Below are 226,905 nucleotides of genomic sequence, written 5' to 3' on the forward strand. Positions count from 1 at the left end.
TCCGCAAGGCCAGCATCCACCATCACTTCCCGAGCAAGGTCGACCTGGTTCGCACCCTGGTGCTGCGCTATCGCGAAGATGCCAAAGCCGGGTTTGCCGCGCTGGAACGGACAGCCTCCGACCCGCGCGATCAGCTCGCGAACTATGTCAGCTACTGGGAAAAGTGCATCACGGATGCGAGCGACCCCTTTTGCCTATGCGCCCTTCTGGCCAGCGAACTTCCGGCCCTGCCGCCCGCAGTGGCCGTGGAAGTGCGGCTGCATTTCGAGACCTTGTCGGCATGGCTGACATCGGCCTTCGAGCGCGGCGCCGCATTGGGCATTTTCCGACTTTCGACCGCGCCACGCGCCGAAGCGGAGAGTTTCATGGCCACAGTGCATGGCGGAATGCTGTCCGCCCGCGCTCATGGCGATCCGAAGCTGTTCGGGATCATCACCACTGCCCTGCTCAACCGCCTCTCCAACTAACTGGTCTGGCCTTGAGCCAGGCTTTTGACCCACAACCTACCAATTAGTAGATAGGAAAACCTGATGTCGTCCATTAATGCAAACTTCGCCATCGAGAACGGCTGGCTCAAGTCATACTACCTCTGCCGCGCGGCGTTCTCGGCGGTCTGGGTGGTCGCCGCCCTCACGCTTGGCCAGCAATATTCCGTTCTCGGCGCCATTCTGCTGGTGATCTATCCCCTCTGGGATGCGGCGGCCAATTATGCCGATGCCTTCAGGAATGGGGGATTGGCCGGCAACCGCATACAGGCGATCAACGTCTTCGTCAGCTCCGCTACTACCCTGGCCGTGATCGCGGCTCTGCAAATGGGGCTGAGTGCCGTCCTCGCGGTCTTCGGGGTCTGGGCCATCCTGGCGGGCCTGCTGCAGCTGGCGACGGCAATCCGCCGCTGGAAAGCGGGCGCGCAATGGGCGATGGTGCTGAGCGGCGGCCAATCGGCGCTGGCCGGCGCCTTCTTCGTCTTCCAGGCCCAGCAGGCCGTGCCGGCCGTGCTCCCCGTGATCGCCGGCTATGCGGGTTTCGGCGCCGTCTACTTCCTCGTTTCGGCGCTCTGGCTGATCGTACGCCAAAGCAAACGTGGGGCCGGCGAAGCGCGAAGCGCCTAACGGTAAACCACCCGCCGCCTCCGCGTGAACGGCAGCGTCACGAAGCGCCACAGGCCCGACAGCACCAGATAGCCGAGGATGAAACCGCCCCCGGCATAGAGAATGCCTTCCATGGTGACGGGCACGGCCGGCTTGTAGCTTTCGAGCGTACGCCGGCCGATATCGGTATCGAGATAGGCCGGCAGCGACTGCAGGCGCCCGACGGCATCGGCATGCTCGATGCGGGTCAGCGTGGCGCTGAGCTGGTCATAGCGCTGAAAGGTGGCGGTCATGGAGGTGCCGCGACCGGCGAGAAAGGTATCGTTGGAGGCTTCGTAGCGCGCCAGCGCCGCGCTCCGGTCCAAGCCACCCGCGGCGGCCGCGCGGTCGAAATCCTCGGTGATGACGCGCAGCTCGTCCACCGCCCCGCCCAAGCGCTGGGTATATTGCTGGGCATATTCGGGAAACTGGCTCAACACGAGCGCCAGTCCCAGCCCGCCGATACCGGCAATCATCCGCCGCATACACGTCCTCCGCCTCGCAGGGTATCAATGTGGGTGAGGGCGCGGCGTTCCGCAACACAGTTCAGCGCGAGCAGTGCACCAGCCATTGTTGATGAGTTCTGCACCGGTGCGCGATAAGCTGGCTGCACCAACAAGCGGAGATCGCCGTGCGCTATTTCGACTTCAGTTCCTGGCAGGGCATCCTGGCCACGGTGCTCGGCCTGGCCATGTTCACCCTGATCGGGGTGGGCATCCGCATCGTCATGATGATGACCATCCAGCAGCGGCAGCAGCGCATGAACCGGCAGATCAACGAGCGCCTGCGCACGCTGATATCGGCCTACAAGACGCTGGGCGGCTCCTTCACCGGCCGCCTCATCGTCAATCCGATGCATCTGCATGACCTGCATGCCGCGGCCCTGCCCGAGCCGGTCGACCTTGAAACCGCCGGCGAACCGACGGAACCCGGCCGCGAAAGCGGATCGGATCGTGCCCGCCGCATCCGTGACGCGGTGGAAGCCGCGCTGTCGGACATTGTGCTGCTCGGCACGCAGGAGCAGGTCCGGCTGGCCGCACAAGCCGCCAGCGACCTGGCAGCAGGCAAGCCCATCCACACCGCCGAACTGGTGGTGCTGCTGCGCGATTTCATCCGCAAGGCACTCGACCTCGACCCCATCCCGGCCGATGTCACCATTCCCTCGCAAGGCCCGACCCGCCCGCAAAGCAGCGGTGGCAGCCGCGGCAAGGGCGAAGGGGGCGGAGCAGGTGGTGGAGGCGGCGGCGGTGGAGGTGCAGGCGGTGGCGGTGGCATGGGGATGGGCATGGGTGGCGGCATGCGCCGGGACGAGGAGGGGAACTGAGGGGTAACCACCACCGGCCGTCACCCTCGGGCTTGACCCGAGGGCTCTGCACTTGCTGGACCATTGGTTAGTATAGAACCCTCGGGTCAAGCCCGAAGGTGACGATCGAGTTAGAGGAAATAGTGGCGATAGCGCTAGCCCGCCGTCCCCTCGACGTCCTCGTCAAAGCCGTTATTCACCAGCTCCACGATGGCCTCGAGCGCTTCCCGCGCCTGCTTGCCGCTGGCCTGCACGAGGATGGTGCTGCCCGGGCCGGCGCCCAGCATCATCAGGCCCATGATGGAGTTCCCGTTGACCGAGCTGCCATCCTTGATGACGTTGATTGTGGCGTCGAAACATTCGGCGGTGCGCACGAAGCGCGCCGAGGCGCGGGCATGCAGGCCCTTGGTGTTGACGATGGTCAGTTGCTGCGCGACGGCCCGGTCGCCTCCTGCGGCCGCATCCATCAGCCGGCGCCCAGAATGGAATTGGCGACGGTGATGTATTTGCGGCCCGCTTCCTGGGCCAGGTTCACCGCATCCTTGATGTCCATGTCGGCGCGCACCCGGCCGAGCTTGACCAGCATAGGCAGGTTCACCCCGGCAATCACCTCGACATCGCGATTCTGCATCACCGAAATGGCCAGGTTCGACGGCGTGCCGCCAAACATGTCGGTGAGGATGATGACCCCGGCGCCATCGTCCACCTTGTCTATGGCGGCAAGGATATCGTTGCGCCGGCTTTCCATATTGTCATCGGGACCGATGGCGATGGTTTCGCAGCGGTCCTGCGGCCCCACCACGTGTTCGAGAGCCGACTTGAATTCATTGGCAAGCGCGCCGTGCGTCACCAGAACCAGACCAATCATGCAACGTCCCCAGCCTGCCAGTTCACGCCGGCAGAGCGGCGCTTACGACATTCCAGTAATCCCTGACCCCCGTCCGCCTGGCGAGCGGGCAAGCCAGGCGAACCCGAACCCGGCCCAAAAGGACGAGCAAGGGGCAGTCTCGGCTTGGACGGGCGGCGATTCAAGTTGTTTTTTGTCACGGGGCGACCGCGTCGGCATCGAGGGCGGCCATGGCCTCGAGGACCAGCAGGACCTGGTGGCTGACGCCGACCACATCGGCCGCGGGTATCGGCGCGCGGGCCAGCGTGTATCCGGCGATTTCGGTGACCATGGCATCCTCTTCCAGCATGCGGACCAGTTCGGGAACCAGGTCGATGACCAGATTGAGGGTGACCAGGCTCCTGTGCGGACGCCTGACGATGCCGCGGCCGCGCAATTCGATCAAGCCGGCCAGGCTTTCGGGCGCCTTCATGCTCAGGTCGCGCCCGGTCTGCACCAGGTCGACCCGGTCGTCGGAAACAAGGAATGCGGGCAGGCCGCGGCCCTCCCAGCGGTCCAGCAGCGACAGCGCCAGCACCGATTTGCCGGCGCCGGACGGACCGCGTAGCAAAAGGCCGGTCGATCCCAGCAACAGACCCGTGCCATGCACGTTTTTAGGCTTGCTCATGCGGGCAATCTAGAGCATTTCCTCGTTTCGTTGAAACGGGGAAATTGCTCTAGGTTATTGTTTTGCCGCGTTTTCGAACCGCAAAACCGTATCCACTTTTGCTGAAAACGCTCTATTTGCGTGCACGCGGCAAGACAATCGTGAACACGGCGCCGGAGCGATCCTCGCGATTGCCGGCGCGAATGGTGCCCTTGTGAGCGTCCACGATCTGCTTGGAGATGGACAGACCCAGCCCCGAATGGTCGCCGAAACTCTCGGTATCGGGGCGATCGGTATAGAAGCGCTGGAAGATCTTGCCGACATCGCCGGTAATGCCGCGCCCCTCGTCGCTGACGGTCACGGTGATGTTTTCGGGGTCGGTGGTGAGCGCCACGCGCACCACGCCCCCTTCGGGCGAGAAGCTCACCGCATTGTCGATGAGATTGGCGAAGACCTGTGCCAGCCGGCTTTCGTGGCCGTTGACGATGGCCGCCCCCCGGCCGGTGCGCTTGTCCATTTCCACCGTGACGCCGCGCCCCTGCGCCACGTCCTCCTGGATCGACACCATGGCTTCGGCCAGTTTTTCCACATCGACCCGTTCCGAGCTTTCGCGGGCCAGTTCGGCATCGAGCCGGCTGGCGCTGGAAATGTCGGTTATCAGCCGGTCGAGGCGCTTCACATCATGCTGGATGATGGCGTTGAGCCGCTCGCGGTCCTCGGCGCGCTTGGCCAAGGGCAGGGTTTCGACGGCTGATCGCAGGCTGGTCAGCGGGTTCTTGAGCTCGTGGGCCACGTCGGCGGCGAAGCGTTCGATGGCCTCGATGCGGTTGTAGAGCGCGTCGGTCATGCGCCGCAACGCCCCGCTCAGATGGCCGATCTCGTCGGGCCGGTCGGAGAAATCGGGGATTTCGGCGCGGGCATTACCGGCGGTCTGCACCCGCTCGGCCGCCGCCGACAGGCGTCGCATCGGCCCGGCAATGGTGCCGGCCAGCGCCAGCGACAGCGCGATTTGCACCGCCGCGGCGATCAGCGCGATACGCAGGATGCTCCAGCGCTCCTGCGCCACCACGGAATCGATATCGCCCGGCGCGGTCGAGAGCAGGATGGCGCCGACCGTGGCGCGCAGGCGCTGCACCGGCACGGCCACCGAGACGACGAGCTGGTTCTGCCCGTCGACGCGCACGAAATCGGCCGGAGCGCCTGCCAGGGCCGAGGCCACTTCGGGATAGCGGCTGCCCTCGTCGACGCCGTATTCTTGGTATTTGGGGAAATTGTCACCCGGCACCCAGTTGAGAATGGCATTCCACCAGTCCCATAGGAAGAAATTGTCGCTCTGCTTGGTTTCGATGATCTGCCGCATCACCTCGCCGCGCGCATAGATATTGTCGCTGTCGAGGATCATCAGCCCGCCCTGGTCGTAGATGCGGGCGCGGGTGCGGGTCGGCGTGATGAGGTTGCGCAGCAGCGGCGCCACCCGTTCCGGATTGATGGGGAATTCCAGCATCGGGTCGAAATAGGACAGCGAGGAGACCGTGCCGTCGCCCTGCAGTTGCAGCAGGCGCTCGGGGTTGATCGAAATCACGTCGCTATCGACCGTGGCCGAAGCGGCAATGGCCGCAGCGATGATTTCGCCCTGCACGCGCAGCGACTGCACCCGCGCGTCGATCAGGCCGGCGCGCCACTGGTTGAGGTACAAAATGCCCACCACCAGCACCAGCAGCCCGGCCAGGTTGAGCACCATGATGCGGCGGGTGAGGCTGGAAAAGATGGTAAAGTCGAGAAAGCGGCTGATCGCCCCGGCCACTTTGGCAAAAGGCGTGATCACCAGCCGCCAGCGGCTGCGCGAGGATTTCGCGATAGTCTCGTCCGGTCCCGGCGACGCGGCGCGTCCGTCCGGCTCCGGCGCCCGCCATTCCTGCGCTGCGTCGGGTTTTGCCTCGGGCCTGGGCTCGGTCTCCGGGTCGAGAATGGCCACTGTCGTGCCTACTGCTCCTTGAAGCGATAGCCGACGCCATACAGCGTCTCGATCATCTCGAAATCGTCGTCGGTCGCCTTGAACTTCTTGCGCAGCCGCTTGATGTGGCTGTCGATGGTGCGGTCGTCGACATAGACCTGGTCGTCATAGGCCGCATCCATCAGCGCATTGCGCGACTTGACCACGCCGGGGCGCAAGGCAAGCGCCTGCAGGATCAGGAATTCGGTCACGGTCAGCGTGACGCGCTGCCCCTTCCAGGTGCAGGTATGGCGTTCCTCGTCCATGACCAGCGAACCGCGCTCGATCAGCGCCTTGCCGGTGCCCGGCTCGCCCGCGGCGCCAGCCGGGGCGGACGGATCGCGCGGCGCGGCGCGGCGCAGGATGGCCTTGACCCGCTCGACCAGCAGGCGCTGGCTGAACGGCTTGGTGATGAAATCGTCGGCGCCCATCTTGAGTCCGAACAATTCGTCGATTTCCTCGTCCTTGGAGGTGAGGAAGATCACCGGCACGTCGGATTTCTGGCGCAGGCGGCGCAGCAGTTCCATGCCGTCCATGCGGGGCATCTTGATGTCGAGAATGGCCAGGTCCGGCTTGTCGGTGGTGAGGCCTTCGAGGCCCGAGGCCCCGTCGGTATAGGTGGCGACCTGATATCCCTCGGCCTCCAGCGTCAGGGACACTGAGGTCAGGATATTGCGGTCGTCATCCACCAGGGCGATCTTTGGCATGGTCTGCCTTTCTTGTTCGGACGCTTGCAGGCATGGCGCGTCGGCCGTGAAACCCTGCTTGCAGGCGACAATTACGCGTTAAATAAGGCGTGGCCAAGGGGAGTACAACTGCAGGTGCGACCTTCCGGCGCGATGCAACTTCAGTCTTAAGACCGATTTCGGGATGGTTGTACGACGAGTTCACCCCGTATTTTCAGCTCCATTACAGGTGGCGCCCATGCCACCGACGACGGAGCATATGCCAGATGACCTTGTTCGACCACGAAGCCCTCAGGAGCCAGATTGCCGGCCGGGCCGGTTCGGTGTCGCTCAACGATATCGCCCCCGTGCTGGTTGCACGTTCGCTGCAGGGCGAGGAATCCGAACTGACGGTCGATGGCGCCGTCTCGGTACGAACCGGCGCCTTTACCGGCCGTTCGCCCAAGGACAAGTTCATCGTTCGCGACAGCCTGACCGAAAACACCGTCTGGTGGGACAATTCGGGCGCCATGCGCCCTGATCAGTTCGACGCGCTGCTCGAAGACACGGTCGTCGCAATGGGCGGGCACAGCGTATTCCGGCAGGACCTGCTGGCCGGGGCCGATCCGCGCCACCAATATGCCGTGACCGTGCTGACCCCCAGCGCCTGGCATGCCCTGTTCATCCGCAACCTGCTCATCCGCCCCGGCGAGATGGTCGAGGCCGGCGCCAACCCGACATCAGTCACCATCGTGCATGCCCCTCATTTCCGGGCCGACCCGGCCCGTCACGGCAGCCGCACCGAAACGGTGATCGCGCTCGACATGAGCCGCAATGTCGTGATCATTGCCGGCACGTCCTATGCTGGCGAGATCAAGAAATCGGTGTTCTCGCTGTTCAACTTCCACGCCCCGCGCCAGGGCGTGTTGCCCATGCACTGCTCGGCCAATCTGGGCAAGGATGGTGAAGCCGCCCTGTTCTTCGGCCTCTCGGGCACCGGCAAGACCACGCTTTCCAACGATCCTGATCGCCCGCTGATCGGCGATGACGAGCATGGCTGGAGCGAAGACGGCGTGTTCAACCTCGAAGGCGGCTGCTACGCCAAGACGGTCAAGCTCAGCCCCAGCGCGGAGCCCGAAATCTATGCGGCTACCAAGCGTTTCGGCACGGTGCTGGAAAATGTGGTGCTTGAAGAGGACCGGACGCCCGATTTCGACGACATCTCGCTCACCGAAAATACCCGCGCCGCCTATCCGATCCATGTGCTGCCGGCCATTGCCAGGGGCAGCGTGGGCGGCACGCCCAGGACCGTGGTGTTCCTCACCGCCGACGCCTTCGGCGTACTCCCGCCGATTGCCCGGCTGACGCCGGAACAGGCCGTCTATCATTTCCTGTCGGGCTACACGGCCAAGGTGGCCGGTACCGAGCGCGGCGTCACCGAGCCGCAGGCCACGTTCTCGGCCTGCTTCGGTGCGCCCTTCATGCCGCTTCATCCCACTGTCTATGGCGACATGCTGGCCGAAAAGCTGCGCAAGACGGGCGCGGCGACCTGGCTGCTCAATACAGGCTGGACCGGTGGCGGGCATGGCGTGGGCAAGCGCATCGACATCGCCTCCACCCGGCGCCTGTTGACGTCGGCGCTCGATGGGAGCCTGGACAATGCCGAAATGCGCGAGGACGAACTGTTCGGCTTTGCCGTGCCGCTCAGCGTGCCCGGCGTCGAGACGCGCCTCCTCACCCCGCGCCTTACCTGGGCCGACACCGAGGCCTATGACCGCCAGGCCCTGCACCTGGCCGGTCTCTTCCGCGCCAATTTCGAAAAGTTCGGCGACGACGCCAATGCCGAACCCGGCCCGCGCCTGGCGCAGGCCGCCGAGTAATCGTCTCCTCCCGAGACGCCAAGGGCGCCCCACCGGGCGCCCTTTTTTGTTTTGCGGATACGCCCTGCTTGTGCCTAAGAGAGTGGAGCCACCCCTCGCCCCTTGTGGGAGAGGGGGAAATCCGCGTTCAGCGGATTTCCGGGTGAGGGGGCTGCGCTACCCCATGCTTTAATGCAGACGGATCGCTCGGCATCCCCCTCATCCGCCCTTCGGGCACCTTCTCCCACGAGGGGAGAAGGGGGATCGGCGGATACGGCAACAGCCACCCCGTCAAGCGAGGCGCATCAGCATACGAGTTTCGGGAAACCCGCCTCAGTTGGGCGAGTAGAAGATATGCGAGCCGATCTGGGCGACGGCGTTATAGGTGTGCGACCAGGAGGGGCTCACATTGGTCGTGTGGTAGTAAAGCGCCGAGCCCGGCACTGCACCCACCGTTTCGCCCAAAGCGAACTCGGCATAGACGTCCTGCGCCAAAGCGGCCGAGCGGGCCCAGGCGCGGCGTTCGCCCGGCGCATCGGTGCGGCCGTCGCAGGCGAAGGTGAACTGGCAGCGGTGATAGCCCTTGTCGGCATTCTGGTAGATGACGCCGCACAGGGTAGAGGGGAACTTGCCGGAACGGGCCCGGTTGACGATGACATTGGCCACCGCGAGCTGGCCGGCGGCACTTTCGCCGCGCGCCTCGTGATAGATGGCCTGGGCCAGGCAATCACGCTCGGCATTGGCATGTTCGAGGCGCTGCGCCAGCGGCTGGTAGCCGCTTTCGACATAGGCGGCGAGCGAGGCCGGGTTCAGTTCCGGCTCGGGCCGGGTTGTCGGGCTGGTGAAGCTGGCAATGGCCGAGACCGCGCTGTTGCCCCCCAGCGAACCGCGGGCGATGTAGCCCATCAGCACATCGGAGGTCAGTTCGTCACCGGCCTCGTTGCCGAACACATTGACGGATCGCAGGGCCTTCTGGCGTTCCACGTAATTGGCGAGCAGGGCGGGCGTCAGCGGCTGCTGGCCCGGCGCCAGCGGCACCATGGTCGGCCCGATGGCGGGCTGGGCGCGCACAGCGACCAGATCGGCCGGCACCGGCAACGGGGTCACATCGGCGACACGGGTGGTTTCGGCATGGGCGGGAACGAGCGTCACGAACAGAACGAGCGCAACCGCGCCCAAAGCAAGCACATGCGAAACCGCACGCACAGCAATCTTCTGCCAGCTCTGCCCCAATGCCCCGTCCTTACCCCTGAGCCCGTCCGGCCATATCCGGCGGGCCTTCGTTCGGGCCCGTCATTGCGGACCCCTCGTCACTTCCCGGCCGGCACCCTAACCAAGGTTACAAGGCGATGGAAGTCGAAATTTACGGCTGGTTAACTATGCCGGTTAGCTTCTTAAGTTAGGGTTAACCTAGGGGGCGGCGATTGAAAACCCTGTAAATTGAAGGACTTGCCCCTTGGTGAAAGGGCACTTTCGGCAATGGCTAAAAGTTTACGGAACGGTGCCGCAAACCTGCGCTTTGCTGTGGATGTGTGGCCCGGAAGCCCGGCCGGGAGGCAAGCGGGCTAGCGCTTGTCGAACGCTGCCAGCCGCACGTGGTCGAGGCTTTCCATCACGGCGATGCCCAGTTCGCGAATGGCCGCATCGGGATAGACCAGGTCAGGCACCATGACCGTCTGCATGCCGGCGGCATGGGCGGCGCGCACGCCGGCATTGCTGTCCTCGAGCGCCAGGCAGTGCAGCGGGTCGATGCCCAGCCGCCGCGCCGCCGTCAGGTAGGGCTCGGGATGGGGCTTGGGATTGACCACATCGTCGCGGGTCACCACGGTTTCGAACAGGTCGAGCAGCCCCGCCGCCCCCAGGTGGTGGGTGGCATGGGGATTGCGCGAGGAGGTCGCGACAGCCGTCGGAATGCCGCGCTCGCGCAGGTCGGTGATGAATTCGCGGGCGCCGGGCTTGACCGGTACGCCGGAATGGCTGCGCTCGCGCATGATCACCCGGCAGCGCTCGTCGAACAGGGCATAGGGAAAGGTCACGCCATAGGCTTCGATCAGCAACTGGCTGGTGCGCTCGTGGCTGCCGCCGACCATGGACATATGCACGGCATCGGTCATCTCGAAGCCCAGCTCGGTGCAGACCTCGAAAACGATGGTCTTGAAGACGCTTTCTGTGTCGAGCAGAGTGCCGTCCATATCGAAGATGACGGCCTGGAACGGCGCGAGGCGCAGGATGTCGCTGTGGGATTTCATCTCGCCCGATATAGGGCGATTTGCGCTTGTGCGCTAGGCGGACTGGCGAAAGGCTGGGTTGCGCACCAGCACAGCAGATGACCTATGATGGCGCCATGACCAGCTTCCAGCCTGCCCGCAGCCACGAAATGCTGGGCGATGCCTTCTTCGATCGCGTCGCGCCGGCCATTTTCCCGCAGACCATATTGCGCCACCGCGACCAGCGCTGGGCCGCGCGGATGGGGCTGGCCGATCTCACCGACGACCAGTGGCTCGCCCATTTCGGCCGGTTCAAACCCCTGCCCGGCTCGCTGCCGCAGCCGCTGGCCCTGCGCTATCACGGCCACCAGTTCCGCAGCTACAATGCCGATCTGGGCGACGGTCGCGGCTTCCTCTTCGCGCAGGGCTACGACCTTGCCGACGGGCGGCTGATGGATTTCGGCACCAAGGGATCAGGCACGACGCCCTGGTCGCGCGGTGGCGACGGCCGGCTGACGCTCAAGGGCGGGGTGCGCGAGGTGCTCGCCACCGAAATGCTCGAGGCGCTGGGCGTCTATACGTCCAAGAGCTTTTCGCTGATCGAAACCGGCGAAGATCTCTATCGCGGCGACGAGCCCTCGCCCACCAGATCATCGGTACTGGTCCGGCTCAGCCACAGCCATATCCGCATCGGCACCTTCCAGCGCCTGGCCTGGCTCGAAGACAGCGAAGGGCTCACGCAACTGCTCGATTATGCCATCGCCAACTACTATCCCGAGCTGTCCGACGCGCCGGACAAGCCGGCCGCTTTTCTCGAAGCTGTCGTGGCCAATGTCGCCCGGCTCGGCGCGCAATGGACGGCCGCCGGCTTCGTGCATGGCGTGCTCAATACCGACAATATCAACATTACCGGCGAGAGCTTCGACTACGGCCCCTGGCGGTTCCTGCTGGCCTACGATCCCGATTTCACCGCCGCCTATTTCGACGAAACCGGCCTTTACAGCTTCGGCCGCCAGCCCGATACGCTGACCTGGAACCTCACGCGCCTGGCCGAATGCCTGCTGCCGCTGTCCAGTATCGAAAAGCTGGAGCCGGCACTCAACACGGTCTGGCCCGCCTTCCGAACCGAACTGCCCCGCCAATTGCTGCGACGCCTCGGCCTCAAGCCCCACGACACCGAAAGCGACGGCGCTTTCGTCGCCGAACTGTTCGGCTTCCTTGCCTCCAGCAAGGCGCCCTATGAACAATTCTTCTTCGACTGGCGCGGCGGCAGCCTCAGCGCCGCGCGGGCAGCACGCAGTCCGTCGGCCGGGATCTATGCCAGCGAAGCCTTCCGCCCCGTCGCCAACGGCCTGGAGCAATACGGCCCGGCCGACGACGTCAATCTCGATCACCCCTATTTCGCGCGGGAAAAACCGCGCACCATGCTGATCGAGGACGTGGAGGCCATCTGGGCGCCGATTGCCGAAAGCGACGACTGGGGTCTGTTCGAAAGTACGCTGGCGAAAATCGCCGAGATGCGCGATGCCTATGGCATCATTCCCTGAGGAGGCCCAAATGCCCATCTACGCCCTCGACGGCATCGCCCCGCAGATCGATCCCGATATCGGCTGGATCGCGCCCACTGCCGTGCTGGTCGGCGATATCGCGGTCGGCGCCGAAGCCGGCATCTGGTTCGGCGTCGTGGCCCGCGGCGATATCGAGCGCATCACCATCGGCGCCCGCTCCAATGTGCAGGAAAATACGGTGCTCCACACCGACAAGGGCTATCCCCTGACCATCGGGGAAAATTGCACCATCGGGCATTCGGCCATCGTCCATGGCTGCACTATCGGCGACAATACGCTGATCGGCATGGGCGCCACCGTGCTCAACGGCGCGAAAATCGGCAAGAACTGCCTGATCGGCGCCAATGCCCTCATCACCGAAAACAAGGTCATCCCCGACAATTCCATGGTCGTCGGCGCCCCCGGCAAGGTCATCCGCGAAATCGATGACGAGGGCGTACGCAACCTCGCCGCTTCCGCCGACCGCTATGTGAAGAATGCGAAGCGTTTTGCGGCGGGCATGGTGAATGTGACGGCAAGGCCGAACGATTTCGAGCCGGCCTAACCGATCTCGTACGGCACGATGCTCCGCCGATCCGCCGGCACGCTGATGGCGGCTGCCAGCGGCGGCACCGAGCGTTGCGGGCAGGTGCGCCTCTCGCAGATGCGGCAGGAAATCCCGATCGGGTCGAACGCGGCCCTGACGGGATCGACATCCTCGCCATAGACGGTGCGCACCGCATGGCTCACCTCGCAACCGAGGGCATAGGCATAGCGCCGCGTCGTGCCATGATAGCCGCCCGAGCGCTTTTCGCTCGACCAGGCCAGACACAGATAGCGGTTGCCGTCAGGCGTCTCGGCCAATTGCCGGATGATCTCGCCCCGCCCCTCGAAGGCACGATGCACATTCCAGAGCGGGCACGCCCCGCCGAAGCGGGCGAATTGCAGGGCCGTGGCCGAATGGCGCTTGGTAATGGTCCCTGCCGCATCGACCCGCGCGAAGAAAAATGGCACGCCGCGCTCGCGCGGCCGCTGCATGGTGGAGAGGCGATGCGCCACCTGTTCCAGGCTGGCGCCGAACAGGTGCCCCAGCTCCTCGATGTCATAGCGATGCGCCTCGGCCGCCTTGAGAAAGGCGCCATAGGGCATCTGCAGGGCGCCGGCGAAATAGTTGGTCAGCCCCATGCGCGCAATGTCCCGCGCCTCTGATGTCTTGAAGCTGGCCCCATCGAGCAACTGGCCCAGCAAAGTCGCCTGTTCCAGCCCCGCCAAAGTAACCGCGATCTGGAAGAACTGGGTGGACGGATCAAGCCGGCTGTTGACCAGCAGGTCCCGGTTGGCCCGATCGAACTGGGTGATGGTGTCGCCGGCCAGCGGCGGGGTCAGCGTCACCCTGATATTGTGCATCTCGGCGCAATAAGCGATCAGGCGGTGCAGCCGGTCCGGCCCGAATTCGCCCAGCTCGGCCGCCAGCGCCTCGGCAGCGCGATCAAGCGGGTCGATATAGTTGTCGGCATAGTGGAAGAAGTCGCGCACTTCCTCATAGGCGGTCTGCATACCCGATTGCGGATCGCGCGTCAGCGCCGCATCCACTCCGGCCAGCCGCTCATTGGTCTTGCGATAGCTCTCATAGAGCTGCAGCATAGCCCGCGCCATGTCAGGCGCATTGGTGGCGACGGTCTTCAGTTCCTGCAGGTTCGGCACAGCCTCCCCGAAGACCGGATCGGCCAGTGCTTCGCGCAGGTCGGCTACCAGGCGGTCGGAGGCGTCGGTCATCAATTCGCTGAGGTCGAGATTGAACCCGTCGGCCAAAGCCAGCATCACCGAAGCGGTCAGCGGCCGCTGGTTGGATTCGAGCTGGTTGACATAGGAAGCCGAAATATCGAGCCGCGAGGCCAGCTCACTTTGCGTCAGCTTGTGCTGGCTGCGCAGAGCCCGCAACCGCGCCCCGGCAAAGACCTTGCGTGCCGCCATCTTCACAAATCCACAAAATTACAAATCTGATCTTGTGTGACTGTAACACGCTTGCGCTTTCCCGTCTTGGGCTCGCTGCGGCAAAGGGCTAGTCTGCCCGCGAGACGGAGGCCCGCCCATGCAGAAGATCATCGCCGAACTGGAAGACAAGCGCGCCCAGGCGCGGCTCGGCGGCGGGCAAAGGCGCATCGATACCCAGCATGGCAAGGGCAAGCTCACCGCCCGCGAGCGGCTCGACGTGCTGCTAGATCCCGGCAGCTTCGAAGAATACGACATGTTCGTCACCCACCGGGCGGTGGATTTCAACATGGCCGACACCATCATTCCCGGCGATGGCGTCGTCACCGGCTGGGGCACGATCGAGGGTCGCCTCGTCTATGTGTTCAGCCAGGATTTCACCGTCTTCGGCGGCTCCCTCTCCGAAACCCATGCCAGGAAGATCTGCAAGATCATGGACCTGGCCATGCAGAATGGCGCGCCGGTCATCGGCCTCAACGATTCAGGCGGCGCCCGTATCCAGGAAGGCGTGGCGTCATTGGGCGGCTATGCCGACGTGTTCTGGCGCAATGTGCAGGCTTCCGGCGCAGTGCCGCAAATCTCGGTCATCATGGGGCCCTGCGCTGGCGGCGCCGTCTATTCCCCCGCCATGACCGACTTCATCTACATGGTGAAGGACACGAGCTACATGTTCGTGACCGGCCCGGATGTGGTCAAGACCGTCACCAACGAGTCCGTGACGCAGGAAGAACTCGGCGGCGCCTCGACCCATACCAAGATTTCCTCGGTCGCCGATGCCGCATTCGAGAACGACATCGAGACCCTGCTCGAAGTCCGCCGCCTCTTCTCCTACCTCCCCCTCGCCGCCGGACAGAAGCCGCCGCGCCTCACCACCCACGACCCGGTGGACCGGCGCGATGACAGCCTCGACACCATCATCCCCGACAGTGCCAACAAGCCCTATGACATGCGCGAGGTGATCGAGAAGGTGACCGACGAGGGCGACTTCCTCGAAATCCAGCAGGACCATGCCGGCAATATCCTCTGCGGGTTCATCCGGCTCGACGGCCATACTGTCGGCGTCGTCGCCAACCAGCCGCTGGTGCTGGCCGGGTGCCTTGATATCAACGCCTCCAAGAAAGCCGCGCGCTTCATCCGCTTCTGCGACAGCTTTGAGATCCCCATCCTGACCTTTGTCGACGTGCCCGGCTTCCTGCCCGGCGTGGCGCAGGAATATGGCGGCATCATCAAGCACGGCGCCAAGCTGCTCTTCGCCTATGCCGAGGCCACCGTGCCGCTGGTGACCGTCATCACCCGCAAGGCCTATGGCGGCGCCTATGACGTGATGGCGTCCAAGCACATCAAGGCCGACGTGAACTATGCCTGGCCATCGGCCGAAATCGCCGTCATGGGTGCCAAGGGCGCGACTGAAATCCTCTATCGCTCGGAACTGGGCGACAAGGAAAAGATCGCCCAGCGCACCGCCGATTACGAAGCCCGCTTCGCCAACCCCTTCGTCGCCGCCGAACGCGGCTTCATCGACGACGTCATCATGCCCCACGGCACAAGACGGCGGGTGATAAGGGCGTTCTCGACGCTGCGCCACAAGCAGTCGAGCATGCCGAAAAAGAAGCACGACAATATTCCGCTGTGAGGATGGGACATGCAGATAGGCACTGATGGCGGAGTTATCATTGAGGCGTGGGACGAGATTGACCACGATATTTTGGTCAGGGCATTTCGTGCCGAGGATGAGCTATCCAAACTGCTATTGCTAACTTTCGAGGTTGAAGCTCAGCTAGACCAGTTCATCAAGAAAATCCTGGGGGAGGATATCTCTCGGTTGAAATTCTACGAAAAATGCATCGTCCTGAAGGCCATAAGATTTGGCAATGACGTATTCAAGATCGTCGATGGGTTACGTCAGCTAAGAAACAAGTTCGCTCACGACAAGACTGCCTCTTTTGCGAAATACAGTAAGCTTGTTGACCAGGTTATAAACGCCAAACCACCTATTTTTGATGACGTTTCTCGGTTCACCTTCGCCGTCGGAAAGTCTGAAAAAATTCCATATACACAGCTAACGACGGACCAAAAACTAGTCATTTTTGGCATTGCCACCGCGCAGTTCTTATCAGCAGCTCCCGAATTGTATGACTTCCCGCCCCCACGAGCGAAAATACAAATGAAGGGCGCGATGCTGTGATGATCACCAAACTCCTCATTGCCAACAGGGGCGAGATTGCCTGCCGGGTCATCAAGACCGCGAAGAAAATGGGCATTGCCACCGTCGCCGTCTATTCCGATGCCGACCGGGAGGCCCTGCATGTCCGCATGGCCGACGAGGCCGTGCATATCGGCCCGTCGCCGGCCAAGGACTCCTACCTCCAGATCGACAGGATCATCGCCGCCTGCAAGCAGACCGGCGCCGAGGCCGTGCATCCGGGCTATGGGTTCCTTTCGGAAAATCCGAAATTTGCCGAGGCGCTGGACGCGGCCGGCATCATCTTCGTCGGCCCGCCGGTCAAAGCCATCGAGGCCATGGGCGACAAGATCACCTCCAAGAAGATCGCGGCCGAGGCAGGCGTTTCGACCGTGCCAGGCCATATGGGGCTGATCGACGACGCCGAGCACGCCGTCACCATCGCCCGGTCCATCGGCTATCCGGTCATGATCAAGGCTTCGGCTGGCGGCGGCGGCAAGGGCATGCGCATTGCCCATAGTGATGCCGAGGCCCGCGAGGGTTTCGAGCGCTCCAAGTCCGAGGCCGCGTCATCCTTCGGTGACGATCGCATCTTCATCGAGAAATTCGTCACCGAGCCGCGCCATATCGAAATCCAGCTCATTGCCGATGCGCATGGCAATGCGCTCTATCTCAACGAGCGCGAATGCTCCATTCAGCGCCGCAACCAGAAGGTGATCGAGGAGGCGCCCTCGCCCTTCCTCGACGAGGCCACCCGGAAGGCCATGGGCGAACAGTCCGTCGCCCTGGCCAGGGCGGTGGGCTACCAGAGCGCCGGCACGGTAGAATTCATCGTCGACAAGGATCGCAATTTCTACTTCCTCGAAATGAATACCCGCCTTCAGGTCGAGCATCCGGTGACCGAGCTGATCACGGGCCTCGACCTGGTGGAACTCATGCTCCGCGTCGCCAATGGCGAAAAGCTGCCGCTTGTCCAGGCCGAGGTAAAGCGCAATGGCTGGGCCATCGAGAGCCGGCTCTATGCCGAAGACCCCTATCGCAACTTCCTGCCGTCCACCGGCCGGCTCACGCGATACAGGCCGCCAGCCGAAACCGATACGGTGCGCAACGATACCGGCGTCTTCGAAGGCGGCGAGATTTCCACCTTCTACGATCCGATGATCGCCAAGCTCTGTACCTGGGCACCGACCCGTATCGAAGCCGTGGATGCCATGGCCGTGGCGCTGGACTCCTTCGAGGTCGAGGGCGTGGGCAATAACCTGCCCTTCCTCTCCACCGTCATGGAACAGGAGCGCTTCCGCGAAGGGCGGCTCACCACCGGCTATATTGCCGAGGAATTCCCCGAGGGCTTTCATGGCGCAGAGCTCAGCGAACAGCATCAGTTTGACGTCACGGCCGCAGCCGCCATCATGATGGCGCGCCGTGAGCAGCGCCGCAGCGGCGCCGCGACGGAATCGCGCTGGCATGTACAGGCGGGCGAGACGACCAACAGCGTCACCCTGCACCAGCATGGCCTCGAAACCGTGGTCGATGTCGGCTGGCGCAGCGAGGCCGCCCACCTTCAATGGCAGCCGGGCGACAAGACGGCCCGGCTCGACTGGTCCGATGGCCGCACGGCCGTGCTCAAGGTCAATCCGACCACATCTGGCTTCCGCATCCGCTATCGCGGCGCCGACCTGAAGGTGCTGGTGCTCCGCCCGCATATCGCGGCGCTGCTGCCGCATATGCCGGTGAAAGTCCCGCCCGACATGAGCCGGTTTCTGCTCTGCCCCATGCCCGGCCAGGTGGTGCGCGTGGATGTGGCCGAAGGCGATATTGTCGAGGACGGCCAGACCCTGGCCATTGTCGAGGCCATGAAGATGGAAAACGTGCTCAAGGCCGAAAAGCGCGCCCGGGTCGGCAAGGTCCATGTCGTGCCCGGCGCCGTGCTGGCGGTGGACCAGGTCATGATCGAATTCGAGGCGGTGTGATGGGTTCAGTATTTGCGGCGAGATACCCCCACCCTCACTCCCCTCCCCACAAGGGGGAGGGAAGCCTGCCCGGCAGGTGTTGAACTTCCCGAGCATCGGCATGCGTCTCCCTCCCCCTTGTGGGGAGGGATCAAGGAGTGGGGGTTGCGATGTCTGAAAAAGCCAACTTTTCTGCTTGGGCCGCCCTCGCGCAAAAGGAACTGCGCGATACCCCGCTCTCCTCGCTCGACCGCGACTATGGCGGCATTCCCGTCAAGCCGGTCTATCTCGGCCCGGACGGGCAGGTCCCCGGCGTCGAGCCATTCACCCGCGGCGTCCGCGCCACCATGTATGCCAACCGGCCCTGGACCATCCGCCAATATGCCGGCTTCTCCACGGCACGGGAGAGCAATGCCTTCTATCGGCAGGCGCTGGAAAAGGGGCAGAAGGGCCTGTCGGTTGCCTTCGACCTCGCCACCCATCGCGGCTATGACAGCGACCATCCCCGGGTCACCGGCGATGTGGGCAAGGCGGGCGTCGCCATCGACTCCGTCGAGGACATGAAAATCCTGTTCGACGGCATTCCGCTCGACCGGATGAGCGTCTCCATGACCATGAATGGCGCCGTCATTCCGGTGCTGGCCATGTTCATCGTGGCGGCGGAAGAGCAGGGCGTGAAACAGGCTCAGCTCGACGGGACCATCCAGAACGACATCCTCAAGGAGTTCATGGTCCGCAACACCTATATCTATCCGCCCGAGCCCTCGATGCGGATTGTCGGCGATATCATCGCCCATACGGCGCGGCATATGCCCAAGTTCAACTCGATTTCCATCTCGGGCTACCACATGCACGAGGCCGGGGCGACGGCGGTACAGGAGCTGGCCTATACCTTGGCCGACGGCATGGAATATGTCCGCGCCGCCCAGGCCCGCGGCCTCGATATCGATGCCTTTGCCGGGCGGCTGAGCTTCTTTTTCGGCATCGGCATGAACTTCTTCCTCGAAGTCGCCAAGCTGCGCGCCGCGCGCCAGCTCTGGAGCGAGATCATGACCGGGCTGGGGGCCAAAGACGCCCGCTCCAAGATGCTGCGCACCCATTGCCAGACTTCGGGCGTGTCCCTCACCGAGCAGGACCCGCACAACAATATCGTGCGCACCACGATCGAGGCCCTCGCCGCCACTTTGGGCGGCACGCAGAGCCTCCACACCAACAGCTTCGATGAAGCCATCGCGCTGCCCACCGAATTCTCTAGCCGCATTGCCCGCAATACCCAGCTCATCCTGCAGCATGAATCGCGCATCACCGACGTGGTCGATCCGCTGGGCGGCTCCTACTATGTCGAGACGCTGACCAGCCAACTGGTCGAAGAGGCGAAAAGGCTCATCGGCGAAGCCGAAATGCAGGGTGGCATGACCCGTGCCGTGCAATCGGGCGGCCCCAAGCTCGAAATCGAAAAGGCGGCCGCCCAGCGCCAGGCCCGCGTCGATCGCGGCGAGGATATCATTGTCGGCGTCAACCGCTACCGGCTCGATGTGGAAGATGCCATCGACGTGCGCGAGATCGACAATGCCAAGGTGCGCGCCGAGCAGGTCGCCCTGCTCCAGCGCGTCCGTTCCAGCCGCGACGAGGCCAAATGCCAGTCCATGCTGTCGGCACTGCGCGAATATGCAGCCAAGGACGAAGGCAACCTGCTCGAAGCCGCCATCGAGGCCGCGCGTGCTCGCGCCACTTTGGGCGAGATCAGCCAGGCCATGGAAGACGTCTTCGGCCGCCACTCGGCCGTGACCCGCGTCATCTCCGGCGTCTACGCCGGCGGCTATGGCGACGATCCGGAATTTTCAGCCATCAGCACCCGCATCGAGAGCTTCAAGGCGGCCCGTGGGCGCGCGCCCTCCATCTTCATCGCCAAGATGGGACAGGACGGGCATGACCGCGGCGCCAAGGTCATCGCCTCGGCCTTTGCCGATCTCGGCTTTGCCGTCCATATGGGCGACCTGTTCGAAACCGCACCCGAAGTGGCCGCCCATGTCGATGAACTCAAGGTCGATGCGGTGGGCGTCTCCTCGCTCGCCGCCGGGCACAAGACGCTGGTGCCGGAACTGATCGGGGCACTGAGGGATCGGGACCTGGGCGACGTCACCGTCATCGTCGGCGGGGTCATTCCCGAGCAGGATTACGACTTCCTGTTCGATTGCGGCGTGGCCGGCATTTTCGGCCCGGGCACCAATGTGCTGAGCGCCGCCTTTTCCGTGCTGAGCCAGATCGAGGGAAGGTTGAGCAATCGATGATCGGCCGTCTCAATCATATCGCCATCGCCGTCCCCGATCTCGCCGCAGCCGCCGCTCGGTATCGCGACCTGCTCGGCGCCCATGTCGGCCAGCCCCAGGCATTGCCCGAGCATGGCGTTACCGTGGTCTTCATCGATACCGGCAATACCAAGGTGGAATTGTTGGAGCCCCTGGGCGACGCCTCGCCCATTGCCGCCTTTCTCGCAAAGAACCCCTCCGGCGGCATGCACCATATCTGCTTCGAAGTGCCCGACATTCTCGCCGCCGCCGAAACGCTAAAATCCGGCGGCGCCCGCGTGCTGGGCGATGGCAGTCCAAAGACCGGCGCTCATGGCAAACCGGTGCTGTTCCTGCACCCAAAGGACTTCGATGGCACGCTGATCGAGCTGGAGGAAGTATAGCGGCATCCGCACCATATCCTCCGAAGACCTCATGGTGAGCTTGTCGAACCACGAGGTCGGGCGCGTGGAGGCCCGGATGCCACGACCTCGTCCTTCGACAGGCTCAGGATGAGGTCTGTTGAGGGTTCGGCGGTTTCACTACCTTTCCCTGCCTTTCGTTTCGACCTAAAACGAAAGCACCATGCTCGATACCACTGCCCGCCATCAGGCCATTCTCGACCTTGCCCGCCTGCACAATCGCGTCACGGTGGACCAATTGGCCGCCGAATTCGCCGTTTCGGTGCAGACCATCCGCAAGGATCTCAATGCGCTGTGCGACCAGCGCCTGCTGACCCGCGTACATGGTGGGGCCACGCTGCCGTCGGGCGTCGAAAATCTCGAATATGAAGCGCGCCGCCGCATCGCCGCCGAGGCCAAGGACGCCATCGGCCGGGCCGCCGCCGCACTCATCCCCAACGATGCGTCGCTGTTCATCAATATCGGTACCACCACCGAGGCGGTGAGCCAGGCCCTGCTCGATCATTCGGGCCTGCTGGTCATCACCAACAATATCAACGTCGCCAACCGCATGCGGGTCTATCCGCGCTTCGAAGTGGTCATTGCCGGCGGCGTGGTGCGCCCCTCCGATGGCGGTATTGTCGGCGAGGCGGCGGCCGGGTTCTTTTCCCAGTTCAAGGTGGATTACGCCATCATCGGCGCCTCGGCGCTGGACGAGGAAGGCGCGCTGCTCGATTACGACTATCGCGAGGTCAGGGTGGCGCAGGCCATCATCGCCAATGCGCGCCATGTGATCCTGGTGGCCGACCAGGGCAAATTCGCCCGCTCGGCCCCGGTGCGCATTGCCCGCATCGACCAGATCGCCACTTTCGTCACCGACCGCTGTCCCTCCGAGCGCTTCCGCGCACAATGCACGGCGGCCGGGGTGGATCTTGTCGAAGCATTATGAGGCAAAACCGTTAGCCCTGCGCTAACCACGCGATCAGTTCATCTCACTGATAAGCCAAACATAAACGCCCTTGGTCCAAGCTGGGGACTAGGCTGGCCAGAAGGCCGGCAGCGGATGGCAATCTTGAATTCGAACGCGTCACATATGCCCGAACACCGTCTGAGCTGGTTGCGGCCAATCCTGCTGCCGGCGCTGGTGGCGGTTATCGTGCTAGTGGCCGGCGGCGTCTTCCTCGATCGGCAGAGCAGCGTGCTCAACGAGGAGCGCATGCGGGCGGCCGTGCTGGCCGAGGTCTCGCTGATCCGGGCCAAGCTCGAGGGCAATATCAACGGCAATATCCAGCTCGTGCGCGGGCTGGTCTCGGTCATCTCCACCGAGCCGGATATGGACCAGACGCGTTATTCGGCACTGGTGTCGAACCTGTTCGAGGAACAGAGCCAGTTGCGCTCCATCGCTGCGGCGCCAGATTTCGTCATTTCCATGACTTACCCGCTCAAGGGCAATGAGGCGGCCATCGGGCTCGATTATCGCACCAATGCTTTGCAGGGCGCGGCCGCCCTGCGCGCCCGCGATGCCGGCAAGCTGGTGCTGGCCGGGCCGGTCAATCTGGTGCAGGGCGGCCGCGGCTTCATCGGCCGCTTCCCGGTCTATATGGATACGCCGGCCGGCCGCGCCTTCTGGGGCCTGGTCTCGGCCGTGGTCGATGTCGACCGGCTCTATGCCGATAGCGGGCTGTTCGACCCGGCCCGGTCGATCGATATCTCGATCACCGGCAAGGATGCGACCGGCAGCGAGGGCACGCGCTTCTTCGGCCCCGATCTGGGGCAACAGAACCCGGTTCTGGCCGAGGTTACCCTGCCGACCGGTTCGTGGGAAATCGCCGCCGTGCCCAAGGGTGGCTGGGCGGCGGCGCAGGACACTGGCGGGCTGCGCGCGCTGATGTTCATCGCCGGGGCGCTGATCCTGCTGCCCATCGTCATTACCGGGCGTCTGGTGGGCGAGCGGCAGGAGCATTTCCGCGAGGCCAAGGCACGCGAGGCCGAACTGGCCCGGCTGTCGCGCCGGTTGGGGCTGGCGCTGGATGTGTCCAAGGTCGGCGTATGGGAAATGGATGTAGCCACCGGCCGGGAAACCTGGGACGCCAAGACCAACGAACTCTATGGCCTGCCTGCCGACGGCGGTCCGCGCAGCCACGACAACTGGAAGGCGGCGGTGCATCCCGAAGATCAGGAGCGCGCCGAAGCCGACTTCCGCCGGATGATCGCCACCGGGCGCTATGAATCGGATTATCGCGTGCTGCTGGATAGTGGCACCCTGCGCCATGTCCGCTCCGTCGGCGCCCTCTATCGCGAGCCGGGCACGCCCGACAAAGTTATCGGGGTCAACTGGGACGTGACGGCCGACGTGACGCTCAACGAGGAGCTGCGGCGCGCCACACAACTGACCGAGGCGCGCAATCACGAGCTTGAGCTGGCCCGTGTGCGCATCGAGCACAATGCGCTGCATGACAGCCTGACCGGGCTGCCCAACCGTCGCTATCTCGACGACATGCTCAAGCGCCACGCCGCCGCGGGCTATCAGGACAGTGCCAGCATGGCGCTGCTACATATCGATCTCGACCGCTTCAAGCAGATCAACGACACGCTGGGTCATGCGGCGGGCGACGCCATGCTGGTCCATGCCAGCGCCGTGCTGCGCGACAATTGCAGCAATGCCGATTTCGTCGCCCGCATCGGTGGCGACGAATTCGTGGTGCTGACCACAGCCAGCCAGGGCGATATCCATCTCGCCACGCTGGCCGAGCGTATCGTCAAGCAGATGCGCCAGCCGGTGACCTATGAAGGGCATGAATGCCGCTTCGGCGTCAGCATCGGCATTGCCGCCGACCGCGGTACGCCCATCGACGTGAAGCGCCTGCTCATCAATGCCGATATCGCGCTCTACCGGGCCAAGGCACGCGGCCGCAATCGCTTCGAATTCTTCTCCGAAGCCCTGCAGGCCGAGGTGGTCAAAACCAAGAAAGTGGCCGACGAAATCCTCAGCGGGCTGGAGCGCAACGAATTCGTCGCCTGGTTCCAGCCGCAGTTCGACGCCCATACGCTCGACGTGGTAGGCGTCGAGGCGCTGGCGCGCTGGCAGCATCCGAGCGAGGGCATCAAGGCGCCCGACGCCTTCATGCCCACCGCTGAAGAGCTCAACGTGGTCGCCACCATCGACCGGCTGATCCTCGAACAGTCGCTCACCGCCCTGGCCGGCTGGGACAAAATGGACCTTGCCGTGCCGCGCGTCTCGGTCAACGTCTCGCTGCGCCGGCTCAATGACGAAGACCTGATCAACGGGTTGCGCCAGCTCAATATCGAGCCGGGACGGCTGTCGTTCGAACTGGTGGAATCGATCTATCTCGACGAAGGCGACGCCGTGGTCGGGTGGAATATCGACCGCATCAAGGAACTGGGCATCGATGTCGAAATCGACGATTTCGGCACCGGCTATGCCTCCATCGTGTCGCTGCAGAAGCTGCGTCCCAGCCGGCTCAAGATCGACCGGCAACTGGTCAATCCTATCCTGGTCGATCCCGGCCAGCGGCAATTGCTCGCTTCCATCGTCGATATCGGCAAGTCGATGGGTATCGAGGTCGTGGCCGAGGGCGTCGAGACCATGGAACACGCGGCCATCCTGCGCGACCTGGGCTGCGATATCCTGCAGGGCTATGCCTTCTCCCGCCCGCTCAGCCCCGCCGATCTTGAAGCCTTCCTGCGCGCCGGGACCTGGCGTAAGGCGTCGTAGTCCGGCCACTCTCCTGGCCAAAACTGCACCATTCCCGTGATGCGGGACTCTCCGCACGAAAGATGGATTCCCGCCTTCGCGCGAGCGCGATGCTGGGCTACAAGACCATCTTGTATGGTACCGGAGATGAGCATGAACGAGCAGAAGCGTTTTGGCGTTGGCGTGGTCGGAGCCGGCATGGGGGCCAAGCCGCATGCCCTGGCGCTGCAATCGCTGGCCGGTAGCATCGATGTGCGCGGCGTCTATCGGCGCAATCGGGCCGAGCTTGAAACCTTCTGCCAGACCTATGGCTTCCCGCCGGCCGAGAGCTACGAGGCGCTGCTGGCCGATGACAGGATCGACGCCATCCTCATCCTCACCACGCCCAATGCTCGCGAGGATCTCGTCGCCGCCGCGGCGCGAGCCGGCAAGCATGTGCTGATGGAAAAGCCGGTGGAGCGCACGCTGGCCGCGGCCGAGCGCATCGTCGCCACCTGCGACGCAGCCGGCGTCAAGCTTGGCATCATCTTCCAGTTCCGCTTCCGCCACGCCTCGCGCCGGCTGGCCGAGATCGTGGCCGAAGAGCGCTATGGCCGGCTCGAAGCGGCACATCTGGTGGTGCCGTGGTGGCGTCCGCAGGCGGGCTATTACGACCAGCCCGGACGGGGCACGGTGGCGCAGGATGGGGGCGGCGTGCTCATCACCCAGGCCATCCATTCGCTCGACCTGATGCTCAGCCTGTGCGGACCGGTCGATGCCGTCACCGCCATGGCCAGGACCACGCGCCTGCACAAGATGGAAACCGAGGATTTCGTCTCGGCGGGGCTCGAATTTTCCAATGGCGCGGTCGGCGCCGTCATGGCCACTACGGCCAGCTTCCCCGGTGGGCCGGAAAGCCTGACGCTCAACTTCGCCCGCGCCACTGCGACGCTCACCGCTGGAACTCTCACCATCCGCACCATGGCTGGCGAGACCATTACCGAGGGCGAGCCCAGCGAAGGTGGCGGAGGCGCCGATCCCATGGCCTTCCCCTTCGACTGGCACGCCGCCCAGATCGCCGATTTCGTCGATGCCGTCCGCCACGATCGCCAGCCGCTCAGCAACGGCCATACGGCCCTGCATGTGCATCGACTGATCGAGGCGGTGATGGCATCGTCGCGGGAGGGGAAACGGGTGGCGGTTGGTTAGGGGATACCCCCACCTAACCTCCCCCTGATAGGGGGAGGAATCCGGCCGGCGGGTGTGGCTGGATCGTGCCACAAGCTCAATCTGTTCCTCCCCCTATCAGGGGAGGTTAGGTGGGGGTATCCGGCAAGGGCTCCTACCCCGCCAGCGCCGCCTTCCTGGCCAGCCGTTCCTTGATGCTCTCGACGCTTGATTTGGGCGTCGCGGCAAACAGCGTCCGCGTATATTCGTGCTGCGGATTGCTGAACACTTCGTCGCGCGTGCCGTGCTCCACCACGTCGCCGAAATACATCACCATCACCTCGTCGGCGATATAGCGCACGACGGAAAGGTCGTGGCTGATGAACACATAGGTCAGCCCGAACTCGTCCTGCAGATCCTTGAGCAGGTTGAGGATCTGCGCCTGCACGGAAAGGTCCAGCGCGGAGACCGGCTCGTCCAGCACGAGGAAGCTCGGATTGAGCATCAGCGCCCGGGCGATGGCGATGCGCTGGCGCTGGCCGCCCGAGAACATATGCGGATAGCGGTTGAAATGCTCGGGGCCGAGGCCGACCTTGAGCAGCATCTGCATGGCTTTCTGCCGCCGTTCGTCGTTGGGCATGTCGGTATTGAGCAAGAGCGGCTCGGCCAGCACTTCGCCGATCTTCTGGCGCGGATTGAGCGAGCCGTAGGGATTCTGGAAGACGATCTGCACCTTCTGGCGCATCTTCTTCGTCACGCCGTGGCTGGCATCGACCTTGTCTCCGTCGATCAGGATGTCGCCCGAGGTCTGCTGGTCGATCAGCGTGATCATGCGCGCCAGGGTGGACTTGCCGCAGCCGCTTTCCCCGACCACGGCCAGTGTCTTGCCCTTTTCGAGCTTGAAGTTCACGCCCTTGACGGCATGCACCACACGGGCCGGGCGGAACAGGCCGCCCGAGGTCACGTAATCGCGCTTGAGATCGCGCACTTCGAGGACGGGAGTGGTCATTGGCCGGCCTCCGGCGCGAAATTGAAGTCGGCCACGGTCGGCAGGCGATCGCCCACCGCATTTTCCGGCAGGGCCGAGAGCAGCGCACGGGTATAGTTGGAAGCGGGGTTTTCGAAGAGGGTCAGCACATCGGCCTCCTCCATCTTGTGCCCCTTATATTGCACGATGACCCGGTCGGCCGTTTCGGCCACCACGCCCATGTCATGGGTGATCATGATCAGCCCCATGCCGGTATCGGCCTGGAGCTTCACCAGCAGGTCGAGGATCTGCTTCTGGATGGTCACGTCGAGCGCGGTGGTCGGTTCGTCGGCGATCAGCAGCTTGGGGTTGCAGGCAATGGCCATGGCGATCATCACGCGCTGGCACTGGCCGCCGCTCATCTGGTGCGGGAAGGCGCCGAGCCGGTCGGCCGCATCCTTGATGCCGACCAGTTGCAGCAGTTCGATGGCGCGATTGCGCGCCGCCCTGCCCTTGAGGTCCATGTGGCGGGAGAGCACTTCCTCGATCTGGAAGCCGACGGTGAAGCACGGATTGAGGCTCGCCACCGGCTCCTGGAAGATCATGGCGATATCCTTGCCGATGATGCGCCGCTTGTCGCGCGCACTCATGGTCAGCAGGTCCTTGCCCTCGAATTCCATCCTGTCGGCGGTGACCGTGGCCGTGCCGGGCAGCAGGCCCATCACCGCCAGCATGGCCACCGACTTGCCGGAGCCGGATTCCCCGACAATGGCCAGAACTTCGCTGGCATCGACCTTGATGTCGATGCCGTCGACCGCCTTGAACAGGCCCACCGACGTATCGAAGGCCACGCTGAGGTTCTCGATTTCAAGCAGAGCCATGGGTCAGCTCCTCTTGAGCTTGGGGTCGAGCGCGTCGCGCAGCCCGTCGCCGACGAGATTGATCGCCAGCACCGTGATGAGGATGGCCAGGCCCGGGAAGGTCACCACCCACCAGGCGCGCAGGATGAACTGGCGCGCCTCGGCCAGCATGGTGCCCCATTCGGGGGTTGGCGGCTGCGCGCCCAGGCCAAGGAAACCGAGCGCCGCCGCGTCGAGAATGGCGGTGGAGAAGCTCAGCGTGGCCTGCACGATCAGCGGGGCGAGGCAGTTGGGCAGGATGGTCTTGAACATCAGCCGGAAATGGCCGGCGCCGGCCACGCGCGCCGAGGTCACATAGTCCTTGCCCAATTCGCCCAGCACGGCCGAGCGGGTCAGGCGCACGAAATGCGGCTGCAGCACGAGCGCGATGGCGATCATCATGTTGAACAGGCCCGGCCCCAGGATAGCCACCATCACCAGCGCCAGCAGCAGCGAGGGGAAAGCCAGGATCAGGTCCATGATGCGCATCAGCACGATATCGACCCAGCCGCGGGCATAGCCGGCGATGAGGCCCACGACGATACCGGCGCTGAGTGCCAGCACCACGACGACCGCGCCGATGAGCAGGGAATAGCGGGCGCCGTGGATGAGACGGGAGAGAATGTCGCGGCCCACCGCATCGGTGCCGAGCAGGAAGTCGGCACGGCCGCCTTCAAGCCAGACCGGCGGCACCAGCAGCGCATCGCGATATTGCTGGATCGGGGAATGCGGCGCGATCCAGTTGGCGAACAGCGCCGTCAGCACCAGCAGGATGAAGACGACGAGGCCGATGACGGCGCCGCGATTGACCGAGAAATAATACCAGAATTCACGCAACTGGATCAGCGGGCTGATCTTGGGCGCGGCATTCGGATCGGCGACGGTAACGGGGGTGGACATGTCGCCTCCTAATTGTGCCGGATACGGGGGTTGATGAGCCCGTAGAGCACATCGACGATGAGATTGACCGCCATGACGATCAGCGCGATCAGCAGCAGGCCCGCCTGCACCACCGGATAATCCCGACGCCCGATGGCGTCGACCATCCACTTGCCGATGCCCGGCCAGGAGAAGATGGTTTCGGTAAGGATGGCGCCCGCCATCATCACCCCGACCTGGAGGCCGATCGTGGTCACGACGGGGATCAGCGCATTGCGCAGGGCGTGCTGGCCGATCACCTGGCGCGGAGCGAGGCCCTTGGCGCGGGCGGTGCGCACATAGTCGTCGCCCAGCACTTCGAGCATGGCGGAGCGAGTCTGGCGGGCAATCACCGCCAGCGGAATCGTACCCAGCGTGATGGTGGGCAGGATCAAGTGACGCAACGCCGAGACGAAGGCGCCATCCTGCCCCGACAGCAGGGCGTCTATGGTCATGAAGCCGGTGACCGCCGGGAAGAAATACAGCAGGTCGATGCGGCCCGAAACCGGGGTCCAGCCGAGATAGCCGGAAAAGAAGATGATGAGCAGCAGGCCTAGCCAGAAGATCGGCATGGAATAGCCGACCAGGGCGGTGCCCATCAGCGTCTGGTCATACCAGGAGCCGCGCTTGACCGCGGCGATGACGCCGGCCGGAATGCCCAGGACCACCGCGAAGATAATGGCGCAGGCGGACAGTTCGACAGTCGCCGGAAACAGGGTCAGGAAGTCCCGGATCACCGGACGCTTGGTCGAGACAGAGATACCGAAATTGCCCTGGAAGATACCCATGAGGTAGTCCCAGTACTGGACCCAGATCGGCCGGTCGTAGCCGAACTGCTCCATCAGCATGGCGTGGCGTTCGGGCGTGACGCCGCGCTCACCGGCCATCAGCAGGACGGGATCGCCGGGCAGGACGCGGACGAAAGCAAAAGCGAGGATCGTGATGCCGATAAAGGTCGGCACGATCAGGATGAGGCGATTGAGAAGGAAACGGATCATGTGTTCTTGCCGGGAAGCCGGGGGCGCCGCTGGGCGCCCCCGGTCTTAGTCCCGATTACTCGGTGATGTCGACGCCATCAAAGGCATGCGTGCCCTTGGGGTCCATGACGTAGCCGGTGACCTTGGTGGACATCGGCATGAAGACCAGCGAGTGCGCGATGGTCGCCCACGGCGCCTGGTCCTTGAACACCACCTGCGCCTGTTCGTAGAGCGCGGTGCGCTCGGCCTGGTCGGTGGTGATCTTGGCGTCCTGGGTCAGCTTCTCGAACTCCTCGTTGCACCACTGGGCGCGGTTGTTACCGCCCACGGCGTCGCAACCAAGCAGCACGGACAGGAAGTTGTCCGGATCGCCATTGTCGCCGGTCCAGCCCAGCAGCACGGCACCGTCACGATCGACGGCAGACGACTGCTCGAGATATTCGGCCCATTCCATCGAGACGATCTCGACCGTCACGCCCACTTCGGCGAAGTCGGCCTGGATCAGCTCGGCCATGCGGCGGGCATCCGGGTTGTACGGGCGCGACACCGGCATTGCCCAGACCTTCATCGAGAGGTTCTCGATGCCGGCGGCAGCCAGGGCGGCCTTGGCGCCTTCGGGATCGTAGGGGTCATCGACGATGGCGTCGTTGTAGGACCACATGGTCGGCGGGATCGGGTTCTTGGCGACGGTCGCCTGGCCGGCGAACACGGCCTCGATGATGGCTTCCTTGTCGATCGCCATGTTGAGGGCCTTGCGGACGGCCGGGTTGTCGAAGGGCGGCTGCTGCGTATTGTAGCCCAGGAAGCCGATATTCAGGCCTTCCTGCTCCAGCAGTTGCAGGTTCGAGTCGCCGCGGATGACATCGAGGTCAGCCGGGTTCGGGTAGGGCATGACATGGCATTCGCCGGCCTGCAGCTTCTGCAGACGGACGGCCGGATCGGTGGTGATGGCGAAGACCAGGTCGTCGATCGGCTGCACGCCACCCCAGTAATCGTCGAAGCTGGCATAGCGGATGGCCGCATCCTGCTGGTAGTTGACGAACTGGAACGGGCCGGTGCCGATCGGCTGCTGGTTCAGCATTTCCATGGTGCCGGAAGCGGCGAGCTGGTCGGCATATTCCTTGGACATGATCGAAGCGAAGTCCATGGCCAGGTTGGCGATGAACGGGGCTTCGGGACGGGTCAGCACGAACTTGACCGTGTAGTCATCGACCTTTTCGATGGAGGACAGGAGCGTGCCCATCGACATGGAGTCGAAATAGTTCCAGGCGATGCCCGGCGAATAGGAATACCACGGATTGTCCGACTTCCACTGGCGTTCGAACGAGAAGAGCACGTCGTCGGCGTTGAAATCGCGGGTCGGGGTGAAATAGTCGGTGGTGTGGAACTTGACGCCCTGACGCAGGTGGAAGGTGTATTCCAGCCCGTCTTCGGACACGTCATAGCTCTCGGCCAGGCCCGGCTCGGTGGCCGAGGAGCCCTTGGTGAACTGCACCAGGCGGTTGTAGATCGGACGCGAGGAGGCGTCGAACGTGGTGCCGGCAGTGAACGGTGCGGGGTCGAAGCCTTCAGGCGAGCCTTCCGAGCAGTAGACCAGCGTCTTGGCCTGGGCCGCGCCGACGGTCAGCGCGAGAACCGCGGATGCCGCCAGCAGCGTTTTCATCAATTTCATGATTGTTGTCTCCCGAAACTATTATGCGCACCCGGCTTTACCACCGGGGCTTGGGCGCCAACAAAGCCTAGAATCCATGGGAGCGCAAGCAGGCAGTTTGACCATTTGGTCAATCTGATGGCAGAGAAAACGTCCTTCCACAGGATTGGACGGTTTTGGAATGATCCGTTCGGCGGTCAAGCAGCGGCTTGACCCGGCCATGACAGTGGTGATCCATGCTCCCATGAGCCAATCCATCGCCACCGTCTCACTGCTCGTCGCCGATTATGACGATGCCATCACATTCTATTGTGACACGCTGGGCTTCGGCCTGGTCGAGGATACCGACATGGGCGGCGGAAAACGCTGGGTCGTCGTCGCTCCACCCGGCCGCGCCGGGGCGCAATTGCTGCTGGCCAAGGCCGATGGCGAAGCCCAGCGTGTCGCCGTCGGCAACCAGGGCGGCGGGCGGGTGATGTTTTTCCTGCAAACCAGCAATTTCCTCAAGGACCATGCCGCCATGCTCGCGCGCGGCGTAACCTTCCTCGAAGAACCGCGCCACGAGGCCTATGGCTCGGTCGCCGTCTTCACCGACCTCTATGGAAACAAATGGGACCTCATCCAGCCCACGGCCTGATGCCGGCATTGCTCCTGCTGGCCATGCCTGCCGCGGCGCAGGAAGCCGGCTGGCACTATTCGCCCCTGCCCGGCGAGGGCGACCGGGCGGCGCTGGGCTGTGCGCTCAATTCGACGCCCGACACCTATGCCTGCATCGCCGTGCGCTGCGAGGACGATTTCACCATTGGCGTCCATATCCATACCAGCCGCCAGCAACGCGATGCGGGCGACTGGGCCATCACGGTGGACAAGGAAACCCGCTCCTTCACCGCCGAAGCCGCCACGCCCTACGGCGCGCGGCTGGTCGGCGATTTTTCCTGGGTGCTGCATAATCTGAGCCATGGCGCCGTGGCCTATCTGGCGCCCGAAGACGGCTCGGACATGCCGGCCAATCACATCCCGCTCGATGGCTCGCTCTATGCCATCAATGCCGCCCTCGCCTTCTGCGCCCCACGCATTCCGGTCGAACCGATCCCGGATGCAGGCGTTTAGTTCCCGAACCAATATGGAGAAGCCTCATGGACCGCCGCCCGCTGGGACGCAGTGAAATTGTCATCGAACCGCTGGTACTGGGCGGCAATGTCTTCGGCTGGACGGTGGACGAAAAGACCGGCTTCGCCATTCTCGACGCCTTCGTCGACGAGGGCTTTTCGGCCATCGACACGGCCGAGGGCTATCCCAACTGGGTGCCGGGCAATCCGCCCGGCATGAGCGAGACCATTATCGGCAAGTGGCTGAAAGCCCGCGGCAACCGCGACGCCGTCCACATCTTCACCAAGGTCAATTCCGGCAAGAAGCCGGGCGGCCTCAAGCCCGACGCCATCGCCGCCAGCTTCGATGCCTCGCTCAAGCGTCTCCAGACCGACTATGTCGATGTCTATTTCAGCCATTGGCCCGATGCCGAGGCCAGCCACGAAGAAACGCTGGGCGCCTATGACCCGATGGTTCGATCCGGCAAGGTGCGGACCATCGGCGCCTCCAACTATACGGCCGAGATGGTCAAGGCGGCCCACGAGGTCTCGGTCATCAAGTCGCTGCCGCGCTATGAAGTGCTGCAGCCCCGCTTCAACCTCTATGACCGCGCCGAATTCAACGCCCTGCGCGATACCCTGATCGAGCAGGAGATGGGCGCGGTGGTCTATTACAGCCTCGCCTCGGGATTCCTCACCGGCAAGTACCGCTCCAAGGCCGACTTCACCAAATCGCCGCGCGGCGGCGGCATGGAGCGCTATATGGACAAGAAGGGTGAAGCGATCCTTGATGCCCTGGACAAGGTCGCCAAGGCCAATGACGCGACACCGGCCGAAGTGTCGCTGGCCTGGCTCGTCGCCCAGCCCGGCGTCACGGCCCCGATCGCCTCGGCAACCTCGGTGGAGCAGGTGAAGAGCCTCGCCAAGGGCGTGCGGCTGAAGCTGAGCGAGGACGATTTGCAGATGCTGACGGAGGCGGGGCAATAGGGGCCACACTCGCCGACCCACCCTCCCCTTGTGGGGAGGGAAGCGAGATAGGACTTAGCGTCAGCTAAGTCCGTTGAATCGAGCAGGGTGGGGGTATGCCTCCGCAAACTCGGCGTGTGAGGCCACCCCCACCCTTGACCCCTCCCCTCAAGGGGGAGGGAGACGACTGCCTGCTCCGGGGTAATCCCCTACCACTCAAACTCCGGCCCGTTCACCCGTGCACCCATCAGGAACACATCGCTCATCAGCCGCAACGGCGCAGCGTCGACATCGCTTTCATGCCGCTCCAGGAGCCCGGCGAAATGGTCATACATGGCGGCATATTCACCGTCGCCATGCTGGAGCACCAGTTCGTCATTGATGGTGAGCGAGCGCCCGCCACCTTCGAGCTTGATGATATCGCCCGCGCCGGTCTCGACGCGGATGGTCCAGATCTCCCCGCTCTCCTCCAGCCAGTTGAACCCGGCCGAGAGCTTGGGTTGGTGCAACTGCCCCGACTTGAAGGCGATCTCGACATCGACAGGCGTCTGCCGATTGGCCGGGAAAGTGAGCTTCGCGCTTTCCACGAAAACCGGGAAGGGCATGATCTTGGTGAAGATGGAGAGCGCATTGATGCCCGGATCGCAGACGCCGAAGCCGCCGGGTTCCCACACCCAGTTCTGGCCGGGATGCCATTTGCGCACGCTTTCGCGCCAGTCGATGCGCACCGAACGCACGCCGTCCTCGGCAAGAATGGCTTTGGCCCGGTCCACAGCCGGATTCCACTGGCTGTGCCAGGTCTGGTACAGCACGCGATCGAGCCGCCGCGCATGGGCGATCAGGTCGTCCAGCTCGGAAATGGTCGTGGTGGGCGGCTTTTCCATCATCACGTCCTTGCCGGCGTCGAGCGCCTCGCGGACATATTGATGGCGGATGCCGGGCGGGGTGCAGATCGACACCAGCGACAGTTCCGGCATGGCGGCATAGAGCTCGGCCGGCGTCCTGAACACCGGCAGGCCATTATGGCTCAGCCCACGTGTCGAAACGGTCGCCGCCAGTTCGAAATCATCCGATGCGTCGATGACCGGCAGATGCTGGTCCTGCGCGATCTTGCCCACGCCGATAACGGCAATCCTGCGTCTGGCCATCGGCCGGCTCCTTCCCGAAAAGTCGGCGTATAGAACAGAGACAGCCCCTCCCTGCCAAGGGGCAATTGTATGATTATTTTGGCGGCTGCCAGAGTTCGATCTGGTTGCCTTCCGGATCATGCAGGCGACAGAACCGGCCGGTCTCCGGCGTGTCCCACTCATCCGGCCGGGTTTCGGTGGCAATACCAGCCGCGTTAAGCTGGTTCATCATCCCGTCGAGGTCATCGACGCGGAAATTGATCATCCATTGCTTGTCGGCGGGAAAATAGTCGGTCGTCTGCTTGAAGGGCGCGAAGACCGTCAGGCCCTGCTCCTGCTGCCACAGCTCGGCAATGCCGAAATGCTGCTCATACCAGGCCGCCAGCGCCTTGGTGTCGCGCGAGCGGAAAAAGAAGCCGCCAATGCCCAATGCCTTCGCCATTCTTCAGCCTCCTATCGGATCAGAATTGCCCTGAAATCATTGACATTGGTGCCGGTCGGCCCGGTCACCAGCAAGTCGCCGATGGCGTTGAAGGCGCCCCAGGCGTCGTTGCCGGCCAAAGCCGCCAGCGGATCGATGCCCGCCTTACGCAAGCGGGTGGCCGTGGTGCCATCGGCAAAGGCGCCGGCATTGTCCTCGGAGCCATCGATACCATCGGTATCGGCGGCCAGAGCCGAAATGTCCTCCACCCCGTCAATGGCGATGGCCAAAGCCAGCAGGAATTCGGCATTGCGCCCGCCCCGCCCGCCCTTGCCGCGCAGGGTAACGGTGGTTTCCCCGCCCGACAGCAGCACGACGGGCTTGCTGAACGGCCGGTTGCGCTGGGCGATTTCGCGCGCCATGGCCGCATGCACCTGCGCCACGTCGCGCGATTCCCCCTCGATGGAGTCGGAAAGGATCGCCGCCTCGATCCCCCGCTCCCGCGCCAGGTCCGCCGCCGCGTCCAGCGACAGCGCCGCCGAGGCGATGGTGCTGACGCTGTTGCGCGCAAAGACCGTATCATCCGGTTTCGGCGCCGGATTGTCCTCGCCGGCCAGCAGCGCCCGGGCCGGAGCCGGGAGGTCCAGTTGGTAGAGTTCGGCATATTGGCGCGCCAGTTCGCGCGACCCCGCCAGGGGAATGGTCGGGCCTGAAGCCACCAGCGCCGGATCGTCCCCCGGCACGTCGGAGACGACAAGGGTCGCCACGCGCGCTGGCGCGCAATGGGCGGCCAACCGCCCGCCCTTGATGGTGGAAAACTGATTGCGGATGAGGTTCATCACGCCGATCGGCGCGCCCGAGGCCAGCAGCGCCCGGTTGATGGCCTGTTCATCATCCAGCGTCAGGCCCGGCGCCGGAGCCGGCAGCAGGGCCGAGCCGCCGCCCGAAATCAGCGCCACGACCAGATCGTCGGAACCGAGGCCGGAGACCGTTTCGAGCAGCCGCCGCGCCGCGAGGAACCCCGCTTCATCTGGCACGGGGTGGGCCGCCTCGACGATTTCGATCTTTTGGCAGGCCTCGGCGTAACCATAGCGCGTCACCACCAGCCCGCTCAGCGGCCCGTCCCACGCTTCTTCGAAGGCCCGCGCCATCTGGGCCGAAGCCTTGCCGGCGCCAATGACAATGGTGCGTCCCTTGGGCCTTTCCGGCAGGTGCCGGCTCACGGCCAGCGCCGGTTGCGCCTGTGCCACGGCCTGGCGAAACATCTCTTCGAGCAGGGCGTGGTCCATCGTCTCTCTCGGCTTGCGATTCGGTGCGGGCAAGGGTAGCCAGCAATGGGTAGCGTGGACAATTGTCAAACGACCGACACAGAGTCCCACTAGCGGCAGGGCAAGGAGTTCCGATGACAGAACGATTCGCGATCTATTTTGCCCCTGCCGCCACCAGCAATCTGTGGGAGCGGGCCGCCACCTGGCTGGGCCGCGATGCCGCCGATGGCGATCTGTTCAGCGGTCCGGTGGCGGGCATAGACCGCGACCGGCTGCTCAACCTCACGCAATCGGCCAATCGCTACGGCTTCCACGCCACGATCAAGGCGCCGATGGCGCTGGTTGATGGCGCAACCGAAGCCGACCTGCGCGCCGCGCTTGCCGCATTCGCGCCCAAACACCAGCCAATCGATCTCGGCCCCCTGCAACTGGCTTCGCTGCAGGGTTTCCTCGCCCTCATGCTGGAGGGCCAGAACGAGGCGCTGCAGGATTTCGCCGCCCATGTGGTGGAGGATTTCGACCCCTTCCGCGCCCCGATGAGCATCAAGGATCGTGCCGCCCGCGCCGGCAAGGGCCTCAGCGAGCGGCAGATCGAACTGCTCGACGCCTATGGCTATCCCTATGTGTTCGAGGAATTCCGCTTCCACATGACTCTGACCGACCGGCTGGCCGAAGCGGACGCGCATGATATCGCGGCGGCGGCGAATACCTGGTTCGGCCCGATCCTGGACGAGCCCGTGCTGCTCGACCGGCTGGCGCTGTTCCACGAACAGGAGGCCGGCAAGCCCTTCCGCCGCGTCGGCGATTTCAAGCTCGGGGATGCCTCGTGACCGCCGAGACCCGCTTCCGCAATGCCCGCATCGTGCTGGCCGACAGTATTGTCGAGGGCAGCATCGCCATCAGCGACGGCGTCATCGCTGCCGTGGATGCCGGCCCGGCGCAATCGGGCGAGGATATGGATGGCGATTACCTGATCCCCGGCCTGGTCGAACTCCATACCGACCATCTCGAAAGCCATTACCGCCCTCGGCCCGGCGTGTTCTGGGATGCCATGGCCTCGCTCCATGCCCATGACGTGCAGATCATCGGTTCGGGCATCACCACGGTGTTCGACGCGGTGCGCATCGGCTCGGACCCCGACCTGCCCGATATGGGCGAGCATGTCGAAAAGCTCACCGGCGCCATCGAGACCGGCCGAAAGGATGGCTGGCTGCGATCAGAGCATTTCGTGCATCTGCGCTGCGAACTCCCCGCGCATGACGTCATCGCCCAGTTCGAAGCCCATGCCGGCCATGAACATACCCGCCTCGCCTCGGTGATGGATCACACGCCGGGCCAGCGCCAGTTCCGCTCGCTCGACGACTACAAGCGCTTCTACAAGGACAAGATCGGCCGCAGCCAGGTCGAGCTCGACGCGTATCTCGCCGCCAGACAGGCCGAGCATGACCGCCATTCGGCGCCCAATCGCGCCCATATTGTGCGGCGTGCCCGCGAGTTGGGTCTGCCGCTGGCCAGCCATGACGACACGACACTGCTGCATGTCGAGGAGGGTGTGGCCGACGGCGTGGCGATTTCGGAATTCCCCACCACGCTGGAAGCCGCTTCCGCCGCCCATGATGCGGGGCTGGCCATCCTGATGGGCGCGCCCAATGTGGTGCGCGGCAAATCCCATTCCGGCAATATCTCGGCCACCGACCTGGTGCGGGCCGGACTGCTCGATATCCTCTCCTCCGACTATGTGCCCTTCGCTTTGCTACAGGCCGCCTTCGTGCTGCCGCAGCGCGTCGATGGGCTGGCACTGCCCGAGGCCCTGGCCACGGTCACGCGCAATCCGGCTCGATCAGCCGGGCTCGATGATCGCGGCGAGATCGCCGTCGGCAAGCGGGCCGATTTGGTGCGCGTGCGGGTGGTGGGTGGCCTGCCGGTCATCCGCAGCGTCTGGCGGCAGGGCGAAAGGGTGAACTGACCCGATGGCGCGACCGCTCGGCTCCCTTGTCCTGGTCGTCGGGCCCTCCGGGGTGGGCAAGGACACGTTGATAGCGGGCGCCCGCCATGCTTTGGGCAATGACCAGCGCTTCGTCTTCGTGCGCCGCATCGTCACTCGCGCCACCGATGCCGAAGTCGAGGACCATGACAGCATGGACCCCGAAACCTTCCGGCAGCTTGACGAGGCCGGGCGCTTCGCCCTGTCCTGGGATGCGCATAACCTGCGCTATGCGCTGCCGCTCAGCCTCGATACCGACCTGGCCTTGGGCAAGACGGTCGTCGCCAATGTCTCGCGCCACATCGTGGCCGAGGCGCTGGACAAATATCCGAGCTGCGCGGTGGTGCTGATCACCGCCGAGATTTCCTGCCGAGCCGAGCGGCTCATCAGGCGCGGGCGGGAAAGCGGCGACCAGATCACCGCAAGGCTGGCCCGCGAAAGCGCGCCGGTGCCATCAGGCGTCACCCCTGTCATCATCGACAATTCGGGCTCGCTGGCTATCGGCGTCACCGCCTTCGTCATGGCGCTGCGCAGCATTGCCGCGCAGGAATGAACTCTTGCGCGTCTGGCGCGTTGCTCCGGCACGTTGAGCGTCAGGAGTTCCCCATGAATCGCAATGGTCTTTATGCCGTGATCGCCATCCTGCTGATCGCGATCGTCGGCTTTGGCATCTACACCTACCAGCAGCAGACCCGCCCCGGCATCGAAGTGCGGGTGGACGAGCAGGGGATTTCCATCGATGGCAATGGATGATGAGGGCGGCGCGCGGCGCCAGGCCATCGCCACGGCCATAACGGCCGAACTGGAACGGCAGGCGCATGATGGCGCTGTCCGCATCGATGTCGATGCCCTGGCCGAGGCGATCGACATGGCGCTCGACCCGCCGGCGCCGGCCGGCGAAGGCCGGCACCCGGACGAGTTGAACGCCACCAATGATGATTGAGAGCCCCGCTTAGGGGGTATCCGAAATCAGGCCGCGTCGGCGCCGCCCTTGCGGACGGCCTGCGATACGGCGAAATGCGCCTTTTCGACGGTTTCGAACTGCTGGCCGTCGATGGCGAAAGCCGGCAGCTTGACCGCGAGGAAACGGTAGCCGCCTTCGGCATGCGGCACCACGACGCCGAGCGGTTCGCCGGCGACTTCTATGACAATTGGCTTATGGGCCTGAGCCCGGTCGAGACTGCGTTCCTGCATTTGTGGATGCTCCACTTGCACATTGCACGGGGCCAGAATTCACAGCGCGAAAACGAATCGCACATGCTGGCCGGCAACGCTGGGGGGTCTATCGGAAAACTGAGACGAAGGCGTGACAGCAGGTCACATTCGTTTGCAGCGACAGGTCCCTTGCCACCGTTTGGCGGCGTGCAGGCCGGTGCGTACGAGCGGACAACCGGCATGGATGGTGAAGGTAACAGATGGAGACATCTTCATTCCTTTCCTGCGGGTTGAACGACACGCGAAGCATCGGCAAGTGCCGATGCGTGACGGCAAGATAGGAGCGTTTGGCGCCGATTGCTAGACGCGCGGCGACCAGACAATGCAGTTTTTTGGAAAAAGACTGCTCGACTTTGGACGCATGTCAAAATGACGTACGTTCATCAGGACATAGCCCTGCTGGCAGCGCTTGAACTGGGATAAACAATCTGTTGTTGTCCGCCTTCAGCAAAGCGCCACTGCGGAAAATCGCAGCCTCGGGGGTATACGACGTGTCCGAAGACGACCTGCCAACTGCGGCCAAGGGCAAGCGCGGCGTCAAGCCATCCGGCAAGCCGACGCTCAAGACCATTGCGCAGATGACGGGCTTTGCCGTCACCACGATTTCCCGCGCGCTCAACAATGCGCCCGAACTGGCGCAGGAAACGCGCGACCGGGTGCAGAAGATCGCCGCCGAGATCGGCTACCTGCCCGACCGTGCGGCTTTGCGCCTCAAAACCGGCCGCACCAATGTCATCGCTTTGGTGCTGGAGCCGGACGAACAGATCTACGGCTTCGGCTCCTCCATTGTCACCGGCCTCACCGAGGCAGTGCGCGACACGGCCTATCACGTCGTCATCACGCCCCTGTTCCGCAATGTGCAGCCGATCGAGCCGATCCGCCATATCGTGCGCAATCGCATGGCCGATGGCGTAATCTTCTCCAAGGCCGAGAGCTTCGACGAGCGCATCCGCTTCCTCATCGACAGCGAATTCCCCTTTGTCAGCCACGGCCGCACCAACTGGCCCGAGCAGCACCCTTCCGTCGACTTCAACAATGAATCCTATGCCTATGGCGCGGTGAAGCGCCTGGTGCAGAAGGGCTGCCGGAAGGTCTCGATCGTGCTGCCCGACAGCGCACTGACCTATACCGACCACCTCAAGACCGGCATGGCCCGCGCCGCCGCCGAAGCCGGCATCGAGCACGAATTCGCCGCCGACGTGAACCTGGGCAGCCCCACCGACGCCATCCGCAATTATGTGATGAAGCGCACCAAGCGCCCCGACGGGCCTGACGGCTGGGTCTGCGCCTCCGAGGTCTCGGCCCTGGCGGTCATCGGCGGCCTCAACGAGGCCGGCCGCGTCGTCGGCCAGACCGCCCATGTCGTGGCCAAGCAATCCTCGCAGATGTTCGCCCAGTTCCAGCCGGGCGCCGAAACGGTCTTCGAGGATTTTGTCGATGCCGGCCGCCGCCTGGGCTCCGTCCTGCTCCGCCGCATCGCCGGCGAAGGCCCCGATGGGCTGCAGCAGTTGACCGAGCCGAAATTCGAGTGGAAGGACTGAGGGGGAAGTACCCCCTCCTAGCCTCCCCCTGAAAAAGGGGGAGGAATCCGCCGGTGGATGTGGCCGGATCATGCCTCAAGCTCGATCTGTTCCTCCCCCTGACAGGGGGAGGCTAGGAGGGGGTATCCGCCAGGACTCGTCGCCCATCAGGGCGATTCCGCTAACCTTCCAGCTCTTCCCGCAGCAGTTCCAGTTCCAGCCACTGCTCTTCCGCCGCTGCCCGCTTGGCCTCGGCCTCCATCAGCGCCTTGGATTTCGCCGCAAAACCTGCCGGGTCGCGCGTATAGAAATTCGCGTCGGCCAGCGCCGCATTGATCGCCTTGATCTCGTCCTCAAGCGCATTGATCGTCTTGGGCAGGGTTTCGAGCGCGTGCTTTTCCTTGAAGCTCATCTTGCGCTTCGGCGCGGCCGAGACCGCCGCGCTAGTCTGCACCAGGCTGGTCTTGCCCGGCCGATGCGTCTTGGGCGCCGGCTCGCGAGCGGTGACACCCTCGCCGCGCTGGATCACCATGTCGGAATAGCCGCCGGCATATTCCGTCCACACACCATCGCCCTCGGCGATGATCACAGAGGTCGCCACCCGGTCGAGGAAATCGCGATCGTGGCTCACCACGATGACGGTGCCGGCATAGTCGGAAACCATCTCCTCCAGCAGGTCGAGCGTTTCCAGATCGAGATCGTTGGTCGGCTCGTCCAGCACCAGGAAATTGGACGGCAGCGACAGCGCCCGCGCCAGAGCCACACGTGCCCGCTCACCACCACTGAGCTTGCCGATGGGCGTATTGGCCTGCTCGGGGCCAAACAGGAAGTCTTTCATATAGCCCACGACATGCTTGGGCTGACCGTTGATCTGCAGCGTATCCGAACCACCGCCGGTCAGCGCTTCCTTGAGGCGCGTGTCGGGATGGAGCTTGGCGCGGCCCTGGTCGAGCATGGCCAGTTCCAGCGCCGAGCCGAGACGGATGGAGCCGCTATCGGGCTCCAGCAGGCCGGTCAGCATCTTGATGAGCGTGGTCTTGCCGGCACCATTGGGACCGACAATGCCGATGCGGTCGCCGCGCAGGACGCGGGTCGAGAAATCGTCGACGATGACCCGCTCGCCATAGCGCTTGGAAATATGTTCGGCTTCCACCACCAGCGCACCGGAGGTGCGGCCCTCGGAAACCTGCATGTTGACCGAGCCGGTCACCCGGCGCTGCTCGCGCCGGTCCTGCCGCAAGCCGGCCAGCCGTTCGAGCCGTCCCACATTGCGCTTGCGCCGCGCGGTGACGCCATAGCGCAGCCAGTGTTCCTCGCGCACGATCTGCCGGTCGAGCTTGTGGCGGTCGCGCTCTTCTTCTTCCAGCACCTGGTCGCGCCAGGCCTCGAAGGCCGAAAAGCCCTTGTCGAGCCGCCGCGTCACGCCGCGGTCGAGCCACACCGTGGCCTTGGTAAGATCGGAGAGGAAGCGACGGTCGTGGCTGATCAGCACCATGGCCGAACGCAGGCTGTCGAGTTCGGCCTGCAGCCATTCGATGGCCGGCAGGTCGAGATGGTTGGTCGGCTCGTCCAGCAGCAGGATATCGGGCTTGGGCGCCAGCACCCGCGCCAGGGCAGCGCGGCGGCCTTCGCCACCAGACAGGTTTTTCGGGTCTTCCGCCCCGGTCAGGCCCAGTGAGGTCAGCAGATATTGTGCACGATAGTCATCGTCGCCCGGCCCCAGCCCGGCCTCGACATAGGCCAGGGTCGTCGCATAGGCGCTCAGGTCCGGCTCCTGCGGCAGGTAGCGCAGGGTGGCACTGGGCTCGACAAAGCGCACGCCGCCGTCATGGGTCACATCGCCCGAAGCGATCTTGAGCAGGGTCGACTTGCCCGAGCCATTGCGCCCCACCAGCGCAATGCGCTGGCCCGGCGACACGATGAGTTCGGCGCTTTCGAGCAGCGTCGTGCCACCGAAGGTCAAATGGATATTCTGGAGCGATAAAAGGGGTGCAGCGGCCATGGCGCGGATAGAGCACAAGGCCCGCATAAAGGAAAGGCCGGTCAGGACGTTGAGGATCCTGACCGGCCCGGGGAGACGGTAGCAGCAAGCCCCGTCGTCTCGGCAGCGTCACGGTTGGCGTAGTCCCCTCGGACCAACCACCGCCGCGCGATAGAGGGAGAAAAGCATATGTTATTATGAGTGTCAAACTCATAATTTAGGAAAAGAGACCCCTCCCCCGCAAAACAAAACACCCCCGGGGCAAGCCCGAGGGTGACAATCCGGTTGGAAAGCGACCAGTGCTAGTGCGCTGGCTCCATCACCGCATCCAGCGTGCTCAACCCCAGCCGGTCGCGGATCGAGCGCTTCTTGCTGGCGAGGTCGGCAATCGTGTAGCTGGCCAGGACCTCGAAGAAGGCCCCCAGCGCTTCGCGCAAGGCGCCGTTGAGGTCGCATTCCCCGATCAGCGGGCAATCGGCGCCATCCTCGAAACATTCCGCCAAGGCGAAATTCTCTTCGGTCAGGCGGATCGTGTCGAGCAGGGTGATGTCCTCGGCCTTCTTGCCCAGCTTGATGCCGCCATGGCGGCCGCGCACCGTGGCCAAGAGGCCATTTTCCACCAGCGGCTTGATCAGCTTGAACAGGAAGAGCTCGGAAATATTATAGGCCTTGGCAATGTCGGCCACACGGCTCAGCCCCGGTTCGTTGACGGCGCAATAGACCAGGGTGCGGATCGCATAGTTGGATTGACGCGTCAGTCTCACTTCGGACCTCTCTCGGGGTGATCGGGCGTCGCGGAGCGAACCGGCCAGCCATGATTCGACTTGTTTGCCTTCATAGAATGGCTCGTAGCTTATAACCATTCTAAAATATGTCAACTTAACTTGATCACTATGTTCATGTTTGTCGCATGCCGCCCGCCTCTGGACAGGGGGTTAACTTCCTCCTATGAACTTAAGAAGGGGGACGGCACATTGAACAAGACAATTACGCGAGCCATGCTCAGCGAAGCGGCGGCACGACTGACCGGTCTCAACAAGGCCGATACGGCGGCCGTGGGAGAGGCCATGTTTGCGCTGGTGGGACAGGCGCTGATGGCGGGGGAGACCGTCAAGCTGACCGGGTTCGGTTCGCTCCAGGTGCGCTCTCGCGCCGAGCGGCTGGGCCGCAATCCGCGCACCGGCACCGAACATCGCATTTCGCCGCGGCAGACCGTGGTGTTCACGCCCAGCGCGCAATTGCGCGAGGCGATGAACCCCGTCGCGCCGGTGTCAGCCGGCAAGATCCGCCAGCGTGCGTGAGAAATAGCGGCGGTAGAGCGTCAGCTCGGCCGCGCCGATCGCGGGTGCAAGCGCGCCCAGATGCCCGGGCAGCACCTGCGGGGGCGTGTAAGGCGTGATCGGCAGCAGCCGCAATTCGGCTTCGAGCCGCTGCACCAGCTCGCTCACAATGGCCGGCGGCAGGATGGAATCGAGCATCACCAGCCTGGTTTCGATAACCGTGGTGGTGTTGAAAATGACCCTGGCCAGGGCCTTGGCGCTATCGGCCAGCCATTGCTCGAGCAGCGGCCCGAAATCCGGCCAGGGCCAATTGGCCGGATCGCTGCTGTCGACGGTGAAGCCGGCCGCCACGAGCCGGTTTTCCAGCGCCGTCACCGAGGCGATGAAATGGGCCACCTGCGGCCGGCCATCCGGGCCGGTGACCAGCATGGAACCCAGATTGGCCGAATTGTCGCTCGGCCCCTCCCACAGCGTCCCGTCGCCGACAATGCCGGCGGCGATGTAGCGCCCGATCAGGAAATAGATGAAATCGGCCGGCCGCGGCTTGGGGAAGGCGATCAGTTCACCCCAGCAGGCGGCATTGCCGTCGTTGAACAGGCTCACGGTGATCCCGGTGCGGTCTGTCAATTCAGCGGCGATATCGAGTTGTTCCCACAATGGTCGCTGGCTTTCGGGGGCGTCGACCAGCGCCAGGTTGCCGGCAATATTGGTGGGCAAAGCCACCCCGATCGCGGTCAACCGTGCCTGCAACCCATCCGGCAGGCTGGTCAGTACCTCGTCCATCATCGCCACGATCGTATCGATAATGGTGGTTGCGTCGGGAAAGACATGGTCGCGGTGGCGATGCGCCAGCACCTGCGCCTGCAGGTTGAGCAGCAGCACATCGACATGGCGCCAGCCGATCTCGACACCGATGGAAAAAGCCCCTTCGGGATGCAGGGAAATCGGCGTGGCCGGCTGGCCGCGCCGCCCGCGCAAAACTTCGCCGCGGGCGATCAGCCCCATGCTGTCGAGGTCGGTCAGAATGGCCGAGACGGTCTGCGGCGCCAGACCCGACAGGCGCGCGATATCGGCATTGGACACGCCGGGATTGAAGCCGATCACCGTCAGCACGGCACGTTCATTGGCCCGGCGCAGCCCGTGGTGCTGCAATCCACGTCCACCCGCGTCGAAGGCGTCGCGCACCGGCTCGGAGGTCATGTCGGCACATCCCAAAACATCAGCCATCGCTCGGCCGCCCGTGCAGCAGTGCGGGTCGGCCGGTGGCGTCTATAAAAATGAAGGTGGTGCGGGCGCCGCAAACGCCCGCAAGCCGTGATTCGAAAAGTAAGTTTGGCAATCATGCCAAACCGGGTCCGCCGCGCCAAGTCCCGCCAGTCTGGCATGGCCTCAAGCGCCAGGTGCTGTCTATTGGGAAATCTACCGGGAAGGCGGCATATCCGGGGCAAAAGCCCCGCAGGCGCTCATACTAACGTCTATGCCGCGCGATCTTGCGGGCCGGTCAGCGCAGGGCGCGGCCAGCCTCGTCGAACAGATGCACCCCCTCGGCCGGCAGGCCGATATGAATGGTCTGATGCAATTGCAGGTCTGGCGCGCCATCGAGCTTGACCGTAACGAGGTCGCCGCTCGGCAGTTCGACATAGGCCAGGGCATATTCGCCGAACTGCTCGATGACAGACAGCGTGCCGCTGAAATGGGCTGCTTCGGGGCTGGCCAGTTGCAGATGCTCGGGACGCACGCCGAGGGTTCGCGCATTTTCACGTTGCGCGTGGCTCAACGTTAACAGTCTGTTACCCGGAAGCAGCAATCCGTCACCGCTCGGCGTCACCGTGAGAAAGTTCATGCGCTGGCTGGCAATGAAGCCGGCAACGAAGGTGTTGACGGGGTTTCGATAGAGTTCGAGTGGGCTGCCCACCTGCTCGATGATCCCGGCATTAAGCACCACGATCCGGTCCGCCAGGGTCATGGCCTCGACCTGGTCATGGGTCACGTAAATCATTGTGGCGTCTAGCGTATCGTGCAGCTTGGCGATCTCGATTCGCGTCTGTGCCCGCAGCGAGGCATCGAGGTTGGAGAGCGGCTCGTCGAACAGGAAAACCTTGGGATTACGCACGATGGCCCGGCCGATGGCGACGCGCTGCCGCTGCCCGCCCGAGAGCGCCTTGGGCATGCGTTCGAGATAATCCTCGATTTGCAAAATCCGCGCCGCCTCCCGCACCCGCTGCTCCACTTCCGCCTTGGGCGTCTTGGCGAGCTTGAGGCCGAAGGCCATGTTTTCGTAAACGCTCATATGCGGATAGAGCGCGTAGGACTGGAACACCATGGCAATGCCCCGCTGCGGCGAGGGAATGTCATTCACCACCTTGCCGCCGATGGAAATATCGCCGCCGCTAATGGGCTCCAGCCCGGCAATCATCCGCAGCAGAGTGGACTTGCCGCAGCCCGAGGGGCCGACGAACACCACGAATTCGCCGGACTTGATGTCGAGGTCAACGCCATGGACGACCTCGACCGAACCATAGGATTTGCGGACGCCGCGCAGCGACACATCGGACATGGAAGCCTCCTCAGGTTTCGATCAACAGCGTGGCGATCTCGAAGGGCCGCAGCGACAGGGTCACGCCATTATCCTTGATTTCCAATGGCTTGCTGTCGCCCTCCTCCATCAGGTTGACCATTCGCACGGCCTTGACCGGAATGCCGAAGGTGATGGTGGCCTCGGCACGGATATTGGCATGCTCGAAGATGCGCAGCACCACGGCGTCGGATTTTTCAGCCTTCTTGACCGTTTCCAGCGTCACATTGGATTGGTCGACACTGGCAAAGCTGAAGCGCGGCAATTCGGTCGCCGGAGCGCTGGCATGCTTGCGCGAACCGATCACCGCCACCGGATTGTTGAAGCGCTCGGCAGCACGATGCACATCGGCCAGGTCCGCCACCCCGTCATGCACGAAAAGCGCATAGCGCAGGCGGTGTTCGCCGAGGTCCGCATCGGGGCTGGGGAAGGTCGAGCCCCGCACCAGCGTCAGGCGCACCGATTGCTCAAGGCAATCATAGGCATATTTGCAATCGTTGAGCAGGGCGACGCCGAAATCGGATTCGCTCAGATCCACCCAGCGATGCATCGATGCCTCGAAGCGCGCCTTGTCCCAGGAGGTATTGCGATGGGTCGGGCGCCGGACGTGACCGAACTGGATTTCCGAGCGGATTTCCGACGTATTGAGGTCGAACGGGAACTGGGCCTTGAGCACTGTCTGGCGTTCCCGCCAGTCGATGAAGGTGTCGAATTCGACCTGCCGCGCCCCTGACGCCAGCGAGATGACCTGCACGATCTTCGACGCCTGATAGCGCCGCTCGACGCGGAGGGCGGCGCGATGCGGGCCGGTTTCCACCACGGAAATCAATGAATTGCCGTCGGCCAGCGGCCAGAACTGCTCCTCGAAATAGCGGTCGATGTCCCAGGCGTCCCACTCCATCGGCTTGTCTTCATAGGCGATGAGGCGATTGGCCTTTTCGCCCGCAGCCAGGGTTTCGCGGTTGCGCGTCTTGTCGAAGACCGAGGTGATTTCCCCTGCCTTGTCGAAAGTGACCTTGAGCAGTTCGTTTTCGAGATGCGTTGCCGAGACCGACAGGCTGGACGAGCTGTTGCTGGCCCCGCCGGAAATAACTTGTCCCCCTGTCCAGCCGAGCGGGCTAATATCGGAAACAGGCGCGGCGAAGGAGGAAGAGCCATCGGCCGCAAAAATCTTCTGCAGGGGATAAGTCCCATCCGGAACCGATAGTGACGCGCCGTCGAGTTCGGCTTCAGTGCCTATAGTGACCAGACCGGAGCGGGTCTGGCCGGTGAAATTGAACAGACGGAGTTGGTCACTGCCCGGCTTGGCGAAAGCCTGCGCGGCAGCGTGCCACGGGCCGTTCTGCGAGCCCAGGGTCGAGAAGATCTGGCCGTATTCATTATCGCTGTCGACATAGACCTCGGGAATGGACGTGCCCGGCAGGATGTCGTGGAACTGGTTGATCAACACCAGCTCCCAGAATTCGGCCAGCGTATCGGAGGGATAGGCCGCACCAGCTTCTATCAGCGCCATGGCGCCGAGGAATTCCAGCTCGCGCAGCAGGCGCTCGGCCTTGCGGTTATTGGCCTTGTTCTTGGCCACCGAGGTCAGCGTGCCACGGTGATATTGCAGGTAAAGCTCGCCGTTCCAGGTGGGGAACCTGTTGCCAGGCGCATCCATTGCCTTGCCGAGGCGGTCGAGGAAGGGAACGATGCCTTCGAGCTTGACGCGCGGCGCGCCGGGAATGCCGCGTTCCATGCGGATGCCACGCTCGATCATGCCGCGCGTCGGACCGCCGCCGCCGTCGCCATAGCCATAGGACATGACGACTTCGTTGTGCACCGCTTTGGGCTCGTAGCGTTTCCAGGCGCCCATGGTCTCGGAGACCGACAGGTCACCATTATAGGTGGTGAAAATCTGCTCGCTCTCGAGGCGCTGGGCGGTGATGAGTTGGGCCTTGGTGACGGTGCCGTCGATGCCGCGCCAGTGGAAGCTGTCATAGGGGAAACGATCGGTGTCGTTCCAGCTCAGCTTGGACGTGACGAAATATTTGAGGCCGGATTTGTCCATTACCTGTGGCAGGTTGGCCGAATAGCCGAAGGTGTCGGGCAGCCAGACGGTCTTGGGATCGACGCCGAAATGCTCGAGATGGAAGCGGCGGCCACGCATGATCTGGCGCACCAGCGACTCGCCCGAGATGATGTTAACATCGGGCTCCACCCACATGGCACCCTCGATCTCGAACTGGCCGGATTTGACCCGCTCCACCAGCCGCGCCCACAGCTCGGGATAATCCTTCTTGAGGAAATCGAAGAGCACCGACTGGTTATACATGAAGACGAATTCGGGATATTCCTCCATCAAATTCAATACCGTAGCGAAAGACCGCCCGGTCTTGTCGCGCGTATGCATGACGCGCCACAGCCAGCCCACATCGAGATGGGTCGAACCAACGGCGGTGATCTGCGGCTGGGTCTCGGTATCGACCAGAGCATAGATTTCGGCGGCGATCTTTTCGGCCGCGCCGAGCGAAGCCTCGAATTCGGGCGTGTAGCCAGCGCGGCGGTCGAGCGCGCGCAGAGCCCGGTCGATGATGTTGAGAATGGCCTGGCGGCGTGGGTCATTCTGGTAGAGCCGGATCGCGACATCCAGGGGCGTCTGCAGGTCCCAATAGAGCTTTTCGGCCCGTTCGCTGCGCGTATAAAAATCCACCGTGAAACCGACCAGCGGGCGGTCGAAGAAGGTGAAGGCATTGACCAGTAAAGTGTGCTTGCTGCCCGGCTTGGCATTGCGCTCGATGACCAGCTCGGTGTGGTTGCCGTCGAGCGCCTGGGCGATCTTGCCGTCGAGATAGGCGAGGCATTGCGGATCGGTGGAGCCCGGCCGGTCCTGCCACTGGCTGGTGAATTTGAGCACGAAGGTCTTGCCGCGCGCGGCTTCGGGCACCACGACCTCGGCCGCGAACCAGGTGTGGCCCTGATGCTTGGCCCAGACGGAATGGGGGCCGAATTGCTCCCACTTGCGCCAGTCGGACTTGAGGGCTTCCTCCGACGTTACGTCGGCGCGCTGCACATGCCACTGCCAGGCGACATCGCCGACCGGAGTGAGGATCTTGTTTTCCAGATCCTTGCAGAGCCGGATGAGCTTCCCTTCCATCTTGAGGTCATCGTCCAGCAGGCCCAGCTTGGACGAAAGGGGATTGGAATAGGTCATCCTTTGACTCCGACACCGGCGAAACCTGTGTTCATGTTGCGCCGTAACAAGAAATACACGCCGACCGCCGGCGCAGCGTAGATAATGGAAAAGGCCGTCAGGAAGCCGTAATTGATGGCCCCCTGCTGGCCGAAAGCCGCGTAGAGCCCCACCGACATGGGGAAGGCATCCTGCACACGGGCAAAGATCAGCGGCAGCAGGAATTCGTTCCAGGCGCCGGTGAAGCTGTAGAACCAGACCACGGCAATGCCGGCCCGCGACATGGGCAGCACGATCTTGGTGACGATCTGGAGCAGGCTGGCGCCCTCGACATAGGCCGCCTCTTCAAGCTCGATCGGCACCGTGTCGAAGAAGTTCTTCAGCAGCAGCAGCGTAAAGGGCAGGTTGAGCACGGTCAGCGCGATGATGACGCCGAGCTGGTTGAGCAGGCCCGAGCGCTGCGCCGCGAAATAGAGCGGCACCAATACGCCCGCCGAAGGCAGCATGCGCAATAGCACCAGCGTCCACAGAAACGCATTGCGGCCGGGAATGCGCAGCCGCGATAGCGGATAGGCCGCCGAAATGCCGACGATGACACTGAGCGTCGCCGTGCCGGCGGCGATCAGCATGGAATTGATGAACTGCCGCCCGGCATTGCCGCTGACCGCCAGCGCGAAATTGTCGAGCCCCACGGCGCGCGGAATTTCGAGTTGTCCGGTGGAGAGCGGGTTGAAGGCATTGAGGATGAGCCAGGAAAACGGGCTGATCCAGATGACGGCCATGAAGGCCAGGGCAATGGCGGCGGTGCGCGACGGGCCGGTCGAATCCATTATTTCGGCTCCCGCAGCATGCGCAGATAGACCAGCGACAATAGACCGACAATGATCAGCATGGCGACGGAGATCGCACTACCGAAGCCGAGATTGCCGCGCGAAAAACTCTGATTGTAGAGGAACACCGCCAGCACCTGCGTCTGCCCGCCGGGTCCGCCGCCGGTCATGGCGAAGATCAGCGGGAAATAGGTGAAGGTCCAGATGGTGATGAACAGCATATTGGTGGCGATATGCGGCCTTATGATCGGCAATTGCACCAGCCAGATACGCTGGAACGGCGTTGCCCCATCGACCTTGGCGGCTTCGACCACCTCGCGTGAAACGGAATCCAGGGCGGCGGAGAACAGCAGGTAGGACCAGGCCGTGCCCTTCCAGATATTGGCGATGGTGACGATGGGCAGGGCATATTCGTTGATGAAATTGATCGGCGGAAAGCCCAGCGGCACGATGATGAGCTGGTTGATCAGGCCCGTCTGGCTGGTGGTAGCCGACCACAGGAAGGCCGCCACGATATCGGGCAGCAGCCAGCCCAGCATGATGCAGACTTCGACCACGCTGCGGATGGTCGATTGCGTGCCGCGCAGCAAAGCCGCGAGCAGGAAGCCCAGCACCGACTGGCCGACAATGGCCGAGAAGAAGACGAAGATGACTGTGGTCCAGAGGGATTCGAGGAACCCTCGGCGCGTGAACAGACGCTCGAAATTCTGCAGGCCCACCCAGCTCCATTCCACCGACTTGCGCCCAACCAGGGCCAGATCGGTAAAGCTGAAGGCAAAGGCCCAGGCGGTGAAATAGAGCAGCGCACCGATCAGGATGGCGGCGGGCAGCAGGCCCAGGCCAAGGACGAACAGATTGCTGGTGAGCCAGGGATTGGCCTGATTTTTCATGGGCTGCTCTCGCTCACGCGGGCCATTCGAACACGATACATCCCGTCACGGCGGCACCCGGAGGACATTTGGGCACCGCCGCGTCGGGAGGCGCCATTCGAGCATAGCTCTCATGGCCTTCTCGCCTCAGATCGCTCCACCGGAGCGATCTGCCCTGCGGGACGGCTCGAAGTTATTCATAGGTTATGACGTTCTCTTCGCCGAATTCATCGACCAAGGCATCGTGGTAGCTCTGGGCGACTTCATCGACGCTGGCACCATCGAGCAGATCGGACGTGGCCTGCTGGACCAGGGCCGAAACCGTCTGGTAGCCGGGAATGGTGTCGCGGCCAGTCGTTTCTGCCGCGAGCTTGGTGGCTTCGGCCAGGAACGGATCAGCGGTATATTCGGCGCTTTCGGAAATATCGGTCCGCACGCCCATGCGATGATTGGCCAGGGTCCACTCCTTGAAGTTATCCTCATCGAAGATAGTGGTGATCAGCTTGAAGGCCATCTCCTTGTCGGCGGCATTGGCATTGATGCCCAGGGTCCAGCCGCCGGAAATGTTGGTGGCGGCCATGGTGCCCGGCTCGCCGGAGCCGGGGAAAGGCGTCCAGGCCACCTGCGCATCGCGGTCTTCACGGCTGGGCGGGTTGTTGCAGTCCCACAGGCACGCATCTTCCCACGAACCGGAGGCCAGAATGCCCAGCTTGTCGTCGGCGAGGGCCTGGCGCACGGCGGCGCCAATATCGGTGGCGTAGTTGAGGTCGGCCGGGTTCAGTTCCTGCTCCACATAGACCTGGTGATAGAGATCGAAGACGCGACGGAGCGCCGGGCTGTCGCCGATCCACTGATTGGTATCGCGCTTGAGCAGACGGTTACGGTCGCCCTCGGGCACGTCGGCGCCGAGTAGGGCCATGTAGAAGCCCTGCATAGTGGTGGCTTCGCCCTGCTTGATGCCGGCAGGAAGCTGGAACGGATACTGGACGCCGGCTTCCTTGAGCTTGGTCGCAGCGTCGAGAATGTCGGCCCAGTTCTTGGGCTGCCACGGCGTGGCAATGCCGGCCTTCTCGAAATTGGACAGGTCATACCAGAGCATGCGCACGTCGGTATCGGTGGGCAGGGCATAGACCTCGCCCTGATAGGACGCCACTTCCAGCAGGCCGGGCAGGTAATACTGATATTGATCCCAGGGCGCAGCCAGCGTGCCGAGCGGCTCGAGATAACCCGCGGCAGCCAGCTCGCTGACCATGAAGCTGTCGACCAGGTTGACGTCGGCAGCGGTGCCGGCAGCCAGGTCGAGCGCGATGCGCTGGTCATAGCCCTGGCCGGGCAGCTTGATGGCGTTGACGGTTTCACCGGTTTCGGCCTCGAAATCGGCGATGCCCCCTTCGATCAGGGCACCAAAGGCTTCGATATACATGATCGACACTTCGGCCTTCGCGGGGATCGCGGCGGCGGCCATCAGCGACACTGCGGCCACCGTGGTCAGAAAACCTTTCTTGAGCATCAACTCCTCCTCTGCTGCTCGCGCTGCCCCTGGTCGGGCAGCCTTGCGCCGGAACCCTCATCCAGTCGCGGTCTGAGGTAACCACATGTTATGCAACGTTGCAATTGTGAATCGGATTGCGACAGTGTACCTGCCACTTATCCAATTTTTATGTGTATTATCAGATGGTTGTAATTTCGGAAATCGTTTCAGATCGATTAATGCGACTTGTGTATCGTTGCAAAATTTGGCCTGTTTGGTTTCTATGCCCAGCGGTGTAGAAACGGATGGGGGAAAGCGAAACGATGAGCAGCAAGACCACATCGAGCGGCAATGGGCGCGGCAGCGCAAACCCGCGCGTTACCCTGCGCACCATCGCGGAGGTGACGGGGCTGAGCCTCTCCACCGTGTCGCTGTCGCTACGCGGCGGCACCACGCTGAAGCAGGAAACACGCGACAAGGTGGCCGAGGCCGCCAAGAAGTTGGGCTATATTCCCGATCGGGCTGGCGTGCGCCTGCGCACCGGCAAGACCAATGTGATCGCGCTGGTGCTCGACGGCGCCGAGGACTCGATCGATTTCGCGCGCCAGATGATCCAGGGCATCGGCAATGCCATCAAGGGCACGCGCTATCACCTGACGGTCATTCCCGAATTCGAGCGCAATCTCAGCGCCGACACGATCCGCTACATCCTCGACAACCGCACGGCGGACGGCGTCGTCATCACCCATACCGGGCCGCGCGACAAGCGTGTGCAGATGATGATCGATGCGGATTTCCCCTTCGTCAGCCACGGCCGCACCGAATTCTACACGCCGCACCCCTATCACGACTTCCATTCCGAAGTGTTCGCCGCCATGGCGGTGGAGCGGTTGGCGAGCAAGGACTGCAAGCGGGTGATGCTTGTCATCGGCGACGACAGCACCACCAATTACCACAATATCGTCACCGCCTTTCACAAGGCCACGGCGCGGGCGGGGATCGAGGCGCGGATACTCGAGGGTACACAGGGCGCTTCGCCGGCCGAAATGCGCAAGATCGGGCTCGAACTGGCGGCCGAAGCCAACCGACCGGACGGCATTATCTGCGACAGCGAGATGCGGACCATCGCCCTGGTGGGCGGATTGCAGGAAGGCGGGCGCGTGCTCGGCCGCGACCTGCACCTGATCTACAAGCAGACATCAGGCATATTGCCCACGCTCTTCCCTGACCTGGACAGCATCCGTGAGGATGTCTTCGCCGCCGGCGGGGAGCTCACCCGCCTGCTGCTGCGCCGCATTGAAGGCGATGACGCGGAAAGCCTGCAGACCATGGCCGAGCCGCAGCCGCATTGGCGCAGCTAGGCCAGGCCGCTACGGCCGGCCCAGCACCTCGTTCACCGCCTCGACAAAGGCAGCAACGATGATATCGGCCTCCTGCCGGCTGAGGCAGAGCGGCGGCGCGAAGCCGATAATATCGCCCTGCGGCATGGCCCGGGCGATGACGCCCCGGCCGAGCAGGGCCGCGGCCAGGCGCGGACCGAGCTTTTCGCTCGCGTCGAAGAAGGTGCGGCTGTCCTTGTCCCTGACGAATTCGACGGCGCAGAGCAGGCCCTCGCCGCGCACATCGCCGACATTGGGATGGGCCGCGAGGGCATCGCGCATGGCGGCGTTAAGATAGGTACCGACAGTGCCGGCATTCTCGACCAGGCCGAGGGAATCCACCAGCAGGAGGTTGGCGACACCGGCGGCCGCGCTGATTGGGTGCGATGAATAGGTCCAGCCATGCCCGATGGCGCCATTCTCGTCGGTGCCGCGCACCAGCACGTCCCACATGCGCTGGGAAAAGATCGAGCCCGAAAGCGGCGCATAGGCCGAGGTCAGGCCCTTGGCGATGGTGATGATATCGGCTTCCAGCCCGTATTTGTCCGAGCCGAACATGGCGCCCAGGCGCCCGAACGCCGTCACCACTTCATCCACGATGAGCAGGATATCGTGCTTTTTCAGCACCGCCTGAATGGCTGGCCAATAGCCCTGCGGTGGCGGCACCAGGCCACCGGTGCCCAGCACCGGCTCGCCGATAAAGGCAGCGATGGTGTCGGCGCCTTCACGGTCGATCAGCGCTTCGAGTTCGGCCACGCAATGGCCAACAAAATCGGCTTCGCTCATATCGAGCCGGGGGCGACGGTAGTAGTAGGGCGCCTCGGTGTGCAGGATCGGGCTTAGCGGCAGGTCGAACTTGTTGTGGAACGATGCCAGCCCGGTCAGCGACCCGGTCATCAGGCCCGAGCCGTGATAGCCGCGCCAGCGCGAGATAATCTTCTTCTTTTCCGGCCGGCCCAAGATGTTGTTGTAGTACCAGACCATCTTGATGTTGGTCTCGTTGGCGTCCGAGCCGCCCAGGCCGAAATAGACCTTGGACATGTTTTTGGGCGCCCGCTCCAGGATCATCTTGGCGAGCGTGATCGAGGCCTCGGTGCCATGGCCGACATAGGCATGGTAATAGGCCAACTGCCTGGCCTGCTCGGCAATGGCATCGGAGATTTCGGTGCGGCCATAGCCGACATTAACGCAATAGAGACCGGCAAAGGCATCGAGCAGCCGGGTGCCGTCACGATCCTCTATATAGACGCCCGAGCCACCGGTGATGATGCGGCTGGGGCTTTCGCCGCGCGCATGCTGGCCCAGATGGGTCGAGGGGTGAAAGAAGTTGTCGCGGTCCCAGCGGTCGAGTTGGTCGTTGGTCAGCATTTTTCTGTGGTCCTTCCGTGGGATAGTGAGTTGGTCAATGCCAGTCGCGGCAGACATATTTGACCTCGGTAAAGGCCTCCATGCCGAGCCGCGCGCCTTCACGGCCGAGACCGGATTGCTTCATGCCGCCAAAGGGAATGGGCGGGCCGGTGACCTTGGTGCGATTGACGGCCACCATGCCGAATTGCAGCGCCCGGCTGGCCCGGTAGATGCGGCGCGGGTCGTTGGTGTGGAGATAGGCGATGAGACCGTATTCGGTATCGTTGGCCTGGGCGATGACGGCTGCCTCGTCGTCGAATGGGGCAATGGCCGCCACCGGGCCGAAGGTTTCCTCATGCATGATAAGGGCATCGGCGGGCACGTCGGCGAGGACGGTCGGTGCGAAGAAGAGCGGCCCGGCCGCATGCGTCTTCCCGCCCACCAAGCAGCGGGCACCCTTGACCAGCGCATCCTCGACATGCTGGCGCTGCTTGTCGATAGCGCGCTGGTTCATCAGCGGCCCGATATCGAGGTCCTCGATGCCCGGACCGACGCGCAAGGCGGCAGTGGCGGCGGCGAAGCGGTGGCAGAATTCGTCGTAAAGCGGTCGCTCGATGAAGAAGCGGTTGGCACCCAGGCAATCCTGGCCCGACGTGGCGAATTTGGCCTTGATGGCTTCTTCGACCGCCTGGTCGAGATCGGCATCGGCAAAGACGATGAAGGGCGCCAGCCCGCCCAGTTCCATCACCAGCCGTTTCATCGTTCCGGCCGACTGGCGATAGAGCAGGCGGCCGATTTCGGTCGAACCGGTGAAGGAAAGCACGCGCACGCGATGATCATTGGTCCAGGGCTCGACCACTTCGGCGGCGCGGCCGGTGACCACGTTGAAGACGCCCGGCGGCATCCCTGCCCGGTCGGCGAGCACGGCCAGAGCCGTGGCGGAAAACGGCGTTTCGCCCGAGGGATGGGCCACGCAGGTGCAGCCGGCGGCCAGGGCCGCGGCCGCCTTGCGGGTCAGCATGGCGGAAGGGAAATTCCAAGGCGTGATGAGCGCCGCCACGCCTGCTGGCTCACGCCAGACTTCCACTTCGGCATCGGGCAGGTGGGAGGTGACGCTTTCGATATTGGGCCGCTTGGCCTCTTCGGCGTAGAATTCGACGAAGGAGGCGGCATAGTCGATTTCACCCCGCGCTTCGGAGAGCGGCTTGCCCTGCTCGCGCGTCATGATCAGCGCCAGATCCTCACGCGCGGCGCGGATGGCGTCGTACCAGCGGCGGAGTATGGCCGAGCGTTCCTGTGGCAGCAGCCCGGACCAGGCGGGAAACGCCTTTGCCGCCGCGTCGACCGCCGCCTTGGACGCCGTGCCATCCAACGCGGGCACCGCGCCGATGACCTGACCGGTCGCCGGGTCGGTGACCTCAATGACATCGGCTGCATCCGTGCCGATGCGCCGGCCGTCGATAAAGGCGGCAGCGCAGAACAGGTCATGGTCATCAAGACCCGCGATCGGGTCGACACGGCTTTCGGTTCTCGGCGCTGACGCTGGCATTGTCGCCTCCACATTGGCAGCGACAATATCGGGCTAGCGGGAGAGGCGTTCGCCAAACTCGGTCGCAAATTCGGAGGGATGCCCTGTTTGCGCGCAGGCCGGCGGGCAAATCATCTGGCGCTGCGGACGGCGCCGCTAGTCCTGGCTGGCGGCGAGTAGGCCGACGGGCAGCGGCTCGTCCTTCACCGGCAGGGTGACGACATAGGAATAGTAGCGCTTGATGCCGATTTCCTGCGCCAGCAGGTTGTTGATCAGTTGCTGGTAGGCGTCGAGATGGCGGACGACGAGCTTGCAGATATAGTCCATGCCGCCACCCACCGCCCAGCATTCGACGACTTCGGGAATGGCGGCGATGGCCTTTTCGAAGCGGGCGAAGTCGTCGCTGCGATGGTTCTCGATTTCGATCTGCACGAAGACCATGGTCACCGGCCCGAAGGCCTTGAGCGAGATTTGCGCCTGATAGCTCTCGATAATGCCAGCATCTTCCAGGCGCCGCAGCCGTTCCCAGCAGGGCGTGGCGGAGAGATTGACGCGCTCGGCCAAAGCCGCTTTGGGGATGCGGCCTTCGCGTTGCAGGATGCTCAGGATCTTGATGTCCCGGTCATCGAGCCGTAGCCGTTCGGGGTGTGATGGGGTCACGCCAGATCGATGCTCCCGGTGAAATCTGGAAGCATAATAAAGGCGTTACGGCATACGCGTCCAGCGCGATGCACACACGGAGCCGCAGCTTGCCCATGCAATGCTTGCAGGCAGCCGGTCAGGGCATCACGATTCAGCCGTTGAGAACGGCCTTGAGAAAGTCGCGCGTTCGTTGCTCCTTGGGCGCGGTGAAGAGTTCGTCGGGCGTGCCCTGTTCCTTCATCTGCCCCTTGTCGAAGAAGCAGACCCGGTCGGAAACCTCGCGGGCAAAGCGCATTTCGTGAGTCACCAGCAGCATGGTGAGATCGTGTTCGGAGGCGAGGCGGGCGATGACATTGAGCACTTCGCCCACCAGTTCGGGATCGAGTGCCGATGTCGGCTCGTCGAATAGCATCACCTTGGGCCGCATGGCGAGCGCGCGCGCGATGCCGACGCGCTGTTGCTGGCCGCCTGACAATTGGTGTGGATATTTATGCGCCTGATCGGCCAGGCCGACCATTTCGAGCAATTCATCGGCGCGCTGGTTGGCATCCTGCCGGCTGAGGCCGAGCACCTTGACCGGCGCTTCGGCGATATTGCGGCGCACCGTCATATGCGGGAACAGGTTGAACTGCTGGAACACCATGCCGAGCTGCCGGCGCATCTTGCGCAGATGCTCCTCGCCGGCCGGCACGAGCGTGCCGTTGCGCTGCTCGTGCCACAAGGGTTCGTTGCCGACATAGACCACGCCATCATTGATGGTTTCGAGCGTCATCAGCACGCGCAGCACAGTCGACTTGCCCGAGCCCGAAGGGCCGATAATGGTGACCTTCTCCCCGCGCTTGACCTCGAAATCGAGTCCGTCGAGTACCTTGAGCGAGCCGTAACTCTTGCCGACCTTGTCGAATTTGATGATGGGATCGGTCATTTGAGGGGCAATCCTTGCTTGGGAAGGCGCGTGTCGAGCAGGCGCACGCCGGCCGAGGCGACCAGTGTCATGATGAGGTAGAGCCCGCCGACCATGGAAAGCGGCACCATATAGTCGAAGGTACGGTCGCCGATGATCTTGGCGACGTTGAGCATTTCAAGCACGGTCACGACAGAGAGCACCGGCACGTCCTTCATGATCGAGACCAGGTAATTGCCCATAGCCGGGATGATGCGCGGAATGGCCTGCGGCAGCAGCACATGGGTGAAGGTATGGGCCGACGGGAAATTGAGCGCCCGTGCCGCTTCGCGCTGGTCGCGGCCGATGGCCTGCAGTCCGGCCCGGTAAACCTCGGATGTATAGGCGCTGTATTGCAGGCCCAGCGCCAGCGCGCCGGTCATGAAGGCGGGTAGCACCAGCCCGTATTCGGGCAGCACGTAATAGAGGAAGAAGAGCTGGATCAGCAGGGGCGTGTCGCGGATGAATTCGCAGAGCACATTGGCCGGCCAGGAGATAAGGCGCGAGGGCGCGCCCTTGAGTACCGCCAGGATCAGTCCCAGCACCAGCGCGACGACGAAACCGAGCACCGTGGCTTGGACGGTGACCCACAGACCGATCAGCAGGATCGGCAGGATGGACCAGGCAAAGGCCAGTTCGCTCGACGTATCCCATTCAAAACCGAACAGCATGGCTAGTTACTCGCGTGGCGCCAGCGGCCGACAAACCGCTCGAGCAGCTTCATGATGGCGGTGAGCACCAGTGCCATGCCGAAATACATGAACAGGACCAGGGTGAAGATAGTGGTGCTGTCCTGGGTGAAATTGCGCAATTGCTCGGCGCGGAAGGCCAGGTCGCCCAGGCTGATCAGCGAGACCAGCGCCGTATCCTTGAGATTCTGCACTGCCAGATTGCCGAAGGGCGGCATCATCTCGGGAATGGCCTGCGGCAGAGCCACGCCGAACAGCGCCTGGCGGGGAGTGAAATTGAGCGCCCGCGCCGCCTCATACTGGCTCTTCTGCACCGCCTGGATGGCGCCGCGCACCACTTCGGCGCCGTAGGCCCCGATATTGAGGCTCAGCGCCAGCACGCCCGCGACCACCGGCGGTAGACGCAGGTCCAGCCCAACGGCCTGTCCGGCAACGGGCAGGGCAAAATAGAGCCAGAACAGTTGCACCAGTAGCGACGTGCCCCGGAATATCTCGATATAGCCGACCGAAACCGCCTTGATCAGCCAGTTCGGCGACAGTTTGCCGATGCCGAAGGCAAAGGACAGGATCGCGCCAAAGATAGTCGAGTAGACGGTCAGCTGGACCGTCACCCAGGCTCCCTGCAGCAATGGCGTCAGGTACTCAGTCCAAGCCATCCGGTATCCCCCGCTTGGCCATGATGCCGAAAAGGCCGGTACAGGGAAAGACCGGCGACGTCACCGACGCCGATCTCCCCTGCCCCTCGCTTATTCGGCGGCGCAGAGTTCTGCGGTGGTCCGATGGGACGAACCATCGACATCGGCCTGGCTAAAGCCGTATCCGGTGAGGATCGAAGCCCAGTCTTCGGTCTGCTTGAACTCGGCCAGCACTTCGTTGACCGCGTCGCGCAGGTCGGTGCTGCCCTGGGCAAAGACGAAGCCGCCCCAGCTGCGCACTTCGTTGCCGTCGATCACCGGGTCGACGAATTCGCCGGCCACTTCGACGCCGCTACCCTGCGATGCCAGGCCTGTAGCGGTCAGGCTGGTGGCGGCATAGGCGTCGGCCCGGCCGGTAGACACGGTCGAGATGGCATCGGCATTGGAGGCGATGGTCACCAGGTTCGCCTCGGGCACGCCCAGCGCCTGCATCATTTCGAGCTGGTCGGCACCGGCCATGATGGCCACCTTGAGATCAGGATTTTCAGCAAAGTCGGCATAGGCATGGATGCCCTTGGGGTTGCCGGCGGGCACCAGCAGCCCCTCACCATAGGAACTGTTGGGTTCCGAATAGATCACCTGAGCGCAGCGCTCGGGCAGGATGGCCATTTCGGCCGCCACCATGTCGAAGCGGTCCGCCTGCAGGCCCGGAATGAGCGAGGAGAAGTTGGTGGTCACCCACTCGATATTCTCGATGCCGAGCTGTTCGACGATATGCTTGGCCACATCGGGACCGGCGCCCAGGGCTTCCCCGTTGGGATCGACATAGCCATAGGGAATTTCGTTGGCGACCGCGATGCGGATCGTGCCGGATGCCTTGATCTCGTCAAGGGTCGCAGCGCTGACCGCAGTCGTCGCCATCGCCGCAGCGGTCAAGGCAGCGAGGGCGATCGAGGCACGTTTGGTAATGGTCGTGATCATGTTTGTCTCCCGGTTTCCTGCTAATTTGGCGGTTCGTAGGCAGCGCCATGTTCTGTTTTTCGCCGGTCGCCTTGCCGATGCAACCGGATAGCGTCGATCCGACCGGCACCCGGTCGGGAAGTGAGCGGCCTTGCCGGCCAATGGGCTGAATCGTCAGTATTTTTTAGTCTGCCGTCACGATGAACTGAGCCGGCTCCAGCGTTGCGGAGCGGCGCGTTTGAGTCGAGGGACGATACGTCTATTTTGCCGCCCGGCCGGTAGCAGGATCGGCTGCCGGGCGCAGGCAGATTGGAAGGATCGACTATCCGGGGCACGGGCATAGTGCGCGACGAAACAGGGGCCTTGTCGGCGTGGTCTTGCCACAGGCGCATACGGGCCTATGAATTGCGTCTGCGACGGCATCGGGAGGAGCCCGGCATGACTATCGACTTCGCCGAGATCCTGCTGGCGCGGCAGCGGATATCAGCAAGCGTATTACGAACGCCGCAACGTGAAGCCAAGTCGCTGAGCGCGCGGCTGGGCGTGCCGGTGCAGCTCAAATGCGAGCACCACCAGACGACGGGCAGTTTCAAGCTGCGCGGCGCCACCAATGCCGTGCTGTCGCTCGACCGGGCGCAGCGCGATGCCGGCGTCGTCGCCGCCTCCACCGGCAATCATGGGCGCGCGCTCGCCCATGCCGCGGCCGCTGCCGGCGCCAAGGCGGTGATCTGCATGTCGCGGCTGGTGCCTGATAACAAGGTGCAGGCCATCGAGGCACTCGGCGCTGAAATCCGCATCGTCGGCAACAGTCAGGACGATGCACAGGTCGAGGTCGACCGGCTGGCATTGGAAGCCGGCATGACGCCGGTGCCGCCCTTCGACCACGCCGCAGTCATCGCCGGTCAGGGCACGCTCGGGCTGGAAATGCTGGAAGACGCGCCGCAGACGACCACGGTGCTGGTGCCATTGTCCGGTGGCGGATTGCTGGCCGGAGTGGCACTGGCGCTGCGGACGCTCAATCCGGCCATCCGGATCATCGGCGTCACCATGGAAAATGGCGCCGCGATGCAGGCGAGCCTGGTCGCCGGTCAGCCCGTCGCGGTCGAGGAAGTGCCGACCCTGGCGGACTCGCTGGGCGGCGGGATCGGGCTCGCGAACCGATATACCTTCCCCATGGTCCGCGACCTGGTCGACGAGGTGGTGCTGGTCAGCGAGGCCGAGATCGCCGAGGCCATGCGCGCGGCCTATTTCGAGGAGAGCGAAGCGCTCGAAGGCGCCGCCGCCGTGGGTATCGCGGCGCTCGATGCCGACAAGGTGACGCTCACCGGACCAGCCGTGGTCCTGCTCAGCGGCAAGAATATCGACATGACGCTGCATCGGCGCATCATGGCTGGCGAAAATCCGGACCTCGCGGCGGAGCATGGCCATGGCTGACATCACCATCCTCACCGAAACCATGCTTCGGCAGTTGGTGCCGCTCGATCTCGAAGCCATTGCCTGCGTCGAGGACGCCTTTCATGCGTTGGCCACAAAACCGGTCGTCATGCCGCCCATCCTGCGGCTCGACATTGCCGAGGCGCGCGGCGAGGTGGACGTCAAGACCGCCTATGTGCCGGGCATCGACAGCTTCGCCATCAAGATCAGCCCCGGCTTCTTCGACAATCCAAAGCTGGGCCTGCCCTCGGTCAATGGGCTGATGGTGCTGCTCAGCGCCCACACCGGGCTGGTCGAGGCCCTGCTGCTCGACAATGGCTATCTCACCGATATCCGCACATCAGCGGCCGGCGCCGTGGCTGCCAGGCACCTGGCGCGGGCCGATGCGTCCACCGCCGCCATCATCGGAGCCGGGGCGCAGGCGCGATTGCAACTGGCGGCGCTCTGCCTGGTCCGGCCGATCCGGCGGGCCATGCTGTGGTCACGTGATCGCGCCAAGGCCGAGAAGCTGGCTGCCGACATCGTTGCCCAGCATGGCATCGCCGTCTCGGTCAGCGATACGGCCGAAGCCGCGGTGGCCGAAGCCGATGTCATCGTCACCACCACGCCTTCGTCGACCCCGCTCATCCGCGCCGAATGGCTGCGCCCCGGCCAGCACCTGACCGCCATGGGGTCCGATGCGGAGCATAAGAACGAGATCGACCCGGCGGCCGTTGCGCGCGCCGATCTCTACGTGCCCGACAGCCTGGCGCAAACGCGCCTGCTGGGCGAGTTGCACCACGCCATCGGCGCCGGCCTCGTCACGCCTAATCGCGACTTTGCCGCGCTCGGCTCCATCATCGCCGGCCAGGCCGACGGCCGCACATCGCCGACGCAGATAACCTTTGCCGACCTGACCGGCACCGGTGTGCAGGATACGGCCATTGCCACCTTGGCCCGCCAGCGCGCCCAGGCGGCCGGCGCCGGCCAGATTTTTTCCAGTTGAACGGTTTCCCGGGAGGGGACGCATCGTGTCTGAAATCACCCTAGCTTTTTCGATCGAGGAATATGCCGCGCGCCTCGCCAAGGTCCGGAGCGCCATGGACCGGGCCGGCATCGAGGTGCTCGTGGTCACCGACCCGTCCAATATGGGCTGGCTCACCGGCTATGATGGCTGGTCATTCTATGTCCACCAGGCGGTGATCGTACCGCCGGAAGGCGAGCCGCTGTGGTTCGGGCGCCCGCAGGACGTCAATGGCGCGCGGCTGACCAGCTACCTCGACCCGGCATCGATGTTCTCCTACCCCGACAATTACGTGCAGAATCCGGAAGTCCATCCCTATCAGGTGCTGGCTAAGGTGCTGGCCGACAAGGGCCTTGCCGGAAAGCGGCTGGGCGTCGAGATGGACAATTACTACTTCTCGGCCAAGTGCCTCGAAACGTTGCGCGCCGAATTGCCCAATGCGATCATTGCCGACGCGACCGCGCTGGTGAACTGGCAGCGAGCGGTCAAGTCCGAGCAGGAGCTGGTCTATATGCGACGGGCAGCGCGGCTGGTCGAAGTCATGCATCAACGCATTCGCGACGTGTCCGAGCATGGCTTGCGCAAATGCGACTTGGTGGCCGAAATCTACGATGCCGGCTTGCGCGGCACCGATGGCTTCGGTGGCGATTATGCCGCCATCGTTCCCCTCACCCCGTCGGGCAAGGATGCCTCGGCGGCGCACCTCACATGGGACGACAGGCCCATGCGGCGCGGCGAAGGCACGTTCTTCGAAATCGCCGGCTGCTACCGCCGTTACCACGCGCCGCTGTCGCGCACGCTCTATCTGGGCGAGCCGCCCGCCGGCATGCTGAGGGCGCAGCAGGCCGTGCTGGAAGGGCTCGATGCCGGGCTCGACGCCGCCCGCCCCGGCAATACCTGCGGCCAGGTGGCCGACGCCTTTTTCGGTGTACTGCGCAAATACGGCATCGAGAAGGATTCGCGCACCGGCTATCCGGTGGGCATTTCCTATCCGCCCGATTGGGGCGAGCGCACCATGAGCTTGCGGCCGGGCGACAAATCGATCCTGGCCGAAAACATGACATTCCACTTCATGCCGGCCATCTGGACCGACGACTGGGGCTTCGAAACCTCCGAGACCATCCGCATCCGTGCCGGTGCTCCGGCCGAATGCCTGGCCGATGTGTCGCGCGAACTGGTCGTCAAACCCTAGGCGTCAAATGGCCCATGCATTGCTTAACGAGGCGACCGCCATCCTAGGGGACCTTATCGCCTTTCCCAGCGTGTCGCAGGATTCCAACGCCGACCTGATCGACTATCTGCAGCGCCGGCTCGAGCTGGTGGGCGCTCGCGTCGAAGTGACACGCGATGTGGATGGCGGCAAGGCCAATATCTTTGCCACGATCGGGCCGGCGGACATGGATGGCGGCGTCGTGCTGTCGGGCCATAGCGATGTGGTACCGGTCGAGGGTCAGGACTGGAGCAGCGATCCTTTCGCCGCCTCGCTTCGCGACGGACGCGTCTATGGCCGTGGCGCCTGCGACATGAAGGGTTTCATCGCCTGTGCCATGGCCTCTGCGCCGCTCTTTGCCGAGGCGGAACTGACGCGGCCGCTGCATCTGGCCTTCACCTATGACGAGGAAGTGGGGTGCCTGGGCGCCCAGGTGATGCTCGACCGACTGGCGCAGACCGGCCCCAGGCCGGCCGTCTGCATCGTGGGCGAACCCACCGGCATGGCCATCATCGAAGGGCACAAGGGGTGCTGCGAATATACGACCACCTTTTCCGGCACCGCGGGCCACGCGTCCCAGCCCGATCTCGGCGTCAACGCCATCGAATATGCCACCCGCTATATCGCCCGCCTGCTCGAGATCGGCGGCGCGCTACGGGCCCGGGCGCCGGCCCAGTCGCGGTTCGACCCGCCCTGGTCCACCATCCAGGTCGGCCGTATTGCCGGGGGCGCCGCGCGCAACATCATCGCCGAAAGCTGCGCGGTCGAATGGGAATTGCGCCCGATCAACAGCGCCGATTTCGCCTTCGCCAAGTCCCAGATCGAGGATTATGTCGAAAGCCACCTGCTGCCGCGCATGCGGGCCGTCTATCCGGAGGCCGATATCCTGACCTCGGTCATCGGCGAAGTGGTGGGGCTCGAGCCGATGAGCGCGTCGGAGGCCGAAGCCCTCGTCCGCACGCTGACCGGCAATCGCGATCCGGCCACCTGCGTCTCCTTCGGCACCGAAGCGGGCCTGTTCCAGCAATTGGGCATTTCGACCGTCATCTGCGGCCCAGGCTCCATCGCCCAGGCGCACAAGGCCGACGAATATGTGGAACTCGTCCAGCTCGATGCCTGTCTCGATATGATCGGCAACCTGCTGCCCCAGCTCGCCCGAGGCTAGAAACCGTTGGCTGTCGTCAGCGTGCCGGTGGCGAAGGCGAGGGTGGCCGCCGCCACGAAGGCATCGCTGCGGGCCTGCGCCTGGGCATATTGGGCTTTCAGCAGGCCCGTCTGGGTGACGCTGATATCGGCCAGCGTGCCCAGGCCGTTCTTGTAATAGTCGAGCGCCGCCTCGTAATTGGTGCGGGCGGCATTGACCAATTCGGTGGCCGCAGCATTGGCCGACAGGCTGGTGCGCAGCACGTCATAGGCCACGACGATTTCCTGCGCCGCGGTGCTTTGCAGCCGGGCAAAATCCTGTTGGGAGGCAGAAGCGGCGGCGACGGCCGCCTCCATGCGGGCATCGCGCATGCCGCCATCGAAGATCGGCACGGTCACGCCCAGCAGCACTGCCGCATTGGGCTGGTTCACATCGAGCGTGGCGGTGGAATCGAACCGCGTGTCATGGATCGAATAGCTGCCGATCGTGCGATTGACCGTGCCGGTCAGCGCGATCCTGGGCAGGAATTCGGCACGCGCCGCCGCAATGCCCTGCTCGCTCGCCTTCATCTGGGCGAAAGCCGCCTGCACGTCGGGGCGCCGCTGCAACGAGGCGACGATCATCTGGTCGAGATTATCAGGAACCTGCCGCGGCAGGGGCTTGCCGGAAATATCCTGCACCTTGATGGTGATGGTGGGCGAAATGCCCATGGCGCCGAGCAGCATGGCATAGGTGCTGCGCTCGCGGCCGGTCGCCCCGGTCAGGTCGAACTCGGCCTGCGCCACCTGCTGCTTGGCCTGGGCCACTTCCATCGTGGTGGCAACACCCTGGTCGAGCCGGGCCTGCGCCGCTTCCAGCACCACGCGCGCATTGTCAAGGGCGGCCCTGTCGATCCGCGACTGCGCCCGGGCGGCGCTATATTGGAAATAGGCGTTGCTGACATCGTAGATCAGCTTCTGATGCGTGCCGTTGAAGCCGACATTGGCCGCAAAGGACACTTGCTGCGCCGTGGCCAAAGCCGCGTCCCGCGCGCCGAAATCGAACAGCAGCCACTTGACCGCCAGCGATGGCACGGCCTGCATGCCCGATGTGGTGATCGTGCCATCTGGCACGCTGACCAACGCAGTATTGATGCCAGGCGCCGTGTTCGAGGTGACGGCATAGCCGGCCAGCACATCGGCGCTGATGATCGGCAGGTAGGCGCCCTCGGCAATGCCGGTCGCCGCGGCCGCCTCGCGGGCGCGCTGCCAGGCTGCCTGCGTCGCCGGATTGGAGAGCTGGGCGATATTGATGAGTTCAGGCAGGCTATAGGTGTGATTGGGGTCGAGCTGCGGCGTGGCGATGGTGATCGGCATGCTCGGATCGGGCGTCACGCCATAATCGGCATTGCCGGGATCAACAGCGGCTTCCCCGGCCGTGCCGCGATAGGGCGTAGTGGCGCTGGCCGAGGCCAGCTTGAGCGACGAGCCGGTGCATCCGGCCAGCGCCAGCACCAGCATGACGCCGCCAATCGCGCGGAGGATCGCTCTGCCGGCCATCAGAGCGCCGCCAGCGCGCGGGCAAAGCCCTGCGCCAGATCGCGATGCGCCTCGACGGTCTGCTCGAAATCGCGCCGCCATGCCGCCCGAGGCGAAGTGCTGGCGAGCTGGTGCTCAAGCCGCGCGAGCGTGCTGGTGGATTGGGATAGCGCTTGCTGAAGCATGGTCCTGGCCTCGGGGTCCGGTTGCAGGATAGACGAGGCGGCGACGTCCAGAAACCGTGATGCGGACGCTTCATGGGCAAGCGTTGCTGCTTTCACACACCGCGGCGCGCCGAACATGTAGCGCGGTCGCGCCCGCAGGCGCCGTAAATTCCCGGCCTTTTCCGTCGCGTCTTCCATCGCCGTCATGATCGCCGCTGCATAGGGTAGCAGCGGCGCACTGGCGCGCAGCCGCCTGGCTTCGAAAGCGGACAGCCGTGACAGGCGGCGCGCCTGTTTCAGTTCCGGCGTGACTGCGGCAAGGCTATTGCCTGCCTGGCGCAAGGCGGCGCCCAACCCCTGAACGGCGCTGGCGAGGTGCTGAGCGGTCAGCGCGCCGACGCTGGTGGGCCACAGCCAGAGGAAGATGATGGTCACTACCACATTGCCGATCAGGATGCCGAGAATGCGGTTGGTCGCCACGCTGATATCGAAAGCGGGGCCATAGCCCTGCAAAACGCAGAGGAAAAAGGCCAGCGCCATCTGCCAGCCCGCATACTGGACGAGGTTCGAACCGTTCGCGACCCAGGCGGCGATAAAGCTGCCGGCGGCGACCAGCAGCAGCAACTGACCGATATCGGTCATACCAGGCATGAGGAAGACGATGCTGCCCATCCCCATCGCCGCGCCGATCAGGCAGCCCACAATGCGCAGGGCCGCCTTGTGCAGCGTTTCCCCCGCCGTGCCGAGCGCCACGTAGAAGCATGTGATCATGGCGGTATGGATCTCGAACCAGCCAAAGGCGGTATAGATTGTATAGGTGATGAACACCGCCAGCATGGTCTTGAGCGCGAACTGCATATAGGCGGGATTGGAGAAAGTGTCGGCTGGCCCCTGCTCGACCGCAACGGGCCCCGGCACGACGAGGCGTCCGCTCCACACCGCCGCAATCCGTCCCACCCGCTCGGCCAGCGGCGCCGATTGCGCCAGCAGGCCCACGGGCCGCCAGCCCGCATCCAGCGCCCTGTGAAACTCGATGGCCTCGGCCAATTGGTCCAGCCGCTTTGCCAGCAGGCCATCCGCCGGCGTACCACTCGTTTCGGCCAACAGGTCCTGGACCATGGGCATCAGGGCGGTGACACGACTGGCCTCGTTTTTGGAGTGATAGCCGAAAAGCGCGCCCAGCCGGGCCGGCGCTGCCAGCTCCCCAGCCGGCTCGCTGAGCAAAGCGCGGGCTTGCTCATCGCCCGCGCCCCGCAGGATGGCCGCCGCGGCGCGCAATCGCTGGGCCAGCCGATGGCGCACCAACCGGGCCGGATTGGGCCCGATCAGGGCATTGGCCAGAATGAGCACGGCCATGGGAAAGAACACCACCACCCACATCCAGCTCAGCCCCCGCGACAGCAATTCGGGCACCGGCACGAAATCGTTGAGCGTCATCACGAAGGCGAAGACGAAGCCGATGGTCGCCGCGATCGGGCCTGCCTTGGTCGCCACGGAGAAATACATGCCGCCAAAGGTGAAGGCGGCCATGAAGCCCAGACGCAGCATGGGTTCGTCGGAGACCAGTTGCAGGAAGAGCAATCCGAGCAGGATGCCGACCGACACGCCCACGATCAGGGCCAGCGCGATGGCAATGCCGCTGGCGGCATTGTCGCGGCTGGCAAAGAAGATCAGGTAGCAGGACACCGCCGCTTCGGGCACGTGCTGGCTCATCGCCAGCGCCACCACCAGGACGCAGCACAAAGCCATGCGCAACGAGGCGCCGAGCCGGCCCTCATAGGGGCGCAGTTCATCGACAAGAATGCCGAACAGGCCCGGTCTATTGCGGTTCGCTGCCATCGTCCGCTTCCGGCGCCGCGCCCTTCAGCACCACTACGGCGGAGGCGCCGACGCGCATGAGATCGGCCGGCGGCTCATGCAGGTGCACATAGACCGGAAAGCGCTTGGCCACTTTCACCCAGTTGAGCGAATTGGAAACGATGGGCAGACCGAGAATGGTGGCCGAATCCGCCGATCGCACGCCCCAGCCGATAGCCGAAACCGTGCCATGCACGGGCTGGCGCGTATTGGCCATAACAAAGACCTCCGCTGCGTCGCCGATAGCGATATCGGGCAGTTCGGTTTCGCGGAAGAAAGCCACCACTTCCCAGCCGGAGGTGTCGATCATCGAGAACACCGTCTGCCCGGTAACGACATATTCGCCCGGCGGCATGATGAGCCCGGTGACGAGACCGTCGAAGGGCGCCCGCACGGTGGTGTTGTCCAGATCGCGCTGCATCAGCGCCACCGTAGCGGCCGCTGTATCCACCTGCGCCTGGCGCGTGTCGAGCGTGCCGATCACCTGCGTGGCGCCTTCGGATTGCTGCAGGGCCTGGTCGAGGCTGACCAGCGCATCATTATAGGCCGTGCGCGCCTGGTCGACCTGCTGTGCCGTCACGAAGCCCCGCTCCAGCAGCGGCTCGAGCCGCTCAAGTGTTTGCCGCGCGAGATCGGCATTGAACTGGGCGCGTTCGATCTGCTTCTGGGCGACATCGGCATTGGACTGGGCCGTGGCGATGTTGCGGCCGCCCTGTGCCAGTTCAGATCTCGGCGGCACGCTGTTCCGCCTGCGCCTGTTCGAGCCGCAACTGATAGGGTTCCGGATCGATCTGGAACAGCACGTCGCCCTGCTTGACGGCCTGGTTGTTCGTAACCGCGATGGAGATTACCCGTCCCGGTACGGTTGGCGAAATTTGCACCACCGGGGCCTCGATCTCGGCGACATCGGAGCGCGGATTGGCGACGCCCGAACTCCAGACCAGGTAGATCAGCACGGCGGTGACGGCGAAGACGGCATAGCCGATGATTTTGCCCAGGACCGCCCGCATCACGCTACTCCCGACCAGACCATCCACAGCCCGATCCCCCCGCTGACCGCCAGGCAGAGATAGACCAGCGGCGGGGCCGGCAGGTGTTCGTCGATCCGCAGCGCGATCAGCGCCGCGCGCAGGATGACGGCAAGGAAGATCCCACCGACGGCGCAGATGATCCAGGCCGGAAAGAATGACCCGAATATGGGAATGGCCGGCGCGCCGCTGGTGGCGGAGCAACCCGCCAGGAACAGGGAAAACAGCGCCATTGCTGGCAGGGAAATACGTGAGGTCATGAGCCAGCCAACGGAGCAATACCCTGTGCGAAGCCGGGCAAGGCCGCCAAGGTAACCAGTGGCTGCTCGTATGGCAACCGAGCAGCCCCGGGTGCCGCCGGCAGGCGCCACCGACCCGAGAAAACGATGTTCGAACAACGCTTCGCGACATTACCGTTTTGTAATATCGTTCTTGACTGACCGCTGCTAGGTTCTGCCCGAATTCGTCGTCCGCTTCCTTGAACTGCTTCAGAGGTTTGGCTTGATCCGGCAAATCCTGGCCTCGCTCGCCATCCTTGCCATCGCTGGCATGGCTTGGCTTTTTCTCGTGCCCGGCGCTCCCGAAACGCTCGCGAAAGTGGGCATTGCGCTGCCTTTCGGCCCACCCGCGTCGACCGAGGCCGCACGGGGGCCGGGCGGCCCCGGTGGCGCGCGCTTTGGCGGTTCGGACCGCGCCACCAATGTGGTGACCTCGGAAGTGGTGGAAGCCACCATCAACGATACACTCAACGCCATCGGGGAAGGCACTCCGGTCCGCTCCGTCACCGTCACGGCAGCCAGCGCCGGCGCACTGGCCGATATCCTGGTGCGCCCCGGACAGATGGTGCAGGCCGGCGACGTCATTGCCCGCTTCGACTCGGCGGCCGAGCAGATCGAGTATGACCGGGCCATGCTGGCGGCCGAGGATGTCGCGGCCACCCTGCAGCGCACGACCGGCCTCGCCAATTCCAATGTGGTGGCCGGCACCGCCCTGGCCGCGGCCGAACTCGCCAATGCCAATGCCCAACTGGCCCTGCGCAATGCCGGACTGGCGCTGGAGCGCCGCACCATTACCAGCCCGATTGCCGGATCGGTCGGCCTGATCCAGGTCACGCCCGGCAATTATGTCGGCGCCCAGACCGCCATCACCACGGTGGACGATACGTCCGCCATCCTGATCGACTTCTGGGTGCCCGAGCGTTATGCGGCCCAGATCCGGCCTGGCATGGCGGTGACCGTCAGCGCCGTGGCCCTGCCCGGGCGCAGCTTTACCGGCGATATTTCGGTTATCGACAACCGCATCGATCCGGCCAGCCGCACGCTGCAGGTGCAGGCTGAAATCCCCAATACCGACAATGCCCTGCGGGCCGGCATGAGCTTTTCGGTCGCGCTCGCCTTTCCCGGGGAGAACTATCCAGCGGTCAATCCGCTGGCGATCCTGTGGTCCGCGGAAGGCTCCTATGTCTGGAAATACCAGGACGGCGCGGCCACGCGCGTGATGGCCGAAATCATCCAGCGTAACAGCGATGGCGTGTTGGTCCGTGCCGATCTGGAACCGGGCGATGCTGTCATCACCGAGGGCATCCTGCAATTGAGCGAGGGCACGCCGGTCACTGTGCTCGAAGGCCCAGGCGCCGAAGCGGCGCAGGAAACCACCCAGACCGCAACCGGAAGCTGACGGGAAGCTGCACCATGTCCATTGCCGACAAGAATGAACGTGGTGGCGCCCTGGCCAGCCTCTTCGTGCGGCGGCCCGTCATGGCCGTGGTCATCAATGCCCTGATCATGGTGGCAGGGCTCGCCGCCCTGCTGGCCATCGAAGTTCGCGAATTGCCGAGCGTGGAGCGGCCGGTCCTGTCGATTTCCACCAGCTTCCCCGGCGCTGCGGCCGAAACCGTGGACCGCGAAATCACCGCGACCGTGGAAGGCGCCGTCGCCCGCGTGCAGGGCGTCGCGGCCATTTCATCGAGTTCCTCGGTCGGCAGCAGCCGCGTCACGCTGGAATTCACCGAAAGCACCAATCTCGACATTGCCACGTCCGACGTGCGCGACGCCCTGAGCCGGGTGACCCGCGGCCTGCCCGATGGGGCCGAAGACCCGGTCATCTTCAAGTCGGACAGCGATGCCCAGGCGGTAATGCAACTGGCTGTCACCTCCGACTCCATGAGCGTGGCCGAGCTCAGCGAAGTGGTGGAAAACATCATTGCCGAACGGCTCGGCGCCATCGACGGCGTCGCCGAGGTGCAGGTCTATGGCACGCGGCAATCGAGCTTCGAGATCGATGTCGATCCGGTCAAGCTCGCCAGCCGCGGCCTGACCGTTGCCGATGTGCGCAATGCCGTTGCCACCATCGCCTTCGATGCGCCGGCCGGCTCCATCAATGGCCCCAACCAGAACATTTCCGTCCGCGCCATATCCGAGGTGACCAGCCCGGCGGATTTCGAGCGCCTGCCGGTCGGCGAGCGGACCCTGCTGGGCGATGTCGCCACCGTGGTGTTCGACGCGGCCGCCAGCACCTCGTCTATCCGCGCCGATGGCAGGCCGGGTATCGGGCTCGGCATCGTTCGCCAGGCGCAATCCAATACGATCGCCATTTCCGAGGCCGTTCACGCCGCGGTCGATACGCTCAATCAGACCTTGCCGGCCGGGGTTGACCTGAAGATTTCCAGCGATGACGCCATCTTCATCCAGGGTGCGCTGCATGAAGTGGAGATCGCGCTGATCGTGGCCCTGGTGGCGGTCATCGTCATCATCTACCTCTTCCTGCTCGATTGGCGCGCCGTCATCGTGCCGGCCGTGTCCATGCCCATTGCGCTGCTCGGAGCGGTTGCTGGCATGTATGCCTTCGGCTTTTCGCTCAACATCATCACGCTGCTGGCCCTAGTGCTCGCCACGGGGCTGGTGGTCGATGACGCCATCGTGGTTCTCGAAAACATCGTGCGCCGCAAGCATCTGGGCGCCGGCCCCCGCGCCGCCGCTGTGCTCGGCACGCAGGAAGTTTTCTTCGCCGTCGTCGCCACCACGCTGACGCTGGTCGCCGTCTTCGTGCCGCTGTCCTTCCTCGAAGGACAGACCGGCCAGTTGTTCCGCGAATTCGGCTTTACCCTGGCCATCGCCGTGCTGCTGTCCTCCATCGTCGCCCTGTCGCTCGGGCCGATGGTGGCCTCGCGCTTCCTCAAGGACGATGGCAGCAAGGGCGGCCATGGCGGCCCGATCGGCGCTGTGGGCCGCGCCTTTGGCGGGCTTTATCGTGTCACCTTGCGCGTGGCGCTGCACAACCCGGTCGTCGTGCTGCTGATCGCCGCGCTCTTTGCCGGTTCGGCCTTTTTCGTCTTCGACAATATCCGCCAGGAAATCACACCGCCGGAAGATCGGTCGACGGTCAGCATCAGCGTCTCCGCGCCCAATACAGTCAGCCTCGATTTCGTGCGTACGCGGCTCGGCCAGGTCGAGGCCATGCTGCAACCCTATCTGGACAGCGGTGAGGCGACCTCGCTCTTCGTGCTGTCCGGCTGGGGCAATGGCGGCTTCATGACCCTGACGCTGGCTCCCTGGGAGGAGCGGACGCGCAGCCAGCAGGATATCGCCACAGAAGTCACCAATCTCATGGCCCAGGTGCCGGGCGTCCGCGCTTTTGTGCGCCAGGGCAACAGCCTGGGCATTCGCGGCGGCGGCTCGGGCCTGCAATTCGCCGTGGCCGGCTCCGATTATGCCGTCCTCGCCGAAACCGCCGAAGCCATCGGCGATGCGCTGGAAGAGGATGGCCGCTTCGGGCGCGTCAGCGTCAATTTCGACACGACCCAGCCGCAGTTGACCCTCACCGTGGACCGCGCCCGCGCCGATGCTTTGGGAATCGACATCAATGGCCTAGCGACCACGATGCAGGCAATGATCGACGGCGCCGAGGTCGGCAATATCTTCATCAACGACACCTCCTATTCGGTGCGCATGGTCTCGACCACCCATCCGGTCAACGATCCGCGCGACCTCGAAACCCTGTTCGTGCGCACCGGCGACGGGCGCTATGTGCCCATGTCCACCATTGCCACGATCACGGAATCGGCCGTGCCGCCGTCGCTGCGGCGTGAAGCGCAACGCCGCTCGGTCAGCGTTTCGGCCAGCCTCGAAAACGGCCTGGCGCTGGGCGACGCCTATGCCGAACTGCTCGAGATCGCCACGCCGCTCCTGCCCGAAGGCACCTCCATCCTGCCGCTGGCGGAAGCCAAGACGCTGGGCGACGCCAATAATGCGCTGCTGATGACGTTCGGCTTTGCCCTTGTCATCATCCTGCTGGTGCTCGCGGCGCAGTTCGAGAGCTTCTGGAGCGCCATCATCGTCATGACCACGGTGCCCTTCGGCATTGCGGCAGGGCTCTACGCCATCCTGGTCACTGGGGGGAGCCTCAATATCTTCAGCCAGATCGGGCTGGTCCTGGTCGTTGGCATCATGGCCAAGAACGGCATTCTCATCGTCGAATTCGCCAACCAGCTCCGCGACCGCGGCCGCTCGGTGCGCGAAGCCATCGAGGAAGCCTCCAATATCCGGCTGCGGCCGGTGATGATGACCATGATCGCCACCATTGTCGGCGGCCTGCCGCTGGTGCTGGCGTCCGGCGCCGGCGCCGAGGCCCGCTCGGCCCTCGGCTGGGTCATGGTCGGCGGTCTTTCCTTCGCCGCCATTTCCACGCTCTATCTCACCCCCGTCGCCTATCTTCTGCTCGCCCGCTTCTCCAAACCCAAAGTGGAGGAAGAGGTCCGGCTGGAGCGGGAACTGGACGACGCGCTGGGCGGACGGTCACCAGCGGAATAGCCCGTTGGATACTGGCGTTCCAACATAACCATACTTTGCCAATCGACCCGGCAGGCGCCGGTGACCGAGTGACTGGCGGCGGGTGCATACGCCGAGGTCAGGATTATACTACGGCCTTGAGAGCCGTGATGAGACGCAGGGGCTGGTCGACCATGACATGATGGCCGGCATCGGCGATTTCATGCGGCCGAACGAGCGGTTGCGCGTCGAGGATGGCGGCGAGTTCCTCACTGGAGACCACCGCTGACCGGGCGCCGCGGATAAAACTTATAGGGGTCGTGACAGTCGGCAGGAGAGCCCCTATATCGGCCATGCTGCGATTGGCGCTCAGATAGGGGTCGAACCGCCAGGTCCAGCCCTGCGCTACCTTCTTGAGCGATTGGCGGGCAATATAGTCGGCAATGAAAAGGTTGTCCGTTGATTGCTCCGGCAGGAAACGGAACCGCCGAAGTGCGGTGTCCAGGTCAGGATAGATGCGATGTGGGCGGGCTTTTTGCGCGGTCATCTCACTGACCCGGCGTTTGAGCGACAGCAGGCCGGAATCGATGATGACTGCGCTGGAAAACCGGTTGCTGGTCGTCGCCACCGTCGTGACGGCGATGGCGCCACCGTAGGAATGCCCGACCAGCACAGGGGCCGCTCCGGACAGGTGGAGACCTGCTGCCTCTGCGACCGCCAGTACTTCTTCAACATAGCCGGTCGCCGTGTAGTGTGTGCGCCAGCCTGATCGCCCCATGCCGGAAAGGGACAGGCTGGCCACGCGGAACCGTTCGGCGAAGAATGGAGCGATGAAAGCCCACCAATGCGCATTGGCGCCATGACCGGGCACCAGCAGCAGTCCCGGGGCTCCACGCCGTCCCCAGGTGAGCATTTCAATGGCGGTGCCGTTGACATCGACAAAGCTGGTTTCAGGTTCAGCGGCGAGAGCCTGCTCAAACCATTCGGGCCGTGAATACTGAACGTCTCCCGCCAGCAAGGTCATACGTCCGGTCCTGCTATTCGAGAGCTTTGTGGGCCGTGGCAATCGCATTGCGCAACGGCGCAATCAGCGGCTGCGCCGCGATGCCCCACAGCGAAACAATATGGTTCAACTCGCCCACCTCGGAAACGAAATGTCCAAGAATCTTGCCGAGATATTCCTCTTGGATGGGCAGGCCGTCACGTTCGTAGTGACTTAGGAATTCGGCGAGCTTGCCCACCTTGATCCTGTAGTCGCGCTCTTCAACGATCATGATCGTCACCACCTGCCCCCTTGCGTCGCAAACCAATGAACCTATTCCGTCAAATCAGGCTGGTTGCAAGCGTGTTGAGGCAAGCGGGCGGTAGAGCGATACCGGACCAGTGCGACAGGCAGCCGGATTAGTTCCGCGTCAGGCCGGCATTCAGGCATGCGTGGGTGTGACCAGGCGCAAGCTCGACAAGCTCGGGGCGCCTGGTGCTGCAATGGTCGGTCGCCGCAAGGCAGCGAGGATGGAAATGGCATCCAGGCGGCGGGGCGAGTGGCGACGGGATTTCGCCCTTGATCGGCATGAAAGTGCGCCGTTTCAACGAGATCTGCGGCATGCCGGCAAGCAGCATCTGCGTATAGGGATGGGTCGGGTTGGAGAACAGCTCCTCGGTACCGGCAAGCTCGACCACACGCCCCAGATACATCACCGCCACCCTATCGCAGAGGTGTCGGATCAGACCCAGGTCATGGCTGATGAAGATCATCGAAAGCCCGCTGTCCTGCTTGATGTCCATCAGCAGGTTGATGATCTGTGCCTGTACCGAGACATCGAGCGCTGCAACGGCCTCGTCACAGACCAGCAGGTCCGGTTTGACAGCGAGCGCCCGCGCAATGCCCACGCGCTGACGCTGCCCACCCGAGAATTCGTGCGGGTAGCGGTCGATCGCATCAGCGGGCAGGCCGACCCGGTTCAGGGTTTCAACAACATAACGCCTGATCTGCGCGCGCGGCACCACGCCATGCAGCGCCGCCGCCTCGCCGATGATCTCGCCAACCTTGAGGCGCGGATTGAGCGAGGACATGGGGTCCTGGAACACCATCTGCACCTTGAGCGCATCGCGCTTGCGGGCCAGGAAACTGTCGTAGCCCTCGCCACGATACCGCCGTTCGCCGCCCGATACGGGCAGGATGCCGGCAATCATCCGTGCCAGTGTGGACTTGCCGCATCCCGACTCGCCGACAATGCCCAGCGTTTCTCCCTCCGATACGCTGAGCGTGACACGATCGACCGCCCGCACGAGCGGCGGCTGCCGGCCGGCCAGGCGATCGCCAAGCCGCTGTAACGCGCCTTGCGCCGGCTCGAAGATGCGCGAAACATCACGGGCTTCGAAGACAGGTTGGGTCATCGATCATCCTCGATCGGGTGGTGGCACCATACGCGGTGTGTCGCCGAGAACACGCGCTCCGGCACGGCTTCGGCACAGGCCTCCGTCGCGAATTCGCAGCGGTCTTTAAAGGGGCAACCGGCGCCCAGCGTCAGCAGGGAGGGCATGCTGCCGCGGATCTGCCGAAGCTTTTCTCCCGGCACGTTGAGCGAGGGGACCGATTCAAGCAGCTTGCGAGTATAGGGATGGCGCGACGAACCGATGATATCGGCCGTCGTGCCGGTTTCCATCATGGCGCCGGCATACATGACCAGGATGCGATCGGCGAGTTCGGACAGCGTCGCCAGGTCATGGGTGATCCAGATCATGCCGAGGCCGCGCTCATCGATCTGGCGCCGCATCTGGTGGATGATCTGGGCCTGGATGGTCACGTCGAGCGCCGTGGTGGGCTCATCGGCGATGATGAGATCGGGGTTCAACAGCAGGGCGATGGCGATCACCACACGCTGGCGCATACCGCCAGACAATTCGTGCGGATAGGCCGAAAGCCGGTCTTCCGGCGAGGGAATGCCCACGGATCGCAAGGCGTCGATGCAACGGGACTGCATCTCGGCATGCGAGGCCGGCTCATGCTCGCTGATCGCCTCGAACATCTGGTCGCGGATGCGCATCAGCGGGTTGAGCGTCATCAGCGGGTTCTGGAAGACCATGGCGATGCGGCGTCCGCGATAGTGGCGCATGGCGTCGAAGCTGAGCGTGGTCAACTCCTCGCCATCGAGCTTTATCGACCCTGAAACGATCCGCCCCGGCTCGTCGACCTGGCCCATGATCGACATGCCGGTAACCGACTTGCCGGAGCCGGATTCACCAACGATTCCCAGCACTTCGCCACGGCGCAGCGAGAACGACACGTCACGCACCGATTTGAACGTGCCGGTCCGCGTGAAGAACCAGGTATTGAGCCCACTGACTTCAAAGAAAGCTTCACTCATCGGTCGAACCGCGGATTGTTGAGGTCGCGCAGCCGATCGCCCAGCAGGTTCATCGCCACGATCATCACCAGCAGCACCAGGCCGGGGCCGAAGCTGATCCAGTATTTCTGCGAGAAGATGAATTCATAGCCATTGGCGATGAGCATGCCGAGCGACGGCTGGGTGAGCGGCAGGCCCACGCCCAAGAAGCTCAGCGAGGATTCGAGGGAAATCGCTGCGGCGATATTGAGGGTGAACAGCACGATGATCTGCGGCATGCAATTGGGCAGCACATGGCGCAGCATGATGCGCCATGCCGGCAGCCGCAGGCAGCGGGCCGCCTCGACATATTCCTTGTTGAGCTCGCTCAGCGCCAGCGAACGCGACGTGCGGGCATAGTAGCACCACTGCACCAGCACCACCGCCATGATGACCTTGTCGACCCCGCTGCCGAGAATGGCGAGAATCGAGAGGCCAACCAGGATGGCGGGGAAGCTGAGCATGAAATCGACGGTGCGCATGATCACCGCATCGGTCACGCCGCCCCGCCAGGCTGCCAGCAGGCCCAGGCCGGTACCGATGACCATGGCCGAGCCGGCCGCCAGTACGCCGACGAAGATGCTGATACGAATGCCGTAGAGGATGGCCGACAGCATGTCCCGCCCAAAAGCGTCCGTGCCGGCCACGAAGACGAAATCGGTGGGCTGCTCGGCGGTCTTGGCGATGACGCTGAAACTGAAGGCGGCAGGGAGCGGTTCGTCCGAGACGATGCGGACGCCATTGCCTTCCGGATCATTGACCGTCCACCACGGCTGGACGGGATGCTTGCTGGCACCTTCCACACTCATGCCCTTCGGCAATGAGCGGACCTGCAGGCTGGCCAGCTCGGTTTCGGCACTCGCCAGCCGGACCGCGATGCAGCGCTCGCCGCAGGATGCCGTAGCGAGGTCACCGACATCTCCGTCCGGCGTCGCCACACCGTCGGTGACGGCGAAATTGGCGCGGAATTCCTCGCCGGGCAGCACCTGGGGCGATCCCATGGGCTTGAGCGCATCGATCAGTTCGAGCCGCGACAGGTCGTAGGGGTCGGTCGGCGACAGCAGCGGCGCGAACAAAGCGCAGAACAGAAAGAAAAGGGTGACCGCAAGGCTGGCAAGCCCGACCCGGCTTTCCGCGAAGCGCCCGGCGAATTCGGCAAGGCTGGCCCGGCTCATGTGCTGCGCCGTCCCATGGCGGCCCGCACGCGTGGATCGATCGTCATATGCAGGACGTCGACGATGAAGTTGATGGCGATGAAAAGGAGCGCGGTATAGGTCAGTTGCGCGACGATCATGGGGCGGTCCAGGACCTTGATTGAATTGATGAGGAGCTTGCCCAGCCCCGGCCAGGAAAAGACCGTTTCGGTGATGACGCCATAGGCCAGCAGGTTGCCCAGCTCGATGCCGATGACCGTGATGAGCGGCACCATGGCATTGCGCAGGATGTGGACGAACACCACGCGCCAGGTGCGCACGCCCTTGGCATGGGCGAACTTGACGTAGTCGAGCCGGGTGATTTCCAGCGTGGCGGTCCGCGTCACGCGGATCAGCAGGCTCAGCTTGAGCAGGGCCAGGCTGAAGGCGGGGAGCACCACATGCCACCAGCCATCCAGCGTCCAGAGGCTGCTGGTAATGCCGAAATGGGTCGCCACTTCGCCCCGGTCGCCGACCGGCAGGATGGGCATCATGATGCCAAAGGCCACGATGAGCAGCATGCCTTGCCAGAAGGTGGGAATGCTGACGCCAATGAGCGAGAAGCTCATGAAGGCACGGCCGAGCCGTGATTGCGGCCGGAGCCCGGCATAGAGCCCGGCGGGAATAGCGAAACCGATGGCGATGACGAAGGCCACCAGCGCCAGCTCGATACTGGCGGGCAGGCGCTGCAGCAGGATGCGCGTCACCGGCTCCTTGTAGACGAAGGAGGTGCCCCAATCGCCCTGCACGGCATTGCCGAGAAAGACCAGGTACTGCTCCCAGATCGGCCGGTCGAGACCCAGCGCCTTCATGGCGGCAAGCCGGTCGGCCTCGGTGGCTTCGGACGAGATCAGCACATCGACCGGATTGCCGATGAGCCAGAGGCCGATGAACAGCACCAGCGAGAGCACCAGCACCACGATGAGGCTTTGCAGCAGCCGCCGGAGGATGAAGGAGATCATGGAGCGATCGACCGGAGATAGGCGCCGATGAAGCGCTGACCGACGGTGGGAAGCGGACCCGCCCCGATATTTTCGACCAGCGCACCGTAATGCAGCGCATATTCCTTGCAGATGCCGCTGGCGCCGTCCGTGGCGAGCTTGTCGCGGATATCGGCGCTCAGCGCGGCGCCACCGGGGAGCTTGTTGATTTCATCGAGAAAGTTTCCCTTCCCCGTCGCCGCGGCAACGGCAGCTTCATGCACCAGGTCATGGCCCTTGTGCTTGCCCAGGGATGCGCCCAACTGCATCATGGCGTATTCGCCGAAAATGGCGCCATGCGACAGTTCGAGATTTTCGCGCATGCGTAGCGTGTCGAGATCGAGATCGCGCACCAGCGCTTCGGTGCGGACCAGAACGTCCGAGATCGCAGCGATGACATCCACCAGCCCGTCCTCGAACAACTGGTTGGTGCTGCCATCGGATTCATAGGGCCGGTGGGCCGAGGCCATCAGCATCCCCGCCAGGCTGTAGAGCCGGTTGCTGTTGGCGATGATGCCATAGCAATGCACGGGATTGATCTTCTGCGGCATGGTGGACGAACCGATGGAGCCTTCAAGCAGCTTCTCGCTCAGTTCGCCATATTCCTCCGACGAGGTCTGGTACACTTCCTCGGCAATGCGGTGGCAGACCGAGGCCAGCAGACTCAGCGCGTTCACATATTCGCAGATATGCGTGCGGATGGCGCGGGAGGGGATGGCCATTTCGCCCATGCCCAGGCGGGCTGCGACGCGCGACTGGAATTCCGGTCCAATGGCACCAAGCGCCGAATAGCATCCCACGGCGCCGCCCGCCATCACGGTAAAGCAGCGCTGCTGCGCTTCGGTCAGGCGGTCGGCGGCTTGCAGCAATTCCTCGATCCACACGGCGGCCTTGAAGCCGAAGGTGATCGGTACGGCATGGCGATAGTGGGTGCGCCCAGCCATCGTGGTGGCGGCGTGGGTGCGGGCATGGCGGCCCAGATGGGACAGGATATCGCGCAGCAGGCCATCCAGAGTGCCCTGCGCGTCCCTGGTCAGCAGCAGGAGGCCAGTCTGGATCACGTTCTGCGTGGTGATGCCCCAATGGACATAGCCACCGTGAACCGGACCGCAGAGCCGCACCAGTTCGTTGATGAGCGGCATCAGCGGATGGCGCGTCGTGCGATAATCGGCATCGAGTCGCGCCAGATCGAGTTTGTCGTAGCGGCAATTGTCGGCAATGGCATCGGCCGAGGCGACCGGGATGATACCCAGTTCGCCCTGGGACAGGGCAACGGCCTTTTCGATATCGAGAAACGCCTGATACATCGCCTGCGGAGCGAAGGCCTCGCGCAGCCCACGAAAATCGGACTGCGACGCTAGGGCGTCGTTGAATTCAGTACCCATGTGCCGGAACTCTCTTGGGAGAGGACAAGGCGGAGGAGACCGCCTTGTCCGACGCACTCACTGCGGGGGGTGAGCGGTATAGAAGATGTTGGTGAGGTTGGCGTTCGGCTCGAAATAGACACCGTTGCCCACGGCCCAGACGCCGAACTCGTGATAGAGCGGCACATAACCGTTATCTTCGTAGACCTGGGCGGATGCCTGACCGATCAGCGCCTCGCGTTCCGCATCGTCCAGCGTCCGCTGCGCCTGATGGAGCAGGTCGTCGGTCACCGGATTGGAATAACGGCCGCGATTGGCTCCGCCTTCACCTTTTTCGGTGTCGCGGGTGGCGGCCAGGTTGAGCATCAGGCTCAGCCCTTCGCCCGTATCCGCGGCGGCACCACCCAGATAGAGGCTATATTCGTAGGCGCTGGCCTTTTCGAAATAGACGCTCTTGGGGAAGGTCTCGAGCGTCACATCGAGCCCGATCTGGGTGAGCATGGCCGCGACCGCCTGGGCCACCTGGGCGCCGTTGACATAGCGGTCCGAGGGCGCGGTGAGCGTCAGCCCGAAACCATCCGGGTAGCCGGCTTGCGCCAGCAGTTCCCGAGCCCGGTCGGGGTTGTAGAGATAGGGCTTGATGGCCGGGTTGTGCCCGAAGACGCCGCCGACGATCAGTTGGCTGGCTGGCTGGGCCATGCCGCCCATGACCAGTTCGGCAATCTCGTCACGGTTGATGGCGAGGTTCAACGCCTGGCGGACCAGCGGGTCGAGATAGGGATTCTTGCCATCGGTGCCGGTAACCTTGGGCGTGGTTTCCTGGCCCTGATCGGCCAACAGGAAGATCAGCAGGGTCGAGGGGGCCGAGGCGAGGTAGAAGCGGTCATCGGCCGTGATGCTGTCGAGGCCGTTGATCGGCACCGCATTGATAACATCGACCGATCCACCCAGCAGCGCGGCGATACGGGCGCTGTTGTCGGGCAGGGCCTTGATGGTCACCGTGTCATAACCCGCCGCCGCGCCATAATAGTCGGCATTCTTTTCCAGCACGATCTCCACGTCCGGCGTGAAGGTCTTGACGGTGTAGTGGCCGATGCCGGCCGAGATGCTGCCATCGTTGAAGCCGTTGGTATCGAGCCAGTTGTCGTTACCGCAGGTTTCCTCGTCATAGGCCAGGGTGACCCCAGTGGGGTTTTCCACGATGCCGATATTGCTCAGGCTGCGCATCAGGTTGGGATCGGGCGCCTTGGTGGTGATCGTCACCTTCCCGTCGCCTGCATCGGTTACGCTGGCAATGGTCGAGATGAAGCTCGAATAGAGGCCCGGGCTTTCGGGCACGTTGCGGACGCGGCAGAGGGAGTAGATCACGTCGTCGGCGGCCAGCGCATCGCCGCTGCCGAACCTGGCATTGGGTTCCAGCGTCAGCGACCAGGTCGTATCGTCCACAATCTCCCAGGCGCTGGCCAGGCGCGGCTCAAGCGCGCCATCGACGCCGTTCGCATAAGCCAGCGCGTCCGAAATATTCTCGCGCAGGTCGAAATTGAAGCCGGCGCGATGGAAATGCGGATCGGCCGAAGTGGCGATGGCCGCGAGACCAACCTTGAGTTCGGCGGCCGATGTCTGGACCGCGAGCAAAGATGTTGCCGCCAACAGGCTCCCGCCGATGGCTACGGATAATAGGCTTTTCACGTCATCCTCCCTTGATGCCCCTATGGGCCGTATTTGCCGGGACGCTAGGGCTTCGGCTCAGAGCAAAAAAGGCATTCTTTCTGCCAACGATTGAGTTTTTCTCAATCATTGACTACCGTTCCGTCAAGGTGGTTTGGGGAGGGACGGAAAGTGATTGAACGGTCGGGCCGCACTCTGCCGCCAATGACAGCACTGCCCGTTTTTGAAGCTGTGGGGCGCCGCCTCAGCGTGGCCAAGGCCGCCGAAGAACTGCATCTGACGCCCGGTGCGGTCAGCCGACAGGTGAACAACCTCGAGACATTCCTTGGGATCAAACTGTTCGAGCGTGCCCACCGGCGCATGGTTTTCACCCCTGCCGGCGAGGCCTATTGGGCCAAGGTCCATGCCGCTTTGGGTGAAGTTCGGGAAGCGACCCGGACTGTGTCGGCGGATGCCCATCGCGGACCACTGATTATCGCGGCGCCCCGCATGTTCCTGCAGAAATACGTTATGCCCGCACTCGGGGGGCTCTATGGGCGACACCCCGACATGGCCGTCAATTTCGTCGCCAGCGCCGACGGGGTCGTAGGCCCGGACGGAGCGATCGTCATCAGTCCGAAGCCCAGGCCCGGCTTCATTATCGATATCCTGGCAGATGCGGACCTTTCGCCGGTCTGCAGTCCCGCCTATTTGAAGGAAGCGCCGCCACTAAGGACGCCGGACGATCTGGAACATCATACCCTGCTGCGGTCGGCCGAATATGTGCGGAACTGGGAGCGCTGGCTTGGCGAGCGCGCGCAACGCGTGTTTTCCGACGCACGCTGCATCGACTTCGAAAGCCCGGGCCTTGAGCTCACCGGTGCAGCCGAGGGATTGGGTATCGCCATCGTCCGGCTATCGCTGGTGCAGGAAGAAATCACCTCAGGACGCCTGGTCGCGTTGTTCAAGGAGGAGACGGTGCATGAGCACTACACCTTCATTTTCGCCGAACCGAAGCTTCGTTCCGCCCGCTTCCGAAATTTCAGAGCCTGGCTGCGCGATACCGTGAAAGGCCATTGACTGCCCTGTCCATCAGGTTGACCGGCACAAACTCGTGGAGCCAGCGCACCAGAACCCAAACACCGCATGTCCTGATCTTTCAACGCACTCCCACACTGATATCCAGCCTGGCCGAAGGCTGGCGCAGGCGGAGCATGATCAGCGTCAGGTGACTGCCCCAATTGGCCATCAGTGGCGGGTCGGTGAGTTCGATATGTTCAGTTTCCGCGACCAGCAGGTCCGAGTCATAGCTGATCATGCCTTGCCCTGACGGGTGGCCCGTTCCCAGTTGGCGCGGCAGCAGGTGTATCTCGCCGGCTTGCGCCAGGTCCACCTTTGCGGCCGTCAGCAGATGCAGGCTCGCGTCGAGCGGGCTTTCGGCTTCGAAGCTATCGCTGATGGTCACGCCCCGGTGGCGCTTAAGGGTCATGCGGCGCGTCCAGTGTGACAGGCCGAGTTCGGCAGGATAGGCACGCTCTATCCGCGCGGTGAGGCTGGCCGTGTCTTCGTCTATCGTGTGCAGCACATGGCCGGCTTCATAACTGCGACCGGCCGGCTGCTCCAGCCCGTCGATCAGGGGCACATTGTGATAGCGCGAGCGCATGGTCCAGATGTCGTAGCGCTGGGCGCTGAAGGTTTGCGACGTATAGGTGCCCACGCCGGCATCGACGATCAGCGGCAACCCATCGCGATAGATGGCGAAACTGCCCACATCGTTGTGGTTATGGCTGTTGTCATTGTGCCCGCCCTTGGCGGCAAGCATCCAACCCTGGCTGCTATCGGCCATATCGCGCGTCACGAGCAGCTCAAGGCTGGGGAACCAGCGGTCGCGGGGCAGGTCGATGGGCGCAGACGGCCCGTCCAGTTGCGGCAATACGGCAAAGCTCACCACGGCCTCGAACAGGCTTTGCCCGCTCACCAACATGTCGGCCAGCCGTTCCGGAGCCGTGCCGGTCGAGAGATCCTGTGATTGCGCCTGCCATTTTGCATAGCGATCGAGCTTTTCATCGCCCAGCAGATTGGCCCAGCGCTGCACCAGACAGGTCGGAACCGCGACACGCGGCGCTGAATCGGCGAAATTGACGAAATAATCATCGGCAATGCGGGTATCGACGATGAAGCGCGCCATGTTGCGCAGGCGCTCGTCGCCTTGCAGCGCGTCCCGGTCGAAGATGGGGCTGAGGATTTCGAGACATTGCAGGAGGCCCGACATGGCGTGCTTCCAATAGGCCGGCCCTTCCGGGCAGCCGCCATCCTCGCCATAAACGGCAACGAACCGGTCGAGCACGGCCACGACCTTTGCCACTGTCCTGGCGAATTCGGCTTCATCGGTTTCGATCAGCGCCGTGGTCAGCAGCCAGTTCGAGACGATCCATGGATTCCAGTTATTGATCCGGATCGTCTTGAATATCGGGTGCGGCGTGAGGCTCATCCACCAGAAGTCCTCGCGCTCGCCGCACGGGACCAGGATGCGTTCGCGCAATTGCCGGCGCATCCGCTGGCCGATGGCGGGATTGACGCCGTCGAGTTCCTCTCTGAGCAGCACGCTCGCCATGGCTACCAGGCCCGAGGCGATGCCGACGCCCAGGTCCACCACGGGTTCGTCGGGATCGGGCAGGCCATAGCCCGCCTCCTGCAGGAAGAGGTGGCAGGGCATGCACCAGGTCGCCTCCTCGCTGGTGGACCAGAGCGCATCGACGATAGCCTCGGTATAGCGATCCTTGCGCTCTGCCATTTCACCGAGAACGAGGTCCCGCAGGATGTCGCGGCGGGTACGGGTCTTGGTCTCGAAAGTCTGTCGTGTTCCGGTGCGGGCAAAGTCGAGATAGCCGGTGGCGGTCAGCACGGGCCAGTCCTGGGTCAAAGCTTGGTCGGCCCTCGCCTTCAGACCTGTTCCGGACAGCCCGGCAACCGCCTGTTCCAGCCGCTTCATGAGCGGGCCCTGTACCCGGGCGAGCAGGTCATCCGTACTCCCGACCATGCTGGCAATCGTCCGTCCCACCGCGATTCCTCCTAAAATGTTAGTTGGCGACGCGAGTTGACATAGCATACCGGAAGCGCTACCGAAAGCGCTACCGGCAGCGCTTCCAATTTGAAGAGAGGACGTCCGGGAGGGGAGAGAATGAGTTCTGAATTTCAGCAGAACCTGACCATTTTCGACATCGCCGAAGCGGCGGGTGTCTCCGTGACCACGGTGTCGCGGATTCTCAACAACAAGCCGGATGTATCGGCGAAGACCATTGCCAAGGTGCGCGATGTCATGGAGCGGCTGGGCTACCAGCCCCATGCCAGCGCCCGGCGCCTCGCCTCGGGCCGCAGCAATGTCATCGCCGTGCTGCCGCACGCTACCGCGGGCGAACTGGGTAGTGTGACCTACGAATATATTACCGGCATCGTCGATGCGGCCGAAGCGGGGGACTTTTCCGTCAACCTGCTGCCGCGCAGCACGACCGAGGACAAGCTGCGGTCGCTTTTCGGCTCCGGGCAGTTTGACGGCATTGCCCTCCTGCAGGTGCAGACTAATGACTGGCGTGTCGAGGCCTTGCGCCAGAGCGGGAAACCCTTCGTGCTGGTCGGCCGGACGGAAGACACGGCCGGGGTCAGCTATGTCGACGTCGATCTCGTCCGCGGCGCCCATGAAATGGTCGAAGCCGTAGCCGCCAGGGGGCACCGCCGCATCGTGCTGATCGGCAACGCCCTGCACCAGAAGGTCCGCCGCTTCAGTGCCCGCCTCATTCATGATGGCTATCAGTCCGGCATGGCCGGGCTGGGGCTGGAACCGCTGGTCATCGATACCGAATTCAGCATCGACGGCGTGGTCCAGGCCATCAAGGACGGGCTCACCGCCGCGCCGGCGCCGAGCTGTTTCTTCATCGGCGGCCATGTGGCCATGCCGCAGATTCTCAATCGGCTCCGCGAAGACGGGGTCGATGTGCCGGGCAAGGTATCGCTGGTGTCGATCCTGCCCGATCCGGTGGCCGAAATCACCACGCCCCGCACCACAACGATCGACCTGCCGGGGCGGGAGCTAGGCCAGCATGCCGGCCGCACGCTGATCGATCATGTTACCGGTCGGGCCGGCACGCGGCAGATCCTGTTGCCACCCCAGATCATCTGGCGCGACAGCGTCAGGACCACAGCAGAAGGAAATGTTTGATGGCTGCTGTCGCCAAGAGTCGCCGCGCTTCTGCCAGTCGCAAGCGGACAATCGTCCTGCTGCTGATGTGCCTGCCGGCGCTGCTCTGGCTGCTGGTGTTCAAATATGCGACCCTGGCCGGCAGTTGGATCGCCTTCACCAATTTCCGCCCGCGACTGGGCATCTTCGGCAGCGAATTCGTCGGGTTGCGGAATTTCGAATTCCTCTTCGCCTCCGCCGCCGCGCTCAATGCCTCGCGCAACACGATCCTGCTCAACGGGCTCTTCATCGTCGGCAGTACACTCTTCACGCTGTTCATTTCGGCGCTGATGTTCGACGTCTTCCGCAGCCGGCTGGCCAAATATTACCAGACCACCTTCCTGTTCCCGTTCTTCATCTCCTGGGTCATCGTCAGCTATTTCGTCTTCGGCTTCCTCAGCAGCAACGGCATCATCAACGGCCTGCTGTCCCAGCCGATCGAATTCTATCAGAACCCGGCCTGGTGGCCGCTGATCCTGCTGATTGTCGTGCTGTGGAAGACCACCGGCTGGGGCACGCTGATCTACCTGGCCGGGATGCTGGCCATCAATCCGCAGCTCTACGAGGCGTCACGCGTGGATGGCGCCAGCAAGGTGCAGCAGTTCTTCACCATCACCCTGCCGCTGATCATGCCGCTGGTGATCATCCAGTTCCTGCTGTCGCTGGCCAATATTTTCAACGCCGATTTCGGCCTGTTCTACCAGGTGCCGCTCAACCAGGCGCTGCTCTACGAGAGCACCGACGTGCTCGACACCTTCATCTATCGCGCCCTGGTCCAGGTCGGCAACGTGTCGATGAGTGCGGCCGCCGATCTCTACAAATCCGTCATCGGTTTCGTGCTGGTCATCCTGGCGAATTGGGTGGTCCGCCGTATCGATCCTGACAAGGCGCTGTTCTGATGACTGCCATTGCTCGCAAACGCACCTTCCGGTGGGACCGGTTCATCGCCAACGCGCTGCCCCATGTCGCGCTCATCGTCTTCGCCGGCGCGACGCTGATGCCGCTGCTGCTGATCGTCTCGGCGTCGTTTTCGGACGATACGCTGCTGACGCGGCGGGGTTTCTCGCTGCTGCCGCAGGGCTTCACCACATTCGCCTATCAATATGTGGCCGATACGGGCACGCAGATCTACCGCGCCTATTTCGTCACCATCGGCATAACAGTGGTGGGCACGACCGTCGGCCTCTTCGTCATGTCGCTGCTGGCCTATGCCCTGTCGCGGCCCAATTTCCGCTTCCGTCGCATCCTGTCCTTCGCGGTGTTCTTCACGCTGCTGTTCAATGGCGGCTTCGTGCCGTTCTACATCCTGATGACCCAGTATCTGGGGCTGGTCGACAACTACCTGGCCCTGATCCTGCCCAACCTGGTCAACGTGTTCTTCGTCTTGATCCTGCGCACCTATTTTGCGGCGCTTCCAGGCGAGGTGTTCGAGGCCGCGCGCATGGACGGCGCGGGAGAGTTCCGCATCTTCCTGCAGATCGCCATGCCGATGGCGGCGCCGGCTCTGGCCACGGTGGGCCTGATGACCGCGCTCACCTATTGGAACGAGTGGGTCAACGTCCTCTATTTCATCCGCGACCCCGAAAAGGTCACGCTGCAATATCTGCTGTTCCAGATTCAGCAGAACATCCAGCTGCTCCAGGAAAGTGATGTCTATGCCAGCATGGGCGTGGCCATCCCGGCGCAAAGCGTCCGCATGGCCATCGCGGTGATCGCCACCGGCCCGGCAGCCCTGCTGTTCCTCGTCTTCCAGAAATATCTCGTTCGCGGCGCAACCCTGGGGGCCTTCAAGTGAGCTCCCCGCCGGGAATGCCCGCCAACCACAAGAAGCCCGTCAATTAGGAGGAAATGACAATGAGGATAACGTCGATCACGGCGGCCGTCAGTGCGTTCATGCTCGTGGGCACTGCCCTTGCGAGTGCGCAGGACGTGCCCACCCTGCGCATGATGCTGCCCTTTGGTGCCACCGGCACCTGGACCACCGACGGCGTCGCCAAGGTCATGGCGGAGGTGAACCCGATCCTGGAGGAAAAGATTGGCGCGCATCTCGACATCGTGCCGATTCCGTCGGCGGACTACAACCAGCGCATGACGCTGGTGATGTCGTCCCGCGAACCGTTCGATATTTCCATGACGGCGCCCTGGACCAACAACGTCTATCGCAATGTGGCACAGGGCAATTACATGGCCCTCGACGAATATCTGGACGATGTGCCGGAGCTGCAGCAGGCCGTCTCCCCCGAACTCCTGGCCGTCGGCACGATGAATGGCGCGCTTTACGGCATTCCCGTGCAGCAGCTGTTTCCCAAGAGCTTCGGTTTCAACACCAGGACCGATCTGGTGGAAAAATATGACATCGACCTCGATGCCATCGACTGGTTCGATGACCTGACGCCGGTTTTCGAAAGGGTCGTGGCCGGAGAGGGTGACGGTTTCTATGCGTTCGGCGGTCGTCTTGCCGCCCTGCCGGAGCTTTTTGGCTATGATCCGGCGCTCGGACCCAACGCGGCGGCTGTCGTCAAGATGGATGACCCGGAGCGCAAGGTCGTCAACCTCTACGGCACCGAGGAATTCCGCGAGTTGATGCGGCTGCGCCGCGAATGGCATCTGGCCGGCCTGACCGAACCCAATCCGCAGAACCGCGAGCAGGCCCGTGCGGCCCTGCAGGCCGGCACCACCGGCTTCAGCCTCGACAGCGCCCAGGATCGTCCGGTGGATCGCGTTTTCCTTGGCCTCGATTTCACGCCCAAGCGTTTCGCGCCCCTGGTGCTGACCACCGCGGCGATGAATGCGTCGATGATGGCCATCTCCGCCGACAGCCAGCACCCGGTCGAAGCGCTCAAGCTGATCACCCTGCTGCATACCGACGCCGAAGTGTTCAACATCCTGTCGCTGGGTATCGAGGGCGTGAACTGGCAGCACAATGCCGATACCGGCCTTGTCGAGCTGCTGGACACCGCTTCCTACTGGCCGAATATCAACTGGGTGTGGGGCAACAGCTACCTGGCCTATCCGCAGCGCGCCACCGATGCGGCCGACAATGAAGAGGCCGAAAAGGTCAATGAAGAGGCCGTTGCCTCGGTCATCCTGGGCTTCTCCTTCGATACGACGCCGGTCGAGAACGAAGTGGCAGCAATGTCCTCCATCCTCGCCAATTTCGAGCCGCTGGAAGGCGGCCGCGTCGAGGACGTGGATGGCTATATCGACCAGCAGATCGCCGCGCTCGAAGCCGCCGGCCTGGCCCGGGTGCAGGAAGAAATGACCCGCCAGATCGCCGAGTGGGCAGCGCAGCAACAGTAAGGTCCTCCCGGACCGGTCCGTCGGCGTCTTCCCGCGCCGGCGGACACCCTTTCCCGCCGAGAGCTTTTTTCAATGACCAAAACAATTGCCCATCCCGGCGTGAAAGCCACCGAAGCCTGCGCCAATCCGCCGGCCTGGGCCGTCGCCGAGCGCGACCTTCTGGCGCGGCTCGGCACAGCGGTGGAGCCGTTCCTGGCCAAGTATCTCAAAGCAGACGGTACGCTGATCTATCGCGACGACTGGGTGCAGGGCCGGGACGGGCTCGATGATCTCTACGAGTCCTTCTACAATTTCCCCCTCGCCTACCTGCTCGGCGCCCCGGCGCACCTGCTTGAAAAAGGCCATCGCCAGTGGGAGGCGATGACGGTGCAGGGCACCGCTTTCGGGCTGGTGCATAACGAATACGAGGTGGGCTACGACCAGTTCCACCAGAGCGAAGGCAATCTGCTGTTCTATTTCCTCTGCGCGGCGGACCCCGACAATCCCAAACTCCAGGAGCGCGCGCGCCGCTTTGCTGGCCTCTACATGAATGCCGAGCCCGAAGCGCCGAACTACGACGAAGAGCACAATATCATCCGCGCCGTGCATAACGGCTCCAGGGGCCCGCGCTGGGGCTATATCGACGGCGATTCCATGTGGTCCAAGGGCATGGCGCCCTATGGCCTTCCCTTCGACGACGTGCCCGGCGTCACCTCCTATGACGATGTCGCGGCCTGGTACAACGACCCGCGCCGCAACGAGAACAGCAAGCGCCTCATCGCCACGATGAACGAGCGCATGGGACGCGGCGACAGCGTCGCCAACCTGCCGGTGACAAGCCTTGTTACCAATGCCTTCCTGATGACGCGTGACCCGGCTTTCCGACAGTGGGTCGTGCGCTATGTCGACGGCTGGTGGCAGCGTGCCGAAGCCAATGACGGCTTACTGCCCGACAATGTCGGGCTGGGCGGCGCAGTCGGTGAATATTTCGACGGGCGCTGGTATGGCGCGGCCTATGGCTGGAGCTGGCCGCATGGCTATGACAGCGTGATCGACGCGGCCACGGTCGCCGCCATCAACACGACCATGCTGACCGGCGATACCGGCTGGCTCGACCTGCCGGGGCGCCATTTCGACATGCTCTATGCCAAGGGCAAGCGCATCGAGGATTTCCGCACCATCGAATCCTCGATTTTCAATGCCTGGGTCCGCAATGCGGCGGCAGTGACCGGGCGCTACGACACCTATGTCATGCCCAAGCGCTACAAGGATAGCGGCTGGTTCGATTTCCAGACCATCGGTCTTGCCAACCTGGTGCAGACCTGGGCCGTCACGCAGTCGCCGGCCGATCGCGCGCGCATGGTGCAACTGGAGCAGGACGAGCCCTATGACTGGACGCAGAGCTATCCGTTCCATTCCAAGGGCGATGACAGCCATGACCGGCCGTGGCTGAAATTCCTCGAAGGCAACAATCCCGACTATCCCGAGATCGCCCTGCGCCACGCTGCCGAACAGGTCGAGCATCGCCTGGAGATGGTGCGCACCGACGCCGCCGATCTCAGCACCGTGCATATCCATCACTGGCAGAACCACAATCCGGTGACGACCGAGGCGCTGATCCAGCTGACGCTGGGGGCGCCGCAGGCGCTCTACAATGGCGGCTTCATCCAGAGCTGCTTCCGTCATTTCGATCCCGATCAGGGGCGCCCCGGCCTGCCGGCCGACGTCGCCGCGCTGGTCTACGCCGTTGGCGAGGCCAGTGCCGGGCTGCAACTGGTGAATCTCTCGAAGACGGAAGCTCGCCGGGTGCTGGTACAGGGCGGGTTCCATGGCGAGCATCGCATCACCTCGGTTTGCGTCGATGGGGCAGGCGAAGCCACGGCCATTGGCGGCCGCTACATGGTGGTGGACCTGCCGCCGGCCAGCACGATCCGGCTCGATGTCGGCCTGGCCCGCCTCGCCGCCGAGCCCGGCTATGACCTGCCCGACTATGCGGCCTTTGCGTCGCGCACCAACGCCTGAGGAGGATCGATGTCCGATATCAGAATCGACAATGTCACCAAGCGCTACGGCAATGTGGAGGTCATACCCGGCCTGTCGCTCGCGCTGGCTGGCGGATCGTTCACGGTCCTGCTCGGCCCGTCGGGCTGCGGGAAATCCACGCTGCTGCGCATGATTGCCGGGCTCGAGGAAGTGACATCGGGCGCCGTCTATATCGACGGTGTCGATGTCACGGACAATGAGCCCTCCGAGCGCGGCATTGCCATGGTGTTCCAGTCCTATGCGCTCTATCCGCATATGACGGTCTACGACAACATGGCCTATGGGCTCAAAATCGCCCGCATGCCCAAGGGGCAGATCGAGGAGCGGGTGCGCGGTGCGGCCGCCATCCTGCAACTGACCGACTATCTCAAGCGCAAGCCGGCCGAGCTTTCGGGCGGGCAGCGGCAACGCGTCGCCATCGGCCGCGCCATCGTGCGCGATCCCAAAGTGTTCCTGTTCGACGAGCCGCTGAGCAACCTCGACGCCGCCCTGCGCAACCAGATGCGCATCGAGCTGGCGCAGTTGCATACCCGGCTCGGCGCGACCATGGTCTATGTCACCCACGATCAGGTCGAGGCGATGACCATGGCCGATACGATCGTGGTGCTCAACAAGGGCAATATCGAACAGACCGGCGAGCCGCTCGACCTCTACAACAAGCCGGCCAGCATCTTCGTCGCCGAATTCATCGGCTCGCCCAAGATGAACATTTTCGGCGGGGATGTCGCCGCGAAGGCGGGGGCGACGCATCTGGGCGTGCGGCCGGAAAATCTGGTGATTGGGGAAGGGCCGGATGCCTGGCCGCTGACCGTGACCTATGTCGAAAAACTGGGCGCCGATACGATCGTGCATGCCGATGGCGGAACCCTCGGGCCGGTCATCCTGCGCGCCGAAGGCACCTATCTCGCCGCGCATGGGCAGACCATCCATGTCACGCCACAGCCCGAACATGTGCACCTGTTCGATGCAGCGGGCAAACGCATCAATTGAGGAGTGAACGCGGATGCGTTTCCGGCAGGTCGGCAAAACCGATCTTGAAATCTGCGAACTGGCCTTCGGCGGCGCCAGCATCGAGACGGTCAGCGAGGCCGGAGCCCAGGCCGTGCTCGAAGCCGCCTGGACCGGCGGTATCCGGCATTTCGATACCGCGCCGCATTATGGACCGGGCATTTCCGAGGTCCGCATGGGCCGGTTCCTCTCCGGCAAGCCGCGGCATGAATTCACCCTCTCCACCAAGGTGGGGCGGCTGTTGGTGCCCGATGCCACCGGCGCGCTGCAGCGCCGGCTCGATTACACCCATGACGGCATCATGCGCTCGGTGGAGGAAAGCCGGCAGCGCATGGGCCTCGACCGCTTCGATATCCTGCTGGTGCATGATATCGGCCCGGAAACCTATGGCGCCAACAATGAGCGCAGCCATTTCATCGACCTGATGAAGTCCGGCTGGAAGGCGATGGAGCAATTGCGCAGCGAAGGCGCCTGCGCCGCCATCGGCATCGGCGTCAACGGCGTCGACATCTGCCTGCGCGTGATGGAACAGGTCGCGCTCGATATCATCCTGCTGGCCGGGCGCTATACCCTGCTCGACCCGCAAGCCGAGCCGGAGCTGCTGCCGCTTTGCGCCGAGCGGTCGACCTCCATCCTGCTGGGTGGCGTGTTCAATACCGGCATCCTGGCCACCGGGGCCGTTCCCGGCGCGCTGTTCCAATATCGCCCGGCCGATGAGGCCATGCTGGAAAAAACCCGGCAACTACAGGCGGTCTGCGTCGAATATGGCGTGCCCCTGCCGGCTGCCGCCTTGCAGTTTGCCAAGGATCATCCGACCATTCCGTCGCTGCTGGTGGCCACGGCCAGCCCCGATCAACTGGCGGCGAATTTCGCCAATTACGAATACCCGATCCCTTTCGAATTCTGGGCCCGCCTCGCCGAATGCGGGCTGGCCCGCCACTATTCATTGGACAAATAATGACTGTTTTCGAAGTTGCACGGCCCGCTCCCGCCGGGGAGCATGGCATGGACCGTCACGATCCTTACGCAGCGGCGCTGGCGCGGTGCATTGCCCTGCTGCAGCGTGTGTCCGATATCGATGGAGACCGGGCCCCGCGGCTGGGCAATGCCGATCTGAGCTGGACCTATTGCCCCGAGCACGACTGGGTCGCCTCGTTCCGCATCGGAACGCTCTGGCTGGCCTATCAGGAAACCGGGCGCGATTACTTCCTGGGCCGCGCCCGGGCGCGCGATGCCTATTACGACAAGCTGCTGGTCACGACGGACTGGCATGACCACGATCTGGGGTTCCTGTTCTCGCTCAGTTGTGTCGCGGACTACCGATTGACCGGCCGGGAGGCGGCACGGCAACGGGCGCTTGGCGGCGCCCGCCTGCTGGCCAGCCGCTTTGTCGATAATGGTGGCTACCTGCTGGCCTGGGACGAAAAGATCGCCTTCGACAGCACCGAAAAGGGCGAGGCCTGGGCGCGTTTCGTGCAGGGACGCATGATCGCCGACACGATGCAGAACCTGGCTTTGCTCTATTGGGCCGCCGAGCAGGAGGGCGATCCGCGCTTTGCCGAAATCGCCACTCGCCATGCCCAGACGGCGGCGCAATATCTGGTGCGCCCCGATGGCAGCAGCTTCCACACCTTTGCCTTCGACCCAGGGACCGGCGCCCCGGTCGGAGGCGCGACGCATCAGGGCTATGCCGATGCATCATGCTGGAGCCGCGGCCAGGCTTGGCTGATCCATGGCTTCGCCCAGACCTATGCCCTGTCGGGCGAAACCTTCAGTCTCGAAGCGGCGCGCAAGGTCTGCGCCAGCTTCGAGCAGCTCATGGGCGATGACCGCGTTCCGGTCTGGGACTTCGATGCGCCACGCGAGGCCGACATGCCGGTTGACAGTTCGGCGGGGGCCATCGCGGCGGCCGGCTATCTGCTGCTGGCAAGCCTCGTGGAAGGCGACGAGCGGCGGCGCTGGCAGACCATGGGCCTGCGGCTGCTCGATGGATTGCTGCAGCGCTGCGACCTGACAAGCAATCCACAAGCGCATGGCTTTCTCGATGAAGGGGCCGCCAACGTACCCAAGGGCCGCATACGCAGCATGCTGCCCTATGGCGACTATTACCTGATGGAGGCGCTGATGCGCGCCGCCGGTCACCACCGCTTCTTCTGGTAGGCCCATGAGTGCCACCCCCATGCATCCGCGCCATGCCGCGCCGGTTACCACCCGCGATGAAATGGCGGCCTATCTGCGCGCGCTCCATGCCCCGCTCGAAGCCTATTATTCGCCGGGTCGCGCCAGGGTTCGCCTGGCGCCATTCGCCGGGGATTTCGATGTGGAATCGGCCGAACTCGAAGGCTTTGCGCGGCCGCTCTGGGGCCTGGCGCCCCTGCTGAAGGGTGGCTATGAACTGCCATTCTGGCCGGAAGTGCTCAAGGGCCTAGGCAATGGCGTGGACCCCGAACATCCCGAATATTGGGGCGATGTGGTGGATTTCGACCAGCGCATCGTTGAATCGGCGGCCATTTCCTTCACCCTGCTGCTGGTGCCGGAAAAGAGCTGGGCGCTGCTGGACGACAGAGCCAGAACAAACCTGGGGCGCTGGCTGCGGCAGGTGACCGAGGTCAAGTCGCCACCCAACAACTGGGGCTATTTCTCGGTTCTGGCTCATCTGGCGCTGAACGCGCTGGGCTACGACACCGACCGGCAGAAACGCGACGCGCTGTTGGATTTCCTTGAATCCTGCGCCATGGGGCCGGACGGCTGGTCGTCCGACGGCCACCGCCCGCAGGTCGATCACTATATCGGCTTCGCCATGCATTTCTATGGCCTGCTCTATGCCCAGTTCTCGGGCGACGACGTGCGCGGCAAGCGCTTGCGGGACAGGGCCAGGGCCTTCGGCCGGCAGTTCCGCGAATGGTTCGCCGATGACGGCGCGGCTCTGCCCTATGGCCGCAGCCTGCCCTATCGTTTTGCGCATGGTTCGTTCTGGAGCGCTGCCGCCTTCGCCGATGCTTCGGCATTCGATCCCGGCGCGCTGAAACGCCTGGCGCTGGGCAATATCCGCTGGTGGCAGGGCACCGAGGCGCTGGACCGCGATGGCGTGCTGTCCATGGGCTATGCCTATCCCAACCCTGTGGTCGCCGAGTTCTACACTTCGGCGCAAAGCCCCTATTGGGCCTTCAAGGCCTTCCTGCCCCTGGCCCTGCCCGCCGACCATCCCTTCTGGCAGGCAACAGAGGAGGCGCCGCCGAGCGAGCTGGATGCGCGCATCCAGCCGGTTCCCGGCATGGTCATGCAGCGCCACCAGGGTGTGGTCACGGCTTTGACCGGTGGCCAGGAGGCGGCGGACCGCTTCCTGCACACCGCCGAAAAATACAGCAAATTCGCCTATTCCACCCGCTATGGCTTCGGTGTCGAGCGCGACAGCCGCTGCTTTGCCTACGGGGCCTTCGATTCCATGCTGGCGCTGAGTACCGATGGCATCCACTTCGCCATGCGCAAGCACAGCGATCTGCATGGCATCGTCGATGGCATGCAATATTCCCGCTGGAGCCCCCTGCCCGGCGTGGTGGTGGAAAGCGCCAGCATTCCGGCCGGCGTGGGGCATTTTCGCGCGCATCTCATCGAAAGCGATGTGGCGCTGGATCTGGCGGAGGGCGGATTTTCGCTACCGATGCCAAGCCGCTCGTCGGTCAGTCTTGCCGCAACAGATTCCATGATCATGCTGACAACCGGCGAAGACGCTTCGGCATTGCATGTGCTAGCCGCCCCTGCGTCGGTGACGTTGCAGCACCAGATCGGCGCGCCAGGATCGCATCTCTATTTCCCGCGCGCCGTCGTGCCGCAGGCGCGGCTGTCCGTGGCGCCGGGGCGCCACCTGCTGGCCAGCTGGTTTGCCGCCTCGCCCGACAAGGTAGCCGTGGTAGCGGGTCCCCCGGCCCTGCCCGCGCTGGAGCCGCTCTTCGAGCACCTGCGCGCCCATGCCAGGCCCCCGAAGGCTGGCATGCGACATCGCAGAATGCGGTGAGCTTCCTCGTCGCGCGCGACCGCGCCACCAATGGGCTGGGCCGCGCGTGATCATCGATAGCCACCAGCATTTCTGGCGCCTCGAAACCGGTTTCTACGACTGGATACCGCCCGCCGACGCCGCGCTGCGCCGCAATTTCGAAGCCAGTGAACTGGTGCCGCAATTGCGGAATGCCGGCATAGACGGCACGATTTTGGTGCAGGCGGCCAATACCGAGGATGAACTGGTCGAACTCAGTAACCACGCGGCAGGGGCCGGATTCGTCCGCGGCATCGTGGCGCCGCTCGAAATCGGTCGCGCCGGAACCGCCGACCGTATCGCCCGGATGGTCGCTACGCCATTGCTGGTCGGCTTCCGTCCGCCGTTCCGGGACCTGTTCGACGCAGATGGCGCCATCACCATTGCCGCTGATGCCGCACTCAGCGCGATCGAACGACACGATCTGGCATTTGACTGCCTGGCCCTGGGGCCGGCGCTGGGAATGATTCCCGCCCTGGCCAAGCGATATAATGGACTAAGGCTGATCATCGATCATGGCGGCAATCCCGACCTGACCGAAGGCCGCGTGTCTGCCGCGTGGCGACGCGACATGCGGGCCATCGCCGCTTGCCCCAATACCGCCTGCAAGCTCTCGGGCCTGCTCACCCGCCTCCCGGCAGGTGCCGACCGCACCATCGTAGCCGAGCATGTCGCCATCCTGCTCGACCTGTTCGGCCCCTCGCGCCTGCTCTGGGGCAGCGACTGGCCGGTCCTGACCAAGGCAGCCAGCTATGACAACTGGCTGCAGCTGTGCCGCGCGCTGCTCGACAACCTCGATGCCGCGGAAACCGCGGCGGTGTTCGGCGGCAATGCCATGAGGGTCTACGGACTGGAGGATGCGCATGAGCGCACAGCCTGAATTGCAGGTCTTCATCTGCCGGTTGCATCGCGACAAGATCGCACTCTACGAGGCCATCCACGATGGCATGACGTCGCCCCATGCGGCCAATACCCGTCGTGGCTACGACATTCTGGACATCTACCGGCTTGATGACCTGCTCGTCATGCTGACCCGGCGCCATGCGGGGCCGCCGACCGAGCCCACGGCAGAGAGCAAGGAACAAGCCGCGCGCTGGCATACCGCGCTGGCCGAATGCTTCGCCGAGCCCTGGCGGCCGGCACCGCGCATATTTTCCCTCGCCCTTGCCGGCGGCACCTCCACACCAGACGGAGCTCATAGATCATGAAATTTGCCAGCTTCATCGTCGATGATGTCGCCCATTACGGCCCTGTCAGCGGCGAGATGGTTCACGTGGTTCCCGAGAGACTGCGGGCACAATTTCCTGATCTCAAAAGTGCTATTGCCGGGCAGGCCCTGGAGCAGATGGAGGCTGCGGCCCTGCGTGAGGGCACGCCCTATCCGCTCGCCTCGCTGCAATACGCTCCCGTCATACCCAATCCGGGCAAGATCATCTGCGTCGGGCTCAATTATCGCGCCCATGGCGATGAAAGCGGCCGACCGAATTATCCGGCCCTTTTCGTGCGCTTCGCCGATACCCAGATCGGGCATGGCGAAAATCTGGCCATGTCAACGGAATCGGGGATGTTCGATTTCGAGGGCGAGCTGGCCGCTGTCATCGGCACTCCCGGCCATGGCATCACGGCGGAGGCGGCGCTGGACCATGTTGCGGGTTATGCCTGCTACAATGACGCCACCATGCGAGACTGGCAGCACCATTCCACCCAATATACCGCGGGTAAGAACTTTCCCGGCACTGGCGCTTTCGGGCCGTTCCTCGTCACGGCAGACGAGGTCGGCGACCCCAGCCAGTTGGCCATAGCGACGCGCGTCGACGGCGCGATGATGCAGAGTGCCAGCACGGTGGATATGCTGTTCTCGGTTCGCGACATCATCGCCTATGTCTCACGCTTCACGCCGCTGGCGGCAGGCGATGTGCTGGTCACCGGCACGCCGGCCGGCGCCGGCGCCGGACGCAAGCCGCCGGTTTTCCTCACGGCCGGCATGGTGGTCGAGGTGGAAATCGAGCGGGTCGGATTGCTGCGCAACAGGGTTGCCGCGGCCCGATAACCGCCGGTCAGGCGACGAAGCGCAGGAAGCGCGCCCAATCATAAGGACGAATGTCGTGCGGCCCCGGCCGCAGGTGCCAGCCGATGGCGCCGGATTGGCATTCGGCATCCTCGTGCCAGGCTTCCTGCAGCGGCGGCAGGGTCTGCTGCCACATCGGCGCGGCGCCGGCCAAAGCGAGATATTCCCCCTTGGGGTCGCACCAGTGATCCTCCGAGGCGCTGGCGACATAGAGGCGTCGGGGCGCAACCGAAGCCAGCAGATGGTGCTGATCCAGCGGGACTGCGCCTGCCGGCGCCGGATTGGGGCAAGTCCAGTGCGGGAACCGCGCCAGCATTTCCGCCGGGGTCTCACCCAGATTGCGGCTGCTGAGGCTGGCGCCGAGGCAGCCCGAATTGTTGACCAGAACGACGCCGATACGCGCGTCATGGGCCGCCGCGAGCAGGACGGCCTTGCCGAGCCGCGAATGGCCGGCAGCGATCACTCGGCTCGCGTCGATCTCGGGAAGCCGCTCGGCCACATCGATCAGCCGGCTGATCGACCAGGCCCACAGGGCGATGGCGCCCGGTTGCGGCTGAGCCGGATCCGGCCGGGTAAGTGGCCAGACACCCACGCCCTGCCATTCAGTCTCGGAATCGGGCACCCATGAGCCATAGCAACTGGTCAGGACGGCATAGTCGGCATCGTTGATCTGCTTGATGGGCCAGCGATAGCCGGTAATGCCGCGATGGCTCTCGGACAGGCGGCCGCCCGACGAGCGGGAAATCCTTGCATCGGGGTCGATGGGATAGCCATCCCCGAAAAACATGCCGGTCGGGCCGAGAAAATCGAGGCCCAGCGCGATAGGAAACGGCTTGCCATCATGCCCGGCGGGCAACCAGAGCGCGGCGTCCACCCTGAACTGCCGTTCAGCAACCTTGAGGGTGATGGCAATACGCTCGGCGGTCTCGCCGGCAATCGGAAAGCGCTCGATGGTGATGCTGTCGGGGGCAGACGGCATGACGCCGTAGATTTCCCGTGCGAAGCGATCGAGCCAAGCGGCCCGCACCCCGGCCGCATCCCCGGGCACGCGTCCGGCTTCAAACAGAGCAGGGACCGCTTCCGACACCAGGCTGTCGTCGAAATTGAGCTCGGTCAGTGCAGTGACGGCGCCGGTCATGAACCCCTCCATGGACGAATGTGGTCAGGCCCGCAGGACTTCCCGCGGGCCCGCAGAGATCAGTTCGAGGTGGCCAGCCAGGCGTCGATCTGGCGCTGCAATTCCTCGATCACCCGCGGCAGGCCGGCAACCTCCATTTCCGCAAGCTGCTGGTCAAGGAAGCTGTCCACGTCCTCGACGCGCCCGTTATCCAGGGCTTCGAGGTTGGGAATGATCGAGCCCAGAGCGGCCATTTCGTTCTCGACCGGCGTGATATCGAAGGCAAAGCCGAGCATTACGGAGGGCGTCGCCTCGGCATTCATGCGGAGGGATTCCTCGTTATCGGCAATATCGGATGCCTTCTGCGGATAGATCAGGAAGCTGTTGCCCCAGACCCATTTGATATTGGGCCAATAGGACGCCTTGTCGAGCAGCTCGACCAGGGTCTTGTCGGCATTCCACTGCCAGTTGACGCCCTCGACGCCGAGCGCCAGGCCGTTGACCACTTCGGCATCGGTGTTGAGCAGATGGATCAGCCGGAGAGCCTCGACCGGATGCTCGCTGTCGGCCGATACCGACCACATGGAGGCGTTCATTGCCGCCGTGGTCAAGGCAATGGGGGCGATGCGCTTGGGCTGGAAGGGCAGGCCCTGGAAGATACGGTGCGTCGGGCGATCCTGGGCGCTGTCCATATTGAAGCCGACCGTGCCCGCCGTGACGGCGGAGAGGAACTGGTCGCGGTTCATCGGGTTGGGATCGGTCAGGCCCATTTCGTGCCACTGGCGACGCAGTTTGACCTGCGCGCGATATTCGGGCGTGGCGTAGAAGTTGACGATCTTCCGGTCCGGATCGTCCATTTTCACGGCAAGCAGTGTGTAGGTGCCCGAGGTCGCGACCGGATCGTAGCCGAACAGTTCGGCGGCCGCCGCCACCTTGCCACCGAAGGCATAGAAGCCTTCGCCCTCGCCGGCCACGACTTCCTCGAAGATGGGCGTCAACTGCTCGTATGAGGTGATCGAGGCCAGGTCGATATCGTATTTTTCGACCAGATCGGCGCGGGTGTTGAAGCCGAAGGTTTTCGGGAACATCTGCTGGACCGGAATGCCGTAAAGCTTGCCGTTGACGGTTCCGACCTTGAGCAGTTCGGGCGGGATGTCCGCCTGCAACTGCGGCACGTCATCGAGATACTCGTCCAGCGCCAGCAGGTTTTCCTGGCTGACATTGCGGTAGAAATTGTTGATCCACGACGACGTCATGGCGATGTCGAACGGCTCGCGCGACGACATGACCAGGCTCATGCGCTGGTTGTAGTCGCCCCATGGAATTGGAATGAGATCGATATGGGCCCCGATCTTTTCCTCGAGAACCGGGTTCAGTGCAGCCTCGACCGCATCCACGCCCTCATTGGTCCAGGTGGCATCGGGATTGAACAGGGTCATGATCCGCAGGGTGGGGAACATCCTGTGCCAGTGCCGCCGTGCTGGCCAGCATCGCGGCCGCCATGGCCAACATCCATTTGGTCTTCTTCATCATGCTCGGTTTTCCTCCTGATTTTACCAGAGCCGTATTGGTGGTCGGCAGGCGCAGGCAGCGCGCCGCCGGATCTAGAAAAAGGTCTTGATGGCGTCGATGACCGTCCAGTCGTCATCGACCGCCAGCAGCACCTTCCATTTGTCGAACGTGGTGCAGGGGTGGGAGATGCCGAAGCCGATAATGTCTCCCACGGCCAGATCTGTATGGGTCTGCAGGCTCAGATGTCCGTGCTGGTCATTGATGCCGGTGAGCCGCATGTCCGCGCCGAGAGGCAGTGGACCATCGTCCCGCCCGGGGCGGAAATGCAGCAAGGGCACCGGCATGCCACCATCGGTGCCCACGTCGCGACGACCGAGCGATATGATCGCCTTTTCGGGTTCGGGCCGGGACAGGACCTGGGCGAAGACCAGCAGAGCGGGTTCGAAGCCATCGGCCGGCAGAGCCTGATCACGCTGGCGTACGGCGGCGAAGGCCGTCTCGTAGGTGCCGGAATCGTGAGTCAGGTAACAACCGCTGCGCGCCACGAGCCGGGTCCGTCCGGCCAATGCCGAGGTCTGCAACCGTTGTGCCAGCCGGTCGTAGTAAGCCGAACCGCCCGCCGACAGCAGAATTTCACCGGGATCGGCAAAGGCTTTGAGGGCGTCGCATTGCACGGCAATGCTGCAGATGCGGTCGAGGAATTCATCGACCAGCGCAACGTCGGAAAGCAGGCCCTCAAAGCCGGCCACGCCGCGTAGCGGCAAGCCGGCTTTGCGGATCGCTGCTACGGTCGCCAGCGCGGCCTCGACGCTGCGGCAGCCGGTGCGACCACCGGCATAGCCGATTTCCAGCAGGCATTGCGGCAGGTTTCCGGACGAGCGGCAGCGCGCCAGCCTTTCCGCGCCTGCCACCGAATCGACCAGGATGAACAGTTCCAGGTCGGGCGTCCGGGCGAGTACGCCCGCCACATAGTCGATTTCGGCAGTACCGATCACCTGGTTGGCAATGATCAGGCGCCGGAAGCCGAAATGCAGGCAGACGGCGAGATGGGCGACACTGGAAATGGTAATGCCCCAGGCGCCGTCGGCGATCTGCCGTGCGAAGAGTTGCGGCGCCATGCTGGTCTTGCCATGCGGTGCCAGCGATATCCCGTTGGCGCCCAGATAGGATTGCATGGTCCGGCTGTTGCGCTCGATTGCCGACAGGCGTAATGCGGCGACGGGAAATGACACGTCATTGCGGAACAGGTTCCAACCCTTCCCACCCACCTCGCCGAACGGGATCGGGCAGTTTTGCGGCAGCAGGCCCTTGGTGCCGGGCGCCAGATCGAGCGCGGCCAGTTCGGCTATTGCTTCGGCATAGATGCCTGCCGACAGGGCGGGATTGAACGGAAGCTGGTTCATGACGCCACCGCCAGCGGCGGGAACGCCGCCCAAAGGGGCTGGTCCGCATCCTGCAGTATTGCAGGGTCACAGACGGCGCCGTCGCGGATGAGCGGCCTGGCGCGCTTGATATGTTTGGCGATGGAGGTTTCCGGACCAATACCATGAACGGCCCGCAGGCGGCCTGCCGGACACAGCGCAAACGAGAGCGCACTCTCCGGATCGATCACGCGGTGAACGAGTGTCGCCCCGTCCGGCGGCAAGCCGAGGCCCTGGATTCCGAGATCATACTGGTCCGACCAGAACCAGGGGACGATATCCGTCGGCAGCGCACGGCCCGCCATATTGCGCCCGGCGATCTCGCCCAATTGCCGCGCCGCCTCCCAGCTTTCGAGCCGCACGAGGCGGCCATCGAGCGGGAAGGCACAGCAATCGCCACTGGCCCAGATGCCCGCTTGCGATGTCCGCAATTGCGCATCCACGACCACGCCATTGGCGATCGCAAGGCCTGCAGCTTCCGCCAGTTCCGTTCGCGGAATGCTGCCGATGGCGACCGGCACCAAATCCGCGGTGATTTCGGCGCCCGAACTGAGCAGAAGCCGCTCGCCGGTCGGTCCGCTCTCCACGCTAGCAATTGTCGTTCCAAACCGGAATGCCACGCCCATGGCGCGATGCCTGGCCAGGGCGATTTCCGCTATGGCAGGCGGCAGGACGCGGGCAAGGGGCCGGTCCTGGCTCTCGATGACGGTGACCTGGGCGCCGGCCATGCGGGCTGCCGCAGCAAGTTCGAGCCCGATCAGGCCGGCACCGACAATGACGATGCGGCTCTGACCGTTGAGGTAAGGCCGCAGCCGCGCCGCATCGCCGGCCCGGCGCAGGGTCAACCAGCGGTCGGAATTGCGGCCGGGCAGGTCAAGGTCGCGCGCCTCCGCACCGGTCGCGAGCAGCAGGCCGGAATAGGCGATCCGTTCGGAAGTGCCCAGCGTCACCAAGCGGTTGGCGGCATCGAGGTGCGTTGCTCTTGTATCGAGGCGGATGTCGATGGCTGGATCGTCGAGCAGTTCCGGCGGGATTACGCTTGATGGTCTGGCATGGCTGGAGCCGAGAAACTGCTTGGAGAGCGTCGGGCGCTCATAGGCGTGGATGTCTTCCTCGCACACCCATACAACCGGGCCGCGATAGCCTTCGGACCGCAGTCCGGCAATGGCACAGGTCGCGCTTTCCCCGCCGCCAATAATGACAATGGGATCAGCCCGCATTGGCCAGTCCGACATAAACCACCCCGTCTTCCACCTTGGTGGGCATGGTACGCAGGTTGATGCAGGCCGGAGCGCCCCTGGCCTCGCCGGTACGATAGTTGAACCGGCCGTTGTGCTTGGGGCATTCGATGATGTCGTCCATCACCAGCCCGTCCTCGAGCTTGACCTGTTCATGCGTGCACAACCCCTCGGTGGCATAGAAACGGTCATCGGGGCTGCGATAGATGGCGACACGATTGCCGGCGATGGTGACGCCCAGGACGTCCTCGAGATCGACGTCGTCGCTATTGCAGGCCTGGTGCCAGGTCAGCTCATTGCTCATGATGCTTGCGCTACGTTGACGGTGACGGGGCCGCCATGCAGGTCCGAGCGGTATGGCTTGGCCGTGGGTGGCAATTCCCGGATCAGGAAATAGTCGGGATCCTTGCTCTGCCGCCACAGCACCGGCAGGATGTCGCGATAGGCGTGGAACGTGCTCTTGTCGGGCGGGGGCGTATCCGCCTTCATGATCTCATGCAGTTCTGGGAGCTTGTGATAGGGCACCATCGGGAACATGTGGTGCTCGATGTGATAGTTCATGTTCCAGTAGGCGAACCGCAGCACCGGATTCATGTAGACGGTGCGCGAGTTCAGCCGGTGATCCAGCACATCTTCGGCCAGTCCGGCATGCTGCAGCACGCCCAGATAATAAGCGAGCCAGTGGCCGTAGATCTTGGGCACCGGCCCGAAAAGCAGCACGGGCATCCACGATTGCAGCACCACGGCCAGCGCAATAATGCCGGCATAGATCAGCAGCCATATCCGCGCATCGCGATAAACCTTCGACCATTCCATTTCGGGGATGAAGGTCTTCTCCTCCGCGGTCAGGCGGCCCGTGGCATGTGAGGCGATATTGTAGACCGCCTTGCACACATTCCAGACCGGCACGATGCTGAGAATCAGTTTGGCGAAGTCGATCGGCCGGCGTCCGAAAATCTCCCGATCCCGGCCCACGATGATGGTGTCGGTATGGTGCCTGGTATGGCTCCAGCGCCAGATAGTGGGCTCGCGCAGGATCATGAAGCTGGCCATGTGGTAGACTACGTCATTCATCCAGCGGGTCTTGAAGGCCGTGCCATGCCCGCATTCGTGCCAGCGGGAATCCGCCGCCGAGGCGTAGAATACGCCATAGGCCAGGAAGAAGGGGATCGACCAGGCGGACGGCCAGAAATACCACGCGCCCGCGCCGAACCCGGCAAGCAGGGCAAACCAGATCAGCGTATCCCTGACGGCCGGTCCATCCGAACGCTTCATCAGCGCCTTTATGGTCGAGCGGGGTATGTCGGTCTGGTACCATTCGGCCGCTGCCAGGCCCGAGGCCACGGCCAGTTCCGCATTCCGCCCGATCAAGGAATAATCGCGGGCAGTAGGCTTCATCGTCTCGCTCCCAATCTGCAGCAAGCAGGCCGCGTCAGCGGCCATCGCATTGGGGAGCAGCATAGCCCGCGGCTCCGGGGCGAAACGAATTACATCTCCTAGCTTTGATATTAGTTGAGCTAATAGACAGACGGCTTGTTCGGCGGAGCCACGCCCTGCATCTGCTCGATCAGCCACGCAACGAAAATGTCGATATCATCGCGGTTTTCTGCGGGGCGTTTCAAAACGAAATAGCGCGGACCGGGCATGGGCTCATGGCCGGGCAGGGCGATCATGCGACCATTGCGGATATAAGCATTCACCAGCAAATGGCGCCCCATGGCCAGTCCATTGCCGCCCGATGCCGCCTGATAGGCTAGGTATGCCATGTTGAAATAAGTGTTCCGCGTGCGCCGTCCCCATGGCCGGCCATTGGCTTCGATCCACATGATCCATTCTGCGACCTTGGAGGGTGAGTCGGTCCAGGGATCGGCATCGTGGATCAGGGTGATCCGCTCCTCGGGATTGGCCTGGTAGCGCTCGATATATTCACGCGTGGCCACGGGATACAGCCATTCCTGAAACTCGGCGATCACCTGGACTCTTGACGGCGGTGTCGGAGCGTAGCGGATGGCCACATCGATGCCCCCCATGCTCATCTGCGTCGTGTCGAGCATGGTCATATCCGCCAGCAAGGTGACCGTGATATTGGGGTTAGCCTCGGTAAAGTCGGACAAGCGGGGCGCCAGCCATTCCAGTGCCAGCGATGGAACGCAGTTCACCGTCACCCGGCCATAGGCCGCAACATTGCTGGCATTGGTCAGCGCCGTGGCGATGAGGTCAAAGCCTTTGCTGAGGTCGGCATAGAGCATCGCGCCGGCCTCGGTGAGGTGAATGCCCTTGTTGGTCCTGTTGAAGAGCTTGATCGCCAACCGCTCTTCGAGGCGATGGATGCGCTGCGTCACGGCGCTCTGTGTGAGCGCCAATTCGCTGGCTGCCTGCTTCATCGACCGCTGCTCGGCGGCTACCCGGAAGAACCAGAGATCGGATGCCAGGCTGGCATCCAGTTTCCTAGCCACGCTTGTACCTCATGTGGCCGGCTCACCGCGAACCGTCTGGCCGAAAGCCTGCACCATGAGATGCGCCGATTGCAAGCTGCGACCCATCTGCCGGCGATGTCGGCCGGTCTCAATGCAGGCGCACCTTATCTTCCATGACGATCAGTCTGCGAACATCGAAACCAGGCCAACGGCAATGGCGGCATAGAGACATCGCCGCCGCCAATGTGGTGATGCGCTCGAAAATCCAGGTCTGGCAGATTCCGTCCACGGTCTACCGCATGATGGCGGTGAGCTATGCCGAGCTGCAGGACCTGGCCAATTACGGCTAGCCCGCATCACGCAGCTACGGTCGGCGTCGGATGCCGGCCGTTCAGCTCGAATCGCGATCCTCGCGCTCGTATTCCGCATGGGTCGCCGCTTCGGTCAGTGCCTTTTCGGCCCTGGAGCGCTGCCGGTTGCGATAGAGGCCATAGGCCATGGCCGCCCCGAGTATGACCACACCCAGGGTCAGCACGATCAGCCAGAAGGACGGTCCTGATTCCATTGCGACTCTCCTTGCCTGGGCTTGGGCGCCTCGGGCTTGACGGGCTGGTCATGCTCGCTGCCGTCGGGCCTGCGGCCCAGATCGTCGATATTGTCATCCTTCTGCCTGCCCGGGCCCGTCTCGGTCGGTGCGGGTTTGGATTTACCGGTATCCATCAGGTCACCACCTTCTGGCCCGGAGGCGGATTGGCCTCCAGGCGATCGAGCGCCAGCCCGACCCGATCCGCCACATCGAGGTCAAAATCCTGATCGGGGCTGGTCAGCTCATACTGGCGAAGCTGTTCGGGCTGGATACCAGCTTCCGCGGCGAACCGCTCGAGCTCCATCCCCAGCGCCAACCGGCGATTGTGATCGCCCTTCGGTGAACGCCGCCCGGGATCAATCGGAAGGGACATTGGTCCATCCTTCCTGCAAGTGCAGATGGTGATCAACCGCCCCGCATGGACTTGGTTCCCTCTCCCGACACGGTCGTCCGGTCTTTAAGCAGCAGGCCGCCTGGCTGCTGATCGGAACCACCAGTATGCGATTTCATCTTGTTCAGTTCGTTCAGTATTGACTGAACTATCGGTATCGCATAGCAAAACGCATGCCCCACTCCCTCTCGGCCGCCGAAAATTTTATCGAGCAGATGGGCCTGATCACTCAGGACGATGGCGGTCCGCGCATTGCGGGACGCATCATGGGCCTGTTGATCGTGGAGGGGCAGCCATTCTCGCTGGCGGAAATGGCCGAGCGGCTCAAGATCAGCAAGGCCAGCGCCAGCACCAATGCCCGCTTGCTGGCCAATGCCGGCATGATCCGTCAGACTGGCCGTGCCGGCGACCGGCAGGATTATTATGAGCTTGGCGAGGACCCCTATCAGCGGATGATGGAAACCGTCAGTGCCCGCCTGCGCAAGGTGGCGGATTTGGTGTTCGAAGCGGAAACCCGTTTTGCCGACGATGACGGCGGCGCCCGCAGCCGGGTCCACCAACTTGCCGAATTTTATGCCCAATCGGCCGACTTTCTCGCCGATTGGTCCAAGCAATCTGTTTCGAAGGGTGATGCGTCGCGAAACGCTGCCCCGCCCAGCACCGGAGATCGCGATGACAACTGAACATTCCAAGCCCGAATGGGCGCAGTCGAAGCGGGAAAAGGACAATGTGGCGCGCGTGGCCGCCGGCCTCAAGCCACGGCGTCGCCGCTGGCCCTGGGTCGTGCTGGCCCTGATCATCGTCGCCGCCATAGCTGGCTGGTTCCTGGCCAGCCAGCAGCCCGCGATTGCCCCGGTCGAGGCGCCCGTGGCCGCTCCGGTCATGCAGATCAATCCATCGGAAATCTCGACCATCGAGCCCCAGACCCTGGAACGCACGGTCAAGGTGACGGGCTCGCTGGCGCCGCAACGGCAGACGCAACTGGCCTCGCAGGTCTCGGGCCGCGTGGTCGCGGTCATGGCGCGACCGGGCGATGCGGTCCGCACCGGCGACGTTCTGCTCCAGCTCGATACCGAAAGCCTGCGCATCCAGCTCGACCAGCAGACCAGCACCGCTGAAGCCACACGGGCCCAGTTGGTTCTGGCAGAGAGCCAGTTGAACCGCACCACCGACCTCATCCAGCGCGGGCTTGCCGCGTCTTCGGGCATCGAGCAGGTGCAATCCAGCGCCGATGCCTTGCGGGCCAATCTGGCGGCGCTTGAGGGTCAGGTCGAGGCGGCGCGACTTGCGCTGCAGAATGCCACGCTGAAGGCGCCTATGGATGGCATCATCTCCGAGCGCAGTGTCAGCGCCGGCCAGACCGTGCAGCAGGGCGCCACATTATTCACCATCGTCGACCTGGCCACGCTCGAGCTCAATGCCTCGGCGCCGGTGGGGTCGAGCGTCCAGCTCGCCAAGGGCCAGGCGGCGACGGTCTCCGTCGAGGGGCTGCCCGGCCGGAGCTTTCCCGGCATAGTCGATCGCATCAACCCGGTCGCGCTGGCCGGAACACGGACCATCCCGGTCTATATCGTGCTCGAAAATGCCGAGGACCTGCTGCGCGGCGGCATGTTCGCCACCGGCCAGATCGTGGTGGCCCAGCAAACCGATGCCCTGGCGGTGCCGGAGACGGCGCTGCGCGAGGATGCGGAGGGTTTCTTCGTGCTCAAACTAGCTGATGGCAAGGTGGTGCGGCAGGCCATCGAGCAGGGCGAACGCTGGAACGGCAATCGGCTGGTCGAAATCACCTCGGGGCTGACGGCAGGCGATGTGGTGGTGACGGCGCCGCTGACGCAATTGCAGCCGGACGACCTGGTCGAGATGGTGGAGGGCTAGATGTTTCTCACCCGCATCAGCGTCAATCATCCCGTCTTCGCCACCATGATCATGGTGGCCATGCTGGTCTTCGGCATCTATTCCTACCAGCGGCTGCCGATCGAGCAATTGCCCGATATCGACCTGCCGGTGGTGGCCGTCGTGGTAAGCTATCCCGGCGCCTCGCCAGAGGCAGTGGAAAATGACATCGTTCGACCCATTGAGGAATCGGTCAATACGATCAGCGGGCTCGACACGATCCAGTCGACCTCGCAGGCCGGCCAGGCCATGGTCATCATTCTCTTCGACATGAACGTCAATTCCCAGGCCGCGGCGCAGGACGTGCGCGACCGGCTGGCGACGGTGGAAGCCTCCTTCCCGGAAAATGCCGGCGACGCGCAGGTCCTGCGCTTCGATCCGTCCGAACTGCCGGTCCTGTCGCTGGCGGTGAGTTCAGATACCCTGTCGCCGCGCGACCTTACGGCCCTGACCGACGATGTCATCGTCAGCCGGCTGTCCAATATTGCCGGCGTCGGTCGGGCCACCGTGGTGGGCGGCGTGCCGCGCCAGCTCAACGTGCTGGTCGATCCCGACCGGCTCAATGCCTTCAATGTCGGCGTCGGCCAGGTGATCCAGGCGCTGGGGCAGGAGAACCAGAACCTGCCTGCGGGTTCGATTACCGATGGTGCGCAGGTGCAATCCATCCAGGTCGAAGGCCGCATCGAGAATGCCGACGATTTCCTCGATATCGTGGTGGCGCGCCAGGGTGGACAAGCCGTCTATCTGCGCGATGTCGCCACCATCGAGGACGGCCAGGCCGATGTGACCAGCCTGGCCCTGCTCAATGGCGAGCGGGCGCTGGCCATCGACGTGGTCAAGACCCAGGGCGCCAATACCGTTGGCGTGGCCGCCGAGATCCGCAAGGTCATTGCCGGCCTGCAGGCGGATGTGCTGCCCGATACGGTGCATCTGGAAATCGTCACCGACAATGCGGTGCCGGTCGAGGAATCGTTTCATGCCGTGCAGAACATGCTGATCGAAGGCGCGGCCCTGGCCGTGCTGATCGTCTTCGTGTTTCTCAACTCCTGGCGCTCGACGGTCATTACCGGCCTGACGCTGCCGATCTCGATAATCGGCACGATGATCGTGCTCTACTTCCTCGGCTTCACGCTCAACATGATGACGCTGATGGCGCTTTCGCTGGCGGTCGGCATCCTGATCGACGATGCCATCGTGGTGCGCGAGAACATCATGCGGCACCTGCATATGGGCAAGAGCCACCGCCAGGCGGCGCTTGACGGCACCAACGAGATCGGCCTGGCGGTGCTGGCGACGACGCTCTCCATCGTGGCGGTATTCCTGCCCGTGGCCTTCATGGAAGGCATTCTCGGCCGGTTCTTCCTGCAGTTCGGCGTCACCGTTTCGGTGGCGGTGCTGATCTCGCTGTTCGTGGCCTTCACGCTCGATCCGATGATGAGCAGCGTCTGGTATGATCCGGCGGCCCATGCCAATGCCAAGCGCGGCCCCATCGGGCGCGCCATCGCCCAGTTCGACCGCTTCTTCCAGTGGATCAACGATGGCTATCGCGGCGTGCTGCGCTGGTGCCTCAAATTCCGCAAGACCACGTTGTCGGTGGCCCTGCTGTCCTTCGTGGGCACGTTCTTCCTCTTCCCGCTGGTCGGGGTGGAATTCGTTCCGGCGACCGATACCGGCCAGTTCCAGGTTTCGGTGGAAACGCCCACGGGTTCATCCATCGACTACACGGCCAGCAAGGTGCGGCAGGTCGATGCCACGCTCCGGCGTTTCCCCGAGGTCGAGGGCACCTATGCCACGCTGAATGCGGGCACGACCTCGGGCGACAATCGCGCCACCATCGTCGTCACCATGATCGACCAGGGCCTGCGCGAGCGCACGCCGCAGGATATGACGGTGCCGGTGCGCGAAGCCCTGGCACAGATTCCGGGCGCCGAATTCATGGTCGGCGCGGCCTCCGGGCTGGGCGGGGTCGCCGCCCCGGTCTCGATCACCATCTATGGCGACAATTTCACCGTTCTCGACCAGTTGGCCGACCGCCTGATCGCGCAATTGCGCACGGTCAAAGGCCTCGAAGACATCGAATCCAGCCTCGACGCGGCCCAGCCCGTCCTTGGGATCCGGATCGACCGGGATCTCGCCAGCGACCTCGGCGTCAGCCTGAGCCAGATCGGCGCGACCCTCGGGCCGATGCTGGGCGGCCAGGATGTCACCGACTGGACCGCGCCCAATGGCGACAATTACACCGTGGCGGTTCGCCTGCCCGAATGGGCGCGCGACGACATCGAGACCCTGGGCTCGCTGCCCATCACCCAGAGCGGTGCCACGGGTTCGAGCGGCATGATCCGGCTCGACCAGGTGGCGCAGATCGTGCAGTCGCAGGGTCCGGGCGAAATCCTGCGCCAGGACCTGTCGCGCCAGGTCAGCGTCACGGCGAACCTGTCAGGCGTCGGGCTAGGCGATGTCACCGCGCAAATCCAGGCAGCGATTGACAGCATCGAGATGCCGGCCGGCTATCGCATCGCCACCGGCGGCGATGTCGAGCAACTGGCCGAGACGGCCAATGCCGCCGGGTCCGCCCTGTTGCTGGCCGTCATCTTCATCTATCTCGTGCTGGCCAGCCAGTTCGGCAGCTTCCTGCAGCCGATCGCCATCATGGTATCGCTGCCGCTCGCCCTGATCGGCGTGATGCTGGGTCTGCTGGTCGGGGGATCGACACTCAACATGTTCTCCGCCATCGGTTTCATCATGCTGATGGGTCTCGTGGTGAAGAACGCGATCCTGCTGGTCGACAATGCCAACCAGCATGTGAAGGAAGGCTGGAACCTGTTCGACGCCCTGGTCGAAGCCGGCGCCACCCGCTTCCGTCCCATCATCATGACCACCTTGGCCATGATCTTCGGCATGCTGCCGCTGGCGCTCAGCCTGCACGAGGGTAGCGGACAGAATGCGCCCATGGCGCATGCGGTGATCGGCGGCCTGATCAGCTCGACGGCGCTGACGCTGGTCGTGGTGCCGGTGATGCTGACCTATATCGACGCGTTCGGGCGGTTTGTCCGGCGGTTCCTGCCGCGTGCCCCCCATGACGACCTGCCGGCAGAAGCCAGCGAGAGTGCCGGCGCCTGATCGAGCGCCGGCACGAACCCGGTCAAGTGGAGCGCGCGGGCGGTGCTCGTCACCGTCCGCGGATTCCCGCCCAGGACGCTATGTGTCTTCGTTGAACCAGCCGACAACTTCGGAACTATGCTCGACATAGGGCAGGCGCTCGAAGCAGTGGCCGACCAACTGGCGCCAGGTGAGAAAATCGCCGGAGGCACCAAAGCCTACGACATGGTCCTCGACACTGCCCCAGCCGACCACCAACTGGTAGCGCCGGGGCAGTTCCACCACCTTGCGCAGCTGGAAGGACCGGAGACCGGCGGCACGCTTGAAGAGCGGCGTGGCGCGGCGAACGCCTTCCTCGAACTCCTGCTCGAAGCCTGGCTTGATATCGATCTGGGCGATCTCGAGAATCATGGAATGACCCGTCCTCGCTCAAGCCCGGCGGAAATCGCTGCCGAGTGCGATCGACTGCACCCCATCGGATGCGGATGGCTGGGCCCCGAAGGCGGACGGAACCGCTAGCTCGGCCGAGACGATCCGGTTCTCCAGTGCGCCGAGTCCCTCCACTTCCACCACGATGGTGGAGCCGGGCTCGATCGGCCGGGAATTGGCGGGCGTGCCGGTCAGGATCATGTCGCCCGGTTCGAAGGTGATGGTGCGCGCCAGATCGGCCAGCAGGTAGTGGGGGTCCCACAGCAGGTCGTTGGTATTGGCGTCCTGCACCACGCGGCCATCGATGAGCGTGCGCAGCCTTTTGTTGCGGAAGTCCCAGTCGGTAACCAGGGCCGGGCCGACCGGCCCCAGCGTGTCGCTGCCCTTGACCCGCACCATACTGTTCTCGTCGGTATCGCGGAAATCATGCAGGCCGAAATCGTTGGCGATGGTGTAGCCGGCAATATAGTCTGGCGCCTGCTCGGGCGTGATATTGCGGGTGGTGCGGCCAACGACGAGCACGAATTCGCCTTCGTAGTTGAGGAAGCGGCAATTGGCCGGCCGGACGACCGTGCCCTTATGGCCGTTGAGGCAGGACACCGACTTCCAGAAATAGGTCGGCGCCGGCGGCGGCTGGCGCTTCAACTCGTCGAGGCGGCTGCGATAATTGAGATGGACGCAGATCACCTTGGTCGGGACGGCGGGCGGCAGGTGCAGGACGTCATCGACCGCGTGCCTGCTGCCGTCGATCCAGGTAAAGGCGCCGTTTTCGACGGTCACGGTGCGGGCCACGCCATCGATCTGTACGCGTCGGAATTCAGTCATATCATTGCTCCGGATGGATGGGTCAGCGCGCGCCGGGCGGGGGCGCCGCCGGATAGCCGCGGCCGGCATAGTCGAAGCCACCCAGTTCAAGCGCCGTCAGATCGGCGGCCTGGGGGGACGCGTAATAGGCGCGGATTTCCTTGATGCGACCGCTGGCGGCATCGAAGCCGTACCATTCGTCACCGCGCAGCTTCTTGCCCTGCTTGGTCTTGAAGTGGGTCCATTCCATCACCGCGCGATAGCTGACCGGCTCGATCAGCAGGGTATCGACGCTCCAATAAGAGCCCAGGTCGCGCACCGCCCCGATCCAGCGATCGGCAATGGTGCGGGCGCCGCGAAATGGGCCCTGATACATGCCCGGCGGGAAATAATGCACGGCATCCTCGGTGAGGCAGGCCATGATCTTGTCCGCATCGGCCTCGTTGCAGCCGTCGAAATAGGTGCGGATGGTCCGCTCCATGGCTTCGGCGCGCTGGCCGATCAGGGGGTCGGAATAGGGATTCAATTGCGGTCTCCGCCGGTAGGTTCAGTCTTCAACGAAAATTTCCTTGCGACGCCGGACCATCATGGGCAGCACCGAGACGACCAGCAGTGCAACGGCAACCAGCAGCAGGCCCAGGCTGATGGGGCGGTCGAAGAAGATGGCCGGGTTGCCGCGCGACATCATCATCGCCCGACGCAGGTTTTCCTCGAGCAGCGGGCCGAGCACGAAGCCGAGCAGCAGCGGTGCCGGCTCGCAGCGCAGCCGGTAGAGCATGTAGCCCAGCACGCCGAACAGCGAGATCTGGTAGAGGTCGAAGGCGCTGCCATTGATGGCGTAGGTGCCGATGGCCGAGAAGATGATGATGGCCGGGAACAGCGCCTCATAGGGCACCTTGAGCAGGCGGATCCACAACCCGACCAGCGGCAGGTTGAGCACCAGCAGCATCAGATTGCCGATCCACATCGAGGCGATCAGCCCCCAGAACAGTTCGGGACGCGTGGTGATGACCGACGGCCCGGGCGCAATGCCCTGGATCAGCATGGCGCCAAGCATCAGCGCCATGACCGGATTGCTGGGAATGCCCAAAGTGAGCATGGGAATGAACGAAGTCTGCGCCCCGGCATTGTTGGCGGATTCCGGGCCGGCAACGGCCTCGATCGCACCATGCCCGAACCGCTCCGGATTGCGCGACAGCCGCTTTTCGAGGGCATAGGAGGCAAAGGACGACAGCAAGGCGCCGCCGCCCGGCAGGATGCCGAGAACCGAGCCGATGGCGGTGCCGCGCAGGATCGGCGCGGTTGACTGTTTGAGATCGTGCTTCGTCGGCATCAGCTTGCCGATCTTGTTGATTTCGCCGGAGCGTTCGTCTCCGCCGCCCAGGTTACGCAGGATTTCGGCGACGCCGAAAATACCCACCGCCACCGCGATGACATTGATGCCGGTGGACAATTCGATCAGCCCGAAATTCAGCCGCGGCAGGCCCGAATAGACATCGGTACCGATGACGCTGAGCAGCAGGCCGAGCACGACCATGGCAAGCGCCCGCAGCACCGAACCATGCGCCAGCGCGATGGAGCAGACCAGGCCCACGGTGATCAGCGAGAAATATTCCGCCGGTCCGAATTCGATGGCGACCAGGGTCAGTACCGGCGCGAAGGCGGCCACCAGGAGCGTGGCTATGGTGCCGGCGGCAAAGGACCCGATGGCCGCGATGGCCAGAGCCGGACCCGCCCGCCCCTGCCGCGCCATCTGGTAGCCATCGATGGCGGTCACGGCCGAGGATGCCTCGCCCGGCAGGTTGATCAGGATGGCGGTGGTCGAGCCGCCATATTGCGCGCCGTAATAGATGCCGGCCAGCATGATCAGCGATGCCGTGGGCGGCAGCGTGAAGGTGATGGGCAGCAGCATGGCGATGGTGGCCGTGGGGCCGACGCCGGGCAGGATGCCGATCAGCGTGCCGAGCAGCGCGCCGACGAAACAGAAGATCAGGTGTTCGGGAGTGGTGGCGGTCGCGAAGCCGAGCGCCAGATTACCAAGCATGTCCATGGCTCAGCCCACCATAAAGGTTGGCAGGAGCGGCAGCGTCAGTTTCAAGCCGAAACTGAACACGCCGACACAGATGATGGTCAGGCCGACGATCACGCCGAGCGCCATGCGCAGGGTCATGCGGGGGCTGGCGAAACACACAATGCCCACGCAAAGGGCCGTGGCCAGCGCCAGGCCCAGGCTGCGCACCGTCATGGCGAAGACGATGGGAGCAATAGTCAGCGTTACGATGGCCCGCCACGGCAGCGGCCCGAGTGGCGGTTCCTCGCTCGCCGCAGCCTCGGCGGCGATGGGGCTGAGGGACCGGAAACCCATGACCAGCCCGAGCAGCGCCAGCAGGCCGCCGAGCATGACGGGAAAAAAAGCCGCTTCCCATCTTGGACGGCGTGCCGACCTTGAGGGTCACCAGGGCGTAAAGGACAAAACCGGCGCCTAGCAGGACGCAGAACGCACCTGCCAGAAAATCTTCGCGTTTGATAATCACGAGCGAACCCCCTCCCGGGTCGGCTGGTCAGCGCTTGAAGCTGGGATCGAATGCCTCGGCCATGCGCATCAGCGCGGCCCATTCGGCGACATTGCCGCGCGTATCGTGCACGTCCCACTGCTTGGCCGCCAGTTCGCAGATGTCGGGCGGCGGCAGGCGCAAAGGCGCGCCGCTGGCCTGCGCCGCCAGTTGCACCTCGCAACTGTCGATGAGGTATTTCATGCTCATCATGGCTTCACCGATATTGGGCGCGCAGGTGAGCAGGCCATGATTGCGCAGGATCATCGCTTTTTTCGTACCGATGTCGGCAGCGATCTGGGCGCGCTCGGCATCCTTGTCGGAAATGCCGTAATAGTCGTGATAGGCCACGCGCTTATAGAAGCGCATGGAACCCTGGGTCAGCGGCAGAATCTCGGTGTCGAGCGCCGAGATGGCCATGCCGGCCTTGGTATGCACGTGGATCGAGCAGTTGATCTCGGGCCGCGCACCGAGCACGGCGGTATGGATATTGAAGCCGGCGACATTCACCGACCGCGTCCCGTCCTGCACCTTGCCGTCCAGGTCGAGCTTGACCAGCGACGAGGCGGTCACCTCGCTGAACAATTCGTCATTGGGCTTGAGCAGAAAACAGTTGTCCTCGCCCGGAACGCGGAGCGTAATGTGGTTGTAGACCAGGTTGGTCCAGCCGAACATGTCGGCGAGCCGATGGGCGGCGGCCAGATCGATACGCGCCGACCATTCCGCATCCGCCATTCCTGCCGGTTTGGCATGCTGCATCTGAGATGTCTGGACCATCTGTCTCCCCCGTTTTGGTGCCGTCAGGCTACGGCGGCAGAGTGGACTGTGTCAACAGGATTGAATTGCGTTCAATATACTGAACGTCGTTTCATGGCCACGAACGCCAAGCATTGGCTAATAATATTGTTTAATATCAATTAGATAAAGAAATCCACTCTGTCCCCTTAGGGACGACTTATCCCTTTGTAGCAGGCGAAATCGCATCGAACTTCGATTCGTTTGCTTGCCAATATGAATTGCGTTCAATACAGTGACCGACGTTCATCGGTCTGTGGCAAGTGCTGCCGACCGGATCGTGTGGGGAGGTTACGCGATGTTTGTTGAGCAGCGCGTCTATACGCTGAAGCCGGGAGCAACACCGGCATTCCTCGACTATTACGAGCAGAATGGCCGCGCCGTGCAGATCGGCCATCTCGGCAATCCGGTCGGGTACTATTCCACCGAGATCGGACCGCTCAATCAGATGGTGATGAGCTGGTATTACGCCTCGCTCGACGAGCGGACCCGCAAAAGGCAGCAACTGGCAGGCGATCCGGAATGGATGGCGTATCTGAAGCACGCCCGCGAATGGGTCACGACCCAGCAAACTACCATTCTCAAGCCGGCACCTTTCTTCACGGAGCATCTGCAAGCTTACATTCAAAGGGGAGGAACTCATGAATAAATTCAGGCTGCTCACGGGCAGCGTAGCGGCGCTGGGCACCGCGCTCGTGCTTCTGGGCACGGGCGGGGCGACAGCGCAGGACTATCCCAACAAGCCCATCCGCCTCATCGTGCCATTCAATGCGGGCGGGGGCATCGACACCACCGCGCGCTTCATGGCCGACAAGCTGGGCGAGGAACTGGGAACCGATATCATCGTCGAGAATATCGGCGGCGGCGGCGGTTCGCTTGGCGCTGCCGAAGTGCATCGTTCGGCCGGCGATGGCTATACCCTGCTCTACCATTCGTCGTCGGGTCCGGCCCAGGCGGCGGTGCGCGACGACCTGCCCTATGACTGGTTCGCCGATTTCATCCCGGTCTCCCAGGTCACCGCTTTCGCTTCTGCCATTGTCGTGGGACCGAACTTCCCTGCCGATACGATGGAGGAGTTCATCGCCGAGGTGAAGGCGCATCCGGGCGAATACAGCTATGCCTCCTCGGGCAATACCACGGCCGTGCACCTGCTGAGCGAGCTGTTCAAGACCAAGGCCGGGCTCGATCTCATCCACATCCCCTACCAGAGCACGGGCGCGGCAACGGCCGACCTTATTTCGGGGCGGGTGAGCATGGTGATCGATGGCCTGCCGGCACGCTCCAACGACATCAAGGCCGGCACGCTCAAGGCCTTCGCGGTGACCACCGCCGAACGCTCCGTCCTGCTGCCCGACCTGCCCACGCTGCAGGAGACAGGCATCGACCTGGTCGACGTCTACTGGACCGGGGTCTTCGCGCCCAAGGGCACGCCTGCTGAAGTTGTCGACAAGCTGGCCGCCGCAATCGCAAAGCTGATGCACGAGCCCGAGATGGTCGATAAGTTGCTGGGGGTCGGAACCGACGCGGTTGGATCGACGCCGGAAGAGTTCGCTGCCCTGTCACAGGCGACCTACGACCTGTATCGCGGCGTCGTCGAGGACAATCCGGCATTGCTCGAAGAATAGCCGCACCAATCCGGCCCATTCGCCCAACCGGGCGGGTGGGCCTTAGCCACACCAGACAAGCGCGAGTAGCCGTGAAAAGCAAAACGACCACCCTGAGCGCCCCGACCGCCACCGAGACCCCGGAAACCAAGGGCCTCGTGCCTGCCATAGAGCGGGCGGCCCGCCTGCTGGCTTTGCTGGAGGGCACGCCACACCGGGCCTTCTCGCTTGCCGAGATCGCCAGGCGGCTCGACATACCCAAATCCACCGCGCTCAATATCTGCTCGGAGCTGGTCCTGGCCCAGTTCGTGCGGCGGAGCCTGTCGGGCTATCAGCTCGGCCGCCGCCTGGTGCAACTGGGTTCGGCCTATGTCGCCAGCGTCGATCTGGTGCGCGAATTCTACGAGGTCTGCAACGGCGTCGATGCCGATCTGGGTGCGATCATCCAGCTATCGGTGCTCGACGATCAGCTCAACGCGGTCTACTTGGCCCGGCAGGACCACAACAGCCGGTTGCAACTGGGGCTGCGCTCGGAGATCGGCCGTCATGTGCCGGCCAATTGCACCGCGTCGGGCAAGGCCCTCCTTGCCGCATTGCCCGAGGACAATCTGGAAAACCGGCTGGTGGGGCTGCGCAAGCTCTCCGTCCTCACCCCCAATTCGGTCAGCACCGTCGCCAAGCTGCGGCGCGAGCTCAAGACCATCCGCGAGCAGGGTTACGCGCTCGACGACGAGGAAGTGCTGCCCGGCATAGCCTGCGTAGCGCGGGCCCTGACCACCGACCACCGCGAGGATCGCCTGCTGTCGATCAGCATCACGGCAGCAAAGGTCAACGGTACACTGGACCGGCAGATGGAGCTGCGACCGGTGCTCGATCGCTTCGTCGAGGCGATGCAGAGCCGCCTCTAGACCTTTCGACAATTTCGGCCGGCCCGCATGGGCGGCGACAAACAGGTATGCCAAATGACCCAGACTTCCTTCCAATGGCCCGATAACCACAAGATCGCCGTGATGGTGACCGTGCTGCTGGAAAGCTGGTCGGACCGCCAGGCGCCGCCCTATTCACCAATGACGACGCCACTCAAACCCGGCACCTATGACCGCGCCGGTGTCACCTGGGCTTCCTATGGCGTGCGGGCCGGGGTGTGGCGCCTCATGCGCATCCTGAAGCAGCACGGCATCAAGGGTACGATCTGCGCCAATGCGCGATCCATCGAGCTGATCCCCGACGCCATGCGCATGGCCGTCGCCGACGGCCACGAGATCGCGGCACATTCCTATACCCAGGATGCGCTCATGGCCTATATGAGCCGCGAAGAGGAACTGGCGATGATCCGGCGCTGCTCGGACGTGTTCGTCACCCATCTGGGCGAAAAGCCCAAGGGCTGGATCAGTCCGGTGCTGGCCTCGACCGACCACACGGCCGAACTGCTGGCGGGCGAGGGCTTCCTCTGGCACGGCGACTATAACGACGAGGACCTGCCGCGGGTGGTGCAGACGCCGCAGGGTTCCCTGATCGGCCTGCCCCACACCGATTTCGCCGATAATCGCGTGTTGCGGCAGAGCCCGCGCGCCTATTTCGACGCCTACAAGGACACGTTCGACTATCTCTACGCCAATGAACCGGGATCGCTGATCAACCTGACGCTGCATAGCCAGTTCGGCGGCCGGCCGCTGGTCTCCTCGGTGTTCAGCGAAATCCTGGCCTATCTCAAGGGCCATGACGGCGTGTGGTTTCCGCGGCACGACGAGCTTGCCACCTGGTTCAAGGGAACCGGCATAGAGGCCGTGCCCTACGCCCAGCGGTTCTTCGCCTGAACCGGCCGGCTGTGCTAGCAATGTTGCCGTGGCGCCGCGAATTTCGGCGCGGATGAGGTGCGGCCGTGGTGAGCTTGCCGACGATCCGGCAATTGCAGATGTTCGTGGCTCTGGCGCGGTTCCAGAATTTCCGGCGGGCCGCGCAGTCGCTCGGTGTCACCCAGTCGGCGCTGAGCCAGTCGATCAAGCAGATCGAGTTTCTCATCAACGTGCCGCTGCTGCAGCGTAACCGGCGGCATGTTGCCCTGACCAGCGCCGGGCAGACCTTCCTGCCCCATGCCGTGCGCGTCCTCGACAACCTGGCCGTCGGTGTCGACCTCATCCGCAATGCCGGCGAGCCGGATACCGGCTCGGTGACCGTCGCCTGCATGTCCTCCACCCTGCTCCGGCTCATGCCGGCCGTGGTCGACAACTTCCGCCGGCAGCATCCGGGTCTCAAGATCCAGGTGCTGGAGGTCGATGCGGTGGGCATCGGCGATCGCGTACGACAGGGCGAGGCCGATTTCGCGGTCTCGGTCATGTTCAAGCAGGATCTGGCGCTCGATTTCAGTCCTTTGATCGAGGACGAGCTGCATTTCGTCTGCCCGCTCGATCATGAATTTGCGACACGCCAGCAGATGAGCTGGCGCGAGCTGACTGGCCTGGGCATGCAGCAGATGGTGCAATGGAGCGGCATCTCCTACCTCGTCGCCGATGTCGGCGGGCTCGAAGACCTGCGCGGACGGGCCACCTATTCGGTGACGCGCATTTCCACCGTGCTCGATATCGTGGCGGAGAGCGGGTTGGTATCGGTGCTGCCGACGCTGGCCTTGTCGTCGCTTTCGGTGGGGCGGAAGTTCCACCATTGCCCGATGGTGGAGCCGACCATCCACCGCTCCATCGGGCTGATCACGCCACGCGAACGCTCGCTGTCGCCCGCGGCAACGGCATTGCGCGAAGTGTTGCTGCAGACCTTGCAGCAACTGGGCGAGGACGAACTGCCGGGCGCACGGCTGACTGCCGCGACCACCCGCCAGCCCCGGGCGGTACAGCCCTAGATGCGCATGATGAAGGGGTTCGGCACTTCCGAGGCCGTATTGATCCAGATGCTTTTGGTTTGCAGATATTCGTCGATCGCCTCGATGCCGTTCTCGGCGCCGATGCCGCTCATCTTGTGGCCGTTGACCGGCGAGGAATAGCTGACCGAGCGATAGGTATTGACCCAGATGACCCCTGCCTGCAGGCGGTCGGAGACATTGATCGCCCGGGCGATGCTCTGCGTCCAGACGCCGGCGGCCAGGCCGTAGAGCACGTCATTGGCGATGGCCACCGCCTCGTCCTCGTCCTTGAATTTGATGACCGAGAGAACCGGCCCGAACACCTCTTCCTGGGCGATGCGCATGTCGTTGGTGACGCCGGTGAAGATGGTTGGCTCGACGAACCAGCCGCCACGATCAGCCGCCTTGCCGCCCAGCACGCAGGTGGCGCCTTCGGCCTTGGCGATGGCGATATAGTCGAGAATCTTGTCGTATTGCGCCTTGGTGGTGACCGGACCGACCTGGGTGTCGCTGCGGCTGGGGTCACCCATCTGCGCGGTACGGGCCAAAGCCAGCAGCTTTTCCATGAACTGGTCGTAGATGGTTTCCTGCACCAGCAGGCGCGAGCCGGCGATACAGGTCTGCCCGCTGGCGGCGAAGATGCCGGAAATGGCGCCATTGACCGCATTGTTGAGATTGGCGTCGTCGAAGACGATGTTGGGCGACTTGCCGCCCAGCTCGAGCGAGACCTTCTTGAGGTTGCGCGCCGCCGATTGATAGACTGCCTTGCCGCCGATTTCCCCGCCGGTAAAGGCGATCTTGGCCACGCGTGGATGGGTGGTGAGGCGATCGCCGATCTCCGCCCCCAGCCCGGTAACTACATTGAAGACGCCAGGCGGAAAGCCCGCTTCCTCGACCAGCTTGGCGAATTCGAGCAGCGAAGCCGAAGTATACTCCGACGGCTTCATGACAAGCGTGCAGCCGGCGGCCAAAGCCGGAGCGATCTTGTTGGTCGCCAGCAGCAGCGGCGAGTTCCAGGGCGTGATGCCTACGACCACGCCCAGCGGCTCGCGGCGCGTGTAATTGAGCACGCCAGGCTTGTCGATCGGGATGACGGCGCCCTGGATCTTGTCGGCCAGGCCACCGAAATAATAGTACCACTGCGGGATATAGCTGGCCTGCGCGAACATCTCGGCCATCAGCTTGCCATTGTCGCGCACCTCGATTTCGGCGAGACGCCTTGCATTGGCGGCGAGCAGATCGCCCAGCTTGCGCAGCAGCGCCCCGCGCTGGGTGGCCGTCAGCTTTGACCACGGCCCTTCGCTGAATGCCTTGTGCGCCGCCTCGACGGCCCGGTCGGCATCCTCCGCATTGCCGCGGGCAATGCGCGCCCAGGCCTTGCCGGTATAGGGATCGATGCTGTCCAGATAGGTCCCGGAAGCCGGCGGCACCCATTCGCCGCCGATATACATGTCATAGGTCTGCATGCTGCTCTTCCCCTGGATGCGGCCGTCGCTAGATGCTCTTGGCCAGCTTTTCCTTGATGTCGATGTTGAAGACCCGGGCAGCATTGCCGCCAAGGATCGCCCGCTTCTCCTCCTCCGAGAGAAACGGCAGGTCGTAGATCACGCTGGGCACGTCGAAATCCCAATGCGGATAGTCGGACGAATACATGAGCTGGGTGGGCGCATTGATCATGCGGAAAGTCTGTTCCAGCTCGCGGATATCGTTGGGCCGCTCCATGGGCTGGGACGTGTAGAACATCTCGCGCATGTAATCGCTGGGGGGCTTGGTCAGCGAGGGAACCTCGGACTTGCGCATGTAATATTCGTGGTCGAGCCGCTGCATAAGGAACGGAATCCAGGCCAGGCCACTCTCGATCCAGATCACCTTGAGCTTGGGGAACCGCACCGGCAGCGCGTTGATCACCCAGTTGGTCAGGTGAACCATGTTGGAAATGGCAAAACCCAGCGCATGAACGGACAAGAACTTGTTCATCATCGCCATGGTCTGGTCGTTCCAGTTGTAGGAAGCGTGGAATCCCAGCGGCAGGCCTGCCTCCTCGAGGAAGGCATAGGTCTTCATATAGGCGTCGTTATGCACGGCGCGGTTGCGCGTTGCCGTCACCATATAGCCCAGCACGCCCGGCTTGCCGGCGAATTCCTTGGCCATTTCATAGGTGGCCTGCGGATCGTTGAAGGGCAGGTAGAGCATCGAGCGCAGGCGCGGATCGTTCGGCAGGATCTTCTCGGTCAGCCAGCGGTTATAGGCCCGCGACAGCGCCACCTCGATCTCGATCTGCGGATGCAGGCCCAGATTGAGCATGGGCGTCGGAAAGAGAATGGCGATGTCGACCGCCAGGGCATCCATCCACCGCTTGGTCAGCGTGATGTCGCGATGCGCCTCGGGGCCGGTCTTTTCCAGTTGGCGCAGCGGATAGCGCGCCACGCGGCCGCCCATATCCTGGTAGCCGATATTGCCCGGCAGCATGCCGAAGGCACCATGGCGGCTGGCACTGGCGGTCTTGGCCAGTTGTTGCAGCACCGGATCCTCGAGATATTCGAGGATTTCGCTGAACGACTCTGTCTCGTAGTGATGCGAGTCCACGTCGATGATCGGAAAGCGATCGAAACCGCGCGCCTTGGCCTGGTCAGCCGCATGCTTGAGGTGGAGCGAGGTGTCGAAACCCTCGATCGGCATGCTGCGGTCGCCGCTGAGGGGAATGTTGAAATTGGTCTTGGTCATGGGTGGTTTATCCGTGTTGCCGACGCGATGATCACGTGGGGCTGCCCATCGACTGCCACATGCCCAGTTCGAACAGTTGCAGGTCGGCGCTCTTGAGAACCTCGGTACTGAGGATCATCGCCTCGGTGGCGGTGATCTCGATATCGGGGTGGAACGGGCTGAAATATTCGCCCTGCTGCAGGCGCTGCACGTAGCAGCGCGTGGCCTGGGTCAGCAGGAGAGCGAGGGCCTCCGCGGAAATTCCGGCATCGTCGGCACCAAGCGCCGCGGTCACACGGTCGACGGCGGCAGCGAGCTTGCTGTCGGCTTTGACCGGCCGGGACACGGTTTCAATTGATATCGACATGGACGTTGCCCTCGCGAATGATGATCGGGAATGACTTGAGCCGTCGCGCCGGATCGGCGACCACCCGGCCGGTCTTGAGATCGTATTCGTAGCCATGCCAGGGGCAGACGAAGTTGATCTCGGTCTCGGAGAATTTCTGCTGCTTGAAACTGCGGTCGGGACGCAGCACGTCCTCGACCTGATGCATAAGCAGGCCTTCACAGGCCGGCCCGCCCTGATGCAGGCAGATATTGGAATAGGCGTAGTATTTGTCTTCCCAGCAGAAGACCCCGACCTCTACTCCCTCATGGGAGACGATGCGCCGGTCACCACTGGCCATTTCCCCCGTCTTGGCAACGAATACTTCCGTCATTGATGCACTGTTCCACTTGATTGAACAGGATGCCTTCAGGCGCTCCTTGGGTCCGTTGTGGCGCTATCGGGCGACAGCCTCAACCTGCATAATCCGAACAATGTGATAAGCTTGGCTAATCAATAATCGTTCAGCATAATGAACGATGCGCAACATACTGGACTTCTGGTTGATTATCGGTCAGCGTTGGACATTCCCCAATCCCGGAGCAGGCGCATGGGCGTAGTCATGCTGAGCGAAAGCGGCACGTCGGCATTTTTCGAGCGGATCGAGGCGGCTTTGCAGCGTGCCGGCATTGTGCCGCGCCATATCCGGCACACAACAGGGGACACCATCCCCGCATCCGCCCTGGCCGATGCCGACGTGCTGCTGGCCTATGGCCACTTCCGCTGCACCGAAACGGTCATGCGCGCAGCGCCCCGGTTGCGCGCCGTGGTCTCGCCCTGGGTGGGTACAGACGGTTTCGATGTGGACGCCGCGACGCGGCTCGGCATCGCCGTGGTCAACGGCCAACCCGACGAGCATACCCAAGGCATGGCCGAGGCGACGGTGATGATGATCCTGGCGGCGAGCTATGGCCTGCCGCAGGCGCGCCACACCATGGAGAGTGGCGGCGCCCGCCCTGCCGAACCAGTCGCCGAACTGCTGGCGGGCAAGACGCTGGGCATTATCGGACTGGGCCAGATCGGCCGGCGCGTCGCGGCGCTGCTGGCGCATTGGGATATATCGCTCAAGGCCCATGATCCCTTCGCCAGGGAGGTTCCCGACGGAATCGAACTGCTGCCGCTCGATGAATTGCTGCAGGCCAGCGATATCGTGACGCTGCATATGGTCCTGACCGAGCAGACACGGCACCTGATCGATGCCGCGCGGCTGCGGCTGATGAAGCCCGACGCGATCCTCATCAACACCGCGCGCGGCGGACTGATCGACGAGATAGCCCTGTTCGATGCCATGTCGTCAGGTCACCTGCGGGGCGCGGCCCTCGATGTTTTCGAGATCGAACCCCTGCCGATGGACAGCGCCCTGCGGAAATTGCCGAATATCCTGCTGACCCCGCACATGATCGGCCAGACCAAGCAGAGCCGCGCCGCCCTGGTCGACCTTGCCGTCGCCAATGTAAGCGCCCTGATGTCCGGCACCCTGCCCAAAAACCTGCGCAACAGGACGGTGTCGGAGACCTGGCATACCCGCTGGGCCAGCAGCTAGAGGCCCTGGGGGACGCTGGGTGTTTGCCGCTTCGTGCTGAAAAATATGGCGGAGAGAAAGTCAGTGACGGGGTGGCTGTTTCTGGGCCTTTGAGGCGGTAGTTTCGAGTCCACGTGCGCCAGCACGTGCGAATGGAGCTAGCCGAGACCGGCTATCAGTTGAACCAGCCTGCCAAGCGTGCTGCCAGCGGCGCTAATGCCAACCTTCTGACTCACGTCTACCACGACCTGCATCAATCGCTTCAGCCGGGACGAGTCGGTCGTTAGCGCCGCAACCTCGCGTTCGGCATTGATTATCGCGTCCTCGACCTGCTGCTTGTCGGTCTCGGCCACGTTGGCGCTGGCAGCTTCCTGTCGTAGAGCCGAAAGGACTTGCAGCAAAGCTTTGGGGTCTGAGCTGCTGCCGGTTCGGTGGACACGAAGTTAGGCTAGCTTAGCTTGCTCTTCGTATTCCACGGGGCTCAGATAGCCCAGCGTCGAGTGTCTGCGCCTCGGGTTGTAGAAGCGCTCAATATAGTCGAACACATCGGCCTTGGCATCATCCCTGGTGCGATAGACCTTGCGGGCGGTGCGTTCGGTCTTGAGCGATGAGAAGAAGCTCTCCATCGCCGCGTTGTCCCAGACATTGCCGGACCGGCTCATCGAGCAGGTGATGCCATGATCGGCCATCAGCCGCTGGAACTGCTCGCTGGTATATTGGCTGCCCTGGTCGGAGTGGTGCAGCAGGCTGTCGGGTTTGCCGCGACGCCAGATGGCCATGATCAGCGCATCGGTCACCAGTTGAGCGGCCATCGATGAGCTCATCGACCAGCCCACCACCCGGCGGGAGTAGAGGTCGACCACCGCCGCCACATAGAGCCAGCCCTGGGCCGTCCAGATATAGGTGAAGTCAGCGATCCACTTCTGGTTCGGCGCCGACGCCACGAACGACCGGTCCAGGATGTTGGGCGAGGCCGCATGGCGCTGCCCGCCATCCTTGGGCAGGCCCCGTCGGCGCGGACGAGCCCGCAGACCTTCCTGGCGCATCAGCCGCTCAATGCGATGCAGACCGGCGTCGAGCCCTTCGGCCAGCACGTCGTGCCATACCCGTCGAGCGCCATAGGTGCGATCACTTCCGGCAAAGCTGGACCGGATCCCGGCGACGAGCACCTCGTCATACTGAGCCCGTCTACTCGGCGAGCGGTTGAGCCAGGCATGGAAGCCCGAGCGAGACACACCGAGCGCCTCACAGATCCACGAGACCGGCCAGATCCCTCGGTGCTTCGCCACGAAAGAGAACCTCATATCGAGTCCCTGGCGAAGTAGGCCGCGGCTTTTTTTAGGATATCGCGCTCCGCCTTGAGCTTGGCGACCTCGCGGCGCAGCTTCTCGATCTCGAGCTGCTCGGGCTTCATCTGCCCATGACCGGGGAAGGCCTGCTGCGGATCGGCCGACTGCTCGCGCACCCATTTGCGCAACACGTTCACATGCAGGTCCAGATCACGGGCCGCCTGCGCGACCGCAACGCCCCGTTCCCTGACCAGCTTAACAGCCTCGAGCTTGAACTCCCGGCTGAACTTGCGTCTCTCCATCAAAACTCTCCAGTTCCAAAAACACCTTAACTCGGTGTCCTCAAAACCGGCAGCAGCTCAAAATTCGCCCAATAGTCCATAGGGGCGCCCACAATGTTATTGGTTACACAAAGGTTAACGCTTTTCTAGCAACTAAAGCTCCGGTCCAATGCCTCTCCACTGTTATAAATTTTTTTGAGTTTAGCCTCGTCAAGCATAGCAATGACGCATATCGAGGGAACGTGCAGCCTCCCCGACCTTAGGCCCGCTATTGAATGCGAACGGCTTTGACCCAAGCACTTACTACATCTGCCAGAGGACACATGACCACAGCGGACCTAAACATTGCCATCATCGGCAACCAGCAACGCACCGCGCTGCAATGGTTCATGGATAACGCAGGCCAAGTCCGGTCATGGCGCGACATCGAGCTGGAAGCTGATGAGGGCAATCGGCTCGCCACGCTCGCGAAGGGCATCTACAAGCCGGCCTATACCAAGTATGCGCTGAGCATTCGGCAAACGCTAACTAGCTCTTATGCCGACAAAGACGTGGTTACTCGACCGGACGGATCATGGCTTTATCCGTACTTCCAGGAGAACCCTGACCCAAACGCGCGCGATCAAGAAGCGACCAATCGCGGTTTGATGAACTGTCTGCGCGACGGTGTTCCGATTGGCGTGATGATCCAAACGAAACCCAAGCCTGGCGTTGAGTACTTTGTTATGGGGCTTGGGCTCGTGGTTGACTGGAAGGACGGGTATTTCATCATTGAGCGGTACAGCGCCGCACCACGCCATCCACTGGAGCGAAGTGCTGCGCGTGACCGGATATTCGCGGAGCTTGAAGCCCCACCAACGCCACTGCCTAATGTTGGTGCCCGCGAATGGGAAATTCGCCAGGTGCTGAAACGACGCGGACAAACGCGCTTCAGGATGTCGCTTATTCGGGCGTACGATGGCTGCTGCGCGATCACGGGCTGCAACGCCATCGACGCCCTAGAAGCTGCGCACATCGCGCCCTATAATGAGTCCATCAACAATAAGACCGATAACGGATTGCTGCTCCGGGCGGACCTGCATACACTTTTCGACCTCGGGCTTCTGGCTGTGAACCCCGAGGATTTTACGGTCATGCTTAGTCCGAAACTGGAAGGCTCGGTATACAACGAGCTTCTTGGTGTGAAGGTACGGCTTCCACAAACCGGTGCTGATCGACCAAGTGCGCAGGCATTGAATGATCACGCGCGCTGGGCGGGACTAATCTAGGCAAGGCCCGCTATAGGGGCGAAGCAGTCATGTCGGAAGCAATATGCGAACGACCGCAATCGGGGTCGTTGGGGCCTATCAGGAATGCGTCCCCTTTCAGCCGTTCAGGCCCCTGGATTTCTCCGAAAGCCACCGTCAGCTTAGGCCCGCCTGAACGTCAATATATCGGGGTTAAAGGGAACTGCAGCTTTTTCGGCGTCTCACCGCTCGCTAGCGGACGATCACGTTGTCCCTGACGCTCAACTGCAAGAAGCCATCCCAGTTCCGAAAGCTCCAAGACCTTTCTTCCTGGGCCGCTGCGAAGGTGTCGAATACCGAGGTGCTGAACCGAGGAATTTCACGAATTGCTGCTAGGCGCGTCGGTCTGCAAAAACATGGGCCACGCTATTACATGGCTACGGCATATGTGGTCTGAATTTCATTTTATAAAGCCTCTTGGTTCCTCAAGCTCCTGCTTTGGTTTTGGCGGCCGGGGACAGGTCATGATCTATCTTTCGGGGCGTGACAGTCATCGGGGCGCTCACATCAATTGGATAGAAAAGATTGGTAATCCAAACCAGGCCGTCGGCAGCATAAAGTTCGACCAGCCCACGATCCACGAAGAGCGTCAAGTCCAGGCTCCCGCTTTCCGGCCAAGCTAAGTCCACCAGATAGTCGTGCGCAAAGTGGTCGAGACTTTCGCACGGCGCGCGGCGGGTTCTGACAGTGCCTTGATCCATATGCGTACGCGAGAGGATGAAATGCGGATCGTTCTCTCCAAAGAGAGCAATCGCCATTTCTTCGCCGACTGCCAGATCGACCGAGAGATCGCTCAAATATGTGCCGGGGAAGGTCGATGCGGCGATCGCATTTCGCGCGGCAGCGGGAACTTGCGCTGCAACGCGCAGACCCTTCGATGTTTCGACCAAACGTAAAGCGCGCGGCAGCGACATTACCCCCGAAAGGCTTTCGTCGGGGCCTGCTTCGCATAAAGCCAGTTGCTGGCCCAAGCAAGAGCCATAGGGGTATTTGTTCCGCCCCGTTCGAAAAAGGTTTGGGCTGCATAATAATCGCGGCCATAGTCGAGCCAGAGTTCTGTTTCGGGTGTATTGGCATTGACGAAGTGTCTGCCGTCGAACTGACCGATGAAATATTGTGTGCCTGATCCCGGCGCATATCCTCCAGGATTCAGGCCGACGATCAGCACCCAAGCCGTTTCGCCATCCGGTGCGGTGAGCGGCACCATATCGGGACACTCCCAAGGCCCCGAACTATGCCTGCCCTGTCCCTCTCCAAATTTCGACAGATGCGTCCAGTTCCTGAGATCGGTCGAGCCATAAAAGCCGATAGATTGACCTTCGGTCACTAGCATTATCCAGCTGTGGCTGGCCCCGTGCCAGATCACCTTTGGATCGCGAAAGGCTCTCAAGCCAGGATTGGGAACCACAGGATTGGCAGCATCGAGCGAAAAACGGGACAGGTTCTCCTCGACATGAACGAGGCACTGCACCTGATAATCCTCGCCTGCCTTGGTCCGACTATGGGCGGTGTAGAAGAGCTTGACCTCTGCGCTTTCGGTCTCGATCGCACTGCCCGAAAAGCAGGTTCCGAGTTCGGTGGGAAAAAGGGCAATGGGCTGTTCGGACCAATGGAGAAGATCGGTACTGATGGCATGACCCCAATGCATGGGGCCATGGGTGGTGCTGTCAGGGTCGTACTGAAAGAACAGGTGCCAAAGATCGCCGACCCGGATCAAGCCGTTGGGATCGTTCATCCAGCCGGCTTTAGGTGAAAAATGTAGGTTGGGACGATATTTCTCGGTCATGACGCGGCTTGTCTCTGGAACGGAACGACAGGAGTCTTAGAGCCCCGGGTGGGCCGCCTTCCTACCTCATCGAACCGCAAGTGAGCTTTGCTGTATTTCTTCCGCAAAGTGACATCGGGCCCAATGCTTGGACGCAATTTCCCGCAACTGCGGAACTTCGCCCGAACAGCGATGTAGGCGGGCGCCTGCCGTCGCGAACGGACAGCGTGTATGGAAATGGCAGCCGGACGGCGGATTGATCGGTGAGGGGATAGTCCCTCGGGGCGGTTGCCTGCCGCGGCGCAATTTGGGATTGGGAACAGGTAAGGCCGATAGTAGTGCCAACGCATAGGGGTGGCGCGGGGCGGCATAGAAGCTTTGGGCGGACGCCAGTTCCACTATGCGCCCCAGATACATGACTGCGATACGGTCGGCGATGTACTGCACCGCCGCCAAGTCGTGCGAAATGAAGATGTAGGAGAGGCCCCGCCCACGTTGCAGGTCCTTGAGCAGATTAAGAACCTGCCCGCGGATGGACACGTCCAGGGCGGATACCGGTTCGTCAAGAACGATCAGGTCGGGCTCGAGCGCCAGGGCCCGCGCGATGCCTATACGCTGCTTCTGCCCGCCCGAGAATGAATGCGGAAAGCGGTCGAGGGCATCCTCCCGAAGGCCCACTTCGGCCATGAGCCCGCGAATACGCGCCTCTATTTCAGCGGCGGGCACATGGCGGTGAATGGCGAAAGGCTCGCGCAGGATATCCCTTATGGTCATGCGCGGATTGAGCGACGCGCTGGGATCCTGGAATACCATTTGCAGCTTGCGCCGCATCTGCTTGAGGGCCTCGCCCTTGATCGTTGAAAAGTCGGACGCGGCTCCATCGATGGCGAGGACGACGCGGCCGGACGTCGGCTCATAGAGGCGCAGCAACGTTCGCCCCAATGTGGATTTGCCGCAACCACTTTCGCCCACGACACCCAGGCTCTCACCGCGCTCCAGCGTGAACGACACGTCATCGACGGCCCGCAGGGTCTGTCCCTCATCGAGCAATTTCTTGCCAATAACGAAGCTCTTGGACAGGTGCTGCACATCGAGCAATGGCTGGGCGTTCGTCATGATTGTGTTCCCCCCTCATTTTCATGCAGCCAGCACCGCACGTCCTGGCCGTGCGGCAGTTTGATGAGCGGCGGAGGCGTATCGCATTTGGCCATACGGGAGGCGCATCGGTCCGCGAAGCGACATCCCACGCGGTGCTCGCGCGGATCGGGGACGGAACCGGCTATCGGCACCAGCCGCTCGGTGGCCCCGATCCGCGGCAGCGAATTAAGCAGCCCGCGCGTATAGGGATGGGTCGGCCGTTCGAACAGATCGTCGACACTGGCGTATTCCACCACCTGGCCGAGATAGATCACGGCCACTTCATGAGCCATTTCGGCGACAACACCGAGGTCGTGAGTGATGAAAACCACCGACATGCCCAGTTCGTCCTGCAGGCCGCGCATGAGATCGAGGATCTGCGCCTGCACCGTCACGTCGAGCGCTGTCGTCGGCTCGTCGGCCAGGAGGAGCGACGGATTAGATGCCAGCGCCATGGCGATCATCACGCGCTGGCGCATGCCGCCCGACATCTGGTGCGGATAGGCCTTGAGGCGCGATTCCGGCTCGGGAATCCCCACCATTTCCAGCAATTCGATTGCTCGTGCCAAAGCCTGCGCGCCCCTCACAGGCGTATGCAGGCGCAGCGCCTCCAAGATCTGGTCGCCGACGGTGAAGACCGGGGTAAGCGAGGTCATGGGTTCCTGGAAAATCATGGCGATTTCCGCGCCGCGGATGCTGCGCATCCGCTTGCCTCGCCGCGGCAGGCTCGCAATGTCCAGCACTTCGCCGGTCCGGCTTTTGAAGGCAATGCTGCCAGACATGACCGTGTTTTGTTCGGGCAACAGGCCAAGCACGGATCGCGCCGTGATGCTCTTGCCGCAACCGCTCTCGCCGACGACAGCAAGTGTCCTTCCCCTGCGCACTTTGAGGTCCACGCCATCGACGGCGCGCACGAAGCCGGACGTTGTCTGAAATCCGACCTTCAGATTTTCGATATGCAGCAGGATGTCATCCTGCTCCCGCCCGTCTGCGGCCGCCACCATTTCCATAGTGCCCATCGTCAAAGCTCGCTTTGCGGGTCGGCGGCATCACGCATGCCATCGCCCAGGAAGTTGAAGGCCAGGATCGATACGATCACTGGAATGGCCGGGAACAGCAGCCATGGCGTATGGGCGATGCTGCGGATGTTCTGCGCTTCGTTGAGCATCACGCCCCAGCTGATCATGGGCGGCTTGACGCCAAGGCCCAAAAACCCCAGCGCCGTCTCGGCGATGATCATCGAGGGGATGGCCAGCGTCGCCACGACAATGATGTGGCTGAAACAGCCTGGCAGCAGGTGACGAAAGATCAGGCGGGCATGACTGGCCCCCATGACGCGGCCGGCAAGGACATATTCTTCCTCACGCAAGGCCAGCACCTTGCCACGCACTTCCCTGGCAAGCGTTCCCCAGGCGACCAGCGCGAGAATGGCGGTAATGCCGATATAGACCGCGGTCGGCGACCAGTCCGGCGGCACTGCCGCCGCCAGGGTCATCCAGAGCGGTAGAGTTGGAAAGGCCATCAGCACTTCGGTTGCGCGCATTACGACATTGTCAGTCACCCCGCCGAAATAACCGGCCACTGTGCCGAGCACGGCGCCCAGAATCAGGGAGATCGAGACGCCGATAAGCCCCATCGACAGGGACAGCCGCCCACCATGGATCATCCGTGAGAGTACGTCGCGCCCGATACGGTCCGTGCCCAGCAAGTTGACATGTCCCTTGCCATCCGCAGACCCGAACAGGTGAATGTCGGCCGGGATAAAACCGAAAAGCTTGTAGGCATCGCCACGGACGAAAAAGCCGATAGGATAGTGCACGCTGCGATCCTCGGCAAAGGTGCGCTGCATGGTCTTGGGATCGATCTTGCGCGCGACCCCGTAGACGAATGGCTGGATGCTGAGCTGCCCCTCGTCGTCAACGAACCGCACCACTTGCGGCGGCCCACCGAAATATTGGGCGTTTTTCGATTCCGGATCGTAGGGCGCAAAGAATTCCGGCAGGATGAGGCAGATCAGGTAGAGCACGAGCACCACGACGGCACCCGCCACACCCACCCGGCTGCGCATGAAGCGCCGGCGTGTCTGCGACCAGTAGGTGCCATCTGCATTGCGCCGGGCAGGCGCCTTGACCTGGGGGACATCCCCCTCCGATTGAGCAACACTCATGAGAGCTTAATCCTTGGGTCGGCAAGCGCCAGACCGATGTCGGCCAGGAGGTTTCCCAGCATGAGAAAGAGGCTCATGAACATCAGAATGGCCCCCGCGAGATACATGTCCTGAACCTGCAGCGCGCGCAGGAACAGCGGGCCGATTGTCGGCAGGTTCAACACCACGGACGTGATCACCTCTCCTGCGATGATCGCTGGAAACATCGTGCCTGCCACGCTGATCAGCGGATTGATGGCAACGCGGAGGGCGTGCTTGTAGACGACCTTGCCTTCCGGCAGGCCCTTGGCCCGGGCCGTGGTGACATATTGCTGGCGCAGCACATCGAGCAGGTTGCCGCGCATCAGCCGCATTAGTCCGGCGGTCCCCGCCGTGCCGATCACCACCACCGGTACCCATAGGTGCTTGAGCAGGTCGACGAATTTAGCCGGCGACCAGGCAGCATCAAGATATTCCGGCGAAAACAGCCCACCCACCGACCAGCCGAAGACGACGACCGACAGGTACATCAACAACAGCGCGAGGAGGAAATTGGGCAGCGCCAAGCCCAGGAAGGCGACGAACGAAAGCAGGTTGTCGCCCAGCCGATACTGGTGTGTGGCGGCGAAAATCCCGGCAGGAATTGCCACCAGCCAGGCAAAGAGCATGGTGCTCAGCGACAGCAGAACCGAAAAGCCCATCCGCTCCCAGATCAGCGTCCCCACCTCGCGCTCATACTCGAACGAGCGGCCGAAATCGCCGGTCACAAAGTGCGAAATCCAGATCCAGTATTGCTGCCAGATCGGTAAATCCAGGCCAAACCGCTCGCGATACTGGCCAAGGATGAATTGCGCGCCGCTGTCGCCACGAGCCTCCAGTTCGGCAATCTTGATGGTGAGATAATCTCCCGGTGGCAGGTTGATGAGCACGAAGCTCACCACCGAGATCAGAAAGAGGAGCGGCGCCATCTGAACGACACGCCTGAAGATGAAGGACAGCATGGCTCCGCTCCCTTTGCGTCAGACCAGCGGATCGAACACGGCAAGTTCGGAAAATACCGCTTCGCCGTCTTCCACCCAGAGCCCCAGATTGTCGCCGCGATAGTCGTGGAAGCGCGCGATCAGCGAGCTTCCCGGGCCGGCAAAGGCGTCGATGACCGAACCGCTACAGGTCACCACCAAATCCACAGGCCCGGACGCCGGCGGCAACCATGGCTGCGAGGCGACGTTGCGCGGCTCACCCAGATGGTCGATCGAAGCAATGCTCATGATGCGCCGCTCCACGTCGAACCGCAGCGCATAGCCGGTCGCCCCGACGGCGTCGCTGCGCAGGATCAGGCCGAAAGCCCGCGTTCCCACCTGCGGCGTGATGGTCAGGCGCGTCTGGGCGTCGGCCGGCACATCGCGGGCGAAGGCGAGGGCAAAACCATAGGGGCTGCGGATTGTCACCTTGCCGTCGCCGATCTCGGCCTCACCGGTCGGAGCAACCAGTTTGGGCGCAGCGATCTGCCTGGTCGAGCGATGCTCCTCGGGCAGCACCGTATAGAGCGTGCCATCGGGATTTTGCTTCAGCTCGCGGCAGGCAAGGCTGCCGCCCCATTCATACCGGCCATCGTCAGTGGTCGGCGCCTTGGTCGCCAACCAGGCGAACAGCAAGCGCCGCTTCTCGTCGCCGCTGGTCTTGGCCGCATAGAACCAGGTATCGTCTAGCGTCGGCACGGGCGGCGCCATCCACGGCCCGTTGGGCGTCCGGGAATAGCGATAATTGGTGCGCTTGTCCGAATAGAACATGTACCACCAGTCGCCAAACTGGAACACGTCGGGGCATTCGTGCTGATGCCGCGTGCGCGAGGTCCAAAAGGGCCCGCGATGCTCCCAGGTCTCGAGGTCCCTGGAGGCCAGAAGGGCCAGGCATCCCTTGCGCGTGCGCACTTCATTGGGGAAATCGGCGGTAATCAGCATCCAGAACTCGCCTGCCTCCTCATTGCGGAAAACAAAGGGGTCGCGGAAGTTTTCCAGCCCATAGATGCTCGGATCGGGAACTGCGATCGGATTGGCCGGGTCCTTGGTCCAGGTTACCAGATCGTCGCTGAAGGCCTGGCAGATGACCTCGCGCTTCTTGCCCTCGCGGGTGAAGTGACGGCCGGTATAGTAGAGGTAGAAGCGGCCGGCATGCTCGAAGATCGCTCCGGTGGCGCATGAGCCTGAGTCCGGGGCTTCCTCCTCGCTGGGCGCGATGGCATCGGGCAGCCGGGTCCAGTTGACTAGATCCTTGGAGACGAGATGCCCCCAAGGCGTGCGCCGCGCCCCCGGCGGCATATGGTTGTAAAAGGCCTCACCGTAGCTGAGGAAGAAGATGTGATGCTCCCCATTCCAGTAGAATGGGATCACATCGCCGATGCGACGGCCTTCAGGCTGATAGTACCGACCGACGACGGGAAGGTCGGTCGGGTTGACGTTGTGAACGACTGACAAAAGTATTTACTCCGCGTAGAAATATTGCGTCGGGTCGGTCGTGCCGATACCGCCGACTGCGGAAGGAACGATCACCGCATAGTTCGGGATGTTCTTCAGCCTGGCATTGGCGATGGATGGCATGGGCACGTCGCCGGTAATGCCAATGAAGAACGGGCCTTCATCGATATGGGTGCGGATGGCCTTTTCGATGATGGCTTCGCGCTCTTCCTGCGAAGGAATGGCCAGGCCCTCGACATAGAGATCGTGCAGCACAGTGGCAGGACCACTGGGTTCTTCCCCCGAGGCGCCGCCGGTCCGATACCATTCCGAATAGGTGGGGAAGGCACGCGATGCGGCGCCGGTGATGAAGACCCAGTCGGGGAAGGTCCACAGGTCCATCTCGCCGACACGCGCGGTCATCAGCATGGCTTTGCCATTGCGCGCCATTTCATCGAATTCGGCCTGTGTCGGCTGGTTGATCAGCAGGTCGATGCCCACTGCGCGCCAATCCTCCTGCAACAGAGCCGAGGTTTCCTGATTGACCTGCAGCACGCCCCAGTCGCTGATATCGATGCGCAATTGAATGGGATTGCCGTCTGCGTCGAGCCGGATGCCCTGGTCATTGCGCTCGGTCAGCCCGATTTCGTCGAGCAGCTGGATGGCCTTGTCCGGATCGTATTGCGCATAGGCGTTTTCCCACTCATCGAGAAGCGCCTGGCCCTCTTCGGAAGTGAAGTGCCAGGACTCCTTTGAAATCGTGCCCTGCTGCGGCACGCCCAGGCCGAACCACACCGCTTCGTTGATGACGTCGCGGTTGACGGCATAAGACAGCGCCTGGCGGAACGTCTTGTTCTGCAGCAGCGTGCGGATGGTATCGCCGCCGGTGTATGTCTGGTTGACGATTACGGCCGGCCAGCCGCCCGCGCCGGAACGCCAGCCATCGAGCCAGCGATAGCCGCCCCGCTCCTGGTTCTCGATAAGCAGTGGCAGATTGCGCGGCGATGGCATGGTGCGCGCCTGCAAGTCGATTTCACCACTGATCACCTTGAGCAGTTGCACCTCGGGATCGGCGATTTCCCAGCTGACGATCGTATCGATATAGGGGAGCTGATTCCCCGCCGTGTCGGTTTTCCAGTAGTAGGGATTGCGCGACATCACCACGCGGACGCCCGGCTCATAGGCGGTCACATACCAACCGAAAACGGTGGGGAAATCAGGCGTGGTCCACCAATTGATATGGTCGGTCAGCGCATCGTACCCGATAATTTCGGCATTATATTTGGGGTGAAACTGGCTCAGATAGTGCTTGGGAGTCATCAACTCCTCGAAGCCCCAATAGCCCGATGCCAGCAGATAGGGGAAATTCCAGTTCGGTTCATCGAACTTGATGGTGAAATTATAGTCGTCGTTGACGACGAGTTCCGCGGTAAATTCGGTGCCGGAAAATCCCCAATAGGGCAGCGGCGTCTCACCGAATTCCGGATTGCCGGCAATATCGTTCCAGTAAAAGTCGATATCCTCGGTGGTGAAGGGAACGCCGTCCGACCACTTCAGGCCCCGCCGCATCTGGAACGTCACCTCGGTGCCGTCCTCGTTGAAACTCCAGCCCTTGAACAGGCCCGGGATATATTTTGAGAAATCACGGCTCCAGCGCACGGGCGGATCGTTCACGATCACCTTGAGTTCGTCCATGGTCTGGTTGGCGTGCATCACGCGCAAGGTGCCGCCATAGACGCCGACCTCTTCGACCGGATCGAGCACCATGATGTCATCCGGTTCGGGGAGGCGCTCGCCAAGCGCCGGCAGCGCCCCTTGGCTGACCTGCGCTTCAAGCTCCGGCGCCTCCCCTGCCATCGCTGGCGTTGCAAATGCCAAAACACCCACCACTGCGAACGCAGCCAGGCTTGATATCCATGTCATTCTCGTCTCCTCCTCCTTTTTGGGAACACTCCAACTGCTGGATCGAGCGAGGCCGCCGATTGGCGCCACACAAGGGGGCCGGAAATAACCTCCTGGCCCTCCTGCCCTCCCTTGCCCCCGATCATCCGCAGCAACTTTTGCCCCGCTGCGATGCCAATCTCCCGATAGGCGAGATAGACAGTGGTGAGCGGTGGATTCACCTGTTCGGAAATGATGGTGTAGTCGTCGTAACCCGCTACCGAGATGTCGCCGGGGATTTCCAGTCCACGCTCGCGCAACAGGCCGTAGAGGCGCAAAGCCATCTTGTCGTTACCCGTGCAGATAACCGTTGGCGGCTGCTCCAGACCAAGCAACCGGTCGAGAGCGATCGAAAGGTTTGCATAGTCCTCCTCCGCATGGCTGTTCACGCCGGTAATAATCAGAGCAGGATCGAATGTGACGCCATGTTCTTCATGGGCGCGTCTGTAGCCTTCAATCCGTAAGCTGCGCGACAGATTGGTTTCGGGATTGGTCAGGTATCCAATGCGCCGGTGATTCTAGCCAGCAGCGCCGATACCAGTTCATACATGCCTCCGATATTGTCCGGGATGACCGATGGGGTCCCTTTTTGATCGGAGCAATTGGCAAGGACCAGCGGACTGCTTGCGCCAACTCCTACTGAGAAATCCACGACACGGTGGTAATCGGCAACGTAGAGCAACCCTTCCACGCGGTGCTCGAGCAGCATCTGAACCAAGCTCGGAATGCGACTTTCATCACCCTCAGTGTCTGCCATCAGGAGCGTCTTGCCTTCCGCTCCAAGGACTTCCTGGGCCCCCTTGACCACAAAGATGGAAGGAAGACCTGCAGGGGCTTCGGTGCTTGAACTAACAGAGGAACTGATAAGACCGATGAGACCAGACTGACGCGAACGCATACTCCGAGCTGCTTTGGAGGGTATGTATTCCAACTCCAGCATGGTTTCGTTGACTAGTTGGCGAGTTTTGTCACTGACAAGAGGGTCCTCATTGAGAACCCTGCTCACGGTTTTGGGCGAGACACCCGCAGCCTTAGCGACATCATAAATGGTGGCCATTTTTTTCCCCTGTCCTGCTTGAGCGGACGAATCCCGCAGGGATTTGTCTACCACGTCGGACCGACCGCTACTCACAATGACATCGGTGTCATGACACCGATGTCATAAACACACAGATGTCGTTCTCTGTCAATCACACATCGTGAATGCACTGGGGGCGTTCCGTCAGATGGAGTCATCTATTTGTAGTCCGGGCAGCCGCAACTGCGACAGGAAGCATCCGCAGGTTAGGCTGGCATAGCGGTGACGCCGGCTATCCCAGCACCTCCACCGCAAACGTTTGGCGGCCTGCCAAGAGCAAGCCGTCCGCTATTGAGGTTTGCCCGTCAATTGCTGCCAGGCCGCTACCGGTCCCGTATGCAATACGCTGCAGAACGGACTGGACTTCCTGCAGCAACCACGCATTGCTGTTGTCATAATGCCCGGCACCCACTCCGGGCTTGCCTCAGTGCAATAGACTGGATTGGCCGGTCTTTGCCTCTGAGGACCAAAAATGCACAAAGCACGAGCTGGTATCGAATTAGCCGAGCCGCAGGCAACCAAACTCCAAACAATCATCACACTTCTCAGCCGCCCGAACGGCGCGCTTCTGAACGAACTCGTTTCAGCAACATCTTGGCAGAAGCACTCCGTTCGTGGTGCGATCAGCGGCGCGCTGAAAAAGAAGCACAAGCTACAAATTTCATCGACCCTGATCAAAGGGCGCGGGCGCGTTTATCGCATCGAACCCGGACAACCCGCACCAATCGCTTCAAGCGATAACGACGGGCTTGGGGGACAGTCATGAAGCGTCGGACCCCCGCTGAAATCGAGCGCGACGTCGAAAGCCTTCGCGAGCTAGATATCCAAATGCTCCGCATGCGCTGGAAGGAGATCCTGAAGTCCGAGCCACCACCAAAGATGCAGTCGGCCTTTCTGCGACTGGCTATAGCATACCGTCTGCAGGAACTCGCTTATGGCGGCCTCAAACCGCATACCCTCCGTCAGCTCCGAAAATACGCCACATCTGACACGACCCGGTCATCGGATGCTGGTTTGATACCAAAAGTTACGGTCTTTGATGCACAGAGGTCTTTGTCACCCGGCACCCGTCTGATGCGAGAGTGGAACGGATCGACTGAACTGGTGGATGTTGTTGAGCATGGGTTCGTATGGCGAGGTACTGTCTATAAGACACTATCAGCCGCTGCGGTTGCCATTACGGGGACCAAATGGTCTGGGCCCAGGTTTTTCGGCCTCCTCCCGCCGAAGGCCGCCAATGCCAAGAAACCAGTTGGTGCCGATACTCCCTCGATTCAGAACGAGGGCGTTGCAGCATGAGTGAGCAAACCCGATTTCGCTGCGCGATCTACACCCGTAAGTCGTCTGAAGAAGGTCTCGATCAGGACTTCAATTCGCTTGAGGCCCAGCGAGAAGCCTGCGAGGCCTATATTCGCTCTCAGGCTCATGAAGGCTGGAAGCTCATCCCCGACCGCTTCGACGATGGTGGATTCTCGGGCGGTAATATGGAGCGCCCTGCCCTCGCTCAGCTTATGGAACAGCTGCGTGACGACAAGATCGACATCATCGTCATCTACAAGATCGACCGGTTGACCCGATCCCTCACCGACTTCGCCCGGCTGGCCGAAACCTTCGACAAGCACAACGTCTCATTCGTATCGGTCACCCAGCAGTTCAACACCACGACCTCCCTGGGTCGCTTGATGCTGAATGTGCTGCTGTCCTTCGCGCAGTTCGAACGCGAAATTACTGGCGAACGCATCCGCGACAAGATCGCGGCCAGTAAGAAGAAGGGCATGTGGATGGGCGGCGTTATCCCCATGGGATACAACGTGCGCGATCGGCAGCTCGTCATCAATGAGGTGGAGGCCGCCACCATCAGGAAGGTGTTCGCACTTTATCTCGAGGTGGGCAGCGTTCCCGCATTGCTGGACCGTCTCGGGGCAGACAATATCCTGACCGCACCGCGTCTCTCAGCCAGTGCCAGAAAACGGGGCAATCGCAACTTCACCCGCGGTCATCTCTACAAACTTCTGTCCAATCCGATCTACATCGGTCGCGTACCGCATAAGAAAGTCTCGTATCCCGGCCGGCATGAGTCGATCGTCGATACGAAAACCTGGGCTGCCACGCAGGCCCAGCTCCAGAGCAACACCCAGGGAACTCGTGATCGGCGGCGGCGCGCCCTGGCAGAAACCCACCTGTTGGCTGGACTGTTACGCTCGGAGAATGGCACGCGTTTTATTCCCACCCATGCCAACAAGGGTTCGCGGCGATACCGGTACTATGTCGAAGATGTTGGTGCCGGCAAAACCCCGCGGCGATTGGCGGCCAACCAGATTGAGACCGCGACATTGGCCGCTCTGCGAGCATATCTGGCTGACCAGCAGCAGCTCGTGAGCGATCTCGGTGATGTAGCCGCTGATCAGGTTGCCAGCGCCCTGCAGCAGGCTCAGCAAAATTTTGAACAGTTGGGTCAGCGACCTGACCAAGCCCAGCACACCACCCTTCGATCAGTCGTTACCTCTGTGCGGTATCGCGACACTCAGCTCGAACTGGAGATTTCTCAAGCTGGCTTGCGTCAGTTGCTTCAGATCCGGAGGTCCGTTTCACAAGAATGGCCATCGAACGCCGCCCCGGACGGTGATTTCGTCACCTATCGTACGCCAATCGTTATGAAGCGTCGTGGCCCTCAGATGAAGATGGTCGTCGCCGGTCAGGACAATGCCGTGCCCGATGACAGGCTGATCACTGCAATCGTCAGAGCGCGCCGATGGGCCGAACGGCTGACTGATGGAAGTACAACCTCACTGACCGAACTTGCCGCCGAGGAGAAATTCACTCCGGCATACATTAGCCGGACCTTGCCATTAGCCTATCTCGCTCCGCAGATTGTTGAGGGCATTCTGCGCGGCAAATTCTCCTCCGAAATTCTCAATCGACGCGGCGTGCAGCCGATAATCGATATCAGCTGGCAGCGTCAACTCGATATGCTGCGGCCCAGTTGACTACACCCTCGGCTTGCCCTGCGCGTCACGAGCGATGGCCTCCGCCTGGATGCAGAAGCGCCGCAGCTCGGCCTCAGGCATAGTGGAAACAGCCTGCTGTAAGCGATCGAGCAAATCGGAGCGCGTCGAGCTGACCTCGCCCTCAGCTGAAAAACCAAGCAGCCAGTTTGGAGTTGTCGCGAGTGCCTCTGCAATCCTGATCAACGTAGCCAGATCAGGCTCTCGCCTGCCATTGGCATAGTGCGCGTAACGCCGTTCATCCAAACCAGCTCGCCTACCCGCCTCCGCATTTGAGATGCCGAGTTGCTCCGCGCGTTCCCGAAGTCGTCTAGCGAAGATGTCCATAGGAACGATTTGTTCCCGATAGACACCAATGCATCCACGAACGTTACGGAGTGCTTTAGGAACATATTGTAGCCTACCGAAACGTAACGATCGGAGGCGATACTGTGCAGCAACGAACATTTGGCAAGCGAAACGCCATAAGGCCAACGAGCGGTTCTATCAATCCGCCTAGCTCAGCCCTACCCCAAACCGGGTTGTCATCCGTGCAAACCTGGCTGCTTGCCGGCGCGGCTTTTCTCGGCGCGACCGGCGTTGGCGCGTTCATGTTGATGGGTAGCGCCCCACCTACGCCCACACCAACTGTCAGCATTCCCGAAGACATGATTTGGGTAACCTCGCAACGATTGGCGCGCCACAGCTGCCCTTCCGTCGCCTGTGGTATTGTCGGCGAATTCTACTATCGCGAAGGCGTGCAGCCCCTGGAAACCCGGGACGGCTGGGTGCGGGTGTCGAAGTACTACTATGCGTCCTGCACGAATGGCCAAAGCGACTATGTCGATAGCGGGAACGCTCAATGCTCTCAAATCAACGGTATCGTCGATGGTCAATTCGCAGAATGGGTAGAGGCCTCAGGCCTTTCGGCGGAACGACCAGCGGACCCCGCCGAGGGCGCGACGGGTCTCGCAAAATCAATTGGGGGCTCTGACGATTTCAACCTCTACCGCCCCCTAATGCTTCAGGCCGCGCAGAAGCTGATCGATCTCAACGTCTGCACCGAAGCACAGCTAGCGGAGTGGGGCGGCTTCTTTGCCTCAGTGAACCTTAAGCCGCGCAAGGCGTATTTCGCTATCTGCGGCCAGGAAAGGTACTATGTCGATCTGACCACCATGGAGGTTTTTCAGTAGGTCTGTTTCAACGTAGGTCCCGGGTGCGCTACTGCGCGTGCGCGTTTCGATATGTCCTGTTCGGGGCCGGCGGCGGACGGGCGGCTTCTGGCTCTGTGACGCGGATAGCGGACGTTCGAACCAAGGGGAATCAGGTCTCGGATTGGCCCATGCGGGGCAGGCTGTCATGCCTTACCCCATCCTGAGCTTTAGGGCGGCGTCTCGAACGTCGAGTTCCTGTCCGGCAAGATCCGCTGGAGCGCTATCGAACAACCAGGCGACGGCTTTGGCCGGCACTTCCGGCTTGAGCAGGGTTTCGCGGGGAAGCTGGCTCACCGGGTTGAGCCCGGAGTCGCGAATTTTGCTCTGCATGCCGGTGTCGACCACGCCCGGCCGGAACCCGAACGCCAGGATGTTCTGCGCCCCATATTCATGGTGGATCGACTGCGTCAGCATGGCCAGGGCCGCTTTGGAGGTGCAATAGGCGCTCCAGCCCTCCATGGCATGACTGGCAGCGCCGCTACTGACGTTGACGACCACGCCGCCGGCAGACAGATACGGCAGCACGGCACGTACCCCGTGATAGGCACCAATCACGTTGATCTCGATCAACCGGCCCCAGGCCTTCGCATCGGTATCGGAGAGACGGGCAATGGGGTCGATGATGCCGGCATTGTTGACGAGCCCCGCTACCTTACCGTGCCAGCCAGCCATGGCTTCGACGGCGCGCGTTACCCCTGCGGCATCGGTGACATCGACCATCAGTGGCAACGCTGCCGCGCCCGCTTGCTGCAACCGGGCCGACACCGCCTCGGCATCTTCCGATTTACGGCAGCCGACACCGACTGCGAATCCGGCCTGCCCGACGGCAAATGCGATGGCCTCTCCAAGCCCCCGGCTTGCACCCAGGATCAGAACAGCGCCTTTGGCATTTTTCATAATCAAAACCTTAAATCATACCGGCAAGAACGCCGCCGGTGGCAAACATGGTCGATCCGGTCAGATAACTGGACCGGTCACTCAATAGATAAAGGCAGCTATCGGCCACTTCTTCGCTGGTGCCCGCGCGTCCCATGGGAATGACCGCCGCCCGCTCCGCCTCGATCATATCGACAGCCACGCCGCGTCGTTCTGCGAGATCCGCATTCAACGCCGCAGTCAGCGGCGTGTCGATGAGACCCGGGGCTACGACATTGACGCGGATGCCCAGCGGCTGCAGCAGCAGGGAAAGGGACGCCGCTAGGTTTCGCAATCCCGCTTTGCTTGCCGCATAAAGGGGGTGGCAGGGGAACCGCGCATACCCGCAATTGATCCAATGATGACGATGGACGCCCCCGGCTTCAGCCTCGGCAGCAGCAGACGCGTCAGGAAAAGGGGGGCCGTGAGATTGACGGCCAGCAAACTTGCAGCCTCGTCTTCGGTGATGCTTGCCCAGCCATCAGGATCGAGCATGCCGGCGGCAAATATCAGTCCATCGATATCATCGGAGATCCCGTTGGCGATGACCTCGCGGCCGGCCGACGTGCCGACATCGGCGATCAGCCAGGGCTGCCCCGACCAGTCGTCCGCCGGTGCCCGCCGATCCGTACCGATGACGCTGCTTCCGGCGGCTACGAGCTTTTGCGCTAGCGTGCCGCCTATCCCGCCTGCCGCGCCCGAAATCAGCACGCGTCGGGCAATTTTCATTTCGATGGATGCCATCAGGCTTCATCCTCGGCCGAAACGGTTATCGCCAATTCGGCGCCGGCCTTTTCGATATGTGCTCGCGCCGCTTCCCGCGCGCCCTGAGCATCTTCGCTTTCAATCGCAGCGATAATGGCGTTGTGTTCGCTTATGGTGTGTTCGGCACGACCAGGGATCAACTGGTAGCCAAGGCGATAGCGGGCCGAGCCGGTCCAGACATCTTCCAAAACTCGTGACAATTGCTCGCTGGCCGCCGCCTGCAGGATGCGGCGGTGAAAAGTCCAGTTGGCCGAACCCATGGCACTGAAATCCTGGTTGACGAACGCCTCGGAGAAATCGGCATTGATCGCATGCAGGTCCGCCGCCAGGTCAACCTCGTGAGCGCGGCAGGCCCTAAAGGCGGCCAAGCCTTCAAGTTCACACCGAATTTCAAACAGTTCCTTGGCGGCTTTGAGTGAGGGGCGGACCACACGCATGCCTTTGTGCGGTTCGCTGGCGAGCAGGTTTTCGCGCTCAAGACGCAGCAGGGCCTCGCGGACCGGCATATGCGACAGGCCAAGTTCATTTGACAGGTCTTGCAGCGTCATGCGCTGGCCGGGAGCATAGCTGCCATTGATGATCTGCTCGCGCAGATATTCATAGACCAGGTCGGCCTTCTTGCGGTGCAGGATTGGAGCGCCGGCCTGCTTGAGCAAATTGTCGTTCATAGGGCCTCAATTCCGCCGACTGGCGTCTTCCACACTATTGTCCCGCGTCATTGCAACGCCCGGTCGGCGTTCCGGCAGCCCGCTCAACCGTTCCAGCCAATCGGCCATTCCGGATTCCAGGGTGAACCGGGGAGTCCAGCCGAAATCGGCCTCGGCGCGTTCGAGTACGCAAGCGCCGCGTAGATGGCGTTGGGGATCGATCCCCGGAGCCTGGACGATATTCGCCCCCGGCACCAGGTCGCGGACCGCGTGGGCCAGATCGCGACGCAGACGCAACTCTCCACCGGTAACGTTATAGACCGAATGTGCCAATGCGGGCGCCAGCGCGGCGGCCACGAGCGCTTCGGCCAGATCGACCACATAGGTGAAATCGCAGGGATGATCGCCCCCAGCGGTCTCGATGACGGCCTCGCCGGCAACCACGCGAGGCAGGAAATATTCTCCGATCTGGTTGCCACGTCCGAACACGAATCCCGTACGAAACGAGGCGGCGTCGCTGCCATAGGTACGCCGATGCGCGGCGCACCAGGTTTCGCTCATCAGCTTGGTGCCATCATAGATGGTGAGGGGATCGGTCGGATCCGTTTCGCTGAGTGGCGCAAGGTCGGGCCTGTTGCCGTAAAGCGTGGCCGTGCTGACATTGATCAGCCGCGCCCCGCTCTCGCGGGCAGCCTCGAGCAGGTTCGCTGTCCCGACGACATTGACGTCCAGGGTGATGGACGGATCGACGCGCGAGCGTATCGGCCCGACCACGGCGGCACAGTGGATGATCGCCAGAGCGCCCTCGGCATAGCGGCGGCAGGCTTGCCTGTCGCGGATGTCAAAGCCGACCTGCTCGGCCCCCTTGATCCATATGCGGTCTTCCGGCCAGGCCATGTCGGCCATGCGTATCGAATGGCCCCGCGCCATGGCGGCTTCGGCCACATGCTGGGCAACCATGCCGGTGCCGCCGGTGACAAGTATGGTTCCCATCAGACGCCGAGCTCGACAGATGTTATCGGGGCATCCCCGGTGGGCTGCACGATATTGAGAAATACCAGCGGCATATCGCTGTGATTGGTCAGTCCATGCGGCACGGTGGGGGGCGTAACGACGATATCGCCCTCGCCCACATTAAACGACGCATCGCCGACCCGAACGGTGCCTGAGCCGGAAACGATGACCCAATTCTCGGCCTTGCCGGTATGCACATGCAGCGAAACCGACTGGCCCGGCGCAACCCGGTAACGCGAGATCACGGTTGGCGGAGTGGCGGCATTGACCCAGCGGATGGGAAGGCGCTCGGCTCCGCCATGCATCATGTTGGAATGAGTGGGCGATGTCATAGCGTGGAGGGTCCATAAATGAGGTTGGGAAGCCAAAGCGCGATGTCTGGCACAAAGATCAGCAGCAGCAGTATCAGCAGGAACCCACCCACATAGGGCAAGGCATCCCTTGCCACCGCTCCAAGTGGCGCCTTGGCGACGCGGCTCACCACGAACAGGGCAAGTCCGACGGGTGGCGTGAGCATGCCGATCATCATGTTGATGATCATGATGATGCCGAAATGAACGGGATCGATCCCGAGCGCCACTACCGCCGGAACGGCGACGGGGGTCACCAGGATCAGGATCGCCGCGGCATCGAGCACCATGCCCATGACCAGAAGGATCAAATTTATGATCAGCAGGAGCGCAATGGGCGACAATTCCATGTCGAGCACCGCGATGGTGATCTCCTGGGGTATGCGTTCACGCGCGAGAATCCACGCAAATACATTGGCGCTGGCAACGATCAGCAAGATGGCGCCAGTGGAGAGCGCCGTTTCGCGGAAGGCGTCTGCGATGCCCGCGCGCGATGTGCTGCGGTAGTAGAAGCCGGCCAGCACTAAGGCGTAGAGCGCGCCGACGGCCGCTACCTCGGTGGCCGTGAAAATACCGGTGCGCATACCGCCGAGCATAGCGAACGGCACGACGAGAACGGGAAGGGCGCGCCAGCCCGCCAACATGCGGGTGGAGAAGGAGGATTTAGGAAATACCGGGACATCGAGCACCCGGCCGCGCCAGCGGACGATGACCATCAGCACGCCGACCATGATCAGTCCTGGGATGACCCCGGCCATAAACATCCGGCCCACCGACACATCGGCTACGAAAGCATAGAGCACCGCAACCGTACTAGGAGGCAGCACCGGGCCGATAGTAGCCGAGGCGGCAGTGATAGAAGCCGCAAAGCTCGCCGAATAGCCCTTGGACTTCATCGCACGAATTTCCATGGTCCCCATACCCGCCGCATCGGCGAGTGCGGAGCCCGACATGCCCGAGAAGATCAGCGAATTGATGATGTTGACCTGTGCCAGGCCAACCCGCCAATGCCCCACCATGGTGACCGCGAAGTCATAGATGCGCGTGGTGACTCCACTGGCATTCATCATGTTACCCATCAGCAGGAACAACGGGATGGCGATGAGCGTGAAGCTGTCGAGGCCGAATGCGAGACGCTGCCCCACCATGCTTATGGGGACGCCTGCGATAATGATGCCAGCCAGCCCTACAATGATCAGGGAGGCCGCGACGGGGATGCCGGTGAACAACAGCCCCAGAAGGCCCACGATATAAAGTGCGCTCATGTCAGTGTCTTGATTTCCTGGGAGACTTCATTGCCCGCCAGTACACCGGCGCAGCGAATGAGGCTGTGAATGGCTGTCAGGACACCGCCCACGACCAGGGGCCAGGCCAAAAGCGAGGTCGGCCACCCGGTGGCGATAAGCGGCATGTTCGAGACAGCATCTGCCAGAGCCTTGCCCTGCAGAGCGATGAAGATGAACAGCGCCGCCAGGACCAGATCCTTGATGATGGCAAGGGCGCGTTGCAGGCCCTCGGGCATCAATAGCACGAACGTGTCCACGGCCATGTCGGCTCCACGGCGGGTGACCGCCGCGGAGCCAACGAAGGCAATCCAGATCATGAGCAGACGCGCCACTTCCTCGGGCCATATGAACGGCGCGTGGAACAGGTAGCGTGAGAAGATCTGCAGGTTCACCACCAGGGCAAGAACGACTACCAGAGTAATGCCGGTGGCATCCTCCAGCATTCCAAGCAGATCATCCAGCCGGCCAAATCTCTCGAGGATCGCCTTCATTTGTCCGTCAGCCGTGGTTGCGAATGAGGTCGTAGAGAGCAGCGTCACCGCCCCAGGTTTCGGCCAATGCCGGAATTGCCTCGGCCGCTGCTGCTTCCCACGCCCCTGGATCGCTCGGCGTGACAAATTGCACCCCGGCTGCGGTCAGCGCTTCCATGACTTGGGCCTCGTCGTCGGTGAAGGCTGAGGTGACAAACTCGGACGCCTCAAGAATGCCGGCCTCCAGCGCAGCCTGATCTTCGGGCGAGAGTTGGGACCACGACGCGTCGCTCATCAGGATTGGACCCGGCGCGGCGAAGGACCAGGCAATCAGGTTCACATAGGTGATGACTTCATTGAGCTTCTGCGCCAGCACCGTGTCGAGTGGCGCATCGGCGCCATCGACGATACCGCTTTCAAGGGCCTGGTACATTTCCGAGAAGGCGATGGGGGTCGGAACGGCGCCGAAAGCCTCGAACACCTGCGGATAGGGTGGCAGATCGGCAACACGAATCTTCTGTCCGGCCATCTTGTCGATGGTGTCATAGGGGGTGTTGCGCGAGACGACGTGGCGTGTGCCCCGATGAAACCAGCCGACGATCCGTACTCCCGAGGCTTCAAGGATACGCTGGCCCCAGTCCCTGCCGATATCGCCATAAACCACGCTCTGCCAATGGGCATTGTCGCGGAACAGGTAGGGTGCGTCGAGAATGGCCAACTCCTTGAGATGAACGCTGGCGCCGCCCGGCGAAGCCAGCACCATGTCGATGCCGCCGGTCCGGATGGCGACGTTCATGTCGCGCTCACTGCCCAGCTGTGCCGCCGGAAAGACCTGCAGTTCAACCCGCTGCTCCGTTGCTTCGCCGATGCTCCTTGCAGCCAGCTCGAGGCCGGTATGGAATTGATGGGTCGGGCCCAGCACGTGGCCGATGCGCAGAACGGTTGATTGCGCGAAGGCCCGTGTGATCGACGCCACACTGGCCGCTCCCAACGCGGACGCCCCCAAGGCCAAGGTCTGCCGTCGATTCAGAACTCTCGTCATTCGTCTTCCTCCAATGATGCTTGTTTGTTCGGCTTTTCTTGATTATTGATATTTGATCAAATCATGAGTTGGGGGCGATGGCAAGCCCTCTCATCAAGGAGCAGGACATGGTCAAACGAGTGGTTGTGACGGACAGCAACTTTGCAACATTGGAAGTCGAGCGGGCCGCCGCCGAACGCTGTGGCGCAAGCTTTGCGTCATACCAATGCAGTACGGAAGATGCGGTCGCAAAGGCACTTGCGGGTGCGGACGTGGGGGTAGTGCAATTCGCCCCGGTGAGTGCCGCAGCCATTGCCGGTATGGCGCCGGGGGCGCGTCTAATCCGCTATGGCGTGGGCTACGATAATATCGACATAGCCGCCGCGCGTCAGTCGGGGCGTGACCTGGCCTATGTGCCCGATTATTGCACAGACGAGGTAGCGGACCACACCGCAACTATGTCGCTTGCCCTGCTGCGGCGCCTGCCCGCCCTGGATGCCAGCGTGCGCCGCAGCGTGTGGAGTGTCCTCGAAGCGGCGCCGTCCATCCGCGCTTCGGGCGATGTCTTGGTCGGCTTTCTCGGGCTTGGACGCATCGGACGCGCCACGCTGTCCCGACTTGCGCCATTCGGGCTTCGTTTTGCCGTGCACGACCCGATGTTGTCTCAGGAGGATGTGGAGCAGCTCGGAGCCACCATGATGGACCGTAATACATTGATCGCCTCGGTCGACCTGCTGATCCTGCACCTCCCGCTAACGATCGACAGCCACCATGTCATCGACGCAGGGAGCCTAGCCGCCATGCGCCAGGGAAGCGCCATCGTCAACACCGCCCGCGGCGGACTGATCGACGAGGATGCCTTGGCCGTAGCACTTATCTCTGGCCGGATCGCCGGTGCGGCCCTCGATGTTTTCGAGACTGAGCCGCTTGGCGCGACCTCGCCGCTGCGCCAGGCACCCAATATCATCCTCACGCCTCACGCCGCCTGGTATTCCGACACGGCGGTCACGCGCCTGCAATCTCTGGTAGCCGACGAAATCGCCCGAGCCTTGAGCGGCGCACCGCCGCGCCGCCCCGTCCCCAACCATCAGTGAGCCAGAAATGCAGATCAATTCAGCCGCCACGGGCGCCTTCGTGCTCAAAGTCAAGCCAGGCATGGCAGACGAATATCGCCGGCGTCACGACGCGCTATGGCCCGAAATGCGCCAGGCGCTGCTCGATCAAGGCATTGTCTACTACGAGATTTACTTCCATGAAGACTCAGGGCTTTTGTTCGCCCACACCATCCGCTCGGCGGCCTATGACTTCACCTTGCCCGAAGCCCCGGCAATCACAAAATGGCGCGCGCATATGCGTGACATCATGGAGCATGAAGGCGAAGTGCCCTATCGTCGTGTGCTCAACCGGATTTTCCTGCTTGACGCACAGGCGGCGCCCGAGCGCCTGCTAGGACCCTAGCAGGCGCTCGAGATTGCCCCCAAGCACAGCGACAATTTCATCGTCATTGAACGGTCCATGGCGCCGCAGCAAAGAGAGCGCCTGGCCATATGTCATGTGCCGTCGCGATACCGGCCAATCTGATCCCCAGATCAGGCGCGACGGCCCGAAAGCGGCGCCAACAGCTTCCGGTATCCAGCGCAGTTCGGAATAGGGGAACTCTTGTTCGGCAGCTGCAACATTGCCCATGCCCGAATATTTCATCCAGATGTTGGGGCACGCCGCTGCAGCCAGCACCGGTTCGGCTGTTGTCAAATCCGTGGCGCTCCGTGGCCCCAGAAAGCCGAAGTGATGCAAGATGATGCGCAAAGACGGAAAACGTCGGGCCAGCGCTATGACGGCTGGCATCTGATGCGGCATAGCCGAAAGGCTGGCAATGAGGCCTGCTCGTTCCGCAAGCGCAAAAAAGGCGGTACCATCGTCGCTTGTCAGCCAGTCGCCACTCTCCTCGTCTGCAAGATAAAGAGTAAATCCCTTGAAGTCCCAGCGGCGTAGTGCCGTTTCGAGACGCAGCGCCGCGTCCGGCTTCCGGAAGTTGGGGGACCACTTGCATTCAAGATCTGGAAAAACAGTGAACCGCCCGGGATAGGCCGCTGTCATGGCAAAGGCGTAGTCGGCATTGCGGGGATTTGCTGCGAGGGACGCACATATTATGATCGCCTGCTCGACGCCAGCGCTGTCCATTTCAAACAGCAATTGCTCGGCGCGAGCACGACTGGTTGGATCCGGTACGGCCGGTTGGTAAGGCCAGTTCTCCCAGACATGGCAATGGCCATCGATAATCAAGCCAAGCCTCCCATCGGTCAACCGGTCTGCAGCGACATCCCACCGACGGTCTGGGCATGTCAATATTGTTCAGGTGTGTGATTGAGTTTAGACACGAGACTGCCGCCAGTTTTTTCACCCGCTGGAGGTGCGGCCGTCTCGATTATGTCTGTTTGGGGGCCGAAAGCGGAATGTCGGCTATTGGCAAGAGATCGACTCTAGCGGACGTTCGGCCCCGAGAAGAACAATGGCGAGTCCATCTCGTAGACCGCATCAACGCCACTGTGGATGTCTGCGATGTTCGGAAGATCGAGATCGACGCTCGCAAGGATGTCAATCTTGATCCAGTTGCTAGGGCTTCTGCTTATTTGTTAGCTCTCGGCTAATGCGCTCCACTTGGATCGGCAAGGTCGTCCCAACCGACGTTTTAGGCGTAGCGGCTATGCCCTCGGACGCGGGAGATACGTCGCTGTAGGGTCGGCTATCGCCGCCTCCATAGTCATCCGAGCTTCAGGCCAGTTCGGATTTTACCCGATCCAGCAGTCGCTGACGCCCGGCATTGAGATGATTGAGCGTCGCCAAGCGAGCCGCTTCGCCGTCTCCGGCTACAAATGCGTCATAAATGTCCTGATGCTCTCGCGTTCCATCGGCCGATGCTGCCGTACTGCCGTTGCGATGCAGGTATAGTCTCGACTGCACGATAATGGCTTGCAGATTGGCGTACGTACTAGAAAAAACCTGGTTTCCGGCGCTGGCGACCAGTACTTGGTGAAAGTTGTTGTCGGCGTTGAGGTAATGCCGATATTGCTTGTATTTCTGGCCGAGCGAATGCTCGCGCATGATCAAGACCATGCGCTCCATCTGAGCAATCACTGTTGAATCCTTCCGCTGGGCGCCCATGAAGGCACAATAAGGCTCGATCAGGAGGCGGTAGGCGAGCAGGTCCTCAAGATAGGACACGGACGGTTGGGGTGCGACCGTGTAACCGGAATATTGCGCTGAAACGACGAGTTGCTCTCCCTTGAGCTTCGCCAGGGCCTCGCGAATCGGTGATGAACTGACGCTGAGCTCGCGGGCAAGAGAGTCGATGTTGATCCGCATGTTGGGGGGATAGCGTCGATCAAGGATCCGTTCCTTTATTGCCTCGTAGGTTTGTTGGGAGAGCGACATGCGCACGATTGAGGGACCGCCGGCTCGTGGCCGCACCCCCGTTTCGTCAAAATCGTGCTCAGCTTCCCCATTCGGCATTGCGTTCTCCCTCTTTGCCCTCAGCCTGAGCCTACGATACCTGTGGTACCTGGGGGCCGAGAGCCGCGATCAGTTCTTTAAGCTGTGCATATTCCTCGCTTGCCAAAGAGGAAAGCGGTGGCCTTACCTTGCCTGCACTTCGGCCGACAATATCCACACCGGCCTTCACGATGCTTACCGCATAACCCGGCTGCTTGTCCCGGATTTGCCCGTAAGGCACCAGAAATTGCTCGACAAATTGTGACACGGCCTTCTCATCTCGGTGCTGCACGGCATTGTAGAACGACATGGCGCTGGCCGGGGCGAAATTGAATATGGCAGAGGAGTAGGTACGGATGCCAAGCCCGAAATAGGCGGTGGCGAAATTCTCGGCCGTCGGCATGCCATTGATGAACACGAGGCGATCCCCCAGGGACGACTTTGCGGCCTGCAGGCTGACGAGGTCGCCATGGCCGTCCTTGAGGCCGACAAAATTGGTCGCGCGCTCAGCAATATGGCGCATCGCCGCCGGGCTTAGCCGGCAATTGGCCCGGTTATAGACGATCACGCCGATGGAAACGGCAGCGCATACCGCCAGGATGTGTTCGGCAATGCCTGCCTGAGAAGCTTCCGTTAGATAGGGGGCAGCAGCAGCAGCCCGTCAGCACCGGCCTCTTCTGCATGGCGCGCATAGTCGATGGCCATTTTCGTGCCGAAGCCCACCGGGGCGATGACTGGAACGCCTGGCAACCGCGCCGCAATGGTTTCTGCCAGCAGGGCTCCATACTCGTCGCGGGTGATCGAGAAGAATTCGCCTGCCCCCGCCGCCGGCACCATGGCGCAGACGCCGAAGCCGGAATGCCAATCGAGTCGTTCGCGATAGCTGCGAAGATCCAGTTCATCGGCCGCCGAAAAGTCCGACAGTGGGAAAGCCATCAGGCCTGCACTCAAGCTTTGACGGAGTTCGGCAGGCGAAAAGCGGACGACCATGGTCCCGATCCTTGGGTAAATAAACCTGACTTAGGGCAAGCATTTCAAACGGGCTTAGTCAAGCGCGATATTTCGTGCACGATATTTCGTGCTTGACGCTATGTGTGCTGTTCCGGTATCGGATGGCGGAAAGGTTATAGGTGTCTCGTGCGGATCACAGCTCTAGAGACGATTCAGCTTGAATCGTTTCCCAACATCATCTGGCTGGAAGTCCATACCGATGAAGGTCTGGTCGGACTCGGCGAGACATTTCGCGGCGCCCATGCCGTGGCGGCCCATATCCACCACAGCACTGCCCCCTATCTGCTGGGCCAGGATCCGCTCGCCATCGACCGGCACAGCGCTGCATTGCTGGGCGGTCCGGTGGGCTTCATTGGCAATGGGGTCGAGACCCGGGCTGCTTCGGCAGTCGACATCGCGCTTTGGGACCTGTTCGGAAAAAGCACCGGCCTGCCGATACATCAATTGCTTGGCGGTGCGTCCCGCGATCGCATCCCGGTCTACAACACCTGTTCGGGCTATCGCTACAACAGCGCTGCCTGGAAACGGACCGTGGACATAAGCGACGCCCGGGAGGGTCCTTACGACGATCAGATCGGCTTCGTGACCGCCGCCGACGAGCTGGCGCTGAGCCTGCTCGATGAAGGCTACACAGCCATGAAGATCTGGCCGTTCGACGTGCATGCGGAGGTGACCGGCGGCTTGCACATTTCCGTCGAGCAAATTCGGGAGGGGCTCATACCCTTCGAGAAGATACGGAACGCCGTGGGCGATCGCATGGAGGTGATGGCCGAGTTCCACGGCATGTGGAGGCTGCCCGCTGCGCGCCAGATCGCCGCTGCCCTCCGCGACGTACGCCCCTATTGGTTGGAAGACCCGATCCGCATGACCAGCGTCAGCGAACTGGCGGAATATGCTGCGGCGACCGACATCAAGGTCTGCGCCAGTGAGACGATGGCGACCCGTACCGCGTTCCGTGACTTGCTCGAGTCGCGCGCCGCCTCGGTCGTCATGCTGGATCTGGGCTGGTGTGGCGGCCTGTCTGAAGCCCGCAAGATCGCCTCGGCTGCTGACACCTATCAGCGACCGATCGCACCCCACGACTGCACAGGTCCCATCGTTCTGGCCGCATCCATTCAGCTTGGGCTCAATGCGCCTAACACGCTCTACCAGGAGGTCGTTCGTGCCTATCTCGCCGGGTGGTACCGCGAGCTGGTGGAGGAACTGCCAAAGGTTTCGGGAGGCTATATCTCGCCCGTGGCAGGGCCCGGCCACGGCATGACCTTGCAAGCCGATCTCAAGAAGCGCCCCGATGCAATCGTGCGGCGAACCGACCTGACGGTTCTCTAGAAAATCTAGGAGGAGACGAGAATGCTTAGAACTCTAGCCTTGCCCATCGTAGCGGCCGCAGCGATTGCCGTGGTGCCCGTGCAGGCGGCGACCCAGCCCGATGCACTGGTCATCGGCATGGTGATGGACACGCTGACAACCTTCGATCCAGCCGATGTAAGCGCTCTGGAACCCAGCGAGGTCGTGGCCAATTTCTACGATCGACTCGTGGAAATAGCCCCCGCAGATTTGAGCCAGGTGCTTCCGTCCCTGGCCGAAAGCTGGGAGTACGATGGGGAGGGCCGGGTACTGACTTTCGAATTGCGATCGGACGCGACCTTCAGCGGCGGCGATCCTGTGCTGGCTGAGGATGTGGCCTGGTCGCTCCAGCGAGTGCTCAAGCTGGAAATGGTGGCTGCGGGCGAACTTCGCCAATGGGGCTTTACTGCCGACAATGCCGAGCAGTCCTTTGTCGCCGTGGACGAGGATACGTTCCAGGTGCATTTGCCTGAGGACATCGCTCCCGAGCTGTTCCTGGTGACCCTGGCCGGGACCGTCGGCAGCGTTCTGGATCGCGACGAAGTGTTGCGGCACGAGCAGAACGGCGACCTCGGCCGGAATTGGTTGATCTCAGCGGCCGCCGGATCGGGGCCATTCACGCTGACCGATTGGCGCCCAAACAATATACTGATCGCCACGCGCCGTGACGATTATTGGGGCGGCGCTCCTCAGATTCGGCGAGTCATGCTGCGGCATATTCCGGAGTCGGGGAGTCAGCGCCTGCAGCTGGAGGCGGGTGATCTTGACGTCGCCAAGGGTCTTAACACATCCGATTTGGGCGCACTTGCCAATAAGGACGATTTCACGATCGAGCGGGTCCAGGGCTTCGGCTTTTACGTCCTGGCGCTCAATCAGGAAGTGGAGGCGCTCGCCAACCCGCTGGTCCGCGAGGCGTTCCGCCACATGCTCGACTGGCCTGGTCTGGCCGGCAGTGTCATGCAGTTCTCCGGCATTCCGCATCAGAATGTCGTGCCGCAGGGCATGGTGGGCGCCAGCAATGCGCTGCCCTACGATTTCGACCTCGAACGAGCCCGAGAACTGTTGGCTGAGGCCGGTTACGCCGACGGTTTCTCCGTATCGGTCTATCCCTCCAGCGCCAGTTCGCCCTTCATGGAACTTGCTGAGTCCTTGCAGGCAACTGCCGCGCAGGTCGGCGTCAATGTCGAGATCGTCGCCGGCAATAATGCCGACAGGTTCCGCAATCGCGAAGACTACCAGATCTTCGTGGGCCGCACGACCAGCAAGCTGCCCGATCCGCTGGGAACACTGCAGACCCATGCCTCCAACCCGGACAATAGCGATGAATCGCGCAACACCAACCTCAATGCCTGGCGCGTGGCGTGGGATACCCCGGAGTTGACTGCCATGGTCGACGCCCTTCGCAAGCCCCTGGATCCGGAAAAGCGCCAGCAGCTGATCATCGATATCCGCGAGCTCTATGACGCGCAGTCACCGGCCATCATCCCCTTCTTCCAGCGCGTGGATGCCTTCGCCCGTAGCGCCAATGTGGAAGGCTATGTTGGCAGTCCGATTTGGGTGACACGTTGGGACACTGTTACCAAGCAGTAATAGAAATGCCCCGACCAATGGCCGGGGCATTACCCGAGGAGGGAAAATTGACTGATGACATCGGCGTGACCCCGGCCGGCTTAAGGAAATGGTCGCCTTCGGCGCTGAGGGCGGGTCGTGCGATCGGCGTATTGAGCAGCATCGCCCTGACCCTTATGGGTCTTCTCCTACTCACCTTCCTCCTCGCCCGCTTCCTTCCGGCGGATCCGGTCTATGCCATCATCGGCGACAATGCTGACCGCGATACCTATGAGCGCGTCTATCGCGAGCTTGGTCTGGACCAACCGGTCTACCAGCAGTTCTTCACCTATGCCCTAAAGGTCGTGACCGGCGATCTGGGCATGTCGCACATCACGGGCATGCCGGTGGTGCGGGACTTGCTGGAGGTCGTTCCCGCAACGCTCGAACTCGCGATTGTGGCTATCATCCTGGGCTCGGCCGCAGGCATACCGCTGGGCGTGCTGGCCGGAACCAACCAGAACAAGCCGATCGACCATGTCGTGCGGATCATCGGGCTGATCGGCTATTCCACACCCGCTTTCTGGGCGGGAATGGGCATTCTGATCATCTTTTATGCCCAGCTCGGCTGGATCGGGGGAGCCGGACGGCAGGACCCGTATTTTTTTGGCGAAGTGCCCACTGTTACCCGGCTCGTGACCGTGGACGCGCTCCTTGCCGGACGCGTGGATATCTTCCTGGATGCGCTTCGCTACCTCGTCGCGCCGGCCCTGATCCTGGCCTACAACGCCCTGGCCTATATAAGTCGAATGACGCGCAGCTTCATGCTTGAGCAGATGAACCAGGAATATGTGGTTACTGCCAAGGCCAAGGGACTTTCCCGGGGAAAGGTGATCTGGGCCCACGCCTTCGTGAATATCCGGGTGCAGCTGGTCACGATCGTCGCCCTGACCTTCGGTGCCATGCTTGAAGGCGCCGTGCTGGTGGAGACCGTCTTCGCTTGGCCCGGATTGGGGCAGTATCTGACGCGCGGCCTGATGTTTCGCGACATGAATGTCGTGCTCGGCTCGGTTCTGGTCATCGGCATCTTCTTCATCATTCTCAACATGCTGGCCGATTTCGCCTATCGCCAGCTCGACCCTCGTACCCGGTAATTGTCCATGCACGCTCTCACCAGGCAAGGCCTGAGGGCCTATCTCGATCCACAGAATGTACACTCCTCCCGGCAGGCTGCCGCGCAGGGACTGGTTCGGGGCGGAATACAGATTCTACGCAATCCTTCGGGGCTTATTGGCGCCGCCATTATTGTCTTGCTGGTGCTTGCCGCGATCCTGGCGCCCCTGCTGGCAACCCACAACCCTTATGCCCAGAATCTGCAGCAGGTGCTGCTGCCTCCCGGCGCCGACCATTGGTTCGGCACCGACAATCTCGGACGCGATATTTACAGCCGCATCGTCTATGGGGCGCGGGCAACGTTGACGATCGTCTGCATAGTTTCGGTTATCGTCGGACCTATCGGCATCATCATCGGAGCAACGGCGGGCTATTTTGGTGGCCTGGTCGATACCGTACTCATGCGGATTACGGATGTTTTCCTTTCCCTGCCCAGCCTGGTGTTGGCTCTGGCTTTTGCGGCGGCGCTTGGACCCGGCCTCGACAATGCCATCATCGCCATCTCCTTCGCAACATGGCCGCCGATCGCCCGCCTGGCCCGCGCGGAGGCAATGACCATCCGCAAATCAGATTATGTCGCCGCCGCCAGGATGATGCAGGCCTCCGACCTGCGTATCATTCTGCGCCAGATCATTCCGATGTGTACGCTCTCGGTCGTGGTCAGGCTGACGCTCAATATGGCGGGCGTTATCCTCGTTGCTGCCGGGCTCGGGTTTCTGGGCGTAGGCGCGCAGCCTCCGCTGCCCGAATGGGGCGCCATGATTGCGGTGGGCCGACAGTACATGCTCGATAGCTGGTGGACGGTGACCTTCCCCGGACTTGCCATCGTTGCGGTCAGCCTGGCGTTCAACCTGTTCGGCGACGCTCTCCGCGATACGCTCGATCCCAGGAGTGCCAGATGACTCTGCTGGACATTGAAAACCTGCGCGTGCGCTATCCCGATACGCATGGCTACTACGAAGCCGTTCGCGGCATCAGTTTCCGTCTCGGTTCGGAGCGCCTGGGACTGGTAGGGGAATCCGGCTCTGGCAAGTCCTCGGTAGGGCGCGCCATCATGCGCCTATTGCCCGACGGCGTTAAGATCGAGGCCGACCGCCTCGATCTCGAAGGTGAGGATATCCTTGCGGCTCCGGAAAAGCGCATGCTCTTTCTGCGCGGCAAGACCATGTCCATGATCCTCCAGGATCCACGCTTCTCTCTCAATCCGCTGGTGCCGGTGGGCAGGCAGATCATGGAAGTCTATCTCGAACATGTGAAGCGGGACGTCACGCAAGCGCGTGCGCGCGCACTGGAAATGCTGGCCCAAGTTCGCATCAACGATCCCGAGCGCACGTTCGATCTCTACCCGCACGAGATTTCGGGCGGCATGGGTCAGCGCGTCATGATCGCCATGATGCTGATTGCCGGTCCGCGTCTGGTCATCGCCGACGAACCCACTTCCGCGCTTGATGTCACCGTGCGCCGTTCGGTTCTCGAAATTCTCGATAAGCTTGTCACCGAGACCGGTGCGGGTCTGCTGCTCATCAGCCACGACCTGGCGGTCGTGTCCCAGTTCTGCGACCGTGTGCTCATCCTCTACAAGGGACGTATCGTGGAGGAGATCGATGCCCGCGATCTGGCGCGGGCCCGCCATCCATATACCCAGGCCCTCCTGGCCTCGATACCTGACATGCGCCATCCACGAAGCCATCTGCCCATGCTTGATCGCGACGCCATCGCCTGCCTGGATTCCACGCCATGACCCCCGCCATCGATATTGTCGATCTCACGGTGACTTTCGGCAGCCCGAGCAAGCCCGTCACTGTCGTAAAAGAAGTCAACATGCGTGTCGAACGGGGCGAATCGTTCGGCCTCGTGGGTGAATCCGGTTCGGGCAAATCCACGATTCTGCGGTGTATCGCCGGCCTCGCGCAAAACTGGACAGGCCGCATAACGCGCGCCACGGACGAGAAAGGCACCAGTCGCCCAGTGTTTTCCCGTAACGTGCAGATGGTATTCCAGGACCCCTATGCGTCACTGCACCCGCGCCTGACCGTTGAGCGCACCCTGATGGAACCCGTCCGTATCCATGGGCTGGACGATCCGGCCGCTCGCGTCGTCGCTGCGCTGGATGCGGTGGGCCTCGACAGACGTTTTCTCTATCGATATCCGCACCAGCTCTCCGGCGGGCAGAGACAGCGCGTTGCCATCGCTCGGGCGATGATCCTCGAACCCAGCATTCTGCTTCTTGATGAGCCCACTTCCGCTCTCGATGTTTCCGTACAGGCGGAGGTTCTCAATGTCCTCACGGCCCTGCGCAAGGAGCGTGCGCTCACCTATGTCTTGGTGAGTCACGATCTGGGCGTGATCACCCATATGTGCGAACGGGCGATAGTCTTGCGGGGCGGCCGGGTGGAGGAGCAATTGCGGCGGGATGACATCGTCGTGCAGAACAGCGGCAACGCTTACGTGCAACGGCTGATGGCGGATAGCATTCTGGCGTTCGACAGGGTCCCCTCGTAAGCTGGTCGCAACGATTGCGTATACTACGTCTGGTCTTGAGAGTAGAGCAGAAGCGGCAGAATGACGATAAAGGGATGGTCGCCCGCTGCGCTCATAACTGCCGGCCAAGTCGCCTAAAGTCAGACTTCAACGGTCTCGGATAGCGAGAGAAAGTCGTCGTCGATGTCCGTACCTAGGTATCGCGCAATTTTCTGAATCTTGCCGTAGCTAAGCAATATCCGGATGGCTCGCAGATTCCCTGTAGCCTTGCGAACGAGAGTCCCTTGGTTCGGTCTTCGACGGAAGACCGAGGGCCGTCACCGACCTATCGACGAGCCTCACAAATTGACGCTCCCTCGACGCTGGAGGCCAAGGAAAGAAACCATTATAGCGGGCCTGAGCGAAAGGTGCCGATCCCACTCTGGTTATTAGCTGGGCCATGCAGCAACGGCCGCTTTTTGAGAACTGGAATGGTTCGCTGAACGGCCGAAATGGGGCGCAAAGCGGTCGCCAGGATCGTCATGCCGAGTGAAATTTCGCATTGGCGGAGAACGCCAATTCGGTCGCCCGATCTGGTGCTACCTGTCGCCCCCCTGCTAACCACGGAGTCGAACGGACCGTGCCAGCGCTTTCCAACTAGCTTTATTCGACGAAATGGCGTTTGGAGAACGCGGGCGTGCGAGCATCGGTCGGTGGCTGCTTGGGGGCGTCTCCTGAAGATTTCAGGACCAAGTTGGAACGAATTGAAACGCGATTTCAGGAACTTAGAATCAATTCTGTTGGAGACCTAATTTCCATTGCATCTCAAGGAGATAATGGCGGAGAGAAAGGGATTCGAACCCTTGAGACGGTTCCCCGCCTACACACTTTCCAGGCGTGCGCCTTCGACCACTCGGCCACCTCTCCGCATCGCCTTATCCCCGGTTGGAAAACACCGGAGGGGCCGGAGGTGAAGCCGGCGCGAGCGAGGCGCAATATACTTATCAACGCTTCGGGCGCAAGGGATCACGACACCGGGATGACGATTGTTTTTGCATGAGGGGCTTGCCATCTTGTGAGTTGGCCGCCCGACATGGCACAAGAAAAACGTGCGCCGGGCGGAACGGGTAGGCCAGCCTCAACTTATCCCCGGTAAGCACAGGGAATGTGGATGCGGCTTATTCTCAGAATTGCGGGCACCTGGCTGATCGGCCTGGCGCTGGTTTTGCTTGTTATCGACGGCACCAAATCGCTGGGCGCCAATGCGCTCGTCTATACGAGCCTTGCCGATCTGTGGACGCAGGTCCATCCGCCCAGTCTTGCCGGTGTCGCGGCATTTTTCGAGAGCCGGTTCTTTGCCGACCTGCTCGATGCGGCGCTGAAGGCGGTGCTGGACTATCCGGCCTTTGCCGTGTTCGGTGTGCCGGGAATCCTGCTGGCCCTGGCCGGGCGCAAGCCGCGCCGCGAGCGCTATCTGCGGGCCGACCAGATCTGACGCGAGGCTGTAACCGCGAGAAGCCCCGTTGCGAATAAAGCGGTGAAAGGAAGCTAGCCATGTTCTTCACATCCAAGCCCACCACCATCCCCCTCCGCTGCCGAGGCCCTGCCGGGCCGCGCGGCGGAAATGCCCGTGGCCACTGACCATTTCGTCAATGGCGCGGCGCTGAAGGGCCCCTATCCCGATGGCGCCGAGACCGTCTATTTCGGCCTGGGCTGCTTCTGGGGCGCCGAGCGGTTGTTCTGGCAATTGCCGGGCGTGGTCGTCACAGCCGTCGGCTATCAGGGCGGCGCGACGCCCAATCCCAGCTATGAAGAAGTCTGTTCGGGTCGCACCGGCCATACCGAGGCGGTGAAGGTGGTCTATGACCCCGGCAAGATCAGCCTCGACACGCTGCTCAAGACCTTCTGGGAAGAGCATGACCCGACCCAGGGCATGCGGCAGGGCAATGACGTGGGCACGCAGTATCGCTCGGCCATCTACACCACGACGCCGGAACAGGCGGCCACGGTGGAAAAGAGCCGCGCGGCCTATCAACAGGCGCTGGACAGCCAGGGCCTGGGGCGGATCACCACGGAGATATCCCCGGCGAAAGAGTTCTACTACGCCGAGACTTATCACCAGCAATACCTGGCCAAGAATCCGAACGGCTATTGCGGCTTGCAGGGCACGGGCGTCTCCTGCCCGATCGGGCTGGGCGTCGCCGCGGCCTAGGAAAACAAAAGGCCGATCCGGTTCACCGGGTCGGCCTTATGGTTAACAGACTGTTAGCATTGAGCGTCACCACCTACCCTCCCATCATGACCCGGGCCGGCTTCGAAGCGTTCATCCTGACGCTGCCGAAGGCGACACTGGTGCGCCAGTGGCGCGACGACTCGGTCGCCAAGATCGGTGGCAAGGTATTTGCGCTGCTCGACCGCGATCCGGGCGAGGTGTGGCTCAAGGTTTCCGAGATGGCCTATGAACTGCTGACCGAACTCGATGGGGTGCGGCCGGCCCCTTATTTCGCGCGAGCGGGCTGGGTAGCGATCGGAGCCGAAAGCCCGCTGAGCGAGGACGAAGTGGAGGCCTATCTGCGCGAGGCCCATCGCATCGTGGCGGGGAAGCTGACGCGGAAGGTTCGGGCGGAACTGGGATTGTAGCCACACGCGCCGCTCCCCTTCTCCCCTCGTGGGAGAAGGTGCCCGAAGGGCGGATGAGGGGACCGGGCTATCCGCTGGCACTGAAGCATAGGCGAGCGCAGGCCCCCTCACCCGTAATTTCTTCTGAACGAAGAAATTACCCCCTCTCCCACAAGGGGCGAGGGTGATGACTGCGAGTTCGCCGTCTTATTCCGGCAAAACCCCGAAAACCTGCAAGGCCGCGCCGGGCAGGCTCACATCGTGCAGCCAGGCGGGCAGCTCGCCGCTGGCATAGAGATTGACGAAACTGTCTTCCGCGCGGTCGGGCAGGCCGCGCAATTCGGCCATGGCCGGGCAGAGCACGACGAGGCCGATGCCCCGCTCGATGAGAATGGCGCGGGCATCGGCAATGGGGTCGTTGAAGAAGCGGAACGTGTCGCGGACGCCCTGCTGGTTGCGGTGATAGGGCGCGGAGACGACTTCGTGCGGCGTATAGAGCAGGAGATGGGCGCCCAGATCGATCGGCGCCATGATCCGCTCGGGCGGGATGGCGGCGAGATCGGCAAAGGCTGACGAGACCAGGCAAGGCTCCTTGCTAGCTCGGGCTTCGGCGATCTGTTCGGGGCGGGTCGAGGTGAGGTTGGTCACCGCCGTCACCAGCAACAGCAGCGCCACGCCGGAAAAAGCGAGCCAGCTCAGCAGCAGGCCGGCCAGGGTGCGGAGGCGCGGGGTGGCCAGATAGCGATGGCGCGCCATGACGATGAGCCAGGCGGCGGCGGGAATGGCCGGCATGATGGCGAGGCGCCCGCCGCGCACCTGGGCCAGCATGACCACGGCGGTGCAGAGCGTGAAGACCAGCAAGGCCGCCCATTCGGCGCGCCCTTCCTTCACATCCCAGAGCCGCCAGGCGATGACGCCGGTGGCAAACAGAGCCGGCAGGCCGACGGCCACGGCATAGGCGGGCAGTTCGGTGATGGTGGCGAACCAGGGGCGGGCTTCGACGATGGCCGCGATCCAGTTGGCCTGGAGCCAGGGATCGATGGCGCCGTAGGGGCCTTTGAGACATTGCGGATAGAGCAGGGCCACCGCGCCGATGCCTGCCAGGGCGAGCACGCCGAGCAGGACGAAGCGCTGCCAGGCGGCGCGCGGCGGCGGCACGAGGCTGGCCAGGGTGAATACCGCGGCGACCACGATAGCGACGGCGACATAGACCGGAGACAGCACGTCGCAGGCCGCTTCGAGCCAGCGCGACGGCGGGCGGAAAATGGCCAGATGCACCATGGAGCCCAGGGCGAAGCTCAGGCCGAACAGCCGCATGGTGCGGCCGCGTGCCGGATCGACCACGAAAGCCAGCCCCATGACCAGAATGGCGGCGGCGATGGTGGGCAGGGATTCGGTGGCGATGGCCAGGGCCGTCGCGGCCAGCACGCCGCAGGCCATGGCGAAGCGGGGGCACCTGATAGCCTCGATGCCGGCCCAGATCATGGCCAGCGTCAGCAGGATGACGACATTGTGGTGGTCGACGCGGCCGGGGGTGAATTCGGCCGTGATGGCGGGGCTGAGCACCGGCAGGACCAAAGCCGGCAGCACGCCTTCGGGCCCGACAAGGCGCTGCGCCAGCCCGGCACTGAGCCAGAGCAGCAGTGCAAAGAGCAGCATGGGCCAGACATAGCCGGCCGCGACCAGCGCCATGTCGGCGCCCAGCAGCGGGGTGAAGACCAGCACCAGCAAAGCCAGCGGCAGATCGACCAGCCGCGACCAGTGCAGCTCGGCGCCGAAGGGCGTGTTGAGGCGGTGGGCCGTCAGGTCATACCAGGACTGGCCGGCCAGGAAATCGCGCACCATGACCATGCGCATGGCGTCATCGGTATCGGCGAAGAAGGGCAGGCCGGCGCGGGTGTAAAGCGTGCGCAGGACCAGCGTCGTCGCCGCCGCGGCAAAGACCAGGGCGACGAGGCGAAGATCGGGGCCGCGATGGGCGGGAGTAGCGGTCAACATACGGTCCTGCGCTGGGAGAGCGGCAGCATGAACCGGCGCGGTTAAGATGGGGTGGAGGTTCACTTGGATGTAGCTTCCCCCGCCCATGAGTGGAGCCACCCCTCGCCCCTTGTGGGAGAGGGTGGTTTTCCGCGTTCAGCGGAAAACCGGGTGAGGGGGCTGCGTCATCCCATGCTTCAATGCCAGTGGGTAACTCAGCGCCCCCTCATCCGCCCTTCGGGCACCTTCTCCCACGAGGGGAGAAGGGGAAGGCACTGAGATCGGCGCACCTTTTCGCTTCCCGCTTGACTCGTCGCTATAGTGTGCTACAAAACTAATACACTACATAGGCATCACACATGGATGATTTTCATACCAGCCAGCCGATCTTCGTGCAGATCCGGCAGCGGCTTACCGAGATGATCCTGCGCGGCTCGGTCGGAGAGGGCGAGGCTTTGCCCTCGGTTCGCCAGATCGCCGCCGATCTGTCGGTCAATCCGCTGACGGTCACCAAGGCCTTCGAAGCCCTGGTCGATATCGGCGTGGTCGAAAAACGCAGGGGATTGGGAATGTTCGTCAAGACCGGAGCGCGGGCCGAGCTGCTCGCACATGAACGCGACAAGTTTCTGAGGGAGGATTGGCCGCGCATCGCGGCCCAGATCAAGGCGCTCGATCTCGACCTCCAGACCCTGCTTTCCAGTTCCACTGCCACCAAGGTGCAGAAAAATGACTGAGCTTTCCACCGCCAACCTGAATGAGAGCATCGACCCCATTGTTTCGGCCCGCGGCCTGCGCAAGAGCTTCGGCCGCAAGGAAATCCTGCATGGGCTCGATTTCGATATTCCCCCCGGCCGCATCTATGGGCTGATCGGCCATAATGGCGCCGGCAAGACCACGACGCTCAACGCCATGCTGGGCCTGACCAATTGCGAAGGCACTATCCGCGTGCTGGGCGAAGACCCCTTTGCCCGGCGCGCCAAGCTGATGGAGAATGTCGCCTTCATCTCCGACGTCGCCAGCCTGCCGCGGTTCCTGCGGGTGCGCGAGCTGTTCGCTTTGCTCACCAACATCCACCCCAATTTTTCGCAGGAGAAGGCGCGCAGCTTCCTCGAAGGCACCGATATCCGCCCGGAGATGAAGATCAAGCACCTCTCCAAGGGCATGATCGCCCAGTTGCATCTGGCGGTGGTGATGGCCATCGACGCCAAGCTGCTGGTGCTGGACGAGCCGACGCTGGGGCTCGACATCACCTATCGCAAGCGCTTCTACCGGCGCCTGCTCGAAGACTACATGACCGAGGAGCGCACCCTGCTCATCACCACCCACCAGGTGGACGAGATCGAGTTCATGCTCTCCGACATCATGTTCATCCGCGATGGCGAACTGATCCTGCACATGCAGATGGAGACGGTGAACGACAAGTTCACGCAGGTGGTGGTCAACGATCCCGACAGCCAGGCCGCCGCGCGGGCGCATGGTCCGGTCTATGAGGAAACAAGGTTCGGCCAGACCGTGATGATCTTCGATGGTGTCGACCGCGCCGTGCTCGAACCCTTCGGCACGCTCTCGACACCGACGCTTTCCGACCTCTTCGTCGCCCTGATGCAGCGGCCGACGGCCAACCCGGAGACGGCCCAATGAAGGCTTTCATCGCTCTCGTCCATCGCGAGCTGATCGAGCATCGCGGGGCGTTCCTGCTCGGGCCGCTGCTGCTGGTGGCGGTGCTGTTCGGCGCCACCATCCTGGCCTTCACGGTCGGGCGGGTCGATGCGCGCTTTTCCGGCGCCATGCTCACCGTCGCGCCCCTGCGCATCTATGAACTGGGCTTTCTCGGCTTCGGCGTCGGCTGGTCCTTCTACCTGATGGCCACGCTGTTCTTCTACGCGGCCGACGGCTTTGCCGCCGACAAGCGCAACAATGCCATGCTGTTCTGGAAGTCCATGCCAGTCGGCGACTTCAAGGTGCTGCTCTCCAAGCTCACCGCCGCCATCACGCTGCTGCCCGGCACGGTCTATGCCGTGGCTTTGCTGAGCGGCGTGCTGCTCTATGGCGTGGCCTATGTCACCATGCTGATCAACGGCACCGGGACGGTGGCGGCGCTGGGCGGCATTGGCATGGTCTATGTGAATGTGGCGCTGGCGATCCTGGTCAGTTTCGCGGTCGGGCTCATCTGGTACCTGCCCTATATCGCGCTGGTCGGGGGCCTCGCCACCGCCATCGGCCGCTGGGCCATTCCGGTCTCGCTGGTGCTGCCCACCATCGTGGCCACACTGGAATGGGTGACCCTGGGAGGCCTGCATCCCTTCACCACCCGCACCTGGGACTATCTGGGCTACCGCTCCACCTTCCCGCTGATCGAGGACGGCTATATCGATGCCTGGTTCGTCGGCACCGAACCGTTCAATGCGCTGCTCTACACCACCGACCTGCTGGGTCGGGTCGACTGGACCCAGGTCGGCATTGGCGTGGTCTTCTCGCTGGCGATGATCTATCTGGGGAGTGAGTATCGGCGGCGGAGCAATGATAATTGAGTTAGCGTCCCATGCACTGCGCCCACCCTCCCCCTTGTGGGGAGGGCAGCGGCGCTAGGCCCGCAGGGCCGTAGCAAAGCTGGGTGGGGGTGTCGGCGGCGCCGCAGACATCCAGTTCGCGGGGGCCTCGACACCCCCACCCTGCTCGATCACGGACTTAGCAAACGCTAAGTCCTATCTCGCTTCCCTCCCCACAAGGGGGAGGGTGAACCCGGTGGGTGTGGCCGGATAGTGCCCCACACACTGGACATCCCCCTCCTCCCCCGGTCATATCCGCTCATGACCGAAGCCACCCGATTCCCCGACGTGATGCTGCTGGCCGCCGGCCTGGGCACACGGCTGCGGCCGGTCACCGAGACAATACCCAAGCCGCTGGTGCCGGTCGCGGGAATTCCCCTCATCGAACGGATCATGGGCAATGCGCGGGAAGAAGGCGCGAAGCGCTTCGTCGCCAATGCGCATTATCGCGCCGACCAGATCCTGGCCCATTTCGGCGGGCTGCTGAAGGTCAGCCGCGAGGACGACTTGCTGGGCACCGGCGGCGGGGTGAAGCGGGCTCTGCCCATGCTGCATTCCGACCCCATCCTGGTGATGAATACCGATGCCTTCTGGCCTGCAGGCAGCGACAGGCCCATCGCGCGGATGCTGGCGCGCCATGCCGGGGGCGACGACATCGTGCTGCTCTGCGTGCATCCGCGCAATGCCACCGGCTTTGCCCGCAGCCACGATTTCTGCCTGGCGCCTGACGGGGCGATCACTCGCGACTATGGCGCGCCGGTCATCTATGCCGGGGTGGCCCTGCTCGGCAAATCCCTGTTCGACAACACGCCCGATAGGCCGTTTTCGCTCAATGACCTGTTCGAGGCGGCTTTGGAGCGCGAGACGCTGCATGGCGTGGTGCTCGATGCGCCCTGGTTCCATGTCGGCGATGTCGCGGCCCTGGCCGAGGCCGAGCGGCTTCTGGCGCCATGAGCCTCTTTTCCATCGCCCCGCATGCCAAATTCCTCGTAACCCTCGCCGACAGGGTGATGGACGGGACCTTGCTTGCCGGCTGGGACCGGACGCAGCCGCTGTGGCTCAGCGATGTCACCATCATAGTGCCGACGCGGCGCGCGCGCCTGGCTTTGGCCGATGCCTTTGCCCGCCATCCCGAAAATCGGGGCCTGCTGCCCGATATCCGCACCTTTGGCGGCGAGGTGGAGGACGAGGAGCCGTTTCTGCCGCCGTTCGACGTCACCCCTCCCTTGCCGTCGGCCAGCCCGCTGGAGCGGCGGCTGGTGCTGTCGCGGCTGGTAGCGGCCTGGGCCGATACGCCGGACGGGCGGCGCGCCTTCTCGACCCCGCCGACCGCAGCGGAAATCCTCTCCATGTCGGAATCGCTCGGTGCGCTGATCGATGACCTCCTCACCGAGGAACGCAGCCCCGCCGATATCCGCGCCATCGTGCCCGACATAGCGGGCGAACTCGGCGCCTATTGGCAGCAGACGCTGACCTTTCTCGGCATTGCGCTGGACTACTGGCCGCAGCATCTGAAAGACAAGGGCCGCGCCGACAGCATGGCTTTGCGTGGGCAGCGGCTCGACCGGCAGGCGCAGGCAGCGGCGGTGTTGTGGGGCGACCGCCCCGTCATCGCCGCCGGCTCGACCGGCTCGATTCCGGCCACGGCACGGCTGCTCAAGGCGATCAGTGCATTGCCGCGTGGCGCGGTGGTGCTGCCGGGACTCGATTGTTCGATGAGCGAGGCCGATCATGCCGCCCTGCTCGAAGAGGACAACAATCCGCATGGCCACCCGCAATATGGCCTGGCCCGGCTGCTGCGCCTGCTGGGCGCCGCGGTGAGCGATGTGACCGAACTGGCGCGAGACGAGAACCTGCGCACCACGCTGGTCAATCGCGCGCTGGCGCTGACCAAGGACACAGCCCGCTGGCCGGAACAGCGCCTGACCCAGCTCGAAATCGGCATGGCCTGCGATGGGCTCTCCATCATCCGCGGCCGCAATGAGGATGAGGAAGCCCGCGCCGTGGCCCTGGCGGCGCGCGACACGCTTTCGCGGGGCAAGACCGTGGGCATCGTCACGCCGGACCGGAACCTGGCCCGCCGCATCGCCGCCGAATTGCGGCGCTTCGAGATCGTGGTCGATGACGCCGCGGGCACGCCCTTGTTCCAGTCGGCCGCCGGGCGGCTGTTGCGGCAGATATTGGTGATCGCGTCAGGCAATTGCGCGCCGGTCGATCTCATGGCCCTGCTGCGCAACCGGGCGGCTTTGTTCGGGCTCAAGCGCAGCGACATCGGTAAACTGGCCGACGATATCGAGCTGGGCCTGTTGCGCGGGCAGCGGCCCAATCCGGGGCTGGCCGGCCTGCGCGACCTGCTCAAGGCCAATGTCGGCGAAGCGACCAAATATGTCGGCAAAAGGCTCTATGCCAACCAGGCCGAAGCCATCGAGGCTTTGTTCGCCCGCATCGAGACGGCTTTGGCGCCGTTGCGGACCCTGCTCGGCGAAAGCCGCATTACCGCCGGCGCGCTGGCGGCCGCGATCTGCCGGGCTTTCGATGGCGTGGCCGATGGCGCCGAGATTCCTGGCCGGACCGAGCTGGGTGACTGGGCCGGCCAGATGGCGGCGCAGCAGGGGGAAGGCCACAGCTTTGCGCCGTCAGGGCTGGAACAGGTGCTGGCGGCACTGATGGTGGGCTTCCAGGTGCGCACCCGCGAGGAGCGGCGCAGCGATATCGCCATCTGGGGCCAGCTCGAAGCGCGGCTGCAAAATCCGGACCTGCTGATCCTTTGCGCCCTCAACGAGGACAAATGGCCCGAGGCGGCCGATCCCGGCCCCTGGCTCAGCCGCGGCATGCGACTGGCCGCCGGGCTCGAACCGCCCGAGCGGCGACAGGGTCTGGCCGCGCATGACTTCGCGCAGGGGCTGGGCAATGAGCAGGTCATCATCGCCTTTTCCGACCGCATCGGCACCAGCCCCGCTTTGCCCTCGCGCTTCGTGCAGCGGCTCGAAGCCTTTGCCGGGGCGGACAATGCCCGCTCCTGGGAGGAACGCGGCGCCGTCTGGCTCGATCAGGCGCGGCGGGTCGATGCCGTGATCGAGACGCGTTCGGCGCAGCGCCCGGCGCCCAATCCGCCGGCAGACACAAGACCGCGCCAGCTTTCGGTCACCGAGATCGAGACGCTGATGCGCTCGCCCTATGACATCTATGCCAGGCATGTCCTGCAGTTGCGGCCGCTCGATGCTTTGGGCGAAACGCCCGAGGCGCGCGAGCGCGGCACCATCATCCACGACATTCTCGCCCGCTTCGTCGAGGAGGGGCATGATGTGATGGCACCCAACGCGCCTGACCTGCTGCGCCAGTTCGCCGTGGATGCCTTTTCCGGGCTCGACGGCATTGCCGAGCGCCGTGACATCTGGATTCGCCGCTTCGAGACGGCCGCGCGGCAATTCCTCGATTTCGAGCGCGAACGCAATACCGCGGTGAAACAGCGCCATGCCGAGATCGACGGGCTCTGGCCGCTGCCCACCGGCTTTACCCTTAGGGGGCGCGCTGACCGGGTCGATGAAATGGTAGATGGCTCTTTGCAGATTCTCGATTTCAAGACCGGCTCGGTGCCCGCGCCGGGCGCCATGAAGGCATTCGAAGCGCCGCAAATGCTGCTGGAGGCGCAGATGGCCAAGGCCAATGCCATGGCTGATGTGCCGGGGGCGGATTCCTCGGCGCTGACCTATATCAAGATCGGGCTGGGCCCCGAGGCCTTCCGGCCGATCGCCTTCTCGCTGGACAATGGCCACACCATCATGAGCGCGGCCGACGAGATCGCCCGCCGCATGCAGGCCCATGTCGATTTCTTCCTGTTCAACGACAATCCCATGCCCGCGCGCATCCTGCCGCTCAAGACGCAGCGCTTCCCCGGCGCCTATGACCATCTCGCCCGCATGGACGAATGGACCGCCGTGGATGAAGATGACGAGGACGTGTTTTGAGCCAGGAACGCGGCAAGCCCGTCATCTCCGCCGAAACCCGCAGCAACCAGGCGCGGGCTACCGATCCGGCTTTGTCGATCTGGGTGTCGGCCAATGCCGGCTCGGGCAAGACCTATGTGCTGACCCAGCGCGTGTTGCGCCTGCTGCTGGCGGGTGCGCGGCCGCAATCCATCCTCTGCCTCACCTATACCAAGGCGGCAGCCGCCGAAATGCGCGGCCGCGTCGCCGAACGGCTGGCCAAATGGGCCACCCTGCCGGAACCGGACCTGATCAAGGAGCTGAAAGAGGTCGAAGGCAGCGCCTATCGCCCTACTCAGATCGAGCGGGCGCGGACCCTCTTCGCCCAGGCGCTGGAAACGCCTGGTGGCCTCAAGATCGCCACCATCCACGCCTTCTGCGAAAGCGTGCTGCATCGCTTTCCGCTCGAAGCCGGCGTGCCCTTCGACTTCAAGGTGATCGAGGATGACGAGCGCATTGCCCTGCTGACCCAGACCCGCGAAGCGGCATTGGCGCAGGGCCTGCGCGGCGAGGGCGCCACGGCGGCGGTGGAAACCCTGTTCGGCCTGCTCAGCGATTTCGCCCTCTCCGACGCCATCGAACTGGCCATGAATGACGGGCGCAAGCTCAAGGCGGTGCTGGCGGATATTCCCACCGCCAAGGCCAATCTGCGCCGCCAGCTCGGCGCCATGACGCCGCGCAGCAGCCAGGACATCCTCGATGCGGCCGTGGCCGAGCGACTGGTCGATGGCGGGGACATTGCCCGCCTGCTGGCCCTGGGCGGCAAGGCCCTGGCCAACCGCTTCGGCAGCATCGACGGAAATGCGCCCCGACCGCTCGACTGGATCGGCGCCTTCCTCACCGAAAAAGAGGTGCCGCCGGCCAATTTCCCCGGCAAGGCCGTGGAAAAGGCCGACCCGGTGCTCGCCCAGCGCATGCTGGCGGAAGCCGAACGGCTGGCGGCGCTGATGATCGAGCGCCGCACCGCGCTCATCATCGAGCGCAGCGAAGCGCTGCTCGATGTGGTGGCGCTGATTGCCGGCAAGTACAACGCGCATAAGCGCGCCCGCTCGCTGCTCGATTTCGACGACCTGGTCGAAAAGCTCGGCGACCTGCTCGAAAATCCCGATGCCGGGCCATGGGTGCAGTACAAGCTCGATACCGGCATCGACCACATTCTGGTCGATGAAAGCCAGGACACCAATCCCGAGCAATGGCGTGTCGTGCGGGCCATTGCCGACGAATTCTTCAATGGCGCCGGCGACCGCACCCGCCTGCGCTCGCTCTTCGCGGTGGGCGACCAGAAGCAGTCGATCTATTCCTTCCAGGGGGCCGAACCCACCCTGTTCGGCGCCACGGGCGAATTGTTCGAGCGCCGCGCTGCCGAAGTTGAGATGCAGTTCCGCCGCGTGCCGCTCCATACCAGCTTCCGCACGCTGATCGAAATTCTCAATGCGGTGGACAAGGTCACCGACCTCGAGGGCATGCAGGATGCCCTGCTCGAAACCGGCAAGGTGCATCACGACACGACCCGCCCCACGACAGGGGGCAGCGTGACCCTGTGGCCGCCCCTGCAACAGGCGCTTGCCGAAAGCGGCGCCAGCGCCTGGCCCACCGAGCCGCCGAGTGGCGGCGAGCGCACCGCGCCCCGCCAGGTGGCCGAACGCATTGCTCGCGAGATCAAGTCCTGGATCGACAGCAAGCGCCCGCTCGCCAATCGCGGCCGCCCCGTCCGACCCAGCGATGTGCTGATCCTGGTGCAATCGCGCGGCGCCGTGTTCCAGGAAGTCATCCGCGCTTTGCGCAAGGAAGGCCTGCCCACGCCCGGCGCCGACCGGCTCGCCGTATCCGAGCATATCGCCGTGCTCGACCTGCTGGCCCTGTGCGACGTGCTGCTCAACCCGGCCGACAATCTGCAACTGGCGGCTTTGCTGCGCTCGCCGCTGTTCGATATCAGCGAGGACGACCTCTTCGCCCTGGCCCAGCCGCGGGAGAAGCAAACCCTGTGGCAGGCGCTGGAAACCTGCACCACACCCAGTTGCGCCGAAGCCTGGCGCCTGCTGTCGCGCTGGCGGGGTGAGCTCGATTTCGAACGGCCCTTCGAATTCCTTACCCAGGTGCTCTATGCCGAAGGCGGGTTGCGCCGCTTCCATGCCCGGCTGGGCGAGGAAGTGGACGAGGTCTTCGCCGAACTGCTCGAACTGGCGCTGGCGCATGAACAGGGCAGCCAGCCGTCGCTGCAGGGCTTCGTCGCCGCCATGCGGCAGAGCGCGGTGTCGATCAAGCGCGAGCTGGCCGAGGCCGGTACCGGCATTCGCGTCATGACCGTGCATGGCGCCAAGGGGCTCGAAGCGCCCATCGTCATCCTGGCCGACGCCGCCAGCAAGCCGCAGGGCAACCAGGTCAATCGCCCGGTCTACCTGCTCACTGACACGCCCGGCCCGCTGCTGGTCCATGCCTCGGGCCGGAGTGCACATGTCGAGCGCAGCCAGACGGTCAAGACGCAGGTGGAAGCCAATCTGGCCAAGGAATACTGGCGCAAGCTCTATGTGGCGATGACCCGCGCCGAAGACGAACTCTATGTCACCGGCGCCCTGACGCCGGGCCGCAAGCCGGAAGGCCAGCTCGAAGGCACCTGGTATCAGGCCGTGGACCGCGCTTTGCGCGAGGACGCCGAAATCGTGCTGGACGATGCGGGGCAGGAGACCGCCCTGATCTATCCGCGCGAGCGGCTCACCCCGCAGCCGGTCAAGCGCCTTGCTGACATGGTGCCGCTGGCCGGGCAGCCCCAGGCCTTCGCCCCCGTCCCTGCCCCATCCATGGCGCAGATCGTTTCCCCGTCCTCCGCCCGCAGCCATGTGGCCCCGGTGCTGGCGCTCGACAGCCTCGCCGAACAGGTGCGCGATGCCGATGCGGCGCGCAGGGAAGGCATCGCGCTCCATGCCCTGCTGCAGCATCTGGGCCGGGTCGATCCGGTGCTCTGGCCTGATGTCGTGCCCAAGGCGCTGCTGGCTTTGCTGCCCGACGCGCCGGAGAGCCATGCGAGCCTCGGCGCCAAGGCGATATCCATTCTCTCCCGGCCCGACCTCGCCGCCGTGTTCGGGCCGGCGAGCCGCGCCGAAGTGCCCTTCCTCATCGATGCCAGGCGCGATGGCGCCGACATTCGCCTCGCCGGCCGCATCGACCGGCTCGTGGTTGACGAACAGGGGGTAACGGTGGTGGACTACAAGTCCGACGCATCGGTGCCCGCGGGGCCGGGCGATGTGCCGGGGAACTATCTAACCCAGCTCGGATTATATGCGTTGGTTGCAGGTCAGCTTTTCCCCGGACGAGACGTGCGGGCGGCAATATTATGGACACGACTGGAATCATTGATGTTTCTGCCGCCGGACAAGCTGGCGGCAGGCGCACAGGGCTTCACCTTGCGGTGACAGCTCTTGCCCCGAGGCTGGACTCTACCCAGCTTTAGGCGCACAGAGACCGCCGCTTTAACCCAGAAGGCAATAACCCATGACTACTCACGTTTCCGACGCCACTTTCGGCGAGGAAGTCCTTAATTCCAAAGAGCCCGTCCTCGTGGATTTCTGGGCCGAGTGGTGCGGGCCCTGCCGGGCGATCGCCCCCGTGCTCGATGAGCTCTCGACCGAGCTGGCCGGCAAGGTCAAGATCGTCAAGCTCAATGTCGACGACAATCCGGGCATTGCCAGCCAGTATGGCGTCCGCTCCATCCCGACCATGATCCTGTTCAAGGGCGGGGAAGCCGCCGACATGAAGATCGGCGCCGGCACCCCCAAGGCGGGCCTGGCCAAATGGCTCGAAGGCCACGCCGCCTGACCATCAGGTTTTAGGAATAACGAACACCGCTGGGGCGACCCGGCGGTGTTTTTGTTTGGGGGCTTCTCCGTTCGTCCGGTGCTCGTGGCTCACCCCCACCCTTGATCCCTCCCCACAAGGGGGAGGGAGACGATGAACACGGGCCTCTGAGCTGGCGCCTCCCTCCCCTTGATGGGGAGGGATTGAGGGTGGGGTGATGGGAGCCACGGAGGGCGGGATACGCTAGAAAAACAAACTAACCATTCCTCATCCACCACATCTTGTATGCCTTCCCAAGCCCACCGACTCCTTCTAGCATTCATCGCCCGATACCGATGGAGATGAGATCGATGGCCCTGCATGTGAATGACGCCAATTTTGCCAGCGAAGTGCTGGCGGCGGACCGCCCGGTGCTGGTGGATTTCTGGGCCGAATGGTGCCCGCCCTGCAAGGCCATGGCGCCGGCCATCGACGAACTGGCCGAAACGCTGGCCGATACGGTCAAGATCGTCAAACTCGATGTCGACGCCAATCCGGGCATTACCGCGCAATATAATGTGCGCGCCATGCCCACGCTGATCGTGTTCAAGAATGGCGAGCCGGTCGACCTCAAGGTCGGCGCCGGCCAGTCGCGCGTGCAGCTCATCAAATGGCTGGAGGCCCACGCCGCCTGAGCGGCAGGCCACTTCCCAAACAAAAGGGCAGGCCCGCCGGACCTGCCCTTTTTCATTTGCCTGGCCGTCGCCTCACTTGGGCGCCAGCACCATGACCATCTGGCGGCCTTCGGAGCGCGGCTGGCTTTCCACCTTGGCGATGGCCTCGGTCTGTTCCCGCACCTTGAGCAGCAGTTGCATGCCCAGTTCCTGGTGCGCCATTTCGCGGCCGCGGAAGCGCATGGTCACCTTGACGCGGTCGCCCTCGTCGAGGAACCGTTGCATGGCCTTCATCTTGGTCTCGTAGTCATGCGTGTCGATATTCGGACGCATCTGGACTTCCTTGACCTCGATCACCTTCTGCTTCTTGCGCGCCTCGGCAGCTTTTTTCTGCGCGGCATACTTGAAGCGTCCGAGATCCAGCATCTTGGCGACCGGAGGGACGGCATTGGGAGAGATCAGGACCAGGTCGAGCCCCTGTTCCTGGGCTTCCGCGAGCGCCGCACGGGTGTTGACCACACCCCGGTTCTCGCCTTCAGCATCGATGAGTTGCACATCGGCGCTGGTGATATCTTCATTAGAGAGCGGCCCATCTTTCTGGGGCGCGACGGGTCTCATGGGACGACGAATGGCAAAGGATCCTTGCGTTGTTAAGCCTAGTGGTGAAATCGCGCATAAAATCGTGTTACGCGGACCATAAGTCAACTGGCAAACCGCCAGAAATTCTGGCCTGTTGCGCCATTGAAACGCCGCGATTGCCGTGCCCTGCCGCGTGGCCGACGCTTGTATCCACCTGACAGGGAACGTTCCATGACCGTATCACATCCCAACAGCTTCCGCATCCCCGTCGGCAGCGGCCCGGCTGCGCGCGATATCGCCGTCGAGCAGCGCGCCGGCAAGGGACCGGGCATTTTCTGGCTGGGGGGCTTCCGCTCCGACATGGCGGGCGGCAAGGCCATGGCGCTCGATGCCCTGGGCGCCGGGAAGGGCCTCGCCGTCACGCGCTTCGATTATTCCGGCCACGGCATTTCGGGCGGGGACTTCAACCACGGCACGATCAGCCGCTGGCTGGAAGAGGCCGAGGCGGTGCTGGCTACTACCGCGGGCCCCCAGATCATCGTCGGTTCCTCGATGGGCGGCTGGATCGCCTTGCTGCTGACCCAGGCCCTGCTGGCGCGCGGCAAACCGGCCCATGGACTGGTGCTCATCGCCCCGGCGCCCGACATGACCCACGAACTGATGCTGCCCGACTTCACGCCGGAAGAGCACGAATCGCTGCAGAACAACGGTTATGTCGACCAGCCCAGCCAGTATTCCGATACGCCCTATCGCATCAACCGCGCCCTGATCGAGGACGGGGCCGAGCACCTGCTGTTCGGCGGCGTCATCGAAACCGGCTGCCCGGTCACCATTCTGCAGGGTGGCGCCGACCCCGACGTGCCCCCGTCCCATGCCATCAAGCTGGTGACGCATATCCTGCATGACCCGGTGACCCTGACGCTGATCCCCGATGGCGATCACCGGCTCAGCCGGGACGAGGATTTGGCAAGGCTGAAGGATGCCGTGATGCGGCTGGTGGAGGGATGACAACACGCATCCTACCACCGGGCCCACCCTCCCCCTTGAGGGGAGGGAGCGAGATAGGGCTTAGCTTTAGCTAAGTACGTGATCGAGCAGGGTGGGGGTGTCGAGAGTTCCACGAACTCGGCGCTTGCGGAACATCCGACACCCCCTCCCCTTGATCCCTCCCCTCAAGGGGAGGGTGTCGACTGAGAGCGCTGTCGCCCGAGCGCAGAAATTACCCCCGCGTCACCAGCTTCGTCCGCTGCATCCCGTCCGCGTCGAAATTCTCCGGCGCCAGCCACCGCTCATATTCCGCCCGCAAGGCCGGCCATTCCCCATCGATGATGGAGAACCAGGCCGTGTCGCGGTTCTCGCCCTTGACGATGCGGTCCTGGCGGAACAGGCCCTCATATTGAAAGCCGAAGCGGCGGGCGGCGGCCTTGGAGCCTTCGTTGCGATTGTTGCACTTCCATTCGAAGCGCCGGTAGCCGAGGTCGTCGAAGGCGTGCCGGGCGAAGAGGTACAGCGCTTCGGTGGCGATCCGCGTGCGGGCAATGCCTGGCCCCCAATAGACGCCGCCGATCTCGATCGAGGCATGGTCGGGGAAAATGCGCATCCAGCCCTGATGGCCATGCGCCTTGCCCGTTGCCTTGTCGATGACTGCGACATAGCGGTCCGGCCCGGCATTGGCCGCGGCGATCCAGGCTTCGGCGTCGGCAACGCTTTTCGGGGCTTCGCTAAACAGCCAGCGATAGCGCTCGGGCACGCCCTCGCCGATCGAGGCGGCATAGATATCGCCGGCATGCTGCGGCCCGATCGGCTCCAGCCGCGCATAGCGGCCTTCGAGCACGATGCGTTCAGGCGCGGATTTGGCGGGCTGGGGCGCGGTCATGGCGTCTCGATCTCGTGGATGGCGGCAAGCCCTTCCCGATAGGTGGGATAGAGTAGTTCGATCCCTAGCGCCCGCTTGATGGCGGCGTTGGAGACGCGTTTGTTGTCGGCATAGAAGCTGCGCTGCATCGGGGTGAATTCCGCCATATCGTAAGGCACTTCAGGGGGCGGCTCCACGCCCATCAGGCCGGCCGCATGGGCCACCAGGTCCTGCGGCGGCGCCGGTTCGTCATCGGCGAGGTTGAACGTGCCCTCGAGCCGCGCCTGCGCCGCCAGCGCCGTCACCCGGCCGATATCCTCGACATGGATGCGGTTGAACACCTGGCCCGGCTTGATCACCCGCCGCGCCGTGCCGTCGGCCAGCTTGTCGAAGGTCGAACGACCCGGCCCATAGATGCCGGCCAGTCGCAGGATGGCCAGAGGCACGCTGCGCGCCCGCGCATAGTCGCGCCAGGCCTGTTCGGCCAGCACACGGCGGTCGCTGCGCTCGTTGCGCGGCACCAGCGGGGCCGCTTCATCGATCCAGTCACCGCCGAAATCCCCATAGACGCCGACCGTGGAATAATAGCAGAGCCATTGCAGGTTCTCGGCCGCATCGAGATCGGCGCGGTGATGCAGCAGCGCCGGATCGCCATCGGCGCCGGGGGCAATGGAGAAGACGACATGGCTGGCCCGGCGCAGGCTTGGGCCCAAAGTGGCGCCCGGCGCGGACCCATCGAAAACATGCGCATCCACCCCCTGTTCGGTGAGCAGATCCGCCTTGTCTTTTGTCCTGACGCTACCCGAAACGTTAACAGTACGTGAACCAATTCGTAGCTGTGCTAACGCGGCCTGGGAGGAAAAACCCAAGCCGAAAAAGAAGGCGTTCATCAGATATCCCCGCTCCACTCGGCCCTGACCGAGCTATCGCTTTCCCGTGCCAGATAGGCAAGGCTGAGTGCTTCGGCCCGCCCCGGCGCCAATCGCCGCAGCGCCCAGATCGCCGCGCCGCGCACGATGGATTCCTCGGCATCGAGCCGCGCCTCGACCAGCGGCACCAGGCTGGCATCATCCGAATTGCCGATGGCGATCAGCACGTTACGAAGGAACCGCGCCAATCCGATCCGCTTGATCGGCGAGCCGGCAAACAGCGCCCGGAACCCGGTATCGTCAAGCTGCACGAGGTCCGCCAGCCGGGGCCGTTCCAGCTCTGCCCGCGCCCGTAGCTTCGCCTCGCGACTGACAGAGGCGAATTTGTTCCAGGGACACACTGCCAGGCAGTCATCGCAGCCATAGATGCGATTGCCCATCGGGGCCCGAAAGGCCAATGGAATCTGGTCCTTATGCTCCACCGTGAGGTAGGCGAGGCACTTGCGCGCATCGAGCTGGAAGGGCGCCGGGAAGGCATTGGTGGGGCAGATATCGAGGCAGCGCGTGCAGGAGCCGCAGCTTTCCTCATGAGCTTTATCCCCCGGCAGGTCAGCCGAGGTTAGAATAGCGCCCAGGAACAGCCAGGAGCCGAAGTCGCGGCTCCACCAATACGGTATGTTTCCCCTGCCAGCCGAGCCCCGCCACCTCGGCCAGCGGCTTTTCCATCAGCGGCGCGGTATCGACGAAGACCTTGACCTCGGCGCCGGAGCGGCGCGCGAGCAGCCCCGCCATGTCCTTGAGCTTGCCCTTGATGATCTCGTGATAGTCGCGATTGCGGGCATAGACCGAGATGGTACCCAGCGACTTTTCGCCCAGGATGGCGAGGGGATCAGTCTCGGGGCCATAGTTGATGCCAAGCACGATCACCGACCTGGCTTCGGGCCACATGCCCCGCGGAGAGCCCCGTCGACCGGCGGTTTCCGCCATCCAGTCCATATCGCCATGCCAGCCCGCCGCCAATGCGGCGTTCAACTTCTCCGGCAGGTCCGGCCTTGCATCGGCCGGCGCAATACCGAAGCTGTCAAAGCCGAGCGCACGGGCTCGGGCCCGCAGTTCCGCGACGAGCTTTTCAGTATCGAGCTGGGTCACCGTCCGGCGATATCGTGCTCGAGCAGCTGACGAATATAGCGGGTGTACGGAATGCCCCGCTCCTTGGCCTTGCTCTTCAACGCCTCCAGCAGCGACGCCGGCAGCCGCATGTTCAACTGCGCCGCCTTGGGATGGAACTCGAAGGGCGACGGCTTGAACTGGCTGAAATCGAGATCGGACAGGTCCTGATCGAGAAAGGCGGCGGCTTCCTCATCGGACTTGAAATGCGGGACTTTCCTACCACTCATAGCGCCTGAACTCCTTGACATGCATGTACCGCGCACTGATCGGCCGGACCAACAGCCGACCAGCGTTCAGCCGCGTGGTGAACACCAGGAAGAGTGGTCGGCCAGCATCGGTGTGGCCGATGGCCAGGAACCGCTCTTCGTCCCCGGAATGCTTCACATCCGGCGTTATGCGGTGTGGCCTTGTGAAGAGGCTTTCGATCTCGACCAGCGAGACACCGTGGCTGCTGCATTTCTCCAGATTTCCGGCATCCCAATCGAAGCCATCGATCTGCATTAGCTATGCCTTTGTATATACAAAATTGGTGTCAGAAATCAAGGTCGGCATAGCCCTTCTGCGGCGGCATGGCGACAACGCGGTCGTTGAGCAGGGTCCGGAAGGCCGGGCGGGACTTGATGCGGGAATACCAGTCGCGGGTTTCGCCGGCCTTGCCCCAGTCGATATCGCCCAGATAATCGAGGGTGGAGAGATGCGCCGCCAAGGCGAAATCGGCCAGGGTCAGCGTGTCGCCGGCCAGCCAGGAGCGGCTGGCGAAGAGCCAGTTGAAATAGAGCATGTGCTCGTTGAGATTGGCCTTGGCCACCCGCAGCACCGCCGGATCTGGCGTGGCGCCGCGCTGGTCGCGCTTGACGATCTTTTCTTCCAGCACATAGCGGGTGACTTCGTCGCCGAGCTTGGAAATGACCCATTCGAGCAGCCGCCACATTTCGGCGCGGGGCGTCGGCTCGGCCGGGATCAGGCCCTCGACCGAGGTCGGCGTATAGAGGTCTTCTACCGTGTGGATGGTCGCCAGCAGGCCGACAATGGGCTGGTCGCCGTCGCCGATCAGGATGGGCAGGGTGGCGGCCGGATTGATCTCCAGCAGTTCCGGCTCGCGCAGCCAGGGCTTGATCTCCTCCATATCCAGCGGCACGCCATATTCGGCGCACATCAGGCGGATAAGCCGCGAGGACGGGTCGAGGGGATGATGGATGAGGCTCGGCATCTGGACGCTCGTCTCTTTTTGAGGCCGCTGCTTGGCTGGTATCGCGAACAGCGCTAGAGCTTGCCAGCATTACAGGCCCGATGACTGAATTAGGGGATCAAATGAACGCCGATCAAGGTCTTTTTGTGCCGCTGATCCTTGGAATTCTCGAAGGGCTTACCGAATTCCTGCCCGTCAGCTCCACCGGCCACCTGCTGCTGGCCGGCCATTTCTTCGGACTGACCCAGCCGGCAACCTTCATCGTGCTCATCCAGCTCGGAGCGATCCTGGCCGTGATCACGGTGTATTTCGCCAAGCTGGGCATGCTGATCCGCGATGCGCTGACCGGCAAGGCCTATGCCTGGCAGTTCGCGCTGGCCGTCGTGCTGGCCTGCCTGCCGGCGGTGGTGGCCGGCGTGCTGCTGCGCGAATATATCCAGGGCGACCTGTGGGAATCGGCGAGTTTGATCTGCTGGACGCTGGTGATCGGCGGGGTGATCCTGCTCGTGGTCGACCGGCTGCCCCTGCAGCCGAAATATGACGATATCTACCACTTCCCCTGGCATCTGGCGCTGATCATTGGCCTGTTCCAGATGCTGAGCCTGGTGCCCGGCGTGTCGCGTTCGGGCTCGACCGTGGTGGGGGGCATGCTGTTCGGCGCCTCCAAGCGGGCGGCGGCGGAATTCACCTTCTTCATCGCCCTGCCGATCATGATCGGCGCCTTCGGCTACGATCTCTACAAGAGCCGCGATCTCATCGATACCAGCCTGGCCCTCAGCGTCGGCGTGGGCTTTGCCGCCGCCTTCATCGTCGGCGCGCTGGTGGTGCGGTACCTGCTCGGCTTTGTCAGCAAATACGGCTTCGCGCCCTTCGCCTGGTGGCGGATCGCGGTGGGCGGCGCCGGGCTGATCGCGATATACGCTTTCGGTCGCTAGCCTACTGCTCCAGCGGCTTGTAGGTCGCCGGGATAGAGAAGAAAGCGCGGGGAATATCCACGTCCTTCTCCACGTCATAGAGCGAGAAGGTCAGCTCGGCGCCGCTGGGCTCGACCAGGCTCCATTGCGCCAGTTCCAGCGTATCGGTGTCGAAGATCAGCGAGACCTGGACCGTGCCGGCCACAGTCTCGTCGATGACGGTGATAGACATGTAGCCGTCCGACGAGGTGACATCGACCACATTGGCATTGAGCAGGTTGATCTGGTCGCCGAGGAACTGCCGCAGCGGAATGGAATCCTGCGGATAGGCGTAATAGGTCTCGTCGCGCCGGTTGAGCACGTAGAAGCCACGGCCGATCGAGACGATTTCCTCGCGGCTGGGCGGGGCATAGCGGAAGGCGATCTTGTCGGGGCGCTCGAGGAAGAAGGTACCCTCGGTGCGACCGCCATTGGTGTCGATCTGGAGGAACCGCCCGACCATCGACCGGATCGCCGAATTATGGGTGCCGATATCGGCGATGAGCTGCTGTTCCTGGGGCGTCAAAGCCCGGTCGAGCGCCCAGGCGGGAACGCTCAAGGCAAAGGCGGCGGAAAGGCCGAGCAGCAAGGCATCGCGACGAATCATGGACAAGGTCCCTGGCTGACAATTGGTTCTAAGCTAACCTAGAAAGCAATTGCGGCAACAGGTGGTTCCGTCAGGCATGGTTAGAGCTCGCCGCGCGCCTTCTTGCCGCGGGCGATTTCGGTGGCCAAAGCATCCAGCCGGACCGGCCAGAACACCCGGAAACGCTCCAGCCAGTCGTCGATATCGCGCAGGGGGTGGCGTCGAGCGCATAGACCCGCCGCGTGCCTTCGGGCCGCACCTGGGCGAAGCCGGATTCGCGCAGCACCTTGAGATGCTGGCTGACGCCGGCCTGGGAAATGCCGAATTCGGCCGATATGACCTCCACCACCTCGCCGGACGTGTGTTCACGCTCGGCGAGGAGTTCGAGGATGCGGCGGCGGACGGGATCGCCCAGGACGTCGAAGGCGTGCATCAGTTTTCCGGGGCGGCCTCGCCCGTATAGAATTTTCTTGTGGCTTCGGCCGCGTCCAGCGCGTGCTGCCGGTCTTCGCCGGCGGCGATGGCCGCCTGGCCCCAGCCGTCGCCCGTGGAGCGTACGAGATTCTTGTATTCGTCGGTAGCGTACCATTCGGCAGCCGCTTCGGGGGGCATTTCGAAGCTGGGATCGGCAAGGTAGCGTGCCAGGCCGAGGAAGCTCAGATCCCAGCCGATGCCCACGGCGCCCGGGCCGAACCGCTCCCAATGCGGGCTGATATGGGCGATGTGTTCGAGTTCGAGAAGCGTACCGCCTGCCTCGGGGCGGAGCTCGATGTTGACCCATGAGGTTGCCCCGGCGAATTCCCAGGTCAGCGCGACCTTCTTTTCGGGCTCGCATTCGAGCACGGTGCCGCTCGCATTGCCTTCCACATGATAGCGACCGCCGAGCCTGAGATCGCCCGTTACCGGCGAGAACCAGCGCTTGATTCGCTCGGGGCTGGTCAAGGCATCCCACAGGTCGGCGGGCGTGGTATCATAGACGCGGGAGGCGAGAACGGCCTTGGCCGGCTGGCCGTCCTTTTCCAGGTTATGCACTTCGCGGGTCATGGCGCCCAGATGGGCGGCGAGATCGAAAGCCATGGGGTGATCCTCTATTTCAGTTGTGACTTATATAAGCACAGACTGAAATAGAGTCGAGTCACTTCTATAGGGACGAAGAATACCCCCACCTAACCTCCCCCTGACAGGAGGAGGAATCCGGCTGGTGATTGGCGGAGATTGTGTCCCGAACGCGATGCGGTTCCTCCCCTTCTGCAAGGGGAGGCTAGGAGGGGATGGACGCACCGGACTTTCGTGCGCCCTCAATACCCGTCGGCGTTGTTGCCCACCAGGATCTCGCGCTTGCCGGCGTGGTTGGCCTGGCTGATCACGCCTTCGCGTTCCATGCGTTCGATCAGGGTCGCGGCCTTGTTGTAGCCGATGGCGAGGCGCCGCTGCACATAGGAGGTCGAGGCCTTCTTGTCGGTCAAAACGATATGGACGGCCTTGTCGTAGAGCTCGTCGCCCGAGCCGGCATAGTCGTCGCCACCGCCGCCCTCGCCGCCGAAATCGCCGCCTTCATCGTCTTCCTCGGTGATGGAATCGAGATAGTCGGGCGCGCCCTGGCTCTTGAGGTGGTTGACCACGGCTTCGACTTCACTGTCGGCCACGAAGGGGCCGTGCAGGCGCTTGGTGCGGCCGCCGCTGGCCATGTAGAGCATGTCGCCATTGCCCAGCAGTTGCTCGGCGCCCTGCTCGCCCAGAATGGTGCGCGAGTCGATCTTGGAGGTCACCATGAAGGAGATGCGGGTCGGGAAGTTGGCCTTGATCGTGCCGGTGATGACGTCGACCGAAGGACGCTGGGTGGCGGTGATGATGTGGATGCCGGCGGCACGGGCCATCTGGGCCAGGCGCTGGATGGCGCCTTCGATATCCTTGCCGGCCACCATCATCAGGTCGGCCATTTCGTCGACCACGACGACGATATAGGGCAAGGGCTCGAGATCGAATTCCTCGCTCTCGAAGATGGCCTCGCCGGTTTCGCGGTCGAAGCCAGTCTGCACCGTACGGGTGATGACCTCGCCCTTGGCCCTGGATTCGGTGACGCGCTGGTTGAAGCCGTCGATATTGCGGACGCCGATCTTGCTCATCTTGCGATAGCGATCTTCCATCTCGCGCACGGCCCATTTGAGCGCCACGACCGCCTTGTTGGGGTCGGTGACGACGGGGGTCAGCAGATGCGGGATGCCGTCATAGATGCTGAGTTCGAGCATCTTGGGGTCGATCATGATCATGCGGCACTGCTCGGGCGTCATCTGGTAGAGCAGGCTGAGGATGAAGGTGTTGATACCCACCGACTTGCCCGAGCCGGTGGTGCCGGCGATGAGCAGATGCGGCATGCGCGCCAGGTCCGCGATGACAGGCTCGCCACCGATGGTCTTGCCCAGGCAGATGGGCAGCTTGCCCTTCATCTTCTCGAAATCGGAGCTGGCCAGCATTTCGCGGAAATAGACGGTTTCCCTGACCTGGTTGGGCAGTTCGATGCCGATGGCATTGCGGCCGGGGACCACCGCGACACGGGCGGAGATGGCGCTCATCGAGCGGGCAATATCGTCGGCCAGCGAAATCACGCGGCTCGACTTGATGCCAGGAGCGGGCTCCAGCTCGAACAGGGTCACGACGGGGCCGGGACGGACATTGATGATGTCGCCCTTGACGCCGAAATCTTCCAGCACGCCTTCGAGCTGGCGGGCCATTTCCTCCAGCCGCTCGGGGCTGTGCTCGGGAGAGGGACCCTTGTGCTTGGGCTCGGCCAAGAGGCTCAGCGGCGGCAGTTCGAACCCGCCGGGCTCGTCGAGGAAGCTGGCCTGGGCCTCGCGCATCATGCGCTGGCCGGGGGCCGGGCGCGGGGCCGGCGCAGTCACGCGCGGCTTGGCCGGATCGACCGGGTGGAAGCGCGAATCGCCGCGCTGCTGGTGGCCGGTGACGGGCGCGGAAGGGGCGTCCGGCACGAAGGGCATGTCGTCCTCGGCCTCGTCGGGGTAGTCGAGCTCGGTATCGTCGTAGCTGGGACGGGCATTGATGCGCGGCGAGATTTCCGGCTCGAAGCCCGGCTCGCGGCCGAGGCCAGCCTCGGCGGGCGCATGGATGCGGCGCGGCGCGATGGAGGGCTCGCGGCGTTCGCCTGACGGCGCGTGGCCATCGAGACTCGGCTCGACCTCGTCGTCTCGCCAGGACGCGGCTTCGGCGGCGCGGCGCTCGGCATGGCTGGCGCGGGCACGGCGGAAGGCGGTGCGCAGCGAATAGCCGGTATGGACCAGCGCGCCCAGCACGATATCGACCACGGGATTGGTTTCGGGCTCGTCTTCCTCGGCCGGGGCGGCACCCTTGCGGCCGGCGACCGGCGCGACCTTGCGCGGGCCGGTGGGCCGGGCTGTGCCCAGGCCCATGGCGATCCAGAAGGCAGCCAGGGCCGGAATGGCGATGATGATGGCGAACAGCGCAGCCGTCACGGCCTGCGGGGCTTCGCCGGTGACCAGAGCGGCCAGCAGGGTGAAGCCATTGCCGACCAGGCCGCCCAGCCCGGTTGGCAGCGGCCAGGTGGCAGGCATGGCGATGAAGGACAGGACGCCCGCGACCAGCACGGTGGCGCCAATCCAGGCGAGGCTGCGCAGGCCCATATGGGTCGGCATGTAACGGCGGACGAAGGCCCAGCCCCAGAGCGCCGGCGGCACCAGCAGCGCCAAAGCGGCCAGACCGAAGACCTGGAACAGGCCATCGGCTATGGCAGCGCCGGGAAAGCCCAGCCAATTGGCCGGCGTCTTTGCCGTGGCATAGGAGAAGCTCGGATCGTCCACCGACCAGGAGGCGAGAGAAACGAGGCAGATGGCCACCAGGGCCAGCAGCACCAGGCCGACCAGCCGCACCGGAATGTGAATCGCCAGCGCCGGAGGTGGCACCGGAGCGCGCTTCGTGCTGCCGCCGCGCGAACGCTGCGGCAGGGAGCGGATTTCGTCGAGCACGGGCGAGGGAGAACTGGACATGGGCGAACTCAATACTGCCCGGAACTGACCGGGCCCACTATGCCGCCAGACTAGCGAGATCGGGTTAACCCAAGGCTAACCATGGGAATTCGCCGATGCCACAGCAAAGAAAAAGGCCCGCCCGGGAGGGGCGGGCCAGGCTGTGGCGGGTCGCAGGGGAGGGCGCGACCCTGTTGTGTCGGCATTGATCGTGGGGTGCGGCCCGTGCAGTTTTGCGAGTGGGAAGCCTCTGTGGCGGGCCAAGAGGGGCACGAGCCGCACGCTACGATCAACGAGGTCCGGTGGCGGCGAACCGCCACCGGAGAATTCGGCTTAGTTGTAGGCGCGTTCGCCGTGGCTCGAGAGATCGAGACCATCGCTCTCGGCCGATTCGGAGACGCGGGCGCCGCCGAAGATGGCCTTGACGATGAGCATGGCGATGAAGGCAACCACACCCGACCAGACGATGGCCACGCCGACGGCGAGCACCTGGATCACCAGTTGGCCGCCCATCGAGTAGCCCTCGCCGCCGAAGCCGCCCAGCGAGGGATCGGCGACGATGCCGGTGCCGATGGCGCCGACAATGCCGCCGATGCCGTGAATGCCGAACACGTCGAGGCTGTCGTCATATTTCAGCATGGGCTTGAGCGTGACCACGGCCCACAGGCAGACGAAGCCGGCAACGGCGCCGAGCACGATGGCGCCGAACGTGCCGGAGAAGCCGGCAGCCGGAGTGATCGCCACCAGACCGGCAACGGCGCCGGAGAAGAAGCCCAGGGCCGAGGCATGGCCACGGGTGATCTTTTCGCCGACGGCCCAGGCAATGGCCGCAGCGGCAGGCGCGGTAATGGTGTTGAGGAAGGCCTGAGCGGCGGTGCCGTTGGCCGCCAGGGCCGAGCCGGCATTGAAGCCGAACCAGCCGACCCAGAGCAGGCAGGCGCCGATGAACACGAAGACCAGGTTATGCGGAGCGATCGGCTCCTTCATATAGCCAATGCGCGGGCCCAGTACGATGGCGGCAACCAGGGCGGCGACACCCGAATTGATATGCACCACGGTACCGCCGGCAAAATCGAGCGCGCCCATATTGAAGAACAGGCCCGCGCCCGACCACACCATGTGGGCGATCGGCAGGTAGGAGAAGGTGAACCAGATGGCCAGGAACGCCATGACCGCGCCGAACTTCATGCGCTCGGCAATGCCGCCGATGATGAGGGTCGAGGTGATGCAGGCAAAGGTCAACTGGAAGCAGATGAAGACCAGTTCAGGCAAAGTGCCGGAAACCGAATCGGGGGTCGTGGCGGTGAGGAAGAAGTTGGAGAAGTCGCCGATAAAGGCGGACAGCCCCCTTCAGTCGGGCCGGCAAAGGCCAGCGAATAGCCATAGGCCACCCAGAGCAGGGCGATCAGCGCGAAGCCGCCGAACACCTGGGTCAGGACGGAAAGGATATTCTTGGCGCGGACCAGGCCGCCATAGAACAAGGCCAGGCCAGGGATCGTCATCAGGATGACGATGATGGTGGATACGAACATCCAGGCGGTATCGCCGGTATCGATGGTGGCCACGGCCTCCTCGACCACTTCGGCGGCAGGCGCGGCGGCGTCCTGCGCAAATGCCGGCAGGGCCAGCAGCAGGGAGGCAAGTGCGACGCTCCCCAAAATCTTTGACGTCTTCATCTGTTTTCTCCCGATGACGCTTAGAGGGCAGCCGCGCCGGTTTCCCCGGTGCGGATACGGGTGACGGCGAGCAGATCGAGCACGAAGATCTTGCCGTCGCCGATCCGGCCCGTCTGGGCGCTGTCGCGAATGGCAGAACTGACGGCATCGGCGAGAGCATCGTCGACGGCGATTTCGACCTTGAGCTTGGGCAGGAAGTGGACGGCATATTCAGTGCCGCGATAGATTTCCGAATGCCCCTTCTGGCGGCCATAGCCCTTCACCTCGGTCACGGTCATGCCGTGAACATCGAGCGAGTTGAGAGCCTGGCGAACCTCTTCGAGGCGTGATGGCTTGATAATTGCGATCACCAGTTTCATGTGAGCCCCTTTGCGCTTGGCGCTGTCTGGAATGGCAAACTAGACTCAAGAGGCGTGCCAAGTTGGCAGGGGGAGAAAAGTGCCCGCAGATTCAACGGCCTAGCGATTTAGCCAGCCACAGGCCCGACGCAACGCCACAAAAACGCACAATGTTTGTGCAATCCGGAAAGGCGTTGGGCGAAATTTGGGCAATGCCCGCGGCGATCGGCGCGCTTGCACGAAATGGCGGCAGGGCCACAATGGGACCAAGGAGACTGATATGAGCGAGCAAGCCTATGACGTGCTGATCGTGGGCGGCGGGCCGGTGGGCCTGACGCTGGCTTTGGCACTGGTGCAATCGGCGAGCGGCATTCACGTCGGGCTGGTGGATCGCCGACCGCTCTCGGTGCCACGCGATGCCCGCGCCTCTGCCATTGCCGCCGGCGTGCGCCGGGTGTTCGAGGCATTGGGCGTGTGGCCCGCCATGGCAGAAGCCGCCCAACCCATCACTGCCATGCGCATCACCGATTCCGGGCAGGGCGACATTTCCCGGCCACTGTTCCTCACCTTCGACGGCGATATCGCGCCGGGCGAGGCCTTTGCCCATATGGTGCCCAACAGCGTCAGCGGGCAGGTGCTGCTCGATGCGGTGGGGGACAGGATTTCCGTCATCGCCCCCGCTATCGTCACCGGCTACGCGGCGGAAGCCGGCGCGGCCCGGCTGATGCTGGAGGATGGGCGCGTGCTCACCGCGCCGTTGCTGGTCGCCGCCGATGGCGGACAATCGGCCCTGCGCGGCATGACGGGCATCGACGTCATCGCGCATGATTACGGGCAGACCGGGCTGGTCACCACGATCGGCCATGAATTGCCGCATGACGGGGTGGCCTATGAGCATTTTCGCCCCGCCGGTCCCTTTGCCAGCCTGCCCCTGCCCGGCAACCGTTCCTCGCTGGTCTGGACCGAAAGCAGCGCGGCGGCGCCGAGGTTCCTCGCCATGGAGTCGGGCGAACTGGCCGGCGAGATCGAGGCGGTGATGGGGTCGACCCTCGGCGCGGTCACGGTGGAGGAAAAGCTGATGGGCTTTCCGCTGCGCCTGCAGATCGCCCGCGACTTCGTCGCGCCGCGGCTGGCGCTGGTGGGCGATGCCGCCCATGTGGTCCATCCCATTGCCGGACAGGGCCTCAATCTGGGCCTCAAGGATGTCGCGGCCTTGGCCGAAGTGGTCATCGAGGCGACCCGCCTCGGGCTCGACCATGGCAGCGACGACGTGCTGAGCCGCTACCAGAGCTGGCGCCGGCTCGACACATCGAGCATGGCTGTTATGACCGACGGGCTCAATCGCCTGTTCTCCAACGATATCGCCCCGGTGCGGGCCCTGCGCGATTTCGGCCTGGGCCTGGTCGACCGGGCCGGCCCGATCAAGTCGGCGCTGATCCGCACCGCCTCGGGCGTTGCACCCAGCGGTCCGCGCCTGCTCAGCGGGCTGCCGATCTGAAATGGTCCGCTTCGACTCCAGCGCGATCTGGCGGGCGGAGTATGATGCGGAGGAGCGCCTGCTGCATTTGTGGTTCACCGGCGACGACAAGCCCTATGGCTATCGCGATGTGCCCGAAGAGGTGTTCGACGCATTATGCGCGGCAGACTCGCAGGGCCGCTATTTCGCAGCCCATATCCGCGACCGCTATGAGGTGGTGCCGCCGCCCTAGGCGTCGCCCTTGAGCTCGGGCAATTGCCTGATGGCCTCCGGCTCGACGCTGCGGGCCTCGTCGAGGCTCAGCAGCGGCACGCCATTGACGATGGGGAAAGCCAGCCGCGCGGCGATCGAGATCAGCTCGGTCTTGTCGGCCGAGAGGGTCAGGCGTGTCTTGGTCAGCGGGCAGACCAGCATTTCGAGCGTCTTCACATCGAAGACATGCCGCGGATTGATGGCAGGTGTCTCGACCATGATCAGGAGCTTTCTGTTGTCGCGTTTCCGAACCGCAAAACCGGATCCACTTTTGCTGGAAACGCTCTAATTCAACGGCGCAGCGCCGCCGCTGCCGCCGCGGGCGATTTCATATTCGGTCATGGCGATCAGCGTTTCAGCGCGCTGTTCCAGCGTCTGCGCTTCCAGCAGAACCTGCTTCTCGGCGGGACCATAGGGGCCGACCATGCAGCAGAAATTGACCAGGTCGGCCGTGCCGGTGCGCTCGATCTCGTCCCAGTTGAGCTCGATGCTGGCGAATTCGGCATAGTCGCGCATCATCCGGACGAAACGCTCGCGGTCCACCGCATCCTCGCCGAAATCGCGGGTGAAGTCGGTGGCGAAATCCTCGGCCGCGATGACGCCCTGCCGATAGGGCGTCATGACCGTCAGTTCATGGGCGAGGCGGAAGCGCGTCACGCCTTCGAGAATGATGAAATAGCGCCCCTCCCCGCTTTCCTCGAAATGGGTCAGCCGGCCCAGGCACCCGATGGATTGCAGCGGGCTGCGGCCCTTGGGGCTCTCTTCGCTGGTGTCCTCGGGCTGGATCAGGCCGATCAGCCGGTCGCCGCGCAAGGCCGCATCCACCATCTCGATATAGCGCGGCTCGAAGATATTGAGCGGGCGATGCGAGAAGGGCAGCAGCAGCGCCCCGCTCAACGGAAAGAGCGGGACGGATTTGGGCAGGTCGGCCGGCGAAGCGGGACGCTTGGGCATATTGGTGCCTCTTACGAGAACAGGGCCGCCGACAGCAGGCGGCGGCCTTTGGTGGTCGCGGCATCCTTCGGGCCCCAGGCGTCGAAGAATTCCAGCAGCTTCTTGCGGGCGCCATCCTCGTTCCAGGCGCGGTCGCGCTTGAAGATGGCGACCAGCGCCTCGGCAGCCTCAAGGCGCTTGCCTTCGGCATTGAGGGCCAAAGCCAGGTCGTAGCGGGCCTGGTGGTCATCCGGATTGGCGGCGACGGCGGCTTCGAGCGAAGCGGTTTCGCTGAGATTGGCGGCTTCGCCGAGCAGGCGGATGGAATTGGCCAGGCTCGTATAGGCGTCGCCCTTGCGCTCGGCCTCGGGCACCATGTCGAGCGTGGCCTTGGCCTGCTCGGTCTCATTGGCCGCCAGATAGACCCTGGTGAGGCCGATGAGGGAAGCGGCATGATCGGGCTGGTGCTGCAGCACCATGCCGAAGATCTGCGCGGCCCGGCCGAGATCGCCGGCGGTGAAGGCCTCCTCGGCGGCGGCGACCGCTTCGGTGATCTGGGCTTCCATCGAGCCTTCGGCGGGCTGGGGTGCCGGCGCACCGGCGATCACCTTTTCGGCAAAGCGGCGCACTTCTCCTTCGGGCATGGCGCCCATGAAGCCATCGACGGGGCGGCCGCCGGCAAAGGCGAAGACTGCCGGAATGGACTGGACGCCGAGCTGCCCGGCAATCTGGGGGTGTTCATCGATATTGATCTTGACCAGCTTGATGGCACCGGCCTTTTCATTGATCACCTTTTCCAGCGTCGGGGTGAGCTGGCGGCAGGGGCCGCACCAGGGCGCCCAGAAATCGACCAGCACCGGCTGGTCGAGCGACGCGTCGATCACGTCGGCCTTGAACGCGGCATCGGACGATTCGCGGATCAGGGCACCGGCGGGCGGGGTGGGCTGGGGGGTATCGGCGAGGCCGTTGAGCGGAGTGGACATGGTGGAAACAAGGCCCTTGGACACAAGCAAACTGGGATATTCGCGGCTCTTCTTGCGCCAGCGAACGGTGATGTGACAACCCCCTCAATCCACAAGGCGACGACAAGATGACGATGCCACCAAAATGTGGGTTGCAATAGGCGTTTCGATTGGGCATATAGGCCCGCGTCGCCGGACTGCCAAGGCAGGACGGCAACAAACGGAGCGCGGGTGTAGCTCAGGGGTAGAGCATAACCTTGCCAAGGTTAGGGTCGTGGGTTCGAATCCCATCGCCCGCTCCAAATATCGAAGGCCGGCAAGCCTTTGATGACAAAGGGTCCTTCGGGGCCCTTTTTGTTTTTCCGATATCGCTGAATGGATGGGGTGGGGCCCAGGCGGACGTGGACGGCGGCTGAACGCGCGCCGGCGCCAGGTTTGGGCATGGCCAGACTCTACCAGCTTGCGGGCAATTGCGCCAACAAGGGTACACGGGGGCTCACCGATCAGTTTTGAGCTGGTCCCGGCGCATGGCCAAAAAGATCCGAGCGGCGCTGCCGCCGGATCAGTTCGGTCAGTTGACAGTGACGGTGATCTCGCCGACGCCGGCGACCGACGCAACCATGATGTCGCCGCGCTCAACTGCCCCGACGCCCGAAGGGGTGCCGCTCATGATAATGTCGCCCGGCTGCAGCTCAAAAAACTGCGACAGGATTGCGATCATCTCCGGCACTTTCCAGAGCATCTGGTTGAGGTCGCCTTCCTGGCGGACTTCGCCATTGACCTTGAGCAGCACGGCGCCGCTGTCGGGGTGACCAATCTGGCTGGCCGGAACGAGCGGGCCGCAAGGCCCTGATTTTTCGAAGCTCTTGCCCACTTCCCACGGACGGCCAAGCTTCTTGGCTTCACCCTGCAAATCGCGCCGCGTCATGTCGAGGCCGACGCCATAGCCATAGACATGGGCGAGCGCGTCGGAGACCGCGATGTCGGTCCCGCCGGATTTGAGGGCCACGACCATTTCGACCTCGTGGTGCACGTCCGAAGTCTGCGTGGGATAGGGGAATGTGCCATCTGTGGTGATGTTGGACGGGTGCTTGAAAAAGAAGAATGGCGGCTCCTTGTCGGGGTCGTGTCCCATTTCTACGGCATGGGCGGCATAGTTGCGGCCGATGCAGAACACCCTGTTGACGGGAAACAGCGCACTGCTGCCCACGATGGGGAGAGCCGCAATCGGCGGTGGCGTGATGGCGTAGGCCACGGAAGTTGCGTCAGTCATGTCAGGTCCTTTTCTTATGGTGATTACGTACGCAGCCGCGGGTTCAGGGCGTCATTCAGTCCGTCGCCGACGAGGTTCAGGCCCAGCGTGGTGAGGAAGATGGCGAGGCCGGGGAATGCCGCCATCCACCAGGCCCGGTTGAAATATTCCTGGGCCGAATTGAGCATCATGCCCCAGCTCATGACATTGGGATCGCCCAAGCCGAGAAAGCTGAGGCTGGTTTCCAGCAAAATGGCGCCGGATATCTGCAAGCTGGCATTGACGATGACCGGCGGCAGCGCATTCGGCAGGATTTCGCGCATGATGAGGTCGAAATCGCTCATGCCGAGCGAGCGGCCCGCCTCGATGAATTCGCGTTGCTTGAGCGCCAGGAACTCGCCGCGCAGCAGGCGCGCCGTCGATGGCCAGGTCAGGATGCCGATGACGAAGATGACGTTCCAGATGCTGGCGCCGAACAAGGCGATGATGATGATCGCGAGGAAGAATTGCGGCACCATCTGGAACAGCTCGGTGATACGCATGAAGACATTGTCGACCATGCCGCCGTAATAGCCCGAGAGCGCGCCGACCACGACGCCGATGACGCTCGACGTCGCCACCGCGCAAAAGCCCACCAGCAGCGAGGTCTGCGCGCCATAGATGATGCTGCTGAGCACATCGCTGCCCAGGCTGTCGGTACCCAGCCAGTTGTCCGGCGAAGGCGGCTGGAAGGACAGGCCCATCTCCAGGCGGCCATAGGGGGCCAGCCAATTGGCAAACAGGGCCACGGCGAGGAAAAAGACGGCACCGAGCAGGCCGATGACCGACGAATTGCGGCGGGAGAAGCGGTTCCACAGGTCGCTGGTACGGCGCATCCGGAGGGTGAGAGACTGCATCATGCGTAGCGGATCCTGGGGTCGAGCAAGGCATAGAGGATGTCGGTGATCAGGTTGCCGATGATCACCAGCACGCAGATAAACAGGAACATGCCCATCAGGAGCGGATAGTCGCGCGTGCCGATGGCGTCGAAGGTGAGGCGCCCGAGCCCGGGCCAGGCGAAGACCGTTTCAGTGAGAACGGCCCCCGCGATCAGCGAGCGGAACTCGAGCCCGATCACGGTGACCACAGGCAGCAGCGCATTGCGCAGGGCGTGCCGGATGAGCACCGTGCTCTCCTTGAGGCCCTTGGCGCGCGCCACTTTTACATAATCCTGTCCGAGCACCTCGATCATGCTGGCCCGCGTCAGGCGCTGGATCAGCGCCAGGTTCAGCAGCGTCATGGCCGTGACCGGCAGCACCATGTGATAGGCGACGTCGAGCGCATATTCCCAGCCGCTGTAACGCGCCCGGAAATTGATCATGCCCTGCATGGGAAACCAGCTGAGGTGATAGCCCGCCACCAGGATCAGCATCTGCCCGAGCCAGAAGACGGGAATGGCGAAGGCGGCGAGCGAAAAGACGGTGATCGAATTATCCAGCGACGCGCCGGGCTTGCGGGCGGACATGACGCCCAGGGCCACGCCGATGATGACCGACAGCACCAGTTGCGACACCATCAGCAACAGGGTCGCCGGGAGGCGGTCGAGGATCAGCATGCTGACCGGCGCATTGGACACGAAGGAATAGCCGAGATCGCCGCTGAGGATCTGGCGCACATAGGCAAAGAGCTGGACATGGATGGGCTGGTCGAGCCCCATATCGGCCATGAGCCGGGCCACCACGACCGGGTCGGCACCCATTTCGCCCACGATATAGTCGACGGGATTGCCCGGCGCGAGGCGCACCAGCGTGAAGATCAGGACGATGGCGCCGATCATCAGCGGAACGGCATAAAGACAGCGCTTGATCAGATAGAGGCCGAGGGACATCCAGGCTTGCTCCGGAGGCATCAGGGAAGGCTGCCGGGGCGTGATATGCCCCGGCAGCCTATGCGGTCAGCGCTTCCAGCCGACGTTGTCGAAGGGGCCATAGGCCGACGGATCGCCCGGCAGGCCGACGAGGCCTTCGTTGTAGGCAACCGGATAGAAGCGATCCCACAGCCACATATGCGGCGCATCGGCGGTGAGGATGTCGACGGCCTCGGCATAAAGACCGACGCGGGCTTCGTGATCCACCTCCTGGGCGGCCGCGAAGAACACCTTGTCGAGGGCCTCATTGCAGTAGCCGGAGGCGTTGCGGCCGCCATCGGGGTCGATCGTCTCGCAGGTATATATGCCCTGCACGCCGATTGCGGGATCGGGACCGGTGGCCCAGGTGCCCATCTGGATGTCGAAATCCCAGCGGCGATAGACCGCTTCGCGCCAGGCGCCCGACTCCATGGGCGTGACCTGAAGCTCGACGCCGATACGCGCCCATTGCGCGCGGATCAGCTGGGCCGTGTTGTTCATCGGCCCTTCCTTCTGGTCGTAGCTGATGCGGATCGAGAAACGCTTGCCCTCGCTATCGCGCGGGAAGCCGGCCTCGTCCAGCAATTGCTCGGCCAGTTCCGGATTGAAATCGTAGAATGTGCCGGCATCGGTGTAGAACTGGTCCTGCGCCGAGGAGATGGGGCCGGTCGAGACCTTGCCGAGCCCGAAGGCCGCCTTTTCCAGCAGCTCTTCGCGATTGACCGCATGATAGAGCGCCTGGCGTACTTCCTTGATGGCCAGGATTTCGTTGCGGGTGTTGAAGAAGGCCATGTATTCACCGGCGATGGTGCGCTTGTGAATGGTCGCGTCGATGCCTTCGATGCCGGACAGGCGCTCATATTCGGATAGCGACATCGAATAATAGGGAATGAAATCGGCGTCGCCACGCTCGAGCGCGAGGCCGCGTGCCGCTTCATTGGGGATGACCTGGAAGATAAGGCGATCGAGATAGGGACGACCCTCGATATGGTAATCCTCGTTGCGCACCAGCTCGATATAGCTACCGGCGCGATTTTCGCTGAACTTGAACGGGCCGGTGCCGATCGGAGCCTGGTTGGCCGGGTTCTGCCGCGGATCGCCACCATTGTCATAGATGTGGCGGGGCAGGATGGTGGCGCTGTTGGGATAGGCCAGGCCCGCCAGCAGTGGCGGATAGGGATAGGACAAGTTGAACACGACGGTCAGGTCATCCACCGCCTCGATGGATTCGACGGCGGCCAGCAGGCCCGCCGAAGCGCCGTTGAACTCCTTGTTGACGTTCCACAGGCCCCAGGCGACGTCATCGGCCGTGAAGGCTTCGCCGTCATGCCACTTGATGCCTTCATAGAGCTTGAACGTATAGGTCAGGCCATCGGCGGAAATGTCCCAGGACTCGGCCATATAGGGCAGGACCGCACCATTGGCATCCAGCCGGACCAGCGTGCCATAGATTTGGCCGACGATGTTGCTCGATGCCGTATCGGTGGAGAGGGCGGAATTCAGCCCCTGCGGATCGCCCGGCAAGACGACAACCAGGACACCGCCCTCTTCGATCTCACTGGCTTCCTGGGCCTGGACGACAACGCCCAGCGTCAGGCTGCTGACGAGAATACCGGCGCCAAGGAGGCGTCGTAGACTTCCATGCTTCGTAAGTAACATCACTAAGTTCCCCTGGTTGCGGATGTGCCTGCTCGTTGGTCAACTTCTCGTCGTGACATCCATTATCCGGCGAGTTGCGTTTGGTTATGTTCGGCTGAATTCGGGAAATGGCAGGCGACCCAATGGCCGCGTTCGCGCTCGGTAAAAGCCGGCGCCTGCCGGCTGCAGACGTCCTGGCGGGCGTGACATCGTGTATGGAACGGGCAGCCGGATGGCGGATTGCGGGGCGACGGCACGTCGCCGCCCAATATCTGGCGCTGGCCGCTGCGGTTGACCCGAGGCACGGCCTGCAGCAGCGCTTCGGTATAGTGGTGAAACGGGCGCGCATAGAGCATCGGCTTGGGCGCAAGCTCGACCAGCTTGCCCAGATACATCACGCCCACCCGATCGCTGATGTGCCGTATCACCCCCAGGTCATGCGAGATGAAGACATAGGTCAGCGACAACTGCTCCTGCAGCGTGACCATCAGGTTGAGCACCTGGGCCTGGATCGAGACATCGAGTGCGGAGACCGCCTCGTCGGCCACCACCAATTCCGGATTGAGGGCCAGGGCACGGGCAATGCCGATACGCTGGCGCTGGCCGCCTGAAAACTGATGCGGGAAGCGATCGACATGTTCGGCGCGCAGGCCCACCGTATCGAGAAGCTTGGCTACCCGCTCGCGGCGCTCGTCGTCGGAATAGAGACCGTGCACGCGAAAGGCGTCGCTGATGATGTCGCCCACGCGCTTGCGTGGATTGAGCGAGGAATAGGGGTCCTGGAAAATAAACTGCATACGGCGGCGCATCCGGCGCATGGCCGATCTGTTGAGCGTGCCCAGATCGGTCCCGTCGAAGGTGACCTGACCCTGGCTCGGCTCGATAAGCCTGACCAGACAGCGCGCCAATGTGCTCTTGCCGCACCCGGATCCGCCCACGAGCCCCAGGGTTTCCCCCCGATAGATCGTCAGGTCGACGCCGTCCACCGCCTTGACGGAACCCGGTGCGTCGAAGGGGCCGAAATGCTTCTTGAGATTGATGACCTGCATCAGCGGGACCGGGGCCAGATCAGACATGCAACCAGCACCTCGCGCTGTGACTCACGGATTTCTCGACAAGCGGTGGTGGTTCGCTGCGGCACCTGTCGAATGCGAACTGGCAGCGGTCCTGGAAGGCACAGCCGACAGGCAAGGCCGTCGGGCTGGGCACGGTACCGGGGATGGCGGGCAACATCCGCGATGCGGTCATCTCGCCATCGACCTGCGGCACCGAGGCGATGAGGCCCTGGCTATAGGGATGGAGCGGGGCCGCGAAGAGTTCGGCGACGCCGGCATATTCGACGACCTGGCCGGCATACATCACCGCGACACGCTGCGCCGTTTCGGCGACCACGCCCAGATCATGGGTAATCAGCAGCACAGCGGCGCCGGTCTGCTGCTGCATATCGAGGATCAGATCGAGAATCTGGGCCTGAATGGTCACATCGAGCGCGGTGGTGGGTTCGTCGGCAATGATAAGCTGCGGATTGCAGGCCAGGCCCATGGCGATCATCACCCGCTGGCGCATGCCCCCGCTGAGCTCATGGGGATATTCGCGCGCCCGCCGCTCGGGATCGGCGATGCGCACCTTGCGGAGCATGTCCACAGCGAAATCGAAGGCCTCCGGCCGTGACAGCCGGCGATGCAGCCGCACAACTTCTGCAATCTGCTCGCCGATGCGAATGACCGGATTGAGCGAGGTCATCGGCTCCTGGAAGATCATCGCGATCTTGTTGCCGCGGATAGCGCGCATGCGCTCGGTACTGACTTTGACCAGGTCTTCGCCATCGAACAGGATCTGGCCCTGCCGGATGGCGCCATCGGTAGGCTGGATCAGGCGCATGATGGACTGGGCCATGACGCTCTTGCCTGACCCAGATTCTCCGACGACACCGAGGGTCTCGCCGGCGCCGACTTCGAGGTCGACGCCCCGCACCGCTTTCACGGCGGGCGTGCCGTGAAAGTATGTGTGAAGGTCCCTGACCTCGAGCAGCTGCTTTGCCATCATCGTCCCCCTGGCGCTACCGGCCGGTCAAGCCGGTGACACTTCCTGATTGCCGGGGATTTCGCCGCGCTGGGAGTCGCTGAACTGCAGGCGCCAGCCGTCCGGATCCCGCATGGCGGCATTCTTGCGGCCGGTATCGGACAGCTTTGGCTTGGTCATCGGCAGGCCGTTGGCCGTCAAGGCAGCATAGGTGCTTTCGATGTCCTGGCAGCGGAACGAAATATGATTGATGCCGGGGTTTTCTTCACCGGTAACGGTGTGGATTTCGAAGATCGGCTGGTTCTCGCCCGGGAGCTGCAGCTCTGCCGAGCGCCCGTGATGTTCCGTCCAGCGCAGCAGCTTGAAGCCCATTTTCTGGTAGAATTCCACGAACTCCTCAGCGTCGCGTACGATCAACTCGATGTGGTCAATTCCTATGATCACAGTTATATTCCTTCCAAACCTTAGATTACCGATTGTCGACAATCTGTAATCTCAATGAGGGAACTATATGTGTCAACATGGAAAATGACGCTGTGAACGAACTCGCGCTAAAGCGGAATCCGTCGCTGGTTTCCCTGATCTACGAGAAGCTGGAAAACATGATTCTCTCGGGCCAGCTTCGCTCCGGGGATCCGGTCAACGAACGGGCATTGAGCATGCAATTCGAGGTCAGCCGGGCCCCGATTCGCGAGGCCTGCCGCCGGCTCGAACAGGCCGGGCTGGTTTCCATTATCGATAACCGCGGCGCCTTCGTGCGCGAAGTCAGCAAGACCACGGCCACCGAGGTCTATGACGTAGCCCGACTGCTATCCTCGGAAGCGGCGCGGCACGCGGTCGCCAATGTGACGGATGAGGAAGTACGCAAGCTCACGGCCATGGTTGAGCATATCGAGCGCGATGCCAATCGCGACGATCTGTCGAGCTATTACGCGCATAACGACCTATTCCACCTGGAATTGGTGAAGCTCGGGCGCAATGACAAATTGGCGGAGCTTTATCGCTCGCTGAACAACGAGCTGACGCTCTATCGCCAGCGCGGCCTGCGCAGTTTTCCAGACTTTGAACGGTCGCTCGCGGCGCATCGATCGATCATCGAAGCCCTCGCCAGGCGGGATTCTGCCGCCTACCAGCAAGCCCTCGATGCCCACAGCACCAAGATGACGGAACGGCTGCTCAATCTCGGCGTATAGCCGATCGAGTCCTTCGGCTGTCCCAGAGGAGGGAGGACTGTCGGCGCTACCGTGATGCCGCCGGAAGGCCAATACCCTTATGCGGGCATGGCCTCCCGGCTCGTATCTCAATCCATCAGGACGACCTTGGTCTCCAGGAACTCGGCCATGCCGAAACGACCATATTCGCGGCCATTGCCGGATTTCTTGTAGCCGCCGAACGGCGCCTGCAGGTTCTGCGCGGGATAATTGACCGAGACCATGCCGGTGCGCAGCCGCTTCGCCACCGCCATGGCAGCATCGCGATCGCGGCCCTGCACATAGCCGGCCAGGCCGAATTCGGAATCATTGGCGATCTCGATTGCTTCATCCACATCGCGGTAGGTCTGCACAGCCAGAACCGGACCGAAGACTTCCTCATGCCCGATGGTCATGTCGTTGGTGACGCGGCCGAAGGCGGTCGGACGAACGAAATAACCACGGTTGAAACCTTCCGGCTGCCCGGCGCCGCCGCAGATGAGGTCGGCCCCTTCCCGAATGGCGGTGGCGATGAAGGTCTGGATGCGCTGGTACTGGGCCGCGTTTGCAACCGGACCCAGCACGGTATCGGGATCGGAGGGCAGGCCTATCGGCACTTTGGCGGCGCTGTCGCGAATGATCGCCGCGACCTCGTCATAGCGCGCCTCGGGCACCAGCATGCGCGATGGCGCATTGCAGGACTGTCCGGCATTGGTGCACATGGTCAGGAAGCCGCGCTTCACCACGGTTGCGAAATCGGCATCCGGGAGAAGGATATTCGCCGATTTGCCGCCCAGTTCCAGCGCCACGCGCTTGACTGTGGGGGCCGCATCGGTGCTGACGGCAATGCCGGCGCGGGTCGAGCCGGTGAACGACATCATGTCTATGTCCGGATGGCGGGACATGGCGCTACCGACCCCGGCGCCATCGCCATGCACCATGTTGAAGACACCGGGAGGCACGCCGGCCTCTTCGAGGATTTCGGCCAGAATGATGGCGTTGAGCGGAGCCACCTCGCTGGGCTTGAAGACGATGGTGCAGCCCGTGGCCAGGGCCGGCGCCACCTTCACCGCGATCTGGTTCAGCGGCCAGTTCCAGGGCGTAATCAATCCGGCCACGCCAATAGGTTCATAGAGCACCAGGCCATTGCCGACGCGCTCTTCGAAGGCATAGCTTTTCAGGGCCTCGATCGCGGCCAGGAAATGATCACCACCGCGCGGCGCCTGCAATGAGCGCGACAGCGAGATCGGCGTTCCCATTTCACGGGAGAGCACCTCGGCAATCTCGTCCTGCCTGGTGCGATAGACCTCGACGATCCGCTCCAGCAGGGCCAACCGCTCGGACACGCTGGTCGCGGCATAGGCGGGGAAAGCGGCGCGGGCCGCCGCCACCGCCCTGTCCACATCCTCGGAATTGCCGGCGGGGACGCGCGCAAAGGCTTCACCGCTGGCCGGATCGACCACCTCGATATGCCCCTGGCCCGACGACGCCTGCCATTGGCCGGCAATGTAATGCTGGTGCTCCCGCTCGGATTTCATGCTCTAGCCCTTCAGCGCAATGGTCACGAGAAAGGCCCGTTCGACACCCTCAGGCAGGTCCACCCGCAGGCGGATGAAATGGCCGAATTCGCGCAGGCGAATGAAGGACAAGGCATCACCGGGCAACAGGTCGAGCGTGCTGCCCTCGTCGCACCAGCGGATGCCATCGGGGAAACCTGCACATGGGCCTTGCCCTGCTGGTCTCCCTCATCAAGGCCGCGCGCAAAGAGCTGCGCCTCCAGGGCCCAGCCGGCTTCATAGGGTTCGCTGACGTCATCCAGCCGCCAGGCCTCTCCGCGGGTCAGGGTTGCGACGGTTGAAGTCAGCATCAGAAGTCTCCGGAAAGCAGGACGGAATCGACGAAAAGGAAGGAGCGCTTGTCGCTGTCGGTTTCGACGAAGAAGCCGATATTGAGCATGCAATCGAGGTTGGCCCAGGGCTCCATGCGCATCACGCCCATGCCCGATACGTCGAATTCACGGTCGTTGAACTGGAAGCTGGTGAAGCTCATGTCGCGCAAGTCGACGCCGACCTTGAGATATTGCCAGTTCATCTTGGTGGGCAATTCGTTGTAGCAGGTGTCCTGCCGGCCATCGGGCACATCCTCCCAGCCATGGGGGTAGAGATGCTGCAGCGAGCGCGTGCGGGCGGAGGAAGAGACGACATTGTCGTCGGCCGTCTGCTGCTTGAACTGCCAAGTATGCTTGAGCTCGCCATCGAGGCAGTTGAGAAAGCGCAGATGCGGCAGGCCGCGATATTGCCGCGATTGCAGGTCCATGAACATGCCGAAGGACCGCAGGTCCTCGATGGAAAGCACGGCCTCCGAGGGTTCCGGCTTGGCGGCGATATAGGCTTCGAGCTGGATGCGGCCCAGCTTGCGGAAGGTCATCCGCTTGAGCGCCAGGTTCATGGCGCCCTTGATCGGCCTTGTGGCGATCTTCATGGCATAGGGACCACTCATCGCGCCATGCGAACCGCTGTCCCAGCCCACCGCGGTGGACAGCATCGGCTGGTTCATCGGCCGGAATACCGGCAGCATCTTGGTGAGGGAATCCTCGTAATTGCCAATCAGGCCGATCCAGCCATTCAGCCCGGCACTGAACGTGTCATGGACCAGGATACGGCCCAGAGGATCGAACTTGTCCAGTTGGGGATCGGCGAAACGGTGCGGATAAGGCTGCATCAAAAACTCCTGATTGGCCGGATGCATTGCGATCAGCCCTTCACGGAACCGGCCATGAGACCGGCGACGAGGAACTTCTGGAAGAAGATGACCAGGGCGATGACGGGTGCGAGCTGCAGCGTTGCCGCGGCGAAAAGGACACCCCATTGGGTGCCGGCAACCGAGTCCATGATGTTGGACACGATCAGCGGCGCGGTAACGGCGCGCGTGCTCGAGAAGATGAAGGCGAAGAGATATTCGTTCCAGGCATAGACGAAGACAAAGATGCCACCGGCAATCATGCCCGCTGTCGCCAGCGGCAGGATGATGCGCAGGAAGGTCTGGGTGGTGGAGGCGCCATCGACCCGCGCAGCTTCGTCCAGCGTGGGCGGAATCTGGTCGATGAAGACCTTCATCATCACCGAAAGCATGGAGACCCAGAAGGCCGAATAGAGGACGATCAGCAGGATATGGGTATCGCTGAGCTTGAGGGCGTCGGCGATGGGAAAGAGCGGCAGCGACACGACGATGGGTGGCACCAGGCGCACCAGGATCGCAAAGAAGGCGCTGGCCGCAAGCAGCCGACCGCGCTGCCGGGAATAGACATAGCCCGCCAGGGTGCTGGTGGTAACGGCGAGCGCCGTGGCTCCCAGCGCCACGATCAGGCTGTTGCCCATATTGGGCAGGAATTGCGGAAAGGTCGCGAAGAGCTGGGTGTAGTTGTCCAGCGTCACATCCAGATTGAAGCGCCGTGCCGGCGAGAAGATGTCGCGCTCCGGCCGGAACGAGCTGAGAACGATCAGCAGGATGGGTCCCAGGGACCAGACACCGAGCATGCCGATGGCAAGGCCCCGCAGCAGCGTGGCGCGCAGATCAGTCTTCATTGCGGAACCCCGAGCGATAGACGTGATAGACGTAGAAGGATGCGAGCAAGAGGGCGCCGAGAACCATCAGCCAGCCCGTGGCGGCGGCCATGCCGAATTCGTTGTAGCGGAAGGCATTTTTGTAGAGGTAGACCGCCATGACCTCGGTGGTGCGGGCCGGCCCGCCCTGGGTCAGCAACCAGACCTCGCTGAAAATGCGGAAGCCGAAAATGTAGCGGAAGATGATGGCGATCAGGATCGCCGGCATCAGAAGCGGCAGGGTGACGAGCCGGAAGCGCTGCCAGGGCCGCGCGCCATCGACCCGCGCCGCCTCGCCGAGGTCGGCGGGAATGGCGATCAGGGCCGCATAGATGAGCAGGAAGCTGAACGGCAGGTGCAGCCAGACGCCGATCATCGATACCAGCACCAATGCTTCGATGGGATTGGTGGCCCAGTTGGGCACGTAACCCAGAGCCGAAAACAGGCCGGTCAGGATGCCGATATCGGGCTCGAGCATGAAGCGCCATGCGAGCACGGCCACCACTTCGCTGACGGCGTAAGGCGCCAGGATCATGGCCATGAGCACGCCCCGGCCGCGCTTGACGCTCTGGAACAGCAGGGCCACGCCAATGCTGAGGATGATCTCAACATAGACCACGATATTGACCACGATCAGCGTATTGACCAGCGAGCGCCAGAATGTGGGATCCGACAGGATAGCCGCGTAATTGGCCCAGCCGACAAATTCGGGGGCCGCGCCATAGCTCGATTCCGTGAAGCTCAGCCACAGCACATAGAGAGACGGCAATGCCAGAACCAGGATGAGCTGGAGCTGCATCGGCGCCAGCATCAGCAAGCCCCCGAAGCGCCTGCGCTGCGCGGCTATTCCCATCGCTTTACCCACCACTTATCGCCAACATATAATATAGGTTAGATTTTCAGATAACACGTCGCGGCCAGATAACACAGGCCATTCCGCTGAAATCGCGCCGAAACTAGCAAGGAAATTTGCAGAGTCAACACTTGACTTATGATATAAGTTGGCATTCTCTGCGGCTCGCATGACCAACGCGGTCCAGCCGCCAGGGAGGAATTCGGCAATGACAAGACGCAGGGCTTACGCCACCACATTGATCGCGGCGGGCGCCGCACTCGCCAGCACAATGGCAATTCAGGCTGCGGACCTGACGGTGCTGACCCATGCCGCCATTCAGGGATCCGTCACGGGCACCAGCGGCACCGGTGGAGATGTCCTGGCGGGCTGGCAGCAGGAAAATGACGTCAACCTCAACTGGATTACGGCCGATATCGCGCCGCTGCATGATCGCCTGATGCGGGAAACCAGCCTCTCGTCTACCAGTATCGATGTCGGGTTTATCCTCGATTCCTATGCCACGCAGGCGGCTTTGTCCGGCTTCGAACCGCTCGATGACTGCCTTGCCGGTCTAGACCTCAGCGATATTCCGCAGACCTTCCTCGACCAGGTGCGCCAGGACGGCCAGTTGAAGGCCCTGCCCATCCGCCACGCAACCACGGCTTTGCACTACAACAAGGCGCTGCTGGCCGAGCATGGCATCGACGCGCTGCCCGACACGTTCGAAGGCCTGATCGAGGTCGCCAAGACGCTCAGCGGCAAATCGGACGATGGCACGCCGGTCTATGGGCTTTCGATCGACGGCACCAATGCGGGCGGTACCTACAACCTGCTGATGGCCTATGGCGCGACGCTGACCGACGCCCAGGGGCAGCCTTCGACCGATGTCGAGGCGCTGACCAATGCCTATGCGGCGCTGGCGGACCTCTATGCGGCGGGCGCCCTACCCTCCAACTTTACCGCCATGGGCATCGACCAGATCACCCAAGGCGTCTGGCAGGGCCGCATCGCCATGGCGGTGCAGCCCTTCAACCGCTACCTTACCTATAACGATGCCTCGAAATCCGACTATGCGGGCCAGGTCGATGTGGCTGCCTTCCCGGCCGCCGAGGGACAACCCTCTCCCTATGTGGCCCGCACCACGGTATGGTCGGCAGTGATCCCGGCGAATAGCCAGAACAAGGAGCTGGCCTGCGACTTCGTTCGGCAACTCGCCGATCCGGAAAATGTCGTGCTGATGACGCTCAACGGCAACGGGCCGGTGCGCACCGATGCCTATCTCGACCAGCGGGTCATCGACGCCATCCCCTATGCGCAGGCCGAACAGCAGGCGGTGCTGGGCGCCCAATTCGTTATCGCCCCCTTCGACCAGATCGGACGCGCGCAGGACATGTATCTGGAAAACATGCAGGCCGCCGCGCTGGGCCTCAAGACGCCGGAACAGGCGGCAGCCGATACGCTGGCTGCCATTGTCGAGGCGACGAGCAACTGAAGAAAAGCGGGCCTGGCAACGGGCCCGCTCCCACCTAAGGACAGAGATTTTCCATGGCAGACCTGCGCGCTATCTGGGCAAACGGCGGCACCGTTCTCAACTCGTTCATCAACCTGCCCGGCAGCTTTGCGACCGAGGTCATGGCCTGCGCAGGCTTCGACAGCCTCACACTCGATCTGCAGCATGGCATGGTGGAGTTCGCCGACGCCATTCCGGCCTTCCAGGCGATGAATGGGTGGGATGTTGCACCTCTGGCGCGCATTCCCGCCATCGGTTCGCCCCTGACCGGCAAATTGCTCGATGCGGGCGCTGCGGGCCTGATCTGCCCGATGATCGAAACCGCCGCTGATGTGCGCCGCTTCGTGGCGGACAGCCTCTACCCGCCGGATGGCCATCGCAGTAATGGCGCCACGCGTGCCGTCTTGCGCCACCAGCCGGGCATGTATCAGAAAAGCGCCAATGACGACGTGATCCTGCTGCCGATGATCGAGACGGCAGCGGCCCTGCGCAATGTCGAGGAAATCGCGGCCGTGCCCGGCATAGCCGGACTCTATCTGGGCCCAACGGACCTGGCCTTCACCCTGGGCCTGGAACCCAAGGGCGACAATACCACGCCCCAGCTCATGCAGGCCTATGCCGATGTCATAGCCGCCGCTAATCGCAACGGCATCATTGCGGCGCTGCATTGCGGCACGCCCGAATTCGCCCGGCGAGCCGTGGAGATGGGCTTCCGCATGGTGACCATCACAGCGGATAGCGGATTGCTGCTCAATGCGGCGCGCCATGCCGTAGCCAGCTTCCGCGCAGCGTAGTCACTCAAGCAGGAAAGACCCCAATGGCAACGCTCCAAATCGACAAAGCCGTCAAGATCTACGGCGCCCATGAGGTTCTGCACGGCGTTTCGCTCGACGTCGCCGATGGCGAGTTCGTGGTGCTGGTCGGCCCATCGGGCTGTGGCAAGTCGACCCTGCTGCGTATGATCGCCGGGCTGGAAGATATTTCGGGCGGCAAAATCTCCATAGCGGGCCGGGTCGTCAACGAGCTGGAGCCCAAGGAACGCAAGATCGCCATGGTGTTCCAGTCCTATGCGCTCTATCCGCACATGACCGTCGCCCAGAATATGGGATTTTCGCTGAAGCTCGAAAAGGCGCCGGCGGACAGGATCAAGCAGGAGGTGCAGCGCGCCGCACAGGTGCTGCAGTTGGAAGCCCTGCTGGATCGCTATCCGCGCCAGCTCTCGGGCGGGCAGCGCCAGCGCGTGGCCATGGGCCGCGCCATCGTGCGCAATCCGGACATTTTCCTCTTCGACGAGCCCCTGTCCAATCTCGACGCGAAGCTGCGCGTGACCATGCGCGCCGAAGTGAAGGCGTTGCACCAGCGCCTGGGCACGACAACGGTCTATGTGACCCACGACCAGATGGAAGCCATGACCATGGCCGACACGATCGTGGTCATGCGCGATGGCCGGATCGAACAGGCCGGCAAGCCGCTCGATCTCTATAATGCTCCCCAGTCGCTATTCATTGCCGGGTTCATCGGCTCGCCGGCCATGAACCTGATCTCGGGTCAGTACACGCATGCCGGCGGGGCTCCGGGCTTCGTGACCGGCAATGGCGCCATCTGGCCCCTGCCCGCCGATTGCATGGGCCAGAACGGCCAATCCATCGTCTTTGGTATCCGACCGGAACATCTCGATATCGCCGAGACTGGCGATATTGCCCTTGATGTCACCGTGGTGGAGCCGACCGGGGCGGAAACACTGATCCATGGCCGCGTGGGCGAGGATGAGTTGATCGTCAATATCCGCGGACATCTCGATATTGCGCCCGGCCAGACATTGCGCCTCGCCCCGCAGGTGGACCGCATCCATGTCTTCGACCAGCAAACCGCCCGCCGCCTCCAGGCTGGCGATTGACAAGAACCGGCACGGCCAACATACCCATGAACAGCATGTGAGAAAGCCCGGCATGTCCGATGCAATAACCAGGGATGATGAGGAAAAGCGCCCCTCGAACCTGACCGCGCAGGTGTATAATGCGCTCTGCCGCGCTGTCCTTCGGGGCGATTATCCCATCGGGCAATCCCTGCCATCGGAAGGCGAGCTTGCCGCCCGTTTCGAGGTCAGCAAGCCAGTCATCCGCGCCGTGCTGCAACAATTGTCGGCGCTCGGCGTCATCGAAATCCGCCAGGGTAAGCCGAGCATCGTCCGCCGGGTCTCGCCACGGCCGCTCGAATATTTCTTCTCTTTCGCCATGATGGAAACCGAGAACGGCCTGATGGAGGCGGTGCAACTGCGCCGCGGGCTCGAGACCTATATCGCCCAGCGGGCCGCCGAGCATATCAAGGTGTCGGACCTCAAGAAGCTGCGGGAAACCATCAAGACGATGGAAGCGGCGCGCAACGATTCCGAAGCCTTCATTGAGGCCGACCTGGCCTTTCACATGACACTGGCCGAGGCCAGCGACAATCGCCTGCTGATGTTCCTGGTGCAGGCCCTGCGCGGTACGATCCACGAGACGGTCCGCATGCTGCATGTGCGCGGCATGCTGCCCGACCGCTCGGCCACCATTGCCCGGCATGTGGCCATCGTCGACGCCATCGCCGCCAGCGATCCAGAAGCGGCCCGGCTTGCCATGTCGGCCCATTTCGACGCCAGCGAAGAACGGACGATGGGATCGAGCTTGAAGGGGCCGATCATGCTGGAGCCGGAGCAAATTATCGATTTCCTGGAGCGCGAGAGCAGCTAGCTCACTTGTCAGCGCTTTGAGCGATTGGCGGTTGACATTCGGGCTGGTCGCGGTAACGTTCCCACGACGATGGATCCAGTAGAAGGTCCGTCGAGGGATGAGTCATGAGCAAGAGCCGCAATCGTCGGCCGACGATCATCGATGTGGCTGAGCGTGCCGGGGTGTCCAAGAGCACCGCGGCGCGGGCACTGACGGGCTCGTCCAACATTACCGAAGAGACGCGCGCGAAGGTGGTGAAGGCCGCCGCGGCCGTGGGCTATGAGCGCAACCACCTGGCGGTGGGGATGCGCTCGGGGCGCTCGGGCATGCTGGGGCTGGTCATCCCCGATATCACCAACCCGTTCTGGGCCGACGTGGCGCGCGGCGCGCAGGATCGGGCGACGAAAAGCGGCGCGTCGCTACTGGTGTTTTCGTCGGACTGGGACCCGGAGGCCGAGGCGCAGCATTTGCGGACGCTGCGGCAGGCGCGGGTCGATGGCGCGATCATCAATCCGGTGGCCGACAATTTCGACGACCTGGACCGGTTCGGCCTGCCCTTCGTGTTCATCGGTTCGAGCGCCGAGCGCTTTGCCGATGTGTCGAGCGTGGGCTCGGACATTACCCAGGCGGTACGGCTGGGGCTGGACCACCTGGTCAGCAAGGGCCATCCCGCACCCAGCCTGATCCTGGGACCGAAATCGCGCCTGGCGCGGGCGCGCTTCCTGCGCGCGGTGCATGAGCATTGCGTGGAGCGCGATATCGATCCGGCCATCCTGGCCGTCGAGGATGGGGAATATACGGTGGAAGGCGGGCGCGTGGCGATGCGCCGGCTGCTGGAACGGCCGCATGTGGGCCATGTCTCGGTGTTTGCCGCCAATGACATGATGGCGCTGGGCGCCATGATGGCGGTGCGCGAAGCCGGTCTCGACTGCCCGCGCGACGTCTCCATACTGGGCTTTGACGGCATTCCCTCGGGGAATTCGCCTGGCCGGGGCTGACCACGGTGGCCAAGCCCGGCCGCGATATCGGCGAGCGGGCGGTCGAGGGACTTTTCGACGAAATCGAACACAAGCCGGAACACCGGCGCATCTTCATGCCGTGCCGCCTGATAGAGCGAGGCTCACTCGCCGATCTTTCGGCACAAAACCCCCAACGCGTGTCGGGGGCAGGGAGGGTCTGACATGGTTGCCAAGGACGAGCAACGGATCGTTACTGCCCTTGCGGATGGGAACGTTCCCGCACGAGGTTCGGAGTCCGTTGTGGGCTCGGAAACGGTTAGCATACAGGGCGAATTCGCTAACACACTGTTAGCATCGACGCCCGGCCTGCGTGAAAAAGGTGCGGCAGTGGTGGCCCTATTACGCGATGATGGCGCCGGGGCTGATCTTCTTCTTCATCTGGCATTACGTGCCGATCTGGGAGGCCAAGATGGCCTTCGAGCAGGTGCGCATCATTCCGCCCAATATCTGGGTGGGGCTGAAGAACTTCCAGGTGCTGTTCGCCTCGCCCATCTTCTACCAGGTGCTGGCCAATACGCTGATCATTTCGGGCATGAAGATCCTCTTCGTGTTCCCGGTGCCGATCATCGTGGCCCTGCTGCTCAACGAAGTGCGCAGCAGCAAGCTGCGCGGGGCGGTGCAATCGGCGATCTACCTGCCGCATTTCCTGAGCTGGGTGGTGATTGCGGGCGTGTTCATCGCCCTGCTCTCCCCCACCGATGGCGCGGTGAACCAGATCGGGCAGGCCATGGGCTTCCAGCCGGTCAACTACATGACCAATACCGGCACGATCCGCTGGGTGCTGGTGGTGTCGGAAATCTGGCGCTCGGCGGGCTGGGACAGCCTGCTGTACCTGGCCGCGATCTTCGCCATCGATCCGCAGCTCTATGAAGCCGCCGAAATGGACGGCGCCAATCGCTGGCAGAAAATCTGGCACGTCACCATTCCGGGCATCGTGCCGACCATCGCCACGCTGTTCATCCTCAATATGGGGATGTTCCTCAGCGCCGACCTCAACCAGGTCATCAACATGCAGAACGACGTCAATGCGTCGACCATCGATATCATCGACACCTATGTCTACCGCATGGGACTCAGCACCGGCGAATATGCGCTGGCCACGGCCGCCGGCCTGTTCAAGGCGGTCATCGGCATGGCGCTGGTGCTGATCAGCCATTTCGTCAGCAAAAGGCTGACCGGCAAGGGGGTGTGGTGATGGCCAGCCAATCGCGCCGCACCCCGCTCGAGCGGGTCGAATATGTGCTGATCGTCTCGACGCTGCTGCTGCTGGTAGTGTTCACCCTGCAGCCGCTGCTGAACCTGCTGGCGCTGTCCTTCACCGACCCCAGCAAGGTGGCCGGCTTTTCCGGGCTGTCGATCTTTCCCGACGGGTTTTCGCCCGAAGTCTGGCTGTTGCTGCTGCAGCATCCCAATGTGCAGCGGGGCATTTTCAACTCGGTGTGGATGACCGCCACCAGCGTCTGCATCGGCGTGTTCGGCACCGCACTGATGGCCTGGGGCATGTCGCGGCCGGGCCTGCCGGGGCGGCGCATCATCTTCCTGATGGTGCTGATCACCATCGTGTTCGAACCGGGCATCATTCCCGATTATTTCCTGATGAAGCGGCTGGGCCTGCTCAACACGCCCTGGTCGGTCATCATGTATAAGGCGATCAGCGCCTGGTACCTGATCATCCTCATCCGGTTCTTCGAGGAAATTCCCAAGGAATTGCTGGAAGCGGCGGAGCTGGACGGGGCCAATCCGTTCCAGACCTTCTTCATGGTGGTTTTGCCACTGGCCAAGCCGGCTTTGGCCACCATCGCGCTGTTCTATCTGGTGCTGCACTGGAACGAGTTCTTCCGGGCGATGATCTACCTCAACGACCAGAGCAAGTGGCCCTTGCAGGTGGTGCTCCGGCAATTCGTCATCGAGGGCGACAAGATTGCCATCGTGGGCGCCAATAACGTCAACAACAATCTGGGCCTGGCGCAGATCAATATCCGCGCGCTCAAGGCCGGGATGATCCTCATCACCATCCTGCCCATCCTGGCGATCTATCCGCTGATCCTGAAGTTCTTCACCAAGGGCACGATGTCGGGAGCGCTGAAGGGATGAGGTTGCTGGTCGAACATTCCGTGGGCAATGGCCCGGCAATCGCGAGCCTGGCCAAGACCCCCTCATCCGTCTCGGCCTGCGGCCGATCCACCTTCTCCCACGAGGGGAGAAGGGAACCGACTGAGGGCTCTCGGCTCCATCCCCTTCTCCCCTCGTGGGAGAAGGTGCCCGAAGGGCGGATGAGGGGGCGGCACCAATTCAACCAATTCCGCGCAAGCGGTGACGACTAAAACCAAAAACCAAGGAGGAACGACCAATGACTTTGAAGAAAGCACTGCTGGCGACGACTGCCATGGCGGCTTTGGGCGCGATGGCCATGCCGGCCATGGCCCAGACCACGTTGCGGCTGGTCAGCAAGGACCTGCTGACCACCAACCCCGATGACGTCAAGGAAATCGAGGCCATCGAGGCGGCGCTCAAGGCGCAGGGCACCGATGTCGATATCCAGATCGTCGACCTGCCCGGCTCGAGCTATGCCGATGCGCTGGGCGTCATGCTGTTGTCGGGCGACATCCCTGATATCATGTATTTCCAGGGCGGCGACCAGAAGATGGCCGAACAGGGAATCCTCGAAGACCTCAATCCGTGGATCGAGCAATCGGCCCATATCAAGGATGCGCTGTGGCCGCACAATGTCGACCGCCTCGCCAACTATCCCTACCTGCTCTATGTCTACCCGCCGCGCGCGCCGCAACCGGTGATGCGGCAGGACTGGCTGGACCAGCTCGGGCTGGAGCCGCCCAAGACGGTCGACGAATATGAAGCGCTGTTCCAGGCCATCCATGACGCCGATCTCGACGGCGACGGCGTGACCGGCAATACGCTGGGCCTGACCGGCTATGGCAATACGTCGGAGCTGGATTCGGTGTTCAACCAGGCGTTCGGGGTGACCGGCACCTGGATGAAGGATGCCGATGGCGCCTGGGTCAGCGCGCGCGTCACCGATGCCGAAAAGGCAAAGATCGAATTCTATGCACGACTGGCCAGCAAGGACCTGTTCGACAAGGAATTCGTGACCAATACCTGGGACGTCAAGGAAGACAAGTTCTACACCGGCAAGGCCGGCGTGATCTTCGGCTCCTCGCCCGAGGTCATCGATATCTATACCGGCAAGATGCGCCAGGCCCATCCGGGCGAGGAAATCGACCTGGCCCTGCTGCCGGTGCCCTCGGGCCCGGGCGGACAGGGACTGGCTGCGGTCAATGTGTCCAAGGAAGAGCGTGGCTGGACCATCTCGTCGCTGTCGGAAAACAAGGAGGCGGCCTTTGCCGTGCTCGACTTCATGGCTTCCAAGGAAGGCCAAGATATCGACCGCATGGGCTTTGAAGGCGTGCATCACACGACCGATGCCAGCGGGACGGTGACCTATACCGACCAGATTTCGACCTGGTATGCCCGCTTCTTCAACGCCGCCAACTGGACCTCGCCCACCCCGCTGCTGTCGCCCACGGCGCAGCAGGCGCTGGACAACCTCAAGAGCGACTTCACGGCCGACAATGCCTTTGTGTGGCCGTCGGACTATGCCGCCGACGTGGACGCCACCGAGCAGGTCTATCGCTCGTGGGTGGCCCGGTTCGTGACCGGGGAAGCGAGCCTCGACCAATGGGACCAGTTCGTCAGCGAGTATAACGCTGCCGGTGGTACACGCATGGCCGAATATGCGGCGAGCGTGCTCCAGTAAGGACGACTGAGGGAGGCGCGGGGCCCGTGGCTTCCGCCTCCCTCCCCTCCGATGGGGAGGGAGGCGCTGAGCTTCCAGCTCAGTGAACAAGTTGAATGAAGAGAACAACATGACCCAATCCCTCCAATCCCGTGTTCGTGCCATGTTGCATGGCATCGCCCTGGGCGATGCGCTCGGTGCGCCGGTGGAGAAGCTGTCGGCAGCCGACATTCGCCAGCGCTATGGGCGGGTGACTTCGCTCGATACGGAATGGCACAAGATGAGCCTCGACGCGGCGGCGCGGAACGGGCGGGTGCGCGGCAATGGCATCGTGACCGACGATACGCTGATGACGCTGGCGCTGATGGATGTCTATGGCGAGGCGAAACGGCATCTCGACGCCTGGGACATGGCCGATGGCATGGTGCGCGAAATTGCCTGGAAGCCGCGCTGGGTGCCCGAATTGCAGCGCGAGGCGATGCTGATCGACCGGCTGTTCTATCCGGAAAAATGGATTTTCCAGCGCCACCAACTGGCCAATTGCGACCCGCGCCAGGGCGGGATCGGCAATATGGTGAATTGTGGGGCGGCCATGTATATCGCGCCGATCGGCGTGGTGAATGCCGCCAACCCCAAGGCGGCTTATGACGAGGCGATCGCCTTTGCCGCGGGGCACCAGGAAAGCTACGGGCTGGAAGCGGCCGGCGTGATGGCCGCCGCGGTGGCGGCGGCTTTCGTGCCAGGGGCCGATATCGACTCCGTGGTGAATACGGTGCTGACTTTGGCCAAGGACGGCACGCGCGCGGCCATTGCCGATATTGCCGGGATTGCTCGGCAATTGCGCGGTACAGGGGCCGATCACGCCAAGGTTTGCGAAGCGTTCCACGAGGCCATTGCCCGCTATTCCGTCATGGGCGACGACGTCAACCACATGCCCGAAAAGGTCGGGCGGCTGACCGACGCCTATCGGCCGAGCCGGCTGATGGCCATCGAGGAACTGCCGCTGGCTTTGGGCTTCTGCCTGTTCAACGCGGGCGATTTCCGACGCTCCATCGAAGACGGCATCAATTCGGGACGTGACACCGATTCCATTGGGGTGATGGCCGGGGCGATCCTGGGGGCGCTGCATGGCGAGGCTGTGATCGCCGACGCGGATCGGGCCCTGCTCGACAGCGCCAACCGGCTGGACCTAAGGGCTTCGGCCGATGTGTTTGCCGCGACGGCCATCGCCATTCTCGTCGCCGACCGCGCTGACGCCGATGCCCGCCGGGATGCGCTTGGCGCGCTCGGTGTCGGGCAATGACTGAATCAGTAGCCCTCATGGTGAGCCTGTCGAACAATGAGGGCGTGGCACCCCCAATCCTCCACTCGCTCAACCTCGTGGTTCGACAAGCTCACCATGAGGTTTCTGGACTATCGCGGTACGCCCGCGCATCGGAACTGAAAGAATAGCCATGCTCTCGGAAATCCAAATCCTCGAAAAGATCTATGCCGGCTTTATCGGCAAGGCCATTGGCGTGCGCCTGGGCGCCCCGGTGGAGCCGACCATCTGGAGCTATGAGCGCATCCAGAAGACCTATGGCGAGGTGACGCAATATCTGCGCGATTTCAAGAATTTCGCCGCCGACGACGACACCAATGGGCCGGTCTATTTCATCCGGGCCCTGCGCGATTACGGGCTGAAGGCGACGGCGGCCGATGTGGGGAAGACCTGGCTCAATTATGCCGCCGAGGAGCATGGCATGTATTGGTGGGGCGGGTTCGGGGTTTCCACCGAGCATACGGCCTATCGCAATTTGCGGGCTGGCATTCCGGCGCCGCAATCGGGCTCGATCGCGCAGAACGGCACCACGGTGGCCGAGCAGATCGGCGGGCAGATTTTCATCGATAGCTGGGGCTGGGTGAATCCGGGCAATCCCAAGCGGGCGGCGGAGATGTCGGCCATGGCTGCGAGCGTGGCGCATGATGGCGACGGGCTCAATGGCGCCCGCTTCTGCGCAGCGGCGATTGCGGCGGCGTTCGAGGCCAAGTCGATCGACGAGATCGTCGAGACGGCTCTGGCCACGGTGGACGCCGGTTCGACTTATGCCAAAGTGTGCCGGGCGGTGATCGACTTCCACAAGGCCAATCCCGATGACTGGCGGGCCTGCCGCGACATGCTCACATCACACTGGGGCTATGACCGCTATCCGGGCGTCTGCCACATCATCCCCAATGCCGGGGTGACCATCATGGCCATCCTCTATGGCAAGGGCGACCTGCCGCGCACGGCCGAGATCGCCACCATGGCGGGCTGGGACACCGACTGCAATGCGGGCAATGCAGCGGCCATCGTCGCGACGTTCCAGGGGCTGCATGAGGGCTGGGACAAGTATCGCAAACCGATCAACGACTTCCTGGTGGCGTCGGGCATAGTGGGGTCGATCAATATCGTGGATATCCCCAGCTTTGCGCGGGAACTGACGGTGCTGGCACTGCAACTGGCGGGACGGGGCGTGCCGGCGCTGTGGCTGGAGGATTTCACCCGGCGCGGGCTGCGCTTCGATTTCGACCTGCCGGGCTCGACGCATGGTTTCCGCACCGAGGGCTTCAACCAGATTTCGCTGCGCCATTCGGGCGAGCGGCATGTCGAGGGCTCGCGCGGGTCGCTGGAAATCCAGCTCGACCGGCTGGAGCGCGGCCAGGGCGGACGGGTGTTCTGGAAGCCGTTCTACCGGCGGACGGATTTTGACGACGAGCGCTATCGACCGATGTTCACGCCGGTGGTGGATGCGGGACAGACTGTCAGTTTCAAGCTGTGGCTCGACCCGTGGAATGGCGACGGCAATCTGCGCGTGGCGCCCTATGTGCGCAGGACGATGAGCGGGGCCATCGAGGAGACGGGCGCATGGGACGTGCCGTCGGCCGAGGGGTGGCAGGATTATAGTTTTGTCGTGCCCGAGGGGGTGGAAGCGATCGACGAGATCGGCATTTCCATCGAATATTTCGGGCGGCTGAAATTCCTCGGGCGGCTGTTCCTGGCCGATTTCAAGGTCGAGGGACGGGGGCGTACGGTGATCGAACCCCAGACCGAGACGCAGGAATGGGGCGCCATTACCCGCTTCACCTATAATCGCGGGCACTGGACCAAGCAGAATGGCCGCATTCATGGGCACGCCTCCGGCGATGCCGATATGTGGACCGGGCATTATTATGCGCGGGACGTGACTGTCAGCGCCGATATCCAGCGGCTGTCGGGCATTTCGCAACTGGTGACGGCGCGGGTGCAGGGCACCGGACGCTTCTATGCCGCCGGGTTCGAGGGCGATGAGGTGGTGATCATGAAAGAAGACTTCGGCAGCACCGTGCTGGCCCGCGCGCCGTTCAAGGCGGAGACGGGCAGAAGCTACCAGTTCACCTTCAGCGTTGAGGGGGACAAGCTCGGCTTTGCCGTGGACGGCAAGGCGCTGATCACGGCCAGCGACAGCGCCTATGACTATGGCATGGCGGGCATTCGGCTGGCTTCGGCCGGGCGGATGAGCGTCGGCAGGATCGAGATCGTCGAGACGGCGTAAGCCGCAAGGAGGACCAGCATGTCGGAAATCGAACTCAAGCAGGTCGGCAAGCGCTATGGCGATGTGACGGTGCTGCGCGACATTTCGCTCGAAATGGCCGATGGCGAATTCGTCGTGCTGGTCGGGCCTTCGGGCTGCGGCAAGTCCACATTGCTGCGGATGATCGCGGGGCTGGAGGACATCACTTCCGGCCAGATCACTATCGGCGGCAAGGTGGTCAACAACATGCCGGCCAAGGAGCGGGACATCGCCATGGTGTTCCAGAGCTACGCGCTCTATCCGCATATGAAGGTCGCCGACAATATGAGCTTTTCGCTGCGGCTGGCCGGCGCGCCCAAGGCCGAAATCCGGCAGCGGGTGGCGGAAGCGGCGGAAATCCTCGGCCTCGAAAACCTGCTCGACCGGCTGCCGCGCGAACTCTCGGGCGGGCAAAGGCAGCGCGTGGCCATGGGCCGTGCCATTGTGCGCAATCCGCGGGCGTTTTTGTTCGACGAGCCGCTGTCGAACCTCGACGCCAAGCTGCGCGTCAAGATGCGTGGCGAAATCAAAAGGCTGCATCAGCGGCTGGGCAAGACCATGGTCTATGTGACGCATGACCAGACCGAGGCCATGACCATGGCCGACAAGATCGTGGTGCTGAATGGTGGGCGGATCGAACAGGCCGGGGCGCCGCTGGAACTCTACAATAATCCGGCGAACCTGTTCGTCGCGGGGTTCATCGGCTCGCCCGAAATCAACCTGTTCGAAGCGCGCTATGCGGGCGGCGACGCGGTGACCATCAAGGGCGGACAATCCATGCCGCTGGGCACGGCGCTGGATGTGGCTGATGGCACCGAGATCGTCTATGGCGTGCGGCCGCAGCATATCACGCTGGGGGCGGCGGGCGTGCCGTCCACGGTGCTGGTGGTGGAGCCGACCGGGGATGCACAGGAAGTGCTGGCGCGGGTGGGCGAAGAGGATATTTCGGTCGTGGTGCGGGACCACGCTCTGCTGGAGCCCGATGCGGCGATCAACCTGGTGATCGATCCGGCCAAGGTGTTCATCTTCGACAAGGCCACGGGGCTCAGGATCAAGTGATGCTCGATTTCCTCATAGCCCTCATGGTGAGCTTGTCGAACCACGAGGGCGTGGCATCCAAGTCTCCACTCGCCCGACCTCGTGGTTCGACAAGCTCACCATGAGGTCTCCAGTGGTTTCGGAGGCCCCATGACCTTCACCAGCAAGCATTTCGACCCTGCCGCCACCGGCCCGCTGACCGGCATCCGTGTGCTCGACCTCAGCCGGCTGATGGCCGGGAACATGCTCAGCCTGCAACTGGCCGATTTCGGCGCCGATGTGGTCAAGATCGAGCCGCCCGAGGGTGATCCGCTGCGGGCGTGGAAGGATGACGGGCATAGCCTGTTCTGGAAAACCTATGCCCGCAACAAGCGCTCGGTGATGCTGAACCTGCGGCAGGCGCCGGCCATGGCCGCCTTGTGGAAGCTGGTCGAAACCGCCGATGTCTTCATCGAGAATTACCGGCCGGGTACGCTCGAAAAGATGGGACTGGCGCCTGAAAAGCTGCTGGAACGCAACCCCAACCTGATCGTGGTGCGCATTTCAGGCTTCGGGCAGACCGGACCCTATGCGCAATATCCCGGCTTCGGCACGCTGATCGAGGCGATGAGCGGCTTTGCCGACCGCACCGGCTTTCCCGACCGCGAACCGGTACTGCCGCCGCTGGCTTTGGCCGACATGGTGGCGGGCATCTATGGCGCCTCGTCCACGATGATGGCGCTCTATGCGCGGCAGGCGGGCACGGCGCGGGGACAGGTGATCGACCTCAGCCTGCTGGAGCCGATGTTCTCGGTGCTGGGGCCGGAAGCGGCAATCCATGCGGTGACCGGCAAGGTGAAACAGCGGGCGGGCAGCGCGTCCAACACCGCCTCACCGCGCAATGTCTATCGCTGCAAGGACGGCAAATATCTGGCGCTGTCCGGCTCGACGCCGGCGGTGGCGCGGCGGATTTTCGAGATTATCGGACGCGCCGACATGAATGACGATCCGCGCTTTGCCAGCAATTCCGACCGGGTGAAGCACCGGGCTTTGGTGGATGAGGCGATCGGGGCGTGGTTCGCTACGCGCGACAGCCATGAGGCACTGGAGACGATGCGGCAGGCCGGGGCGACCGTTGGGCCGATCTACAATATTGCCGACGCCATGGCCGACCCGCATTTCGCACAGCGGGAGATCATCGTTTCGGCCGAGGACGAGACGTTCGGCGCGTTGCCCATGCACGATATCGTGCCGAAAATGTCTGGCACGCCCGGGGTGTGGCGGCTGCCGGCGCCGGAGCTGGGGCAGCACAATGCGGAGGTGTTGCGCGAAGCGGGGCTGGACGCCAACGCCATCGCCGAGGCCGCGCCATGATCCGCTCGCTGCTCTATGTGCCGGCCCATTCGGAACGCTTCATCGCCAAGGCGCATGAGCGAGGCGCCGACGCGATCATTCTCGATCTCGAAGATGCGGTGCCGCCGGAGCACAAGGCGACGGCGCGCGAAGGGCTGGCGGAAAGCGTGAAGGCAGTGGGCCGCAATGGCGCACGGGTCTTCGTGCGGATCAATGCCGGGGAACTGGCGCGCGAGGATGCGGCGGCGGCCTGCCGTGCGGGGGCCGAGGGGCTTTACGTGCCCAAGGTGCGCGACGCGCAGGGCCTCGCTGAACTGGCGGCGTTCCTGCATGAGCTGGAAGTGCCGCTGCGGCGCGAGGCCATGAGCTTCGTGCCGGTGCTGGAGGACCCCGGGGCTATTCTTGATGCGCGGCTGATCGCGCGGGCGCCGCGCGTGCTGGCGCTGGCGACGGGCGGCGAGGACCTGGCGCTGGCCATGGGCGGCACGCCGACGCCGGATGTGCTGCGACTGCCCAAGCTGCTGGTGCATTATGCCGCCAAGGCCGAGGGCGTGCTGTCGTTTGGATTGCTGCGCTCGACGGCCGATTATGCCGATAGCGACGGGATCGTGGCCGCGGCGAAGGAAGCGCGGGCGCATGGTTTCGATGGCGCGGCCTGCGTGCACCCGGCCGTGGTGCCGCTGCTGAATGCGGGGTTTGCGCCGGATGCGGCGGAGCTGGCTTGGGCGCGGCGGGTGGTGGCAGCGGCGGAAGGTGGAGACGGCGCATTCGTGGTGGATGGGAAGATGGTGGATGCGCCGGTGATTGCACGGGCGCGGAGGCTGTTGGGGTAGACCGCAACCGTTTCAGTCGTCTCCCTCCCCCTTGCGGGGAGAGATCAAGGGTGGGGGATGTTTACCCCCGATATCCGGGCCAAACGCCACCCCCTCCCAACCTCCCCCATCAAGGGGGAGGAGTCGCCCCGGTGGGTGGGGTGGCAGCGCGGCAATCCTCAGATCGGATAGTGAATCGGCCCGTCCTGCACGGTGATCCAGCGCAGTTCGGTGAATTCGGCTATGCCCGCCTTGCCGCCGAAGCGGCCGTAGCCGGAGGCCTTGACGCCGCCGAAGGGCATTTGCGCTTCGTCATGTACGGTGGGGCCGTTGACGTGGCAGATGCCGGATTCGATGCGGGCGGCCACGCCCATGGCGCGGGTGACGTCGCGGCCGAAGACGGCGGCGGAAAGGCCATATTCGGTGTCGTTGGCGACGCGCACGGCTTCATCCACGCTGCCCACACGGATCACCGCCACGACCGGGCCGAAGGATTCGTCGCGATAGAGCTTCATGCCTGACGTGACCCCATCGACCACCGTGGCCTGCATGATGGTGCCGTCAATGCCGCCACCAGCGGTGACGCGGGCGCCCTTGGCCACCGCATCCTTGATCAGCGCATCGATGCGCTGGGCGGCGGAGAGATCGACGAGGCAGCCGAGCGGCGTATTGCCTTCACGAGGATCACCGGCCTTGAGCGAAGCGGCCTTGGCATTGAGCGCGGCGACGAACTGGTCGGCGACCTTCTCATCGACCACGATGCGTTCGGTCGACATGCAGATCTGGCCCTGGTTCATATAGGCGCCGAAGGCGGCGGCGGCGACAGCCTGTTCCAGGTCGGCATCGTCCAGCACGACGAAGGGAGCCTTGCCGCCCAGTTCGAGCAGAGCGGGCTTGAGATTGCGGGCGGCGACTTCGGCAATGTGGCGGCCGACGCGGGTGGAACCGGTGAAATTGACCCGGCGCACCGCCTTGTGGCCGATCAGCGCCTCGACCAGTTCGGGCGCATCTTCGGGCGCATTGGACACGACATTGAGCACGCCTTGCGGCAGGCCAGCTTCGAACAGGGCGTCGGCAATGAGGCGATGGGTGCGCGGGCAAATCTCGCTGGACTTGAAGACCACGGTATTGCCGCAGGCCAGCGGCGTTGCCAGCGAGCGCACGCCGAGGATGACCGGGGCATTCCACGGCGCGATGGAGAGGACGACGCCGGCCGCCTGGCGGATGCCATAGGCGGTGGAGCCGGGGCGGTTGGACGGGATGATCTCGCCGGTTATCTGGGTGGTCAGCGACGCAGCTTCGCGCAGCATTTCGGCGGCGAGCATGACGTTGAAGCCGGCCCAGCCTGCTGTGGCGCCGGTTTCGGCGCCCATGGCGGCGATGAAATCATCCGTGCGGGCATCGAGCCGGTCGGCGGCGGCGAGCAGGATCTTGCGGCGAGCGGCGGGGGCCGTCCTGCTCCAGCGGGGGAAGGCGGCGGCGGCGGCATCGGCGGCGCGCAAAGCGTCATCCACCGTCGCGGCGGCGGCGCGGGTGGCCAGTTCCCCGGTGATCGGATTGTTGCGGGTGAACGTGCCGCCACCGGTGGCTTGGGATTCCTCGTTGTTGATGAGCAGGCCGAGATCGGTCATGGGGACACTCCGTTTTGTACTGGTGGCGCTGCGGCGCCGAGGAAGGCTTGCTGCACGGCGGCGTCGCCACGCAGGGCATCTGCTGTGCCTGATCCGGTGATGCGGCCGGCTTCCATAAGGTAGCCGCGCTGGGCGATGGCAAGGCTGGCCTTGACATTCTGTTCGACCACCAGCAGGGCAATGCCGGTCTGGCCGATGCGGCCGAGGGCGGCGAAGAGTTCCGAGGTGACGATAGGCGCGAGGCCCAGGCTGGGTTCGTCCAGCATGAGCAGGCGGGGGCAGCTCATCAGGGCGCGGCCGATGGCGAGCATCTGCTGCTCGCCGCCCGACATGGTGCGCGCGACCTGGCTCTGCCGTTCGCCGAGGCGCGGGAAGAGATCGAGCACGAGGGCGCGCTGGCGGGCTTCGTGCGGGCGGGCATGGCGGACATAGGCGCCGAGTTCGAGATTTTCCGCCACGGTCAAATCACCGAAAATGCCGCGGCCTTCGGGAACCAGCGCAATGCCGGCTTCGAGGAATTTGTGAGCCGGGCGGCCGAGCAGGTTGGCATCGCCAAGGGTGATGGCGGCGCCGGGCGCGGGGCGGACGAGGCCGGCAATAGATTTGAGCAGGCTCGACTTGCCGGCGCCATTGGCGCCAAGCACGACCACGGTTTCGCCATCGGCCACGGTGATGGAGACATCATCGAGGGCGAGATGCTTGCCGTAATGCAGGGAGATGGGGCCGGCGCTAAGCATGGTCTTCCCCCAGATAGGCGCGGATGACTTCAGGATCGGCCAGCACTTCCGATGTGGGGCCATCGGCGATTTTCGTGCCGGCATTCATCACCACGCAGCGGGAGCAGAGAGCCCGCACGGCATCCATGACATGTTCCACGAGCAGGATGGTAATGCCGCGCTGGCGGAGCGAGGTGATGAGGTCGATGCCGGCGCGGAGCTCGGTGGGGTTGAGGCCGGCCAGCCATTCGTCGAGCAGCAGCAGTTTCGGATCGGAGGCCAGGGCGCGGGCCAGCTCCATGCGTTTCAGATCGATATAGGTCAGGCTGTCGGCCGGCTGGTCGGCGCGGCCGGCCAGGCCCACATCGGCGAGGAGGGCACCGATGCGGGCCTCGGCGGCCTTGCCCCAGACCGGCTCCTTGCGGAAGGCCAGGGCGGCCAGCACGTTCTCGCCGACGCTGAGGGAGGGCAGGGCGCGAACGAGCTGGAAGGTGCGGGCGACGCCGCGATGGGCGATGCGCTCGGGGCCGAGCGTGCTGATCGTGTCGCCGGACAGGGCGATGGCGCCATCCGAGACCGGCAGATAGCCCGAGATCATGTTGAGCGCGGTGGTCTTGCCCGAGCCGTTGGGGCCGAGCAGGCCGACGGTTTCGCCCGCGGCCAGATCGAAGGTGAGGCCATTGACGGCGGTGAGGCCGCCGAAGCGCTTGGTGACATTGTGGAGGGACAGCAGGGTCATGACTGCACCGCCTTGCGGGTGAGACGGGACCAGAGGCTGTCGCCGGCCGCCAGCACGCCATTGGGCAGCACGAAGACGATGGCGATGAAGAGCAGGCCCAGGATGATCGAATAGTGGTTGGGGAAGTTGGCCGAGAGCCATTCGAACAGCAGGAAGAGCGGCACAGCGCCGAGCAGCGGGCCGAAGAGTCGGTTGGGGCCGCCCAAGAGGGCCATGATGACGACGAGGAAAGAGGTGGTCGGATTGAACACGATGGACGGCTCGATATAGGTCCAGCGTGGCGCCTGGATGGCGCCGGCCAAGGTCATGATGACG

The 226,905-nt window shown here is 63.3% G+C and carries 214 protein-coding genes, 2 tRNA genes and 6 pseudogenes (2 of these 222 cut by a window edge); 98 read left to right on the forward strand and 124 right to left on the reverse strand.

Features of this window, described 5'->3' with window-relative positions; translation table 11 throughout:
- Nucleotides 1-467, forward strand: partial view of a TetR/AcrR family transcriptional regulator gene (locus tag NVV79_RS04500; RefSeq protein WP_303986683.1) — the 3' portion only. 112 nt of this gene lie to the left of the window's left edge; only the last 467 of its 579 coding nucleotides appear in the window; its start codon lies off the left edge, out of view; the stop codon is at nucleotides 465-467.
- 63 nt (nucleotides 468-530) lie between these two features.
- Nucleotides 531-1,112, forward strand: coding sequence for a DUF308 domain-containing protein (locus NVV79_RS04505; protein ID WP_303986685.1), 582 nt, complete (start codon nucleotides 531-533; stop codon nucleotides 1,110-1,112).
- On the opposite strand, the gene NVV79_RS04510 is transcribed toward NVV79_RS04505, so the two are convergent.
- Nucleotides 1,109-1,615: a DUF2937 family protein gene (locus NVV79_RS04510; protein ID WP_303986688.1), complete on the reverse strand. Its 507-nt coding sequence runs from the start codon at nucleotides 1,613-1,615 to the stop codon at nucleotides 1,109-1,111. The two genes, NVV79_RS04505 and NVV79_RS04510, sit on opposite strands and share 4 nt — an antisense overlap.
- Nucleotides 1,616-1,761: 146 nt before the next feature.
- Between NVV79_RS04510 and NVV79_RS04515 the strand changes: the two genes are divergently transcribed.
- On the forward strand, nucleotides 1,762-2,454 hold the full coding sequence (locus NVV79_RS04515; RefSeq protein ID WP_303986689.1) for a hypothetical protein: 693 nt from the start codon (nucleotides 1,762-1,764) through the stop codon (nucleotides 2,452-2,454).
- 134 nt (nucleotides 2,455-2,588) lie between these two features.
- On the opposite strand, the gene NVV79_RS04520 is transcribed toward NVV79_RS04515, so the two are convergent.
- The 5 genes from NVV79_RS04520 to NVV79_RS04540 form a co-directional block, all read right to left on the reverse strand.
- Nucleotides 2,589-2,900, reverse strand: coding sequence for an HPr family phosphocarrier protein (locus tag NVV79_RS04520; RefSeq protein ID WP_146291666.1), 312 nt, complete (start codon nucleotides 2,898-2,900; stop codon nucleotides 2,589-2,591).
- A complete protein-coding gene (locus tag NVV79_RS04525; protein ID WP_146291664.1) occupies nucleotides 2,900-3,301 on the reverse strand; it encodes a PTS sugar transporter subunit IIA in 402 nt (133 codons plus the stop codon). Before NVV79_RS04525 ends, NVV79_RS04520 begins: the two co-directional genes overlap by 1 nt.
- 175 nt (nucleotides 3,302-3,476) lie before the next feature.
- Nucleotides 3,477-3,947: an HPr kinase/phosphorylase gene (locus NVV79_RS04530; RefSeq protein ID WP_303986693.1), complete on the reverse strand. Its 471-nt coding sequence runs from the start codon at nucleotides 3,945-3,947 to the stop codon at nucleotides 3,477-3,479.
- A gap of 112 nt (nucleotides 3,948-4,059) precedes the next feature.
- Nucleotides 4,060-5,901, reverse strand: coding sequence for a sensor histidine kinase (locus NVV79_RS04535; RefSeq protein ID WP_303986695.1), 1,842 nt, complete (start codon nucleotides 5,899-5,901; stop codon nucleotides 4,060-4,062).
- Between the two features lie 8 nt (nucleotides 5,902-5,909).
- Nucleotides 5,910-6,626: a response regulator transcription factor gene (locus tag NVV79_RS04540; protein ID WP_303986697.1), complete on the reverse strand. Its 717-nt coding sequence runs from the start codon at nucleotides 6,624-6,626 to the stop codon at nucleotides 5,910-5,912.
- Nucleotides 6,627-6,871: 245 nt separating this feature from the next.
- On the opposite strand from NVV79_RS04540, the gene pckA reads away from it, so the two are divergent.
- The gene (gene pckA, locus NVV79_RS04545; protein WP_303986699.1) at nucleotides 6,872-8,464 is read left to right on the forward strand and encodes a phosphoenolpyruvate carboxykinase (ATP); all 1,593 of its coding nucleotides are present in this window, start codon (nucleotides 6,872-6,874) and stop codon (nucleotides 8,462-8,464) included.
- A 312-nt stretch (nucleotides 8,465-8,776) separates the two neighbouring features.
- Here pckA and NVV79_RS04550 read toward each other — a convergent pair whose 3' ends face one another.
- Together NVV79_RS04550 and NVV79_RS04555 are read right to left on the reverse strand one after the other, a co-directional pair.
- Nucleotides 8,777-9,649 carry a cell wall hydrolase gene (locus NVV79_RS04550; RefSeq protein WP_303986701.1) on the reverse strand — a complete coding sequence of 291 codons (873 nt, stop codon included), beginning with the start codon at nucleotides 9,647-9,649 and terminating at the stop codon, nucleotides 8,777-8,779.
- Between the two features lie 359 nt (nucleotides 9,650-10,008).
- A complete protein-coding gene (locus NVV79_RS04555; protein WP_303986703.1) occupies nucleotides 10,009-10,692 on the reverse strand; it encodes an HAD family phosphatase in 684 nt (227 codons plus the stop codon).
- A gap of 77 nt (nucleotides 10,693-10,769) precedes the next feature.
- Between NVV79_RS04555 and NVV79_RS04560 the strand changes: the two genes are divergently transcribed.
- Both NVV79_RS04560 and NVV79_RS04565 read left to right on the forward strand, forming a co-directional pair.
- Nucleotides 10,770-12,197 carry a protein adenylyltransferase SelO gene (locus tag NVV79_RS04560; protein ID WP_303986705.1) on the forward strand — a complete coding sequence of 476 codons (1,428 nt, stop codon included), beginning with the start codon at nucleotides 10,770-10,772 and terminating at the stop codon, nucleotides 12,195-12,197.
- Nucleotides 12,198-12,207: 10 nt separating this feature from the next.
- Complete coding sequence (locus NVV79_RS04565) at nucleotides 12,208-12,762, forward strand: gamma carbonic anhydrase family protein (RefSeq protein ID WP_303986706.1); 555 nt, start codon at nucleotides 12,208-12,210, stop codon at nucleotides 12,760-12,762.
- Here the strand turns inward: NVV79_RS04565 and NVV79_RS04570 are convergent.
- Nucleotides 12,759-14,171, reverse strand: a complete 1,413-nt coding sequence (locus NVV79_RS04570) for a short-chain fatty acyl-CoA regulator family protein (RefSeq protein WP_303986708.1) — start codon at nucleotides 14,169-14,171, stop codon at nucleotides 12,759-12,761. The two genes, NVV79_RS04565 and NVV79_RS04570, sit on opposite strands and share 4 nt — an antisense overlap.
- 118 nt (nucleotides 14,172-14,289) lie before the next feature.
- Between NVV79_RS04570 and NVV79_RS04575 the strand changes: the two genes are divergently transcribed.
- The 8 genes from NVV79_RS04575 to NVV79_RS04610 all read left to right on the forward strand — a co-directional run bounded on the left by NVV79_RS04575 (nucleotide 14,290) and on the right by NVV79_RS04610 (nucleotide 25,912).
- On the forward strand, nucleotides 14,290-15,822 hold the full coding sequence (locus NVV79_RS04575) for an acyl-CoA carboxylase subunit beta (RefSeq protein WP_303986710.1): 1,533 nt from the start codon (nucleotides 14,290-14,292) through the stop codon (nucleotides 15,820-15,822).
- Nucleotides 15,823-15,831: 9 nt separating this feature from the next.
- Nucleotides 15,832-16,374 carry a hypothetical protein gene (locus NVV79_RS04580; protein ID WP_303986712.1) on the forward strand — a complete coding sequence of 181 codons (543 nt, stop codon included), beginning with the start codon at nucleotides 15,832-15,834 and terminating at the stop codon, nucleotides 16,372-16,374.
- The gene (locus tag NVV79_RS04585) at nucleotides 16,374-18,341 is read left to right on the forward strand and encodes an acetyl/propionyl/methylcrotonyl-CoA carboxylase subunit alpha (protein ID WP_303986714.1); all 1,968 of its coding nucleotides are present in this window, start codon (nucleotides 16,374-16,376) and stop codon (nucleotides 18,339-18,341) included. Before NVV79_RS04580 ends, NVV79_RS04585 begins: the two co-directional genes overlap by 1 nt.
- A gap of 149 nt (nucleotides 18,342-18,490) precedes the next feature.
- On the forward strand, nucleotides 18,491-20,611 hold the full coding sequence (gene scpA / locus NVV79_RS04590) for a methylmalonyl-CoA mutase (protein WP_303986716.1): 2,121 nt from the start codon (nucleotides 18,491-18,493) through the stop codon (nucleotides 20,609-20,611).
- The gene (gene mce / locus NVV79_RS04595) at nucleotides 20,608-21,012 is read left to right on the forward strand and encodes a methylmalonyl-CoA epimerase (RefSeq protein ID WP_303986718.1); all 405 of its coding nucleotides are present in this window, start codon (nucleotides 20,608-20,610) and stop codon (nucleotides 21,010-21,012) included. Before scpA ends, mce begins: the two co-directional genes overlap by 4 nt.
- 181 nt (nucleotides 21,013-21,193) lie before the next feature.
- A complete protein-coding gene (locus NVV79_RS04600; protein ID WP_303986720.1) occupies nucleotides 21,194-21,958 on the forward strand; it encodes a DeoR/GlpR family DNA-binding transcription regulator in 765 nt (254 codons plus the stop codon).
- A 144-nt stretch (nucleotides 21,959-22,102) separates the two neighbouring features.
- A complete protein-coding gene (locus tag NVV79_RS04605) occupies nucleotides 22,103-24,745 on the forward strand; it encodes an EAL domain-containing protein (protein ID WP_303986722.1) in 2,643 nt (880 codons plus the stop codon).
- 132 nt (nucleotides 24,746-24,877) lie between these two features.
- Nucleotides 24,878-25,912 (forward strand): Gfo/Idh/MocA family protein, encoded by a 1,035-nt coding sequence (locus NVV79_RS04610; RefSeq protein ID WP_303986724.1) that lies wholly within the window; start codon nucleotides 24,878-24,880, stop codon nucleotides 25,910-25,912.
- 133 nt (nucleotides 25,913-26,045) lie between these two features.
- On the opposite strand, the gene NVV79_RS04615 is transcribed toward NVV79_RS04610, so the two are convergent.
- Genes NVV79_RS04615 through NVV79_RS04635 form a run of 5 tightly spaced genes read right to left on the reverse strand, consistent with a single transcriptional unit; the run spans nucleotide 26,046 to nucleotide 31,303 of the window.
- Nucleotides 26,046-26,879, reverse strand: a complete 834-nt coding sequence (locus NVV79_RS04615) for a dipeptide ABC transporter ATP-binding protein (RefSeq protein WP_303986725.1) — start codon at nucleotides 26,877-26,879, stop codon at nucleotides 26,046-26,048.
- The gene (locus tag NVV79_RS04620; protein ID WP_303986727.1) at nucleotides 26,876-27,718 is read right to left on the reverse strand and encodes an ABC transporter ATP-binding protein; all 843 of its coding nucleotides are present in this window, start codon (nucleotides 27,716-27,718) and stop codon (nucleotides 26,876-26,878) included. The genes NVV79_RS04615 and NVV79_RS04620 overlap by 4 nt, the downstream gene beginning before the upstream one ends.
- A gap of 3 nt (nucleotides 27,719-27,721) precedes the next feature.
- Entirely contained in the window at nucleotides 27,722-28,636 is a 915-nt protein-coding gene (locus NVV79_RS04625) for an ABC transporter permease subunit (RefSeq protein ID WP_303986728.1), read from the reverse strand.
- Nucleotides 28,637-28,644: 8 nt separating this feature from the next.
- Entirely contained in the window at nucleotides 28,645-29,652 is a 1,008-nt protein-coding gene (locus NVV79_RS04630; RefSeq protein ID WP_303986730.1) for an ABC transporter permease subunit, read from the reverse strand.
- Between the two features lie 55 nt (nucleotides 29,653-29,707).
- Complete coding sequence (locus tag NVV79_RS04635) at nucleotides 29,708-31,303, reverse strand: ABC transporter substrate-binding protein (RefSeq protein WP_303986732.1); 1,596 nt, start codon at nucleotides 31,301-31,303, stop codon at nucleotides 29,708-29,710.
- A gap of 223 nt (nucleotides 31,304-31,526) precedes the next feature.
- Here NVV79_RS04635 and NVV79_RS04640 point away from each other — a divergent pair, with 223 nt between their 5' ends.
- From NVV79_RS04640 to NVV79_RS04650, 3 genes are read left to right on the forward strand one after another with little or no spacing between them, the layout of a single operon-like run.
- Complete coding sequence (locus NVV79_RS04640; protein WP_303988318.1) at nucleotides 31,527-31,919, forward strand: VOC family protein; 393 nt, start codon at nucleotides 31,527-31,529, stop codon at nucleotides 31,917-31,919.
- Entirely contained in the window at nucleotides 31,919-32,392 is a 474-nt protein-coding gene (locus NVV79_RS04645) for a hypothetical protein (protein WP_303986734.1), read from the forward strand. Before NVV79_RS04640 ends, NVV79_RS04645 begins: the two co-directional genes overlap by 1 nt.
- Before the next feature lie 26 nt (nucleotides 32,393-32,418).
- Complete coding sequence (locus NVV79_RS04650; protein ID WP_303986736.1) at nucleotides 32,419-33,357, forward strand: aldo/keto reductase; 939 nt, start codon at nucleotides 32,419-32,421, stop codon at nucleotides 33,355-33,357.
- Between the two features lie 188 nt (nucleotides 33,358-33,545).
- Here NVV79_RS04650 and NVV79_RS04655 read toward each other — a convergent pair whose 3' ends face one another.
- The 3 genes from NVV79_RS04655 to NVV79_RS04665 all read right to left on the reverse strand — a co-directional run bounded on the left by NVV79_RS04655 (nucleotide 33,546) and on the right by NVV79_RS04665 (nucleotide 36,149).
- Complete coding sequence (locus tag NVV79_RS04655) at nucleotides 33,546-34,484, reverse strand: Gfo/Idh/MocA family protein (protein WP_303986738.1); 939 nt, start codon at nucleotides 34,482-34,484, stop codon at nucleotides 33,546-33,548.
- Between the two features lie 73 nt (nucleotides 34,485-34,557).
- Nucleotides 34,558-34,905, reverse strand: a complete 348-nt coding sequence (locus tag NVV79_RS04660) for a VOC family protein (RefSeq protein WP_303986740.1) — start codon at nucleotides 34,903-34,905, stop codon at nucleotides 34,558-34,560.
- An 11-nt stretch (nucleotides 34,906-34,916) separates the two neighbouring features.
- A complete protein-coding gene (locus NVV79_RS04665) occupies nucleotides 34,917-36,149 on the reverse strand; it encodes a glycerate kinase (protein WP_303988320.1) in 1,233 nt (410 codons plus the stop codon).
- 137 nt (nucleotides 36,150-36,286) lie between these two features.
- Here NVV79_RS04665 and NVV79_RS04670 point away from each other — a divergent pair, with 137 nt between their 5' ends.
- From NVV79_RS04670 to NVV79_RS04690, 5 genes are read left to right on the forward strand one after another with little or no spacing between them, the layout of a single operon-like run.
- Entirely contained in the window at nucleotides 36,287-36,982 is a 696-nt protein-coding gene (locus tag NVV79_RS04670; RefSeq protein ID WP_303986742.1) for a DUF1045 domain-containing protein, read from the forward strand.
- Complete coding sequence (locus tag NVV79_RS04675; protein ID WP_303986744.1) at nucleotides 36,979-38,118, forward strand: alpha-D-ribose 1-methylphosphonate 5-triphosphate diphosphatase; 1,140 nt, start codon at nucleotides 36,979-36,981, stop codon at nucleotides 38,116-38,118. The genes NVV79_RS04670 and NVV79_RS04675 overlap by 4 nt, the downstream gene beginning before the upstream one ends.
- 4 nt (nucleotides 38,119-38,122) lie before the next feature.
- Nucleotides 38,123-38,689 carry a phosphonate metabolism protein/1,5-bisphosphokinase (PRPP-forming) PhnN gene (phnN, locus tag NVV79_RS04680; RefSeq protein ID WP_303986746.1) on the forward strand — a complete coding sequence of 189 codons (567 nt, stop codon included), beginning with the start codon at nucleotides 38,123-38,125 and terminating at the stop codon, nucleotides 38,687-38,689.
- A 53-nt stretch (nucleotides 38,690-38,742) separates the two neighbouring features.
- Complete coding sequence (locus NVV79_RS04685; protein WP_303986748.1) at nucleotides 38,743-38,889, forward strand: hypothetical protein; 147 nt, start codon at nucleotides 38,743-38,745, stop codon at nucleotides 38,887-38,889.
- Nucleotides 38,876-39,079: a hypothetical protein gene (locus tag NVV79_RS04690; RefSeq protein WP_303986750.1), complete on the forward strand. Its 204-nt coding sequence runs from the start codon at nucleotides 38,876-38,878 to the stop codon at nucleotides 39,077-39,079. The genes NVV79_RS04685 and NVV79_RS04690 overlap by 14 nt, the downstream gene beginning before the upstream one ends.
- Nucleotides 39,080-39,105: 26 nt before the next feature.
- On the opposite strand, the gene NVV79_RS04695 is transcribed toward NVV79_RS04690, so the two are convergent.
- Nucleotides 39,106-39,330 carry a hypothetical protein gene (locus tag NVV79_RS04695; RefSeq protein ID WP_303986752.1) on the reverse strand — a complete coding sequence of 75 codons (225 nt, stop codon included), beginning with the start codon at nucleotides 39,328-39,330 and terminating at the stop codon, nucleotides 39,106-39,108.
- Nucleotides 39,331-39,842: 512 nt separating this feature from the next.
- On the opposite strand from NVV79_RS04695, the gene NVV79_RS04700 reads away from it, so the two are divergent.
- Complete coding sequence (locus NVV79_RS04700) at nucleotides 39,843-40,892, forward strand: LacI family transcriptional regulator (protein ID WP_303986754.1); 1,050 nt, start codon at nucleotides 39,843-39,845, stop codon at nucleotides 40,890-40,892.
- A gap of 160 nt (nucleotides 40,893-41,052) precedes the next feature.
- Here NVV79_RS04700 and NVV79_RS04705 read toward each other — a convergent pair whose 3' ends face one another.
- Together NVV79_RS04705 and rirA are read right to left on the reverse strand one after the other, a co-directional pair.
- Nucleotides 41,053-42,873 carry an ABC-F family ATP-binding cassette domain-containing protein gene (locus NVV79_RS04705; RefSeq protein WP_303986756.1) on the reverse strand — a complete coding sequence of 607 codons (1,821 nt, stop codon included), beginning with the start codon at nucleotides 42,871-42,873 and terminating at the stop codon, nucleotides 41,053-41,055.
- A gap of 281 nt (nucleotides 42,874-43,154) precedes the next feature.
- On the reverse strand, nucleotides 43,155-43,616 hold the full coding sequence (gene rirA, locus NVV79_RS04710) for an iron-responsive transcriptional regulator RirA (protein WP_303986758.1): 462 nt from the start codon (nucleotides 43,614-43,616) through the stop codon (nucleotides 43,155-43,157).
- Nucleotides 43,617-43,826: 210 nt separating this feature from the next.
- On the opposite strand from rirA, the gene NVV79_RS04715 reads away from it, so the two are divergent.
- Nucleotides 43,827-44,153: an HU family DNA-binding protein gene (locus NVV79_RS04715; RefSeq protein WP_303986760.1), complete on the forward strand. Its 327-nt coding sequence runs from the start codon at nucleotides 43,827-43,829 to the stop codon at nucleotides 44,151-44,153.
- Here the strand turns inward: NVV79_RS04715 and NVV79_RS04720 are convergent.
- The 6 genes from NVV79_RS04720 to NVV79_RS04745 all read right to left on the reverse strand — a co-directional run bounded on the left by NVV79_RS04720 (nucleotide 44,124) and on the right by NVV79_RS04745 (nucleotide 53,088).
- The gene (locus NVV79_RS04720; protein ID WP_303986762.1) at nucleotides 44,124-45,332 is read right to left on the reverse strand and encodes an ROK family transcriptional regulator; all 1,209 of its coding nucleotides are present in this window, start codon (nucleotides 45,330-45,332) and stop codon (nucleotides 44,124-44,126) included. The genes NVV79_RS04715 and NVV79_RS04720 overlap by 30 nt on opposite strands.
- A gap of 301 nt (nucleotides 45,333-45,633) precedes the next feature.
- A complete protein-coding gene (locus tag NVV79_RS04725) occupies nucleotides 45,634-46,689 on the reverse strand; it encodes an ABC transporter ATP-binding protein (RefSeq protein ID WP_303986764.1) in 1,056 nt (351 codons plus the stop codon).
- Nucleotides 46,690-46,699: 10 nt separating this feature from the next.
- A complete protein-coding gene (locus tag NVV79_RS04730; protein ID WP_303986766.1) occupies nucleotides 46,700-49,900 on the reverse strand; it encodes a glycoside hydrolase family 38 C-terminal domain-containing protein in 3,201 nt (1,066 codons plus the stop codon).
- Complete coding sequence (locus NVV79_RS04735) at nucleotides 49,897-50,709, reverse strand: carbohydrate ABC transporter permease (RefSeq protein WP_303986768.1); 813 nt, start codon at nucleotides 50,707-50,709, stop codon at nucleotides 49,897-49,899. The genes NVV79_RS04730 and NVV79_RS04735 overlap by 4 nt, the downstream gene beginning before the upstream one ends.
- The gene (locus NVV79_RS04740; protein ID WP_146291596.1) at nucleotides 50,709-51,599 is read right to left on the reverse strand and encodes a carbohydrate ABC transporter permease; all 891 of its coding nucleotides are present in this window, start codon (nucleotides 51,597-51,599) and stop codon (nucleotides 50,709-50,711) included. Before NVV79_RS04740 ends, NVV79_RS04735 begins: the two co-directional genes overlap by 1 nt.
- 172 nt (nucleotides 51,600-51,771) lie before the next feature.
- Nucleotides 51,772-53,088 carry an extracellular solute-binding protein gene (locus NVV79_RS04745; protein ID WP_303986770.1) on the reverse strand — a complete coding sequence of 439 codons (1,317 nt, stop codon included), beginning with the start codon at nucleotides 53,086-53,088 and terminating at the stop codon, nucleotides 51,772-51,774.
- A gap of 284 nt (nucleotides 53,089-53,372) precedes the next feature.
- Here NVV79_RS04745 and NVV79_RS04750 point away from each other — a divergent pair, with 284 nt between their 5' ends.
- Nucleotides 53,373-54,410 carry a LacI family transcriptional regulator gene (locus NVV79_RS04750; RefSeq protein WP_303986771.1) on the forward strand — a complete coding sequence of 346 codons (1,038 nt, stop codon included), beginning with the start codon at nucleotides 53,373-53,375 and terminating at the stop codon, nucleotides 54,408-54,410.
- A 9-nt stretch (nucleotides 54,411-54,419) separates the two neighbouring features.
- Here NVV79_RS04750 and NVV79_RS04755 read toward each other — a convergent pair whose 3' ends face one another.
- The 7 genes from NVV79_RS04755 to ehuB all read right to left on the reverse strand — a co-directional run bounded on the left by NVV79_RS04755 (nucleotide 54,420) and on the right by ehuB (nucleotide 61,193).
- A complete protein-coding gene (locus NVV79_RS04755; RefSeq protein WP_303986773.1) occupies nucleotides 54,420-55,796 on the reverse strand; it encodes an aspartate aminotransferase family protein in 1,377 nt (458 codons plus the stop codon).
- A 34-nt stretch (nucleotides 55,797-55,830) separates the two neighbouring features.
- The gene (locus NVV79_RS04760; protein ID WP_303986775.1) at nucleotides 55,831-57,324 is read right to left on the reverse strand and encodes an NAD-dependent succinate-semialdehyde dehydrogenase; all 1,494 of its coding nucleotides are present in this window, start codon (nucleotides 57,322-57,324) and stop codon (nucleotides 55,831-55,833) included.
- Nucleotides 57,325-57,459: 135 nt separating this feature from the next.
- Complete coding sequence (locus tag NVV79_RS04765) at nucleotides 57,460-57,963, reverse strand: Lrp/AsnC family transcriptional regulator (RefSeq protein ID WP_303986777.1); 504 nt, start codon at nucleotides 57,961-57,963, stop codon at nucleotides 57,460-57,462.
- Between the two features lie 133 nt (nucleotides 57,964-58,096).
- Nucleotides 58,097-58,870 carry an ectoine/hydroxyectoine ABC transporter ATP-binding protein EhuA gene (ehuA, locus tag NVV79_RS04770; protein WP_303986779.1) on the reverse strand — a complete coding sequence of 258 codons (774 nt, stop codon included), beginning with the start codon at nucleotides 58,868-58,870 and terminating at the stop codon, nucleotides 58,097-58,099.
- The gene (gene ehuD / locus NVV79_RS04775; protein ID WP_303986781.1) at nucleotides 58,867-59,559 is read right to left on the reverse strand and encodes an ectoine/hydroxyectoine ABC transporter permease subunit EhuD; all 693 of its coding nucleotides are present in this window, start codon (nucleotides 59,557-59,559) and stop codon (nucleotides 58,867-58,869) included. The genes ehuA and ehuD overlap by 4 nt, the downstream gene beginning before the upstream one ends.
- 2 nt (nucleotides 59,560-59,561) lie before the next feature.
- The gene (gene ehuC, locus NVV79_RS04780) at nucleotides 59,562-60,233 is read right to left on the reverse strand and encodes an ectoine/hydroxyectoine ABC transporter permease subunit EhuC (RefSeq protein WP_303986782.1); all 672 of its coding nucleotides are present in this window, start codon (nucleotides 60,231-60,233) and stop codon (nucleotides 59,562-59,564) included.
- Between the two features lie 90 nt (nucleotides 60,234-60,323).
- Complete coding sequence (gene ehuB / locus NVV79_RS04785; protein WP_303986783.1) at nucleotides 60,324-61,193, reverse strand: ectoine/hydroxyectoine ABC transporter substrate-binding protein EhuB; 870 nt, start codon at nucleotides 61,191-61,193, stop codon at nucleotides 60,324-60,326.
- Nucleotides 61,194-61,610: 417 nt separating this feature from the next.
- Between ehuB and eutB the strand changes: the two genes are divergently transcribed.
- From eutB to argE, 4 genes are read left to right on the forward strand one after another with little or no spacing between them, the layout of a single operon-like run.
- Entirely contained in the window at nucleotides 61,611-62,606 is a 996-nt protein-coding gene (gene eutB, locus NVV79_RS04790) for a hydroxyectoine utilization dehydratase EutB (protein ID WP_303986785.1), read from the forward strand.
- Nucleotides 62,599-63,591, forward strand: coding sequence for an ectoine utilization protein EutC (gene eutC / locus NVV79_RS04795; protein WP_303986787.1), 993 nt, complete (start codon nucleotides 62,599-62,601; stop codon nucleotides 63,589-63,591). Before eutB ends, eutC begins: the two co-directional genes overlap by 8 nt.
- Nucleotides 63,592-63,616: 25 nt before the next feature.
- Nucleotides 63,617-64,801: an ectoine hydrolase DoeA gene (gene doeA, locus NVV79_RS04800; protein WP_303986788.1), complete on the forward strand. Its 1,185-nt coding sequence runs from the start codon at nucleotides 63,617-63,619 to the stop codon at nucleotides 64,799-64,801.
- Nucleotides 64,802-64,808: 7 nt separating this feature from the next.
- Complete coding sequence (gene argE, locus NVV79_RS04805; protein ID WP_303986789.1) at nucleotides 64,809-65,984, forward strand: acetylornithine deacetylase; 1,176 nt, start codon at nucleotides 64,809-64,811, stop codon at nucleotides 65,982-65,984.
- Here the strand turns inward: argE and NVV79_RS04810 are convergent.
- The 5 genes from NVV79_RS04810 to NVV79_RS04830 are packed head-to-tail and all read right to left on the reverse strand — an operon-like array spanning nucleotide 65,981 to nucleotide 70,789.
- Nucleotides 65,981-67,501 carry a TolC family protein gene (locus tag NVV79_RS04810; RefSeq protein WP_303986791.1) on the reverse strand — a complete coding sequence of 507 codons (1,521 nt, stop codon included), beginning with the start codon at nucleotides 67,499-67,501 and terminating at the stop codon, nucleotides 65,981-65,983. The two genes, argE and NVV79_RS04810, sit on opposite strands and share 4 nt — an antisense overlap.
- On the reverse strand, nucleotides 67,501-69,483 hold the full coding sequence (locus NVV79_RS04815) for an FUSC family protein (RefSeq protein WP_303986793.1): 1,983 nt from the start codon (nucleotides 69,481-69,483) through the stop codon (nucleotides 67,501-67,503). The genes NVV79_RS04810 and NVV79_RS04815 overlap by 1 nt, the downstream gene beginning before the upstream one ends.
- A complete protein-coding gene (locus NVV79_RS04820) occupies nucleotides 69,464-70,240 on the reverse strand; it encodes an HlyD family efflux transporter periplasmic adaptor subunit (RefSeq protein WP_303986795.1) in 777 nt (258 codons plus the stop codon). Before NVV79_RS04820 ends, NVV79_RS04815 begins: the two co-directional genes overlap by 20 nt.
- Nucleotides 70,224-70,511, reverse strand: coding sequence for a biotin/lipoyl-binding protein (locus NVV79_RS04825; RefSeq protein WP_303986797.1), 288 nt, complete (start codon nucleotides 70,509-70,511; stop codon nucleotides 70,224-70,226). Before NVV79_RS04825 ends, NVV79_RS04820 begins: the two co-directional genes overlap by 17 nt.
- Complete coding sequence (locus tag NVV79_RS04830; protein WP_303986798.1) at nucleotides 70,511-70,789, reverse strand: YtcA family lipoprotein; 279 nt, start codon at nucleotides 70,787-70,789, stop codon at nucleotides 70,511-70,513. The genes NVV79_RS04825 and NVV79_RS04830 overlap by 1 nt, the downstream gene beginning before the upstream one ends.
- A gap of 241 nt (nucleotides 70,790-71,030) precedes the next feature.
- On the opposite strand from NVV79_RS04830, the gene NVV79_RS04835 reads away from it, so the two are divergent.
- Nucleotides 71,031-72,206 carry an efflux RND transporter periplasmic adaptor subunit gene (locus NVV79_RS04835; protein ID WP_303986800.1) on the forward strand — a complete coding sequence of 392 codons (1,176 nt, stop codon included), beginning with the start codon at nucleotides 71,031-71,033 and terminating at the stop codon, nucleotides 72,204-72,206.
- 14 nt (nucleotides 72,207-72,220) lie between these two features.
- Nucleotides 72,221-75,337, forward strand: coding sequence for an efflux RND transporter permease subunit (locus NVV79_RS04840; RefSeq protein ID WP_303986802.1), 3,117 nt, complete (start codon nucleotides 72,221-72,223; stop codon nucleotides 75,335-75,337).
- A gap of 103 nt (nucleotides 75,338-75,440) precedes the next feature.
- Here NVV79_RS04840 and NVV79_RS04845 read toward each other — a convergent pair whose 3' ends face one another.
- The 8 genes from NVV79_RS04845 to NVV79_RS04880 form a co-directional block, all read right to left on the reverse strand.
- Entirely contained in the window at nucleotides 75,441-76,319 is an 879-nt protein-coding gene (locus tag NVV79_RS04845; RefSeq protein WP_303986803.1) for an alpha/beta fold hydrolase, read from the reverse strand.
- A gap of 13 nt (nucleotides 76,320-76,332) precedes the next feature.
- Entirely contained in the window at nucleotides 76,333-76,569 is a 237-nt protein-coding gene (locus tag NVV79_RS04850; protein WP_303988322.1) for an NIPSNAP family protein, read from the reverse strand.
- A gap of 127 nt (nucleotides 76,570-76,696) precedes the next feature.
- Nucleotides 76,697-77,692 (reverse strand): ABC transporter ATP-binding protein, encoded by a 996-nt coding sequence (locus NVV79_RS04855; protein ID WP_303986805.1) that lies wholly within the window; start codon nucleotides 77,690-77,692, stop codon nucleotides 76,697-76,699.
- Nucleotides 77,689-78,663 carry an ABC transporter ATP-binding protein gene (locus tag NVV79_RS04860; protein WP_303986808.1) on the reverse strand — a complete coding sequence of 325 codons (975 nt, stop codon included), beginning with the start codon at nucleotides 78,661-78,663 and terminating at the stop codon, nucleotides 77,689-77,691. Before NVV79_RS04860 ends, NVV79_RS04855 begins: the two co-directional genes overlap by 4 nt.
- Nucleotides 78,660-79,856: an ABC transporter permease gene (locus NVV79_RS04865; RefSeq protein ID WP_303986810.1), complete on the reverse strand. Its 1,197-nt coding sequence runs from the start codon at nucleotides 79,854-79,856 to the stop codon at nucleotides 78,660-78,662. The genes NVV79_RS04860 and NVV79_RS04865 overlap by 4 nt, the downstream gene beginning before the upstream one ends.
- A complete protein-coding gene (locus NVV79_RS04870; RefSeq protein WP_303986812.1) occupies nucleotides 79,853-80,836 on the reverse strand; it encodes an ABC transporter permease in 984 nt (327 codons plus the stop codon). Before NVV79_RS04870 ends, NVV79_RS04865 begins: the two co-directional genes overlap by 4 nt.
- On the reverse strand, nucleotides 80,833-82,239 hold the full coding sequence (locus NVV79_RS04875) for an adenylosuccinate lyase family protein (protein ID WP_303986814.1): 1,407 nt from the start codon (nucleotides 82,237-82,239) through the stop codon (nucleotides 80,833-80,835). The genes NVV79_RS04870 and NVV79_RS04875 overlap by 4 nt, the downstream gene beginning before the upstream one ends.
- 57 nt (nucleotides 82,240-82,296) lie before the next feature.
- Nucleotides 82,297-83,907 carry an ABC transporter substrate-binding protein gene (locus tag NVV79_RS04880; RefSeq protein ID WP_303986816.1) on the reverse strand — a complete coding sequence of 537 codons (1,611 nt, stop codon included), beginning with the start codon at nucleotides 83,905-83,907 and terminating at the stop codon, nucleotides 82,297-82,299.
- Between the two features lie 150 nt (nucleotides 83,908-84,057).
- Here NVV79_RS04880 and NVV79_RS04885 point away from each other — a divergent pair, with 150 nt between their 5' ends.
- Entirely contained in the window at nucleotides 84,058-84,945 is an 888-nt protein-coding gene (locus NVV79_RS04885; RefSeq protein WP_303986818.1) for a LysR substrate-binding domain-containing protein, read from the forward strand.
- A gap of 79 nt (nucleotides 84,946-85,024) precedes the next feature.
- Here NVV79_RS04885 and NVV79_RS04890 read toward each other — a convergent pair whose 3' ends face one another.
- Complete coding sequence (locus NVV79_RS04890; protein ID WP_303986820.1) at nucleotides 85,025-86,905, reverse strand: heparinase II/III family protein; 1,881 nt, start codon at nucleotides 86,903-86,905, stop codon at nucleotides 85,025-85,027.
- A gap of 141 nt (nucleotides 86,906-87,046) precedes the next feature.
- Between NVV79_RS04890 and NVV79_RS04895 the strand changes: the two genes are divergently transcribed.
- The 12 genes from NVV79_RS04895 to NVV79_RS04950 all read left to right on the forward strand — a co-directional run bounded on the left by NVV79_RS04895 (nucleotide 87,047) and on the right by NVV79_RS04950 (nucleotide 100,512).
- The gene (locus NVV79_RS04895; RefSeq protein WP_303986821.1) at nucleotides 87,047-88,081 is read left to right on the forward strand and encodes a LacI family DNA-binding transcriptional regulator; all 1,035 of its coding nucleotides are present in this window, start codon (nucleotides 87,047-87,049) and stop codon (nucleotides 88,079-88,081) included.
- Complete coding sequence (locus tag NVV79_RS04900; RefSeq protein ID WP_303986823.1) at nucleotides 88,081-88,998, forward strand: ABC transporter permease subunit; 918 nt, start codon at nucleotides 88,081-88,083, stop codon at nucleotides 88,996-88,998. The genes NVV79_RS04895 and NVV79_RS04900 overlap by 1 nt, the downstream gene beginning before the upstream one ends.
- On the forward strand, nucleotides 88,998-89,894 hold the full coding sequence (locus NVV79_RS04905; protein WP_146290187.1) for a carbohydrate ABC transporter permease: 897 nt from the start codon (nucleotides 88,998-89,000) through the stop codon (nucleotides 89,892-89,894). Before NVV79_RS04900 ends, NVV79_RS04905 begins: the two co-directional genes overlap by 1 nt.
- A gap of 59 nt (nucleotides 89,895-89,953) precedes the next feature.
- Nucleotides 89,954-91,399 carry an ABC transporter substrate-binding protein gene (locus NVV79_RS04910; protein WP_303986826.1) on the forward strand — a complete coding sequence of 482 codons (1,446 nt, stop codon included), beginning with the start codon at nucleotides 89,954-89,956 and terminating at the stop codon, nucleotides 91,397-91,399.
- Nucleotides 91,400-91,471: 72 nt separating this feature from the next.
- The gene (locus tag NVV79_RS04915) at nucleotides 91,472-93,400 is read left to right on the forward strand and encodes a hypothetical protein (protein WP_303986827.1); all 1,929 of its coding nucleotides are present in this window, start codon (nucleotides 91,472-91,474) and stop codon (nucleotides 93,398-93,400) included.
- A gap of 9 nt (nucleotides 93,401-93,409) precedes the next feature.
- On the forward strand, nucleotides 93,410-94,411 hold the full coding sequence (locus tag NVV79_RS04920) for an ABC transporter ATP-binding protein (protein ID WP_303986829.1): 1,002 nt from the start codon (nucleotides 93,410-93,412) through the stop codon (nucleotides 94,409-94,411).
- A gap of 13 nt (nucleotides 94,412-94,424) precedes the next feature.
- Nucleotides 94,425-95,387, forward strand: a complete 963-nt coding sequence (locus tag NVV79_RS04925; protein WP_303986831.1) for an aldo/keto reductase — start codon at nucleotides 94,425-94,427, stop codon at nucleotides 95,385-95,387.
- A 47-nt stretch (nucleotides 95,388-95,434) separates the two neighbouring features.
- Nucleotides 95,435-96,589, forward strand: a complete 1,155-nt coding sequence (locus NVV79_RS04930; RefSeq protein WP_303986833.1) for a glycoside hydrolase family 88 protein — start codon at nucleotides 95,435-95,437, stop codon at nucleotides 96,587-96,589.
- Nucleotides 96,590-96,593: 4 nt separating this feature from the next.
- Nucleotides 96,594-98,444 carry a DUF2264 domain-containing protein gene (locus NVV79_RS04935; RefSeq protein WP_303986834.1) on the forward strand — a complete coding sequence of 617 codons (1,851 nt, stop codon included), beginning with the start codon at nucleotides 96,594-96,596 and terminating at the stop codon, nucleotides 98,442-98,444.
- Nucleotides 98,445-98,490: 46 nt separating this feature from the next.
- Nucleotides 98,491-99,342, forward strand: a complete 852-nt coding sequence (locus tag NVV79_RS04940) for an amidohydrolase (RefSeq protein ID WP_303986836.1) — start codon at nucleotides 98,491-98,493, stop codon at nucleotides 99,340-99,342.
- Nucleotides 99,326-99,670 carry a hypothetical protein gene (locus NVV79_RS04945; protein ID WP_303986838.1) on the forward strand — a complete coding sequence of 115 codons (345 nt, stop codon included), beginning with the start codon at nucleotides 99,326-99,328 and terminating at the stop codon, nucleotides 99,668-99,670. Before NVV79_RS04940 ends, NVV79_RS04945 begins: the two co-directional genes overlap by 17 nt.
- Nucleotides 99,667-100,512, forward strand: coding sequence for a fumarylacetoacetate hydrolase family protein (locus NVV79_RS04950; protein ID WP_303986839.1), 846 nt, complete (start codon nucleotides 99,667-99,669; stop codon nucleotides 100,510-100,512). Before NVV79_RS04945 ends, NVV79_RS04950 begins: the two co-directional genes overlap by 4 nt.
- Nucleotides 100,513-100,519: 7 nt before the next feature.
- On the opposite strand, the gene NVV79_RS04955 is transcribed toward NVV79_RS04950, so the two are convergent.
- From NVV79_RS04955 to NVV79_RS04990, 8 genes are all read right to left on the reverse strand, one after another.
- Nucleotides 100,520-101,668 (reverse strand): hypothetical protein, encoded by a 1,149-nt coding sequence (locus NVV79_RS04955; RefSeq protein WP_303986841.1) that lies wholly within the window; start codon nucleotides 101,666-101,668, stop codon nucleotides 100,520-100,522.
- A 59-nt stretch (nucleotides 101,669-101,727) separates the two neighbouring features.
- Nucleotides 101,728-103,086, reverse strand: a complete 1,359-nt coding sequence (locus tag NVV79_RS04960; RefSeq protein ID WP_303986843.1) for an ABC transporter substrate-binding protein — start codon at nucleotides 103,084-103,086, stop codon at nucleotides 101,728-101,730.
- Complete coding sequence (locus NVV79_RS04965) at nucleotides 103,049-103,180, reverse strand: hypothetical protein (protein WP_303986845.1); 132 nt, start codon at nucleotides 103,178-103,180, stop codon at nucleotides 103,049-103,051. The genes NVV79_RS04960 and NVV79_RS04965 overlap by 38 nt, the downstream gene beginning before the upstream one ends.
- A 71-nt stretch (nucleotides 103,181-103,251) precedes the next feature.
- Nucleotides 103,252-104,562, reverse strand: a complete 1,311-nt coding sequence (locus NVV79_RS04970; RefSeq protein ID WP_303986847.1) for an alanine racemase — start codon at nucleotides 104,560-104,562, stop codon at nucleotides 103,252-103,254.
- Nucleotides 104,559-105,800, reverse strand: a complete 1,242-nt coding sequence (locus NVV79_RS04975; protein WP_303986849.1) for an NAD(P)/FAD-dependent oxidoreductase — start codon at nucleotides 105,798-105,800, stop codon at nucleotides 104,559-104,561. The genes NVV79_RS04970 and NVV79_RS04975 overlap by 4 nt, the downstream gene beginning before the upstream one ends.
- Nucleotides 105,790-106,122 (reverse strand): MocE family 2Fe-2S type ferredoxin, encoded by a 333-nt coding sequence (locus NVV79_RS04980; RefSeq protein ID WP_303986851.1) that lies wholly within the window; start codon nucleotides 106,120-106,122, stop codon nucleotides 105,790-105,792. The genes NVV79_RS04975 and NVV79_RS04980 overlap by 11 nt, the downstream gene beginning before the upstream one ends.
- Entirely contained in the window at nucleotides 106,119-107,216 is a 1,098-nt protein-coding gene (locus tag NVV79_RS04985; protein WP_303986853.1) for a fatty acid desaturase family protein, read from the reverse strand. Before NVV79_RS04985 ends, NVV79_RS04980 begins: the two co-directional genes overlap by 4 nt.
- A 119-nt stretch (nucleotides 107,217-107,335) precedes the next feature.
- Entirely contained in the window at nucleotides 107,336-108,274 is a 939-nt protein-coding gene (locus NVV79_RS04990; protein WP_303986855.1) for a LysR substrate-binding domain-containing protein, read from the reverse strand.
- 134 nt (nucleotides 108,275-108,408) lie between these two features.
- On the opposite strand from NVV79_RS04990, the gene NVV79_RS04995 reads away from it, so the two are divergent.
- A complete protein-coding gene (locus tag NVV79_RS04995) occupies nucleotides 108,409-108,585 on the forward strand; it encodes a hypothetical protein (RefSeq protein WP_303986857.1) in 177 nt (58 codons plus the stop codon).
- A gap of 41 nt (nucleotides 108,586-108,626) precedes the next feature.
- Here NVV79_RS04995 and NVV79_RS05000 read toward each other — a convergent pair whose 3' ends face one another.
- Together NVV79_RS05000 and NVV79_RS05005 are read right to left on the reverse strand one after the other, a co-directional pair.
- Complete coding sequence (locus NVV79_RS05000) at nucleotides 108,627-108,800, reverse strand: hypothetical protein (RefSeq protein WP_303986859.1); 174 nt, start codon at nucleotides 108,798-108,800, stop codon at nucleotides 108,627-108,629.
- Between the two features lie 154 nt (nucleotides 108,801-108,954).
- Nucleotides 108,955-109,194: a hypothetical protein gene (locus tag NVV79_RS05005; RefSeq protein WP_303986860.1), complete on the reverse strand. Its 240-nt coding sequence runs from the start codon at nucleotides 109,192-109,194 to the stop codon at nucleotides 108,955-108,957.
- 191 nt (nucleotides 109,195-109,385) lie between these two features.
- On the opposite strand from NVV79_RS05005, the gene NVV79_RS05010 reads away from it, so the two are divergent.
- From NVV79_RS05010 to NVV79_RS05020, 3 genes are read left to right on the forward strand one after another with little or no spacing between them, the layout of a single operon-like run.
- Nucleotides 109,386-109,895 carry a GbsR/MarR family transcriptional regulator gene (locus tag NVV79_RS05010; RefSeq protein ID WP_303986861.1) on the forward strand — a complete coding sequence of 170 codons (510 nt, stop codon included), beginning with the start codon at nucleotides 109,386-109,388 and terminating at the stop codon, nucleotides 109,893-109,895.
- Nucleotides 109,885-111,087, forward strand: coding sequence for an efflux RND transporter periplasmic adaptor subunit (locus tag NVV79_RS05015; protein ID WP_303986862.1), 1,203 nt, complete (start codon nucleotides 109,885-109,887; stop codon nucleotides 111,085-111,087). The genes NVV79_RS05010 and NVV79_RS05015 overlap by 11 nt, the downstream gene beginning before the upstream one ends.
- A complete protein-coding gene (locus NVV79_RS05020) occupies nucleotides 111,088-114,225 on the forward strand; it encodes an efflux RND transporter permease subunit (RefSeq protein ID WP_303986863.1) in 3,138 nt (1,045 codons plus the stop codon).
- A 78-nt stretch (nucleotides 114,226-114,303) separates the two neighbouring features.
- Here the strand turns inward: NVV79_RS05020 and NVV79_RS05025 are convergent, their stop codons facing one another.
- From NVV79_RS05025 to NVV79_RS05050, 6 genes and pseudogenes are all read right to left on the reverse strand, one after another.
- Nucleotides 114,304-114,615 carry an antibiotic biosynthesis monooxygenase gene (locus NVV79_RS05025; protein WP_303986864.1) on the reverse strand — a complete coding sequence of 104 codons (312 nt, stop codon included), beginning with the start codon at nucleotides 114,613-114,615 and terminating at the stop codon, nucleotides 114,304-114,306.
- Between the two features lie 18 nt (nucleotides 114,616-114,633).
- Entirely contained in the window at nucleotides 114,634-115,458 is an 825-nt protein-coding gene (locus NVV79_RS05030) for a fumarylacetoacetate hydrolase family protein (RefSeq protein ID WP_303986865.1), read from the reverse strand.
- Between the two features lie 22 nt (nucleotides 115,459-115,480).
- Nucleotides 115,481-115,963 carry a nuclear transport factor 2 family protein gene (locus NVV79_RS05035; RefSeq protein ID WP_303986866.1) on the reverse strand — a complete coding sequence of 161 codons (483 nt, stop codon included), beginning with the start codon at nucleotides 115,961-115,963 and terminating at the stop codon, nucleotides 115,481-115,483.
- Nucleotides 115,964-115,984: 21 nt separating this feature from the next.
- The gene (locus NVV79_RS05040) at nucleotides 115,985-117,487 is read right to left on the reverse strand and encodes a tripartite tricarboxylate transporter permease (RefSeq protein ID WP_303986867.1); all 1,503 of its coding nucleotides are present in this window, start codon (nucleotides 117,485-117,487) and stop codon (nucleotides 115,985-115,987) included.
- 3 nt (nucleotides 117,488-117,490) lie between these two features.
- A pseudogene (locus tag NVV79_RS05045) lies at nucleotides 117,491-117,847 on the reverse strand (tripartite tricarboxylate transporter TctB family protein); the annotation flags it as partial.
- Nucleotides 117,848-117,998: 151 nt separating this feature from the next.
- A complete protein-coding gene (locus NVV79_RS05050) occupies nucleotides 117,999-118,766 on the reverse strand; it encodes a class II aldolase/adducin family protein (RefSeq protein WP_303986868.1) in 768 nt (255 codons plus the stop codon).
- Between the two features lie 316 nt (nucleotides 118,767-119,082).
- Between NVV79_RS05050 and NVV79_RS05055 the strand changes: the two genes are divergently transcribed.
- The 5 genes from NVV79_RS05055 (at nucleotide 119,083) to NVV79_RS05075 (ending at nucleotide 123,242) form a co-directional block, all read left to right on the forward strand.
- Nucleotides 119,083-119,433: an NIPSNAP family protein gene (locus tag NVV79_RS05055; RefSeq protein ID WP_303986869.1), complete on the forward strand. Its 351-nt coding sequence runs from the start codon at nucleotides 119,083-119,085 to the stop codon at nucleotides 119,431-119,433.
- Nucleotides 119,426-120,409 carry a tripartite tricarboxylate transporter substrate binding protein gene (locus tag NVV79_RS05060; RefSeq protein WP_303986870.1) on the forward strand — a complete coding sequence of 328 codons (984 nt, stop codon included), beginning with the start codon at nucleotides 119,426-119,428 and terminating at the stop codon, nucleotides 120,407-120,409. Before NVV79_RS05055 ends, NVV79_RS05060 begins: the two co-directional genes overlap by 8 nt.
- Before the next feature lie 71 nt (nucleotides 120,410-120,480).
- The gene (locus NVV79_RS05065; protein WP_303986871.1) at nucleotides 120,481-121,296 is read left to right on the forward strand and encodes an IclR family transcriptional regulator; all 816 of its coding nucleotides are present in this window, start codon (nucleotides 120,481-120,483) and stop codon (nucleotides 121,294-121,296) included.
- Nucleotides 121,297-121,350: 54 nt separating this feature from the next.
- Nucleotides 121,351-122,205: a polysaccharide deacetylase family protein gene (locus NVV79_RS05070; RefSeq protein ID WP_303986872.1), complete on the forward strand. Its 855-nt coding sequence runs from the start codon at nucleotides 121,351-121,353 to the stop codon at nucleotides 122,203-122,205.
- A 68-nt stretch (nucleotides 122,206-122,273) separates the two neighbouring features.
- Complete coding sequence (locus NVV79_RS05075; protein WP_303986873.1) at nucleotides 122,274-123,242, forward strand: LysR family transcriptional regulator; 969 nt, start codon at nucleotides 122,274-122,276, stop codon at nucleotides 123,240-123,242.
- On the opposite strand, the gene NVV79_RS05080 is transcribed toward NVV79_RS05075, so the two are convergent.
- Genes NVV79_RS05080 through NVV79_RS05095 form a run of 4 tightly spaced genes read right to left on the reverse strand, consistent with a single transcriptional unit; the run spans nucleotide 123,239 to nucleotide 126,664 of the window.
- Nucleotides 123,239-124,708, reverse strand: coding sequence for an aldehyde dehydrogenase (locus NVV79_RS05080; protein WP_303986874.1), 1,470 nt, complete (start codon nucleotides 124,706-124,708; stop codon nucleotides 123,239-123,241). The genes NVV79_RS05075 and NVV79_RS05080 overlap by 4 nt on opposite strands.
- A 28-nt stretch (nucleotides 124,709-124,736) precedes the next feature.
- Nucleotides 124,737-125,966, reverse strand: coding sequence for an amidohydrolase family protein (locus NVV79_RS05085; RefSeq protein ID WP_303986875.1), 1,230 nt, complete (start codon nucleotides 125,964-125,966; stop codon nucleotides 124,737-124,739).
- Between the two features lie 31 nt (nucleotides 125,967-125,997).
- On the reverse strand, nucleotides 125,998-126,312 hold the full coding sequence (locus NVV79_RS05090) for a hypothetical protein (protein WP_303986876.1): 315 nt from the start codon (nucleotides 126,310-126,312) through the stop codon (nucleotides 125,998-126,000).
- Nucleotides 126,296-126,664 (reverse strand): Rieske 2Fe-2S domain-containing protein, encoded by a 369-nt coding sequence (locus NVV79_RS05095; protein WP_303986877.1) that lies wholly within the window; start codon nucleotides 126,662-126,664, stop codon nucleotides 126,296-126,298. Before NVV79_RS05095 ends, NVV79_RS05090 begins: the two co-directional genes overlap by 17 nt.
- Nucleotides 126,665-126,880: 216 nt before the next feature.
- On the opposite strand from NVV79_RS05095, the gene NVV79_RS05100 reads away from it, so the two are divergent.
- The gene (locus NVV79_RS05100) at nucleotides 126,881-127,873 is read left to right on the forward strand and encodes a 2-hydroxyacid dehydrogenase (RefSeq protein ID WP_303986878.1); all 993 of its coding nucleotides are present in this window, start codon (nucleotides 126,881-126,883) and stop codon (nucleotides 127,871-127,873) included.
- Nucleotides 127,874-128,010: 137 nt separating this feature from the next.
- Here the strand turns inward: NVV79_RS05100 and NVV79_RS05105 are convergent, their stop codons facing one another.
- Complete coding sequence (locus tag NVV79_RS05105; protein WP_303986879.1) at nucleotides 128,011-128,205, reverse strand: hypothetical protein; 195 nt, start codon at nucleotides 128,203-128,205, stop codon at nucleotides 128,011-128,013.
- Nucleotides 128,206-128,295: 90 nt separating this feature from the next.
- A protein-coding gene (locus tag NVV79_RS05110; RefSeq protein ID WP_303986880.1) for an IS3 family transposase occupies nucleotides 128,296-129,443 on the reverse strand; the annotation gives its coding sequence in 2 pieces (ribosomal slippage) (nucleotides 128,296-129,185 and nucleotides 129,185-129,443; 1,149 coding nt in all).
- 302 nt (nucleotides 129,444-129,745) lie between these two features.
- Between NVV79_RS05110 and NVV79_RS05115 the strand changes: the two genes are divergently transcribed.
- Complete coding sequence (locus NVV79_RS05115) at nucleotides 129,746-130,690, forward strand: HNH endonuclease (protein ID WP_303986881.1); 945 nt, start codon at nucleotides 129,746-129,748, stop codon at nucleotides 130,688-130,690.
- 443 nt (nucleotides 130,691-131,133) lie between these two features.
- Here the strand turns inward: NVV79_RS05115 and NVV79_RS05120 are convergent, their stop codons facing one another.
- The 10 genes from NVV79_RS05120 to NVV79_RS05165 form a co-directional block, all read right to left on the reverse strand.
- Nucleotides 131,134-131,622, reverse strand: a complete 489-nt coding sequence (locus NVV79_RS05120; protein ID WP_303986883.1) for a GH32 C-terminal domain-containing protein — start codon at nucleotides 131,620-131,622, stop codon at nucleotides 131,134-131,136.
- Complete coding sequence (locus NVV79_RS05125) at nucleotides 131,622-132,494, reverse strand: glycoside hydrolase family 32 protein (RefSeq protein WP_303986885.1); 873 nt, start codon at nucleotides 132,492-132,494, stop codon at nucleotides 131,622-131,624. Before NVV79_RS05125 ends, NVV79_RS05120 begins: the two co-directional genes overlap by 1 nt.
- Before the next feature lie 66 nt (nucleotides 132,495-132,560).
- Nucleotides 132,561-133,589 (reverse strand): ABC transporter ATP-binding protein, encoded by a 1,029-nt coding sequence (locus tag NVV79_RS05130; protein WP_303986887.1) that lies wholly within the window; start codon nucleotides 133,587-133,589, stop codon nucleotides 132,561-132,563.
- Nucleotides 133,586-134,629 (reverse strand): ABC transporter ATP-binding protein, encoded by a 1,044-nt coding sequence (locus NVV79_RS05135; RefSeq protein WP_303986889.1) that lies wholly within the window; start codon nucleotides 134,627-134,629, stop codon nucleotides 133,586-133,588. Before NVV79_RS05135 ends, NVV79_RS05130 begins: the two co-directional genes overlap by 4 nt.
- 2 nt (nucleotides 134,630-134,631) lie before the next feature.
- Nucleotides 134,632-135,777, reverse strand: a complete 1,146-nt coding sequence (locus NVV79_RS05140; protein ID WP_303986890.1) for an ABC transporter permease — start codon at nucleotides 135,775-135,777, stop codon at nucleotides 134,632-134,634.
- Nucleotides 135,774-136,757, reverse strand: a complete 984-nt coding sequence (locus NVV79_RS05145; protein WP_303986892.1) for an ABC transporter permease — start codon at nucleotides 136,755-136,757, stop codon at nucleotides 135,774-135,776. The genes NVV79_RS05140 and NVV79_RS05145 overlap by 4 nt, the downstream gene beginning before the upstream one ends.
- 18 nt (nucleotides 136,758-136,775) lie before the next feature.
- A complete protein-coding gene (locus NVV79_RS05150; protein WP_303986894.1) occupies nucleotides 136,776-138,230 on the reverse strand; it encodes a family 43 glycosylhydrolase in 1,455 nt (484 codons plus the stop codon).
- Nucleotides 138,231-138,236: 6 nt separating this feature from the next.
- Entirely contained in the window at nucleotides 138,237-140,132 is a 1,896-nt protein-coding gene (locus tag NVV79_RS05155; RefSeq protein ID WP_303986896.1) for an ABC transporter substrate-binding protein, read from the reverse strand.
- Nucleotides 140,129-140,656: a substrate-binding domain-containing protein gene (locus NVV79_RS05160; RefSeq protein WP_369684712.1), complete on the reverse strand. Its 528-nt coding sequence runs from the start codon at nucleotides 140,654-140,656 to the stop codon at nucleotides 140,129-140,131. Before NVV79_RS05160 ends, NVV79_RS05155 begins: the two co-directional genes overlap by 4 nt.
- Nucleotides 140,644-141,207 carry a LacI family DNA-binding transcriptional regulator gene (locus NVV79_RS05165; protein WP_303986899.1) on the reverse strand — a complete coding sequence of 188 codons (564 nt, stop codon included), beginning with the start codon at nucleotides 141,205-141,207 and terminating at the stop codon, nucleotides 140,644-140,646. The genes NVV79_RS05160 and NVV79_RS05165 overlap by 13 nt, the downstream gene beginning before the upstream one ends.
- Nucleotides 141,208-141,700: 493 nt before the next feature.
- On the opposite strand from NVV79_RS05165, the gene NVV79_RS05170 reads away from it, so the two are divergent.
- The 3 genes from NVV79_RS05170 to NVV79_RS05180 are packed head-to-tail and all read left to right on the forward strand — an operon-like array spanning nucleotide 141,701 to nucleotide 144,215.
- A complete protein-coding gene (locus NVV79_RS05170; protein WP_303986901.1) occupies nucleotides 141,701-141,994 on the forward strand; it encodes a DUF3489 domain-containing protein in 294 nt (97 codons plus the stop codon).
- Nucleotides 141,991-142,527 carry a DUF2924 domain-containing protein gene (locus tag NVV79_RS05175; RefSeq protein WP_303986904.1) on the forward strand — a complete coding sequence of 179 codons (537 nt, stop codon included), beginning with the start codon at nucleotides 141,991-141,993 and terminating at the stop codon, nucleotides 142,525-142,527. Before NVV79_RS05170 ends, NVV79_RS05175 begins: the two co-directional genes overlap by 4 nt.
- The gene (locus tag NVV79_RS05180; RefSeq protein ID WP_303986906.1) at nucleotides 142,524-144,215 is read left to right on the forward strand and encodes a recombinase family protein; all 1,692 of its coding nucleotides are present in this window, start codon (nucleotides 142,524-142,526) and stop codon (nucleotides 144,213-144,215) included. The genes NVV79_RS05175 and NVV79_RS05180 overlap by 4 nt, the downstream gene beginning before the upstream one ends.
- Here NVV79_RS05180 and NVV79_RS05185 read toward each other — a convergent pair whose 3' ends face one another.
- Nucleotides 144,216-144,560: a helix-turn-helix domain-containing protein gene (locus tag NVV79_RS05185; RefSeq protein ID WP_303986908.1), complete on the reverse strand. Its 345-nt coding sequence runs from the start codon at nucleotides 144,558-144,560 to the stop codon at nucleotides 144,216-144,218.
- Nucleotides 144,561-144,763: 203 nt separating this feature from the next.
- On the opposite strand from NVV79_RS05185, the gene NVV79_RS05190 reads away from it, so the two are divergent.
- On the forward strand, nucleotides 144,764-145,405 hold the full coding sequence (locus NVV79_RS05190; RefSeq protein ID WP_303986910.1) for a hypothetical protein: 642 nt from the start codon (nucleotides 144,764-144,766) through the stop codon (nucleotides 145,403-145,405).
- Nucleotides 145,406-145,576: 171 nt separating this feature from the next.
- Here the strand turns inward: NVV79_RS05190 and NVV79_RS05195 are convergent, their stop codons facing one another.
- The 8 genes and pseudogenes from NVV79_RS05195 to NVV79_RS05235 form a co-directional block, all read right to left on the reverse strand.
- Nucleotides 145,577-146,323 (reverse strand): SDR family oxidoreductase, encoded by a 747-nt coding sequence (locus tag NVV79_RS05195; protein ID WP_303986912.1) that lies wholly within the window; start codon nucleotides 146,321-146,323, stop codon nucleotides 145,577-145,579.
- Between the two features lie 10 nt (nucleotides 146,324-146,333).
- Nucleotides 146,334-147,085: pseudogene (locus tag NVV79_RS22525) on the reverse strand (SDR family NAD(P)-dependent oxidoreductase).
- Nucleotides 147,085-147,774: a GntR family transcriptional regulator gene (locus NVV79_RS05210; RefSeq protein ID WP_303986918.1), complete on the reverse strand. Its 690-nt coding sequence runs from the start codon at nucleotides 147,772-147,774 to the stop codon at nucleotides 147,085-147,087. Before NVV79_RS05210 ends, NVV79_RS22525 begins: the two are co-directional and overlap by 1 nt.
- A 6-nt stretch (nucleotides 147,775-147,780) precedes the next feature.
- Nucleotides 147,781-148,746, reverse strand: coding sequence for an NAD(P)-dependent oxidoreductase (locus NVV79_RS05215; protein ID WP_303986920.1), 966 nt, complete (start codon nucleotides 148,744-148,746; stop codon nucleotides 147,781-147,783).
- Entirely contained in the window at nucleotides 148,746-149,099 is a 354-nt protein-coding gene (locus NVV79_RS05220) for a cupin domain-containing protein (protein WP_303986921.1), read from the reverse strand. The genes NVV79_RS05215 and NVV79_RS05220 overlap by 1 nt, the downstream gene beginning before the upstream one ends.
- Nucleotides 149,096-150,382 (reverse strand): TRAP transporter large permease, encoded by a 1,287-nt coding sequence (locus tag NVV79_RS05225; RefSeq protein ID WP_303986923.1) that lies wholly within the window; start codon nucleotides 150,380-150,382, stop codon nucleotides 149,096-149,098. Before NVV79_RS05225 ends, NVV79_RS05220 begins: the two co-directional genes overlap by 4 nt.
- Complete coding sequence (locus tag NVV79_RS05230) at nucleotides 150,379-150,894, reverse strand: TRAP transporter small permease (protein ID WP_303986925.1); 516 nt, start codon at nucleotides 150,892-150,894, stop codon at nucleotides 150,379-150,381. Before NVV79_RS05230 ends, NVV79_RS05225 begins: the two co-directional genes overlap by 4 nt.
- A gap of 7 nt (nucleotides 150,895-150,901) precedes the next feature.
- On the reverse strand, nucleotides 150,902-151,849 hold the full coding sequence (locus tag NVV79_RS05235) for a TRAP transporter substrate-binding protein (RefSeq protein ID WP_303986927.1): 948 nt from the start codon (nucleotides 151,847-151,849) through the stop codon (nucleotides 150,902-150,904).
- 173 nt (nucleotides 151,850-152,022) lie between these two features.
- Here NVV79_RS05235 and NVV79_RS05240 point away from each other — a divergent pair, with 173 nt between their 5' ends.
- Nucleotides 152,023-152,988, forward strand: a complete 966-nt coding sequence (locus NVV79_RS05240) for a C-terminal binding protein (RefSeq protein ID WP_303986928.1) — start codon at nucleotides 152,023-152,025, stop codon at nucleotides 152,986-152,988.
- Between the two features lie 7 nt (nucleotides 152,989-152,995).
- Nucleotides 152,996-153,352, forward strand: coding sequence for an L-rhamnose mutarotase (locus NVV79_RS05245; RefSeq protein WP_303986930.1), 357 nt, complete (start codon nucleotides 152,996-152,998; stop codon nucleotides 153,350-153,352).
- Here the strand turns inward: NVV79_RS05245 and NVV79_RS05250 are convergent.
- From NVV79_RS05250 to NVV79_RS22530, 3 genes and pseudogenes are all read right to left on the reverse strand, one after another.
- Complete coding sequence (locus tag NVV79_RS05250; protein ID WP_303986931.1) at nucleotides 153,341-154,177, reverse strand: amidohydrolase; 837 nt, start codon at nucleotides 154,175-154,177, stop codon at nucleotides 153,341-153,343. The two genes, NVV79_RS05245 and NVV79_RS05250, sit on opposite strands and share 12 nt — an antisense overlap.
- 489 nt (nucleotides 154,178-154,666) lie before the next feature.
- Nucleotides 154,667-155,404 carry a GntR family transcriptional regulator gene (locus NVV79_RS05255; RefSeq protein WP_303986933.1) on the reverse strand — a complete coding sequence of 246 codons (738 nt, stop codon included), beginning with the start codon at nucleotides 155,402-155,404 and terminating at the stop codon, nucleotides 154,667-154,669.
- 31 nt (nucleotides 155,405-155,435) lie between these two features.
- Nucleotides 155,436-156,373, reverse strand: a pseudogene (locus NVV79_RS22530) (5-dehydro-4-deoxyglucarate dehydratase).
- A gap of 147 nt (nucleotides 156,374-156,520) precedes the next feature.
- Between NVV79_RS22530 and NVV79_RS05270 the strand changes: the two are divergent.
- Genes NVV79_RS05270 through NVV79_RS05295 form a run of 6 tightly spaced genes read left to right on the forward strand, consistent with a single transcriptional unit; the run spans nucleotide 156,521 to nucleotide 162,964 of the window.
- Nucleotides 156,521-157,723: a mandelate racemase/muconate lactonizing enzyme family protein gene (locus tag NVV79_RS05270; protein ID WP_303986936.1), complete on the forward strand. Its 1,203-nt coding sequence runs from the start codon at nucleotides 156,521-156,523 to the stop codon at nucleotides 157,721-157,723.
- Between the two features lie 21 nt (nucleotides 157,724-157,744).
- Nucleotides 157,745-159,331 (forward strand): ABC transporter substrate-binding protein, encoded by a 1,587-nt coding sequence (locus NVV79_RS05275; protein ID WP_303986938.1) that lies wholly within the window; start codon nucleotides 157,745-157,747, stop codon nucleotides 159,329-159,331.
- A 17-nt stretch (nucleotides 159,332-159,348) separates the two neighbouring features.
- A complete protein-coding gene (locus NVV79_RS05280; protein WP_303986940.1) occupies nucleotides 159,349-160,443 on the forward strand; it encodes an ABC transporter permease in 1,095 nt (364 codons plus the stop codon).
- Between the two features lie 6 nt (nucleotides 160,444-160,449).
- Nucleotides 160,450-161,364, forward strand: a complete 915-nt coding sequence (locus NVV79_RS05285) for an ABC transporter permease (RefSeq protein WP_303986942.1) — start codon at nucleotides 160,450-160,452, stop codon at nucleotides 161,362-161,364.
- Complete coding sequence (locus tag NVV79_RS05290; RefSeq protein ID WP_303986944.1) at nucleotides 161,361-162,203, forward strand: ABC transporter ATP-binding protein; 843 nt, start codon at nucleotides 161,361-161,363, stop codon at nucleotides 162,201-162,203. The genes NVV79_RS05285 and NVV79_RS05290 overlap by 4 nt, the downstream gene beginning before the upstream one ends.
- Complete coding sequence (locus NVV79_RS05295; RefSeq protein WP_303986945.1) at nucleotides 162,200-162,964, forward strand: ABC transporter ATP-binding protein; 765 nt, start codon at nucleotides 162,200-162,202, stop codon at nucleotides 162,962-162,964. The genes NVV79_RS05290 and NVV79_RS05295 overlap by 4 nt, the downstream gene beginning before the upstream one ends.
- 795 nt (nucleotides 162,965-163,759) lie before the next feature.
- Here NVV79_RS05295 and NVV79_RS05300 read toward each other — a convergent pair.
- Nucleotides 163,760-163,849, reverse strand: a tRNA-Ser gene (locus NVV79_RS05300).
- 244 nt (nucleotides 163,850-164,093) lie between these two features.
- On the opposite strand from NVV79_RS05300, the gene NVV79_RS05305 reads away from it, so the two are divergent.
- The 3 genes and pseudogenes from NVV79_RS05305 to NVV79_RS05315 all read left to right on the forward strand — a co-directional run bounded on the left by NVV79_RS05305 (nucleotide 164,094) and on the right by NVV79_RS05315 (nucleotide 165,562).
- Nucleotides 164,094-164,417 carry a hypothetical protein gene (locus NVV79_RS05305; protein WP_303986947.1) on the forward strand — a complete coding sequence of 108 codons (324 nt, stop codon included), beginning with the start codon at nucleotides 164,094-164,096 and terminating at the stop codon, nucleotides 164,415-164,417.
- 59 nt (nucleotides 164,418-164,476) lie between these two features.
- Nucleotides 164,477-165,134: pseudogene (msrA, locus tag NVV79_RS05310) on the forward strand (peptide-methionine (S)-S-oxide reductase MsrA).
- Nucleotides 165,135-165,193: 59 nt separating this feature from the next.
- Nucleotides 165,194-165,562 (forward strand): MmcQ/YjbR family DNA-binding protein, encoded by a 369-nt coding sequence (locus NVV79_RS05315; RefSeq protein ID WP_303986948.1) that lies wholly within the window; start codon nucleotides 165,194-165,196, stop codon nucleotides 165,560-165,562.
- 186 nt (nucleotides 165,563-165,748) lie between these two features.
- Here the strand turns inward: NVV79_RS05315 and NVV79_RS05320 are convergent, their stop codons facing one another.
- Nucleotides 165,749-167,539: a hypothetical protein gene (locus NVV79_RS05320; RefSeq protein WP_303986949.1), complete on the reverse strand. Its 1,791-nt coding sequence runs from the start codon at nucleotides 167,537-167,539 to the stop codon at nucleotides 165,749-165,751.
- Nucleotides 167,540-167,877: 338 nt separating this feature from the next.
- Here NVV79_RS05320 and NVV79_RS05325 point away from each other — a divergent pair, with 338 nt between their 5' ends.
- The 8 genes from NVV79_RS05325 to trxA (NVV79_RS05360) all read left to right on the forward strand — a co-directional run bounded on the left by NVV79_RS05325 (nucleotide 167,878) and on the right by trxA (NVV79_RS05360) (nucleotide 178,519).
- On the forward strand, nucleotides 167,878-168,252 hold the full coding sequence (locus tag NVV79_RS05325) for a GntR family transcriptional regulator (RefSeq protein ID WP_303986951.1): 375 nt from the start codon (nucleotides 167,878-167,880) through the stop codon (nucleotides 168,250-168,252).
- Entirely contained in the window at nucleotides 168,245-169,159 is a 915-nt protein-coding gene (locus NVV79_RS05330; RefSeq protein WP_303986954.1) for an ABC transporter ATP-binding protein, read from the forward strand. Before NVV79_RS05325 ends, NVV79_RS05330 begins: the two co-directional genes overlap by 8 nt.
- Nucleotides 169,156-170,049 carry a hypothetical protein gene (locus NVV79_RS05335; protein ID WP_303986955.1) on the forward strand — a complete coding sequence of 298 codons (894 nt, stop codon included), beginning with the start codon at nucleotides 169,156-169,158 and terminating at the stop codon, nucleotides 170,047-170,049. Before NVV79_RS05330 ends, NVV79_RS05335 begins: the two co-directional genes overlap by 4 nt.
- A 279-nt stretch (nucleotides 170,050-170,328) precedes the next feature.
- A complete protein-coding gene (locus NVV79_RS05340; protein ID WP_303986957.1) occupies nucleotides 170,329-171,021 on the forward strand; it encodes a nucleotidyltransferase family protein in 693 nt (230 codons plus the stop codon).
- Nucleotides 171,018-174,035, forward strand: a complete 3,018-nt coding sequence (gene addB / locus NVV79_RS05345) for a double-strand break repair protein AddB (RefSeq protein ID WP_303986959.1) — start codon at nucleotides 171,018-171,020, stop codon at nucleotides 174,033-174,035. The genes NVV79_RS05340 and addB overlap by 4 nt, the downstream gene beginning before the upstream one ends.
- A complete protein-coding gene (gene addA / locus NVV79_RS05350; protein ID WP_303986961.1) occupies nucleotides 174,032-177,463 on the forward strand; it encodes a double-strand break repair helicase AddA in 3,432 nt (1,143 codons plus the stop codon). The genes addB and addA overlap by 4 nt, the downstream gene beginning before the upstream one ends.
- Nucleotides 177,464-177,542: 79 nt before the next feature.
- A complete protein-coding gene (gene trxA, locus NVV79_RS05355) occupies nucleotides 177,543-177,866 on the forward strand; it encodes a thioredoxin (RefSeq protein ID WP_146291533.1) in 324 nt (107 codons plus the stop codon).
- Between the two features lie 329 nt (nucleotides 177,867-178,195).
- A complete protein-coding gene (gene trxA / locus NVV79_RS05360) occupies nucleotides 178,196-178,519 on the forward strand; it encodes a thioredoxin (RefSeq protein ID WP_303986964.1) in 324 nt (107 codons plus the stop codon).
- A 72-nt stretch (nucleotides 178,520-178,591) separates the two neighbouring features.
- Here the strand turns inward: trxA (NVV79_RS05360) and infC are convergent, their stop codons facing one another.
- Nucleotides 178,592-179,128, reverse strand: coding sequence for a translation initiation factor IF-3 (infC, locus tag NVV79_RS05365; RefSeq protein ID WP_186767325.1), 537 nt, complete (start codon nucleotides 179,126-179,128; stop codon nucleotides 178,592-178,594).
- Nucleotides 179,129-179,308: 180 nt separating this feature from the next.
- Between infC and NVV79_RS05370 the strand changes: the two genes are divergently transcribed.
- The gene (locus tag NVV79_RS05370; protein WP_303986966.1) at nucleotides 179,309-180,085 is read left to right on the forward strand and encodes a carboxylesterase; all 777 of its coding nucleotides are present in this window, start codon (nucleotides 179,309-179,311) and stop codon (nucleotides 180,083-180,085) included.
- 211 nt (nucleotides 180,086-180,296) lie between these two features.
- On the opposite strand, the gene NVV79_RS05375 is transcribed toward NVV79_RS05370, so the two are convergent.
- From NVV79_RS05375 to NVV79_RS05400, 6 genes and pseudogenes are all read right to left on the reverse strand, one after another.
- Complete coding sequence (locus tag NVV79_RS05375) at nucleotides 180,297-180,953, reverse strand: GNAT family N-acetyltransferase (RefSeq protein ID WP_303986969.1); 657 nt, start codon at nucleotides 180,951-180,953, stop codon at nucleotides 180,297-180,299.
- Complete coding sequence (locus tag NVV79_RS05380) at nucleotides 180,950-181,687, reverse strand: NAD-dependent epimerase/dehydratase family protein (RefSeq protein ID WP_369684700.1); 738 nt, start codon at nucleotides 181,685-181,687, stop codon at nucleotides 180,950-180,952. Before NVV79_RS05380 ends, NVV79_RS05375 begins: the two co-directional genes overlap by 4 nt.
- Before the next feature lie 134 nt (nucleotides 181,688-181,821).
- A pseudogene (queG, locus tag NVV79_RS05385) lies at nucleotides 181,822-182,950 on the reverse strand (tRNA epoxyqueuosine(34) reductase QueG).
- The gene (locus tag NVV79_RS05390) at nucleotides 182,947-183,198 is read right to left on the reverse strand and encodes a CopG family antitoxin (RefSeq protein ID WP_056255722.1); all 252 of its coding nucleotides are present in this window, start codon (nucleotides 183,196-183,198) and stop codon (nucleotides 182,947-182,949) included. The pseudogene queG and the gene NVV79_RS05390 overlap by 4 nt, the downstream one beginning before the upstream one ends.
- On the reverse strand, nucleotides 183,188-183,472 hold the full coding sequence (locus NVV79_RS05395; protein ID WP_303986976.1) for a BrnT family toxin: 285 nt from the start codon (nucleotides 183,470-183,472) through the stop codon (nucleotides 183,188-183,190). The genes NVV79_RS05390 and NVV79_RS05395 overlap by 11 nt, the downstream gene beginning before the upstream one ends.
- A gap of 31 nt (nucleotides 183,473-183,503) precedes the next feature.
- Entirely contained in the window at nucleotides 183,504-184,181 is a 678-nt protein-coding gene (locus NVV79_RS05400; RefSeq protein ID WP_303986978.1) for a glutathione S-transferase family protein, read from the reverse strand.
- Between the two features lie 101 nt (nucleotides 184,182-184,282).
- Here NVV79_RS05400 and NVV79_RS05405 point away from each other — a divergent pair, with 101 nt between their 5' ends.
- Entirely contained in the window at nucleotides 184,283-185,095 is an 813-nt protein-coding gene (locus tag NVV79_RS05405; protein WP_303986980.1) for an undecaprenyl-diphosphate phosphatase, read from the forward strand.
- 1 nt (nucleotide 185,096) lies between these two features.
- Here the strand turns inward: NVV79_RS05405 and NVV79_RS05410 are convergent, their stop codons facing one another.
- The 6 genes and pseudogenes from NVV79_RS05410 to NVV79_RS05435 all read right to left on the reverse strand — a co-directional run bounded on the left by NVV79_RS05410 (nucleotide 185,097) and on the right by NVV79_RS05435 (nucleotide 191,732).
- Nucleotides 185,097-185,720, reverse strand: a complete 624-nt coding sequence (locus tag NVV79_RS05410; RefSeq protein WP_303986981.1) for an outer membrane lipoprotein carrier protein LolA — start codon at nucleotides 185,718-185,720, stop codon at nucleotides 185,097-185,099.
- A 70-nt stretch (nucleotides 185,721-185,790) separates the two neighbouring features.
- A complete protein-coding gene (locus NVV79_RS05415; protein WP_303986983.1) occupies nucleotides 185,791-186,132 on the reverse strand; it encodes a helix-turn-helix transcriptional regulator in 342 nt (113 codons plus the stop codon).
- Nucleotides 186,132-186,776, reverse strand: coding sequence for an SRPBCC family protein (locus NVV79_RS05420; RefSeq protein ID WP_303986985.1), 645 nt, complete (start codon nucleotides 186,774-186,776; stop codon nucleotides 186,132-186,134). Before NVV79_RS05420 ends, NVV79_RS05415 begins: the two co-directional genes overlap by 1 nt.
- A gap of 221 nt (nucleotides 186,777-186,997) precedes the next feature.
- Nucleotides 186,998-189,718, reverse strand: a complete 2,721-nt coding sequence (locus tag NVV79_RS05425; protein WP_303986986.1) for a DNA translocase FtsK — start codon at nucleotides 189,716-189,718, stop codon at nucleotides 186,998-187,000.
- Between the two features lie 312 nt (nucleotides 189,719-190,030).
- A pseudogene (locus NVV79_RS05430) lies at nucleotides 190,031-191,373 on the reverse strand (ammonium transporter).
- 20 nt (nucleotides 191,374-191,393) lie between these two features.
- Nucleotides 191,394-191,732, reverse strand: coding sequence for a P-II family nitrogen regulator (locus NVV79_RS05435; RefSeq protein ID WP_056230873.1), 339 nt, complete (start codon nucleotides 191,730-191,732; stop codon nucleotides 191,394-191,396).
- Between the two features lie 259 nt (nucleotides 191,733-191,991).
- Here NVV79_RS05435 and NVV79_RS05440 point away from each other — a divergent pair, with 259 nt between their 5' ends.
- Entirely contained in the window at nucleotides 191,992-193,209 is a 1,218-nt protein-coding gene (locus tag NVV79_RS05440; RefSeq protein WP_303986989.1) for an FAD-dependent monooxygenase, read from the forward strand.
- 1 nt (nucleotide 193,210) lies between these two features.
- Nucleotides 193,211-193,420, forward strand: coding sequence for a KTSC domain-containing protein (locus NVV79_RS05445; RefSeq protein ID WP_303986991.1), 210 nt, complete (start codon nucleotides 193,211-193,213; stop codon nucleotides 193,418-193,420).
- Here NVV79_RS05445 and NVV79_RS05450 read toward each other — a convergent pair.
- The 3 genes from NVV79_RS05450 to NVV79_RS05460 all read right to left on the reverse strand — a co-directional run bounded on the left by NVV79_RS05450 (nucleotide 193,417) and on the right by NVV79_RS05460 (nucleotide 195,356).
- Nucleotides 193,417-193,659 (reverse strand): Trm112 family protein, encoded by a 243-nt coding sequence (locus tag NVV79_RS05450; protein WP_303986992.1) that lies wholly within the window; start codon nucleotides 193,657-193,659, stop codon nucleotides 193,417-193,419. The two genes, NVV79_RS05445 and NVV79_RS05450, sit on opposite strands and share 4 nt — an antisense overlap.
- Before the next feature lie 66 nt (nucleotides 193,660-193,725).
- Nucleotides 193,726-194,394, reverse strand: a complete 669-nt coding sequence (locus tag NVV79_RS05455; protein WP_303986994.1) for an LON peptidase substrate-binding domain-containing protein — start codon at nucleotides 194,392-194,394, stop codon at nucleotides 193,726-193,728.
- Between the two features lie 11 nt (nucleotides 194,395-194,405).
- Nucleotides 194,406-195,356, reverse strand: a complete 951-nt coding sequence (locus NVV79_RS05460) for a co-chaperone YbbN (RefSeq protein WP_303986995.1) — start codon at nucleotides 195,354-195,356, stop codon at nucleotides 194,406-194,408.
- 206 nt (nucleotides 195,357-195,562) lie between these two features.
- On the opposite strand from NVV79_RS05460, the gene NVV79_RS05465 reads away from it, so the two are divergent.
- A tRNA-Gly gene (locus tag NVV79_RS05465) sits at nucleotides 195,563-195,637 on the forward strand.
- 269 nt (nucleotides 195,638-195,906) lie between these two features.
- On the opposite strand, the gene NVV79_RS05470 is transcribed toward NVV79_RS05465, so the two are convergent.
- From NVV79_RS05470 to NVV79_RS05500, 7 genes are all read right to left on the reverse strand, one after another.
- Nucleotides 195,907-196,608, reverse strand: a complete 702-nt coding sequence (locus NVV79_RS05470; RefSeq protein WP_303986996.1) for a fumarylacetoacetate hydrolase family protein — start codon at nucleotides 196,606-196,608, stop codon at nucleotides 195,907-195,909.
- Between the two features lie 23 nt (nucleotides 196,609-196,631).
- The gene (locus NVV79_RS05475; RefSeq protein WP_303986997.1) at nucleotides 196,632-197,486 is read right to left on the reverse strand and encodes an ABC transporter permease; all 855 of its coding nucleotides are present in this window, start codon (nucleotides 197,484-197,486) and stop codon (nucleotides 196,632-196,634) included.
- Nucleotides 197,483-198,454, reverse strand: a complete 972-nt coding sequence (locus NVV79_RS05480) for an ABC transporter permease (RefSeq protein ID WP_303986998.1) — start codon at nucleotides 198,452-198,454, stop codon at nucleotides 197,483-197,485. Before NVV79_RS05480 ends, NVV79_RS05475 begins: the two co-directional genes overlap by 4 nt.
- A 66-nt stretch (nucleotides 198,455-198,520) precedes the next feature.
- Nucleotides 198,521-200,131: an ABC transporter substrate-binding protein gene (locus NVV79_RS05485; protein WP_303987000.1), complete on the reverse strand. Its 1,611-nt coding sequence runs from the start codon at nucleotides 200,129-200,131 to the stop codon at nucleotides 198,521-198,523.
- Nucleotides 200,132-200,193: 62 nt separating this feature from the next.
- Entirely contained in the window at nucleotides 200,194-201,186 is a 993-nt protein-coding gene (locus NVV79_RS05490) for an ABC transporter ATP-binding protein (protein ID WP_303987002.1), read from the reverse strand.
- A complete protein-coding gene (locus NVV79_RS05495; RefSeq protein ID WP_303987004.1) occupies nucleotides 201,179-202,153 on the reverse strand; it encodes an ABC transporter ATP-binding protein in 975 nt (324 codons plus the stop codon). Before NVV79_RS05495 ends, NVV79_RS05490 begins: the two co-directional genes overlap by 8 nt.
- Before the next feature lie 27 nt (nucleotides 202,154-202,180).
- A complete protein-coding gene (locus NVV79_RS05500; RefSeq protein ID WP_303987006.1) occupies nucleotides 202,181-202,576 on the reverse strand; it encodes a VOC family protein in 396 nt (131 codons plus the stop codon).
- Nucleotides 202,577-202,668: 92 nt separating this feature from the next.
- Between NVV79_RS05500 and NVV79_RS05505 the strand changes: the two genes are divergently transcribed.
- Nucleotides 202,669-203,325, forward strand: a complete 657-nt coding sequence (locus NVV79_RS05505; protein ID WP_303987007.1) for a GntR family transcriptional regulator — start codon at nucleotides 202,669-202,671, stop codon at nucleotides 203,323-203,325.
- A 107-nt stretch (nucleotides 203,326-203,432) separates the two neighbouring features.
- On the opposite strand, the gene NVV79_RS05510 is transcribed toward NVV79_RS05505, so the two are convergent.
- The 4 genes from NVV79_RS05510 to NVV79_RS05525 form a co-directional block, all read right to left on the reverse strand.
- Nucleotides 203,433-204,860 (reverse strand): aldehyde dehydrogenase family protein, encoded by a 1,428-nt coding sequence (locus NVV79_RS05510; RefSeq protein ID WP_303987008.1) that lies wholly within the window; start codon nucleotides 204,858-204,860, stop codon nucleotides 203,433-203,435.
- Nucleotides 204,861-205,188: 328 nt separating this feature from the next.
- The gene (locus NVV79_RS05515; protein WP_303987010.1) at nucleotides 205,189-206,043 is read right to left on the reverse strand and encodes a DUF6772 family protein; all 855 of its coding nucleotides are present in this window, start codon (nucleotides 206,041-206,043) and stop codon (nucleotides 205,189-205,191) included.
- A 32-nt stretch (nucleotides 206,044-206,075) separates the two neighbouring features.
- A complete protein-coding gene (locus NVV79_RS05520; protein WP_303987012.1) occupies nucleotides 206,076-206,906 on the reverse strand; it encodes a carbohydrate ABC transporter permease in 831 nt (276 codons plus the stop codon).
- Nucleotides 206,896-207,777: a carbohydrate ABC transporter permease gene (locus tag NVV79_RS05525; RefSeq protein WP_303987014.1), complete on the reverse strand. Its 882-nt coding sequence runs from the start codon at nucleotides 207,775-207,777 to the stop codon at nucleotides 206,896-206,898. Before NVV79_RS05525 ends, NVV79_RS05520 begins: the two co-directional genes overlap by 11 nt.
- Nucleotides 207,778-207,985: 208 nt before the next feature.
- Here NVV79_RS05525 and NVV79_RS05530 point away from each other — a divergent pair, with 208 nt between their 5' ends.
- The 14 genes from NVV79_RS05530 (at nucleotide 207,986) to NVV79_RS05595 (ending at nucleotide 223,525) form a co-directional block, all read left to right on the forward strand.
- On the forward strand, nucleotides 207,986-209,251 hold the full coding sequence (locus NVV79_RS05530) for an ABC transporter substrate-binding protein (RefSeq protein WP_303987016.1): 1,266 nt from the start codon (nucleotides 207,986-207,988) through the stop codon (nucleotides 209,249-209,251).
- 53 nt (nucleotides 209,252-209,304) lie between these two features.
- A complete protein-coding gene (locus NVV79_RS05535; RefSeq protein ID WP_303987018.1) occupies nucleotides 209,305-210,063 on the forward strand; it encodes an HpcH/HpaI aldolase/citrate lyase family protein in 759 nt (252 codons plus the stop codon).
- Between the two features lie 23 nt (nucleotides 210,064-210,086).
- Complete coding sequence (locus tag NVV79_RS05540) at nucleotides 210,087-211,166, forward strand: ABC transporter ATP-binding protein (RefSeq protein ID WP_303987020.1); 1,080 nt, start codon at nucleotides 210,087-210,089, stop codon at nucleotides 211,164-211,166.
- A 52-nt stretch (nucleotides 211,167-211,218) separates the two neighbouring features.
- Entirely contained in the window at nucleotides 211,219-211,998 is a 780-nt protein-coding gene (locus tag NVV79_RS05545; RefSeq protein WP_303987022.1) for a FadR/GntR family transcriptional regulator, read from the forward strand.
- A gap of 104 nt (nucleotides 211,999-212,102) precedes the next feature.
- Nucleotides 212,103-212,975 (forward strand): LacI family DNA-binding transcriptional regulator, encoded by an 873-nt coding sequence (locus NVV79_RS05550; RefSeq protein ID WP_303987025.1) that lies wholly within the window; start codon nucleotides 212,103-212,105, stop codon nucleotides 212,973-212,975.
- A gap of 5 nt (nucleotides 212,976-212,980) precedes the next feature.
- Nucleotides 212,981-213,157, forward strand: coding sequence for a hypothetical protein (locus NVV79_RS05555; protein ID WP_303987027.1), 177 nt, complete (start codon nucleotides 212,981-212,983; stop codon nucleotides 213,155-213,157).
- 149 nt (nucleotides 213,158-213,306) lie between these two features.
- Nucleotides 213,307-214,191 (forward strand): sugar ABC transporter permease, encoded by an 885-nt coding sequence (locus tag NVV79_RS05560; protein ID WP_303987029.1) that lies wholly within the window; start codon nucleotides 213,307-213,309, stop codon nucleotides 214,189-214,191.
- Nucleotides 214,191-215,090, forward strand: coding sequence for a carbohydrate ABC transporter permease (locus NVV79_RS05565; RefSeq protein ID WP_303987031.1), 900 nt, complete (start codon nucleotides 214,191-214,193; stop codon nucleotides 215,088-215,090). Before NVV79_RS05560 ends, NVV79_RS05565 begins: the two co-directional genes overlap by 1 nt.
- 256 nt (nucleotides 215,091-215,346) lie before the next feature.
- Nucleotides 215,347-216,771, forward strand: a complete 1,425-nt coding sequence (locus NVV79_RS05570) for an extracellular solute-binding protein (protein ID WP_303987033.1) — start codon at nucleotides 215,347-215,349, stop codon at nucleotides 216,769-216,771.
- Nucleotides 216,772-216,880: 109 nt separating this feature from the next.
- Entirely contained in the window at nucleotides 216,881-218,053 is a 1,173-nt protein-coding gene (locus NVV79_RS05575) for an ADP-ribosylglycohydrolase family protein (RefSeq protein ID WP_303987035.1), read from the forward strand.
- Nucleotides 218,054-218,204: 151 nt separating this feature from the next.
- Nucleotides 218,205-220,304, forward strand: coding sequence for an ADP-ribosylglycohydrolase family protein (locus tag NVV79_RS05580; RefSeq protein ID WP_303987037.1), 2,100 nt, complete (start codon nucleotides 218,205-218,207; stop codon nucleotides 220,302-220,304).
- Nucleotides 220,305-220,322: 18 nt separating this feature from the next.
- Nucleotides 220,323-221,381: an ABC transporter ATP-binding protein gene (locus tag NVV79_RS05585; RefSeq protein ID WP_303987039.1), complete on the forward strand. Its 1,059-nt coding sequence runs from the start codon at nucleotides 220,323-220,325 to the stop codon at nucleotides 221,379-221,381.
- A gap of 129 nt (nucleotides 221,382-221,510) precedes the next feature.
- On the forward strand, nucleotides 221,511-222,713 hold the full coding sequence (locus NVV79_RS05590; protein WP_303987040.1) for a CaiB/BaiF CoA-transferase family protein: 1,203 nt from the start codon (nucleotides 221,511-221,513) through the stop codon (nucleotides 222,711-222,713).
- Nucleotides 222,710-223,525 (forward strand): CoA ester lyase, encoded by an 816-nt coding sequence (locus NVV79_RS05595; protein ID WP_303987042.1) that lies wholly within the window; start codon nucleotides 222,710-222,712, stop codon nucleotides 223,523-223,525. Before NVV79_RS05590 ends, NVV79_RS05595 begins: the two co-directional genes overlap by 4 nt.
- Before the next feature lie 158 nt (nucleotides 223,526-223,683).
- On the opposite strand, the gene NVV79_RS05600 is transcribed toward NVV79_RS05595, so the two are convergent.
- The 4 genes in view from NVV79_RS05600 to NVV79_RS05615 are tightly spaced (each overlapping or abutting the next) and all read right to left on the reverse strand, a layout consistent with a single transcriptional unit that may run on beyond the window.
- A complete protein-coding gene (locus NVV79_RS05600) occupies nucleotides 223,684-225,135 on the reverse strand; it encodes an aldehyde dehydrogenase (RefSeq protein WP_303987044.1) in 1,452 nt (483 codons plus the stop codon).
- Complete coding sequence (locus tag NVV79_RS05605; RefSeq protein ID WP_303987046.1) at nucleotides 225,132-225,872, reverse strand: ABC transporter ATP-binding protein; 741 nt, start codon at nucleotides 225,870-225,872, stop codon at nucleotides 225,132-225,134. The genes NVV79_RS05600 and NVV79_RS05605 overlap by 4 nt, the downstream gene beginning before the upstream one ends.
- Nucleotides 225,865-226,590 carry an ABC transporter ATP-binding protein gene (locus tag NVV79_RS05610; protein WP_303987048.1) on the reverse strand — a complete coding sequence of 242 codons (726 nt, stop codon included), beginning with the start codon at nucleotides 226,588-226,590 and terminating at the stop codon, nucleotides 225,865-225,867. Before NVV79_RS05610 ends, NVV79_RS05605 begins: the two co-directional genes overlap by 8 nt.
- Nucleotides 226,587-226,905, reverse strand: partial view of a branched-chain amino acid ABC transporter permease gene (locus NVV79_RS05615; RefSeq protein WP_303987050.1) — the final stretch only. Its footprint extends 602 nt past the window's final position; 319 of the gene's 921 nt are visible here — the last part of the coding sequence; its start codon lies off the right edge, out of view — the gene reads right to left on this strand; its stop codon occupies nucleotides 226,587-226,589. The genes NVV79_RS05610 and NVV79_RS05615 overlap by 4 nt, the downstream gene beginning before the upstream one ends.

Source organism: Devosia ginsengisoli, from assembly GCF_024707105.1.
GTDB lineage: Bacteria > Pseudomonadota > Alphaproteobacteria > Rhizobiales > Devosiaceae > Devosia > Devosia ginsengisoli_A.

Coding starts and splice junctions, on each gene's coding strand:
- NVV79_RS05255 (WP_303986933.1), bottom strand. CDS start 155,404: ATGCCGAATGGGGAAGCTGAGCACGATTTTGACGAAACGGGGGTGCGG.
- NVV79_RS05050 (WP_303986868.1), bottom strand. CDS start 118,766: ATGGTCCAGACATCTCAGATGCAGCATGCCAAACCGGCAGGAATGGCG.
- NVV79_RS04600 (WP_303986720.1), top strand. CDS start 21,194: ATGCTCGATACCACTGCCCGCCATCAGGCCATTCTCGACCTTGCCCGC.
- NVV79_RS05040 (WP_303986867.1), bottom strand. CDS start 117,487: ATGGACATGCTTGGTAATCTGGCGCTCGGCTTCGCGACCGCCACCACT.
- NVV79_RS05080 (WP_303986874.1), bottom strand. CDS start 124,708: ATGCAGACCTATGACATGTATATCGGCGGCGAATGGGTGCCGCCGGCT.
- NVV79_RS04760 (WP_303986775.1), bottom strand. CDS start 57,324: ATGCCAGCGTCAGCGCCGAGAACCGAAAGCCGTGTCGACCCGATCGCG.
- NVV79_RS05525 (WP_303987014.1), bottom strand. CDS start 207,777: ATGGGAATAGCCGCGCAGCGCAGGCGCTTCGGGGGCTTGCTGATGCTG.
- NVV79_RS04630 (WP_303986730.1), bottom strand. CDS start 29,652: ATGATCCGTTTCCTTCTCAATCGCCTCATCCTGATCGTGCCGACCTTT.
- NVV79_RS05470 (WP_303986996.1), bottom strand. CDS start 196,608: ATGACTGACGCAACTTCCGTGGCCTACGCCATCACGCCACCGCCGATT.
- NVV79_RS04830 (WP_303986798.1), bottom strand. CDS start 70,789: ATGACCTCACGTATTTCCCTGCCAGCAATGGCGCTGTTTTCCCTGTTC.
- NVV79_RS04505 (WP_303986685.1), top strand. CDS start 531: ATGTCGTCCATTAATGCAAACTTCGCCATCGAGAACGGCTGGCTCAAG.
- NVV79_RS05450 (WP_303986992.1), bottom strand. CDS start 193,659: ATGGTCGAGACACCTGCCATCAATCCGCGGCATGTCTTCGATGTGAAG.
- NVV79_RS04640 (WP_303988318.1), top strand. CDS start 31,527: ATGAGCCAATCCATCGCCACCGTCTCACTGCTCGTCGCCGATTATGAC.
- NVV79_RS04690 (WP_303986750.1), top strand. CDS start 38,876: ATGGCAATGGATGATGAGGGCGGCGCGCGGCGCCAGGCCATCGCCACG.
- NVV79_RS05425 (WP_303986986.1), bottom strand. CDS start 189,718: ATGTCCAGTTCTCCCTCGCCCGTGCTCGACGAAATCCGCTCCCTGCCG.
- NVV79_RS05400 (WP_303986978.1), bottom strand. CDS start 184,181: ATGCCGAGCCTCATCCATCATCCCCTCGACCCGTCCTCGCGGCTTATC.
- NVV79_RS05170 (WP_303986901.1), top strand. CDS start 141,701: ATGCACAAAGCACGAGCTGGTATCGAATTAGCCGAGCCGCAGGCAACC.
- NVV79_RS04565 (WP_303986706.1), top strand. CDS start 12,208: ATGCCCATCTACGCCCTCGACGGCATCGCCCCGCAGATCGATCCCGAT.
- NVV79_RS05095 (WP_303986877.1), bottom strand. CDS start 126,664: ATGACGGAAGTATTCGTTGCCAAGACGGGGGAAATGGCCAGTGGTGAC.
- NVV79_RS04870 (WP_303986812.1), bottom strand. CDS start 80,836: ATGATCTCCTTCATCCTCCGGCGGCTGCTGCAAAGCCTCATCGTGGTG.
- NVV79_RS05540 (WP_303987020.1), top strand. CDS start 210,087: ATGGCAACGCTCCAAATCGACAAAGCCGTCAAGATCTACGGCGCCCAT.
- NVV79_RS05375 (WP_303986969.1), bottom strand. CDS start 180,953: ATGACCGCGCCCCAGCCCGCCAAATCCGCGCCTGAACGCATCGTGCTC.
- NVV79_RS04900 (WP_303986823.1), top strand. CDS start 88,081: ATGGCTGCTGTCGCCAAGAGTCGCCGCGCTTCTGCCAGTCGCAAGCGG.
- NVV79_RS04635 (WP_303986732.1), bottom strand. CDS start 31,303: ATGAAATTGATGAAAACGCTGCTGGCGGCATCCGCGGTTCTCGCGCTG.
- NVV79_RS04860 (WP_303986808.1), bottom strand. CDS start 78,663: ATGAGTGAAGCTTTCTTTGAAGTCAGTGGGCTCAATACCTGGTTCTTC.
- NVV79_RS05440 (WP_303986989.1), top strand. CDS start 191,992: ATGAGCGAGCAAGCCTATGACGTGCTGATCGTGGGCGGCGGGCCGGTG.
- NVV79_RS05275 (WP_303986938.1), top strand. CDS start 157,745: ATGCTTAGAACTCTAGCCTTGCCCATCGTAGCGGCCGCAGCGATTGCC.
- NVV79_RS04905 (WP_146290187.1), top strand. CDS start 88,998: ATGACTGCCATTGCTCGCAAACGCACCTTCCGGTGGGACCGGTTCATC.
- NVV79_RS04665 (WP_303988320.1), bottom strand. CDS start 36,149: ATGTTTCGCCAGGCCGTGGCACAGGCGCAACCGGCGCTGGCCGTGAGC.
- NVV79_RS05090 (WP_303986876.1), bottom strand. CDS start 126,312: ATGTCGATATCAATTGAAACCGTGTCCCGGCCGGTCAAAGCCGACAGC.
- NVV79_RS04740 (WP_146291596.1), bottom strand. CDS start 51,599: ATGAAAAATCAGGCCAATCCCTGGCTCACCAGCAATCTGTTCGTCCTT.
- NVV79_RS04735 (WP_303986768.1), bottom strand. CDS start 50,709: ATGGATTCGACCGGCCCGTCGCGCACCGCCGCCATTGCCCTGGCCTTC.
- NVV79_RS05305 (WP_303986947.1), top strand. CDS start 164,094: ATGCGGCTTATTCTCAGAATTGCGGGCACCTGGCTGATCGGCCTGGCG.
- NVV79_RS04650 (WP_303986736.1), top strand. CDS start 32,419: ATGGACCGCCGCCCGCTGGGACGCAGTGAAATTGTCATCGAACCGCTG.
- NVV79_RS05405 (WP_303986980.1), top strand. CDS start 184,283: ATGAACGCCGATCAAGGTCTTTTTGTGCCGCTGATCCTTGGAATTCTC.
- NVV79_RS05460 (WP_303986995.1), bottom strand. CDS start 195,356: ATGTCCACTCCGCTCAACGGCCTCGCCGATACCCCCCAGCCCACCCCG.
- NVV79_RS05570 (WP_303987033.1), top strand. CDS start 215,347: ATGACTTTGAAGAAAGCACTGCTGGCGACGACTGCCATGGCGGCTTTG.
- NVV79_RS04840 (WP_303986802.1), top strand. CDS start 72,221: ATGTCCATTGCCGACAAGAATGAACGTGGTGGCGCCCTGGCCAGCCTC.
- NVV79_RS05530 (WP_303987016.1), top strand. CDS start 207,986: ATGACAAGACGCAGGGCTTACGCCACCACATTGATCGCGGCGGGCGCC.
- NVV79_RS05070 (WP_303986872.1), top strand. CDS start 121,351: ATGACCCAGACTTCCTTCCAATGGCCCGATAACCACAAGATCGCCGTG.
- NVV79_RS05600 (WP_303987044.1), bottom strand. CDS start 225,135: ATGACCGATCTCGGCCTGCTCATCAACAACGAGGAATCCCAAGCCACC.
- NVV79_RS04750 (WP_303986771.1), top strand. CDS start 53,373: ATGAGCAGCAAGACCACATCGAGCGGCAATGGGCGCGGCAGCGCAAAC.
- phnN (WP_303986746.1), top strand. CDS start 38,123: ATGGCGCGACCGCTCGGCTCCCTTGTCCTGGTCGTCGGGCCCTCCGGG.
- NVV79_RS04935 (WP_303986834.1), top strand. CDS start 96,594: ATGAGTGCCACCCCCATGCATCCGCGCCATGCCGCGCCGGTTACCACC.
- scpA (WP_303986716.1), top strand. CDS start 18,491: ATGTCTGAAAAAGCCAACTTTTCTGCTTGGGCCGCCCTCGCGCAAAAG.
- NVV79_RS04810 (WP_303986791.1), bottom strand. CDS start 67,501: ATGGCCGGCAGAGCGATCCTCCGCGCGATTGGCGGCGTCATGCTGGTG.
- ehuB (WP_303986783.1), bottom strand. CDS start 61,193: ATGATCACGACCATTACCAAACGTGCCTCGATCGCCCTCGCTGCCTTG.
- NVV79_RS05435 (WP_056230873.1), bottom strand. CDS start 191,732: ATGAAACTGGTGATCGCAATTATCAAGCCATCACGCCTCGAAGAGGTT.
- NVV79_RS04755 (WP_303986773.1), bottom strand. CDS start 55,796: ATGCTGACCAACGACCAACTCGACCGCTGGGACCGCGACAACTTCTTT.
- NVV79_RS04890 (WP_303986820.1), bottom strand. CDS start 86,905: ATGGTCGGGAGTACGGATGACCTGCTCGCCCGGGTACAGGGCCCGCTC.
- NVV79_RS05165 (WP_303986899.1), bottom strand. CDS start 141,207: ATGGCCACCATTTATGATGTCGCTAAGGCTGCGGGTGTCTCGCCCAAA.
- NVV79_RS05130 (WP_303986887.1), bottom strand. CDS start 133,589: ATGACGAACGCCCAGCCATTGCTCGATGTGCAGCACCTGTCCAAGAGC.
- NVV79_RS05550 (WP_303987025.1), top strand. CDS start 212,103: ATGAGCAAGAGCCGCAATCGTCGGCCGACGATCATCGATGTGGCTGAG.
- NVV79_RS05225 (WP_303986923.1), bottom strand. CDS start 150,382: ATGAGCGCACTTTATATCGTGGGCCTTCTGGGGCTGTTGTTCACCGGC.
- NVV79_RS05145 (WP_303986892.1), bottom strand. CDS start 136,757: ATGCTGTCCTTCATCTTCAGGCGTGTCGTTCAGATGGCGCCGCTCCTC.
- NVV79_RS05010 (WP_303986861.1), top strand. CDS start 109,386: ATGCCCCACTCCCTCTCGGCCGCCGAAAATTTTATCGAGCAGATGGGC.
- NVV79_RS04570 (WP_303986708.1), bottom strand. CDS start 14,171: ATGGCGGCACGCAAGGTCTTTGCCGGGGCGCGGTTGCGGGCTCTGCGC.
- NVV79_RS04950 (WP_303986839.1), top strand. CDS start 99,667: ATGAAATTTGCCAGCTTCATCGTCGATGATGTCGCCCATTACGGCCCT.
- NVV79_RS05475 (WP_303986997.1), bottom strand. CDS start 197,486: ATGATGCAGTCTCTCACCCTCCGGATGCGCCGTACCAGCGACCTGTGG.
- NVV79_RS04965 (WP_303986845.1), bottom strand. CDS start 103,180: ATGATGAAGAAGACCAAATGGATGTTGGCCATGGCGGCCGCGATGCTG.
- NVV79_RS05015 (WP_303986862.1), top strand. CDS start 109,885: ATGACAACTGAACATTCCAAGCCCGAATGGGCGCAGTCGAAGCGGGAA.
- NVV79_RS05490 (WP_303987002.1), bottom strand. CDS start 201,186: ATGTCTGATCTGGCCCCGGTCCCGCTGATGCAGGTCATCAATCTCAAG.
- NVV79_RS04685 (WP_303986748.1), top strand. CDS start 38,743: ATGAATCGCAATGGTCTTTATGCCGTGATCGCCATCCTGCTGATCGCG.
- NVV79_RS05175 (WP_303986904.1), top strand. CDS start 141,991: ATGAAGCGTCGGACCCCCGCTGAAATCGAGCGCGACGTCGAAAGCCTT.
- NVV79_RS05020 (WP_303986863.1), top strand. CDS start 111,088: ATGTTTCTCACCCGCATCAGCGTCAATCATCCCGTCTTCGCCACCATG.
- NVV79_RS05155 (WP_303986896.1), bottom strand. CDS start 140,132: ATGACATGGATATCAAGCCTGGCTGCGTTCGCAGTGGTGGGTGTTTTG.
- mce (WP_303986718.1), top strand. CDS start 20,608: ATGATCGGCCGTCTCAATCATATCGCCATCGCCGTCCCCGATCTCGCC.
- NVV79_RS05520 (WP_303987012.1), bottom strand. CDS start 206,906: ATGAAGACTGATCTGCGCGCCACGCTGCTGCGGGGCCTTGCCATCGGC.
- NVV79_RS04645 (WP_303986734.1), top strand. CDS start 31,919: ATGCCGGCATTGCTCCTGCTGGCCATGCCTGCCGCGGCGCAGGAAGCC.
- NVV79_RS05230 (WP_303986925.1), bottom strand. CDS start 150,894: ATGAAGGCGATCCTCGAGAGATTTGGCCGGCTGGATGATCTGCTTGGA.
- NVV79_RS05510 (WP_303987008.1), bottom strand. CDS start 204,860: ATGAAATCCGAGCGGGAGCACCAGCATTACATTGCCGGCCAATGGCAG.
- NVV79_RS05420 (WP_303986985.1), bottom strand. CDS start 186,776: ATGGCTTTCGATCTCGCCGCCCATCTGGGCGCCATGACCCGCGAAGTG.
- NVV79_RS04620 (WP_303986727.1), bottom strand. CDS start 27,718: ATGGCTCTGCTTGAAATCGAGAACCTCAGCGTGGCCTTCGATACGTCG.
- NVV79_RS04660 (WP_303986740.1), bottom strand. CDS start 34,905: ATGGCGAAGGCATTGGGCATTGGCGGCTTCTTTTTCCGCTCGCGCGAC.
- trxA (WP_303986964.1), top strand. CDS start 178,196: ATGGCCCTGCATGTGAATGACGCCAATTTTGCCAGCGAAGTGCTGGCG.
- NVV79_RS04510 (WP_303986688.1), bottom strand. CDS start 1,615: ATGCGGCGGATGATTGCCGGTATCGGCGGGCTGGGACTGGCGCTCGTG.
- NVV79_RS04520 (WP_146291666.1), bottom strand. CDS start 2,900: ATGGATGCGGCCGCAGGAGGCGACCGGGCCGTCGCGCAGCAACTGACC.
- NVV79_RS04615 (WP_303986725.1), bottom strand. CDS start 26,879: ATGACCACTCCCGTCCTCGAAGTGCGCGATCTCAAGCGCGATTACGTG.
- addB (WP_303986959.1), top strand. CDS start 171,018: ATGAGCCTCTTTTCCATCGCCCCGCATGCCAAATTCCTCGTAACCCTC.
- NVV79_RS05535 (WP_303987018.1), top strand. CDS start 209,305: ATGGCAGACCTGCGCGCTATCTGGGCAAACGGCGGCACCGTTCTCAAC.
- NVV79_RS04875 (WP_303986814.1), bottom strand. CDS start 82,239: ATGGGTACTGAATTCAACGACGCCCTAGCGTCGCAGTCCGATTTTCGT.
- NVV79_RS04655 (WP_303986738.1), bottom strand. CDS start 34,484: ATGGCCAGACGCAGGATTGCCGTTATCGGCGTGGGCAAGATCGCGCAG.
- NVV79_RS04915 (WP_303986827.1), top strand. CDS start 91,472: ATGACCAAAACAATTGCCCATCCCGGCGTGAAAGCCACCGAAGCCTGC.
- NVV79_RS05280 (WP_303986940.1), top strand. CDS start 159,349: ATGGCCGGGGCATTACCCGAGGAGGGAAAATTGACTGATGACATCGGC.
- NVV79_RS04585 (WP_303986714.1), top strand. CDS start 16,374: ATGATCACCAAACTCCTCATTGCCAACAGGGGCGAGATTGCCTGCCGG.
- NVV79_RS04930 (WP_303986833.1), top strand. CDS start 95,435: ATGGACCGTCACGATCCTTACGCAGCGGCGCTGGCGCGGTGCATTGCC.
- NVV79_RS04920 (WP_303986829.1), top strand. CDS start 93,410: ATGTCCGATATCAGAATCGACAATGTCACCAAGCGCTACGGCAATGTG.
- NVV79_RS05085 (WP_303986875.1), bottom strand. CDS start 125,966: ATGACCAAGACCAATTTCAACATTCCCCTCAGCGGCGACCGCAGCATG.
- NVV79_RS04705 (WP_303986756.1), bottom strand. CDS start 42,873: ATGGCCGCTGCACCCCTTTTATCGCTCCAGAATATCCATTTGACCTTC.
- NVV79_RS04575 (WP_303986710.1), top strand. CDS start 14,290: ATGCAGAAGATCATCGCCGAACTGGAAGACAAGCGCGCCCAGGCGCGG.
- NVV79_RS05480 (WP_303986998.1), bottom strand. CDS start 198,454: ATGTCCCTCGGCCTCTATCTGATCAAGCGCTGTCTTTATGCCGTTCCG.
- NVV79_RS04725 (WP_303986764.1), bottom strand. CDS start 46,689: ATGTCCGATGTGTCGCTGCGCGGCGTCCGCAAATCCTATGGTTCGGTC.
- trxA (WP_146291533.1), top strand. CDS start 177,543: ATGACTACTCACGTTTCCGACGCCACTTTCGGCGAGGAAGTCCTTAAT.
- NVV79_RS05390 (WP_056255722.1), bottom strand. CDS start 183,198: ATGAGTGGTAGGAAAGTCCCGCATTTCAAGTCCGATGAGGAAGCCGCC.
- NVV79_RS04555 (WP_303986703.1), bottom strand. CDS start 10,692: ATGAAATCCCACAGCGACATCCTGCGCCTCGCGCCGTTCCAGGCCGTC.
- NVV79_RS05180 (WP_303986906.1), top strand. CDS start 142,524: ATGAGTGAGCAAACCCGATTTCGCTGCGCGATCTACACCCGTAAGTCG.
- NVV79_RS05335 (WP_303986955.1), top strand. CDS start 169,156: ATGAAGGCTTTCATCGCTCTCGTCCATCGCGAGCTGATCGAGCATCGC.
- NVV79_RS05295 (WP_303986945.1), top strand. CDS start 162,200: ATGACCCCCGCCATCGATATTGTCGATCTCACGGTGACTTTCGGCAGC.
- NVV79_RS04540 (WP_303986697.1), bottom strand. CDS start 6,626: ATGCCAAAGATCGCCCTGGTGGATGACGACCGCAATATCCTGACCTCA.
- NVV79_RS04955 (WP_303986841.1), bottom strand. CDS start 101,668: ATGACCGGCGCCGTCACTGCACTGACCGAGCTCAATTTCGACGACAGC.
- NVV79_RS04895 (WP_303986821.1), top strand. CDS start 87,047: ATGAGTTCTGAATTTCAGCAGAACCTGACCATTTTCGACATCGCCGAA.
- NVV79_RS04720 (WP_303986762.1), bottom strand. CDS start 45,332: ATGACCTCCGAGCCGGTGCGCGACGCCTTCGACGCGGGTGGACGTGGA.
- NVV79_RS04625 (WP_303986728.1), bottom strand. CDS start 28,636: ATGTCCACCCCCGTTACCGTCGCCGATCCGAATGCCGCGCCCAAGATC.
- NVV79_RS04865 (WP_303986810.1), bottom strand. CDS start 79,856: ATGAGCCGGGCCAGCCTTGCCGAATTCGCCGGGCGCTTCGCGGAAAGC.
- NVV79_RS05115 (WP_303986881.1), top strand. CDS start 129,746: ATGACCACAGCGGACCTAAACATTGCCATCATCGGCAACCAGCAACGC.
- NVV79_RS04825 (WP_303986797.1), bottom strand. CDS start 70,511: ATGCGGGCGGTCCTGGGCAAAATCATCGGCTATGCCGTCTTCGCCGTC.
- NVV79_RS05485 (WP_303987000.1), bottom strand. CDS start 200,131: ATGTTACTTACGAAGCATGGAAGTCTACGACGCCTCCTTGGCGCCGGT.
- argE (WP_303986789.1), top strand. CDS start 64,809: ATGGCCCATGCATTGCTTAACGAGGCGACCGCCATCCTAGGGGACCTT.
- NVV79_RS04845 (WP_303986803.1), bottom strand. CDS start 76,319: ATGACCTTGCTGGCGGGAGACGTTCAGTATTCACGGCCCGAATGGTTT.
- NVV79_RS04605 (WP_303986722.1), top strand. CDS start 22,103: ATGCCCGAACACCGTCTGAGCTGGTTGCGGCCAATCCTGCTGCCGGCG.
- NVV79_RS05000 (WP_303986859.1), bottom strand. CDS start 108,800: ATGGAATCAGGACCGTCCTTCTGGCTGATCGTGCTGACCCTGGGTGTG.
- NVV79_RS05590 (WP_303987040.1), top strand. CDS start 221,511: ATGACCTTCACCAGCAAGCATTTCGACCCTGCCGCCACCGGCCCGCTG.
- eutB (WP_303986785.1), top strand. CDS start 61,611: ATGACTATCGACTTCGCCGAGATCCTGCTGGCGCGGCAGCGGATATCA.
- NVV79_RS05060 (WP_303986870.1), top strand. CDS start 119,426: ATGAATAAATTCAGGCTGCTCACGGGCAGCGTAGCGGCGCTGGGCACC.
- NVV79_RS05330 (WP_303986954.1), top strand. CDS start 168,245: ATGACTGAGCTTTCCACCGCCAACCTGAATGAGAGCATCGACCCCATT.
- ehuD (WP_303986781.1), bottom strand. CDS start 59,559: ATGCTGTTCGGTTTTGAATGGGATACGTCGAGCGAACTGGCCTTTGCC.
- NVV79_RS05495 (WP_303987004.1), bottom strand. CDS start 202,153: ATGGCAAAGCAGCTGCTCGAGGTCAGGGACCTTCACACATACTTTCAC.
- NVV79_RS04975 (WP_303986849.1), bottom strand. CDS start 105,800: ATGCGGGCTGATCCCATTGTCATTATTGGCGGCGGGGAAAGCGCGACC.
- NVV79_RS04995 (WP_303986857.1), top strand. CDS start 108,409: ATGACGATCAGTCTGCGAACATCGAAACCAGGCCAACGGCAATGGCGG.
- NVV79_RS05445 (WP_303986991.1), top strand. CDS start 193,211: ATGGTCCGCTTCGACTCCAGCGCGATCTGGCGGGCGGAGTATGATGCG.
- NVV79_RS05100 (WP_303986878.1), top strand. CDS start 126,881: ATGGGCGTAGTCATGCTGAGCGAAAGCGGCACGTCGGCATTTTTCGAG.
- NVV79_RS05185 (WP_303986908.1), bottom strand. CDS start 144,560: ATGGACATCTTCGCTAGACGACTTCGGGAACGCGCGGAGCAACTCGGC.
- NVV79_RS05055 (WP_303986869.1), top strand. CDS start 119,083: ATGTTTGTTGAGCAGCGCGTCTATACGCTGAAGCCGGGAGCAACACCG.
- NVV79_RS05370 (WP_303986966.1), top strand. CDS start 179,309: ATGACCGTATCACATCCCAACAGCTTCCGCATCCCCGTCGGCAGCGGC.
- NVV79_RS05140 (WP_303986890.1), bottom strand. CDS start 135,777: ATGAGTGTTGCTCAATCGGAGGGGGATGTCCCCCAGGTCAAGGCGCCT.
- NVV79_RS04560 (WP_303986705.1), top strand. CDS start 10,770: ATGACCTATGATGGCGCCATGACCAGCTTCCAGCCTGCCCGCAGCCAC.
- NVV79_RS05595 (WP_303987042.1), top strand. CDS start 222,710: ATGATCCGCTCGCTGCTCTATGTGCCGGCCCATTCGGAACGCTTCATC.
- NVV79_RS05285 (WP_303986942.1), top strand. CDS start 160,450: ATGCACGCTCTCACCAGGCAAGGCCTGAGGGCCTATCTCGATCCACAG.
- NVV79_RS05545 (WP_303987022.1), top strand. CDS start 211,219: ATGTCCGATGCAATAACCAGGGATGATGAGGAAAAGCGCCCCTCGAAC.
- NVV79_RS04580 (WP_303986712.1), top strand. CDS start 15,832: ATGCAGATAGGCACTGATGGCGGAGTTATCATTGAGGCGTGGGACGAG.
- NVV79_RS04925 (WP_303986831.1), top strand. CDS start 94,425: ATGCGTTTCCGGCAGGTCGGCAAAACCGATCTTGAAATCTGCGAACTG.
- NVV79_RS04815 (WP_303986793.1), bottom strand. CDS start 69,483: ATGGCAGCGAACCGCAATAGACCGGGCCTGTTCGGCATTCTTGTCGAT.
- NVV79_RS05610 (WP_303987048.1), bottom strand. CDS start 226,590: ATGACCCTGCTGTCCCTCCACAATGTCACCAAGCGCTTCGGCGGCCTC.
- NVV79_RS05030 (WP_303986865.1), bottom strand. CDS start 115,458: ATGACTGAATTCCGACGCGTACAGATCGATGGCGTGGCCCGCACCGTG.
- NVV79_RS04745 (WP_303986770.1), bottom strand. CDS start 53,088: ATGCTCAAGAAAGGTTTTCTGACCACGGTGGCCGCAGTGTCGCTGATG.
- NVV79_RS05320 (WP_303986949.1), bottom strand. CDS start 167,539: ATGTTGACCGCTACTCCCGCCCATCGCGGCCCCGATCTTCGCCTCGTC.
- ehuA (WP_303986779.1), bottom strand. CDS start 58,870: ATGACCGATCCCATCATCAAATTCGACAAGGTCGGCAAGAGTTACGGC.
- NVV79_RS05240 (WP_303986928.1), top strand. CDS start 152,023: ATGGTCAAACGAGTGGTTGTGACGGACAGCAACTTTGCAACATTGGAA.
- NVV79_RS05290 (WP_303986944.1), top strand. CDS start 161,361: ATGACTCTGCTGGACATTGAAAACCTGCGCGTGCGCTATCCCGATACG.
- NVV79_RS04855 (WP_303986805.1), bottom strand. CDS start 77,692: ATGACCCAACCTGTCTTCGAAGCCCGTGATGTTTCGCGCATCTTCGAG.
- NVV79_RS04945 (WP_303986838.1), top strand. CDS start 99,326: ATGAGCGCACAGCCTGAATTGCAGGTCTTCATCTGCCGGTTGCATCGC.
- NVV79_RS04525 (WP_146291664.1), bottom strand. CDS start 3,301: ATGATTGGTCTGGTTCTGGTGACGCACGGCGCGCTTGCCAATGAATTC.
- NVV79_RS05580 (WP_303987037.1), top strand. CDS start 218,205: ATGCTCTCGGAAATCCAAATCCTCGAAAAGATCTATGCCGGCTTTATC.
- NVV79_RS04730 (WP_303986766.1), bottom strand. CDS start 49,900: ATGACCTATTCCAATCCCCTTTCGTCCAAGCTGGGCCTGCTGGACGAT.
- NVV79_RS05025 (WP_303986864.1), bottom strand. CDS start 114,615: ATGATTCTCGAGATCGCCCAGATCGATATCAAGCCAGGCTTCGAGCAG.
- NVV79_RS04670 (WP_303986742.1), top strand. CDS start 36,287: ATGACAGAACGATTCGCGATCTATTTTGCCCCTGCCGCCACCAGCAAT.
- NVV79_RS05605 (WP_303987046.1), bottom strand. CDS start 225,872: ATGCTTAGCGCCGGCCCCATCTCCCTGCATTACGGCAAGCATCTCGCC.
- NVV79_RS05210 (WP_303986918.1), bottom strand. CDS start 147,774: ATGAACGACAATTTGCTCAAGCAGGCCGGCGCTCCAATCCTGCACCGC.
- NVV79_RS04695 (WP_303986752.1), bottom strand. CDS start 39,330: ATGCAGGAACGCAGTCTCGACCGGGCTCAGGCCCATAAGCCAATTGTC.
- NVV79_RS05215 (WP_303986920.1), bottom strand. CDS start 148,746: ATGGGAACCATACTTGTCACCGGCGGCACCGGCATGGTTGCCCAGCAT.
- NVV79_RS05575 (WP_303987035.1), top strand. CDS start 216,881: ATGACCCAATCCCTCCAATCCCGTGTTCGTGCCATGTTGCATGGCATC.
- NVV79_RS04850 (WP_303988322.1), bottom strand. CDS start 76,569: ATGATCGTTGAAGAGCGCGACTACAGGATCAAGGTGGGCAAGCTCGCC.
- NVV79_RS05195 (WP_303986912.1), bottom strand. CDS start 146,323: ATGAAAAATGCCAAAGGCGCTGTTCTGATCCTGGGTGCAAGCCGGGGG.
- NVV79_RS05340 (WP_303986957.1), top strand. CDS start 170,329: ATGACCGAAGCCACCCGATTCCCCGACGTGATGCTGCTGGCCGCCGGC.
- NVV79_RS05410 (WP_303986981.1), bottom strand. CDS start 185,720: ATGATTCGTCGCGATGCCTTGCTGCTCGGCCTTTCCGCCGCCTTTGCC.
- NVV79_RS05565 (WP_303987031.1), top strand. CDS start 214,191: ATGGCCAGCCAATCGCGCCGCACCCCGCTCGAGCGGGTCGAATATGTG.
- NVV79_RS04530 (WP_303986693.1), bottom strand. CDS start 3,947: ATGAGCAAGCCTAAAAACGTGCATGGCACGGGTCTGTTGCTGGGATCG.
- NVV79_RS05325 (WP_303986951.1), top strand. CDS start 167,878: ATGGATGATTTTCATACCAGCCAGCCGATCTTCGTGCAGATCCGGCAG.
- NVV79_RS05395 (WP_303986976.1), bottom strand. CDS start 183,472: ATGCAGATCGATGGCTTCGATTGGGATGCCGGAAATCTGGAGAAATGC.
- NVV79_RS05125 (WP_303986885.1), bottom strand. CDS start 132,494: ATGACCGAGAAATATCGTCCCAACCTACATTTTTCACCTAAAGCCGGC.
- NVV79_RS04610 (WP_303986724.1), top strand. CDS start 24,878: ATGAACGAGCAGAAGCGTTTTGGCGTTGGCGTGGTCGGAGCCGGCATG.
- NVV79_RS05515 (WP_303987010.1), bottom strand. CDS start 206,043: ATGCAGCCTTATCCGCACCGTTTCGCCGATCCCCAACTGGACAAGTTC.
- NVV79_RS04985 (WP_303986853.1), bottom strand. CDS start 107,216: ATGAAGCCTACTGCCCGCGATTATTCCTTGATCGGGCGGAATGCGGAA.
- NVV79_RS05135 (WP_303986889.1), bottom strand. CDS start 134,629: ATGGGCACTATGGAAATGGTGGCGGCCGCAGACGGGCGGGAGCAGGAT.
- NVV79_RS05585 (WP_303987039.1), top strand. CDS start 220,323: ATGTCGGAAATCGAACTCAAGCAGGTCGGCAAGCGCTATGGCGATGTG.
- NVV79_RS04910 (WP_303986826.1), top strand. CDS start 89,954: ATGAGGATAACGTCGATCACGGCGGCCGTCAGTGCGTTCATGCTCGTG.
- NVV79_RS04980 (WP_303986851.1), bottom strand. CDS start 106,122: ATGAGCAATGAGCTGACCTGGCACCAGGCCTGCAATAGCGACGACGTC.
- NVV79_RS05245 (WP_303986930.1), top strand. CDS start 152,996: ATGCAGATCAATTCAGCCGCCACGGGCGCCTTCGTGCTCAAAGTCAAG.
- pckA (WP_303986699.1), top strand. CDS start 6,872: ATGACCTTGTTCGACCACGAAGCCCTCAGGAGCCAGATTGCCGGCCGG.
- NVV79_RS04960 (WP_303986843.1), bottom strand. CDS start 103,086: ATGACCCTGTTCAATCCCGATGCCACCTGGACCAATGAGGGCGTGGAT.
- NVV79_RS05220 (WP_303986921.1), bottom strand. CDS start 149,099: ATGACATCGCCCACTCATTCCAACATGATGCATGGCGGAGCCGAGCGC.
- eutC (WP_303986787.1), top strand. CDS start 62,599: ATGGCTGACATCACCATCCTCACCGAAACCATGCTTCGGCAGTTGGTG.
- NVV79_RS05415 (WP_303986983.1), bottom strand. CDS start 186,132: ATGCACGCCTTCGACGTCCTGGGCGATCCCGTCCGCCGCCGCATCCTC.
- NVV79_RS05120 (WP_303986883.1), bottom strand. CDS start 131,622: ATGTCGCTGCCGCGCGCTTTACGTTTGGTCGAAACATCGAAGGGTCTG.
- NVV79_RS05005 (WP_303986860.1), bottom strand. CDS start 109,194: ATGTCCCTTCCGATTGATCCCGGGCGGCGTTCACCGAAGGGCGATCAC.
- ehuC (WP_303986782.1), bottom strand. CDS start 60,233: ATGGCTTGGACTGAGTACCTGACGCCATTGCTGCAGGGAGCCTGGGTG.
- NVV79_RS05455 (WP_303986994.1), bottom strand. CDS start 194,394: ATGCCCAAGCGTCCCGCTTCGCCGGCCGACCTGCCCAAATCCGTCCCG.
- NVV79_RS04970 (WP_303986847.1), bottom strand. CDS start 104,562: ATGAACCAGCTTCCGTTCAATCCCGCCCTGTCGGCAGGCATCTATGCC.